The organism is Phenylobacterium sp. FG114 (assembly GCF_057809855.1).
Map to the genome: position 1 here is coordinate 54,375 of NZ_JBMDKU010000007.1, position 219,235 is coordinate 273,609.

Genomic DNA, 219,235 nt, shown 5'->3' on the forward strand with positions numbered 1-219,235 from the left:
ACGCGGTAGGCGGCATCTCTGGCCTGACGAAGGCGCTCGGGACCTTCACCGGCCCTGCGGGCCTCCTCGACCAGACGCCGCAGGGCGGCAGATGCGCCGCCGGGCTGCATGGCCAGCCAGTCCCAATGGCGGGGCAGGAGCGTGACTTCGCGGGCCGTCACACCTAGCCGGGGTCGGCCGCGGACGGGGCGGGACCCCGATGGGGCGGGCACACCCGTGCGGGCGCGGAAATCGGTCACCGCCGCCGCGGGCCCGTGGCGCAGGTCGAGCTCGATAGGACGGCCCGTCGCGTCTTCGAAGATCTGCAGCCCGCCGGCCTCCTGAATGCAGGCCGCGGCGGCAATCGCCTCGATCTCACCGGCGGCCAATAGGCGGTCGCCGGCGAAGGCGGTGAAGGTTGGAGCCTCGCTCATTGTCGCCGTGCGTCGTCCCGCCTGGGCCGTTTGTCAATATAGTCCGGGTAAAACTAGCCGCCCTTGAGGCTCTGGACGATCGGTTGCCCCTGAGCCTCCCTGTTGGCTGAGGTGACGATCGGACCCAGCCAGTACTCAGCCACCCAGCGGCGCAACCAAGGGTCGCCGCCGCCGAAGGTCTGGAGCTGACGCGAGAGATCCGCGCGTTTCCGAACCTCGTCGAGTGCGAGGCCCTGGGCGGCGAGGGGGGCGACCTCCGCGCGGATCTGGCCTAGGGCGGAGGAGATCGCGTCGAGATAGCTCCGGTCGTGCTGGGGAGGGCCGTGGCCGGGAATCAGCGTCTGGAAGGGGAGATTCCTGACCCGAGCGAGGGTCGCGATCCACTCCGCGGGGTAGCCGCCGAAGCCAAACGGGAACGGCGGGACGACGATGTCGCCCGTCACCACGATCTTCTGGCGCGGCAGCCAGACCACCGCGTCGCCATCCGTGTTGGCCCGCCCCATGAACCGGACTTCGACGGGCCTGCGATCGTCCGGCAGGGTCAGCTGGTCCTCGAACCCTTCCGCCGTGGGAACGGTGACAGCGCCGCGCATGTCGAGCGCATACTGGTTGAAGAGCCGCTCCGCAGCGGCCCATCCCGCCTTTTCGGTTGGATCGGCGGCGGCGGCGCTCATGCGGTTTGCGTAGGCCGCGAAATCCCGGACACGCGCTTCGAAGGCGGCATCGGCCGCGGAGTCAGGCGCCGCGGGCGTGTTCATGGTGGCGGGGTCTCGCAGATGCGCTTGGGTCGCACGTGTCGCGATCGTGCGGGCTTCCGGCCAGGTGCGGAGTATCTCGGCCAGACCCTGCACGTGATCGCCGTGCCAATGGGTGATGATGACGGCCTTCACGGGTTTGGCGCTGATCGCCCGGACGAGCTGGACGATCCGGCGACCGGATCCTGGCGAGCCCCCGGCGTCCACAAGCACGAGCCCGTCCGCCTGTTCGATCACGGTGACGTTTCCGACGGGCTGCACCTGGAATCGCGGCTGCATCAGGACCCAGACACCGGCGCCAATCTTCGCCGTGGTCTGGAAGTAGCCATCGTCGACAGTCGGCATCGAGGGTGCGCCAAGGGCGGAGGCCGGGACGGCCAGCAGTAGAATCGCGATGAGGGTCGAGATCGGGCGCAAATGCGGCATCCGGCGACGGTGCGCCGAGCCGCCGCCGCGTCAAATGAATGAGTTTCATCCGAGCGGCGCAGCAGGCCGGGACGGATGAGCCCGCTGCGTCGGTCCAGTTCTGAGTTTCAGGAAGTGGCGGTCCCCTAAGTCCTTGGAACTTAGGGGACCGTGGTGCCGCCGGGCAGGATTGAACTGCCGACCTCAGCCTTACCAAGGATGCGCTCTACCACTGAGCTACGGCGGCGAAGGCGGGCGCTATAGCGGTAGCCGGGCGCGGAGTGAAGCCCCAAATCGAATGGCGGACGCTTGACGGGCGGGGCGCCTCGCCGCACGTCGGGACATGGCCGACGGCAAGGACGACAAGGCGAGCCCGCCGGATATGCGGGAAGCAAAGCTGGCCCAGGCGCTGCGGGCGAACCTGCGCCGCCGCAAGGCGGGCGCCTCGCCGCCTGCGAAAAAACCTCACAAACCCAAGACGGATTGACGACTTGGCGCGTTCGGGGCGCGCAGGCTAGATACGCGCAAGAGCGCCGCAGAGGGACGCGGCCCACATGTGCTTCGAAGGATAACGATTGGACCGCATCGCCATCACCGGCGGCGCGCGGCTGAAGGGGGAAATCCCCATCAGCGGCGCCAAGAACTCGGCCATCAAGCTGATGGCGGCGAGCCTGCTTACCGAGGAGCCGCTACGGCTGACGAACATGCCCCGGCTGGCGGATACCCGCTTCCTCGGCCGGCTGCTGCATCGGCTGGGGACCGAGGTGGTCGAATCGGAAGGCCCCGACGGTGCGGAGACGCTGTTGACCACCCGTGAGATCGTCAGCGGATTCGCCCCCTACGACCTCGTCCGTCAGATGCGCGCTTCGTTCAACGTCCTGGGCCCGCTTCTGGCGCGCACGGGCCAGGCCAAGGTGTCGCTCCCCGGTGGCTGCACAATCGGGGCTCGGCCCGTGGACCTGCACCTAAAGGCGCTGGAAGCGCTGGGCGCGAAGATCGACCTGCACGAGGGCTATGTCTACGCCCAGGCGCCAAGGGGCCTGACCGGCGGTGAGGTGGAGTTCCCGTTCGTCTCGGTCGGGGCCACCGAGCATACGCTCCTGGCCGCCGTCCTGGCGCGAGGGGATACGGTCATGAAGAACTCGGCATGCGAACCCGAGATCACCGACCTGGCCGAATGCCTGAACAAGATGGGCGCGAAGATCAGCGGCGCCGGCACCCCCACGATCGAGATCGAGGGAGTCGGTCGGCTGGGTGGCGCCACGCACGCCGTGCTCCCCGATCGTATCGAGACCGGGACCTACGCGCTGGCCGCGGCGATGGCCGGTGGCGAGGTGCGGCTGACCCGCACGCGCAGCGACTTCATCCAGGCCCTGATCGACAAGATGATCGAGGCCGGCGTCGAAGTGACGCCGCACAACGACGGCCTGACTGTGAAGCGCAATGGCGGCAGGCTCAGGCCCGTCGAAGTCACCACCGATCCCTACCCGGGCTTCGCCACGGACCTTCAGGCTCAGTTCATGGCCTTGATGACCCTGGCGGACGGCGAGAGCGTGATCCGCGAGACGATCTTCGAGAACCGGTTCATGCACGTGCCCGAACTGGGCCGGTTGGGCGCCGACATCTCGGTGCACGGCGGCGAGGCCCGCGTTCGCGGCGTCGAGGCGCTGGAAGGCGCCCAGGTCATGGCCACCGACCTGCGGGCCTCGGTCAGCCTGGTGATCGCCGGGCTCGCGGCGCGCGGCGAAACCATCGTCAACCGCGTCTATCACCTCGACCGCGGCTTCGAACGCCTGGAAGAGAAGCTCAGCGCCTGCGGGGCCCAGATCCGCCGCCTCAAGGGGGACGGCGGCGAGGAGGGGGGGGAGTAGGCCCATGGCCGATCCGCAACCCCTCCAACTGCTCGCTGAGGACCAGGAAGACCTGGCCGTGATCTCGGCCGCCCTCCAAGACGCCATCGCCAAGGTGGGCGACATCTCGTACGAGGCCAGGGCGCGGCGCCTGACCATCGCGCTGAACCGCTTCCGGTGGGAGGCCGGGACGCGGCAACGCGTGCGCTCCGCGCTCCAACTTGGCGGGGTGATGTCCGTGCAGGCGCGTAAGATCCGGCGCGATCGGCGCGATGCGGTGGTCGAACTGCTGGCCATCGGCTTCGAACCGGGTGAGGCGCCGGGCGGCCTGCTGACCCTCAGCTTCGCCGGCGGGGGTGACCTCCGCGCCGAGATCGAGTGCATCGACGCCGTGCTGGCCGACGTGTCCGACCCATGGCCTACGCCGCGGGAGCCGACGCACCAGGCCTGACGGGCAGTGGTCTTGCGCCGTCCGCGCCGCTAAAGAGCGGCCATGCGCCGCTTCCGCTTTTCCGACCCGGGCTTCCAGGCCGCCTTCTCCGCCTTCGTGGCCGAGCGGCGGGAGACGCCCGAAGAGGTCGACGCCATTGTCCGCGACGTCTTGGCCGCGGTGCGCGCCGAGGGTGCTTCGGCCCTGTTGCGCTATGCGCGCCAGTTCGACCGGGTAGAGCTGACCGAGGCGACGCTCCGCGTTACCGCCGACGAGATCGCCGAGGGCGCGGCCGCCTGTTCGGCCGAGGTGCGTGAGGCCATCGCCTTCGCGGCAGCTCGCATCCGCTCCTACCATGAGCGCCAGCGGCCCGTTGACCTGCGGTTCGTCGATGAGGCTGGGGTCGAGCTTGGCTGGCGCTGGACCCCGCTGGAGGCGGTCGGGATCTACGTCCCTGGCGGCCGCGCGGCCTATCCCTCCACGGTGCTGATGAACGCCGTCCCCGCAAAGGCCGCGGGCGTCGAGCGCATCGCCATGGTGACGCCGCCGGGCCGCTTGCAGCCGGCGGTGCTGGCCGCGGCCCAGGCGGCGGGCGTCACCGAGATCTGGCGCGTCGGCGGGGCGCAGGCGGTCGCCGCCCTGGCCTATGGCGCCGGCCCGATCCGGCCGGTGGACAAGATCGTCGGCCCTGGCAACGCCTTCGTCACCGCCGCCAAGCGCCGGGTCTACGGCGTGGTCGGCATCGACGCCCTGGCAGGTCCCTCCGAGATCGTCGTCGTAGCGGATGGCTTGAACGATCCCGACTGGATCGCCGCCGACCTGCTTTCGCAGGCGGAGCACGACCCTGCGGCCCAGTCGATCCTCATCACCGACGACGAGGCCTTCGCAGCGCGTGTCGAGGCGGCCGTGGAGTCGCAGCTTGGCGCGCTCAGCACGGGCGAGGACGCGCGCGTGTCGTGGCGCGACCATGGGGCGGTAGTGATCGCTCCGCTCGAAGAGTCGCCCGGCCTGGTGGACGAGATCGCCCCCGAACACGTGGAATTCGCGCTGGATCGGCCCGAAGCCCTGGCCGACCGCGTGCGGCACGCCGGCGCCATCTTCCTGGGACGCCATGCCCCCGAAGCGGTCGGCGACTATGTGGCCGGCTCGAACCACGTGCTGCCCACCAGCCGAGCGGCGCGATTCTCGTCGGGCCTGTCGCTGTACGACTTCCTCAAGCGCACCTCGATCGTGAAGTGCGACGCCGAGTCCTTCGCACGCCTTGCGCCCGCGACCATCGCCCTCGCCGAGGCCGAGGGGTTGCCGGCTCACGCCCGGTCGGCAGCGATTCGGTTGGGGCAGGGGCGCTAGGTGTTCGCGGCCGACGCGCAAGTGAAGGCCGCGGCGGGGGCCGAGCCGGCGAAGCCCGGCTTCACCGAGCATCTGGTGGCCTCCACGAACCAGGCGCTCGACCACATCCTCAACCTCGACCCGCAGGTGGCCCTGCTCAACGCCGTGCTCTCGGTGGCCGTGGCGGCTGGCGCCTATGGGCTCCTCTGGGTGCTCCGGCGGCTGTCCGATCGCTGGCTCGACCGCGTCCATGTCCGCGGCGACGAACACGAGGTGGCGCGGACGCAGCAGGCGGCGCGGCTCACCTGGGGCCTGTTGCGCCTGACGGCCATCTTCGGGGTGTTGTTCCTGGTGCTGGGCGTCTGGGGCATCGACGCCCGCGACTGGTTCTCGGGCCAGGCCGGCGAACGGCTTGTGCGCCTGGCGCTGGTCGTCATCATCGCCACCGCGCTGGTGGAGCTCTCGGGCTTCGTCATCAAGCGCCTGGTCGGGGGTTTCGCCCGCCGCAGCGTCGACGCGCGCCGGGCCGCCCAGCTTCAGACCCTGGGACCGATCCTCACGGGCTGCGCGCAGACCGTCCTGGTGGTGGTGGGCGGCCTGACTGTCCTCACCGAGCTCGGTCTCAACCTCGGCCCCATCCTTGCCAGCGCCGGGGTGCTCGGCATCGCCGTGGGCTTTGGCGCACAGACCTTGGTGAAAGACTTCCTCACCGGCCTGTTCCTGATCGCCGAGGACGTGGTGTCGGTCGGCGACAATGTCGAGATCGGGAACTTCGCCGGGGTGGTCGAAGCGATGACCCTTCGGACGATCCGCCTGCGCGACGCCAACGCCACGCTGCACATCTTCCCGTACAGCGAGGCCCAGGTGATCCACAATCGCACCAAGGTCTTCTCGGCCTACCTGGCCGATATCCCGATCAGCTACGATACCGACCTTGACCGCGCCCTGGCGGTGATCCAGCAGATCGGTGACGGCCTTCGCGCCGACGCGAAGTTCAAGAAGCTGATCACGAAGCCTTTCGAGGTGATGGGCGTCGACCGGCTGGCGGACAACGCTGTCTATGTAAAGGCGCGGTTCATCACGGAGCCGCGGGCCCAGTGGGATGTCGGGCGCGAATTCAACCTGCGACTCAAGAATGCCTTCGATGCAGAGGGCATCCTGACGCCTGTGAAGACGACGCCGGTACAGGCTCAACCCCTGGCAGGACAGCATCCCGCGCCGACCCCGCCGCCCGCCACTCGGGCTTCCTGAAGCTGAACAATTCCTGTCAGCGGCCCTGAAAGTCCGTTCAGGCCGGGCAGTGCATATCCGCATCATCGATTGAACGCAGAGGACGGAGACAAGCCATGCGGAACGTGAAGACGAAGACCATCGGCGGCGGCGTTGCAGCGGCGATCCTCGCCGGTGCGCTGACGCTTGGCGGAGCTTCGGCGGCGAACGCGGGCGTGACCGGGTGCTCGGCGCCAGGCGGTAAGCAGGAAGCCGGCGCCGTGATCGGTGCGGTGCTTGGCGGTGTCGTCGGCAACAAGGTCGGCGGCCGCCATGCCACGGGCGAGACGGTCGCGGGCGCGGCCCTCGGCGCGGCCGCAGGGTCGGCCATCGGCTGCGAGGCGCAGAAGAGCCGGGCGCAGAACGCCGGGACCTACACCCGCGGGGGCTACCGCCTGTCGAAGAGCGTCCAGGCGGCCAGCTACAACCGTATCGGTGAGACCTTCGTCGCCGAAAGCGGGGTGAACCTTCGGTCGGCTCCCACGACCAATTCGGCCCGCGTCGGCCGGCTGCAGGCCGGCGAGCGCTTCCAGGCGCTGGCCGAGGTGCGTGGCAGCGACTGGATCCTGGTCGGCCAGAACGGCGTGGGCGTCGGCTACGTTCGCGGCGACTTCGTCCGCCCGGCAGGCGGCCGCCGGTACGCCTCGCACTGAGGCCGAGCTTTCTGAAGATGACGCCTGGCGCCCGCCAGCGCCGGGCGTCTTTTCATATACCGGCCCTTGCTTCGCAGCTGCGGGATGACGACGCCCCCCGGAATGCAATAAAGCTCGGCTTCGACGCCATGGCTGACGACCCGAAGAAGATTCACCGGCTGCAGTCCGTCGAGCTCGACGAAGAGTCGCTCGCGGCGGCCTCGCGCGACCAGGAGCAGGAACGGCAGATCGCCATCTTCGATCTGCTGGAGGAGAACTATTTCTTCCCGGAGGGTGCGGAGGCGGGCCCCTACGACCTGCGGATGGGCTTGATCGAGAACCGGCTGATGCTGGATGTCCGCGGCCCCGCCTACGAGCGCCGCCACATCCTGTCGCTGTCGCCGTTCCGCACGCTGATCAAAGACTACTTCATGATCTGCGACAGCTACTACCAGGCGATCCGCAACTCGACGCCGCAGCAGATCGAGGCCTTGGACATGGGGCGGCGTGGACTGCACAACGAGGCCTCCGAGCTGTTGCAGACCCGCCTTGCGGGAAAGATCGAGACCGACCTCGACACCGCGCGGCGCCTCTTCACCCTGATCTGCGCCCTGCACTGGCGGGGCTGACGACCGATGGGCCACGACACGGGGAAGCGCCTGCCGGACGCGGTCCTCTTCTGCTGCAATTTCAACCAGGTGCGTTCGCCGATGGCGGAAGCGCTGCTGAAGCACATCGTCGGCACACGCATCTTCGTGGATAGCTGCGGCCTCAAGCGCGGCGCATTCGACCCGGACGTCGACGACCTGGAGGTCGACCCCCTGGCCGCGGAGGTGATGCGCGAGCTCGGCGTCGACCTCACGCGGCACCGCTGCAAGACCTTCGCCGGGCTCGAGGACGACTCGTTCGATCTGGTCGTCTCGCTGACGCCTGAAGCGCAGCACCGGGCGGTCGAGCTTGCGCGGGGGCGGTCCGCCGAGATCGAGTACTGGCCGACGCTAGATCCAACCCTCACGGAGGGCTCGCGCGAGCATCGCCTCGAGGCCTACCGGCAGGTCCGGGACGGGCTCGCGGAGCGCATCACCCGGCGATTCCTGTCTTGAGGGGCTTATCGACCTTCTCCATGACGCTGAGCTATAATCCGGCGCGCAGATTGCGGCTCGCGGCCAGACGGCGCGAGCCGTCGTCGTATGTGAAGTCGTCCCAGGGTCACGAGGCCGATGGCGAAGGAAGAACTGCTGGAGTTTCCCGGCGTGGTCAGCGAAGTGCTGCCGAATGCCACCTTCCGCGTGAAACTCGAGAACGACCACGAGATTGTCGCCCACACTGCGGGCAAGATGCGCAAGAACCGCATCCGCGTCTCGGCCGGCGACAAGGTCCTGGTCGAAATGACTCCCTACGACCTGAGCAAGGGTCGCATCACTTTCCGCGTCCGCTAGTTTGACTGAGGCAGCGACTTTGACCCACGAGCCGCGCCTCGTCCTTGCGTCCGCAAGCCCCCGCCGGCTCGACCTTCTGCGGCAGATCGGTCTAGTGCCCGACGCCATTGAAGCCGCGGACCTCGATGAAACCCCCCAGGCCGACGAGACGCCACGCCTGCTGGCGCTGCGCCTCGCGCGGGCCAAGGCGCTGCATGTGGCGCAGCGCGCCAACGACGCTCATGTGCTCGCCGCCGACACCGTCGTCGCCGTAGGGCGCCGGATCCTGCCAAAGGCCGACGACGCCGCCGAGGTTCGCGCCTGCCTCAAGTTGCTGTCGGGCCGGGCGCACAAGGTGCTGACGGGGGTCGCGGTGGCGGCGCCGGACGGGCGGGTCGCCGCTCGCCTGGTGGAGAGCCGCGTCCGCTTCAAGCGACTTAGCGACGCCGACGTGGAAGCCTACGTCGCGTCCGGCGAAGGGGTGGGAAAGGCGGGCGGCTATGCGATCCAGGGGCGAGCCGGCGCCCTGGTGATCTCGCTCCACGGCTCCTATTCCGGTGTCGTGGGGCTTCCGCTGTACGAGACCGCGAACCTGCTGGCCGGGCTAGGCGTCCGCCTGCCATGACCGATCGGCGAATCTTCCTGGACCGTGGCGTGGGCGAGACCCGCGGCGTCGTCACCTTGGGCGGACAACCCGAACGCCTGATCCTTCGCCGCGATGATGATGACTTGCGCCTGGCCCTGGGCGCTCGGCTGGTTGCGCGCGTGGCGAATGTCGAGCCCGCGATTGGCACAGCCTTCCTGGACCTGGGCGGGGGATTGGAGGCGATCCTCCCGTTCAAGCCCGATGCGCGGCCCGTGCGCGGGTCGGCCGTGGAGATCGAGATCCGCAGCGAGCCCAGAGCCGGAAAATTGGCGGTCGCGCGCGAGATCGCGGCCGGGCAGGGGGCGCCGCGCATGATTCAGCCGCCGCCGGACGTGGCCGAGATCCTTCGGAACATCGTGCGCGACACAGACATCGTCGAGGGCCGCGAGGCCCGCGCCATGGCGGACGAGGCCGAGACGGAAGCGCTGGCGACTGTCCACCGCTTGCCGGGAGGCGGCGACATCGCCATCGAGCCCACGCGCGCGCTCACTTCGATCGACGTGGATCTGGGTGGCAGGAAGGCCCAGGATTCCAAGCGAGCCGCGCGCCAGGCCAACCTCGCCGCCATCGCCGAGGGCGCGCGCCTGTTGCGCCTCAAGGGCCTGGGCGGGCTGGTGATCCTCGACCTTGTGGGGCGCGGCCATGACGGCCACGCCCTGATGGCCGCGGCGCGGCTCGCCTTCGGCCCGGACAACCCGGGAGTCGCCATCGGCCCCGTCGGGCGCTTCGGCACCATGGAGCTGTCGGTCCCGCGTCGCACGCGGCCGGTCTCCGATCAGCTGCTGCAGGCCAGCGGCGGCCCCACCGACCGCACGCTGGCGCAACATCTGATCCGCCGGCTCGAGACCGAAGCTCAGGCCCAGCCGGGCACGCGGCTCGTGGCTCGGTGCGCGCCGGCCGTGGCGAAGGCGGCCGATCCGCTGGTCCGCGCCCTGGCTGAACGGTTTGGCGCCCGTTTCGAAGTCGTCGGGGATCCCGCCAGACCGCGCGACCGCTTCGAAGTTGGCGCGGCATGAGCGCCAGGTGCCCGATCTGCGGCAAGCCGACGGAAGACCGGTACCGGCCGTTCTGCTCTCGCCGGTGTGCCGACGTGGACCTGCAGAAGTGGCTGACCGGCTCCTACGCCGTGCCGGCCGAGGAGGATGAGGGCGGCCCGCAGACGGATTCCGACGACGACTGAGGGGGCGAAAAAACGCGCCTTCGCCACGCTGGACTTACGCCGACGCCTCTTTTATAGACCCGGCTCCCGCGAGGCGGGGCCCGGGCCTGGGTAGCTCAGTTGGTAGAGCAGCGGATTGAAAATCCGCGTGTCGGTGGTTCGAATCCGCCCCCAGGCACCACTTCCCTCCACAGTTGGAACGGCGTCGGCATCGCTCCACGCCCGCGTTTCAAGCTCCTTTGCGATCGGATCGGCCGACAGACGCAAGGCGCCTCGAATCCGGCCGGTCATGTGCGCCGTTGAGCCTCAGCTTCGCCAATCTGGGTTTGGTGAAATTGCTGCGTTGCAGCAAACATTCGCGACGAACGGTGGTGAAACGGCGGGCTCAAGACGCTTCTTGCGTGTGCAGCGCACAATCCGTGCGCGTGCGTCAGTAATTTGACGATGTAGGGAAAGCTTCTGCCCCTTGACGCTTCGACAAGGGGTTGCCAAAGGGTCCGGGCCGCTCGTCTAAAAAAGCGGTAAGACTTTGGGGTCCCCCCGTGGGAGTTCAAGGCCGTCCGCACCTTCGAAACGCCAATCCCTGCGAAAAGTCGGGAACGCGTTCCGGGTCGGGCGCAGCGACAGCGCCTCTGGTGATCCGGGCTGCGAAAGCGGACTGGGGCGCCGGGCTTGTTTCAACTAGGGTGGAGACGCTCTCGCGCGACGACCCTCCGGCCAATCGTGCTAGACCAACCAGGAACTGGCGACAGATGCTCGACAACAAACTGAAGACCACTTTTTCCGCTCTCCTCGGCGCCGTCGCGCTGATGGCGAGCGCGCCGGCGTTCGCCCAGGACGCCGCCGCCCCGGCCGCGCCCGCCGCTGACGCTGCCGCCACCGCTGCTCCGGCCGCTGACGCTGCCGCCGCGGCTCCCGCTGCGACCCCCGCTGCTCCGGAATCGGCCGACCCGCCGACCATGAAGAACGCGGGCAAGCTGAACGTCGGCACCATGTTCATGGACGCCGACCCGGTCGTGAAGGTGATCATGATCGGCCTGGCTCTCGCTTCGGTGCTGAGCTGGACGATCCTCGTGACCAAGATCCTCGAGTTCAACTCGCTGAATAAGGTCTCGGACGGCTTCGTGGAGTCGTTCCGCGGCGCCAAGTCGATCAACGACATGAGCCGTATCGCCCTCAGCGAAGAGTTCGACGGCAACCCGCTGGCCGACATGGCCGCCGCGGCCGCCCAGGAAATCGAGCTCAGCCGTCAGGCTGGCCTGCAGATCGCCGGCGAACACCGCGACACCACGATCGACCGCGCGGCCCACGCCGTGAGCGCCGTCCAGGCTTCGCTGGCTCGTCGCCTCTCGGGCGGCATGCAGTACCTCGCCTCGGTCGGTTCGAACGGTCCGTTCATCGGCCTGTTCGGCACCGTCTACGGGATCATGAACTCGTTCATCGGTATCGCGAACACCAACACGACCAACCTGGCCGTCGTCGCCCCCGGCATCGCCGAAGCGCTTCTCGCCACCGGTCTCGGCCTGTTCGCCGCTATCCCCTCGGTTATCTTCTACAACTACTTCCAAACCCGCATCTCCGCCTTCGGCGCGCGGTCGGAAGGGTTCGTGGCCGAGCTGATGAACGCGATTTCCCGGCAGCTCGACAAGGGGGCCTAACCTAGATGGCCGCCAAGCTCTCCAGTTCCGGAGGCGGCCGCTACCAGGAGACCCAGAACGCCGAGATCAACGTCACCCCCTTCGTGGATGTGATGCTCGTGCTTCTGATCATCTTCATGGTTGCGGCGCCGATGGCGGCCGTGACGGTCAAGGTGGCTCTGCCGCCCGCCGTCGCCCCGCCCGGCACCAATCCGCCGAAGCCGGTCTACATCTCGATCCAGCCGAACGGCGGCCTGTTCATCCAGGACTTCCGTACGGACCTTCCGAGCCTGGGCGACGACCTTCGCACCCAACTGGGTGCGACGCGGAACCCGACGAAGGAGCGCATCTTTATCCGTGCGGACAAGGACGTGCTCTACGGCGATTTCATGGGCGTGATGAACATGCTGCAGGACAATGGGTTCTACAGCGTGGCTCTCGTCGGTGAAGACAACAACTAGGTGGTGACCCATGACTGATGCTCACCACGAGACGTTGGCCCGGCACAATCCGTTCGATGACCCGAAGCCGAAGCGCCGGCCCGGCACCATCATCGCGATGATCCTGGCCGTCGCCGTGCACGGTGCGCTCGGTGTGTATCTGTGGAAGACGCGCTTCGAACCGAAGTACAAGGAGTACTCGGATGAGGTGACGGACGTGGCTCTCATCAAGCCGGTTCCGCCGCCGCCTCCGCCGCCTCCGCCGCCTCCGCCGCCGAACACCCCGCCGCCGCCGCCGCCGAAGCTGCAGCCCCGGCCGCCCGTCGCGGTGCCCGACGTTCCCTCGATCCCGCCGCTGCCGGTTCCGCCGGTCGAGCGCCGGATCGAAGAGCCTCGGCCGCCCGCCGCGCCGCCGCCCGAGCCGCCGCGTCCTTCGGTCATCACCAACCCGGATTGGCTCCGCCGTCCGACTGGCGATGACATCAACCGCTACTATCCCGACCGTGCGTCGCGGATGGAGGTTGAAGGACGCGCGACCCTGAGCTGCCAGGTGAACGCCCGCGGCACCCTCGAAGGTTGCTCCGTCGTTTCGGAGGAGCCGGGTGACATGGGCTTCGGCGACGCCGCCATGAAGATGTCGAAACTCTTCAAGATGCGGCCGCAGACCAAGGACGGCCAGCCGGTCGACGGGGGCACGGTGCGGATCCCGATCCGCTTCTCCCTGCCGAAGGGCTGATCCAGCCGAGTTGATCCCTCCGGATCGACTGACGAGAACGAGCCCCGGCCGCGCGAGCGACCGGGGCTTTTCTATGCCGAATGGCCTGGAGGGGCGTGGCCGGTGTTGCTCTCAGGGGCGATGCCGCGGCGGGACAGAATCCCGCCACACTGGAAGCGCGTGCAACGGAGCGGTTGTGACGGATCGGCAGGCCTCGGGAACGCGCGGTGAAGCCGCGGACGGCAAGGGCGACGGCCCGTTCGTCGTGGCGGTCGCGATCGCGCTCCTGCTGTACGCCCTGGTCGCGTCCTTCAGCACGTTCGACGAGGCCCGGGAGGTTGGTCGCCGGCTGGCGTTCTGGGAGCCGCTCGTCTGGGAAATGTCCAGCATCGTCGGCGCCCTGGCGATGATGCCCGCGTCGCGCGCGCTGGTGCGGCGGTTCTGGCCGCTGGATCCGCCCTGGCCGCGGGTCGCGGCGATCCACTTGGCTGGGCTCCTGGCTTTTGCGGTGGTCCACATCACCGCGATGGGCGTGCTGCGCTGGGCGATCTACGCGCCGCTGGGCGGCTACTACGCACCGTTCTCGCCGCTTGAGAACTTCCTCTACGAGTTCCGCAAGGATGCGCTCGGCTACACCGGCTTCATGTTCCTCTACGTGGTCTGGCGTCGGGCGGGGGGGCGCCCTGCCGCGGCGCCCCCCCCCCCCCCCCCCGCCGCGGAGACCGCGCTGGAGCCGGGCGCCATCGAGATCCGCGACGGCGCGCGCCGCCATTTCGTGCCCCTCACCGAGGTCGCCTGGATCGAGGCGGCCGGCAACTATGTCGAGCTCCATCGCGGCCAGACGCCGATCCTGCACCGCGCGCCCTTGTCAGAGATGGAGCGCCAGCTGGAGGGCGCCGGGTTCGTCCGCATCCACCGCTCGCGCCTCGTGCGTCGCGCGGCGGTGGCGCAGGTCGAATCGAAGCCCTCGGGCGACTACGTCGTGCGTCTCCTCGATGGCCGCGAACTGTCGGGTTCGCGGCGCTACCGCCGCCCGCTTCTGGAGCCGTGAGCGATCATCGGAAACGCCCGCTTGTCGCACGCGAAGGCGACGGCTTGATCGGACAGGCCTGCGCGACTAGAAAGCGCGCTCGCGATGCGCCGCCCTAGCTCAGTTGGTTAGAGCGCCAGATTGTGGCTCTGGAGGTCTCCCGTTCGATCCGGGAGGGCGGTACCATCGCTTCCCCACGCAGCAGACGCCGTTGGCCGAACGTCGACGCTTCGTGACCGCTGGCGGTCACACCCAGAATCGCGTCTCTCGACAGCTCATTCCTGCGGAGGGGACCTGCCGAGATGAAGACGCTCGCCGTATCGACCGCGCTGGCCGCGCTGCTGATGACCGCCACCGCCCACGCCGCAAGCTTGCCGGCCCTGAAGAAGCAGGCGGTTGCGGAGGTTCAGGCGCGCGCCAAGCTGGCCCAGCAGATGAACGACAAGATCTTCAGCTTCGGCGAGCTGGGCTTCCAGGAAGTCGAGACCTCCAAGTACATCACCGACGTCCTCGAGAAGAACGGCTTCACCGTCACTCGCGGCGTCGCCGGCTTGCCGACGGGCTGGGTCGCCACCTGGACGAACAAGACCGGCGGCCCGGTGATCGCCATGGGGTCCGACATCGACGGCATCCCCAAGGCCTCCCAGACGCCCGGCATCCCCTGGAAGCAGCCGATGGTGGAGGGCGCGCCCGGGCACGGCGAGGGCCATAACTCCGGCAACGCCGTGAACGTCGTCGCCGCGCTGGCGGTGAAGGACATCATGCAGAAGGAAGGCATCGCCGGCACGCTGATGCTCTGGCCGGGCGTCGCCGAGGAACTGGTGGCCGGCAAGGCCTTCATGGTGCGCGCGGGCGTGTTCAAGGACGTCGACGCCGTCCTCTTCACCCACGTCGGCGACAACCTGGCGGTTACCTGGGGCAAGCCGTCGGGCACCGGACTGGTGTCGGTGGAGTACACGTTCCATGGCGCCAGCGCCCACTCAGCCGGCAAGCCGTGGATGGGCCGCTCGGCTCTGGACGCCGTCTCGCTGATGAACATCGGTTGGGAGTTCCGCCGCGAACACATCCGGCCCGAGCAGCGGTCGCACTACGTGATCACCGACGGGGGCGACCAGCCCAACGTCGTGCCGCAGGTGGCCAAGGTCTGGTATTATTTCCGCGAGCAGGACTTCAAGCGCATCTCCGACCTCTATGCGGTCGGCAACAAGATCGCCGACGGCGCCGCCATGATGACCGACACCACGGTCGATCGGCGGATCCTGGGCACGGCCGCGCCGCGCCACTTCAACAAGCCGATCGCCGAAGCCGCCTACGAGAACATCAAGCAGGTCGGCCTGCCCAAATGGACCGCCGACCAGCAGGCCTTCGCCAAGGCCGTGCAGAAGGAGGTCAAGGCCGAGAAGCTGGACGGCCTCTCCACCGAGCTGAAGAAGCTGGAGCCGCCGGTCGAGAAGCCGGAGAGCGGCGGATCGGACGACATCGGCGACATCTCCTGGACCCTGCCCACGATTACCGTGAACTATCCGTCGAACATCCCCGGCCTGGCCGGGCACAGCTGGATGAACGCCATCTCGATGGCCACGCCCATCGCCCACGACGGCGTCGTCGCCGGCGCGAAGGTGATCGCCATGACCACCCTCGACCTCCTGATGCGTCCCGACCTACGCACGGCGGCCAAGGACTACTTCACCAAGGTCCAGAACAAGGACGAGCACTATGTCCCGATGATCTCGGCCAGCGACAAGCCCGCGGTCGAGATCAACGCCGACGTCATGGCGCAATTCCGTCCGGCCATGCGCGCCCAGTACTACGACGAGAGCAAGTACCCGACGTACCTGGACCAACTGGGCGTGAAATGGCCCACGCTGGAGCGGCCGAAATAGCCGTCGGGTCCTCCGGGGCGCCCCTGGGTGACCTCGGAATTCCGTGGACAGGCCGCCCGAAGCGCGACTAGAGGGGCGGCTGTCGCGGCCCGCCTTCGGGCGGGTCGCGGCGCTTAGCGCGCCGAAGCCTTCGGGCTTAAACGGGAACGCAGTAGGGGCTCGCCCCGATCTGCGGCTGTCCCTGCAACTGTGAGCGGTGAGCGCATGCGCCGTGGCGGAAGTCTCCGTCAGCCACTGGGTCCTCGGACCTGGGAAGGCAGGCCGCATGTCGTGACGACCCGCGAGCCAGGAAACCGGTCGGTGCGTGTCGCTCGAGCTTTGGGGCAGTGGACCTCCAGGGCGCGGATCTCCGTCTGAGCGACGAGGAGAAACGGCGGAGGGCCGTTTCGACCGACCGGGCGGGGCCTTAGGCGTCCATGCCCGCCGGACCGTCGACCCACGCGCGAGCCCGCGCTTCCGGGAGGCCCTCTGTATGTCGCGAAGGACGCGGACAGAGGGGGCCTCGATGCCCAGGATCTATCTCGTGAGCGCCGCCGCGGCCGCGCTCCTCACCAGCCAACCCGCCTTCGCCGCCGAAGGATACGTCGACGAGGCGATCGTCACCGGCACACGCGCGGCCGATGGCGTGGACGCCGCCCGGGTCGGATCGTCCGTCACCGTGATCACGGCCGAGCAGATGAAGGACCGCCAGGTGCGCCTGGTCTCCGACGTCCTGCGCGATGTGCCGGGCTTCGCGGTCAGCCGCACGGGCGCGGTGGGCGGCCAGACCCAGGTCCGCGTGCGCGGGACGGAGGCGAACCACGTCCTGACCCTGATCGACGGGATCGAGGCGTCGGACCCGTTCATCGGCGAGTTCGACTTCGGCCAGCTGCTGGCCGAGGATGTGGCGCGGGTCGAGATCCTGCGCGGGGCCCAAAGCGCGCTCTACGGCTCCGACGCCATTGCCGGCGTGATCAACTACATCACGCCGACCGCCAAGGACGCCCCGGGCGGCAGCCTGCGCGTCGAGTTCGGCTCGCAAGGGACGCTGGGCGGGGCAGGGCGGTATGCCATCGCCAACGGCCCGCTGGACGTGGTCGTCAGCGGCGCTGTCCAGAACACCGACGGCTTCGTCACCCAGACCCTGCCGGGCGGCCAGCGCAAGGTGGGCTCGTCGCTGCAGAGCTTCGCGGCCAAGGCCGGATACCAGGTCACCGAGAACTTCAAGCTGCGCGGCGTCCTGCGCTACGCCGACACCCACGCCGAGACCAACAACTCCGGCTTCGGCCGGGGCGTGATCGACAGCCCCGGGACCTACTACGACGCCAAGACCCTGACCTACTTCGTCGGCGGCGACCTGAAGCTGCTGGACGGCGCCTGGACCCACAGCGTTTCGTTCCAGGGCGTCGACGCCGAGCGCAAGAGCTACAGCGCCCGCGCGCGCTCGGGCGGTGACGACGGCCTGCGCAAGAAGGCCTCCTACGTCACGACCTACCGGCTGCAGACGGGCGAACTGACCCACCTGCTGACCGGCGCGGTCGACTGGGAGAAGGAGACCTTCCAGAACACCTCGCCGCCCAGCGCCGGCGCGGACAACACCCGCCGCTCGATCAAGAACACCGGCCTGGTGGCGCAGTACGATCTGCAGGTCGGCGACGACGCGGGCATGGGTGGCGCGGTCCGTCATGACGACAACGACGTCTTCGAGAACGCGACCACCTGGAAGATCCAGGGCTTCTACCGCTTCAACGATATGATCCGCGTGCGCGCCGCAGGGGGCACGGGCATCAAGAACCCGTCTCAGACCGAGCTGTTCGGCTTCAACGCCACCGGCCCGTTTCCCTTCATCGGCAATCCGAACCTGAAGCCGGAGAAGTCCGAGGGCTGGGAGGTCGGGACCGACTTGAGCTTCCTGGACGGCCGGATCAGCCTGGGCGCCACCTACTTCGACGCGCGGCTGCAGGACGAGATCTTCGGCTACTTCGGCGGGCCCGGCCTCCCGGCCGCCTGTCCCGCGCCGCCGGCGGGGACCAGCACGAGTTGCAATCGCGAGGGCAAGTCGAGGCAGTCGGGCGTCGAGGTCTTCGCGACGGTCGAGGTGCTGCCGAGCCTGACGTTGTCCGGCGCCTACACTGACCTGAACGCCAAGGAGGCGGGGCTGGAGGAGATCCGGCGCGCGCCGCACATCGGCAGCGCCAACCTCACCTGGACGCCGCTGGATGGCCGCGCGACGGTGAACATCAACGTCCGCTACAACGGCCGCGAGCTGGACTCCAACTTCTCGGGCATCAATCCGCCGTTCCCGACCTCGCTGCCGGACGTCAAGCCGGCGACGGGGGCCAATGCGGGCCGGGTGGTCCTGCCGTCCTTCACCCTGGTGAACCTGTCGGCCAGCTACGACCTGTCGGACGGTGTCGAGGTGTTCGGACGGGTCGAGAACTTGACCGACGAGGACTACTACGAAGTCTTCGGTTTCGCGACGCCCGGCCGCACGGCCGCCGTCGGGGCGAGGGTGAAGTTCTGAGATGAGCCAGGCCTGACCATGAGAGCCGCCCTGCGCATCGCCGCGTTGGGCCTCTGCGCGGCCATCCTGCCCGGGATGGCCGCGGGCGCGCCTGCGCCAAAGCCGCAGCGTATCTTGTCGATGAACCAGTGCACCGACCTGATGGTGCTGCAGCTGGTCCCCAGGGGGCGGATCGCGGGCGTGACCTATCTGGCGCGCGAGGGTGCGCGGGCGCTGTTTCCCGGCGCAGCCGCGGGCATCCCGATCAACTACGGGACGCCCGAGGACATCATCAAGTTCCGGCCCGACCTGATCCTCACCGGCGACTTCTCGCTCGCGGTGACGCGGCGCTTGGCGCACGAGGTCGGGGCGCCCCTGGTCGAGGTGAAGAGCGCGCGCACCTTCGACGACGTGCGCCGCTCGCTTCGCCAGGTGGGCGCGGCCGTGGGGGAGCCCGCGCGGGCCGAGGCGCTGATCCGCCGGATGGACGTTCAGCTCGCCGAGCTGGCGAGGCGGCGGCCGGCGCGCCCGAACCGTATCGTCGCCTGGGACGGCGGCGCGACCGTGCCCGGAACCGAGACCTTCGCGAACCAGATCATCCAGGCGGCGGGCGCGGTGAACATCGCCGCGCAGCCGGGCCCCATCTACACGGGCTTCGGCGTGGAGGAACTGCTGCAGGCGCGGCCCCAGGCGCTGCTCTACGGCGGGGGCGACCGCCCGCTCGTGCAGAACGAGGAGAGCGAGCACCGGGCCATCCGTCGCGTCTTCGCGGGCCGCCGCATCTCGTACGCGGACGTGGCCTACAGCTGTGGCCTGCCGCAATCCGTCCAGGCGGCTCTCGACCTGCGCCGCGCGCTCGACGTGCTGCCGCCGGAGGCCGCCCGTTGAGACGGCCCGCCCTTCCGATGAACCTCCTCGCGGTGCTGGCCCTGGCCATGGCGGCCGCGGCCTCGCTGTTCCTCGGGCGGGTCAACATCAGCCCGCACGAGATCCTGGACGGCCTCTTCTCGTCCGACGTCAACCTGGCCCGGCTGGTGGTCGTCGAGCTGCGCCTGCCGCGCACCGTGCTGGCGATCCTGGTCGGCGCCGCCCTGGGGCTGTCGGGCGCCGTACTGCAGGGCCTCCTGCGAAATCCGCTGGCCGAACCCGGCCTCCTGGGCGTCTCCAGCGGCGCGGCGCTGGGGGCGGTGGTCTCGATCTACTTCAGCCTTGCCGCCGCCTTCAGCCTCGCGACGCCGCTGCTCGCCCTGACCGGCGCGCTGGGAGCTGGGCTGCTGACCTTCGCGCTGGGGCGTGGCGGGACCCTCAGCCTGATCCTGGCGGGTTCGGCCGTCTCGGGCCTGATGGCCGCCTTCCTGGCCATGGCGCTCAATTTCGCGCCCAACCCCTACGCCGGCTTCGAGATGAGCATCTGGATGCTGGGCTCGCTGTCGCAGAAGAGCTGGGACCACGTCCTGCTGGCCGGCCCCTTCATCGTCGTGGGCCTCGCGGTGCTCGCCAGCCTGGGCCGCGCCATCGACGCCCTGGCGCTTGGCGAGCAGCAGGCCGAGAGCCTGGGCATTGACCTCGACCGCGCGCGCATGCTGGCCCTGCTGGGCGTCGGGCTCGCCGTCGGCGCGGCCACCTCCGTGACCGGCTCAGTCGGCTTCATCGGCCTGATCGCCCCCCATCTGGTCCGGCCGTTCGTGGGCTACCAGCCCAGCCGCACCTTGCTGCCGTCGGCGCTGTTCGGCGCGGCCCTGCTGCTGCTCGCCGACATCGGCACGCGGATCCTGCACACCAGCTCGGAGCTGCGGCTGGGCGTGATCACCAGCCTGATCGGCACGCCGTTCTTCTTCTGGCTCGTCGTCCGCCTGCGCAGGCTGGCGCCATGACCGAGCTCGCCGCCCGGAACGCCACGGTCCAGCGAGGCGGGCGCGCTGTCGTCGGCGATGTGTCCGTGAGCCTCGCCTCGGGCATGTTCGTCGCCCTGGTCGGTGCCAATGGGGCCGGCAAGTCGACCCTACTCAACGTCCTGGCGGGCCTGATCAGGCCGGACGCCGGCGAGGCGCTGCTGGACGGCCGGTCCGTGCTGGCCATCGACCGGCGCGAACTGGCCCGGCGGCGCGCCTACCTGCCCCAGAGCCTGCGCGCCGAGTGGCCGATCTCGGTGGAGCGGCTGGTGGCCTTGGGTCTGACGCCCCAGCTTCCTGCGTTCGGTGGCTTGCCCGGCGGATTCGAGCCGCGGCTCACCGAGGCCATCGAGGCCTGCGACCTGGTCCCGCAGCGTTTCCAGGCCGCGACTACGCTCTCCGGTGGCGAGCTGGCCCGCGCCATGCTGGCCCGCGCCTTGATCGGCGATCCCGAGGTGCTGCTCGCCGACGAGCCGACCTCGGGCCTGGACCCACGCCACCGCCTGGACACGGTCGCGCGCCTACGCCGTCTGGCGGTCGAGGAGGGGCGGCTGGTGGTGGCCACGATCCACGACCTGACCCTGGCGGCCCGCCATGCGACCCACCTGATGGCGCTCCGCGACGGTCGCCTGGTCGCCTTCGGCCCGATGGGAGAGACCCTGACGCCGGAGCTGCTGCGCCGGGTGTTCGACGTGGAGGCGCGGATCACGGGCGCCGGCGCGGACGCCCTGGTCGACTACGTGGGTATCGCCTGATCATGGCCGCGGCGCTGATGCTGCAGGGTTGCGGCTCGGATGTGGGCAAGTCGGTGCTGACGGCGGGCCTCTGCCGCCTGTTCGCCAATCGCGGCTTGAGCGTGCGGCCATTCAAGCCGCAGAACATGTCGAACAATGCCGCCGTCACGGCCGATGGCGGCGAGATCGGCCGCGCCCAGGCGCTGCAGGCCCTGGCCTGCCGCGTCCCGCCCAGCGTGCACATGAACCCGGTCCTGCTGAAACCGCAGTCCGACGTCGGCGCGCAGCTGATCGTGCGCGGCCGCATGGAGGGGACTTGGCAGGCGGCGGGCTACCAGGACCGCAAGGCCAGCCTGCTCCCGACGGTGGTGGCGAGCTTCCGCCACCTGGCGGCCGAGGCTGACCTGGTGCTGGTCGAAGGCGCCGGAAGTCCGGCCGAGACCAACCTGCGCGTGGGCGATATCGCCAACATGGGCTTCGCCCATGCCGCCGATGTGCCGGTCGTCCTGGTGGGCGACATCGACCGCGGCCATGTGATCGCCAGCGTCGTCGGCGCGCATGCGGTGCTTGACCGGGCCGATCGGGGACGCATCCAAGGCTTCCTGATAAACAAGTTTCGCGGCGACCCGCGTCTGTTCGACGCCGGCCGCGCTGAGATCGCCGCGCGCACCGGCTGGGCGGACCTGGGCATGGCGCCCTGGCTCGCCGCCGCCGCGCGCCTGCCGGCCGAGGACGCGGTGGTCCTGGAACGCGTCGCGCCCGGTGTGCGCCGTCCGGTGGTCATCGCCGTGCCGATGCTGTCGCGGATCGCCAATTTCGACGACTTCGATCCCCTGCGCGCCGAGGCCGATGTCGACCTGCGTTTCATCCCGCCGGGCCGCCCGCTGCCCGGCGACGCCGATCTGGTGATCCTGCCGGGGACCAAGGCCCCCCTGGCCGACCTGGCCTTCCTGCGCGCCCAGGGCTGGGACATCGACCTTGCCGCCCATGTCCGCCGCGGCGGACGGGTCCTGGGGGTCTGCGGCGGCTACCAGATGCTTGGCCGGCGCGTCTCGGACCCCGACGGCGTGGAAGGGCCGTCCGGCGGGGCGGACGGTCTTGGGCTGCTCGATGTCGAGACGGTCCTGACCGGCGAAAAGATGCTGCGGCCGGTCTCGGGCGACTTGGCGGGCGGCGGTGCGTTCCAGGGCTACGAGATGCACGTCGGCCGCACGACCGGCGCCGCGACGAACCATCCTTTCGTCACCTTCGCCGCAGGCGGACGCGACGGGGCGGTCTCGCCGGACGGCAAGATCGCCGGTGTCTACGTTCACGGCCTCTTCGCCGCCGGATCCGCCCGCGCCGCGTTCCTCGCAGGGCTGGGCGCGAGCTCGAACGCGACGGCACACGCCGCGGTCGTCGATGCAGCCCTCGACGAGATCGCCGAAATCCTGGCCGGCGCCTTCGACATCGGCGCCCTGGCGCGGATCGCAGGGCTGTCCGCTCCGCCCTGACCCGAATTATTCCCGCCGCGGGGGAGGCGGCTTGCCAAGCTTGCCCGCGCGGTCTGAAGTCCGCGGCCTCCGGGGGGAGCAGGCGCGACCGGCGGTCGGCGCGTCTTTGGGGGTTGGGGGTTTCCGCGCGTGCCGACGGTCGCGACATACGACGCGCTGCTGTCCGGCTATTCGTGGAATGGCCTGGGCGTGGCCGGCCAGCCGGCCTTCGTCACCTATTCGTTCGATACAGCGGCGGCGTCCTATGCCGCGGGCGCGTACAGCGACGCCTTCCTGGCTAGCTTCAAGACGTTCAGCGCGGCCGAGCAAGACATCGCCCGGCAGGCCCTCTCGGCCTGGGCCGACATCAGCGGCCTGACCTTTTTCGAAGTCCCCGCGGGCCTCGGCGACATCCGCTTCGGATCCTATGACTTCAGCCTCGCGCCGGCGGACAGCGAGAGCAGCGCGGGCTTCGCCTATCTGCCCTATGTTCTGAACTTCAGCGACGGCGCCTGGGAAGACCCGCTCAGCGGCGACATTTTCATCGCGGCGGGCTACGCCACGTTCGACGTGCTGGCGCACGAAGTCGGCCACGCCATCGGTCTCAAGCACCCGTTCGAGGATGAGATCCGGCTGGATCCCACCCTCGATGACCTCGCCCACACGGTGATGACCTACAATCCGGTGGGCGGTCCCGTGAGCGTGCTGGGTTCGCTGGACGCCCTGGCCGTGCAGCACATCTACGGCGGCGCCCTGGCGGATGGCGCGCAGGCCGCGTCCTGGTCGTGGGACTCGACCCGGCTGATCCTGACGCAGTCCGGCTCCGCGGACGGGGAGAGCCTCGCGGGCGTCGCGGTGGCCGACCGCATCGCGGCGGGCGCCGGGGCGGACTATGTCATGGCGCGGGGCGGGGACGACCTTGTCGACGGCGGCGACGGCGACGACACCCTCGCGGGCGGTTCCGGCGCCGACACGGTCACCGGCGGCGCGGGCGACGACATCGTCGACGGCGACGAGGGCGCCGACAGCCTGGACGGGGGCGCCGGCGCCGACGACCTCTGGGGCATGGATGGGGCCGATATCCTGGTCGGCGGCGCGGACAACGACACGCTGCACGGCGGGGAGGGCGTCAACCGGCTGCAGGGCGGCAGCGGCGACGACATCATGATCGTCTGGGATGGGGCCAGCTTCGTCGATGGCGGTGAGGGGAACGACGAGCTCTGGATCGCGCCCCCAAGCGCCGACCCGGTGTCCTTGAGCTACGCCAGCCTCATGGCCGGCGGCGGAACCTGGACCAGCATTGAGACCGTGGTGATGTTCGGCGACGTGGGCGCGGACACGCTACAGGGCGGGTCCCTGGCCGACGTGCTGGCGGGCGACGCCGGCGCGGACTCGCTGAGCGGCGCGGACGGCGGGGACGAGCTCTGGGGCGAGGCGGGCGCCGATACGCTCTCCGGCGGGGCAGGGTCCGACACCCTCGATGGGGGAGAGGGTGTCAGCTACCTGCGCGGCGACGACGGCGACGACAGCATCACGGGCGGCGGCGCCTTCGACGACATCAACGGCAACGCGGGCGCCGACACCGCGGTCGGCGGCGCGGGCGACGACTGGGTCGTGGGCGGCAAGGACAACGACCGGCTGTCCGGCGAGGATGGCGACGACATCGTCTACGGCAACCTGGGCTCCGACACCTGTGACGGGGGCGCCGGCGCCGATCTGGTCCGCGGCGGCCAGCAGGATGATGTGCTGACCGGCGGGGCGGGCGACGACTGGCTGTCGGGCGACCGGGATTCGGACACGATCACCGGCGGCGCGGGCGCCGACGTCTTCCACACCTTCGGCGACGCCGGCCTCGACCGGGTCACCGACTTCAGCCAGACCGAGGGCGACCGCGTCCAGTTGGACCCCGGGACGCAATACACGGTCGCGCAGGTGGGCTCGGACACCGTCATCACCATGACCGGGGGCGGCCAGATGATCCTGGTGGGCGTCACGCTGAGCGCGCTCACCCCCGGCTGGCTGTTCGGGGCCTAAGCCGTCGCGGGCCTGGCGGGCGCCGCCTTGCGCATCCTCTGCGGCTTCCACTGGACAAGCGAGCGCCAGGCCCATTCGAATGGCCCGTAGTGGAACCGCCCCAGCCATAGGTGGCTCCAGGCAAGCAGGAACGCCCAGACGCCGGCCACCACCCAGAGCAGCTCCGCCCGGGACAACTCGCCGTAGAGGCCGAAGCCGTAGCCGCAGAAGAGCGTGCTCGTGATGATCGAGGTAGTCAGGTAGTTCGAGAAGGCCATGCGGCCCGCGGAGGCGAAGAGGCCCATCAGTCCCTTCAGCACGCCCGCGCGCACGCACAACAACACCACGGCCGCATGGGCCAGGCCGATAAACGGCCGGGTGATCTGCTGCCAGACCTCGCGCTCGTGCAGGACCAGCGGGTCGAAGTTGGACTGCGCGATTCCCCAGGCCAGCCAGGCCGTGAACGGCGCGCAGATGAGGTAGCCGAAGGCGATGATCGCGGCATAGGCCCGGGTCGACCAGCCCAGGGTGAAGAAGCCTAGCCGGAACAGGGCCATGCCGAGGAACATCTGCCCCAGCGCCTCGGGGAACATGTCGGTGGGCAGCAGCACGACGTAGAACAGCATCACCATGTTGGCGCGCGCCTGCAGCGCCGAGACGAAGTCGCCACCGAAGCCCGCCAGTTCGGCCGCCTTCGCCTCGGGCGGCGCCGAGACCGCCATCGACGCCTGTTGCCACGCCTTGATCGCATCGGCCGACGCGCCGGGGGCCGTCGCCGTCGCATGCAGCGCCTCGATCATTCCCGCCTGCCAGACATTCTTTGCCAGCAGCGCCGCCAGCACGGTCACGCCGATGATCAACTGGGTCCGCGGCGACAGCTTGCGGAACGGGAACACCACCAGCCCCGCCAGCGCATAGACGACCAGCACGTCGCCGAACCAGAACAGGAAGGCGTGCGCCAGGCCGAACAGCAGCATCCAGCCCATCCGTCGATAGTGCGTCGCCGCCGGCGACAGGCCAGAACCCGCCTCCGCCCGCTCGGCGATCAGCACGGTCGACGCGCCGAACAGCATCGTGAACAGCGCGCGCATCTTGCCGTCGGTGAGGACGTTGTTGATCGCCCACGTCCAGAAGTCGGCCCCGGTGGCGCCGCCGGCGTAGGTGGGATTGATGTAGGCGAACGACGGCAGGCCCATTCCCACGATGTTCATCAGCAGGATGCCCAGCACCGCCATGCCACGGACAGCATCGATGGACAGGTGCCGCTCGGCCCCGGCGTTGGTCATGGCTCTCCCCTAACGTTGTTCGCCAAGGTTCGCCGCCGGACGCAGACTGTCAACGCGCCCAAACAGTGCTAGCGATGCCACCAGCGTAACGGGCGGGCGATGGCGCGGGCGGACGGACAGGCAGGCGGCGCTCTTCGGGGGCGGAGGCCCAAGGGGCAGGGGCCCGACCTGCGCCAGTCGATCCTTGACGCGGCGGAGGCGCTCTTCTCGCGCCACGGCTTCTACGGCGTCACGGTCCGGCAGGTGGCGTCCGAGGCGGGCGTCGACACCGCCCTGATCCACTACTACTTCGGCGCCAAGCGCGAGCTGTTCGACAACGTCTTCGCCCGCCGCGCCGAGATCCTCAACGACGCGCGCCTCGCGGCCATGCGGGCTTATGCCCAGTCCCACGCCGGATCGATGACGTCGGAGGGAATCATCGAGGCGTTCATCGGGCCCCTGATCGACCTGTCGCTCACCAACGACGATGGCTGGAAGAACTACTTCCGCCTGGTCGCGCTCGTGAACAATACTCCGGCGTGGGGCGGCGAGACCATGCACCGGTTCTTCGATCCGGTGGTCCACGAGCTGGTCGACACGCTGAAGGCGGCCTTGCCCGAGGCCGAGTTGCGCGACCTTTACTGGGCCTATCAGTTCCTCACCGGGGCGATGATGCTGACCTTGTCCGAGACCGGTCGCATCGACCAGCTGTCGGACGGCCTCTGCCGTTCCACCGACCTCGAAGCCGTCCGGGCGCGCCTCTACGCCTGGTGCGCCGCCGGCCTGGAAGAGGTCGTGCGCCGCCGGCCGTAACATCGACGTATCGACGGGCGTCGAGGTGTGTCGAAAATTCATCACCTGATTAAAAACTATGGCCGCGGCTCCGGCAGGCGCTGGCGCGACGCGGCGGATTAGCTCAACACTCCCGCATAATTCACTCACTAGTGAAATCTTCGACGCCGCTCCGTCCATGGGGGACGTCCGGCGCCGTCGGGAGGAAACACATGAAAAGCCTCATGAAGGCCGCCCTCCTCGTGGGCGCGGCCTGGTCCGTCGTTCCGACCCTCGCCATTGCCCAGACCGCGGCCGCCGACGACGTGGGCGTGGAAGAGGTGGTGGTCACAGCCCGCCGCCGCGAAGAGACGCTGAAGGACGTGCCCGTGGCCGTCACCGCGGTCAGCGGCGAGCGCTTGGCCGCCACCGGCGCTGTCGATCTCACCACGCTGCAGCAGTCGACCCCCAACACCACGGTCCAGGTCGCGCGCGGCTCGAACTCGACCCTGATCTCGTTCATCCGCGGCGTCGGCCAGCAGGACCCGCTGTGGGGCTTCGAGCCCGGCGTCGGCCTCTACATCGACGACGTCTACGTGGCGCGCCCGCAGGCCGCCGTGCTCGACATCTTCGATGTCCAGCGCATCGAAGTGCTGCGCGGGCCGCAGGGCACGCTGTACGGCCGCAACACCATCGGCGGCGCGATCAAGTACGTCACCGCCAAGATCGAGGGCGACCCTGAGCTGAAGTTGAAGGGCCAGATCGGCTCGTACGACCAGCGCGACATCGTGGCCTCGGCCAAGGGCCAGGTGAACGATTGGGTGGGCCTGGGCCTCACCTGGGCGAAGTTCAACCGCGATGGCTTCGGCAAGAACCTGACCACCGGCGCCGAGCACTACGACAAGGACGTCTCGGCCGCCCGCGCCACCGTCGAGCTGACGCCGACCGACAGCCTGTTCTTCCGCCTGTCGGGCGACATCGTCACCGACCGGTCGAACCCGCGCCACGGCCACCGCGAGACGCCCGGGCTGACCGCCACGGGCGCGCCGATCCCGACCGCCACGGTGCTGGACGACGTCTACGACACCCGCGCCGGCTCCGGCGACAAGAACAAGGTCGAGGCTCGCGGCGTGTCGCTGCTGGGCGAATGGAAGGCGTCCGACACCCTGACCTTCAAGTCCATCACCGCCTACCGCGCCGGTGAGACCGAGGGCACGATCGACTTCGACAACGAGCCGGCCCCCCTGTTGGACATCCCCGCCCGCTACAACGACCACCAGTTCACCCAGGAGTTCCAGGCGCTCTATTCGGGTGAGCGGCTGCAGGGCGTGTTCGGGCTCTACTACCTGAACGCCACCGCCGCCGGCGCCTTCGACACCGTGGTCGGCCAGGCGAACCTGACGATCGCCACGGCGGGTCACGTCGACACAAAGAGCTACTCGGCCTTCGCCGACGTCAGCTACGACATCACCGACCAGCTCTCGATCTCGATCGGCGGCCGCTACACCAGGGACAAGAAGACCGGCCAGGTCTATCGCCAGAACTTCACCGGCCTGAAGAGCCCGCTGTTCGGCAACAACGTGGCCATCCCCGGCCTGGTCCGCTCGAACTTCACCAGCTCGGACACCTACGAGAAGTTCACCCCGCGGGTGAGCCTGAAGTACGAGATCACGCCGGACGTCTCGACCTATGTGTCGTACAGCCAGGGCTTCAAGTCGGGCGGCTTCGACATGCGCGCCGACGCGATCACCACGCCGAGCTCGGTCAACGGCTACGACCCGGAAAAGGTCGACAGCTTCGAGGGCGGCCTGAAGGGCTACTTCTTCGACCGCCGCCTGTCGCTGAACACGGCTGTCTTCTACTCGAAGTACAAGGACCAGCAGGTGACCCTGCAAACCCCGGTGGGCGCGGCGATCGCCTCCCAGGTGCTGAACGTCGGCAAGTCGCATATCTACGGCGCCGAGTTCGAAGGTCAGGCCAACTTCACCAGCTCGCTCTTCGCGAACTTCTCGCTGGGCTACACCAAGGCCGAGTTCGACGAGTACCGTGCGCTGGACCTGACCTCGACGCCGCCCGTGGTGCGTGACTTCGCCGACCAGCGGGTCTTCCAGAACACCCCGAAGTGGAACGGCGCGGTCAGCCTGACCTATCGCCACGACCTGGGCGATCACGGCTCGATCGCCTTCATCCCGTCGGCGTCCTACCGCTCGTCGTTCCACATGTTCGAGGTCCCCTCGATCCTGGACCAGGACAGCTACTGGCTGCTGGACGCCAGCGTGGTCTGGACGTCGGCGGACGACCGCTACCAGGTCGGCCTGCACGGCAAGAACCTGGGCAAGGAAGAGTACCGGATCGGCGGCTACAACTTCCCGCAATCGGCTGGCGTGCTCTTCGGCAACTCGGTGACCGGCTACTACGGTCCGCCGCGCACCGTGACCCTGTCGGTGCAAGCCAAGTTCTAAGCCTTAAGCGACGCCCGGCTCCTCCAGAGCCGGGCGTTTCCGATTCCAGGGACGGTCATGTCTTCCAAACCCCAGGCCAAGGGCGACCCGAGGGCCGTCCTGGCGGTGCTGATCCTCGCCTACACCTTCAATTTCCTCGACCGGCAGATCCTGGGGATCCTGGCCGGGCCCATCAAGGCGGACCTGGGCCTGACGGACAGCCAGCTCGGGCTGATGGGCGGGCTGGCCTTCGCGCTGTTCTACACCGGCCTCGGCGTTCCGATCGCCGCGCTCGCCGACCGGTGGAGCCGCACCTGGATCATGACGGGCGCCCTGACGCTATGGAGCGGCTTCACCGCCGCCTGCGGCCTGGCGACGGGCTTCTGGCAGCTCTTCCTCTGCCGGATGGGCGTGGGCGTGGGTGAGGCGGGGGGTGTCGCGCCGGCCTATTCCCTGATCGCCGACTACTTCCCCAAGGACCAGCGGGCGAGGGCGCTCGCGGCCTATTCCTTCGGCATCCCCATCGGTTCCGCCCTGGGCATCCTGTTCGGCGGACTCATCGCCCACGCCATCGACTGGCGGGCCGCCTTCGTCGTCGTCGGCTTGGCCGGCGTGGCGCTGGCGCCGATCTTCCGCCTGGTGGTGAAGGAGCCGCCCCGCGAAGCCGCGCCGGCTGCGGCGCCGTCGGGGGCGGGCGGCGTGCGCGCCCTGCTGGCCAAGCCTAGCTTCTGGCTGATCTCGCTCGGCGCGGCCGCCTCGTCGGTCTGCGGCTATGGCGTGGCCTTCTGGCTCCCCAGCTTTTTCGAGCGCAGCCTGGGCATGGGGCTGGTCGATCGCTCGCTGTTCCTGGGCTCCATGACCCTCGTGGGCGGCGTGCTGGGCGTGTGGGGCGGCGGGGTGCTCGGCGACCGGCTGGGCCGCGCGCGTCCGGCCGCTTATCTGCTGGTGCCGGCTGCGGCGTTCCTGCTGGCCTTGCCGTGTTTCGTGCTGGCCGTTCAGGCCAAGGCGCTGTGGCTGGCTTTCATCCTGTTCCTGATCCCGACGGGCCTGAACCTGGTGTGGCTGGGGCCGGTTATTACGGCGGTGCAGCATCTTGTCGCGCCCCAGCAACGCTCTACAACCTCGGCGTGCTTCTTGTTCGTCAACAACCTGATTGGGTTGGGGCTGGGCACTTGGTACTTCGGGGCGATTTCCGATGCACTTACGCCACGTTACGGGGCGGAAGCCCTTCGCTACGCGATTTTTTCGGGCCTGGGCTTCTACGTCGTGAGCGCCGCACTGTTCGCCCTGGCGGCGCGGGGGCTCAAGCGCGACTGGGTGGACTGAAACGGATTACATCAGCTGATGAAAAAAGGGCTTGCGTGCGGTGCAGCAAAGGCGCAGAACGATCTAGCCCTTTTGGGCGTTTCCTCCCTAATGACTTGGCCGCGCCTCCGGGTGCGGCCTTTTTTTTGATCGGCCTCGACATGCGCCGCGGTGCGCGTGGCCGTGCAGCGCGCGGGCCACCCCCCGGAAGCGCTCGATGGTTTAACCGGCGGACGCGTCATAGGCCGCGCTGTCGCGTCATAGCCCGGTGACATCGGGCTCAGGAACGGCGTCAGCGTTGCGCGCTTCCGCCGCGGCCAATGCGCCGGAGGGTTGATCCCACTAAACTTCCAGTATTCTCTCGATGACGCCGGGCTTTATTTGCGGCTGAGCTGGAACCTGCACTGTTAGGCCGCGTTCCACCCGGTGGGCGGGGGTGTGCCAGGCTCGTAGGGCCGGCGCATTTCCCCGAGTTTTGTACATATCCCGTCGGGGGAAACATGCCTGCTGCCGCTGCGACCACCGCCGCCAAGACCCGCCGCGCCCCTTCAAACGAAACAGATGTCGATACCGCCCAGTTGCTGGCGGCCCTGCGGGCCTTCCGCCGTGGGGACTTCTCGGTCCGGCTGCCCCGCGCGACCGGCATAGCGGGCGAGATCGCCGAGGCCTTCAACGATGTCGTGGAACAGAACGACCGCATGACGCGGGAGTTCGAGCGGCTCGGGGAAACGGTGGGCCGCCAGGGCAAGATCAGCCACCGCGCCAAGCTGCCCACCGCGCAAGGATCCTGGGCGGCCTCGGTCGAGGCGGTGAACACCTTGATCACCGACATGATCCACCCGACCGCTGAGATGGCGCGCGTGATCGGCGCCGTGGCCAAGGGCGACCTGGGCCAGACCATGGACATGGAGAACGAGGAACGCCCGCTGCGCGGCGAGTTCCTGCGGATCGGCAAGGTCGTGAACACCATGGTGGGCCAGCTGGGCTCGTTCGCCGCCGAAGTGACCCGCGTGGCGCGGGAAGTGGGTACGGAAGGCAAGCTGGGCGGCCAGGCGCAGGTGAAGGGCGTGACCGGCGCCTGGAAGGACTTGACCGACAACGTGAACTTCATGGCGGCCAACCTGACCAGTCAGGTGCGGAACATCGCCGAGGTGACCACCGCCGTGGCCAACGGCGACCTTTCCCGGAAGATCACCGTGGACGTGAAGGGCGAGGTGCTCGAGCTGAAGAACACCATCAACACCATGGTGGACCAGCTGAACGCCTTCTCGTCGGAAGTGACTCGTGTGGCCCGCGAAGTGGGCACGGAAGGGAAGCTGGGCGGCCAGGCGCAGGTGAAGGGCGTGACCGGCGCCTGGAAGGACCTCACCGACAACGTGAACCTGATGGCCGGCAACCTGACCGGCCAGGTGCGGAACATCGCCGACGTGACCACCGCCGTGGCCCGGGGGGACCTGTCCAAGAAGATCACCGTGGAGGTCCGGGGCGAGATCCTGGAGCTGAAGAACACCATCAACATCATGGTGGACCAGCTGAACGCCTTCTCGTCGGAGGTGACCCGCGTGGCCCGCGAAGTGGGCACGGAAGGCAAGCTGGGCGGCCAGGCCCGCGTGGAAGGCGTGACCGGGGCCTGGAAGGACCTGACCGACAACGTGAACTTCATGGCCGCCAACCTGACCGGCCAGGTGCGGAACATCGCCGAGGTCACGACCGCCATCGCCAATGGGGACTTGTCCAAGAAGATCACCGTGGACGTGAAGGGCGAGATCTCCGAGCTCAAGATCACCATCAACACCCTCGTCGACCAGCTGAACGCCTTCGCCTCCGAAGTGACCCGTGTGGCCCGCGAAGTGGGCACCGAGGGCAAGCTGGGCGGCCAGGCCCAGGTGAAGGGGGTCGGCGGCGCCTGGAAGGAACTGACCGACAACGTGAACCTCATGGCCGGCAATCTGACCGGCCAGGTCCGCAACATCGCCGAAGTGACCACCGCCATCGCCAACGGCGACCTGTCGAAGAAGATCACCGTCGACGTGCGCGGCGAGATCCTGGAGCTGAAGAACACCATCAACACGCTGGTGGATCAGCTGAACTCGTTCTCGTCGGAAGTGACCCGTGTGGCGCGCGAAGTGGGCACCGAGGGCAAGCTGGGCGGTCAGGCCCAGGTGAAGGGGGTCGCCGGAGCCTGGAAGGACCTCACCGACAACGTGAACCTGATGGCGAACAACCTGACCGGTCAGGTTCGGAACATCGCCGAAGTCACCACCGCCGTGGCCAACGGCGACTTGTCCAAGAAGATCACCGCCGACGTGAAGGGCGAGATCCTGGAGCTGAAGAACACCATCAACACCATGGTGGATCAGCTGAACGCCTTCGCCTCGGAAGTGACCCGCGTGGCCCGCGAGGTGGGCACGGAAGGGAAGCTGGGCGGCCAGGCGCAGGTGAAGGGGGTCGCCGGGACCTGGAAGGAACTCACCGACAACGTGAACTTCATGGCGAACAACCTGACCGGTCAGGTGCGGAACATCGCCGAAGTGACCACCGCCGTGGCCAACGGCGACCTCTCCCGCAAGATCACCGTGGACGTGCGCGGCGAGATCCTGGAGCTGAAGAACACCATCAACACCATGGTGGACCAGCTGAACTCCTTCGCCTCGGAAGTGACCCGTGTGGCCCGCGAAGTGGGCACCGAGGGCAAGCTGGGCGGCCAGGCCCAGGTGAAGGGCGTCGCCGGCACCTGGAAGGAGCTGACCGACAACGTGAACCTGATGGCTGGCAACCTGACCGGCCAGGTGCGGAACATCGCTGACGTGACCACCGCCGTGGCCCGGGGCGACCTCTCCAAGAAGATCACCGTGGACGTGCGCGGCGAGATCCTGGAGCTGAAGAACACCATCAACATCATGGTGGACCAGCTGAACGCCTTCGCCTCGGAAGTGACCCGGGTGGCGCGGGAAGTGGGCACCGAGGGCAAGCTGGGCGGCCAGGCGCAGGTGCCCGGCGTGGCCGGGACCTGGAAGGACCTCACCGACAACGTGAACATGATGGCCGGCAACCTGACCGGCCAGGTGCGAAACATCGCTGACGTCGTGACCGCGGTGGCCACCGGCGACCTCAAGCGCAAGCTGACCCTGGACGCCAAGGGCGAGATCGCGGCCCTGGCCGACACCATCAACGGGATGATCGAGACCCTCGCCACCTTCGCCGACCAGGTGACCAACGTGGCGCGCGAGGTGGGGATCGAGGGCAAGCTGGGCGGCCAGGCCCGCGTGCCCGGCGCCGCCGGCCTGTGGCGCGACCTGACCGACAACGTGAACGAACTGGCCGCCAACCTGACCACCCAGGTGCGCGCCATCGCCGAGGTGTCGACGGCCGTGACCAAGGGCGACCTGACGCGCTCGATCACCGTCGAGGCCTCGGGCGAGGTGGAGGAGCTCAAGAACAACATCAACGAGATGATCCGGAACCTCCGCGATCAGACGTTGAAGAACACCGAGCAGGACTGGCTGAAGACCAACCTGGCCCGGTTCACCCGGATGCTGCAGGGCGAACGCGACCTGTCGACCGTGTCGAACCTCGTGCTCTCGGAACTGGCGCCGCTGATCAACGCCCAGCACGCCGTGTTCTACGTCTCGGACCGCGACGAGGAGGGCGCCTCGGTGCTCAACCTCGCGGCTTCCTACGCCTTCAACAACCGCAAGCACCTGGCGAACAGCTTCAAGCTGCGCGAGGGCCTGATCGGGCAGTGCGCGTACGAGAAGTCGCGCATCCTGCTGTCCAACGTCCCCAAGGACTATGTGCAGATCTCGTCGGGCCTCGGAGAGGCGGCGCCCGCGAACATCATCGTCCTGCCGGCCCTGTTCGAGGGCGAGGTGAAGGCGGTGATCGAACTGGCCACCTTCGGCGAGTTCAACGAGACCCAGCAGCAGTTCCTCGACCAGCTGATGGAATCCATCGGCATCGTGCTGAACACCATCGCCGCCAACATGCGGACCGAGGGCCTGCTGAAGCAGTCGCAGCTTCTGACGTCCGAACTCCAGGCGCAGCAGGAGGAGCTGAAGAAGACCAACGACCGGCTGGAGCAACAGGCCGCGTCGCTGCGTCAGTCCGAGGAACTGCTTCGCACCAAGCAGGAGGAACTGCAGCAGACCAACGCCGAGCTGCAGGAGAAGGCGCACCTGCTGTCGGTCCAGAACCAGCAGGTGGAAGCCAAGAACCGCGAGGTGGAACAGGCCAAGATCGCGCTGGAGGACAAGGCCGAGCAGCTGGCGCTGACCTCCAAGTACAAGTCCGAGTTCCTGGCCAACATGAGCCACGAACTGCGCACCCCGCTGAACTCGCTGCTGATCCTCTCCAAGCTGCTGGCCGACAACACGCAAGGCAACCTCTCGGACAAGCAGGTGGAGTTCGCCCACAACATCCACGCCGCCGGCGCGGACCTGCTGGGCCTCATCAACGACATCCTCGACCTGTCGAAGATCGAGAGCGGCACCACCACGCTGGACATCAGCGAGATGTCGTTCGCCAGTCTCCGCGACCAGACCGACCGCACCTTCAGCCAGGTGGCGGCGGACAAGAAGCTGGACTTCGTCGTCGACCTCGATCCGGCCCTGCCGCGCTCGATGTACACCGACGACAAGCGCCTGCATCAGATCATCAAGAACCTGCTGTCGAACGCCTTCAAGTTCACCGAAAAGGGTCACGTGAAGCTGCGGGTGGCCCGCGCCAGCTCGGGCTGGAACCCGACCAACGACCACCTCAACACCGCGGGCCAGGTGCTGGCGTTCTCGGTGGAGGACTCGGGGATCGGCATTCCGGAGGACAAGCAGCGGATCATCTTCGAGGCCTTCCAGCAGGCCGACGGCACGACCAGCCGCAAGTACGGCGGCACGGGCCTGGGCCTCTCGATCAGCCGCGAGATCACCCGCCTGCTCGGCGGCGAGCTGCGGGTCGTTTCGACCCCCGGGAAGGGATCGACCTTTACCCTGTATCTGCCGCTGAACTTCAGCCCGGCCCAGGCCCCGCCCGCCCGGTCGGGCGCGCTTCCGCAGCTTTCGCGGCCGATGATGATGCCCTCGTCCTTCTCCGACGAAGCCGTCGAGGCCGTGGCCGACGACCGCGACCTGATCACCTCGGAAGACTCGGTGGTGCTCATCGTGGAGGACGATCCGCGCTTCGCGTCCATCCTGCTGAACCTCGTCCACGACGCCGGCTTCAAGGGCGTCGTGACGGGCGAGGGCGGCGCCGCCCCGTCGCTTGCGCGGCGCTTCGGCCCCGACGCCATCATGCTGGACATCGGCCTGCCCGACATGGACGGCCTTGCCCTGCTCGACCTGCTGAAGCGCACGCCGGAGACGCGGCACATTCCGGTCCACCTCATCTCGGCCGACGACCAGAAGGGCCTCGGCCTGTCGATGGGCGCCTTCGGTTTCACCCACAAGCCGGTGGAGCGCGAGGTGGTGGTCTCGACCCTGCAGGGCGTTAAGAGCTTCGCCGACCGGGCCGATCGCCGGATCGTGCTGGTCGGTGGCGAGGGCGAGGCCGCCGACACGCTTCGTCAGAGCTTCCCGAACCTGGAGCTGGCGGGCGATTTCGAGTCGGTCATCGGCCGGCCCGCCGCGGAGCTGCCCGACGCGGTGGTCATCGAAGGCTCGGCCATCGCCGTGCCCCAGCTCATCGACCAGCTCAAGCAGGCTGAGGGGCGGTGCACGCCGGTGGTGGTCTATGCGCCCACCGAACTGGAAGCCGGCGACGAGCGGCGCCTTCGGCTGGCGGTCTTCGGCGGTCTGGTGCGGATGGCCCGCACGGTCGATCAGCTGATCGACCAGGCGGCGCTGCTGCTGCATACGCCCATGGAGATGCTGCCCGCGCCGGCCAAGGCCAAGCTCACCCAGAGCCGGCACGAAGACGCCGTGTTGACCGGCCGCAAGGTGCTGGTCATCGACGACGATATCCGCAACATCTTCTCGCTGGCTTCGGCGCTCGAGGAGTTCGGGATCGAGCTCAGCTATGCCGAGAGCGGCCGCGCGGGTCTCGAGGTCCTGGAAGCCAAGGCCGACATGGATGTGGTGCTGGTGGACATCATGATGCCCGATATGGATGGCTATGAGACGATCCGAGAGATCCGCTCGCGGCCGGATTCCGAAGACATCCCGATCGTGGCCGTGACAGCCAAGGCAATGAAGGGCGACCGTCAGAAATGTATCCAGGCGGGCGCTTCCGACTATGTGTCCAAGCCGGTGGACATCGACCACCTCATCTCGGTCCTGCGCGTCTCGATCCAGCGCGCCGACGCGATGAAGATGGCCAGCGACACGGTGGTGCCCTTGATGCCGCAAGCGAGTTGACGTGAGCGCAACAGCCCCCGCCAGACCCGCGTCGAGGGCCTGGCGGGCGGAGCCCACGGCTCCGCCCGACCTGGAGGCCCCGCTTGCTGCGCGTATCCTGATTGTGGATGACGACGAGCGAAACGCCTTCGCCGCCGTCGAAGCGCTTTCCGACCTCGGCCACGAGTTGATCGTCGCTCGTTCGGGCGAGGAGGCCCTCAAGCGGCTCCTCTCCGAGGAGTTCGCCCTCATCCTGCTCGACCTGCACATGCCCGGGATGGACGGCTACGAGACGGCCGCCCTGATCCGGTCGCGCAAGCGCAACCAGCATACGCCGATCGTCTTCCTCACCGCGATCTTCCGGGACGAGGCGCACATCTTCCAGGCCTACTCGGCCGGCGCCGTCGACGTGGTCTTTAAGCCCATCGACCCCTTTATCCTGAAGGCGAAGGTGCAGGTGTTCGTCGACCTCTTCCTCAAGACCAAGGAGGTCGAGCGCCAGTCCGCCTACCAGCAGTGGCTGCTGGACGAGCATGCGCGGGTGAAGGCGGAAAAGGCCCGGGCCGAAAAGGCGCTGCGCCGGACCGAGGCGCAGCAGGCGGCGATCCTCAAGTCGCTGCCGATCGTATTCCATTCCCGCTCGATCGACCCGCCCTTTGCCGTCCAGTTCGTGTCGGACAGCGTCGAGCAGATCACCGGCTTTGCAGCCGAACGCTTTACGAGCGAGGCGGAGTTCGGGACCAGCCGGATCCATCCGGACGACCTGCCGGCCTATGTGGAGCGCGTGGGCGCGGCAGGGCGCACGGGCCACTACAGCGCGGAGTTCCGCTGGCTTTGCGCCGACGGCCAGTACCGCGTGCTGCAGGACCAGGGCGTCGTCGCGCCCAGCGCGGACGGCGAGGCGCGTGAGATCTTCGGCGTGATCCTCGACGCCACCGACCGCCGTAGCCTGGAAGAACAGCTCGCCCAGGCGCGCAAGATGGAGGCGGTCGGCCAGCTCACCGGCGGCGTCGCCCACGACTTCAACAACCTGCTGACGGTGGTGCTGGGCAACATCGACATGCTGGCCACCCGGAAGGAGGAAGACGAGCGGCGGATGCGGCGCATCGAGGCGGTGCGCCAGGCCGCCGAGCGGGGCCGCGACCTGACCGGCCAGCTCCTCGCCTTCTCGCGGCGGCAGCACCTGACGCCCGTCACACTGGATGTGAACCGGCTGATCCGCGAGTTCGCCCCCCTGATGCGCCAGGCGGTGGGCGAGGCGGTGACCATCGAGCTGGACCTGCTGCCCGAGGCGCTGAATACCCACGTCGATCCGACCCAGCTCGAGACCGCGTTGCTGAACCTGGCGGTCAATGCCCGCGACGCCATGCCCGATGGCGGCGGACTGTTCATTTCCACGCGGCGCGAAGCGGGCCCGTCTCCCTTGGGCTGCGTGGCCATCGAGGTGCGCGACACGGGCGTAGGCATGAGCCCCGAGGTTCGCAACCGGGTCTTCGAGCCCTTCTTCACGACCAAGGATGTCGGCAAGGGTTCGGGCCTCGGGCTGAGTCAGGTCTATGGCTTTGTCAGCCAGTCCGACGGCGAGGTGCGCCTCGACAGCGCCCCCGGCGAGGGCACGGTGTTCCTGTTGCTGCTGCCCGCCAGTGCGGCGGAGGCCGAGGCCCCCAGGCGCGACCGGCCAGCAGCCAAGGTGGTCGGGGGCGCCGAGAAGATCCTGCTGGTCGAGGATGATGCGACGGTGCTGGCGCTCACGCTGGATGTGCTGACGGGTCTGGGTTACCGCGTGACGACCGCGACCAACGCCAGCGAAGCGCTTGAGCGGCTGCACGCCGATCCCGACATCGATCTGCTGTTCACCGACGTGGTGATGCCCGGCGGCGTCAATGGTCTCAGCTTGGCGCGCACGGCTCGGGAACTGCGGCCCACGCTACGGGTGCTGCTGACGTCGGGCTTCATTGGCGAGGATCGGGCCATGAACGGACGTGAATTCCCGCTTCTGGACAAACCGTACGAGGCCGCCCAGTTGGCCACGACCCTCCGGAAGCTGCTCGATCGGCCCGAGCGGCGGCGCAAGCGGGCGACCGCAGCCGCGGAGTAGGGCTAGCTGTCCCTGGCCAGGCGCTTCAGGGCGGCTGCCAGTCGCCGGGCATGAGCGCGATTCATCTCGCCGTCGCGCTCGCCGGCCGAGAGCTGCGCGGCCATCTGCGTCAAGGCGTCGGCATGGCCGCTGGGCGCGAAGACGCCGGCCAGCAAGCGAGCTTCCATCATGAGGTCGCTGCGGATTTCGGGCGGGCAGGCCTCGAGCAGCGCCTCGTCGAAATCGAAGACGTTGCAGGCTTCGCGGCCGGCGTCATTTCGGCGTGGATGTCCCATCGGAGGCGACTAACCCTTGATTCCGTCAGGGGTTCCGGCGCCTGCGACGCATGATCGCTGTTATGCGTAGCGCCCGCTGCGGTTGCTTGCATTCCCCTTTTCGATAGTCGAGGTTCGCGCAAAAGGGGGCCATATGAGCCAAGATTCGGAACACGGGCGGCGTCTTGCCCAGAACCTAGTCGAATTGCTCGCGCCCTACGAAGAAGAGTTGATCCAGCTTGAGCGTGATGTGCCGGCGTTTGGTCCCCTGCGGCGGGCCTTGGGCATTGCGATCGCCGAGGCGTGTTATTGCATCTCGGACACTCCCTTGCCGCAAGAAGACCTCGTTCCTCCTGCCGATGACGCGGCTGGTCGCGCGAGGTAGAGCTCACGCATTCTAGGAGATCCGGAATAAACATGGCCAACAGACCCGAGGCGGTCGCCGACCCTGTAGATGTCGCCGTCGGCGCACGAATCCGGCTGTTGCGCAAGGTACGGGGCCTATCGCAACAGGCGCTGGCGGAAGCCGCCGGCGTGACCTTTCAACAGATCCAGAAATACGAACGCGGCGCCAACCGCGTCAGCGCTTCCATGCTGACACGCATAGCCAAGACGCTGGGCGTGCCGGTGGCCGAGATGTTCGGCGAGGCGTCGGTCCACAGCGGAGCCGTCGACGAAGTCGCCGCCTTGCTGGCCGAACCCGGCGCATTGGAGTTGCTGAAGGCTTATGCCCATTTGCCGCGCGGGGTGTCCCGCTCGGCGCTGGTCGAGTTCGTCCGCAGTCTCCGCAGTCAGCCGGGCTGATCTCGGTGCGCACGGCCGTCATCCTTGCCGCGCTGGCCGCGGTCGCGACAGCGACTCCGGCTCCCGCCGCGCCGAAGGATGCGGCCGAGCGCAAAATGGTCGCGACGATCGACGCCGAGACCGCGCGCAACGTGAAGCTGCTCGAGGATCTGGTGCGGGTGAATTCCGGCACCATGAACCTCGCCGGCGTCGAGCGCGTGGGCCAGATGCTGCGCCCCGAGTTCGAGCAGTTGGGCTTCCAGGTGCGCTGGGTCCCGATGGCCAAGGTCGGGCGCGCGGGCCACCTGATCGCGACCCACAAGGGGAACGGCAAGGGCAAGCGCATCCTGCTGATCGGCCACTTGGACACGGTGTTCGAACCCGACAGCCCCTTCAAAGGCTGGAAGCGCGAGGGCGACATCGTCGAGGGGCCGGGCGTCGGCGACATGAAGGGCGGCGACGTGGTCATCGTGGCCGCGCTGCGCGCCATGCATGCCGCCGGGACGCTGAAGGCCGCCGACATCACCGTCGTCCTCACGGGCGACGAGGAGAAGCCCGGCGCTCCGCTCTCGGAGGCTCGCGCCGACTTGATCGCCGCCGGTAAGGCCAGCGACGTGGCGCTGGATTTCGAAGGCCTGGCCCAGCGCGATGGCCAGGACGTGGGCTCGATCGCCCGCCGCTCCTCCACCTCTTGGACGATCCGGGCGAGCGCGAAGTCCGGCCATTCGTCCGGCGTCTGCAAGCCCGCCGCCGGCTGCGGCGCGATCTATGAACTGGCGCGCATCGTCGACGAATTCCGCCGCGAGCTGCCCGAGCCCAACCTGACCTACAACGTGGGCATGATCCTGGGCGGCTCCCAGGCCGAGCTGAACGCCGGCGACACCGGCGGCCAAGCAAGCGGCAAGCCGAACGTGATCGCCGCCACGGCCGTCGCCCGAGGCGACATTCGAACCCTTTCGGGTGAACAAGAAGAGCGCGTCCGCGCCAAGATGCAGGCCATCGTCGCGCGCCACCTGGACAAGACCGAGGCCCGGATCGAGTTCTCGGACGACGGCTATCCGCCGATGGCCCCCACCGAAGGCAACAAGGCGCTGCTGGCCAAGCTCAACGGGGTGAACGCCAGCCTCGACCTGCCTGAGATGCCCGCCGGCGACCCCGCCAACCGCGGAGCCGGCGACATCTCGTTCGTGGCTTTCATCGACGGCTTGGTCGGCATGGGCATGGCCGGCGAGGGCAGCCATGCGCCGGGCGAGACCGCGGACCTGAAGAGCCTCGACCGCCAGGCGAAGCGCGCCGCGCTTTTGATCACGCGGCTGTCCAAGGAACCGCGGCCGAAGCGCTAGGCCGGAGCCCCCAGGGCCGCCAGCGCGCGCTCCTTGATCGCCTTGTAGTCGACCTTGCCGTTCGGCGCGCGGCCGATGCTCTCGACCACCACCAGCTCCCGCGGCGCCTTGTAGTGGGCCAGTTGGGCGCGGACGTGGTCGGAGAGAGCGGGCAGGGTCGGGGCCGCGCCGGCTTCCGGCTCGACGACCGCGCAGATCCGTTCGCCGAACCGCGCGTCGGGCACGCCCACGACCACCGCGTCGCGCACGTCGGCATGGCGCTTCAAGGCCTCTTCGACCTCCTCCGGGAAGACCTTCTCACCGCCGGTGTTGATGCAGACCGAGCCGCGGCCCAGCAGCTTCAGGGTGCCGTCGGTGTTCACCTCGGCCCAGTCGCCTGGCACGCTCCAGCGCACGCCCTCCATCACCTTGAAGGTCTTCGCGCTCTTCTCCTCGTCCTTGTAGTAGCCCATCGGCAGGAAGCCGGAGACGGCCACCAGCCCGCGCTCGCCCGAGCCAGGCTGCACCCGTCGGCCGTCTTCGGTGAAGACGCCGGTGTTCGGGCCCAGCATGAAGGCCGCGGTCTGCGCCTCCATCCCCGCCGCCGAGGCTGACGCCCCGAGGCCCACCGCCTCGGACGAGCCGAAGCTGTCGGCGATCAGCGCCTGTGGGATATGGCGCAACAGGCCGCGCTTGTTCTCCTGGCTCCACATCGAGCCCGACGAGCTCATGGAGCGCACGCTGGACAGGTCCCAGCGGCCCGGCGTGGCCTCAAGCGCCTCCAGCATCGGCGTCGAGAACGCCAGGCCCACCAGCACGATGTTGGTCGCCTTCAGCCGCTCGGTCTCGTTCCACAGTTCCACCGCGTCGAACCTGCGCGTGGGCAGGCTGCACACCGTGCCGCCGCCGTTCAGGGCGATGAAGGCCGAGAACTGTCCGGTGCCATGCATCAGCGGCGCGGCCACGATCATGGTGGCGCGCTGGTGTTCAGGGCCCTGGATCCGCTCGATCAGTTCAGGAATGGACGTCGCCGGCGGGATGCCCATGGCCGCGTTGCCGCCCGCCCCCAGCACCTGGAACAGGTCGTCCTGGCGCCACATCACGCCCTTCGGCATGCCGGTGGTGCCGCCGGTGTAGAGCAGCAGCAGGTCGTCGCCCGACCGGCCCCACGGGGCCCTCACGGGCCGCTGCGCCGGGACCTTCGCCACCACGGCGTCGTAGTCGGCGGCCCACGCCGGAACCGGGTGGCCTGGTTCCGCCACTGCGACCCAGGCCTTCACCTTCGGCAGGCGGTCCTTGATCTGCTCCAGCAGCGGCGTGAAGCCCGCGTGGAAGACCACGGCCTCGGCGTCGGCGTTGTCGAATAGATAGGTCACCTCCTCGGGGCCGTAGCGGTAGTTGGTGTTGACGGGGGCCAGGCCGGCCTTGAACGCCGCGAAATAGGTTTCGAGGTATTCCGGCCCGTTGAAGAGGTAGCCCGCCACCTTGGCCTGACGGCCGACGCCGCACTCGATGAAATGAGCGGCCAGGGCGTCGGCGCGGGTGTCGAATTCGGCCCAGGTCAGCTGGCGCTTGCCCTGGATCTGCGCCGGATAGTCCGGCTGGGCGGCTGCGATCGCCTCCCACACGTCCGCGATAGTCCACGCCATGGCCGCTAAGCCTCCCAACTCGCTCTTCTCGTTGGGGCGAATTTGGCCGCCTGCCGTGGGGTTATGTCAAACGGGCAGGGCGGTCGTGGACTTGATCTGCTCCATCGCGAACGCCGAACTCACGTCCGAAAGCGGAACCGCGGCGATCAGCTTCTTGTAGAAGGCGTCGTAGGCGGCGATGTCGCGGACGAGAACCTTCAGCAGGTAGTCGGTGTCGCCGGACAGGCGGTAGAACTCGATCACCTCGGGCATCGCCGCCGCGGCGCCGGCGAAGGCGTCCAGCCATTCCTGGTCGTGGCGATTGGTGCGCACCGACACGAAGACCGCCAACCCCAGGTCCAGCTTGCTGCGGTCCAGCAGCGCGACGCGCTTGGTGATGATCCCGGTGTCGGTCAGCCGCTTGATGCGTTTCCAGCATGGCGTCTGAGACAGGCCGACCAACTGGGCCAGGTCGGCGATGGCGATCGTGGCGTCCTTCTGCAGTTCGCGCAGGATGCGGCGGTCGATAGCGTCGAGAACAGTGTCCATGCGTCTGCCTCTCCCCGGAGAACCAGAATCTACCGCGGCGGCGTCTCGGAGGCGAGCGTGAGCCTCAGTGCTCGGTGGGCGGTGGGCCGCCCTGCAACGGCGCCGGCTTGGCGAAGGGGACAATGAGCAGCGCCGCGGCGAACAGGAGGGCCATCAGCATGTACGTGTCGGCGAAGGCCAGCGTGGCGGCCTCGCGGCCGACGATCCTGCCGACGACGGCCTGAGCCGTCTCTAGCGCCCGGGCGCCGTCCGGCGTCCATTGCTGCGCCATCTGGGTCAGCCCTCGCATCGCGTCCAGGGCGCGGTCAGGACTCTCGCCCATCCCCGCGGACAGGCGCGCGGCGTGGTCGCGGGTGAACTCGATCAGCCACGTGTTCACCACCGCGATGCCGATCGCGCCGCCCAGGTTGCGCATCAGGTTGAAGAGGCCCGACGCATAGCGGAGCTGTTCCGGCGGCACGCCGTTCAGGGCCATGCCGACGGCTGGCACGATGCAGAGCAGCATGGCCAGGCCCCGCATCACCTGCGGCCAGAACAGCTCCCAGAACCCCCATTCGGGCGTCACGTGGCTGAACATCCAAAGCGAGCAGGCGAACATCGAGAAGCCCACGGCGATCACGTAGCGGGCGTCCACGAGCGTCGAGAGCCGCGCGGCGATGGGCGCGGTGATGGTCATGGCGATGCCCGTGACGAAGACGGTGGTTCCGATCTGGAGGCTGGAGAACTCCCGCACCCGGCCGAGATAGACGGGCGTGAGATAGGTGGCGGCGTAGAGGCCGAAACCGATGACCAGGTTGAGCACGCAGGCCATGGCGAAGGTGGGGCGCTTGAACGGCGTCAGCTTCACGACAGGCATGGTCGAGAAGAACGTCCGCTCGAAGAACACGACCGCGCCGACGAACGAGAACCAGGCGGCCGTCAGCACTTTTTCGTCGGTGAACCACTCGTGGCGGGGGCCTTCCTCCAGCACGTACTGCAGCCCGCCCAGGAAGACGGCGAGCGAGGCGACGTGCAGCCAGTCGATCCGCCGCAGCATCTGGGGGTTGGCGCCGTCCACCTTGCCCAGGAGGGGGAAGAGGATGGTGACCGCCATCCCGGGGACGATGTTCATGAAGAACAGCCAGCGCCAGTCCCAGTACTCCGTGATCAGGCCGCCGACGCTCGGTCCGAGGGTTGGCGCGAGCGTCGAGACCATCCCGAGGATCGCCGGAACCGCCGCGCGCTTCGGCCCTTCGAACATCGCGAAGCCCGTGGCGAACACCAGGGGCACCATGGCGCCGCCCGTGAAGCCCTGGATGGCGCGGAAGGCGATCATCGAGTTGATGTCCCAGGCCAGGCCGCACATTAGGCTGGAGACCGTGAACAGCCCCGCCGACAGCGTGAACAGCCATCGCGTCGACAACGCCTGGGACAGAAAGGCCGCCAGCGGGATCATTACGATCTCGGCCATCAAATAGGCCGTCTGCACCCAGGCGATCTCGTCGGGGCCGGCGTTGAGGCCCGCTTGGATCGAATTCAGCGACGCGGCGACGATCTGGATGTCGAGCAGGGCCATGAACTGGCCGAACGCCATGATCGCGAAGATCACCAGCTTGCGGCCCTCGCTGAGGCTGGCCGGGCCGGCGGGCGGGGCGCCTGCGGCGGCGATTGCGGCGGTCATGGTCCCTTGCGCTCCGGCGGTTCGCACTTAATATTATGCGCATCATATAAATGCAGGCATCGCCATGCGCTATAGCGACACCCACAAGGAAGAGACCCGGAAGAAGGTGCTGAAGGCGGCGGCCAGGGCCGTGCGGGCTAAGGGGCCCGATGGCGTCGGCGTGGCCGAGATCATGGCCGAGGCCGGCCTGACCCACGGCGGCTTCTACGCCCACTTCCCGAACAAGGAGGCGCTGGTCGCCGCGGCCATCGACGAGGCGTTCGGCCAGAGCCGGCGCCGGTTCGAGAAGCTGATGGACGGCAAGGACGGCGCCGAGGCGCTGTCGGCCTTCGTTGACCTGTACGTCACCCGCGAGCACCGCGACCATCCGGAGCGCGGTTGCCCGATCGCCACGCTGTCCAGCGAGCTGCCCCGCCAGGGGGCGCCGGTACGCGAAGCCTATGAGCGGGGCGTGCACGGCCTGATCGGCCGGCTGGCCCGCTGGCTGCCGGATGGCCGCAAGGACCTCGCGGCTTCGCTGCTGGCCGAAATGGCCGGCGCGGTCTCGCTCTCGCGGGCGATCTCGAACGGCGAGGCCGCCGACCGCTTGCTGGCCGACGCCCGGCGCAGCCTGAAGATCCGCATGGGGATTGTGCAATGAACGCCGTCACGCCGCCCGCCGAGTTGTCTGGCCTGGAGCAGCTCCGCGCCGTATTCGACCCGGACCGTCCCGAGCGTGCGCCGGGCATCGGCAAGACCATGGGCTTCACGGTCATTGAGATCGAGGAGGGTCGCGTCGTGTTCGGCGGCCACCCCGACGAGAGCGTCTATAACCCGATCGGCACGGTGCACGGGGGCTATGCGGCGACCTTGCTGGACTCCGCCGTGGGGTGCGCCGTCCACTCGGTGCTGAAGGCGGGGCAGGGGTACACGACCCTGGAGCTCAAGGTCGCCTACCACCGCGCCATGACCAAGGACACCGGTCCGGTGCGCGCCGAGGGCAAGGTGATCCAGGCCGGCCGTCGCGCCGCCTTCGCCGAGGGGCGGCTCACCGACGAGCAGGGCCGCCTCTACGCCACGGCCACCTCCACCCTGCTGGTGTTCGACAGATGAAGATGGAATCGGTGACCACCGGCACGCCGGTGAAGCCCAGGCGCAAGCTGCCGCGCGGGGTGTTGATGGCCGGCGCGGCCCTGGCCGTCGCCGCCGGCGGTTACGCCTATATCCACGCGAGCGGGGCGTCGGCGACCACGGACAACGCCTATGTGAAGACCGACGTGACCATCGTCGCGCCACGCGTGAAAGGCCACGTGGCCCAGGTGCTGGTCGGCGACAATCAGCCCGTGAAGGCCGGCCAGGTGCTGGTGCGTCTGGATCCCGAGGAATACGCCGCCCGGGTCGCCGCCGCCGAAGGCGACCTCGCCGCCGCCGAAGCCGCGGTGGCCGCAGCCGAAGCGGCGCTGGTCCGGCTGGGCTCCGAGGAGGCCATGTCGGTCGCCGAGGTGCGGGAGGCCGAGACCGGCATTCGCGCCGCCGACGCCGAAGCCGTCCGCGCCAAGGCCGACTGGGACCGCTACGCCGCGCTCCTGAAGACAGGCTACGCGCCGCGCCGCGACGCCGATCGCATCCAGACCCAGGCCGTGGCCGCCGCCGCAGCGGCGGAAAAGACCCGCGCTTCGCTGGCCGTCAGCCGCAGCCAAGCCGGCGTCACCGCAAGTCGCCGCGGCGAGCTGGTCGCGGCCGTCGCCCAGGCCCGCGCCCAGCGCCAGAAGGCCGCCGCGACGCTGGACCTGGCCCGGCAGGACCAGCAGCACGTCGACATCCGCGCACCGATCAGCGGCGTGGTGGGCGACCGGCAGGCCAATATCGGCGACTACGTCCAGCCCGGCTCACGCCTGCTGGTCGTGAACCCGCTGGACCGCCTCTACATCACCGCGAACTTCAAGGAGACGCAGACGGCGCGGATGCTGAACGGCCAGGCCGCCAAGGTGAAGGTCGACGCGCTACCCGGCGTGACCCTGAGGGCCCATGTGGAGAGCTTCGCCCCCGGCACGGGCTCTGAGTTCGCGCTGCTGCCTTTCGAGCCGGGCGTCGGCAATTTCACCAAGATCGTCCAGCGGGTGCCGGTGCGCCTGCGCTTCGACCCTGGCCAGCCGGAACTCGCGCGCCTGCGGCCGGGGCTGTCGGCGAAGGTCACGGTCGAGCTGGACGGCGACTGAGCCCCTTAAAGGGAAACTCAAAACGGCCTCAGACAAACGGCTTATTCCTATTCGATAGGTAGGAATAAATTCGGGCCATGCCGGAAGCCCACATCGAAGTCGAACTGGACGATGGCGCGCTGGACGCCTTCGTCGCCTGTCCCGACAACGAGGGACGGAAGCCGCCGATTCTGTTGCTTTCCCGACGCACCACACCCCTCGCCGAGGTGGAATCCCGGGTGCGCCGCCTATCCGCCCACAACTATTTTGTCCTCGCCCCGGATTTTTCGGGCCTGTCGTCCGAGGATCGGCGGGAGGCGGCGTGGGCCTGCCTGGACCATCTGGCGGACGAGCGCAGGGTAGACGACACGCGGGTGGGGGCGCTGGGCTTCGGCTCGGGCGCCGATCTCGCGCTCGACCTCGCCGCAGGCAGGGCCGAACGCATCGCCGCGGTGGCGGCCTATGGGGGCAGGGGCTTCCGCGCTAGGCCTGCCCTGGAAATATCTCAAAAAATCAATGGCCTTGTTCGCCTGGGCTATGAGGTTCACGCGATCCCGGTGCGCGCGGGCCTCCTGGAGACGGCGCTCAACCTTTCGGGAGTCCTGTTCGACGTGGAGGTCTACGACCGCGACCCCCGATGGCCGGACCTGATCGACTTCTTCGACCGCGCGCTGTCGTCGCCGGCGTCCGAAACGGCGCCTGGAACGAATGTCGGTGCTCGGGCGCTCAACCCCTAGACGACTGATGTGACGCATCTTCTGTGGCGCGCCGTGCGCGCCGCGCTAGGATGTCTCAAGCGACTCGGTCCTGGCGACCCCCGCCGGGACGTCGCTCCAACCAATCTAGCTGGGGGAGCCCATGGCCACTGGTAAGAACACGAACGCCCTGCAAAAGCCGCTGACGCCCTCCGCCGAACTGGCCGCTGTCGTGGGCTCGGCGCAGCTCTCGCGCGGTGAAACCGTGTCGAAGATCTGGGACTACATCAAGAAGAACAACCTGCAGAACCCCGCGAACAAGCGTGAGATCCTGGCCGACGCCAAGCTGAAGCCCGTCTTCGGCGGCAAGGACAAGGTCAGCATGTTCGAGATGAACAAGCACCTGGCCGCGCACCTCAAGTAGGACGCGCGCGGCGCCTGCGTGCGCCGCGGCCTTGCGTGAAGGGGGACCTCGCGGGCTGCTCGCCCTGCGAGGTCTCTTCACTTTTGAGGCGTGTGACGACATAAGGTCCGACCTCCGCGGCCCGGGCCGCGGCCTCCCTTCTCACGGATGTCTTCGTGACCTCGCCCAACAGAGCCATCATCCTCGCCGCGGGGCAGGGCAAGCGCCTCCTGCCGCTGACCGAGGCGCGGCCGAAATGCCTCATCGAGCTGTCCGGCCGTACACTCCTGGCCTGGCAACTGCTTCGCCTGCAGGCCGCTGGCGTGCAGGAGGCCGTAATCGTCACGGGCTTTCGCGCCGACGCGGTCGAAGCCGAGATCGCCGCCCTAAGCCTGAAAATGCCGGTGCGGCTGGTGTTCAACCCCTTCTACACGGTGTCTGACAACACCGCGTCGTGCTGGATCGTCCGCCAGGAGTTCGACCGCGAGGTCCTGATCCTCAACGGCGACACCCTTTTCGGCCCAGGCGTGGCGGAGAAGCTGCTGGCCGCTCCACCGGCGGAGATCACGGTCACCATCGACCGCAAGCCGGCCTACGACGCCGACGACATGAAAGTGCTGACCGACGACGGCCGCCTCAAGGCTATTGGCAAGACCATCGAGGCCTATGACGCGGAGTCCATCGGCTTTCTCCGCTTCTCAAAAGAGGGCGCCGCAAAGTTCGTGGCCGGCGTCGAGCATGTCCTGCAGACACCGGATGGCCTTCGGCGCTGGTACCTCTCGGTGATCGACGAACTGGCTCGCGCTGGCGTCGACGTGAAGGTCGCCTCCATCGAGGGCCTCGAGTGGGGAGAGATGGACTTCCCGCAGGATGTCGAGAATCTCACCCGACTGTCGAGCGGCTGGACGGCTCCCGAGGGCGCCTAGGGTTTGAGCGCATCTGCCCGACAATTGGGCGGTTTTGAGCTCCAAACGCGCCCAGTCGCACTCCGGCTTGCGAAGACAACACCCTGGAAAGGTTCGCAACCTTAGCGTTAACGGGTTCGCGTCTGCGGGAGGGCGCGGCAAGGCGCAGAGGTTCCGTTGTCAGACACCGACGAAGCCCTGGTTCCGGAGCGCATTCTGGAACTGTCCGAGCGGCTGTCGACAGCGGCGGCGACAAGCGTCGGCGATATCGCGCGGATCAACCGTGAGGCCAAGATGCTGGCCATCAACGCGCTGATCACCGCCGCGCGGGCCGGCGAGGCCGGCAAGGGCTTCGCGGTCGTGGCGGAGGAGTTCAAGACGATCTCGTCGCGGATCGACGAGGTGACTGCGAACCTGGAAAGCCAGGTCCAGGGCGATCTGCGCGAGCTCTCGGCCGTCGGGGGGGCGATCCTCGGCCACCTGCGGGGCCAGCGCCTGGCCGACCTGGCGCTCAACGCCATCGAGATCATCGACCGCAACCTCTACGAACGCACCTGCGACGTGCGCTGGTGGGCCACGGATTCCGCGGTGGTCGACTGCGTCAGCACGGGTACGCCGGCCGCGGCCGATCACGCCAGCAGTCGTCTGCGGGTGATCCTGGACGCCTACACGGTCTACCTCGACCTCTGGATTTGTGACGCCGAGGGGAAGGTGGTCGCCGTCGGCCGGCCCGAACGCTATCCGCGCGCGACGGGGAGCTCCGTGGCGGCCACGGCTTGGTTCAAGAGGGCCAAGGCCACGCGCTCGGGCCAGGAATTCGTGGCCTGCGATGTCGAGCGGCTGCCGGTGCTGAACGACGCGCCGGTGGCGACCTACGCGGCCGCCATTCGACAGGGCGGCGCGGTGGACGGCGAGGTCACGGGCGTGCTGGGCATCCACTTCGACTGGCAGCCCCAGGCGAATGCGGTGGTGGACGGTGTGCGCCTTACCGACGAGGAGAGGAGCCGCTCACGGGTTCTGCTCCTCGATCGAGGGGGGCGCATCCTGGCTGCATCGGATCGCCGGGGCGAGCTCACCGAGACGTTCCAGCTTCCGTGCGACGCAGTGGGAATGGGGAGCTATGCCGACAACGGGGTCACCGTCGGCTACGCGCTCACCCCCGGCTACGAGACCTACGAAGGCCTGGGCTGGTACGGCTGCATCGTGCAGGGCGAGCGCCTCGCCGGGACGACTGCCCGACCGCAGACGGGCGAAGCGGCCTAGGAATCGACGATCCGGCGCACCAGGTCGAGGTCGGCGGGCTTGTCGACGTCGACCGAGGCCAGGCCGAAGGGCGTCTCGACCATCGCCGCCGTGACGCCGGCCAAGGCTCCCAGGCGGACGGCCGCGTCCCGCAGCGAAAGGCGCCGGAATACGTAGCGGAGCAGCATCCGCGGCCCCAGAATCTGGGCCATCTTCCACGGTCGCTTGCGCTCGGCCTCCACGCGTCGCCAGAGGTCGATCACGCCCAGCGCCCGGTCGTTGGCAAGGTAGAAGAGGTTGCAGCCCGACCAGTCGCCGTCGGCGAGTCTCAGCCAGGTGCGCTTCGTTCCCGGCGCGGCGGCCTCGACGGTCGCGCGGGCGGCCACCAGCACCGTGACATCGGCGTCCGTCGGCGTATCGGTCAGGAAGCGCCTGATCCATTCGGGCCGAAGCAGGGCGTGGTCCGCGGTCGTGACCACCAGGGGCGTTCCCAGGGCCTGCGCGCCGGCCTTCACGCTAAGGCTGGGGCCGGAGGCCTCGTCCAGCGCCTCGCAGTCCAGTCGCGCGATCTCGGCCCGCACGCGCGTATCGCTGGAGACCACGGCGATCCGTCCCGCGCCGGCCGCCTTCAGGGCGCCCACCACGCGCGCCAGGAGGGTCTGGTCTCCCAATCGGATCAGCGCCTTGTGGCCGGCCCCGCCATAGGCCGCCACCGGGTCTTCGCCGCCGCGCGAGCCCGCAAGGACCAGGGCGGAGAAGCCGGTCACGCCAGCGCCTTCTCGTACAGGCGGTAAGTCTTGTAGACCTTGGCGCCGCCCGCGTCGCAGATGCGTCGCATGGCGGTGTTGTCTTCCAGGATCCACGACAGCTCGTAGCGCTCGTAGCCCTGCCGGCGCGCCGCCTGGGCGACCGCGTCGATGAGATGGAAGGGCAGGAGCTGGCCGCGCAGGGTCGAGGCGAACTTCTTCCTCACGCCCATCAACGGCACGCGGCCGGTCTTGGGGCCTTTGACCTTCAGCCGCCACAGCAGCTTGAGGAAGCCGAACGGGAACAGCTTGCCCTTCAGGTCGGCGATCGCCTCGTTGATGTTGGGCAGCAGGATCATGAAGCCCGCGGGCTCGCCATCGATCTCGGCGAACCAGGCCAGGCGCGCGTCGATCAGCAGGCTGAGCGTGGTCGCCAGCGCCTGGGTTTCGGCGGCGGTCGTCGGTGTGAAACCCCAGTTGTCGGACCAGGCGTCGTTCAGGATGCCGGTGAGGGTCTGCACTTCCTCCTTCAGGCGCTTCATCTCGACGGTGCGTAGCGTCACGCCCTCGGGCAGGCCTTTGCGGACGCGACGCAGGATCGGGCCGGGCAGGTCGTCGGCCACGCTGCAGACGTAGGCGTAGATGTCCTTGGCCTTGGCGTAGCCTTGGCCCTCGATCCGCGCGGGCGTGTAGCGCGGATCGTGGCTCATCATGAACATGGGCGGCGTGTCGTGGCCCTCGACCAGGAGGCCGACCTCCTCGTTGGTCGACAGGTTCACAGGCCCGATGGCGGTCCTGCAGCCCTTGGCCTTCAACCAGGCCTCCGCAGCGGCGAAGAGGGCCTCGAACACCGCCGGGTCATCCTCGGCGGCGATCATGCCGAAATGGCCGACGCCCTCCTTGGTCTGGGGGTTCAGGTGGTCGATCTGTGCGCTGATCCGGCCGACGTCGCGTCCGCCCTTCACCGCCAGCCAGAACTGAACGTCGGCGTGCTCGAAGAAGGGATTGCCCTTGGCCGTCAGGGACTCGCCGCGCTCGATCATCAGCGGCGCGATGTAGTTCGGATCGCGCTCACCCAGGCGCATGGGCACGCGGATGAACCGGTCCAGTTCCGCCTTGGAACCGACCGGGACGATTTCGACGCCCCCCGACACGTTCATCCTTCCAGATAGAGCAGCACGGTCACCGCCAGCGCCGAGAACATCGCCGGCGCGGCCCAGGCGGCGAGGATGGGCGGCACGGCGCCGTTTTCGCCCAACGCGGTGAAGGCGCCGTCGAAGACCAGGAAGAGAAGCCCTGCCGCCAGGCACTGGACCATCAGTGTGGCCCCGCCGCCCCGAAAGTTGGCCAGCGCGGCCGGCGCGGACAGCAGCAGCATGACCAGGCAGGCGATCGGCGCCGCCCATGCCCGCTGCAGCTGGGTGTCGTAGAAGGTGCGCGGTCGGTTCGACAGGCCGCCGGCCAGCGCCCGGCTGGCCTCGGCGGCGGTGACCGTGGTCTCGCCCGCCGCGAGCTGACGCACGTCGCTTGGCCTCAGGTTCTCCGTCCAATCCATCGAGGCGGCCTGCCCCTCGGCGACGCTCGCCGCGCCCAGGGTCTCGAAGCGGGGCTGGATCAGCCGCCAGCGGCCGTTCTCATAGGCGGCGGCCGGCGCGCTCGTGCGCTGGACCAGGCGGCCGGTCTGGTCGCGGCGGTAGATGGTGACCTGCTCCAGGCCACGCCCGTCCGGATCGCGCGGCACCGCGACCACCACCTCGTCACCCACCCGGAAGGTGACCGGATCCACCGCCTTGGCCTTGTCCTTCGGCGTGCTGGCCTGCCACCAGTCGCTCAGCGTGGCGTCGGTGCGCGGCGCGATCTGCAGGCCGATGGCCAACTGGGCCAGGGTCAGGGCCAGCGCGGCGGGGACGGCCATCAGGGTGATGCGATAGGCCGAGATGCCGGTCGAGCGCATGGCGGTCACCGCGCTGTCTCCGGCCAGCTTGCCGAACGCGAACAGGGATCCGGCGAGGACAGCCAACGGCGCGGCCTGCTCGATCAGCCGCGGCAGGCGCAGAAGGGCATAGTAGCCGATGCCGCCAACGCCCAGGTCTCGATCCAGGATGTCGGTGGTCACGTCCAGCAGGTCGAGGATCTGCAGGATCCCGACCAGCACCAGCAGAGCGATGAGGATCCGCGACCCCATCAGCTTCAGGAGATAGGTCCCGAGCGTCATGCCGCGGCGCCGCTCGCAGCCTTCTTCACCCGCAGGCGGGCGATCATCGCCCCCAGGTGCTCCATGGCGAGCCCGATGGGGGTCTCACCGGGCCGCTTTCGGCTGGTGAAGAAGACGAAGAAGGCGATGGCCGCGAAGATGACGAACGGGCCTCCGACCGAGAGCTCCGCCGGCGCCTTGCCCTTGTCGGCCAGGCTTTCCCCCAGTTGGACGAGGTGGTGGAAGGCTAGGAGAAGCAGGCCGCCCACGATGGCGCCGGGCGCGCGGCCGCTGCGCTTGGCCGCCAGGCCCAACGGGACGGCCAGCAACGGCAGGAGCGGCAGCGAGAACGCGCGCGCCAGCCGGCCATAAAGTTCACCCTTCAGGGTTTCCTTCGGGATGGTCGAGCGGCCGCTCTTCGCCTGGTTCCACAGCTCGAAGAGCGTCAGCTCGCGCTCATCGCCACCGCGGGCGCGCAGCAGCTTCGCCGGCCCGGTGATGGGCAACTGCATGGTGAAGGTTTTGAAGCTGAGGATTTCGGGACGGCCCTGGTCGTTGAAGCGCAGCTGCTGACCGTTCTGTAGCTCGAGGCGAACGTTCTGGCCGTCGGCCGCGCGGCGGATCTCGGCCATGCTCGCCGTGGTGATCTCTTCGCGACCCTTGTCGGTGATCCGGCGGATGAAGATCCGCGACAGCTGCTGCCCGGCCGCATCCGCCTCGTCCGTCGTCATGGTGAGGTCGTTGGATGGGGTCAGGATGGTCTCGGCAGGGACCAGGCCGTTCCAGCCGGCGTTCTGGGCCGTGTGCAGCACGGCGCGATAGGCGTAGCGGCTGTAGGGCTGCAGGAAGCCGAAAACCAGCAGGCTGACGGCGGTCAGCGCCGCGGCCAGGCACAGGTAGGGCGCGGCCAGCCGGGTGAGCGAGACCCCTGCCGCCAGCAGCGAGTCGATCTCCGAGGCTTGGTTCATGCGGTTCACCACCACCACCAGGGCCAGAAAGAACGCGGCCGGCAGGGTCAGGCCCAGGTAGTGTGGCACCAGGTTCACGGCGAGCTGGGCGACGAAGCCGAACCGGTCGCTGGAGGCCGACAGCATGTCGAGCAGCCGCAGGATCCGCTCCAGCAGCAGCGCCACGAGCGTCACGCCCATCGCCCCTACCATCGGCCAGAAGGCCAGGCGGAGCAGGTACCGGTCGATGAGGCTCAACGGATCCCTCGAATAGCGGCGGTCACGCCGGCCAGCGGGCGGCGAAGTCGGCGGCGAGCGTCGCCGCCTCCTCCTCGCTCAGAGCGACGTTCGACGCAAGCGCGGGCGGACCCGGCCAGCCCGCATCCCTGAAGGTTTTTCCGTCGTATTCCCGCTCTCCGTCGTAGCGTGGCAGGACGTGGAAGTGGACGTCGGGATCGACCATCATCAGCATCAGGTAGTTGATGCGCTCGTAGGCGACAGTGTGGCGGAGCAGGGCCTCGATGCCGTCGACCGCCGGCTTCATGTCGGCCATGGCCGCCGCCGAGAGGTCGGAGAACGCCGTCGCCTCGTCCTTGCAGACCAGCACCAACGCGCCGAAGGTGGGTTGCTGCGGCCGCAACAGCACCAGCCAGTGCTCGGTCTCCGCGACAAGGGTGTGGGGGTAGCCGAACTTGCGGGCCGTAGCGTTCGTCACGACTTATCCATGCCAGGTGAGCGGCCGAGCCGCGCCGAGATCATAGGGAGCCGCTCCTGACCATGAAAGGCCGAACGGCCGCATTCGCCATCGCCGGAGCCCTGATGGCCGCCGGACCAAGCCTTGCCGACCAGGGCTGCGCCGGCACACGCGCGCCGACCTCCTCGAAACTGATGGTGCAGGTGAACGGCGTGCGCCCCGCGATCGGTGAGGTGGCCATCACCGTCTACCCCGACGACAAGAAGCGGTTCCTGGCCAAGGGAGGCAAGTTGGGCCGCCAACGGGTGAAGGCCGCCGCCAGCGTCAGGGCCTGCTTCTGGGTCCCTCAAGGCGCCTACGCCGTGGCCGTCTACCATGACCGCGACGGCGACCGGGACTTCGACCGAACGCTGGTGGGCTTGCCGGCCGAGGGCTTCGGCTTCTCCAACGATCCCGACACCAAGACCGGTCTGCCGTCGTTCGGTTCGGTGCGGTTTCGCGTCGGACCCGGCGAGCGGGTGACCCCCATCCAGATGAAGTACCTGCGCTAGCACAGGACGAATCGTCCCAGGTGCTCGACGGAGAGGTCGGCGGTGATGCCCCGGGCGGTCACTGTCGTGCGGAAGCCGGCCCCTTCGCGTTCGATCGCGATCTCGTTCCACCGCGCCGGTTGGCCACGCCCGCTAAAGGGGGTGGACGCGGCGGGGACCGCCAGGATCGGGATGGTGTGCGCCGGCCCCGGGGTCCCGGTCATCAGCGCCTCGTGCGCATGGCCGTGCAGGATCAGTTCGGCGCCGACCTCGCTCAGCATCGCCCGCAATGCCGGCGCATCGGTCAATTCCTTGCGGCCGGCGACTACGCCACGCGCCACCGGGTGATGGATCAGGACCACGCGATAGAGGCCGGCCTCACCTGTCTCCTTCAGCAAGTCCCGCGCCCGCGCAATCTGGGCTGCGCCAAGCGTGCCTTGTGCGAGGTGCAGCGCGGTCGGCAGGGCCGACGACAGGTTGACCAAGGCGACCGGCCCCCGAACGCGCAGATGGGGGAAATCGGCCTCAGGATCGTCGCCGAGCCAGGGCCGCCACGGGCCGAAGGCCCTGGGCGCGCCGGCGGCGCTGAGCGCGTCGTGGTTGCCGGGGCTGATGGTGACGCGGGCAGGGTCGCCCAGTCGTTCGAGCCACACAGCCGCCGCGGCGAATTCCTCGGGCGTTGCGAAGTTGATCACGTCGCCGGTGATCGCCACATGGTCCGGCGAATGGGCGGCCACGTCGGCCGCGATGGCGTCAAGGACGGACTGGATATGCCTGTGCTGCTTGCGTCGCCACGCGAACCGGCTCAGCAGGCGCTTCGAGGCCACGTCGCGCCAGCGGAAGGGCAGGGGCGGCGGCGGAAGCTGCAGGTCGGACAGATGGGCGAGGCGGAAGGCGGTCACGAGCTTTCCTAACGGAACGGCGCTCGGTATCAGGTTCCATCGATTTGCGTGAGAGGCGCGCGGGCTTTTGCAGATCACGGGTGAAGCGGCTTCCGCGCCGGTCGGGATGATCCTGGGCGCGGGCGACGTCCGCATATGGGGCATGACCGCGCGAGAGCGCCTGCGCCGCACCTTCGTGCGCGCCAAGCTGGGCGTCGTCGAGACGGCGCCGGCGTCCGGCGGCGTGGTTCTGGCGCTAGGCGGCTGGGTCTATGACGAGTCGCTGCTGGCCACCTTGGCCAGGCGGCCGGGATCGGTCCTGATCACGGACGAAGGCCAGGCGGTCGCGGCCCATGTGCCGGCCGAGCGCGTGGCCGAGGCCTCGGCGGCGCTGGAGAGCGGCGCCGACCCCGGCGGCCTGCAGCGCCTTTCGCTGTCGGAACTCTCGTACAACGAGGCGCTCCGCAAACGTGAGCCGCCGGTGCTGGTCCGGCTGACCACCGACAACGTCCGCGCCGTCGAGGCCCGCACCTTCGCGGGCTCTTACAAGGGCGTGACGGACGTCGTCACAAAGTACTGGTGGCCGGTCCCGGCGCGCATCGTCACGCGTTGGTGCGCCCTCGCAGGTTTGAAGCCCAACCATGTGACTTTCATCGGGTTTTTGCTAGTTTTGGCCGCCTTCTGGCTATTCTGGAAGGGCGAGTTCGGCTGGGGTCTGGTCTGCGCCTGGATCATGACCTTCCTCGACACCGTCGACGGCAAGCTGGCCCGCGTGACCTTGACCTCGTCGGCGATCGGCAATGTCTTCGACCATGGCATCGACCTGATCCACCCACCGTTCTGGTGGTGGGCCTGGTATGTGGGCTGCTTCGGTGCCGTGGCGATCACCCCCGACCTCGCGGGCTACGGACTGGCTGTCATCCTCGTCGGCTACGTGGTGCAGCGGGTCTTCGAGGGGATCTTCATGCGCCGCTATGGCTTCCACGTGCATTCGTGGCGGCGGTTCGACAGCTTCTTTCGCCTGATCACCGCGCGGCGGAATCCAAACCTGCTGATCCTGACGCCTGCTTGGTTCCTGGGTGCGCCCCAGATCGGCTTCCATCTGGTGGCGTTATGGACCGCGCTCAGCCTGCTGGTCCATGCCGTGCAACTCGTCCAGGCGCTCGCGACCCCCCGCGACCGCGTCGTCTCCTGGCTCTCGCGGTGACCCGCGCCGGCCTCATCTGGAACGGCAACAGCCACCGCAACCGGGGGCAGGGGCGCGCGCCGCTGCCCGACGACGTCCTCGACATCGTCCCCGAGGAGCCCAGCCACCTGATGGCAGGCTTGCGCCGCCTGGCCGCCGAGGGGGTCGACCTGGTGGTCATCGACGGCGGCGACGGTACGGTGCGTGAGGTGCTCACGCGCCTGCCGGAAGCCTTCCCGGGCGAACTTCCGCGCCTGGCGGTGCTGCCGAATGGCAAGACCAACGCCCTGGCGCTCGACATCGAGACGCCGCTGGGCGCCACGCTGGAGGACATCCTGGCCGCCTGCGGGGCCAAGCCCACCAAGCGCCGCCAGTGCCTGGAGATCGTGCGCGATGGGGTCACCGAGCGGCGGGGGTTCCTGTTCGGCATGGGCGCCTTCGTGCGCGCCACGAAGCTGGCCCAGAAGAACCACGGCAAGGGCTTCATCGACAACGCCGCGGTCGGCGTCACGATGGCTGGAGCCCTGGCCCGCACGGTCCTTGGCGGCGCCGGCGATCGTTGGCGACGGGGCGAGACGGCGCGGCTCTCGATCGGCCCGATCGCCGACGAGCGGCGCTGGTTTCTGGTGATGGCCTCGACGCTCAAGCGGTTCCCGATGGGCTTCAAGCCGTACGGCGAGCCGCGTGAAGGCCTGAAGGTGCTCTCCGTGGAGGCGCCGCCCCGGCGCCTGCTGCGTGCGCTTCCGGTCATCATGGGCGGCGGTGACGCGCCCTGGCTGGAGACGAGCGGCTACCGGCGCGATGACGCCGAGAGCTTCGAACTGGATTACGACGGCGACTTCGTCCTGGACGGCGAGCCCTACAAGGCCGGCGCCCTGACGATCCGGCAGGGGCCGTCGCTGGAGTTCGTGATCCCGTGAGCGGCGAACTCCTCGGGCGCATCGAGGCCGAGCTGGCGTCGCCGGCCCCCGAGGTGGTGGTAGAGCTGGCGCGCGCCCTGGCCGACCCCGCGCGAGATGCAGTGATCCTCTACTACGGCTCGACCCTGCGTACCGGCGACCTCAGCGGCATTCTCGACTTCTATCGCCTGACGTCTCGTCCGCACCGGTCGGGCTTCCAGGGCGCCGTCGAGCGCATCATCTGGCCCGAAGTGAGCTATCACGAGGTCACGGTGGGGGGGCGCCTCCTGCGGGCCAAGGTGGCGACCATGCCGCTTTCGACCTTCCGCAAGGCGGCCGAGGGCCGAACCCTGGACACCACCATCTGGGCCCGTTTCGTCCAGCCGGCGCAACGCGTGTGGAGCGCCGACCCGGCCGCCGGGCGAGCCGCGGCCCAGGCCGTGGCGGCCGCCGTGGCTACGGCCTCGCGGTATGCCGCCGCGCTCGGCCCCGACGTGGGACCGGCCGAGGCGTTCTGGCTGGCCCTGTTCCGCCGCACCTACGCCGCCGAGTTTCGGGTGGAGAGCACCGACCGCGCCGACACGGTGATGGCTTCGGGCGGCGACCGCTATGCGGCGATGCTGCCGATGGCCTGGCGCGAGGCCGGCGTGGCCTTTTCGGAAGAGGACGGGGCGATGCGCCCCGACAGGCGCGGCCTACCCGGCTGGGCTCTCCCCAGCCTCGCCGGCAAGCCGCTGAACGTGGCGCGCATCCTCAAGGCCGCCTTCACCTTCGACGGCGCCGCGCGCTACGCGGCCTACAAGATCGAGCGGCACACGGGGATCGAGATCGCGGTCACGCCCTTCCGCGAACGCCACCCGTTCCTGGCGGCGCCCGGGGCGTGGCTGGAGCTACGTACGCGTCAGGCCGAGGCGCGGCGGGGACGCTGAAGCAGGCCGTATTCGAGGCCGAGGCGCTCGAAGATGTCCAGCACGGTGTCGATCTGCTCGGGCGTGTGGGCCGCGCTGACGCTGGAGCGCAACAGCGACTTGTTCTCGGGCGTGGCCGGCGGGATCGCCAGGTTCAGGTAGACGCCGTTGGCAAGCAGGGCGTTCCACATCATCACGGCCGTGGCCTGATCGGGCATCACGACGGCGGTGATCGGGCTGGCGTGCGGACCGACCGCATAGCCCATGTCGCGCAGGCCGTCGTAGAGGTGGTCGGCGTTCGCCGAAAGCTGGGCGCGCAGGCTGGAGTCTTCCTCCAGACGCTTCAGAGCCGTCAGCGTCGAGGCGATCACGGCCGGCGGCAGCGAGGCGGTGAACATGTAGGGCCGGCTGACGATGCGCAGCAGGTCGAAATTGTCTTCGTTCGAGACCAGGAAGCCGCCCACGGCGCCCAGGCTCTTGGAGAAGGTGCCCACGATGAAGTCGACGTCGTCCTCGACGCCGGCGGCCTCGGCCAGGCCGCGGCCCTTTTCCCCGAGCACGCCCATGGAATGGGCTTCGTCCACCAGCAGGTAGGCGCCCATTTCCTTCTTGATCGCCACCATCTCCTTCAGCGGCGCGACGTCGCCGATCATGGAGTAGATGCCCTCGACCACGATCAGGCTGCCCTTGGCGTGCTCGCCCATGCGGCGCAGGCGCTTGTGCAGGTCTTCGGGGTCGTTGTGGCGGAAGCGAATGACCTCGGCGCCCGACAGCTTGGCCGCGTCATAGATCGACGCATGGCTATCGGCGTCCAGGATCAGGTGGTCGCCGCGACCCACCAGGCCGGAGATGCCGCCCAGGTTGGCCTGATAGCCGGTGGTGAAGACCATCGCGTGCTTGCGGCCGTAGAACTTGGCCAGCGCGGTCTCCAGGGCCGTGTGGCCGCTGAAGGTGCCGTTGGCGAACCGCGATCCGGTGGTGCCCGTACCCCACTCGCGCACGGCGGCGGCGGAGGCTTCGACGCAGGCCTCGTCGAACGTCAGGCCCAGGTAGTTGTTGGTGCCGAGCAGTATGACCTGCTTGCCGTCCAGCATGCCTTCGGTGGGCGAAAGGACGGCGTCGAATCGAACGCTGGATGGATCGGCCCCCGCAGCGCGGATGCCATCCAACGGGGCGCGATAGCCCAGGTGCTTGTCGAGCAGCGACATCCTTAAGCCTTCACCCGCAGCTTGTTGATCAGATCGGAGAGGTCGCCGACCGTTTGGACCGTCGCCAGGCGGTCTAGAGGAATCGATAGATCAAATCGATCCTCAAGCTCCATGACGATGTTCATAAGTGCAAGCGAATCCACCGCGAGGTCGCGGGCGATATCCGTCTCGGGGGTGACCTGGACACTACGGCCCAAAACCGTCTCGGCCGCTCGCGCAACCTCGCGGACGGTCAGATCCGTCGCCAGTTCCACCATTACAGTGAGCCCCCCATCGGCTCGATTCAGTTGCTTGCGCCAGCCGCGTACGTAAGCATGTTGGATCGGTTTTTCCACCGCCGCGTCGAGGGCGGGTCACAAAACCGCATCTAATGTTTCATCCATCCCGCAGTGCGGTACCAGGCGACGGTGGCCGAAAACCCCGCGTCGAGGTCGTATATCACGGGCGGCGGCGCCTCCAGGCGCTCCTGAGGTGAGACCGCCCAATCCGCGTGCAGCAGTTCCCGCGCCTTGGCTGAGGTCAACATGGGGGTCTGGCCCAGAAGCACGGTGAAATCATTCGTGATCCCGATGGTGTGGATCAAAGCTCTCGGAATGGGCGCGAAGCGCGGCGTCCGGTCGCAGGCACGGGCCGCTGCGGCCATCAGCTCCCGCCAGGAATAGCCGTCCGCGCGGGCGTCCGAGAGCACGACGGCGCGGCCAAGCGGCGGGCCTTCGGCAAGCCCGACCGTCTGACGTGCGGCGTCCTCCACATGGATCATCGCCACCCGGCCGTGGGTGCTCAGGATCGGCAAGACCGGGCTGACGTCGGCGGCCTGGAACACCGGCAGCAGCTCGCGGTCGCCGGGTCCGTAGATCGCGCAGGGGCGGGCGATGGTGAGGCGGCCGCTAAGCACTTCGGCCATGGCCCGTTCGCCGGCGTGCTTGCTGGCGCTGTAATGCGAAAGCGTCGGTTCGCGTGCGGTGAGGCTCGAGACCAGGACGATATGGGGCACGCCGCTGGCGCCCTCGGCGACCCGCCGCGCGCCGGCCACGTTGACGAGGTCGAAGGCCGCGCGGTTCTGCGCCTTCACCAGACCTGCACCATGGATGACAACATCGGCGCCGTCGCAAAGGCGGGCCAGGGCGGCCGCGTCGCCGAGGTCGCCGACCACCACCTCGGGCATAGCGTCCCGCCACAGCGGGTCGACGGGGTCGCGGCGCGCCAGCACGCGAACGCGCCAGCCTTTGGCGGCGAGGGCGCGGACGATCTGGCGACCGAGGAAGCCGGTGGCGCCCGTGACCGCCGCGAGCTTGCCCGATCCGCCTCGGCCGGTCAGGCCGGCTCCTCCTGCTTGAACGCGCCGCTGACGAACAGCGCGCGCGCCTTGGAGCGGGAAAGCTTGCCCGACGAGGTCTGGGGCAGGGCGTTGTGACCCACCAGCTCGACCCGTGCCTCAACGCCATGGCGGGCGCGGAGCAGGGCGGCCACGTCCTCGATGAGTGTGCGGCGCACTTCGGGGTCGCTCGACCGCGTCTGCACCAGCACGACCAACTGCTCGCCGGCGTCCTCGTCGATGGAGAAGGCCGCCACGTCGCCACTGCGCAACCGCTCGATCTCGGATTCGGCGGTCCACTCGAGGTCCTGCGGCCAGACGTTGCGGCCGTTCAGCAGGATCAGGTCCTTGGCGCGTCCGGTCGGCGCGATCTGGCCTTCGGCGAGGTAGCCCAGGTCGCCGGTGTCGAGCCAGCCGTCGCGGCCGAGCACGGCCGCCGTGGCCTGGGGATCGCCGTAGTACTCACGCATGAGGCTGGGTCCGCGGACGAAGATCCGGCCCACGCGGCGTTCCGGCAGCACCCTGCCGCCCTCGTCGCGCACTTCCAGCTCGTGGTCCGCGAAGATGGCGCCGCAGCGCACGAAGGCGCGCGAGCGTGGCCCCCCGCCGGCGTTGACCACGCCGTCCCTCTCCATGCGCTCGACGTCGACCGTGTCGAAGATCAGGCCCTGGTTCAGCGGCGACATCGACAGGCCCAGCGTGGCCTCGGCCATGCCGTAGCTCGCGACGAAGGCGGTGGGCCGGAAGCCGGCGGCCTCGTAGCGTTCGGCGAAGGCGGTCAGCGGCCCAGGCCGCACCATGTCGCCCCCGCAACCCGCGATGCGCCAATTGGAGAGATCCAGCCCTTCACGTGTGCCGTCGCCCCGCTTTGCGCAAAGCTCGTAGCCGAAGCTGGGGCTGTAGCTGATCGTCCCGCCGTTCTTCGAGATGAGATCCAGCCACAGCAGCGGGCGACGCACGAAGGCGCCCGTCGGCATCAGGTCGATCGACATCTGCACCGACAGCGGCATCAGCAGGAAGCCGACCAGCCCCATGTCGTGGTAGAGCGGCAGCCACGACACGGCCCGGTCCTGGGCCGTCACGTGCAGTCCGTCGCGGGTGGAGGCCAGGGCGTTGGCCATCAGGGCCGCGTGGGTGCAGAGCACGCCGGTCGGGTTGCGCGTGCTGCCCGACGAGAACTGGACGTAGCAGGGGTCTTCCGCCTTGGGCGCGGGCAGGTCGACCTCGGCCGCCTCCGGAAGGTCGCTGACCTTCATCGCGATTTTCGTGCCGCTGGTTTCGGCGGCGTCGGCCAGCCAGGGCAGCAGGCTCTCGGGGCCGAAGACGGCGGCGGCGCTGGCCGAGGCCAGCATCCGGCCGATCTGTTCGACATAGGCGTCGCGGCCGCCCAGCGGCGCCGGCAGCGGCAGGGGCGCCGGGGTGATCCGGGCGTACTGGCAGGCGAAGAAGGCCGTCACGAAGTCGGCGTCGGTCTCGGCCACCAGGCCCACCCGGTCGCCCGGATTCAAGCCAAGGGCCAGCAGGCGCGAGGCCATGGCGCGGGCGCGGGCGCGCAGCTCGCCGTAGGGGATGGCTTCGACCAGCTCGCCGCGCAGGCCGTAGAGGGTGATTCCGGTCGGACCCTGGGCGGCGAAGTCGAGCGCCTCAGTCAGGGTCGCGAAGCCGCCGATCTGGAACGGGCGGTCCGGAGCGGTAGGGGTAGCAGTCAAACGTCGCCTTTCAGACTTTCAGGATCGGTCGCGGACGTCGCCGCTTTGTGTCGAATCCCGTTTTCTCGAAGGATGAACCACAGCATGCCCAGGGCAAGGGCGCCTGCCGCCGCAGCCAGGCCGGCGCCCGCGCCTATAAGGCCGAACTGCTTTACAAGGAAGGGGAGCATCGCCAGGAAGGCGGCGCTGACCGCGAGCCTGACCCTTACGGCGGCGCCCGGCTTGCCCAGCGAAACCAGCATCGGCTCCAGCGGCAGGGCGAAGACACCGATGACCGCGGCGCCCACCTGCCAGGTCATCACCGCGGCCGCCGGTTCGAACGCCGCGCCCATGACCAGCTTCAAGAGGGCAGGGCCGGCCAGCCAGCTTGCGGCCAGCATGACGAGCGCGACGCCGCCGGCCAGCAGCCCCACGTTCCGCGCCAAGCGCCACATGGCGTGGTGGCGGTCGTCGGCCCGCAGTCGCGCGAGTTCCGGATAGAGGGCCGGGGTCAGCAGTTTGGCGGGCTTGGCGAGCGCATCGGCCACCTGCCGCCCGATCCGCCAGAACGCGGCCTGGGATGGCCCGACCATCGCGCCCACGATCAGGGTCGCCACATGGGTGAAGGCCACGTCGAGGGTGGTCGCCAGATTGGTGTTCCAGGCGAAGCGCCAGGCGCCGGGCATGCCCTCGGTCAGGGGGCCGCGCCAGGCGAAGTCCTTGAGCAATCCGCGCTTGTTGAGTTCGGCCGCGGCCGAGCCGGCCAGGTAGAGCCAGCTGCCCACCGTCGCCACCGCGGCGGCCAGGAGGAAGCCCTCCATGGTCGACCAGAACAGCAGCGCGAAAACGCCCGCGACCAGCCGGATCAGCGAGATCAGACCCGCCTGCCACGCCAGGACGTCGAACCGGTCGAACAGCCGCAGCAGGCCGAGCGGCGTGGCCGAGACCATGAAGGCGATCGAGAACATGTAGAGCGCCGCCGCCGGCGCCTCCTTGGCGCCCCAGCCCAGGACGCCGGCAAAGGCGATGGCGCCCACGACGCCCACGACGATGCCAAGGATCGTGCTGGCCAGGTCCAGCAGGATCGTGAAGCGCAGCACGCGCTGGAACTGCCGCACTTCGCCGTCGGCCAGCGGGCGGGCGCCGAAGTGCAGGATCGTCTGCCACGACTGGAACTTCACAACCTCGCCGAGGAACTGGCCGAACGCTTGGATCAGCACGAACACGCCCAGCTCGGCCGCGCCCAGCGCCCGGCCGGCGATGGCCATGAAGGCGAGACCCAGGACGGCGTTCACCGTGCGCCCGCCCAGCAGGAGGCCCGCGTTGGCGACCACGCGCTTCAGGATCGGCCGCACGCCGGCGATCTGTTCCGCCTGGGAAGCGCTCATGCGCGGTCAAGAACTCCTTGGGCCGTCGCCCGTGGACGGCGCGCTTCAACTACCCCCTAGCACGGCGCCACGCAAAGCTCGGCGCGGCGCTGCCGCGCATGGGGCCGCCTCCATCCACGAACCGCAGCCGTAAATCCGACAGTCCGCTTGGTGGCGGGCGCCGGTCGCGGCATTCTGTCGGCCGGGTGTTGCGGCAACGGGGTGGTGTCGATGCGCAGGGTGATTGCAGGGCTGGCCGCGGCAGGCATGGCGGCGTTCGCACAGCCCGCCAGCGCGGAAATCCGCGCGCTGATCGTAGCGGTGTCGCAGTACACCGCCCCGATCCCGTCGCTAGAGGGCCCGCCGAACGACGCGGCGGCGCTGAAACAGGTGCTGGTGGCCCAGGGCGCCAAGGACATCGTCAGCCTGAACGACGATCAGGCGACCCGGGCGTCGATTCGCAGCCAGCTCGAGGCTCTGGGCAAGCGGTCCAAACCCGGCGACTGGGTGATCTTCTACTATGCCGGCCATGGCTCGCAGGCCAAGTCGCGTGACCCGGGCGAGGCCGACGGCATGGACGAGTTCCTGCCGCTGGGTGGGTTCAAGGTTTCGAAGCCCGACACCAACCAGTTCATCCTGGATGACGACCTGCACGGCTGGCTGGTGAACTTCTTCCCGACCAGCGTGAACGTGCTGCAGATCGCCGATGCCTGTCACAGCGGCACGATGAACCGCAGCTTGGTGGCCGCGACGCCCTTCAAGCGTCGCTCCGCCCTGGACAATCCGATGGCGATCTCGCTGCCGCCGAGCCCGGTCGATCCGATGGCCAAGGCGCCCGCCGGCGACCGGCCGAACCTGGTCTACGTCGGCGCGGCCCAGGACAACCAGTTCGCGCTGGAGGGGCCCCTGCCGCGCGGCGACTCGCCATCCCGAGGCCTTCTCACCTATGCCTTAGAGGGCGCGCTGCAGGATCGCCGGCCGAACGGCCGCCTGACCGCCGACGCGGACGACGACGGACGTCTGTCCCTGGCCGAGCTGGCCTCCAGCCTTGAGAGCCGTACGCGGGAACTGTCGAGCACCCAACAATGGTCCAGCGCCGCGGTCCCGCCCCGCAACGAGCGAAGCGTGATCTTCCAGCCCCTGAAGCCGCCGCCGGCGGACGAGCGCCCGATCGAGGTGAAGCCGGCCGATGACAAGGCCGCCGACCTGCTGGGCGAAAAGGGACCATGGGCCTCGATCCCTCGCGGCACGCCCGATCTCACCTGGAACGCCAAGGAAGGTTGGGTCACCGACAATCGCGGCGACCGGATCGCGGAGAACCTGACCAGCGCCGAACAGCTCTCAGGTGTGATCAACAAGCGCCAGGCGATCAGCCAGCTCGCCGGTTCGGCCAACGAGCGGCAGATCAAGGTGGCGATCGGGCCCAAGCCCCAGGGCAAGCTCTACAAGAACGGCGAGAGCGTCGACCTGGCCGTCACGCACCGGGGCGGCGAGGGCTGGTTGACGGCCTTCAACCTGGCGGGCGACGGCACCGTGCAGATGCTCTACCCGCTGGAGGGCGACGGCGACGGGCGGATGGTGGCCGGTCAGACGCGTGTCGTCATGGCGCGGACGAAGGTCGTCCCGCCGTTCGGCGTCGACAATGTTGTGGCCATCTCCACGCCCACGGAGCCCAAGGTGCTTCGCGCCGCGCTCAAGCGGATCGACGGCAAGCGCGAGGCGATGGTGGCGGCCGGCCTGATCCGCGACGAGCTGGACGCCGCCAAGGGGCAGGCGGCCATGTCCATCGGTGAACTCTACACGGGGCGTTGAGCCGCTATTCCGGCTTGGACACTAGGAGGTCCAGTGCCGTGCGGGCTTGCGCCGAGCAGCCGCCGGACTGAACTTCCAGGATCTCGTCCAGGGTGTTCAAGGTCGAGGGATCCGGGCAGACGCCCGAGCGGCGCGCGCCGAACGTGCGGCCGGTCGGCGCCGGGTCGACCAGCACCTTGAGCGCGGCGAGCCGTGCGTCGTCGGCCTGACCGGCGGCGCGGGGGGCCACGGCCCCGTTGGCGCCGCCCCGCAGCATGCTCACCGCGCCGCTGGCGCTCATGATCGTCAGGCTCTGGCCCGCGCCGAGCGCCACGCGCTGGCCGGCGTTCAGTTCGGATCCGGGTTTGACCGCGGGGTCGGTGGACTTCACCACCACGAAATCACCAGCTTGGGCCGCGCCGGCGACGCCGGCGGCGAGCATGAAGCCCAGGATCGTCTTGCGCATAAACCGCTCCTAGCACCCACCCAACGGCCGGAGTGATCCCGTCTCGCGCGCCTCCGGTCAAGGGAATGCGCCCCTGGGGGGAGCTTTTCCCTCACAGCAACCGCGCGGCGGCCAACCGGGCGACCGCCTGGGCGCGATTTACGGCGCCAAGCTTCCGGCGCGCGTTGTCGACGTGGAAGCGCACGGTCGTCTCGGAAACGCCCAGGATCACCGAGATCTCCCAATCCGACTTGCCCTCCGCCACCCAGGAGAGAGCGTCTTGCTCGCGGTCGGTCAGGCGCACCTCGTCGTCCTCGCCCGGCGGCGTGGCGAAGGTCATCAGCCGCTCGGTGAGGAGCAGGCCGGCCAGCTGCACCGCCAGAGCGTCCTCGGACCCTAGGTCGGGGTCGCGGAAGCCCAGGTGCAGGGAGGCGATGGCCCGGTGGCGGCCGTACGAGGTGGCGCAGACCGCCTCGGCGATCCCGGCCTCGCTCATGGCCTCCCAATAGGTCCCGTAGCGGATGTCCTCCCGCGGCGCGAAGTCCGAGAACCGGTAGCGTGTCAGGCCGCCCCGGATCGCCTCCAGCAGGGGATTGTTCTCGAAACACACGTAGTCGAAGGCCGGGGCGCCCAGACGCCAGGTGTCGGGTGCGATCCGCGAGACGATCCCACCGGCGGCGTAGTGCGCCTCGGAGGTCAGGGTCGTGGCGGGCCGGCGGTAGAGCCGCGTCTGGAGATACGAGGCGCCCAGGCCTTCCACGGCCGCGAAGAAGCCTTCGCTCGCCGCCTCCGGCGTTGGGGCCGAGAGGGCCGCTTCTGCGATCGCGAGCGCGCGTTGCAGCATCGATTTTTCACCCCGCCCCAGGACAGCGCGACCTTAGCAAAATGGGGGCCGAAGCGTCACGGCCCGCGGTCAACCCCTCGATTCCGAGAGGCGCCCGGCGCCCGGCCTTTGGGCGAGGATCGCCTACCGGTAGTGCGAGACGCGGCGCCCCGGCCGTTGTGATTTGAATGGGGTGCATCCATGAAACGACTTCTCGCCGCCGCGGCGATCTCCGCGACCGTGGCGCTCACCGGCGTGTTCTCGGCCGCGCCGGCCCAGGCGTTGTCCTACTACCAGAACTATCTGGTCCAACCGGCCTACGACATCCGCTCGATCGTGCTGCTGCAATACACGGCGGGTGGCGGCGGCTCGACGAACAGCTTCGACGCCTTCGCGCCGTCGACGTTCATCACCGATCCCTTCCTGAAGACCGAAGCGATCACCGACACCTACTTCCTGGGCGTCAGCAACTACGGGCCGGAAGAGAGCGAGCCCACCGACCACCTGGTGCTGGCCCTCGACGACACCTTCGCCGCCGGCCTCCTGGGTTTCGACTTCACCGAGCTGTTCCCGGCCTTCAACGAGGTGGATCTGATCGCGGCCCTCGACCTGCTCGCGTCCCCCGACACGGAGGACAACCTCGACGACAAGGAACTGGCCTTCGACCTGATCGGAAATTTCTCCGACCAGGTGCGGTCCAACGGCGGGACGTTCGGGTCGGTCGACACCTTCAGCCTGGTGGGCTTCTCGACCGCCACGGCGCTGGGAGCGGGCGAGTCCAGCATCACCCCAGTGCCGGAACCGGCCAGCTGGGCGCTGATGATCGCAGGCTTTGGAGGGGCGGGCGCGATGCTGCGCCGTCGCCGCGCAAAGGACGCCTTCGCGGCCGCCTGACCGGGCAGGTCGCGCAGGAACCGTGGCGGGCGGCCACCGTGTCCGATCGCCCGCCACGGTCGTTTTTCCGGGCGTCCGAGAATGCGCCTTGCCAAAGGCGCGCATTTGCGTATTTTCCGCGCCCTCGCCGCCGGGGCTCCCTGAGGTTTGGCGCGAAGGCGGGTGCATAGCTCAGTTGGTAGAGCAGCTGACTCTTAATCAGCGGGTCGTAGGTTCGAATCCTACTGCACCCACCATTTCCTTTCGGAAAATCATGGTGTGACGCGCCGAGATCGATGATCTCGGCGATCGCCGTCGTGGGCCCTGTGTGCCTCCGGACCTGAGTAACTTGCAAAACGATACTGACCGTGCATGCTCATGGAAACATGCAGGCCTGGGAGAGAGAAGCCGTGCGTCCGAGCCCGCCCGAGCGCGTCGCCGACTATCGCCGCAAGGGGTGGTGGCGGGGCGAGACGGTCGACGCCCTGTTCCGCGCGGCGGTTGCGGCGCGCGCCGGCGAGCCGGCCCTCGCCGACGCGCCGAACCGCGAGGCGCTGGTGGGTTCCGCGCCCCAGCGGCTGACCTGGGCCGAGACCGAGGCGCGGGTGGACGCCCTGGCCCATGTCCTTGCCGGCCTGGGCGTGGGCCGCGGCGACGTGGTCGCGACCCAGCTGCCGAACCTGGTCGAGGGGGTGTTGGCGTTGCTGGCGTGCGCGCGAATGGGGGCGATCCTGAGCCCGATCGCCATGGCCTATCGCGGCCACGAACTGCGCCAGATCCTGCCGGTGATCCTGCCCAAGGCCTATCTCACGGTGGGCGTCTTCCACGGTTGCGACCACGCGGCCCTGCTGGCGGATCTGAAGCGGGACGGCGTCACCTCGGCCGAGGTCGTCACGCTGGGTGAGATCGCGCCCGAAGGCGTCCACACCCTTGCGGACCTGACGGCCCAGGCGCCCGCCGCGCCCTATCCAACGCCCTCGGACCTCGACGCCGCCGAGGCGCTGACCATCTGCTGGACCTCGGGCACCGAAGCCATGCCCAAGGGCGTGCCGCGGCACCACGACCACTGGGTGGTCAACGGCGACGCCCTGGTGGAGGCCGCGGGCCTCGAGCCCGGCGACACGATCCTGAACCCGTTCCCGCTGATCAACATCGCGGCCATCGGCGGCATGCTGATGACTTGGCTGGTCTGCCAGGGCCGACTGGTCCAGCACCATCCGTTCGACCTGCCGATCTTCCTCCGCCAGATGCAGGAGGAGGGAGTCGTTTATACCGTCGCCCCGCCGGCGGTGCTGAACATGCTGCTCCAGAACGAGGCGCTGCTAGCCCAGGCCGACCTGTCCAAGCTGCGCTGCCTGGGGTCGGGCTCGGCGCCGCTGTCGCCCTGGATGGTCACCGGCTGGCAGGAGCGGCACGGCGTGACGGTGATGAATGTCTTCGGCTCGAACGAGGGCGCCTCGCTGTTCTCGACTGGCGAAGCGATCCCGGACCCCGACCATCGCGCCCGGTTCTTCCCGCGCTTCGGCGCAGAGGGGGTTCGCTGGCCGGCGGAGTTCCCGGCGAAGATCCGCACGCGGCTGGTCGATCTGGAGACCGGCAAGGATATCACCGTCCCCAATGTCGAGGGCGAGCTCCGCATCTCGGGCGCCATGACCTTCGACGGCTACTACAAGGCGCCCGAGCTGACGAAGGCGGCCTTCGACGATCAGGGCTTCTTCCGCACGGGCGACCTGTTCGAGATCGCGCCCGAGGGCGGCGGGCGGTTCTACCGCTTCGTGGGGCGCTGCAAGGAGATCATCATCCGGGGCGGCCAGAACATCTCGCCGGCCGAGCTGGACGTCTTGATCGAGGGCCATCCCAAGGTGCGCGAGGGCGCCTGCGCCGCTTATCCCGACGAGCGGCTGGGCGAGCGGGTCTGTGCGTTCGTGGCGCTGAAGCCCGGCGAGAGCCTGACGCTGGACGAGCTGAATGCCCATCTCAAGGACCACGATATCGCCACCTACAAGCTGCCCGAACGCCTGCAGGTGGTCGACGCCTTGCCCCGCAACGCGCTTAACAAGGTGCTGCGCCGTGAACTTGGGCAGCGGCTGCCGGCCTGATCGCCTGGAACGTGCGATCGCTTGCGCCGTCAGGGTGGCTTGCATACTGGTACTTCGACCACGACGTTTCGTGACGAAAGCCTTGGAAGAGCACGCCTAATCGATGTCCTCGCCGAAGTTCATCCGCACCTGTTCGATCTGGCGGGCGCTCGAGGTGGTGGGCGACACCTCGGTGCTGTTGATCCTGGAGGCCAGCTGGATCGGGGCGCGGCGCTTCGACGACTTCCGGATCCGGACCGGCCTCCTGCAAACCCGGCTGAGCGATAAGCTGAAGAAGCTGGTGGCGGCCGGCGTGCTGGAGAAGAAGCTCTACAGCGAGGCCCCGCCGCGGTTCGAGTATCATATGACCGCCAAGGGCAGGGACCTCTACTGGCCGGCCCTGATGATGCTGCGGTGGGAGCGGCGGTGGAGCTCGCCCGAGGGCAAGCTGCGCCTCACCCTTCGTCACAAGACCTGCGGCCATGCGTTCGAGCCGGTTCCCACCTGCCTGAAATGCGGCGACGAAATCAGCGCCCGCGACGTGGACTGGGCCGAGGGGCCGGGGGTGGGCTGGATGGCCGCCCGCTACAGCCGCCGCCGCCAGCAGCGCCACGCCGCCACCAACGCCCAGGGCCTGATGGTGGACGTGGCCCAGATCACCGGCGACCGTTGGGCCAGCCTGGCGCTGCGCTCGATCTTCACCGGCCTGCGCCGCTTCGACGAGATCCAGCGCGACACGGCCATGGCGACCAATATCCTGTCCGAACGGCTGTCGTGGCTGACGGCCCAGGGCGTGATCCGCAGCCATGACCTGGGCGCCCGCCGCTTCGAGTACCGGCTGACCGAGAAGGGGATCGACTACTACCCGGTCCTGCTGATGCTGCTGCGCTGGGGCGACAAGTACTACGTGTCTCCCGAGGGCCCGCCGCTGCTGCTGCGCCACAAGGCGGACGGTCACGACCTGGAGCCCGCCGTCACCTGTTCCTGCTGCGGCCAGCCGGTCGAGCCGCACGCGGTCGGCTTCGAGGTGCAGGAGGCGGAGCCACCTCGCGAACTGGCGCCGGCCTGAAGTCACTTTCATAACGATACTGTATGCGCTAAGCCTGCCGTGTAGGGAGGCGTCCGCATGACCTATCGCGTGATCCAATGGGCCACCGGGGCCATGGGCAAGTCGTGCCTGCGCGCGGTGATCGATCATCCCGCGACCGATCTGGTCGGCCTTTATGTCTATGGGGACGACAAGGCCGGGCGCGACGCCGGCGACATCGCCCGCCGCGCGCCGACCGGCGTGATCGCAACCCGCGACATTGACGAAATCCTGGCGCTGGACGCCGATGTTGTCATCCATTGCGCGCGTCTGGCGCCGCCTTACGGCTCGCACGACGCCGAAATCCTGAGGCTGCTGGCGTCGGGGAAAGACGTCATCAGTATCAATGGCTACAGTCGGGCATCTCATTGGACGGGTGAGCGGCGCGACGCGCTGGAGGCCGCCTGCCGAGCCGGTGGGAGCAGTCTCATGGCCGCGGGCCTCAACCCCGGATTCGCGGGCGAGCAGATCGCTGTCGTCGCGACCGGCGTCTGCCAGGCGCTGGATCACGTCGAGGTGGTCGAAAGTGTCGACTGCCGCGCCGTGCGCAATCCCGACTACGTCTTCCGCATCCTTGGTTTCGGGTCCGACCCGGCGACCGTTGACGCCAACAATCCCTCCTGGGGCCCCGCAAGCTCGCTGAACGGAATGTACGAAGAGGTGCTCGCGGCCATGGCCGAGCACCTGGGGCTCGTGCTGGACCGCGTGGAGACCGATCACCGGGTATTCGGAGCCACCGAGGAACTGGGCGTCGCGGCTGGTGTCATCCGCGAGGGTGGCATCAGCCACGTGAACTGGCGCTGGAACGGAATGGTGGCAGGCCAGCCGAAGCTGACCATGTCGATCCACTGGTGGATGGAGGAGGCGCATCTGGACGAGCCCGATCCTCCGCTCTGGCGCATCAGAGTCACGGGTCACCCCGGCGTCCGCATCAGTGTCGATTTGGAGAAGCGGGCAGGGGACGAGACGCCGACCTCGGCCGAGCAGATCGGAGTCGCCGGCGCGGTGCTGAATGCTATTCCGCGCGTGATCGCCGCTCCGCCGGGACTCGTCACGCGTCCGCTCGCGACGCCGTTCCGGGGCGAGCTCGCGGACGCTTGATGGCGTTTCGCGGCTCAAGTTACTTGCATAACGATACGGGGTGTGGATGATCGCTTTCAGGAGGAGTGCGCGATGACGTCCGGAGAGACCAACCTGACCGGCCGCGTCGTCATCGTCACCGGGGCCGGCAAGGGCCTCGGCCGCGCCTACGCCCTGGACCTCGCGGGGCGCGGCGCAAGCGTGGTGGTCAACAACCGCTGGGCCGACCGCAGCCAGCCGTCCAGCGCTCAGGCGGTGGTCGCCGAGATCGTGGCCCGCGGCGGCCGGGCCGTCGCCAACCTCGACCCCGCTGAGGCTCCCGAGACCGGCGCCCGGCTGGTGGAACAGGCGCTGGACACCTTCGGCCGGCTTGATGGCGTCGTCTCGAACGCCGGCGTGCCCGAGACCCTTCGGCTGCATCGTCAGACCAGAGAGGGCTTCCGGCGGATCTTCGACATCAACTTCTTCGGCGCCTTCGACCTCGTCCATGCCGCTTGGCCGGTGCTGTCCAAGGAGGGAGGCCGCATCGTGGTCAGCGCCTCGTCCGCGGGCTTGCACGGTGGCGACGGCATGGCGGCCTACGCCTCGTCCAAGGCCGCCTTGATCGGCCTTGTCCGGGGATTGGCCACGGAGGGCCGCCCGCGCAACGTGCTGATCAACGCCATCGCGCCCTACGCCGTTACCGCCATGACCGAGCAGCACCTGGCGCCGGGTCTCGCCGAGCGGATGGACCCGGCCGATGTCGCGCCGCTGGTGTCATGGCTGGTGAGCGAAGCCTGCGACGTGACCGGCCAGACGCTGGTCTCCGGCGGCGGTCGCATACGCGCCGCCACCTCGGTCGAGGGCCCGCCGGTCAGGCTGGATGGTCCGATCGGCGCGGCGGTGCACGCCGCCATCCGGGCCGAACCACGCGAGCCCTATCCCGACTCCCACACGGCCTTCGCGGCCTTCATGGATGGCCGCCCCGCGCTGGCCGCCACCCCCGCTTAATCGGACGAGGACACCATGGTCTATATTCTCGGCGGCTGGCAGTCGGACTTCTCCCAGAACTGGGCCCGCAAGCAGATGGACTTCGCCGACGCCTTCGCCGAGGTGGTGGGCGAGGGCTTGGCCGCGGTCGACCTGGAGCCCAAGGACATCGACACCGGCCACGTCGGCAACTTCGTCGGCGACCTGTTCGCGGGGCAGGGGCTGCTGGGCGGTTTCTTCGGCCTGGTGCACCCTGAGTTCGACGGCATGCCGACATCGCGCCATGAGGCGGCCTGCGCCTCGGGCAGCGTGGCGATCCTGGCCGCCACCGCCGAGATCGAGGCCGGACGCTACGACACCGCCTGCGTCGTCGGCCTGGAGATGATGCGCAACGTCTCGGGCCAGAAGGCCGCCGAGAACCTGGGCGCCGCGGCCTGGACCGGCCACGAGCTACAGGACGCCACCTATCTGTGGCCGCGCGCCTTCTCGGACCTGGGCGAGGAGTACGACCGCCGCTGGGGCCTGAAGTACGAGCACCTGATGCGGATCGCGGAGATCAACTTCGCCAACGCCAAGAAGAACCCCAACGCCCAGACGCGGCAATGGGCGTTCAACGAGCGCAGCTTTACGCAGGACGACGAGGCCAACCCGGTCATCGAGGGCATGATCCGCAAGAACGACTGTGGCCAGGTGACGGACGGCTCGGCGGTGATCTTCCTGGCCTCGGAGAAGGCCGCGAAGGAATACGCCGACAAGCGGGGCATTCCGCTGGAGAGCCTGCCGCGCATCAAGGGCTGGGGCCACACCTCGGCGCCGATCAGCTACGACCGGAAGGTCCGCGCCAGCGAGGGACAGCCCTACGTGTTCCCGCGGGTGAAGCAGGCCATCGACGCCGCCCGCGGCCGGGCCGGCGTGACCGACATCGCCCAGTTGGACGCGGTCGAGACCCACGACTGCTTCACGACCACGGAATACATGGCCATCGAGCACCTGGGCCTGACCGCCCCGGGCGAAGCCTGGAAGGCGGTGGAGGACGGCTCCATCGAGATCGGCGGCCGCCTGCCCGTCAACCCGTCCGGTGGCCTGATCGGCCTGGGCCACCCCGTCGGGGCCACCGGCGTGCGGATGACGCTGGACGCCTTCAAGCAGGTGACCGGCCAGGCGGGCGACTATCAGGTGGAAGGCGCGAAGACCGTCCAGACCTTGAACATCGGCGGCTCGACCACCACGACCGTCAGCCTCGTCGTGGGCGTCTGACCATGGCCGACAGCGCCGAGGCCCGGTCGAAGCCGGCGCCGTTCCGCGAGGCCCACCTGATGCCGGTGGACCTGGACGTCGAACGGCGCGCCGACGGGGCGATCACGATCGTCTCGAAGATCCCGCTGAAGCCCTACGACCCCAACATTCCCGCCGCCTTCGCGCGCCGGGCCGCGGTCTCGGCCGACAAGCCGGCCCTGGCCCAGCGAGGCGCCGACGGGGAGTGGGTGTTCCTCACCTACGCCCAGCTCAAGCGCGACATGGACGCGGCCACCCAATGGCTGCTCGACAACGCCTCGGACGGCCCGGTTCTGATCCTGGCCGGCAACACCCCGGCCTTCGCCGTGATGAGCTTCGCGGCCCAGGCGGCGGGGCGGGCGGCGTGCCCGGTCAGCGTGACCTATGCGGCGCTGGGCGGTGACTACGGCCGGCTGGCGCATGTGGTGACCAAGGTGAAGCCGGGCGTGGTCTTCGCCGAGGATACCGCCATGGCCAAGGGCGCACTGGAGGCGCTGGACCTGGGCGCGGCGAAGATCGTTACGGCCGATCCGTCGAAGCTGTCCAAGCCGGCGGTCGCGTACGCCGACGTGCTCGCCACGACGCCGACCGACGCGGTCGCGAAGTCGATCGCGGGGCTGAAGCCACAGGACCGCGCGGCGCTGATGCTGACCTCCGGCTCGACCGGCCTGCCGAAGGTGGTGCCGATCACCTTCGACAACCTGATGGCCAACTCCACCCAGTGCCAGCAGACCATCGGCGAGGCCGCCGGCTGGCACGAGGTGATGCTGGACTGGCTGCCTTGGCACCATGCGGCGGGCGCGTTCGTGCTGCGGACCACGCTCCTGGAAGGCGGCACGCTCTACATCGACGACGGCAAGCCCGCGCCTGGCCTCTTCGAGACCTCGATCCGGAATCTGCGAGAGATTTCCGTCAGCTACTTCAACAACGTGCCGCTGGGCTATGCCATGCTCACCGACGCGCTGGAGCAGGACGCCGAACTGCGGGCTACGTTCTTCCGGAAGATGCGGCTGATGCTGTACGGGGGCGCGGGCCTGCCGCAGACCGTGCTGGATCGGCTGCAGGCGGCCGCGGTCGCCGAGACCGGCCACCGCATCATGATGACCAGCGGCTACGGCATGACCGAGACCGTCTCGGCCTTCATGGTCATCCATTTCGAGACCGACAAGGTGGGCATCGGCCTGCCGGCGCCGGGCACTATGGTGAAGCTGGTCCCGGTCGGCGACCGCTACGAGCTACGGGCCAAGGGGCCGAACGTGACGACCGGCTATCTCGACGAGCCGGAGAAGACGGCGGACGCTTTCGACGAGGACGGCTTCTACCGCACCGGCGATCTCGTGACCTTCCACGACGACGCCGATCCGACGAAGGGCCTGGCCTTCTCAGGCCGCGCCGCCGAGGAGTTCAAGCTGTCGAGCGGGGCCTGGGTCTACGGCGGCTCGCTGAGGGACGGCTTGATCAAGGCGCTGTCGCCGCTGGTGACCGATCTTGTGCTCTGCGACGACGGGCGCCCCTACCTTGGCCTGATGTTGTGGGCGAAGCCGGACGCGGACCCCGCCGAGATCGGCCAGCGCCTGGCGGCCTTCAACGCCGACCAGCACGGCAGCGCGGCGCGCATCAAGCGCGCGCTGCTGCTGAAGGACCCGCCCAGCGCCAACGCCCACGAGATCTCGGACAAGGGCACCATCAACCGCCGTGCGGTGATCGACCGGCGCGCGGCCGAGGTGGAGCGCCTGTTCGCCGAGACGCCAGACGAGGGCGTGATCGTCCTCTGAGGCTCAGCGCTGCGTGTGCGGAACCCAGTCGGCGCCAGCCTCGGCGTAGTCGGCGCTGAACCAGCGCGGGTAGCCGTGCAGGGTCTGGCCGCCGTCGGCCAGAATCTCGGCGCCGGTGACGTAGCCGGCCTCCTCACCGCACAGGAAGACCGCCAGCCTGGCGATGTCCTCCGGCTTGCCCAGCCGACCGACCGGCGTGTTCGAGATCGCGTCGACGCGGACGGCCGGGTCGTCGATCAGCGACTTCGTCATCGCCGTCTCGATGACGCCGGGCAGCACCAGGTTCACCCGGATTCGCCAGACGCCGAGCTCGGACGCCAGCGACTTCGCCAGCATTCGCACGCCCGCCTTGGACGAAGCGTAGGCGCCCAGCAGGTCGCAGATGTGGGTGGCGGCGGTCGAGGCGGTGAACAGGATCGCCCCGCCGCGTCCGGCCTCGCGCATGGCCCGGGCCGCGCCCTGGGCCATCAGGAAGCCGCCGTTCAGGTTGACGTCCACGTGCTTGCGCCACTGGTCGAAAGGTGTGTCGATCAGCGCGCCGTAGCGGCCGTAGCCGGCGTTGAGGAAGGCGGCGTCGAGGCGCCCGAACCGGTCCTTGATCGCGGCGAACAGCGCCTCGACCGCCGCAGGATCCGACTGGTCGCAGGCGTGGGCCAGAACCCGGCCGCCGGCCTCTCGCAGAACCTCGGCGACTGCTTCCAGCGCGTCCGCCCGCCGATCGGCGACCACCACATCGGCGCCGTCGCGGGCGAAGGCCGCCGCCGCCGCCGCTCCGATGTCGCCCGCCGCGCCGGTGACCAGGACCACCTTGCCGCTGTAGCCGCCCATGCCTGTGCTCCCGGGTTTTTCGCTTGCCGCGCGTGGCGGTCGGACATTAACTTGCATAGAAAGACTGTCAAACCGCTCCGGAACGTCGAGGGCGGAAGCGGGGGACGCGGGCATGCCTGACTTCGTGGTGATCCTGGCGGTGAACGCCGTCGTGATCCTGGGCCTCTTCGTGCTGGCCTGGGCCATCTGCGTCGCCCAGAAAGACGTGACGCCCGTCGACAGCCTTTGGGGACTGGGCATGGGCGTGGTGGCAGTTTCCACCTTCCTGCAGACCGGCGGCGGCACGTCGCGACGGATGATCCTGACCGGCATCTGCGTCGCCTGGGCGCTGCGCCTGGGCGGCTACATGCTGTGGCGCTGGCGCGACCACGGGCCCGACGGCCGCTATGTGCGCATGCTGGACAAGGCGAAGGCCGAGCGCGGCTGGGGCTACGGCTACGCCGCGTTCCGGCTGGTATTCATGCTGCAGATGCCCCTGCTGTGGCTGGTCTGCCTGCCGGTGCAACTCGGCCAGGTGGAGGCGCAGCCGGCGGAGCTGGGCGCCTTGGGCATGGCCGGCGTCGTCCTGGCGCTGTTCGGACTGGCGTTCGAGACCCTGGCCGACCTGCAGCTCGTGCGCTTCAAGAAGAAGCCGGCCAACGCCGGCCAGGTGCTGGACAGGGGCCTGTGGCGCTACACCCGCCATCCCAACTATTTCGGCGACGCCTGCGTCTGGTGGGGCCTTTGGCTGGTGGCCGCCGAGACCCACCTGGGCCTTTTCGCCGTCATCGGGCCGATCTACCTCGTCTACACCCTGACCCGCTGGAGCGGGATGCCGACGGTCGAGGGTCGCATGAAGCGGCGCAAGCCCGCCTACGAGGACTACATCCGCCGGACCTCGGCGTTCATCCCCTGGCCGCCGAAGCCGCCTGAAGCCGCCTGATCCCCGGAGCCTCCATGTCCCTGCCTGCCCACATCGCCGAGCGGCTGCGGCTGCCGGCCATCGCCGCCCCCATGTTCCTGGTCAGCGGCGTCGACATGGTGCTGGCCGCCTGCAGGGCCGGCATCATCGGCTCGTTCCCCGCCAACAACGCCCGCACCCTGGACGAGCTCGACCAGTGGATGACGACGATCAACGCCACCCTGCCGGCCGATGCGCCGCCGTGGGCGATAAACATCATGGTCCACCGGTCGTATGCGCGCTGGGAGGAGGAGCTGGAGCTGGTGCTGAAACACCGCCCGCCGATCGTGATCACGGCGTTGGGCCGCCCCGCGGCAGTGGTCGAGGCGATCCATGGCTACGGCGGCCTGGTCTATGCCGACGTCAATTCACTGACCTTCGCGCAGAAAGCGGCGGCCACCGGTGTGGATGGGCTGATCCTGGTGGCGTCTGGCGCCGGCGGCCACACGGGACCGATCTCGGGCTTCGCCTTCGCGCCGGCGGTGCGGGAGTGGTTCGACGGCACGCTGGTGCTCGGCGGCGGGATCGGCTCGGGCCGGGCGGTGCGCGCCGCGCGCGTGCTGGGCGCTGATCTGGCCTACCTCGGCACCCGCCTGATCGCCTGCGAGGAGAGCCTGGCGGTCCCGGGCTACAAGCAGATGCTGGTGGAGGCCTCGGCCGAGGACATCGTCACGTCGGCGGCGCTCACCGGCATGCCGGCCAACTGGCTGAAGGCCAGCCTGCTGGCGGCGGGCTACGACAGCGAAGGGCTCAAGGCCAAGGCCGAGATCAACCTGGGCCGCCCCGAAGACGCCGCCAAGCGTTGGCGCGACGTCTGGTCCGCGGGCCATGGCGCGGGCCAGGTGAAGGCGGTCGAGCCGCTGGCCGCGATCGTCGATGAGCTGGTCGCCGACTATGCCCGCTCGGCGGGGGCCGGCTGAGCCGCGCCTTGACAAGGCAGCGGCCACCTTCGAAGGGTCGGGAGGCGTAGTCCGAGGCGACATGGCCGACCCCACACCTACCGAAGCGCCGCCTCCGACCCAGCTCGTCCAGGCCAATTCCGCCACCCGCGCCCTCAACATCCTGGGCGACCGCTGGACCTTGATGATCCTCTACCTGGCGTTCCAGCGCGTGCGCCGGTTCGACGAGTTCCAGGGCCGCATCGGGTTGGCGCGCAGCCTGCTGATCGACCGCCTGCGCCGCCTGCAGAAGGCCGGCGTGTTCGAGAAGGTCCGCTACCAGGAGCGGCCCGTCCGCGAGGAATACCACCTCACCAAGATGGGGCTGGATCTCTACAGCCTGGCCCTGATGATCATCCGCTGGGAAAAGCGGTGGTTCTACGATCCGGCCAACCCCGGTCACCGGCTGCTGCACAGTTGCGGCAAGGAGTTCACGCCCGAGTTCCGCTGTCGCTGCTGCAACGAGCTGGTCAGCCCGCGCGACGTCTATGTGGAGGAGGGGCCGGGCGCCGGCTTCGAGCCGTCACCGCCGCCACGGGTGCAGCGCCGCTCGATCGTGCCGGCCGATAGCCTGAACCAGGGCAATCCGATGCTGGACCGCGCCTTCCAGGTGCTGGGCGACCGCTGGACCAGCCATGTGATCGCCTCGGCGTTCCTGGGGCGCAGGCGGTTCAACGACTTCCAGAACGCCCTGGGCGTGGCGCCGAACATCCTGGCCGACCGGCTGACGAGGCTGGTGGACCTGGGCGTGCTGCGCAAGGAGCTGTACCAGCAGCGGCCCGACCGCTGGGAGTACCGGCTCACCGACGAGGGCCGTGATCTCTATCCGCTGGTCGCCGAACTGAATCGCTGGGGCGACCGCTGGCTGGATGATGGCAAAGGCCCGCCGCTGATCACCTATCACCGCCCGTGCGGCCACGAACTGGACGCCAAGGTCACCTGCGACCAATGCCACCAGGAGGCGACGGCGTTCAATGTGACGCCGCCCGGAGGCTGAGGTCCGAAGGCCGGGCGACGATTTTTCCGGCCGCGGGCGTCGCTAGGCGAGGCCCAGAACCCGCGCTGCGTTCCCGTACATCCACTTCGCGCGAACGGCGTCGGTCAGCGGCAGGGCGTCGGTCTCGCGGACCAGCTGGGCCAGCGGGATCATGCTGGTTCCCCAGCCGCTGCCGAAGATGATCCGGTCCTGCAGGATCCGGGTTCCGTAATAGACCAGCCCCTCGTAGCCGGCGCCGGGAGCCAGGATCTGCTTCACCCGTCGACAGGCGATGTCGATGAAGAGGTTCGGATGGCGCATCGCGACCGCCACCAGGTCGCCGATCCACGGCCATCCGCCCAGGCCCGCGATCATCCGCAGGGTGGGGAACCGGATGGCCAGCTCGTCCAGGTATTTCGGGTGCGCGTAGTCGTAGGGCCGGTCGGAGAGCAGGTGGACGCCGGCGGTGATCCGCACGGGGATATCCAGCTCCACGCACTTGGCCAGAAACGGGAAATAGACCGGGTCGTTGATGTAGCGCTCTTCGCGATAGCAGGAGATCTCGAAGCCCCGGCAACCCAGTTCGCGGACGCCGTGCTCGAGCTTGGCGACCCCGGCCTCGCCCTCGTCGCCCCAGATGCGGAACCACGGGATCAAGCGGTCCGGATATTCGGCCGCGAACTTGGCGACATCCTCGTTGGCGGCGCGGCGGCCGGCGTTCCCGATGCAGGCGTGCGACACGCCGGCCCCGTCGAGCATCGAGATGATGTCGGCGTGGCTCATGGCGCGCTCCATGTCCTTCTCGCAGAGCTTCAGGGCCAGCCCGGTCAGGCCGACGGTCGCCTTGGCGTCATTGAACTCGTCCAGGCTCATGCCGATCTGGGCCGCCCAGCCCGGCGCCATCAGTTGCGCATAGCCCTCCTTGTCGAAACCCCGCCCGGACTTGATAAGCCGGATCGTGTCCTCGACCGCTTCCTTGGTCGGGGTGTCGCATTCGAAGTCGATGACGCTCATGGGAGTCCTTGGCGGGTTTCGGCCACTCAAGGGCCGAACGCGCGTCGGCGCAATGGGCGGACTATTTCGCCAGCGGGCGGTCCAGCATTTCCTTGACCTCGGCGGTCATCGGCGCGCCCGCCTTCATCTCGGCGCTGATGCGCCCGTCGAAGTACTCGCGCCATTCGCTGACCAACTGGCCACGGAACTGCAGGCTGCCGGCGTAGGGGATGGCCACATGCTGACCGGTCGTGAGATCGAACTCGTCGACGCCCTCCATGAACAGCCGGCTGTCGTTCTCGGCATAGTCGAAGATCCGCCACCTATTGCTGCCGGGCGCGATGACCGACTTCATCTTGGTCAGGGCCTCGCGCATCGCCGCCTTGCCCTTGACCGCGGGCGCGTAGCCGGACGAGTTGCGCCAGACGATATCGTCCGTGACGTGGGCGAGCACGCCCTCGACGTCCTGCTTCTTCCAGGCGGCGATGATCGCCTCGAGCACGGGATAGAGGCGCGGCATGGCGGTCTCCTTGGCGAGAGCGGGGCCGGCAGCGAGGGCGCCGGCGGCGATCACGAGGGTTCGGCGGTGGAGGGTCATTGGGCGGGCCTCTCGAGCAGTTCGAGGACTTGGCGGGTGAACGGCTCGCCAGCTTTCTGCGCCTCGGCGACGCCGAGGTCGACGTAGTCGCGCCAGCCGACGATCAGGCCGTCGCGGAAATCCAGAACGCCCGCGTAGGGGGTGGCGACGCGGCGGCCGTCCGGCGTTTCGTAGTCGTCGACGCCCTCGACGAAGAGCCGGTCGCCGGCCTCCGCGTGGGCGAAGATCCGCCATTCGATCCGGTGCATATCGGCCTGGAAACGGGTGAGCAGCTTGCGAGCGGCGGCCTTGCCACGCACGGGTGGCATCGACGCGACCGCATAGTGCCAGACGATGTCGTCGGCCATGAAGGACAGGACCCGTTCGATGTCCTTCTCCTGCCAGGCCGCGATGACCTGACGCAGGATATCAAAGCGACGGCCCATGGAACGCTCTACGGGAAAGAGGGGCGCCGGGCGGCCTCGGAGGCCGCCCGGCCGGGGAGGCGCTAGAAGGCCGCGGACAGTTCGACGCCGTACGTCCGGGGATTGCCGAACGACGACATCTCTTCCTGGAAGAACGGAATGATGTTGGTGCGATAGACCGTGTCGCCCAGGTTCTTGGCGTAGACCGAGATGCTCCACGGGCGATCGGGCAGGGTCAGGGTGACCCGGCCGTCGAGGATCCCGTAGCTATCTTCCCAGGTGGTGTTCTCGGGCGCCCAGGGCATGCGGCCCTGGTAGCGGTAGTTCAGGCGAGCCGATAGCGCGTCTTCCCACGAGCCGACGCTCGTGGTGACCTCGGCTCCGATCACGCCCTGCCAGCGGGGCGTCCGCTGCATCCGGTTGCCCGAGTTGTCGACGCCCGCGAAGATGAAGGTGTCGTACTCGGCATGGACGTAGCTGCCGCTGGCCCACATGCGCAGCCAGGGCGCCGGAGCCACCTGGACGTCGGTTTCGAGGCCCTTGATGGTCGCGCCGGGCGCGTTGCTGATCACGTTGCAGAGGCACGACGCCAAGGTCTGCTGAACCTGCAGGTCCTTGTACTTCATGTAGAAGACCGCGGTGTTCCAGCGCAGGCGGCGATCGAACATCTCGGTCTTGTAGCCGGCTTCGTAGTTCGTGACCGTCTCGGGATCGTAGGGGGTCTGCGCCGCGAAGGCGTTCGAGGCGCTGTTCTGGAAGCCACCGCCCTTGAAGCCCTTCGAGACCGTGACATAGGCCATGTTCTGGTCGTCGGGCGTCCACCGCAGGGTGGCCTGCGGCGTCAGCTCCTTCCAGGAGTCGCCATAGGGCGTGGCGAAGTTGGTGGTCAGCGGCGTCAGCGGCGCGGTGTCGTTGGGGTTCAGCCGGTCGCCGGTGGCGACGATGATGCCCCGCTGGAAGCCGTACTTCTTGTCCTTCGTGTAGCGGGCGCCGACCTCGAGCTTCAGGGTGTCGGTGACCTTGAAGCCCACCTGGGCAAACGCGGCCATGTCGCGGTTGTGGCCGTGATCGTCCCAGTGGCTCTCGCCGGAGAGCGTTGGGAGAACCGTCGATTCGCCCCAGTAGCGGTTGTACTGGTGGACGTTGGTCTTCTGATAGTAGGCCCCGACGATCCAGTCGAAGCGGCTTTCGGTGTTGGTCGAGGCCAGCCGCACCTCCTGCGAGATGTGGTTCATCCCCTCGATGAAGTTCACCGGTTCGGCGAAGAGCAGCGGGCCGGCGACGTTGAAGCCGTTGGCCGGACCGAGGCCGGTCTGGTCGTAGAGCGTGAACGAGTGGTTGTGGCGATAGCCGGTGACGCTCGAGAACCGGATGCCCTCGGCGACGTCCTTATCGATCTTGGCGATGATGCTGTAGGTCTCGTGGCGCGCGCCCTGCGGCGTCGGGGCGCGGTCGCCCTTGAACAGCGGCCAGATCGGCAGGCTTTCGTCGCGGCTCAGGCCACCCGGACGCAGAGCGGCGATGAGCGCCCGGGTCGTGGACCAGGGCGTGAAGCTGGCGGGCAGGGTGCTGCTCTTCAGGCCGACGCGATGGATGCCGTCGTTGCTGTCCTTGGCGTAGTCGACGATCAGCTGCGCGCTCAGGTCCGAGCCCTCGGGCTGATAGAGCAACTGCGCCCGCGCCTGGGTGGAGTCGAGGTTCTCCAGGTCGACGTTGTGCAGGATGTCCTTGTAGTAGCCGTCGTGATTGATCGTCTGGAACGAGATCCGGCCGGCCAGGCCGTCGGCGATCTTCCCGGTCACATAGCCTTGGGTCTGACGCAGATCGTAGTTGCCCAGGGTCACCGTGAACTTGCCCGACGCATCGAAACTGGGGGCGTTGCTGATGATGTTCACCGCGCCGCCGGCCACGTTCTTGCCCAGCAGCACGCCCTGCGGCCCGCGCACCACCTCGACCCGAGCGATGTCGTAGAAGGCCGAGTTCAGGTTGCCCGAGCGGCTGACGTAGACGTCGTCAACGAAGGTCGACACGGACTGGTCGGCGGTGGGCGAGCTAAGGCGGGTGTTCACGACGCCGCGGATGTTGATCTCGAACGACTGCGGCGAGTTGGCCGTGAACGAGATGCCGGTCATGGTGTTGGCCAGGTCCTGCAGCGTCAGGACGCGGTCCTTGGCCAGCGTCGCGCCCGTGATGGCGGTGATGGCCAGCGGCGCGGTCTGGACGTTCTCCTCGCGCTTCTGAGCGGTGACGATCAGTTCCTCGAGCTGCGTGTCCGGCGCGGCGCTGGCGGCCATCGCGGGCGCGGCGATAGCCATGCCGGAAAGCAAGGCGATCGCGGAAGCGGTATGGTGAAGTCTCACGTTTCTCTCCCCCGGGCTCCGCCGCCGTGACGGCGAAGTCCCCTTGTTGTGGCCCGCGCGATGCGCGGCTTGTCGAAGCGGGGAGGGCGACCGGGATGACCTGTCCGACCGCGGACAAGGGTCGCGCGGTCAGCTTGCATAACGCCATGAAGTCAGCGCGGGGCAACATCCGCGCGGAACCGTCAGGACATCAGTTTTCCCGGACCACGACCTCCCGATACTTGTTGTTTTTGTAGTTCGTACACTCCAGACGATAAGCGGTCGTTTTGCGTCTCGTCAAGCAAGTCACACCCTCGCCGACGTGTGACGGATGGCGCGTCGGCCTCCCGCTTCCGGCGGCGGATGAAATCTGCAGAAAAGGACTTGCCAGCAGTTCGTACTGTTATGCAAGTTAAATACATCACCTGAGGGAAGGCGGAGGGCCCGGGCCATGACAGCGGCGTTGAGCGACGAGCAGAAGATCGCGGTCGGGCGGGAGATGGCCGAGGCTTGGCGGGCCATGGACTGGCGCAAGGTCGCCGACATGTTCACGCCCGACGGCGTTCTGCATTCGATGATGGTGGACCCTGTCGTCGGTCGCGAGGCGATCTACAAGCGCGTGTCCGGCCTAGCCGACGGGCTCGAACAGATCACCCTGAAGCTGCACCATATCGGCGTGATCGATGGCGCGCTGTTCATGGAGCGGACCGACGAGTTCACCATCCGTGGCAAGGCCGGCTCGGCGCCGGTCGTGGGCGTTCTCGAGTTCGAGGGGCCGCTGATCAAGATCTGGCGCGAGTACTACGACCGGGCCCACCTGCTGAAGAACATGGGCTTGCTCGAGGACTTCGACGCGAAGACCCGCTGAGATGGACGCCGAGGTCCGCGCCCTGCTGGACAAGCAGGCGATCACCGAAGTGCTCATGCGCTATAGCCGTGCGGTCGATCGCGGCGACGAGACCCTGCTGCGCGACTGCTACCACGACGACGCGGTCGAGGATCACGGCGGCTCGTTCTCGGACCTGCCTCGGACTACATCGAGGCGATCAAGCCGGCGCTGCACAGCGGCCGGCTGATGACCCATACGGTGACCAACGTCCTGATCGAGCTGACCGCCGCCGATGCGGCGCTGAGCGAGTGCTACTACCTGTCGTTCGCCCGGTATCCGGCCGCCGAGCCGCCGTTTGAGACCCTGACCCTGGCGCGCGCCATCGACCGGTTCGAGCGGCGGGACGGCGCGTGGCGCATCTCGAACCGCAAGCTCCGCTGGGAGTGGAACCGCGAGCAGCCCATCGCCGAGACCTGGGCGCGCGGCGGGATCGGCGACCCCGCCATCCTCCTGCACGGCGGCAAGAAGCCGAACGATCCGCTGTACGAAGGCTAGCGGCCGAACGCGCGCAACTCGGCCGAGCGGGCGGAGTCGAGGTACTCGTCTAGGCGGGTGATGACCCCGTTCTCCATTTTGACCACCACGCACGCGTCCATCGCCCACTTCTTGCCGTCGGGCAGGGTCGCCTCGAGCACGTGCTGCTGCAGGAAGCCGTCGGGCAAGGCTTCGCGCCGGATCACGCGGTAGTTGCGGTCGGGGAGGGCGCGGATGAACCAGTCCAGCACCTTCATGTTCTGGTCGACCGTTTGCTCGATGCCGTCGCTGTTGTGCCAGAGCTTGGCGTCCGGGGCGTAACAGGCGCGCACCGTGGCGGTGTCGCCCGATTGGATCGCGCCCACGAAGCGCTCGGCGAAGTCGAGGTAATCCTGCGCAGTCATGGCGGTCCCCTAGCGGCCGGTGGTGACGCGTTCGCCCGATAGCGAGCGGCGCATCTGCAGTTCGAAGCCGGCGGGGTCGCGGGCCAGGTTGGCGCGAACGTCGACGGCCATGAAATCGGTGTCGACCTCTGTCGCACCCTTGCGGATCGCCTTCAGGCCGGCCTCGGCGATGGTCGCAGGGGTTTCCTTGAACCCCTCCACATGGCTGGCCATGCGGGTGTCCACGGAGCCGACGATCAGGGCGGTGACCGAGGTGTTCTGCGGCGCGAGCTCGGCGCGCAGGCAGGTGGACATGGCGCGGCCCGCGAACTTCGAAGGGCTGTAGCCCCCCATGCCGGGCACGGCGACGATCCCGCCGGCCGACAGGACGTTGGCGATCGCGCTTTCCTTATGGCGGGCCAAGATGGGGGCGAAGGCGCGGCACATGGCCAGCGGACCGAAATAGTTGGTCTCCATCTCCGCGCGGGCGGCCGAGAGGTCCGGCGCCCTGAGCAGCGTCTGCATGGAGAACTGACCCGCGTTGTTCACCAGGATGCTGACGTCCTGGCATTTGGCGGCCGCGGCCTCGATCTGCTCGGGCTTGCTCACGTCGAGCTGAACGGCGACGACGCGCCGATCTTCGTCGACGAGGTGCTGGGCGTTGGCCGGGTCGCGGGCGCCGACATAGACCTTGGCCGCGCCCGCGGCGAGGAAGGCGCGGACGAAGGCCTCGCCAATGCCGCGGTTGCCGCCCGTGACCAGGGCGACGCTGTCCTTGATTTCCATCCCTTGCTCTCTTGGTCTAGGCGGCGACGAGGCGGTCGCGAATGAAGGCGCGGTCGGCCCAGACCGAATGCGTGCCGCTCGAGATCTTGTGCGGCAGGGCGATCCGGCAGACCGGGCCGTCCTCGAAGCGCTTGCAGTCGATCAGCACGCACTCCGAAGCCTGCCGGTTCTCGTCGATGATGAAGCTGACCAGGTACCCGTCGTCTTCGTCCTTGGCGTTCACCCGCGGCACGAACGGGGCTTCGCTGGCGTAGCGGCCATCGGGCAGGGTCACTTCCCACGACTGCCCGGTCTCCAGGTCGTGCTTCACGAAGCCGGTGAACAGGAACCAGCCGGGCTTGGAAGTGGTGGAATAGGCGTAGCGGTAGGGCTTGCCGGCATAGCGCTGGTTGAACATCCCGAACTCGAGGATGCGATCGTCCAGGTGCCTCTCGGTGGTCTCACCGGTCTTCAGATTGAAGCGCCAGCGGTGGAGCTTGGGGACGAAGCTGTGCTCGTCCAGGAAGGCCATCATGTGGCCAAGACCTTCCGGCGCGTCGGCCAGCGGCCGCGGGGTCGGGTTCTCCTGGAAGTAGCCGTCCATCACCACTTCGTCGCCCTCCTCGTAGGCGTTGAGGAAGTGCAGGACGTAGGTGGGGGCAGCCTCGAACCACTTGATCTCGGACGGCTGGCCATGGCGGGGGATGAGCCCGAATCGCGAGGGGATGCCCGGGTGCAGCCGCACGGCGTGGATGCCACGCTTCAGCAGCTCTTCGTCCCAGAACACCGGCAGGTCGTTGAGGATCGACCAGTTGGCGCTGAACGTCATGTCGTGCGGCAGGCGCGCGCCGGGCAAGGGCACGGGCACGTAGTGGGCCAGCTTCCCGTCCTTATCCACGACGCCGTAGTGCATGTAAGGCGCGTACTTCGAGTAGTTGAAGAACAGGAGCTCGCCGGTGGCCTCGTCGACCTTGGTGTGGGCCGAGACGCCGTCCAGTGGGCCCCAGCTGGCCACGCCACCCTGCTCGAGCGTTTCAGGATCCAGCCAATAGGCCTCGCCGCACTGATAGAAGGTGGAGACGATGCGGCCGCCGTGGACCACCACGTCGGTGGAGGCGGTGTCCTTCAAGCCGCCGTGCGCGCCGAAGCCGGGGCGCAGCGAGGTGCCCGGGCCGTCCATCAGCCCGCCCCACAGCGCCTGCCCGGCCTCCTGTTCGGCCTCGAAGCCCCGGGTGCGGACGAACCGGTTGCGATAGTCGGCCTTGCCGTCCTTGAAGCTGATCAGGTGAAGCATCCCGTCGCCATCGAAAGGATGGTGCCGGCCCAGCGGCTGCTGCACGGGATTCTCGGTGTTGCGGACGTAGACGCCGTCGATGTCGGCCGGGATGGCGCCCTCGATCACCTCCAGGTCTGTGGCGTTGACCTCCTCGTGCAGGGGGGTCCAGGGGCCGCTCAGATAGGGGTGGTTGCTCGGCAGCAGCGAGGTCTGCACCGGCGGCAAGCGCTCCATCTTCATCCGAGCTCTCCGAAGTCGTGGGCGGCCGGGTCGGCGCGCCCTTGAACTCAGGTTAGCATCATGGTCTTGTTGTGCAAGTGACTAGTCTGGGAGGAGAGCCATGAAGATCGTTCTTGCGGCCGCCGCGGCCTTTGCGATGGCGCTAGCGCCGATGGCCGCGCAAGCCGCCGACACCGACGCCAGCCGTATCGCGGTGGTGAAGGAGATGATCGCCGCGTGGAAGGCCGCCGACTGGCGCAAGGTGGGCGACCTGTTTGCCGAGGACGGCGTCCTCCACTCGATGATGATCGAGCCGGTGAAGGGCCGCGAGGCGATCTACCAGCGCATCGCGGCGCTGGGCAAAGGCGCGCCGGGCGGGGTGGTGCTGGACGTTTCGCACATGGGCGTGATCGACGGGCTGGTGTTCATCGAGCGCGTCGACCGCTTCACCTACAACGGCAAGCCCGGCGCCGTGCCGGTCGTCGGCGTGTTGGACGTCAAGGACGGCAAGGTGAAGGCCTGGCGCGAGTACTACGACCGGGCCCAGCTCCTGAAGGAGATGGGCGCCGCGGAGCACTAAGCACGCTCGAGCACCAAGGCGGCGCCGACCCCGACGCCGCCGGTCGCCACAGCCAGGCCGGTCTGGGCGCCGAGCTGGGCCATGTCGTCCAGCAGGGTGGTGGTGAGGATCGCGCCGGTGGCGCCCATGGGATGACCCATGGCCAGGTGGCCGCCGTTGGGGTTCACGCGATCCATGTCGGGGTCATAGCGGCGCTCGAAGAGCACCGGCACAGCGGCGAAAGCCTCCATGAACTCCACCGCGCCAACCTCGCCCAGTTCGAGGCCGGCGCGCTCGAGGGCGAGGTCCATCGCCGAGAACCCGGCGGTGAGCTGCATGACATGGTCGCCGGCCGTCTCGCCCACCGCCCGGATGCGGGCGAGCGGCGTGAGGCCCAGCGCGCGCCCAGCTTGCAGTGTGCCCAGCAGGACCAGCGCCGCGCCGTCCGAGATGGGAGGGCAGTGCGCCACGGTGTGCGGATGCTCGATGGCGCCGAGGGCCGGCCGGTGCGACAGCAGGATGTCGTCGTAGCCCTCTGCGCCCGTGGCGGCGAAGACCGGACCGAACTTGGCCAGGCTCGCGCCCTCGCCGAAGTCGCGGATGTTCTCGTCGCGCGCCAGGGCGACTTGGCCACCGGCGCCGGTCACCGGAATCACGCGGCCGTCGTAACGCCCCTCGGACCAAGCGGCCGCGGCGCGGCGATGCGAGCGCAGGACGGCAGCGTCCATCTCGGCGCGGGTGATCCCCTCGGCGGTGGCGAGCAGATCGGCCGCCAGGCCCACCGGCGCCCAGCCCATGGCGGCGGCCATGCCCATGTCGCTGTAGAAGTCGGCCTGGTCAGCCAGGAACGGCGTCTGCGACATGCTCTCGACGCCCCCGGCCAGCGCCATCTCGACCTGGCCGCTCTCCACGCGGCGCGCCGCGTCGGCGATGGCGCTGAGGCCCGAGACGCAGAAGTTGTTGATCGTCAGGCAGGCCATCTCGTCCGGCAGCCCCGCCTGGATGCGCGACGACAGCGCGATGTGGCCGCCCTGGACGCCCGCCTGGGTCACGCAGCCCAGGGTGAAGTGTCGCGGCGCGGCGACCGCGTCCGGTCCGTTGCGCTGTGTCAGCGCCTCAATGAGCTGGCCGACGAGGCGGGCGGGTTTCACGCCCGCGAGCGAGCCATCCGGGCGACCTTTCCCGCGCGGCGTCCGCACGGCGTCGAAGATGTAGACCGACATGCCGCTCCTCCCACCCTGAGTCAGTCTTGTAAACGAAGTTATCCCGTCGCGGGAAGCACGATCCGCTGTCCGGACAGGTTTGGATCGGGTCCGGACGCGACTTCGATTGAGGTTGGGAACTGGCGGGCGTGAGCTGATTGCGCGGCGTCTGCCGCTGTCAGTCCAGGATCGTCATGAGCATCTCCCAAGACGCCGCCGTTACCCCTCCCGTCCCGAAATCCTTCGCCGCCGAGGTGCTGGAGTTGGTCAAGACGATCGGCGCGGCGCTGCTGATCGCGCTGGTGCTGCGTGTCGCCCTGTTCGAGCCGTTCACGATTCCGTCGGACTCGATGGAGCCCGGCCTGCGGACCGGGGACTACGTGGTGGTCTCGAAGTTCGACTATGGCTGGAGCCGCCACTCGATCCCGCTCAGCCCGCCCCTTTGGCACGGTCGGATCCTGGCCGCGGAGGGGCCGAAGCGCGGGGACGTGCTGGTCTTCAAGCTGCCGCGCGACATGAGCCAGAACTACATCAAGCGCGTGATCGGGCTGCCCGGCGACCGGGTACGGTTCGCGGGCGGCGTGATCTCCGTCAACGGAGAGCCGATCGTCCAGGCGCCGGCCGGCTTCGTTCGCGATCCGGGCTCGCCGGAGGTGACGGTCCAGGAAAAGGTCGAGCGCCGGCCGGACGGGCGCGCCTACGTCACCTTCGACCGCGGACCAGGGCACGAGGGCGACGACACCGAGACCTACGTGGTTCCCGAGGGCAGCTACTTCATGATCGGCGACAACCGGGACAACTCGCTGGACAGCCGGTGGCCCCGGGCGGCGGGCGGGGTCGACTTCGTGCCGGCCGAGAATATCGTGGGCCAGGCGCGGTTCGTGATGCTGTCCTGGCGCGGGGCGTCGCTGTGGAAGCCGTGGACCTGGGGGAACATCGACTTCAGCCGGATCTTCAAGGCGGTCCGCTAGCGGCGGTATTCGTCCAGGGTCAGCACGCCGTCGTGGTTGGCGTCGAGGTGAGCGAAGGCCACGCGGCGCAGCAGGTCCTGGGCCGGATCCGCCGGGTTGGGGCGGGCCAGGGAGGGGACCGCGATTGCGCCGACCGCCGCGGCGAGCAGCGCGCCGGCGGCCAGGCGCCAGTGGGTCCTGGCCCGAGGCGCAGGGGCCTCCACCTGCTGGTCGATGAAGGCGCGGACCGCCTCGCTGGCCGAACGGCCTTCGCGGCGGCACCGCTCCATGAACGCCGTCTTGGCGGCGTAGGGGAGGCGGATCTCGAGCGACTCGCTCTTCTTGGGCGGCCTGGGTTCGCGCATGGCCGGAATCCAAACCCAAACGCCGCCCGCGCGACAGCGAAATCGTGTCCGGACGCGTTTTCGACGCAGGTTGAAGCCGTCTCGCCACCCGTCTACCAGCGGCGGCGGACAGGGGAATCTCAGATGGCCGACGGCGCGGTGGACTTCGAATATCTGGAGACGTTTGCGGCCGGCGACATGGCGGTGGTGACCGACGTGCTGGCGCTGTTCCAAGGGCAGGCCGAGGGCTGGATGGCCCGCCTGGACGCGCCCGGCGAGGGTTGGCGCGACCTTGCGCACACTATCAAGGGTTCCGCCCGTGGCATCGGCGCGACCGCGCTGGGCGAGGTGGCCGACCGGGCCGAACGGGGCGACGCGTCGATGGCGCCTGAGCTGCGCACCGCGCTGGCCGACGCCCTGGCCGAGATCGAAGGCTACCTCACGCGCATCGGTGGCGGCTGACTGTCGGATCGCACCGGCCTCGTTCGTCGTAATGGGGAAACCCAGGGAGTGAGCGTATGAAGTCCGACACCATCCTCGTCGAGAATATCGCCAGCCCGGACAGCCCGCCGCGGCCCGTGAACAAGGAGAAGTTCGAGGCGACCCGCGACGCCGTCCTTGCGGTGCTGCCGACGTCCGAGCCCGGGTTCTCGTATGCAGAACTGAAGGCCGCTGCGCTGCCGCGACTGCCCGAGGCCCTCTTCCCAGGTGGGGACAAGGTGGGCTGGTGGCTGAAGTGCGTGCAACTGGACCAGGAAGCCAAGGGCGTCATCCTGCGCCATGGTAAGCCGCTGCGCTGGTATCGCGCCGCCTAGGGGATCAGGGCCCGGTCGGAATAGGTCTCGATCAGCAGGGCGAACGGGCGTCCATCCGGCGTCTGAAGATAGGCCCGGTGCTGGAGAACGTTCGGCGGGATCGTCACCGCGACGTCGAAGCCGGCGGGATCGGCCGCTTCCCAGCCCGGTGGCAAGGGCTGGAACAACAGGCGTGACGACAGAGTGCGGCGCTGGAAATTCAAGGGGCGGACCACGACGCCGAAAGGCCGCTGCGTCGATTCCAGGTCGACATTCATCTGCGCGGTCAGGCGGCCGGGCAGGTACCAGTTGTCGGCGCGCGACAGCACGACCTCGCCGCACTTGAGCTCCACCCGGCGGCGCTTGAGCGGCTCGTTCGCGGCGGCGCCCAGCTGGCGGCGGGCGGCGTTGGCGGCGGCCAGGTCGTCCGGAATCTCGACCTGCTGGGCGAGGATCCGCGGCGCGGCGGGATCGCGGCGGTCGCACAGCGCCTGGAGCACAGCCGTCGCGCTGTCGTGGCTCAGCAGGTCGGCGTTCAGGGTCTGGAGCTGCGCCTGCAGCCGCAGCCGCTGGACATAGTTCGCCCCCTGCGCCGCCGCGTCGCCCGACGCCAGCGAAACCGCGCTCACGACCGCCGCCAAGAGACCTCCTGCCAACCTCAAATCCTAGATCCCGGCGCCGTTGTCGATGGCCCGCAGGGCTTCCTCGTGCGCCTCCGCTTCGGCCTCGATCCAGCCGATGAAGGCCTTCACCTGCGGCAGCCGTCCCTTGGCCTTGGGATGGACGAGGTAGTAGGCGAAGTCGACGGCCTGCGCCATCTGCAGCGGCGCCACCAGGCGCCCCGCATCGAGGTCGGCCTGGGCGAGCGTGCGCTTGGCCAGGGCCACGCCGCGGCCGTTGGCCGCCGCCTCGATCACCAGGCTGGACTGGTTGAAGCGCGGGCCGCGATGACCGTCGATGCCGCGCAGGCCGCGCGCCGCCAGCCACATCGGCCAGTCGGGACAACTGTCGTCGATATCGGGCGAGCCGTCATGCAGCAGGGTGTGGTTCGCCAGGTCTTCCGGCGTGTCCAGCGGATGCTCCGCCAGGAGCTCGGGGCTCAGCACCGGAATCACCGCCTCGCTGACAAGCCGCTTTACCTCGAGTCCCGGGTAGCGGCCCGCCCCATACCGGAGCGCCAGATCGACCTCGCCGGCGCTGAGGTCCACCAGCTCCATGCCGGCGTTGAGCCACACGTCGACCTGGGGGTGGGCCCGCTCGAAGGCGCCGAGGCGGGGCGCCAGCCACTTGGCGGCGAACGAGGGCGGTGCGGTGATGGTCAGGCGACGCCCGTCGACGGCGGCGGTCAGCAGGCTCGCGGCCTCCGCCAGCCGATCGAAAGCCTCGCGCAGGGCGGGCAGGGCGGTCTGGGCCGCGTCGGTCAGCAGAAGACCCTTAGGCGTGCGCTTGAAGAGCGCCGCCCCGACATAGTCCTCGAGGTTCTGGATCTGCTGGCTCACCGCCCCGGGGGTCACCGACAGCTCGTCCGCGGCCCGGCTGAAGTTCAGGTGGCGCGCGGCGGCCTCGAACGCCCTGAGGGCGTTGAGCGGCGGTAGACGTCGGCGCTGGTGGTTTCGATCCATCCTAGAATTCCTGACACCCCAGGCAGAAGTCCTTGGGTTGCGAATTGGCCCCTTGCCGCCCTTATTGCAAGCGTCCGGCGGTGTATCGGCCCTTTTCGCCGACGGACATCAAGCGGGGCGGGCGCCAGTCCGCCCCGTCATGATTTCGGGGTCGGTGTGTCGATAGAGAAGCTAAACATGGGTGTCCGAAACGGCAAAGGCGGGAGTGGCGAGCGCCTTGTGGTGCTGAGCGGCCACGGCCGGGCGCGCGACCCAGGCCGCGTGTGGTTGGTGGGCGCCGGACCGGGCGACCCCGATCTGCTGACGATCAAGGCGCTGAAGGCGTTGCAGGGCGCTCAGGTGGTGGTGCACGACGGGCTGGTGTCGGACGAGATCCTGGATCTCGCGCCCGCCGCCGCTCGCCGGATCAGCGTCGCCAAGCGCAAGTCGCGCCACTCGTACAGCCAGGACGAAATCAACCGCATGCTGGTGGCGTTCGCCCTGGAAGGCCTGGAGGTCGTGCGGCTGAAGGGCGGCGACCCCTTCATCTTCGGCCGCGGCGGCGAGGAACTGGAAGCCTGCCGCGAGGCCGGCGTCGAATGCCGGATCGTGCCGGGCGTTACGGCCGCCTTGGCGGCGGGCGCCAGCGCCGGCGCGCCCCTGACCCATCGCGGCTCGGCCCAGGCCGTGACCTTCGTCACCGGCCACGCCGCGAAGGGCGGCGAGCCCGACCTGGATTGGGAGAGCCTGGCCAAGGCCAACCAGACGGTCGTGATCTACATGGGCCTGTCGATGTCCGCTCCGATCGCGGCGCGCCTGATGGCCGCCGGACGAGCGGGCTCGACCCCGGCGCTGATCGTCGAGAACGCCAGCCGGGCCGAAGAGCGCCGCCTAGTCACGACGCTGGCCGGCCTCGCCGAGGCCGCCGCGAACCTCAACGGCCCGGCGCTGCTGGTCGTGGGCGAGGCGATGGCGCTCGCCCAGGCGGGCGAAGGCCGGCCTCGCATCGAAACTTTCATTCAGGAGGCGCGGGCATGAAGGCGCTGACCGGCAATCTGTTGGCCGATGGCGAAGCCGTGTTCTGGAGCGAGGGCCGGTGGGTGCCGCGCTTCCGCGACGCCGAGCTGTTCAGCGACGACCAGGCGGCCGAAACGGCCGAGGGCCAGGCCAAGTCGCAACAGACCGTCGTTGTCGATCCCTACCTGATCGACGTGATCGAATCGGAGGGGCTCTGGGCGCCGCTCAGCTTCCGCGAGCGGATCCGCGCGCTTGGCCCTTCGAACCATCCTCAACACGGGAAACAGGCGCTGGGCGGCGACGATATCGCGGCCCTCCAACACGCCCACGGCGCGGCGCGGTCGACCGGCCGCGTCAACCTGATCAAGCGGAAGTAGTCCGATGTACCAGTACGACACCATCGACAAGGAGTTCACCCAGGACCGGGTGGCTGAGTTCCGCGAGCAGGTGGAGCGCCGCCTAGCCGGTGAGATCACCGAAGATCAGTTCAAGCCGATCCGGCTGTTGAACGGCCTCTACCTGCAACTGCACGCCTACATGCTGCGCGTCGCCATCCCCTACGGGACGCTGACGTCGAAGAAGCTGCGCAAGCTGGCCTGGATCGCCTCGACCTACGACCAGGGCTACGGCCACTTCACGACCCGCACCAATCTACAGCTCCACTGGATCAAGCTGAAGGACGCGCCCGCGATCCTGGAGCATCTGGGCGAGGTCGGCATGCACTCCATGCAGACGTCGGGCAACACGATCCGCAACGTGACGGCCGACCCCTATGCCGGCGCCACGGCCGACGAGCTGGACGATCCGCGCGTCTGGGCCGAGGCGATCCGTCAGTGGTCGACGGTGCATCCCGAGTTCAGCTTCCTGCCGCGCAAGTTCAAGATCGCCGTGACCGCGGCCGCCAAGGACCGCGCCGCCACCAAGGTCTACGACATCGGCCTGGCCATGCGCCGGGGCCGCGGCGGCGAGCTGGGCTTCGAAGTGCTGGTGGGCGGCGGCCTCGGCCGGACGCCCTACCTCGGTCCGACGATCCGCGAGTTCCTGCCGACGCGGCACCTGCTGTCGTACCTGGAGGCGATCCTGCGGGTCTACAATCGCCACGGCCGGCGCGACAACATCTGGAAGGCGCGCATCAAGGTGCTGGTGGCCAGCCTTGGCGCCGAGGAATTCGCCCGTCAGGTCGAGGCCGAGTGGGCGAAATCCGATCCCGAGCGCATCGATCTCCCAGACACGGAGCTGGCCCGCATCCGCGCCGATTTCACGCCGAAGTTCGAGACGCTGAAGCCGCGCTCGGAGGCCATCGAGCAGTTGAAGGCGGGGGACTCGGGGTTCGCGCGGTTCCTGCGCAACAATGTCCACCCGCACAAGATCCCGGGCTATGCCCTGGTCGACGTTTCGCTGAAGGCTCCGGGCCAGACGCCGGGCGACATGACGTCGGACCAGATGAATGTCGTGGCCGACCTGGCGGAGCGATATTCGCTGGACGAGGTGCGGGTGAACTACACCCAGAACCTGATCCTGCCCCACGTGAAGCTGGATGATCTCCCCACGGTCTATGCGGCGCTCGACGGGGCAGGCCTCGCCACGCCGAACATCGACCTGATCAGCGACATCATCGCCTGCCCGGGCCTTGACTACTGCGCCCTGGCGAATGCGCGCGCCATCCCGGTGGCGCAGCACATCGCAAAGCGGTTCGCCGATCCGGCCCGCGCCGAGCTGATCGGTGAGCTTAAGATCAAGATCAGCGGCTGCATCAACGCCTGCGGTCACCACCACGTGGGCCACATCGGGATCCTGGGCGTCGATAAGAAGGGCGAGGAGTTCTACCAGGTCACCCTGGGCGGATCCGGCGAGGAGGACGCCAGCCTGGGCTCGATGCTGGGCCCGGCGCTCTCGGCCGACCGCGTGACCGACGCCGTCGAGCAGATGGTCGATGTCTATCTGCGCGAACGCCGCGAGGGCGAGCGCTTCCTCGACACCTTCCGCCGCACGGGCGTCGCGCCCTTCAAGGAGGCCGTCTATGCCGACGCGAATTAAGGTCCAGGACGGCCACATGTACCCGGTCGAGGACCCGTTCACCAACGTGGCCGACGATCAGGACCTGCCGCAGGGCGATGTGATCCTGTCGCTCGCCCGCTTCCAGGCCGAGGGCGAGCGTCTGCTCTCCGAAGGCCGCGCGGTGGGCGTGCGCCTGAAGAGCGACGAGGAAGTCGAGGCCCTGGTCTACGACCTGCCGCGGATCGCCCTGGTGGCGCTGGAGTTCCCGAAGTTCCGCGACGGTCGGGCCTATTCCAACGCGCGGCTTCTGCGCGAGCGCTATGCGTTCGTGGGCGAGGTCCGGGCGGTCGGTGACGTGCTGCGCGAGCAGGCGCACTTCATGTTGCGGTGCGGCTTCGATGCGTTCGAACCCGCGGACGGCACGGGCGCCCAGGAATGGGAGGCGGCCACCCGTCGGTTCCGCCACGTCTATCAGCGCGCCGCCGACGGTCGCGAGCCCGCCTTCGCGGAACGGGAGGCGTGAGCCATGGCTTTCGACTCGCTTGACCGTGCTCCGGTGGCCCTGCGCCTCGACGCCGAACTGCGTCACGCGCACCCCCGGACGATCCTAGAGGCGGCCGTTGAGAGCTTCGGCGACAAGCTGGCGCTGGTCTCCTCGTTCGGAGCGGAGTCCGCGGTGCTGCTCGACATCGCCGCCAAGGTGAAGCCGGACATCGCCGTCCTGTTCCTCGACACCGGCATGCTGTTCGGTCAGACGCTCGACTACCGCCAGCAGCTCGCGGCGCGCCTGGGCCTCACGAATGTGCGCGACCTGCGCCCGAGCTACCAGGACCTCGCTACCGCCGATCCACAGGCCAAGCTGTGGCAGAGCGATACGGACGCCTGCTGCCACGTGCGCAAGGTGCTGCCGCTGGACAAGGCGCTGGGCGAGTTCGACGCCTGGATCACCGGCCGCAAGCGCTTCCACGGCGGCGACCGCCTCCACCTGCCGGTGGTCGAGCCGTCGGAAGGGAAGATCAAGTTCAATCCGCTGGCCAATTGGGGCAAGGCCGATCTCGACGCCTATGCCGCCGAACATGGCCTGCCGGCCCATCCGCTGGTCGCCCAGGGTTTTCCCTCCATCGGCTGCTGGCCCTGCACGCAACCGGCGGAGGAGGGCGAGGACGTCCGCGCCGGGCGCTGGAAGGGTCTGGACAAGACCGAGTGCGGAATCCATCTGGCGCGTGCGCCCGGGACGCCTGACAACGTCGGCGGCGATATCTAAGGCTTTTCAGGAATGAACGACGTGACCTTGGCCCAGCCGGCTGCCAGCGCCGGACTGAAGGCGTCCGGCGCCTTCTTCGTCGAGACCGTGACGTGGGTGCACCACTGGACCTCGACCCTGTTCTCATTCCGCACGACGCGCGACCCGGCGCTGCGGTTCTCCAGCGGGCAGTTCGTGATGGTCGGTCTGCAGAAGGAGGACGGCAAGCCGCTGGTCCGCGCCTATTCGATCGCCTCGCCGTCGTGGCACGAGGAGCTGGAGTTCTACTCCATCAAGGTGCCGGATGGTCCGCTGACCTCGCGGCTGCAGAATATCAAGGTCGGCGACCAGGTCCTGATCGGCCGCAAGCCCACGGGCACGCTGGTGCTGGACGGACTGAAGCCTGGAAAGCGGCTCTACATGCTGGGCACCGGCACGGGCCTGGCGCCCTGGCTGTCGCTCGCCCGGGACCCGGACGTTTATGAGCGCTTCGAGACGGTGGTCGTGACCCATACCGTGCGCGAGGTGGCGGACCTGAACTACGCGGAGCTGTTCGACGAACTGCCCAAGGACGAAATCCTGGGCGAGCTGATCGGCGACAAGCTGAAGTACTATCCGACGGTGACGCGGGAGGCGTTCCGTACCAAGGGTCGGATCACCGACCTGATCGCCTCGGGCCAGCTTTTCACCGACCTGGGCCTACCCCCGTTCAACCCGGCGGAGGATCGCGTGATGCTGTGCGGTGGCCCGTCTGTACTGGCCGATCTTAAGAAACAGCTGGTGGACCTAGGGTACGAGGAAGGTTCCATAGCACAGCCTGGAGATTTCGTTCTCGAGAAGGCGTTCGTCGAGACGTAGAAGTCCGCTGCGGTGCAGTAAGATTTCGGAAACCCCATGGTGGAGTCATCGGGGATACACATAAGCGAATCTACGTAGGTGTTCGTCCGAAATTTTAACCATAATTCGGGCGTGCTTAGATGAGGACACGGCTTGGAGGAGCCCCCCGTGTCCGCCACCTACTTCGAAACGCCCGAAGCACAACCGACGCTCGTAGCCCAGATTGCGACCTGGTTCCGTGACGCGCGTCGGCGCGCGACGGCCGAGGCTCCTAGGGGCGCGGCGCGCCAGCGACATTCGGCCCCGAGCGTCGCCACCGGCGCCTGCAGCTGCTGCGCCGGCCAGGCCCTGTCCCGCTACGTCTCGCCCCAGGTGCTCGACCGGCTGATGGCCGACCCGAGCGGCCTGACCCTGGGCGGTGAAACTCGCGACGTCACGGTGCTGTTCGCCGACCTTCGCGGCTTCACCGCGCTCGCCGAGGCCCTCAAGGACAACCCGCGCCGCCTCAGCGACTTGATGAACGCCGTCCTCGACCCCTTGGCCGAGATCGTGCTGGCCCACGGCGGCGCCATCGACAAGTACATGGGCGACTGCGTGATGGCCTTCTGGGGCGCTCCGCTGGACGATGCGGACCATGCCACCCACGCCTTCGAGGCCGCCCAGGCGATGCTGGGCGCCGTGGACGACATCGATCGCCGTGTGCGCGCCGCGTTCGGCGCCGAGGTCGACCTGCCGCCCATCCGGATTGGGATCGGGATCAACTCGGGTGAATGCGTCGTAGGCAATGTGGGCGCCCGCCGGCGCTTCGACTATTCCGTCCTCGGTGACCCGGTGAACGTCGCCTCGCGCATCGAAGAGCTGTGCAAGGTCTACGACATCCCTCTGCTGATCGGTGAGGAGACCGCCCGCCGCCTGCCGGCCGACGCCGGCCTCGCCGAAATCGGCCGCCTCACCCTGCGCGGCCGCAGTGAGAAGCAATGGGTCTACAGCCTCGGCGCGCTGGGCCTGCCTTCGGAGCCTGCGCAATGAGTGCGTCGTCGCAATTCATCGTGCCGCAGGCCGCGATCCCCGCCCATGCGTCGGAAGCGACCCACAAGGCCGCCCCTGCGCTGCCGCCGGGCATCGGCCTCGGCCTCGGTCTCGTGGTCTCGCTGGGTCTGTGGACCGCCATCGCCTATGTCGTTGTGCGGCTTATCGGCTGATCGTGGCCTCTGCCGCTTCCAGGATGAAGGCCGCCCGATCCGCCACGCTCGCCTTCGGCACGACCACGGGGGCGTAACCGAGGGTCGGTAGCCTGCCTTGGATGAGCCCGAACGTCGCCTCGGCTTCTTCCCAAGCCTGCCTTCGTTCCGCATCGGTCTCGTAGATCTCCGGCCAGGGCGGAAGGACGAAGACGGTTCTGTTGTAGCGCCGCGTCCGGATGGCTTCGACGAGGGCCGGGGAGGGCGTCGAGCCGTTCGCGCCGTAGCTGTCAATGATCCCGCGGTCGAAGAAGACCCGCCGCGTCTCCCCGGCCATGGCGTCGAAGATCGCGATGTCCCGCGCCGAGCACAGGGCCACATATAGGTCGTTGTCCGGCCAGGGCGCGCCCCGGCCGCCGGTCTCGAGCTGCTCCCGGATCACGGCGCGCGCCGTCTCCTCGACGACCAGCTCCCCCATCGCCTGCAGATGGCGAATGAGCGTGGTCTTGCCCACGCCGGGGCCGCCGGTGAGGACGAAGAAGTTGGGTTTTTGGATGGGAGCCCCCAGGGACGAGGGCTAGCCCGTCACTTGGGCGGGCAGCCCGTGAAATTTCCGACCTTGATCGCGGTCAGGGTGCCGAGGTTCAGCTTCTGCAGCGTCTTCATCGAGGCCGCATTGTGCCCCGTGTAGAGGTCGATGCGCTGGCCCTTGATCGCGCCGCCGATGTCGGAGGCGTACCAGTAGCCGTCGTGCGCCTGGCCGTTGGGCATCTTGAGTCCCACGGTCTCCTTGATGAAGACCACCGTGCGGCGCGGAATGATGTTCTTGTCCACCGCCAGGGTGCGCATCGGCACCACGCGGCAGCCAAGGCTGTCCAGGCTGCCGACGCCCTTAGCGCCGGCGTGATAAAGCGTGGCCTTCACGTTGAAGACCGCAGAGCCGGGAAGCGCCCCCGAAATGATCGAGGAAACAAGATCGCCGACGGGATCGTTCGTCGCGGCTTGCGCGTTGGAAGCGATACCGAGGGCGGAAAGCACTGCCAGGGCGGCGAGGCGGCGTCGCATGGACGGCGTCCTCCTTCGTCGTTGAACTGGTGGCCGGAGTCCTACCGGCTGAGCTCCTGCGGGGCAACCCCGGAAGGGCGATTGGCCGCGGCCTGTGAGTTTCCCTAACAGTTGAAGTCAGCCGGTATCGCTTGATCGCCAAGGGATTTCGCCGCAAAGCCGCGCTCCAGCAACCGGAGAGCGGCGCATGAAAATCTATGGGGACAGCATCTCCGGCAACTGCCTGAAGGTGAAGTGGACGGCCGATTTTCTGGGCCTGAAGTACGACTGGATCGAGACCAACATCCTCCAGGGCGAGTCGCGCACGCCGGCGTATCTGGCGATGAATCCGGCGGGGCAGGTCCCCGCGGTGGTGCTGGACGACGGCCGGCCGTTGGCCCAGTCGAACGCGATCCTGCTGCATTTCGCCGAGGGCTCGGAGCTGATCCCGGCTGACCGCTACGAGCGGGCGCGCATGCTGGAGTGGATGTTCTGGGAACAGTACAGCCACGAGCCCTACGTGGCCGTCGCGCGGTTCCAGGTTCTCTATCTGGGCAAGGCGGTCGCGGACCTCGAGCCTCGCCTGGTCGAACGCGGGAATGGCGCGCTGCAACGGCTGGAACTGGGCTTGTCCCAGTCGCCGTTCCTGGTGGGCGACAAGCTCAGCCTCGCCGACGTGGCGGTTGTGGCCTACACGCGGGTCGCCCACGAAGGCGGCTTCAGCCTCGATCCTTATCCGGCCGTGAAGGCCTGGGTGGCCCGGGTCGAGCAGACCCTGCGCATCGGCTGAGATCCTCCCCGAGCGCGCTTGCCATTGTCACGGGCGGGCGGGAAAAGCGGGGCATGAAACGCCTTTCCGCCCTGGCGCTCGCCGCCGTGCTCGCCGCCGCCCCCAGCTCGCTCTTCGCCTGGGGCAACACCGGTCACCGCATGCTGGGCGAGATCGCCATGCGCGCGCTGCCGACGGATGTGCCGGCCTTCCTCCGCACGAAACGGGCCGTCATCGACGTGGGCGAATTCTCCCGGGAGCCGGATCGGTCGAAGGGTGCGGGCAAGTTGCACGATCAGGACCGCGACCCCGGCCACTTCATCGACCTGGACGAGGACGGCAAGCTGCTGGGCGGCCCGCCCATGCTGCCGCTGGCGGCGACCCGCGCCGAGTTCGAGACCCAGCTCCGCGCCGCGAACCTGGACCAGTGGAAGGTCGGCTACCTGCCGTACTCGATCATCGACCGCTATCAGCAGCTGACCACCGACTTCGCCTATTGGCGCGTCCTGCACGCGGCTGAAGCCAATCCGAAGTGGAAGGCGCACCGCGCCTGGTTCACCGCCGACCGCGTCCGCCGCGAGGCTTTGATCCTGAAAGGCATCGGCGAGCTCAGTCACTTCGTGGGCGACGGCAGCCAGCCGCTGCACGTGACCAGTCACTACAATGGTTGGGGCGACGGGCCGAACCCGAACAACTATTCCAAGGCCCGCCTGCACGGACCGTTCGAGAGCGACCTGGTCCAGGCCACCGTCAAGCCGGCGGCGGTCGCGGCCAAGGTCACGCCGCTGCGCCTCTGCAACTGCCCCATCGAGCAGCGCGTGTCCGACTACCTCAGCGCCACAGGGAAGCAGGTGATTCCGTTCTACGAAATGGAGAAGGCCGGCGGCATGGCCCCCGGCGACCCGCGCGGCACCGCGATGGCTACCGAGCGGCTCGCCGTGGGGGCCTCGGAGCTGCGGGACGTCATCGTCGAGGCCTGGCAGGCGAGCCTGAACTCGAAGATCGGCTGGAAGCCGGTGGCGGTGAAGGACGTCCTGGACGGCAAGGTCGATCCGTATCCGTCGCTGTATGGCATTGATTGATGACGACACCCCAGTTCGGGCGCGCGGAACCAGGGGCGTCCTATCCGGACCGCCCCGCCGCCTTCGCGGTTGTCGAAAGGGACGGCCTGCTGGCCTTGGTGCGGGTTGAGCGCCAGGCGCGGGGACTGGTCCTCGACCTGCCGGGCGGCGGCATCGACGGCGACGAAAGCGCGGCCGAGGCCGCGGTGCGTGAATGCGGTGAGGAGGCCGGGCTGGTCGTGGCGCTGGACGCCGAGCCCTTCGTCCATGCCGACCACTATTTCCTGCACAACGATGGCGTGGTGCGAAATACACGCAGCGCCTTTTTCGCGGGGCGGGTCGCAGCCGAGGATCCGGCGCTCAAGATCGAGGACGATCACGAGTTGGTCTGGGTCGCTCCTGACGAGGCTCTGCTGCGGCTGGACCGGGAATCGCATGTCTGGGCGGTGGTGACGTGGCTGAGATTGCGCGCGCGGGCCTGAGGCGCTAGCAGCGCGCCATGACAGCGAAGATTATCGAGGGCCTCCCCGTCGCCGAGCGCCTGAGGGCCGAGGTGGCCGCAGAGGTGACGCGCCTGAAGGCCGAGCATGGTCTCCAACCGGGCCTCGCGGTCGTGCTGGTGGGTGACGACGCCGCCAGCCAGGCCTACGTGAAGTCGAAGGGCGAGCAGTCGCTTGCGGCGGGCATGCACTCAGTCACGCACCGGCTCGCGGCCGAGACATCGCAGGACGAGTTGCTGAAGCTCGTCCGCGAACTGAACGCCGATCCCAAGATCCACGGCATCCTGGTGCAGCTACCCCTGCCGAAGCACCTGGACGAGAGCCCGATCATCGACGCGATCGATCCGGACAAGGACGTCGACGGGCTCCACGTGGTCAACGCCGGTCGTCTCGCTGTCGGGCTGCCGGCCCTGACGGCCTGCACGCCCGTCGGGTGCATGGTCCTGCTCCGAGACACCCTCGGCGACCTCACGGGCAAGCACGCGGTGGTGGTCGGGCGCTCGCGCCTGGTGGGCAAGCCGATCGGGCAGCTGCTGCTGGCGGCGAATTGCACGGTCACCATGGCCCATTCCAAGACCGTGGACCTGCCGGGCATCTGCCGCAGCGCCGACATCCTGGTGGCTGCGGTCGGCCAGCCCCGTATGATCCGAGGCGACTGGATCAAGCCCGGCGCATGCGTCATCGACGTGGGCATCAACCGCGTGCCGTTCGACAATCCCGAACAGGCCGCCCTGGGCAAGACCAAGCTGGTGGGCGACGTGAACTACAAGGAAGCGCTGGAAGTCGCGGGCGCCATCACCCCGGTGCCGAAAGGGGTGGGCCCGATGACCGTCGCGTGCCTCCTCCAGAACACCGTCACCGCAGCGAAGCGGCAGGCGGGTCTGGAGCCCTAGGACGGGGGCTTGGCGTTCGCGTTGGTCCAGGCCACGACCTCGCCCAGGACTTCCCGCACCGCCTGGTCGTAGGCCGGCACGATCGCGGTGACGCGGTTGTCGCTGGCGGTCACCCGCTTCTCAAAGAGCTTCTCGCCAACGAGGCCACGGTCGGTCCCGCCGGTTAGAGCGGCCCGCGCGCGTACGACGATGGTCGGCGCCGCCTTGGGGCCGTGGTCATAGTGGGCCTCGAAGTTCCGCACATCGAGACGAAGGATATAGGCCGCCACGCCGGGCTCGCCGCGGGCGATCAGGCGCACATGCCCCGGATCGGCGTCGAAGGCCGCGACAACGGCCTCGTCCCACAACACCGCGGCGGGCGCGATCCATCGGGTCTCGGCCACGTAGGCGGCCTTGCCGTCGGTCAGGGTCAGCAGCCGGTCGCCGGCGGACTCTCGTTGGAAGGTGGCGTTGGTTCGGAAGACGCCCACGGTTCCGGCCGCGGCTTCCACGTCCTTCGCCGCAACGGCCTGTCCGAAGCGGTAGAGATGCGCCGGCTTGCTCTTGGGCAACAGCGACACGCAGGCGGTCAACGCCAGCGCCGACGCGGCCACGGCGGTCAGGCGGAGCAGGGCGGCAGGTCGCATCATTGGGGCACCTTCACTTCCTCGGCCTTGCCCTTGCCGAGCGCGCCGGTCGGGTTGGATTGGACCTCGTTGATGAGCCGTTCCAGCGACTCGGCCGTCTGCTGCAGCTGGATCACCGCGGTGGTGACCTGCGGCAGGCCGTTGGTCGCGAAGTCAGCCGTGGGGCCCTGCAGGCGGTCGATCATCACGCGGGCGTCCTTAGCGGTCGCTTTCGCTTCCTCGGCGGCGTCGGCCAGATTGGCGATCGCGCGCTTGCCTTCGCCGTCGACGACGCTGCGGGTGGAGGCCGAGAGCTTGGCGATCTCGTCCGCGGCGGTATCGATCCGCTGCAGCGCGCTCTGCGCGTCGGCAAGGATTGCCTTGCGCTCGCGCAGTTCGGCCGTGAACGCCTGGGCGTCGGAGAGAGAGGCCGAGAACGTCTTGATGTTCTGGTCCGACAGGACGCGGTTCACGCGGTCCAGCGCCTCGATCGTCCGGGTCAGCACGGTGCCGCCGCCTTCCAGCAGGTCGGAGATCGCGCTGCGCTGGCTGCGGATCACCGGAATGCAGTCGCGCCCCAGGCCCAGCCGCTCGCACCGCGGCTTGTCAGCCTCCTTCAGGAGTGGCCGCGTGCCGGTGCCGGCGGTGATCTGGACATAGTTCAGGCCCGTGATGCCCTGGGGCTCCAGGGTCGCATAGCTGTCGACCCGGATCGGCACGTCCTCGGTCACCCGCACCCGGGCGATGACGTTTCGCGGATTGAACTTGTCGAGGGCGATCTTGGTGACCTCGCCCACCTTGATGCCGTTGAAGTGGACCTCGCCGCCTTCGTTCAGGCCACGGACCGGTCCCTGGAAAACGATGTCGTACAGGTCGTACTCGGCGTTGATCCGCACGCGGGCCAGCCAGACGACGAAGACGATCAACGCGACCGTCAGGATCAGGGTGGAAAGCCCCACCAGGGCGTAGTTGGCGTTTCTTTCCATCAGGCTTTCGTCCCTGCTCGGGCGTCGCGCGCCGCGCGGCCCCGGGGTCCAAGGAAGTATTCGCGGATCCACGGATGATCCGAACGCTCGAGCTCGCGAACCGGCGCCGTGGCGACAACGTGTTTGTCGGCCAGCACGGCGACGCGGTCGGTGATCTCGTAGAGGGAGTCGAGGTCGTGGGTGATCATGAACACCGTAAGGTCCAGGCTGTCGGCCAGGTCGCGGATGAGTTCGTCGAACGCGGCCGCGCCGATGGGGTCGAGGCCGGAGGTCGGTTCGTCCAGGAACAGCAGTTCGGGGTCGAGCGCCAGGGCGCGCGCCAGGCCGGCCCGCTTCTTCATGCCCCCCGAAAGCTCCGCCGGCTTCAGCGACCCCGCCTCGGGGCGCAGGCCCACCATGGCGATCTTCAGGTCGGCCAGCTCATGGGCCTCGCGGCGGGACAGCCTGGTGTGTTCGAACATGGGCGCGGCCACGTTCTCGCGCACGGTCAGATTGGAGAAGAGAGCGCCGCCCTGGAACAACACGCCCCACGACCGCTCCAGCGCGCTCCAGCGGCGGCGGGAGGCGCGCTTCAGTTCCTGGCCGAAGACCGTGACGGTGCCCGCGTCGGGATTGCGCAGCCCGATGATGGTGTTGAGCAGCACCGACTTGCCGGTGCCCGACCCGCCGACCACGCCCAGCACCTCCCCGCGCTTCACGGTCACGTCCAGGTCGTCGTGGACGACGTGATCGCCGAACTGCGAGCGCAGGCCCCGCACCTCGATCGCCGGACCGGATTGGTCCAGCAGTTCCTCGTCGCTGAGGGTGTTCTCGTTGCGGGCGTCGGTCATATGTCGAGCTGCATGTAGATGAGCGCGAAGGCCGCATCGATCATGATGACGGCGAAGATGGCGTGGACGACGGCGGCGGTGACCCGCTGGCCGAGCGACTGCACATCGCCGCCGACGAGCAGGCCCTGGCGGCAGCCGATCCCGGCCACGACCCCGGCCATCACCGGCGCCTTGGACAGGGCCACCCAGAAGTGCGTCGCGCCCACGTTGTCGACGATGCGCTGGAGGAAGAAGGTCGGGCCCAGGCCCAAGGTGGTCCAAACCACGATCAGCCCGCCCAGCAGCCCCGCCAGGGTGGCGACGAAGGTCAGGAGGGGGATGGTCACCAGGAGGGCGATGAAACGGGGCAGCACCAGGGCCTCGAACGGGTCGACCCCCATCACCTGCATCGCGTCGACCTCCTGCTGCATCTTCATCGAGCCGAGCTCGGCGGCGAAGGCGGACGCCGACCGCCCGGAGAGCAGCACGGCCGTGATGACGATGTTGAATTCACGGATCATCGACACGCCGATCAGCTCGACGACGAACACCTCGGCCCCGAACTGGCGCAGCATGTTCACACCGAGCAGCGCGACCACCGCGCCGATGAACAGGGTGGTGATCGCCACGATCGGGATAGCGTCCAGGCCGGCCCGCTCCATCTGGGTGAAGATCGGCGCCCAGCGGACCTTACGCGGGTTGCTCACCAGATTGGCGAGGGCGCGGAACGCCACCACCAGCAGGTGGCCAAGGAACCCCATGGTGCTGAGGAACTCGATGCCCAAGTCCACCACGCCGCGGCCGATGCGGATGGTGAGGTTGTGGAAGCCCTTGGGCTCGCGTCGCACCACCGGTTCGACGCGGACGGCGTTGTCCACGAGCTCCAGCAGGCGGCGGGTCTCCGGTCGCGCCACGATCTGATCGAGGCTGAAGCCCCGACCCACCGCGCGGACGATGGCGTAGGCGCCCGCGGTGTCCATCCGGCGCACCTTGTTCAGGTCCAGCGTGACGTCCTGGCGGCCGCGCAATTCGTGCGTCAGCGCATCGCCGACCCCGCCCAGCAGGTTCGTCGTCCAGTCTCCGCTGAGGATCGCCGTGGGGCGATCCGTCGCGGCCTGCATCTGGAACTGCGCGGGCTTCTCCATACAGGCGTTGTCCGGGGCGTCGGCGCGGCTGTCCAGCCTTCCCGTTCCCGTTCGTCCTCCTCGCAAGACGGCGCCTTCGCCTGATCAGCCCGGGGCCCGAACGCTCATATGGCGAAGGTTGTTCCGCCCACAAGCGAAAGCCGTTCATCCACCGCTACGGCCACGCTCAGCCAAGATTTGGTCCAAGTCGGGCGGGTAAGCATCACGAATTACGCCTAAAATTGACTCGCTTGCGTAGGAGTGGAGAGAGTGACCCGACAGATCGACCTCGCAGGGGCCTCCGGCGCGCGCTACCGATACAGCCCGCTGGACGAGGAGCGCTTCCTGCCGCCGGCCGGCGCGAACTATGTGATCGCCGAACTCAGGGAAGAGGGCCCTAACGTGGTCTACGCCGGCGAGACCGACAATCTCGCCAGCCAGACCTGGCGCTCCGACCTGGAGAAGGCGCGGCGCAAATATGCCGAGGCGACGGTGCTGACGCGCCTCAACGTGACGCGGGCGATTCGGGAGGCCGAGCGCGCCGACCTGATCGAACACTATCATCCGCCGTTGAACGGCTAGGCCCTCGGAGCGCATCCTGGCGGCGTGAACGCAACGCGCCTGATCGTCGTCTTCGGCGCCGTGGTGCGACCCGACGGAAGCCCGTCGGCGTCGTTGCTGCGGCGGGCGCGGCATGGCGCTGCGGCGGCGATGGCGCATCCGGACGCGCCGGTGCTCTGTTCCGGCGGCGTCTGCCGGCCCGGTACGCCGTCCGAGGCCTCGATCATCGCGCGCGTGCTGGTGGAGGAGGGCGTGCCGTCCGCCCGGCTGCTCCTCGACGAGGCGAGCCTGTCGACGCTCGACAATGTCGAGGCGACGGTGGCGCAGGTCCGGGCTGGGGGGCACCTGTCGGTGATCGCCTGCAGCGACGCCTATCACCTGCCGCGGATCCGGATCCTGCTGGCGCTGCACGGCGTCCGTAGTCTCGCCTGGCCCTGCGCGGAGCCCGCGCCGTTCGGCCACCGCCTCTCGATGGCGCTGCGCGAGTGCCTGGCGGTTCCACACAACATCGCCCGGGCGATGGCGCGCCGGGCGCGACGCAGGTCATAGTGCTGTCCAAGTCGCACGGAAATTGGGGGCATGGCTTCGGATCCTGACGACAACCCCTTCGCCCGCAGCAGCGCCTGGCCGAAAATGCCCCAGGCGCCGTTCCGCGTGGGACCGCTGCCCAAGGCTGCGCCGACCCCGGCGCAGGCCCCGACCGAGCCTGCCGCGCCCCGGACGATCACGCCCGCGTTCACGCGGCCGGTGCATTCGCCCGCCGCCGCGGTCTTGACGGGGGGAGGGCCCGTGCCGCGCGCGGCGCCGCCAGCTCCGCCCCCCCAGCCGACGCAGGCCCCTCCGCCCGCCGTTACGCTGGCGCCCGTCGTCGAGGTCGCCGCGCCCATAATCCAGGCCGCGCCGGAGCCGCGGGCCGAGCCGCTACCCCCACCGCAGCCGTTCATCGAGGTCGCGCCGGTGATCGTTCAGCCGCTGGGCAGCGGCGCGCGCAAGGCGCCCCGCAAGTCGCCGGTCCCCGCCATCGCCGCCACCGTGGCGGGCCTGGCGGCGATCCTCGGCGTCGCCTACGCCCTTAGCCGCGGCCAGGAGGCGGCGCTCAAGGCCGCCCCGCCGCCCACGCCCGCCGCGGCAGCCGTGACCCCAACGCCGACGCCGAGCTCTGCGATCGCCGAACCCGCGTCGGTCCGACCCGCGGCGGTCCTGCCCCGGGAGGCGTCCGCCCCTGCGCCGGCGCCATCCGCCGCGGCCCCCAGGTCGGTCGCCCGGGCGGTCCCGCCGCGCAAGGCCGCGTCGCCGCCGGCCGCTGTGGACGTGGAGGTCGCCGCGCCGGTGATCTCGCTGCCGCCGCCGCCGACCGTCGCGCCGCCTGCGCCGGCCCCACTGCCGGCCTACACGCCGCCGGCGGCCCCCGATCCCAGCGCCCCGGTCAGCAATCAGCGGCGGGACTAGCCGGAACGGAAAGGGGCGGCCCGGACTGCTCCGGACCGCCCCTCCACCGAACGCTCAGGTACGCAGAGCGGTCAGTACTTCATTCGCAGGGTCACACCGTAGGTCCGCGGCGCACCCAGGAAGGCGTCGTAGACGCTGACGGCGTCGTTGTTCTCGTCGACCTGGTAGGGGCCGTTGAAGCCGACCTGGATGTAGTCCTTGTCGAACAGGTTGTTGGACCACAGCTCGACCGTCCAACGTTCGTCCTGCGAGCCCAGGCCGACGCGGCCGTTCACCAGCACCATCTCGTCCTGCAGCTTCGAGGGGTGCAGGTCCGAGCCGGTGTTGTAGCTGGAGGTGAACTTGCCCGAGAGGTTGGCGCGGAAGACCAGGCCGTTGCTCAGCTCGCGCTCATAGGTGCCCGCCAGCGAGGCCGACCACAACGGCGCGAACGACAGCCGCGCGCCGGGCAGGCGGCGAAGGCTGTTGAAACGGGTCGGGTTGATCAGGTCCGCGGCGTCGAACTTGCCGATCTCGGTTTCGGCGTAGGTCACGCCGCCCTGGAATGTCAGCCCGTCGACAGGCGGCAGGTAGATGAAGTCCAGGTCGACGCCCTTCGACACCACCTTCGGCAGGGTCTCGACCACGAAGGCCGTACCGACGAAGGTGTTGAGCTGGAAGTCGGTGAACTTCTGGTAGAACGCCGCCACGTTCAGCAGCAGGGTGCGATCGAACCAGCTGGTCTTGGCGCCCAGCTCGTAGCTGTCCACGAACTCGCCCTTGAAGCCCGTGTCGGCGTCGGCCGTGAAGTTCGGGCCCGCCGCCGTCACCAGGATCGCCTGCTCGCGGTCCAGGTTGAAGCCGCCGGCCTTGTAGCCCCGCGAGTACGACGCATAGGTCATCACGTCGGGGTTCCAGCGGTAAGCCAGCTTGGCCGTGCCGGAGAACTCGTCTTCGGTGTTCTTCTGGGTGTAGCGGCCCAGCGCGTCGAAGTCGTTGTTCTGCGAGTTGAGGCAGAGGCCGCCGACGACGGTGGTCGCCGTGGCTTGGCCCAGCAGCCGCGCGAGGTTGCCGAACGCCGCCTCGCCCTGGTCGCACGACGAACCCGTGGTGTTGTACTGGGTGCGCAGGCTCTTCTCGTCGCGCGTGAAGCGCAGGCCGACGGTGAGTTCGAGCTGCTCGGTGACCTGGAACGAGTTGTTCGTGAAGAGCGCGAAGGTGTCGCCCTTCTGCTTGTAGCGGTCGTCGGAGCCGGCGCCCGACTGGAAGATCGTACCGGGGGTCAGGCCGATCAGGCCTGGCACGCCGCTCAGCACGCGGCCGGCGAAGTAGCTGTAGTAGTCGCCGCCGTAGCGGAGGACCGAGCGGCTCTTCAGGTCTTCATGCGCGTAGAAGCCGCCGACCAGCCAGTTGAGCTTGCCGTCCACGGCCTCGCCGGCCAGGCGCACTTCCTGGCTGAACTGGCCGAACTCGACGAAGTTCGAACCGTCGGCTGGGCGATAGACCAGGTCGGCTGCGGTGAAGTCGCTGTCCTGGCCGGTTTCCGAGCGCCAGTTGCGCACCGCGGTAATCGAGGTGAGCTTCATCCCGTTGCCGAGATTCCAGTTCAGCTCGCCCGAGAGACCCATGTCCTCGACGTCCTGGCTGGTGGCGCGGTTGGCGTAGCCCTGGCGGTCGAACGGAGTGGACGTGGCGTCCAGCGAGCCGGGGCGGACGGCGTTGATCAGATTGGCGCGGCTGTTGGCGGCCGAGCCCACGAACAGCTGAGTGCCGACGCAGCAGTTCTCGTCGCGCTTGGTGTAGTCGGCGATGAACCGAATATCGATGTCGTCGGTGGCCTCGACCTGGAGCTGGCCGCGGACCGTGTAGAAGTTTTGGTCGTTGTCGCGCGCCTTGGTGCGCGGACCGGGACCGGTGATGATGTGCTGGTAGCCGTCGCGCTGCCGCGTACCGGCGAACAGCCGGCCCGAGACGCGGTCGTTCAGCGGTCCGCTGACCGAGGCCGTCACGCCCAACTGGTCGTAGTTGCCGTAGGTGGCCTCGCCTTCGGCTTGGAAGTCCTTGGTCGGACCGGCCGTGATCACGTTGATGACGCCCGCCGAGGTGTTCTTGCCGAACAGGGTGCCTTGCGGGCCCTTCAGCACCTCGATGCGGCTCACTTGGCCCAGGTCGCCGAACGACACGCCGTTGCGCGGGCGGTACACGCCATCGATCACCACGCCGACCGAGCTCTCCAGGCCGGGGTTGTCGCCCACGGTGCCGACCCCGCGCACGCGGGCGGTGACGATGGTCTCGTTCGAGGTCGAGGTGACGGTCAGGCCGGGCGTCAGCACGGTCAGGTCGCGGATGTCCTTCACGCCCGCGTCCTTCAGCAACTCGCCGCTGACCGTGGTCACCACGATCGGCACGTCCTGCAGGCTCTGCTCGCGCTTCTGGGCGGTGACGACGATCTCTTCGATCTCGCGGTCGCCGGCCTCCTGCGCCTGGACGGAGGACGCAAACGCGCCCGCCAGCACGACGGCGAGCGCCGACGTACGGAACAGCATTCCAGAATTCATTCGGTTCGTTCTCCCCGAAGCGGTCCGGCTTATGGGGAGGCGCCGGATCTACGCTCGGAGGCGCGCGCCTAGCCGCAGCAGTCCCTTGTGCGCAAAGGGATTGCGGCGTTGGGAGCGACTGACGCAGGGGCCCTGTGGCGCGTTTGTCACGAAATCGTCGCGCGAGGGCCTCGAATGTTACGAGCGGGCATAGCGAGGCTCGCCGAACCGGAATCTTGACCTTGGGTCAACGCTCGGGCGGCGGCGTGAATCTGAAGGGCTGGGTGACGGCTTGGAAGACCGCCAGCGCCTCGCAGCGCGCCGCGTGGGCGGCCAGGGTGGGCCAGTCCTGGAGGTCCACGACGTCGGCGTGCGCCTCGCCCACGAACCGCAGGACGCACGCCGCGGCGATGTCCGCGTGACCGATGTTGTCCCCGAACCACCAGTCGTTCGAGCGGGCCGAGCGGTCGCCCTCCAGGGCGTTCAGCACGCCGCCGATCTGGGTCCGGCAGCGCTCGATCCACATCGGCGTGACGCGGTCGTGGATAGCGCGCTCATAGACCAGGCTCACCGCCTTGTCCGCGAGGCCGGTCGCCAGCGCGCAGATCCTCAGGGCCTTGCGCCGGTCGAGGCCGGTGCGGGCGATCAGCGCCTTGTCCGGGCCGGCCAGGTCGTCCAGCCAATCCAGGATCGCCGCGCTCTCCAGCAACGCCTCGCCGTCGTCGGTCACCAGGGTGGGCACGCGGATCAGCGGATTGATGGGCGCGATCTTGTCGGCGTCGCCGAACACCGACCACGGCCGATGCTCGTACTCGAAGCCGTACAGCCGCATGGCGATCGCCACCCGCCGCACGAACGGGCTGTCGTACTGTCCGATCAGGATCATGCCTGTCCCCCTTCGCCATGCCGCATGTAGGGCGGCGGCCGGCGTTTCAAAAGAACGCGACGCCGGGCCGAAGTACGAGATGGAAGGCCGCGAGCACCAGGCCGAGCGCGGCGAACAGCGCCAGGACCGACCACCGCGAGGCGGGCGGTCCGGCTGGTCCCCGGGGCGCGTGCCACGACCAGGCCTGCAGCCAAGTGCTCGCCGCCAGGGTGGCGACGACCGGCGGGAACAGGATCTCCACGAGCGGGCCGGGAACACGGAACGGGATGATCAGCGCGACCGCCAGCCAGGCCGGCAACACTGCGTAGCGGAAGACGGTGCGCGCCCGGCCACGCGGCGACTGGGTGTCGGCGCCCGGCGACAGGGTCAGGAAGAGGGGCGATACGATCCCCGCCGCAAGCGCCATGGCGGCCATGGCGGCGACAGAGGCGGCGACCTTTGCGGCCTCGCCGAAGCCCAGATAGGTCATCGCCCGACCAACGTCGTTCTGCGGGATCACCGTGCCGATGAGCACCTGGGGCAGGGCCTCGAGAAGGCCGAGCAGGGCCATCCAGGTCACGAACAGGCGCAGGCCCAACGACCTCGGCGAGCGTCGCGTCGCCCAGACCAGGAACATCAGCCCCACCAGCACCGTCGCCAGCGCGCCGGTTCCCTGGAAGAGCTCGGCCAGCGGATTTTGGCCGCTCCAATCGTGGTTGTTGTGGAACAGGGTTGGCTTGAGCCCCGGGGTCATCGCCTTTGGGACCACCAGGAACAGTTCCTGCACGAAGAAGATCAGGTTGAACGCCAGCGCATAGGCCAGGGTCGAGGCGAGGCTGAAGCCGAGGTCCCAGGGCGAGCGCGGACCCGAAAGCCGCCAGGTTCGAACCAGCATCACCAGGGACCAGAGGGCGGGAAGGCCCAGGAAGGCCGCAGCCAATGCGAGCACGATCTCGGCGGAATTCATGCGGTGAAACGATCCTCTTGGCGGGTGAAGGCGGCGATAGAGACCCCGATTCCCCCTGCAGGGAAGGGGATTGAACCTGCAAGCCCAGCCATGAGAGCTTTGCCGCAGGTCTAGCGAAGGGGGCGGTTGTGGCGCGATCGGTGGTCATCACGGGCGTTTCGACCGGCATCGGGCTTGGCGCCACGCGCGTCCTGATCGGCAAGGGCTTCCATGTCTTCGGCAGCGTGCGGAAGGCGGCGGACGGCGAGCGGCTGAAGGCCGAGTTCGGTGGGGCGTTCACGCCCTTGATCTTCGACGTCACCGACGCCGAGGGAGCCGGGGCGGCCGCGTCCCAGGTGGAGGCGGCGTTGGGCGGGGCGACGCTGGGCGGGCTGGTCAACAACGCCGGCATCGCCGTGGCGGGACCGCTGCTCTATCTGCCTGTCGACGAATTCCGCCAGCAGCTCGAGGTGAACCTGACCGGCGTCGTCATCGCCACCCAGGCCTTCGCGCCGCTGCTGGGTGCGGGCCGGTCGGGGGGGCGCGACCCTGGCCGTATCGTCAATATCTCGTCCGTCGGCGGCAAGACGGCCAATCCGTTCATGGCGCCCTACAACGTCTCGAAGTTCGGCCTGGAGGGCCTGTCGGAATCCCTGCGGCGCGAACTGCTGCCGTTCGGCGTGGACGTGATCGTCGTCGCGCCCGGGGCGGTGGCGACGCCGATCTGGGACAAGGCCGACCAGGTGGACGTCAGTCGCTATGCCAACACACCCTACGCGGCCGCCCTGGACCGCATCCGCGCCTACATGCTGCAGCTCGGCCGGGCCGGCCTGCCGCCCGAACGGATCGGCGAAGTGATCTGGCGGGCCCTGACCCTCCCCAAGCCCAAGGTCCGCTACACCGTCGCCCCCGACATGATCCGCATTTTCATGGGCGAGCACCTGCCGAAGCGGATGCTGGATCGTATCGTCGGCAAACAACTGGGCCTGTTGCCCGACGGCTGATCTCGATCAAGGCCGCGCAGCGTTTCCCGGTCTACCGCGTTAACCCCTCGGGACCGGCACGGAAGTTGCGGGGAATGCGGCCATGAACACGATCCGTTTCGCCTTGGGCGCGGCCATCGCCCTCTTCGTCGTCGGAGGGGCCTCGGCCCAAACCTCGCCCTGCCGTGGCGAAGCCCCGCCTGCGGGCGCCGAGATTCATGGGCCTGTCCTGCACGTCCTCGATGGCCAGACGCTGTGCGTGGCCAAGGGAACGGACCCGTCGCAGTGGATGGCCGTGCGGCTCGACGACGCGCCCCAGGCCGCCTCGTGGGGCGCGCTGATGAGCGTCGCCTTCGGCAAGAACGTCACCTGCGTGGCGGAAGGCGCCGGCGGCGGCGCGATCTGCCAGATCGACGGTCGCTCGATCGGCGCGCAGCTCGAGAGCGCCGCAAAAGCGGGCGTCGCTTGGCGGCACGGAGCCGCCCGGCCCGTCGACCGCAACGCCACGATGCGCGTCGCCGCCTTCTGAGCGCCTCTGCCGATAGGGCGGGTGTAGGGAAGAATGGTGGATGCGACAGGGATTGAACCTGTGACCCCCTCGGTGTGAACGAGGTGCTCTCCCGCTGAGCTACGCATCCGCCGGTCACGCCTCACGGCGCGGGAAGGCGGGGGCTATAACCGACCCGCTTCGCCCCCGCAAGCGCCCAACAGCCGCATGCAGGCGTCGGGCAGTTCGTCGAAGCTGTGGATGAGGATGTCCGGGTTGAGATCGGCCGCGGGGATCTCGGTATAGCCGAAACTGACGAGGATAAGGCCGGCCTTCGCCGCCCGCGCCGCGCCCGCGTCGGTCGCCGCGTCGCCGACGAGGATCGTCCGGGCCATGTCGCCGCCGACCGCATCCACGGCCGCCTGCAGGTGGCGCGGGTCGGGCTTGATGGCCGGGGCCGAGTCGGCGCCGATCACCGCATCGAACCGGTCGGCGATCCCCAGGCCCGCGAGCAGCGATTCCGAGAGCCCGGTCAGCTTGTTGGTGCAGACCGAGAGCTTGGCGCCGTGGGCCCTCAGCGTATCCAGTGCTGCCTCGCACCCGGGAAAGGGTCGGCTCTCGTCGGCGATGTGGTCCTGATAGTGGGCGATGAAGCGTTCGAACAACGGCTGGACCCTGGCGGGATGCAGATGCTGGCCCGCCGCCTCGAAGCCACGCTCGATCAGCCAGCGCGCGCCCCGGCCGATGAACGGCCGCGCCTCCTCAAGGGGTTGGGGCGGGAGGCCCTCTTCCCTCAGCAGCACATTCAGCGTGCCGATCAGGTCGGGCGCGGTGTCGACCAGGGTGCCGTCGAGGTCGAAGGCGACGACGGCGCCGTTCAGAATGCTACCCGCCATTGATCACCGCGGTCGCCGCGTCCAGGCCGGCGGCGTAGTCGCTCAGCGCCTCTGCCGTGAGGGTCACATAGGTCGCCGCGTCGTCGAATCGCCGCTCCTCGATCGCCTCGCGAATGCCCGGCAGGGTCTTGGCGCCATAGCCGGTGAACCGGCCCGGCGCGTAGATCATGTTCTTGTAGTAGGGCCGGAAGGGCAGCCCCTTGTCGCGCAGCAGGCGCTGCTCCTGGGTGACCAGCAGGGCCGCGAGCTTCTTCTTTCCGGCGGGCGAGAGGCCGCCGCCCTTGGCGGCGAGGGCGGTGTCGAACGCCGCCGCGCTGGCCTTCAGCTTGGCCACTGCGCCGTCCATGGGCGCGAAGTCCAGCTTGGGCGTGGCGGCGAGCGGCTGGGGATCGCCCCGGGAGACGGTCGGGTCGTCGGCCAGCTTGTAGGCCCCGGCCGCCAGCAGGCGCGCGCGGGCCGCCGCCTGGTCGCGGCTGGTGTCGGCCAGCTTCTTCACCTCGTCCAGGTAGCCCGACACGGTGTCGGCGAAGTCGCCGTAGCGCTGGACGGTCGTGTCGGTGTCGGCCATCCGCATCACCAGACGGCCCGTGTACTTCGCCAGCGCGCCCGCATAGGCGTGCCCGGGATCCACGAAGCGGCTGTGGTGCTCGTAGGTGTCGTAGGCCGAGTGGTAGACGCCGCCCGAGTCGCCCTCGCCACCGAAGCCGACGTTCAGCGAAGCGATGCCCAGGTTCTGCAGGAAGGTGGAGTAGTCCGAGCCGGAGCCCAACGCGTCGATCGGCAGGTCCCTGGCCGGATCCGCGGCGATCTTGCCCAGGGCCACGGCGCGGGGGTTGGCGCCAGGCGCCTCGGCCTGCACGCCCAGGCCGGCGCGCAGGCGCTGGCCCACCGCGACGCCGGTCTGCGGGTCCTTCACGTCGGCCGCCACCTGGTTGACGAAGTGCTGCAGCGAGTGGCTGCCGCCCACGTCGAGGAAGCCCCGACTGTTGCTGTCGGAGTTGATGTAGACCACCGCCTTCTTCTTCAGTTCGGCGGCGTGGGTCTCGGCCCATTCGGTGGAGCCCAGCAGCATCGGCTCCTCGGCGTCCCAGCTCGCGTAGACAATGGTCCGCTTCGGCTTCCAGCCGGCCTTGACCAGGGCGCCCAGGGCCTTGGCCTCGCCCATCATGGCGACGTGGCCCGACAGCGGATCGCTGGCGCCGAACACCCAGCCGTCGCGGTGGTTGCCGCGCACGATCCACTCGTCCGGCGTCTCCTTGCCCTTGAGCGTCGCGATGACGTTGTAGGCCGGCTTCAGGCTCCAGTCGGACAGCACCTTCAGGTGAACCTTGGCCGTCTCACCGCCGCCGACGTGGTAGGTGATCGGCAGCCCGCCCCGGAACGAGGGGGGCGCCACCGGGCCGTCCAGCGCCTTCAGCAGCACCTGGGCGTCGCCGTACGACATCGGCAAGGTGGGGATCTTCAGGATGGTTTCGGCCTGTTCGCGCGGCACGCGTTTCGCGTCCTTGCTGGAGCCATAGCCCGGGGTGGTCGGATCGCCCGGGAAGGCGGTCATGTCGGCCACCGAGCCGCGCTGGAAGCCCTGCGGCGGCCGCGCCGGGCCCTTGGGATAGACGTCCTCGGCCGAATAGCCATCGTCGCGGGGATCGGAATAGATGATCGCGCCGACCGCGCCATGTTCCTGCGCCAGCTTGGGCTTCAGCCCGCGCCAGCCGGCGCCGTAGCGGGCGATGACGATCTTGCCCTTCACCGACACGCCCAGGCGTTCCAGCGCGTCGTAGTCGGCCGGCATGCCGTAGTTCACGTAGACCAGAGGCGCGGTGACGTCGCCGTCGCCCTGGAAGGCGACATAGGCCGGCAGTTCGTCCTTGGTGCGGCTGGAGCTCTCGTCGCCGGGCACGGGCGCCTCCGTCAGGGTCGCCTTGAACGGCGCGCCGGCGCCGCTGGTCAGCTCGATCGCGACCTCCTTGGGCGTCGGGTACAGCACCCAGACCGTCTCGATCTTCGCGTCCCAGCCCCATTCCTTGAACTGGGCCAGGGTCATATCGGCGTTCAGCTTGTTGTGCGCCGAGCCCACGTGGTTTGGCTCCGCCGCCATCGTCTTCAGCCAGCCGCCCATTTCGGCGTCGCTGATCATCCCGTCGAACTTCGCCTCGAGCGCGGCGTCGGCGGCTTGGGCGGCGGCGGGCGCGAGCGCCGTCAACGCCGTGGCGGCCAGAAGGGTGGCGAGACGCGAACCGATTTTCATGGAGACTCCCCCGAAGGACGGCCGCGAAGCTAGCCCGCTGTCGCGCCGGCTCACAAGGCTTGCTAAGCGGAAGGCTCCAGAAGACTCAGCGACTTGCCTTGGGAGCGCCGAATGACCGCCAGAGCCGCCGTGATCATGGCCGCCGGCCACGGCACGCGGATGAAGTCACGGACGCCCAAGGTGCTGCACAAGGTCGGCGGCCGCACCCTGCTGGACCGGATCATCGACACGGTGCAGGCGGCGGGCTGCGAGCGCATCCACGTGGTGGTCGGCACGATCCCGGAGGTGCGCGATCTGGTGGTCAAGCGGCTGGGCGAGCAGGCGCTGGTCGTCCAAGATCCGCCCAAGGGCACAGGTCACGCCGTTATGTGCGCAGAACAGGCCCTCGCCGATTTCGACGGCGATGTCCTGGTGGTCAACGCCGACCCGCCATTGCTCACCGCCCAAGACCTGGAGCCGCTGTTCACCCTGCGGCGCGGCGGCGCGGCGCTGGCCCTGTTGGCGTTCGAACCTGTGGACCCGCTACTGTACGGCCGGGTAATCCGCGGCGCCGATGGTCACGTGATCCGCATCGTGGAGCCCAGCGAGGCCAGCGAGGGCGAGAAGCAGGTGCGCCTCTGCAACGCCGGCATGTATCTGGCGGGCCGCGCGGACCTCTTCCGCTGGCTCTCCCGCCTTACGGACGACAACCCCAAGCACGAGTACTTCCTCACCGGCATCGTCGCCGAGGCGGTGGGCGAGGAGAGGCTGGTCCGCGCCCACACGGCGCCAGAGACGGCCGTCATGGGCGCTGACACGCCGATGCAGCTGTCCCAGGCCGAGGCCGAATTCCAGCGGCGACGCCGTGCGCATTTCCTGGGCGAGGGCGTCGCCATGACGGCTCCCGAGACGGTCTTCTTCGCCTGGGACACCGAAATCGCGCCGGGCGTGACCGTCGAACCCTATGTGGTGTTCGCGCCGGGCGTGACGGTCGAGACGGCGGCGGTGATCCGGGCGTTCAGCCATCTCGAGGGCTGCGTGGTGCGCGAGGGCGCGCTGATCGGCCCCTACGCCCGCCTGCGGCCGGGCGCCGACATCGGCGAGGACGCCCACATCGGCAACTTCGTCGAGGTGAAGAAGGTGACGGTGGGCAGGGGCGCCAAGGCCAACCACCTGAGCTATCTGGGCGACGGCACGGTAGGCGCGGGCGCGAACATCGGCGCCGGCACGATCTTCTGCAACTACGACGGCTTCTTCAAATACGACACCCATGTGGGCGAGGGGGCGTTCATCGGCTCGAACTCGGCCCTGGTCGCGCCCGTGAAGATCGGAGCCGGCGCCTACACCGGGTCTGGCTCGGTGATTGTCGAGGACGTCGCCCCCGACGCCCTGGCTGTCGGCCGCTGCAGACAGGTCGCCAAGGAAGGCTGGGCCGCGCGTTTCCGTAAGGCGATGATCGCCAAGAAGGCCGCCAAGAAATGAGCGACGCGGACGCCCAGAAGCGCGCCGCGGGCGAGGCCGCCGCCGCCCTGGTGCAGAGCGGCATGGTCGTGGGGCTGGGCACGGGCTCGACTGCCGCCTGGTTCGTGAAGGCGCTGGCCGACCGCAAGCTGGACGTCGTGGGCGTGGCGACGTCGCAGGCCACGGCCGACCTGGCCGCCAGTCTGGGCCTGCGTCTTGGCGAACTGGGCGAGACCAAGGGCATCGACCTCACCGTCGACGGCGCGGACGAGATCGGCCCCGGCCTGTCACTGATCAAGGGCGGCGGAGCGGCCCTGTTGCGCGAGAAGCTGGTCTGGGAAGCCTCGAAGTCATGTGTCGTCATCGCGGACGCCGCCAAGAGTGTGAAAACGCTCGGAAAGTTTCCGTTGCCGATCGAGGTGATCGCCTTCGGTCACAAGACGACGGCCGATCGCATTTGCGACGCGCTGGCGGAATGCGATCTGAACATCGTTCCCATGCTCCGCCGAAAGGATGGCGAGCCGGTGAGAACGGATGGCGGCAACCTTATCTATGACGCTCACTGCGGGCGGATCGCAGAGCCGGCGGCCCTGGCGGCGGCTCTGAAGAGCGTCACCGGCGTTGTGGACCATGGCCTGTTCCTCGATCTGGCCGACCGCGCCCTGATCGGCACGCCCCAAGGCGTGGCCGAACTCGAACCCTAAGGAGTCCTCCGTGGCGGACTACGACTACGACCTCTTCGTCATCGGCGCCGGCTCGGGCGGCGTACGCGCTGCCCGCGTAGCGGCCATGTCGGGCGCCAAGGTGCTGGTGGCCGAAGAGCACCGCGTGGGCGGCACCTGCGTGATCCGGGGCTGCGTGCCGAAGAAGTTCATGGTCTATGCGTCGGAATTCTCGAAGCAATTCGAGACCGCCCGCGGCTACGGCTGGACCGTCGGCGAGACCAGCTTCGACTGGCCGAAGTTCCTGATGGCCAAGGACGACGAGATCGCGCGCCTGTCCGGCATCTATGTCCGCAACCTGCAGAACGCCGGCGCGGAGCTGGTCCACGGTAAGGCGTGGCTGGTCGACCGCCACACCGTCGAGGTCGAGGGTCGGGGCCGCGTCACGGCGAGGAAGATCCTGATCGCCACGGGCGGGCGGCCCTGGATGCCGCACGACCTGCCTGGGATCGAGCACGCGATCACCTCGAACGAGGCCTTCCACCTGACGGAACTGCCCAAGCGCGTGGTCGTCGTGGGGGGCGGCTATATCGCCGTGGAATTCGCCGGGATCTTCAACGGCCTGGGCGTCGAGACAACCATCGTCCACCGAGGCCCCAACCTGCTGCGCGGGTTCGATGACGACGTGCGCGAGTTCGTCGCCAGCCAGATGGAGGAACGCGGGATCAAGATCCGCCTCGGCGCCCAGATCGGCAGCATCGAGAAGACGGCCGATGGCCTCGTGGGCGCCTGCGTCGACGGCCACAAGCTCAACGCCGACGTCATCATGTTCGCCGTGGGCCGCGAACCCTACACCGAGGGCCTGGGCCTCGACGCGGCCGGCGTCGAGCTGGACGCGGCCGGCGCGGTGAAGGTCGACGACTACTCCCGGACCAGCGTCGATAACATCTGGGCCGTGGGCGACGTCACCAACCGTATCAACCTGACCCCGGTGGCGATCCGGGAGGGCCAGGCGTTCGCCCTCACCGAGTTCCACGACCAGCCGACCCGCTTCGATCACGAGATGGTCGCCTCGGCGGTGTTCTCGCAGCCTCCGGTGGGTTCGGTGGGCTTGTCCGAGGCCGACGCGCGGCATCAGTACGGCAACCGGATCGACATCTACCTTGGCAACATGCGGCCGATGAAGGAGACCTTCTACGGCGGGCACACCCGCGCGCTGATGAAGCTCGTGGTGGAGCAGGGGACGGAAAAGATCCTGGGCTGCCACGTGGTGTCGCCCGACGCGCCCGAGATCATCCAGATGGCGGCCGTCGCCCTGAAGATGGGGGTGACCAAGCCCCAGTGGGACTCGACCTGCGCGGTCCACCCGACTCTGGCCGAGGAACTGGTGACCATGCGCGAGAAGCACATGCCGCCCGCGCTCGGCCAGGTGGCCTAGTCGCCTGCGCCGGAGGCCCGCATGACCGCCGCGACGCACTCCCCCCCCGTCTCTGGCTCCGCTTGGAGCCGCGTCGAGGGCTGGGCGCTGGTGGGCGTCGCCGCCTTGACTCCGCTGCTGGCCTGGCTGGGCCCGCTTGGCTTCGCGCCGCTGCTGGGCCTGCTGGGCCTGCTCTGCTTGCCGGCCATGCGGATCGGCGTGCGCGAGGCGCCGCTGGCGGTGGTCCTGCTGGGGGCCGTGGCCTGGGCGGCGTTCTCGGGTTTCTGGAGCCCGCATAAGCCGGACGAGCTGGAGGACAGCGTCGCGCTGAAGCTGCTCCTGCAGTTGCCGCTCTACTGGGCCGCCTGGGCCGGCGCACGGCGCGCCGATCCCGGCCTGCGGCGCGTCGCCTTGCAGGTGTTGGCCTGGGGGCTCGCGGTCTACGGCGCCGTCCTCCTGGTCGAGGCCTTCACCGGCGCGGCCATCTACCGAACCTTGCGCGACCTGCTGGGCGACCCGATCCGCCCGGACCTGGGCCGCAAGAACGTCGCCCAGGGCAGTTTCGTCCTGGCCCTGCTCTGGCCCGTGGCGGCGGCCGGAGGCATACGCGCGGGCGCTCCGGCGTGGCTTGCCGCGCCCATGGCGGCGGGAACGGTGCTGTTGGCCCACAACTTCCTGTCGGATGCTCCGGTGCTGTCGGTCGGCCTGGCGATCCTGGTGGGGGGCGTGGTCTGGATCTGGCCCCGCTCGGCGCCGAAGGCGCTGGCGCTGGGCTCCGCCGGGCTGGTCCTCGCGATGCCGCTGCTGATCCTGGCGACGCACCTCCTGGGACTTGGCCAGCGGCTGCCGGATTCGTGGGAGCAGCGCGTCGGCTACTGGACCTATGCCATGCAGCGGATCGCCGACCACCCGTTCCGCGGTTGGGGTCTCGACGCCAGCCGCGCCTTCAGTCCGTACATCCAGCTCCACCCGCACAACGGCGCGCTCCAGCTCTGGTTGGAGCTCGGCGTTCTGGGCGCCGTCGCGGGCGCCCTGACCTGGGCCTTCGTCTTCCGCCGGCTGGCCCGCGATCAACGCAGTCTGGTGGCCGCCGCGACCGCGGGCTCGGCTACGGTCTACCTGTTGTTCGGCCTCGTGAATTTCGGGGTCTGGCAGGAATGGTGGCTGGCGCTGGGCGCGCTCGCGGCCGTGGTCGCGGCGCTGGGGTACCGGGAGGAGGGTGCGTCCGCCTAGGGCATCGACGCCCGCGGCCGTTCCGAGTAAAACGCCCGGCCCGTCGAACAACCGGCGGTTCTGAGTGCAGCAAATGACCGAACACTGGACGCCCGCATCCTGGAGAGCGAAGCCCGCCAAGCATATCCCGTCCGACTATCCGGACATGGCCGAGCTTTCGCGGGTCGAGACCACGCTCCGCAAGATGCCGCCGCTGGTGTTCGCCGGTGAAGCCCGCCGCCTCAAGAGCCTGCTCGGCGACGTGGCGGCCGGGAAGGCGTTCCTGCTGCAGGGTGGCGACTGCGCCGAGAGTTTCAAGGAATTCGCCGCCGACAACATCCGCGACACCTTCCGCCTGATCCTGCAGATGGCGGTCGTGCTGACCTTCGCCGGCGGCAAGCCGGTGGTGAAGGTGGGGCGGATGGCGGGCCAATTCGGCAAGCCGCGCTCGTCGCCGGTCGAGAAGATCGGCGACGTCGAGCTGCCCTCGTATCGCGGCGACAACATCAACGGCATGGACTTCACGCCCGAGAGCCGGACGCCCGATCCGCAGCGCCTGCTGCAGGCCTACGGACAGTCGTCGTCGACCCTGAACCTGCTGCGCGCCTTCGCGGGCGGCGGCTACGCCGACCTCTACAACATCCACCGCTGGACCCTGGGCTTCGTCAACGACAGCCCGCAGGGCGCGCGCTATCGCGAGCTCTCGGAGAAGATCAGCGAATCCCTGACCTTCATGGCGGCCATCGGGGTTACGCCCGAGACGCATCCCGAGATGCACCGCGTGGAATTCTTCACCAGCCACGAGGGCCTGTTGCTGGGCTTCGAGGAGGCGATGACCCGCGTCGACAGCACCTCGGGCGATTGGTACGACACCTCGGCCCACCTGCTGTGGATCGGCGAGCGCACCCGTCAGCTCGACGGGGCGCACGTGGAATACTTCCGCGGCATCAAGAACCCGATCGGCGTCAAGGTCGGCCCGACCCTGGAGCCGGACGAGCTTTTGCGGCTCATCGACGTCCTGAATCCGAAGGACGAGGCCGGCCGCCTCACGCTGTATGGCCGCTTCGGCTACGACAAGATCGAGCAGCGCCTGCCGACCCTGCTGCGCGCCACCAAGGGCCGTAACGTGGTCTGGGCCACCGACCCGATGCACGGCAACACCCTGACCGCGAACAACGGCTACAAGACCCGCCCGTTCGATCGGATCACCTCCGAGGTGAAGTCGTTCGTGGATGTCTGCACCGCCGAGGGAACCCATCCGGGTGGCGTGCACCTCGAGATGACCGGCCAGAACGTGACCGAATGCCTGGGCGGCGCGCGGGCGCTGACCGAGGGCGACCTGGCCGACCGCTACCACACCCACTGCGATCCGCGCCTCAACGGCGAGCAGGCGCTGGAACTGGCGTTCCTGGTGGCCGAGCGCCTGAAGGACGACCGGGTGGACCTGTCCGAGCGCGTCGCGGTCAACATCTGATGCGTCGGGGCGCGCCTTCGGGCGCGTCCCTGTGCCTTCGCCGCCACGACCGGCGACCGATGGTCGATGGCGGTCAAGCTGGGCTTGCCGTGTTTTGACGCGGGCGCCAGTCTCCGCGCCTCTTTGACAATCGGAACTGCCGCCATGGACCGCGCCGCGGCCCAGGAACCCTCGCTTGTCCGCGCCGACCTCACCCAGCTCCTGACCCTGTCGGGGCCGGTGGTGCTGTCGCGCCTGGGCATCATGGCCATGGGCCTCGTCGACGCGCTGGTGGTGGGCAACTTCTCAGCGAAGCAGCTCGGCTACCACGCCCTGGCCTGGGCCCCGACCAGCGTGATTCTGACCATGGCCGTGGGGCTGATGGCCGGCGTGCAGGTGATGACCGCGCGGCGGATCGGGGAGGGGCGGCGCGACCTCACCGGCGCGGTCCTGAGGCGTGGCCTCGTCTACAGCTTCTGGATCGGCATCATCTCGACGGCGGTGCTGATGGCCGGAGGCCCGTTGTTCTTGCGCTCCATCGGCCTGGAGCAGGACCTGGCGGACGGAGCGAGCCGGGCGCTCCTGGTCTTCGCGCTTTCGCTGCCGGGCTACACCCTCAGCGTCGCCGCCACCTTCTGGCTCGAGGGTCTTTCGAAGCCGGGTCCGGCCGCCTGGGCGATGTGGAGCGCCAACATCGTCAATCTCCTGCTCAACCTCCTGCTGGTGCCCGGCACGTTCGGGCTGCCGGCGCTGGGCGCGGTCGGCGGGGCTTGGGCCACCGCGGGGGCGCGGACCTTCCTGGCGGTCGCCGTGCTGGCCTACATCGTCCGCATGCCCGAGGCCCGCGCCCTGGGCGTATTCAGCAAGCCCGCCATCGATCGCCCCTCGGCGATCCAGCAGCGCCGCATCGGCTATGGGGCCGGCATCTCCAACTTCTTCGAAGTCGCCGCCTTCGCCAGCATGAACATCATCGCCGGCTGGATCGGCGGCTTGGCGGTGGCGGCCTGGGCTATCGTGCTCAATGTGGCCGCGATCGTGTTCATGGTCCCGCTGGGCCTGGCGACCGGCGCGGCCGTGCTGGTGGGCAAGGCTTACGGCGCGCGGGACCTAGCCGGCGTGAACCGCGCGGGCGCAATCTGCTTCGTGGTGACCTTCGTTTTCGGCGTGCTGGTGTCCCTGGCCATCTGGCCCACGGCGCACCTGATCTCGCGCGGCTATACGCACGACGCGGCGACCATCGCCATGGCGGCGCCGGCGTTGATCCTGTCGTGCCTGTTCTTCATTCCTGACGCGCTGCAGGTCGTCACGGCCCAATCACTGCGCGCCCGCGGCGACGTGTGGCTGCCCACCACCACGCACCTGGCCAGCTACATCGGGGTGATGATGCCCCTGGCCTGGTACCTGGCCATCCCGATGAAGATGGGCCTGATCGGAATCACCTGGGCGGTGGTTGCCGCCAGCTTCCTGGCCTGCGGCTTCCTGCTGACCCGGTTCTGGATCCTGAGCAAGCGGGCGCTCTAGGCCCTAGACGGGGATGCCGGCCCCCAGGATCCAACCCTCCTCGCGCTCGGCGTCCAGCACGGCGTCGGCGGGGGAGGTCTTCGGCGGGCCGAAGAGGGGGCCAAGCTTGTTCGCCTCGTCCAGCCGGGCGAAGTGCTCGGCGGTGGTGCGCACCTGGGTCAGATCCTTCACCTCGCCCGGCGCGCCCTGCGGCTTCAGCATCGAGGGATAGACCTCGGCCATCACCACCTCGACGCCGTCGAGGTCGGCTTCGGTCAGCGCCTTAAAGCCGGTCTCGAACGGCCAGGCCCGCACCTTGTCCTCGCCGCGGTTCAGCTTCAGGCGGCGCACGAACGGGATGCCGAGAATCGCCTGGCCGCCCACCGATCCGTTGTAATAGAGCTTCCAGATCGAGGCCGCGCCCTTGGCCGCGAGGTCCGCATGGCGGAACTCCGGCAGGTCGTCGGGTCCGTGCTCGCGTGTGCGCTTGGGCTGCAGGGTGGTGAGCGCATCCTTCGGCGGGCAGCCCCAGAAGGGGAACGGTCCGCCGGTCATCCGCCGGTTGATCTCGGAGCCCACGCCGAAGCGATTGTTCGTGTTGTCCGGCTTGTCCTTGACCATCTTGTTGAGCTGGTCCCACGTCGCGCGCCAGGGCTGCTCGCCGGGCAGGTTCAGCGAGGCCGCGAAGCCGCGCGGGAAGCCCAGCGGGAAGTCGAAGCCCAGCAAGCACCGTTCGCCCCGCTTGCGCAGGTCGTCCAGGATCGCCGTCAGGCGCGTCTCGGCCTCGGCGCGCGTCGCCGGGTTGAAGCTCTCGAACGCCATGCGAAAGCGGATGTCGCGCTTCAGCACGCCGATCCAGATGGAGTCGGCCCCCGTGGTCGGCTTTGCCGCCGCGCTCCAGTCGACGATCACATAGGCGCTAAACAGGCGCGGCACGGCCGAACTCCGAACTCAACGGGGGGAAGGACGAGGGCTTTTACGCTCTCGTCCGTGACGGTCCAACGGGCTTAAGCGAGTTTGACCAGCATCTTGCCCAGGTTCTCGCCCGAGAACAGGCCGAGGAAGGCGTCCGGGGCCTTCTCGATCCCCTCGAAGACCGTCTCGCGCCAGGTCACCTTGCCCGCCTTCACCCAGCCTGAGAGGTCCTCGATGTACTTCGGCATCAGGTCGAAGTGGTGCGAGACGATGAAGCCCTCCATGCGGATGTTCTTGCCGATCAGCAGGGCCAGGTTCCGCGGGCCGGGCGGGGGCTCCACGGCGTTGTACATCGAGATCATGCCGCAGATCGCGAAGCGGGCGAACAGCTTGGCCGAGTTCAACGCCGCCTCCAGGTGCGGCCCGCCCACGTTGTCGAAATAGACGTCGATGCCCTCCGGCGCGGCGGCCATCAGGGCGGCGTTCACGTCCGGCGTGGCCTTGTAGTCGATCACGTGGTCGACGCCGATCTCCTTCAGGAACTTGACCTTCTCGGCGCCGCCCGCCGAGCCGATGACCGTGTGGCCCTTGGCCTTGGCGATCTGCGCCACCATCGACCCCACCGCCCCGGCCGCGCCGGAGACGAACACGACGTCCCCCTCCTTCAGCGACGCCACGCGCAGCAGGCCGGCATAGGCGGTGAGGCCCGGCATCCCGGCCGCGCCCAGGAACGCCTGGGGCGGCAGGCCGCGCGGGTCCAGCTTCTGGACCTTGTCGGCGCCGATGGTGAAACCCTCGCGCCAGCCGAAGCCGGACTGCACCAGGTCGCCCACCTTGAGGCTGGGGCTGTTCGAGGCGGTGACCTCGCCGATCGCGCCGCCGTCCATCGCCTTGCCCAGCGCGAAGGGCGGACTGTAGCTCTTCACGTCGTTCATTCGGCCGCGCATGTAGGGGTCGACGGTCATCCAGAGGTTCTTCACCTGGACGTCGCCTTCGCCGGGCGCGGGCAGATCCACGGTGGCCAGCTCGAAGTTGTCGGCGGTCGGCAGCCCCTGTGGGCGGCTCTTCAGGCGGATCTCGCGAACCGTGGTCATGGCGTTCCCTCTCGTGTTCTGGATTTCAAACAGATGTACGACCCTGCTCGGGTGGCGTCGAGGCCGCCGCGCGTGCTAACGGCCCGGCCATGAGCGAGACCTTGCGTGGCGGCGTGATCGGGGCGGGCGTCTTCGGGGGCTACCACGCCCGCCAGTACGCGCGCCTGCCGGGCGTCACCTTCGCCGGCGTGTACGACATCCACCCCGACCGGGCGGCCAAGGTGGCCATGCCGCTGGGCGGGCGCGCCTTCGCCGACCTGGACGCCTTCCTGGCCGAGGTCGACGTCGTGACCGTGGCGTCGCCCGCCACGCACCATGCCGACCAGGCGCTGGCCGTCATCGCCGCCGGCAAGCCGGTCTATGTGGAGAAGCCGATCGGGGTGAGCGTCGCCGAGGCCGACAAGCTGCGTGTGGCGGCCGCCGCCAAGGGCCTGACGGTCGCCTGCGGTCACCAGGAGCGGGTGGTGTTCCGCGCCATGGGCCTGCTGGACGTGCCTGAACAGCCGGTGCTGCTGGAAGCGCTGCGCCACGGCCCGCCGTCGGACCGCAGCCGCGACGTGACCGCGGTCCTCGACCTGATGATCCACGACATCGACCTGTGCCTTTCGATCGCCGCGGCCGATCCGGTCACCGCCGAGGCCGACGGGGCGAGGGGGCCCGACGGCGTCTGGGACGTGGTGCGCGCCGAGGTCGGCTTCGACAGCGGCTTCCAGGCGATCCTGGACGTCTCCCGCCAGGCCGAGGCGCGCAAGCGCACGATGCGGATCGTCTATCCGTCGGGGGAGGTCGAAATCGACTTCATGGCCCGGACCTTCCGCAACACCACGCCGTTCGCCCTGAACCCCGATTTCGCCGACACCCCCGCCGCCAGCGACCCGCTGGGCGCCAGCGTCGAGGGTTTCCTGATGGCCGTGCGCGGCGAGGCGCCCCGGCCGATCGTCACCGTCGACGAAGCCATCGCGGCCCTCGACCTGGCTGTCGCGGTGGAACAGGCATTGGAAGACGCCGCGTAAGGGCTGTAGCGTCCCGGGCCAACACTCGGGGAGCCCGACCATGTCCAGCGCCTACGACTACCGCTTCGACAAGATCGCCGGCGGCGACCTGCCGCTCAGCACCTTCAAGGACAAGGTCGTCCTGGTCGTGAACACCGCTTCGAAGTGCGGGCTCACGCCCCAGTACGACGGCCTCGAGAAGCTCTACTCCAACTACAAGGACAAGGGGCTGGTGGTCCTCGGCGTGCCCTGCAACCAGTTCATGGGGCAGGAGCCGGGGACGGAGGAGGAGATCCAGACCTTCTGCAGCACCACCTTCGGTATCGACTTCCCGATGACGGCCAAGGTGGACGTGAAGGGCGACGATGCGCATCCGTTCTACAAGTGGGCCGAGCAGGAGCTGGGCGAGCCGGCGGTGCCGGTCTGGAACTTCCACAAGATCCTGATCGGAAAGCACGGCGAGGCGATCCGCGCCTTCGGTCCCCGCACCGAGCCGCTGGACGGCGAGGTCACCGGCGCGATCGAGGCCGCGCTCTGAACCCCGAGCTGATCACCGCGTCCCTCGAGGCTGTCGGCGATCCGGCCGACGACATCTATGCGCGCCTGTTCGCCGAATTTCCGGAGACGCAGGAACGCTTCAGCCGCGACGTGACCGGCGCCATCAGGGCCGAGATGCTGACGATGGTCTTCGACTGCCTGATGAACCCCGCGGGGCCCTATCAGGCGAACCTGGTCAGGACCGAGCGGCTGAATCACGACGGCTTCGGCACGCCGAACGAGGTGTTCAACCGGTTCTTCTGGATTGTGCTGGAGACGTGCCGCGAGCGGGCGGGGAAGGCGTGGTCCCCGGAGACCGAGGCCGCCTGGAGAGCGCAGATCGAAGGCGTGTTGGCGGCTTCAAAATAAGGGGGGCGCCGCCTCGCGGCGACGCCCCCAGGCTTGGGTTCCTTAGAAGCGGTACTGAAGCTCGATGCCGTAGATGCGCGGCGGGGTCAGCTCCAGGGTCTGGGCCCCGGTCGCGAACTGATCCGACGGCACGACCGGGTTGTTGTTGCGGTTCGAGCCGGCGATGGCGGCGTCGTAGCCCTCGGTGTCGAACACGTTCTTCACATAGGCGATGACGGTGTACTTGCCGCCGGTCGGCGCCCAATAGGCCCGCAGGTCCACCTGGTCCCAGGACGGAGCCTTGTTGTACTCGCGGGTGAAGACGTTGGCGTAGGCCTCCGAACGATAGAGGTAGGTGGCGCCCAGGGTGAGCGCGCCGGGCTCGAAGTCGAAGGTGTACGACCCGTTCAGCGCCAGCTTGTGCTTCGGCGCCTGCGGCAGGCGGTTGCCCACGATGCTGATCGCGGTGGTGTTGATGTTGTCGTTGACGTCCACCAGCGGGACGCTCTTGCGGATCTTGGTCGGATTGTAGCCGTAGTCCAGCGTCAGTCGCACGGGCTGGATCGGTTGCCAGATCGTGCTCAGTTCCAGGCCGCTGGAACGCGACTTGGCGATGTTGATGAACTGGCTGACGTTCGTCGGCCCGACCTTGACGGTCACCGGCGCCTGCAGGTTCCGGTAGTCGAGGTAGAACAGGGCGGCGTTGATCTGGACCTTCGAGAAGTTCTTCTTCAGGCCGACCTCGTACGAGTTCACCGTTTCCTCGTCCGCCTTGGGCACCGCGAGGAAGCCGCCGGCCGAGAAGCCGAACGCCTTGTAGCCGCGGCTGTAGCGGGCATAGGCCATGGTGTCGTCGTCCGGCTCCCACTGAAGGCCGAACGTGCCCGTCCAGGCGTCCGAGGTGTCGCTGAGCTTGCGGCTGGCGACGCCGTTGGGGCCGATCACGTACTGGCGGCAGACGCCGGCGGTGCAAACGGAGGGCGAGGACACGCCTTCGATGGGACCGGCCGTGCTCTTGGGCGCCAGGGTGTCGGTGAGGTCGAAGGCGCCGTTGCCGAGGCCGTTCAGCCCTGCCAGGGCGGGAATGCCCAGCACGGGGGCCAGACGACCCACCGCATTGAGGTTGCCCAGCAGGCTGCCCCAGTTGGCGGCGGTGCCCGGACCAAAGCCGCTGAGGCCGAGGGCGGCGTAGAGGCCAGGATAGCAGGCATCGGAGTTACAGACGATGCGCCGGTACTCGGTGCCGAACTTCTTGTCCTTGGTGTAGCGCAGGCCGGCAGTGACCTTCACGGTCTCGGTCGCTTGCCAGTCGATCTGGCCGAACACCGCCTTGCTCCGGGTGGTCAGGCCATAGTTGCCGGTCGACCATGTGCCCGAGGGGTTCGGCGCCGCGCCGAGGACCGGCGTCTGCAGCGTGGAGGGCCCCCGCAGGAAGAAGTCGGCCGTGCTGCCGGTGCCGGTGTACTTCTCGTTGTAGTAGAACAGACCGGCGATCCACTGCAGCGGCCCATCGTGCGTCGACGAGATGTTCAGCTCGTGGCTCATCCACTTCGGATACTCGAAGTAGTGGTAGACGTTGTCGGCGTTGACCGTCAGCGGCTGGCAGTTGACCGGCGAAGCCCCGGCGGCGAACGCCCCAGCGATGGTGCCGCAGATCGAGCCCGGAGCCAGCGGGATCTGGAACGACTGGACGTTGGTCGCGTCGGTGTCGCCGTAGAGGTCGTACTTGTATTCCTGGAAGCCGCCGACGTACCGGACGTCGATGGTCGGCAGGTGGTAGACGAAGTTGGTCGTCAGCGAGTTGACGTCGCGCAGACGCACCCGCTGCGGGTTGTTGGTGTTGAAGTCGCGCGCGTCCCGCAGGGCGGGGTTCGTGCGGATGTCGGTATTGCCGAACTGCCGCAGGCTGCCGGGCACGATGCCGTTCAGCCCGGTCTCCGGCGAATAGCCGTGGGCCGAGTTGTAGACGATCGAGAAGTTGGGGTCGGTCCGTCCCGTCTCGTACGGGCCGTTCAGATAGCCCGCCCGCGCGCCGGGGCCGCCCCGGTTGTGCCAGACGAGGGTCTTGTACGAGACCCACCAGTCCGCGTTCTCGCCCAGGTCCGCCTCAAGCTGGGCTTGAACCTGGTATTCGTCGCGCTTGCTGCCTTCGGAGGGGCCGCCCGCGACGTTGGTGTAATACCCTTTCCGCTGGTCCAGCTTGTAGCCCGAGATGCGGAACCGCAGATTGTCGGCGATCGGGCCTGAGATGGCTGCCTGGAGGTTGGTGAAGTCGTAGTTCTCGGCGATGGCGCGGACTTCGGCGTAGAAGTCCTCGGTCGGCCGCACCGAGATGACGTTGACGGTGCCGCCGATGGCGTTGCGGCCGTACAGCGTGCCCTGCGGCCCGCGCAGGATCTCGACGCGCTCCACGTCCAGCGGCGGGCCGCCGGCGAGCACGGTCGAGGTGGTGAACAGGCCGTCGATGTAGATCGACACCGCCCCGTCCACCGAGTGGACGTTGGTCAGGCGGCCGATGCCGCGCATGCTCGCCCGGTCGTTGGCCGACTGGTAGGTGAAACCGGGTGTGAAGTTGGTCAGGTCCTGGACCGTGCTGATGCCGACCAGGTCGCGTTGCTTGTTGGTGAACGCCGAAATGGCGACCGGCACGTCCTGCAGGCTTTGCTCCCGCTTTTCGGCCGTGACGACCAGTTCTTCGATGGTGCTGACGGTCTGGGCTCTCGCCGATGCGCCGATGGTGGCGGCCAGCAGAGCGCTGGTCGCCAGCAGAGTGGGTCTAAACTTCATAACTGCCTCCCCGCAGCTTGATGAGCGCTTATTGACTGCGCTTGTCTGAAAGCTGAAGCAGCCACGAGGGGTCGTCAATGCAAATGACGGACGATAACTGAATAAGAATCACCTACCGCCCATGGAGCGAAGTCGTATGTCGAAGGCGGCTTGTAAGAGTGGAATTTATAGGCAATCATCCATCGGTTTCTGACTTTGTTCATCCCAATGACAACCTGAAGGCGCGCGAACGGCGCGCCTTCTTTGTTTTTGGCTGCCGGAAATGGGCCGATAATCGGTCGCAATTTCGCAATCGCGAAATGATAGGAAACCTTAGGAAATAAGGGATCGCTGTTATGCAGCGGCGGCGCTTCGTCGGCGGTGCAGCATTCAGGGGCGCAGCAAGCCGCCGCGCACGTCAAAGTGGAGTTTTGAGGCTTGGCGGCTTCGGCTCTTCCGTCCTGCGCCAGCGGACCTTAGAGAGGGCGCGCGCGTAAGTCGGAGGCCCTCGCATGCATCGCAAGCCGGACGGATCCTGGGACAAGACCCACCTGCCTAGCCGCCACACCACCGAGGGGCCGGCGCGCGCGCCGCACCGGTCGTATTACTACGCGATGGGCCTTGGCAGCCGCGAGATCGCCCAGCCGTTCGTCGGGGTGGCGTCCTGCTGGAATCAGGCCGCGCCCTGCAACACGGCGCTGATGCGCCAGGCGAACGCCGCTGCCGAGGGGGTGAAGCGGGCCGGCGGCACGCCGCGCGAGTTCTGCACCATCACGGTGACCGACGGCATCGCCATGGGCCACGAGGGCATGCGCAGCTCGCTGGTCAGCCGCGAGGTGATCGCCGACTCGGTTGAGCTGACCATGCGAGGGCATGCCTACGACGCCCTGGTCGGCGTCGCCGGCTGCGACAAGAGCCTGCCCGGCATGATGATGGCGATGCTGCGCCTCAACGTGCCCTCGGCCTTCATCTATGGCGGCTCGATCCTGCCCGGCGTCTGGCGCGGCAAGGAAGTGACCGTCCAGGACATGTTCGAGGCGGTGGGCGCGCACTCGGCCGGGACCATGAGCCTGGACGACCTCTGCGACCTGGAACAGCACGCCTGTCCGGGCGACGGCGCCTGCGGCGGCCAGTACACCGCCAACACCATGGCCTGCGTGTCCGAGGCCATCGGCCTGGCCCTCCCGCTGTCGTCGGCCTTGCCGGCCGTCTACCTCGACCGCGACCAGTACGCGGTCGCCACGGGCGAGGCTGTGATGGCGCTGCTGGAGCGCAACATCCGTCCGCGCGACATCTGCACGCGCGAGGCCTTCGAGAACGCGGCCGTCGTGATCGCCGCCACGGGAGGCTCCACCAACGGCGGCCTGCACCTGCCGGCCATGGCGAACGAGTGCGGCATCAGCTTCACCCTCCGCGACGTCGCCGAGATCATGAAGAAGACGCCGTACCTCACCGACCTGATGCCGGGCGGGAAATATCCGGCCAAGAAGATGGGCGAGGCGGGCGGCGTGCCGATGCTCCTGCGCACGCTGCTCGATGCAGGCCTGATCCATGGCGACTGCATGACGGTTACGGGCAAGACCATCCGCGAGAACCTTGAAGGCGTGGTCTGGAACCCCGACCAGGACGTGATCCGGCCGGTCTCAAATCCGTTCTCGCCCACCGGCGGCGTTGTGGGGCTGTGGGGCTCGCTCGCCCCGGACGGCGCCATCGTGAAGGTGGCGGGCCTGAAGCATACCAAGCATCGCGGGCCGGCCCGCGTGTTCGACGGCGAGGAGGCCTGCTTCGCCGCCGTCGAGGCGCGCGACTACAAGGAAGGCGACGTCCTGGTGATCCGCTACGAGGGCCCGAAGGGTGGTCCCGGCATGCGCGAAATGCTGTCCACCACCGCCGCGATCAAAGGCCAGGGCGTGGAGAACATCGCGCTCATCACCGATGGACGGTTCTCGGGCGCGACGCGGGGCCTCTGCATCGGCCACGTGGGGCCCGAGGCTCAGGCCGGTGGGCCGATCGCGTTGGTCAAGGATGGCGACATCATCTCCATCGACGCCGACGCCGGAACCATCGAGCTTGAGGTCGACCCCATCGAGTTGGAGCACCGCGCGCGCGACTGGGAGCCTCGCAGGACCAACTACCAGACCGGCGCGATCTGGAAGTTCGCGCAAGGGGTTGGTCCAGCCCATCTGGGCGCGGTGACCCATCCCGGCGCCGAGGCCGAGACCCACGTCTACGCGGACATCTGACCGTGAAGACGCTGGGTCTGATCGGCGGGATCAGCGCCGAGAGCACGACCGTCTATTACCGCGAGCTCACCCGTCTGGTGCGCGAGCGGCTGGGCGGCCTGCACTCGTGCGAACTCGTCATGTGGTCGGTGGACTTCGCGCCGGTGGCGGCGCTGCAGTCCGAGGACGACTGGGAGGCCACCGGCGCCATCCTGGCAAACGCCGCGCGAAAGCTGGAGACGGCCGGCGCGCAGGCCATCGTGATCTGCGCCAACACGATGCACCTGAATGCGCCCCATATCCGGGCGGCGGTGTCCGCCCCGGTGATCCACATCGCCGACGCCACGGCGGTGGCGTTGAAGGCCAGGCGCGTGACAAGGCCGCTGCTGCTCGCCACCCGCTTCACGATGGAGAAGACGTTCTATCGCGATCGCCTGGCCGAGCTGGGCCTGCCGGCGCTGACGCCGGAGAAGGCGGACCGCGACCGTCTGCACGCCATCATCTACGATGAGCTCTGCCAGGGCGTGATCCGGCCCGAGTCCAAGACGGTGGTTCTCGAGATGATCGAGCGGGGCCGCGCGGCCGGGGCCGACGGGATCATCTTCGGCTGTACCGAGATCGGGCTGTTGCTGGATCCTGCCGACATGCCGCTGCCCACCGTCGACACCGCCGTGGCCCATTGCGAGGCCGCGGTCGACTTCGCCCTGGGCTGAGCGCCGTCAGCGGACGGGATCCTCCTCGTCATCGTCGAAGACCTCGTCGCCGAAGAGGGGGCCGGCCGGCTGGCGCGCCGCCGGGCGGGCCTGGGGCGGAAAGTCGTGCGGCTGCGGCTGCGGCTCGGGGGCGGGCGGCGACGCGGCGACGGGCGCGGGGGCCGGCTTCGTGACCGGACGGCGCAGGATCGATTCCATCCGCGCCATCCAGCGATTGGCCTCGCGCAGGGCCTCGTCGGCGTATAGCCGGCCGCGCCGGCCGTCGTCTTCCTGAACCCAGATGTCCATCTCGAAGTCCGGGTGGCCGGGGTCGTCGAACACGAAGCGCAGCCGCACGCCCTCCTGCGGGTCGGCCAGTTGATCCAGCGCCCGGCGCGGTTCGCCGCGGAAGGCGCGCGCCGCCACCTGGCGATCGACGACCAGCTCGACGCCGACCAGTTCGTCCAGCCTGTAGGTGAGCTGCCAGCCGCCCCGGTCCCAGGTGACCACGACCAGTTGCCGGGCGAGGTCGAAGCCGATGCCCACACCACGGCCCCGCGCGACCAGCATCGGCTGCGGCGGCGTCCCGAGCGCCTGGGTGAGGGTGCGCTGGATCCGGCGCGACTCGTCAAGGAACCACACGCAGGCGCCGCCCAGGAGCGTCATGGCGCCGCCCAGGAGTGCGAGCAGCGTCAGGAGCCGCGCGACCTCGTCCATGTAACGAGGCTACGCCGTTTCGGTGAGTCGGCTAAGCGGCGCTACAGGTCCAGTTCGACCACCAGCGGCACGTGGTCGGACGGCTTTTCCCAGGCGCGCACGTCGCGATGGATGGAAACGCCCGCCAGCCTGTCGGCGGCCTGCGGGGAGAGCAGGGCGTGGTCGATGCGGATCCCGTTGTTCCGCTGCCAGGCGCCGGCCTGGTAGTCCCAGAAGGTGTAGGCGCCCGGCGCGCCATCGGCCTGCAGGTAGGCTTCCGTCAAGCCAAGGTTCTTCAGCGCCCGAAACGCCGCCCGGCTCTCGGGCTGGAAAAGGGCGTCTTCCACCCAGTTCTTGGGAAATTCGGCGTCGCGGGGCTCGGGGATGACGTTGTAGTCGCCGGTCAGGACGAAGGGCTCCTCCAGCGCCAGCAACTCGCGCGCGTGGGCATTCAGGCGGGCCATCCAGCCGAGCTTGTAGGCGAACTTCTCGGTGCCGATCGGATTGCCGTTGGGCAGGTAGATGGACGCCACCCTCACGGGTTCCGGACCCGAGACCACGGCCTCGATATACCGCGCCTGCTCGTCGCCGTCGTCGCCGGGCAGGCCCTTTCGGACATCCTCAAGGGGCGTCTTCGAGAGCAAGGCCACACCGTTGTAGGTCTTCTGGCCGTGGACGGCGACGTTATAGCCAAGACGTTCAAAGGCTTCGGCGGGGAACTTCTCGTCGACGCACTTGATTTCCTGAAGGCAGGCGACGTCCGGCTTGGCCTCCTCGAACCAGCGGACCACCGTCTCCAGCCGGGCGTTGACCGAGTTCACGTTCCAGGTGGCGATGCGCATCGAGGGCTCCGGCGAAGGTGGGGCGAACCTAGGGGCGCGGCGCGTCCGGCTCAACCGCGAACGGCGGCCACTCCTGTGGCGTGGCGGCGGCTTGACCGCCGGGCCCGGCCGTGAACCCTGGCGGCATGACGCTACTCCGCTCCCTCGCGATCCTGGCCGCGCTCACAGCCGGCGCCGCGCAGGCGCAGGTGGGATCCCCCAGGCCCGCGCCGTCGCGACCGGCCGCGCCGACCGTGATGCCGCCTTGCCGTCCCCCGGCGCTGGTGAGCATGACCTTCCGGAACCTGACGCCAGGCCTGCAAGCCGTGGATCCGAGGGCTCAGCCCAAGACGATGTGGCGAAAGGGGGGGCAGTTCCTCCGCACCCTCGAACAGCCGGTGGTGTCGGCCGCGTTGCAGGACGCGAAGGGGACGCCGATGGCGCGCCAGGCGCTGGTGATCGTCGCGGAGCCCGACATCTGGCTCATCGACACGGCCAGCCGGGAAGGCCGGCATTCGCTGGACAAGGATCCCGCGCTGGAAGTGCGCGCGCCCATCGTGCCCCTGGGCGGCGCGCCGCCCGAATTCCTCGCGCTGGAGTATGGTTGCGAGCTCGAGTTCGTCGCGCTCCGCGCGCCCACCCCCAAGTCCAAGGTTCGGTGGGGCGACATCGACGCTGCGATCCACACCTATGCGATCGCGGGCGCCAGCCTGTCGATCCTGATGGACGACCAGGCGGGGCGGCCTCTGATGATCACCTATGTGCAGGATGGTCAGCCGAAGCTCATCGTCCACTATGACAGCTACGAGCGGGGACTGCCCGAGCCGCCGGGGCTGTTTCGCCCGCCCCCGGGCGTGAAGATCCAGGAAGCGCCCGCCGAAGCGGCGCCGGCCGGCCGCTCGCTAGATCGAAAAGCTGACGCCGCACCCGCAGCTGGACTTGGCGTTCGGGTTGCGCACCCGGAACTCGGCGCCGGCCAACTCGTCCACGAAGTCGATCTCGGAGCCCTTCAGCAGCGCCAGTGAGACCACGTCCACGAGCGCCGCAGCGCCGTCGCGTTCCACCCGCAGATCGTCGTCGCCGGCCGCCTCGACCAGGTCGAACTGATACTGGAAGCCAGAGCAGCCGCCGCCTTCGACCGCGACGCGAAGCATCACCGGACGACCTTCCTTGGCCCCGATGGCGCGGATCCGGTCCGCCGCGGCGGAAGAGAGGGTGACGTCGGTTGTGGTCATGCTCTGTTAGACGATTGCGCCCTTGCGACTATATGAGGGCCCCAGCGGCCTCGACCAAGAGGCCTAGATAGAATGGTTTGATGGCGTCCTCTATCCCGCCCCGCGCATCCTTCGCCGAAAATCCCGCCACGTCGCGGGGCCGCAAGGTCCCGGAGGCGGCCAGTCGCACGCGCACAGACTTCGCCCGCGACCGCGACCGGATCATCCACTCCACCGCGTTCCGGCGGTTGAAGGAGAAGACCCAGGTCTTCGTGGCGCACGAGGGGGACCACTTCCGCACGCGCCTGACCCACAGCCTGGAAGTGGCCCAGATCGCGCGCTCCCTGGCCACGGCGATGGGGTTGGACCCCGACCTCGCCGAGACGATCGCGCTCGCCCACGACCTGGGCCACCCCCCGTTCGGCCACGCCGGGGAGGACGAGCTGCAGGTCCAGATGCAGGGCTTCGGCGGCTTCGACCACAACGTTCAGACGTTCCGCGTCGTGACCAAGCTGGAGCGCCGCTATCCGCGGTTCGACGGCCTGAACCTGGCGTGGGAGACGCTGGAAGGCGTCATCAAGCACAACGGCCCCGTGGTGGACCAACTGGCCAAGCCGTCCTGGAGCGCCATCTCCGAGTTCGACGCCCAGTACGGCCTACGGCTCGACACCTGGGCGTCGGCCGAGGCCCAGGTCGCGGCGCTGGCCGACGACATCGCCTACAACAACCACGACGTCGACGACGGCGTGCTGGCCGGGCTGTTCAACCTGGACGAACTGGCCGAGGTGCCGCTGATCGGGCCGCACGTGATCAGTGCCCGCGCCGACTATCCTGACGTCGAGGACGGCATCCTGCGCCTGGAGGCCGTGCGGCGCATGATCGGCGCGATGGTCGACGACGTCCTGACCGAGACGGCCCGCCGCGCGGCCGCCGGCAAGGTCTCCTCGCCCGAGGACGTGCGCCTGCTGGGCCATGCACTGGTCTCGTTCTCGCGCGATATGGTCGAGGACCTGGGCGCGCTGCGCCGCTTCCTGATGGACCGGATGTACCGCCACTGGAAGGTCAACCGCACCCGCAGCCAGGCGCGCCGCATCCTGGCCGAGATGTTCCAGCTGTTCATGGCCGAGCCCGACGTCTTGCCGGCTGAGTGGTTCGACCGGACGCAGGGGCGCGACGAAGCGGGACGGGCGAGGGTGGTCTGCGACTACATCGCGGGCATGACCGACCGCTTCGCCATCGAGGAACACCGCAAGCTGTTCCACCTCGATATCTGGAACTGAGCCGTGACCGTGCTCTCGGTCCGTGGGCCGATCTTCCATTCGCCGGGCGATGAAGGCGCCTTCTTCTGGTGGCTCAAGAAGATCTCGGCCGTCCAGCGCGCCGCGAACCGCGGCCGCAACGTCGAGATCCAGCTGCGGCCGGGCAAGACCTCCAGCGACGAGCTCCGCGAGCTGCGCTCGCTGTTCCATCGCTATGGGATGGACACGACCGACCTGGAAGCCCTGGGCCGATAGCCCACAGAAAATGGCGGGCCGCCACACTCCGGTCCTTGCGAGCTCCGATAGACTGCCCCCGAACGCGCGCGATTCGCGCCGCTGGAGCCTCTCGGAGCCCTCGCGATGTCCGACCACGAGCGCGGCGCCTATACGCCGCCCACCGCCGACGCCCCGCTGAGCTTTGATCCGCGCCAGCCCGTGCGCGGCGCCCGGCCGATCCCCTTCACCCTGATCCTCAGCGTCCTGGTGCTCGCCGCCCTCGTGGCTGCGATCTTCGTCTTTTACCAGTCGGGCGTCCGCCAGGCCGGCCAGGCGCCGCAGACCGTGGGCGCCCCCGTGGCCGGCATCAAGTCCGCCGCCCCGCCCGAGGCGCAGCCGCAGGACCCGGCCGCCGGCCTGCAGATCTATCGCTCGGACGAGAGCGCGCCGATGGAGACGTCGCCGACCTTCACCCCGCCGCCCGAGGAGCCGGCCCCGCGGCCGATGCCGACGCCGAAGGTGGTGGTCACCCAGGCGCCGCCCGTCCAGGCCGCGCCGCCGGCCGCCACCAGCCAGGCGCTCAAGCCCGCCATCCCTGCCGCTCCGACGCCCGCGCCGGCCCCGGTCCAGAAGGTCGCCGCTGCGCCGCCGGCCCCCAAGCCCGCGCCGCCGCCCGCCAAGAAGGAAGAGCCCGCGCCCGTGGCCAAGCCCGCGTCCGGCGGCGCGGTGGTGCAGATCGGCGCCGTGTCGTCGACCGCGCTGGCCGACAAGGCCTTCAAGGACGCCATCGCCGCGGCGCCCGGCCTGGGCGCCGGCAAGGGTAAGAGCGTCGAGAAGATCGAGAAGAACGGCGGCACACTCTACCGCACGGCGGTCACGGGCTTCTCCTCCAGGGCCGACGCCCAGGCGTTCTGCGCCAAGCTCCAGGCCTCCGGGAAGAGCTGCTTCGTCCGGTGACCACCGGCGCCTGCATCCTGGGCTGCGCCGGTACGGTCCTGACCAAGGCGGAGCGGGCCTTGTTCGCCGAGGCCCGACCTTGGGGCTTCATCCTCTTCGGGCGCAACATCGAGACGCCGGAACAGGTGAGGGCGCTGACAGGGTCGCTGCGCGAGGCGGTCGGGCGCAGGGAGGCGCCGATCCTGATCGACCAGGAAGGCGGACGGGTCCAGCGGCTGAAGCCGCCCCACTGGCCCGCCTATCCGCCAGGCCGCGCCTACGGCGACCTTCCGGCCGACGGCGTGCTCGGCCGCCGCGAGATCGCCCGGCTCGGCGCCCGCCTGATCGCCCATGACCTCAACGCCGTCGGCATCGACGTCGACTGCCTGCCGGTGCTGGACGTGCCCACGCCCGACGGCGATGCGGTGATCGGCGATCGCGCCTATGCCGACACGCCCGACGAGGTCGCCGCCCTGGGTCGCGCCGCCGCCGAGGGGCTGATCGCCGGCGGCGTCCTGCCGGTCATGAAGCACGTGCCGGGCCACGGCAGGGCGCGCGACGACAGCCACCAGGCGCTGCCGACGGTGGAGGCGGGGGCCGACGAACTCGCCGCGCGCGATTTCGCCCCTTTCCGGGCGCTGTCGGACATGCCGATGGCGATGACGGCCCACGTCGTCTACGCCGCCTTCGACCCTCTTCGCCCGGCCACCACCTCACGCACCGTGATCCGCAACGTGGTGCGCGGCGCGATCGGCTTCGGCGGCCTGCTGATCAGCGACGACCTGTCGATGCGGGCGCTGTCCGGGGACTTCCGAGCACGGGCGGAGGCTGCGCGCCGGGCAGGCTGCGACGTGGTCCTGCACTGCAACGGCGACATGGCGGAGATGCGGGCGGTCGCGGCCGGCGCGGGGGCGTTGACCGGTCAGGCGAAGCGGCGGGCCGGGGCGGCGCTGGCGCGGCGGCCCCGCTCGCCCGAGCCCTTCGACGTCGTCGCGGGTCGCGCTCGCTTCGAAGCGGCCTTCAAGGGTAGGCTGGCGGCATGAGCGGCGGTTTCCAGCCCAGTCTCGACTTCGCGGCCGTCGACAACGCGGTCGAAGACGGCGAGGCCCTGATCGTCGATATCGACGGCTTCGAGGGCCCGCTGCACGTCCTGCTCGCCCTGGCCCGCACCCAGAAGGTCGACCTTCTGCAGCTATCGATCCTGAAGCTGGCGGAGCAGTATCTTTCCTTCGTGCAGGAGGCGCGCCGTCGCCGCTTCAGCCTGGCGGCCGACTACCTCGTGATGGCGGCATGGCTGGCCTACCTGAAATCGCGCCTCCTGCTGCCGAAGCCGGAGCAGCCGAAGGCCGAGGAGGCGCCGGCCGAGGAGATGGCCCAGCGGCTGGCGTTCCGCCTGGCCAAGCTGGAAGCCATGCGCAACGCCGCCGACACGCTGATGAACGGACCTCAGCTCGGCCGCGACGTCTTCGGGCGCGGCGACCCGGAAGCCATCCGCATCGTCCCCTCGGGCCGGATCGAGGGCGACCTCTACGAACTCATGAGCGCCTATATCGCCCAGCGCCAAAAGGAGGCGCAGCGCAGCTACAAGCCGCAGGTCCCGACCGCCTATCCGCTCGAGGACGCCCGCGACCGCCTGCGCCGCCTGCTGCCCGACCTGGAGCGCTGGACGCCGCTCACCGGGGTGGCGCCCATGGGGACGCCCACGGCGGGGCCGAGTCGGGCGTCCTATGTGGCCTCCACGCTTTCGGCCAGCCTTGAGCTGGTGAAGGAAGGCGCGCTCGAGGCCCGGCAGCTCGAAGCCTTCGCCGACATCTACCTGCGGGCCCGCAAGGGCGGAGCGCCCGCATGAGCGACACCGCGCGCGAGATCGAAGCCCTGCTGTTCGCCGCCGCTGGTCCCTTGACGGTGGACGACCTGGCCAAGCGTCTGCCGGAAGGGGCGAACATCGAGGCGGGCCTGGCCCAGCTCTATCAGCTCTACGAGGGGCGGGGCGTGGTCCTGGCCAACGTCGCCGGGGCCTGGCGCTTCCAGACGGCCGAGGACCTGGCCTGGCTGATGACCGAGGAGCGCGACGAGCCGCGCCGCCTGTCGAAGGCCGCCCAGGAGACCCTGGCGATCATCGCCTACCACCAGCCCGTCACCCGCGCCGAGATCGAGGCTGTCCGCGGCGTCCAGGCGAGCCGGGGGACCCTCGACGTCCTGCTGGAGCTGGGCCTCGTGAAGATGCGCGGCCGCCGCCGCACGCCGGGGCGGCCGGTGACCTTCGGCACGACCGATTCGTTCCTGGAGCACTATGGCCTGGCCTCGCTGGCCGACCTGCCGGGCATGGCGGAGATGAAGGCCGCGGGCCTCCTGTCGCTGGACCTGCCGCCCGACTTCGCGATGCCCGATCCCAATGCGCTGGCCGCCGACGAGGAACCGCTGGAGGCCGACGCGCCCGAATTCCACGTCGATTTCCTCGGCGAGGACGAGCCCACGCACTGAAGCGTCATGTCGCGTTGGCTTGCGCGGCCCGGACGGACTATATAGCGGCCTGAAGAGAACGGGCGTGCGGCCAAGGGGCCGCGAGATTCGCCCAAGGAGAGTTTCGCGCATGGGCGCACTCAGCATCTGGCATATCCTTCTGATCGTGGTCGTCGCCGCGCTCCTGTTCGGCGGTCGCGGCAAGATCTCCGGGCTCATGGGTGACACGGCCAAGGGCATCCGCGCCTTCCGCGACGGCCTGAAGGGCGAGGACGACCCGCAGGAGGCCAAGAAGACGCTTCCCGCGGACGAGAAGGACAGCGCGCGGGGCTGAACGCCCGCCGCTCCACGGCAATTCGCGCCGGCCGCCTTGATCGTGGCCGGCGCTTCTGTTTAGGCCACGGCCATGCTTCCCGAAGTCGGCGCGTCTGAGCTCATCGTCATCGCCATCGTGGCGTTGATCGTCGTGGGCCCGAAGGACCTGCCCATCCTGTTGCGTCGCTTCGGCCAGTTCATGGCCAAGCTGCGGGGCATGGCGAACGAGTTCCGGGCCAGCTTCGACGAGATGGCGCGCCAGTCCGAGCTGGACGAGCTGCGCAAGGAGGTCGAGGCCATGCGCCGCGGCCAGTTCGGCGACACGACCGACCTGAACCAGGAGATGCGCAGCACGATCGGTGAGATCGAGAGCAGCATGTCCGACGTCGGCGTCCAGCTGCACCCGCCGATGAGCTACCAGTACGACACCACCGCCGAACCCCCGCCGCCGCTGGAGATCTCCGAGGCGCCCGCGCCGGCGAAGAAGCCGCGTGCGAAGAAGGCTAACGGCTCGGCCCCGGCGAAGCCCGCCGCCGCGAAGGCCGCGCCGGCCAAGCGCGCCACGAAGCCGAAGGGGGCCACGGAGATCGTCCAGACGCCGAAGTCGCGCAAGCGCTCCAGCAAGATCGTTGAGGGCGACGCGTGAGCTACGAGTACGACGAAGCCGAAATCGAGGCGTCGCGAGCGCCGCTGCTCGACCATCTCGTCGAGCTGCGCAAACGCCTGATCATCTGCGTCGCGGCCATCATCCTGGGCTTCGCCGTCTGTTTCGCGTTCTCGCCCCAGATCTACTATTTCCTCCTTCATCCCTTCAAAATGGCGGCGGCCATGTACGCCGCGTCGAAGCAGGGACACTCGGCGGGCCCGTTCGACCTGCTATTCGTCCTGCTGGGGCTGAAGGAGGCGCCGACGGCCACCGGTGACCTGCGCCTGATGTTCACGGCGCCCCTGGAATTCTTCTTCACCAAGCTGAAGCTGGCGGGCTTCGGAGCCGTCGTGCTGACCTTCCCGGTGCTGGCGTGGCAGGTCTACGCCTTCGTGGCCCCGGGGCTCTACAAGCGCGAGCGCCGCGCCTTCCTGCCCTTCCTGGTCGCCGCGCCGATCCTGTTCCTGCTGGGCGCCGCGCTCGTCTACTACATGATCCTGCCGTTCGTGCTGTGGTTCTCGCTCAGCCAGCAGATCATGGGCGCCGGTGTTGCCGTCGAGCTGCTGCCCAAGGTGTCGGACTACCTGACCCTCGTGACGACCCTGCTGCTCGCCTTCGGCCTCTGCTTCCAGCTCCCGGTCGTTCTGAGCCTGCTGGGCCTGGCCGGCATCGTGAACTCGTCCATGCTCTGGAAGGGGTGGCGCTACGCCGTCTTCGCCGTGGTGGTGGTGGCCGCGATCGTCACGCCGCCCGACCCGATCAGCCAGCTCATGCTCGCGACGCCGATTGTGCTGCTCTACTTCGTCTCGATCGGCTGCGTGAAGGTGATCGAGCTCCGGCGGAAGAAGGATGAGGACGCTCCGGGAACCGACGTCGCCACCGTCTAGGGTTGGCGCGCCTCCCGACGCGCTCTAGAGAAACCGCTTCCCTCATCCCCAGCGGCGCCCATGCACGATATCCGAGCCATTCGCGAAACCCCCGAGCTGTACGAGCAGGCGTGGGCGGCGAAGGGCTCGTCCGGCAAGGTGGCGGAGATCCTGGAGCTGGACGCGAAGCTGCGCGCCGCACAGACGGCGGGGCAGGCGGCCCAGGCGGAGCGGAACGACGCCTCCAAGAAGATCGGTCAAGCCAAGGCCCAGAAGAACGAGGACGAAGCCCAGCGCCTCATGGCCCAGGTCGAGGCGCTGAAGGCCGGCCAGGCGGAACATGCCGAGGCCGAGCGCCAAGCCGGCGAGGCGCTGAAGGCGATCCTGGCCTCGTTGCCCAACATCCCGTTCCCGGACGTCCCGGTGGGCGCCGACGAGCACGACAACGTCGAAGTGCGGCGCTGGGGCGAGCCCTTCGCGATCTCCAATCCCAAGGATCACGTCGACATCGGCGAGGGCCTGGGCCTGCTCGACTTCGAGGCCGCGGTCCGCATGTCGGGCGCGCGCTTCACCGTGCTGAAGGGCCAGCTGGCCCGGCTCGAGCGCGCGATCGGCCAGTTCATGCTGGATCTGCAGACTGAGGAGCACGGCTACCTGGAGGTCGCGCCTCCGCTGCTCGTCAATGATGCGGCGGCCTACGGCACCGACAAGCTGCCCAAGTTCGCGGAAGACCTGTTCCAGACCACCGACGGGCGCTGGCTGATCCCGACGGCCGAGGTCCCGCTGACCAGCCTCGTCATGGACCAGATCGTGGCCGAGGAGGAGCTGCCGCTGCGCTTCACGGCGCTGACCCCCTGTTTCCGCTCAGAGGCCGGCGCTTCGGGCCGCGACACCCGCGGCATGATCCGCCAGCACCAGTTCAACAAGGTTGAATTGGTCTCGATCGTCGCCCCGGAGAAGTCCGAGGAAGAGCATGAGCGGATGGTCGGCTGCGCGGAGGCGGTGCTGAAGCGCCTGGAGCTGCCGTTCCGCACCATGCTGCTCTGTACCGGCGACATGGGCTTCGGCGCGCGCAAGACCTATGACCTCGAGGTCTGGCTGCCCAGCCAGGGCAAGTACCGCGAAATCAGCTCGTGCTCGAACTGCGGCGACTTCCAGGCCCGGCGCATGGACGCCCGCGCTAAAAAGGCCGGAGAGAAGGGCACCCGCTTCGTCCACACGCTGAACGGCTCGGGCCTCGCCGTGGGCCGCACCCTGGTGGCGATCATGGAGAACTACCAGGACGAGGACGGCCGCATCGCCATCCCACAGGCGCTGCATCCCTACCTGCCGGGCCTGACGCACATCGGCGGCGCCGCGTGAGGATCCTGATCACCAACGACGACGGCATCCACGCCGACGGCCTGGAGGCGCTGGAGCGCATCGCCGCGGCGCTCTCGGACGATGTCTGGGTGGTGGCTCCGGAATATGAGCAGTCGGGCGCCAGCCGGGCGCTGACCCTGGCGGATCCGATCCGCGTGCGGCAGCTGTCCGAGCGTCGCTTCGCCACCACCGGCACCCCGACGGACTGCGTGATGCTCGGGGTGAACGACCTGGTGCCGGGTGCGAAGCCCGATCTCGTCCTGTCGGGCGTGAACCGCGGGGCGAACCTCGCCGAGGACGTGACCATGTCCGGCACCGTGGCCGGCGCCATCGAGGGCATGGCCCTGGGGATCCCGTCCATCGCCCTGTCGCAGATGGGCTTCTATGAGGAGGGGACCAGTTTCGCGGCGGCCGAGACCTATGGCCCCGGCATCGTGAAGCGCCTGGTCGAGCTGGGCTGGCCCAAGGACGTGGTGCTGAACATCAACTTCCCCAACGGGCCGGTCGAAGGCATCACCGAGGTGGAGGTCACCCGCCAGGGGTTCCGCGACTTCCACATCCGCCACAACGAGAAGCGCACCGATCTGCGCGGGCGCGAATACTACTGGGTCGGCTTCCGGCAGCTGCGATCCAGCCCGCCGGATGGCACGGACCTGCGCGCCCTCTACGACGGCAAGATCTCGGTGACCCCCCTACACATCGATCTCACCCATATGCAGACCGTCCACGACCTGAAAGGCGTGCTCGGCGGCGCGCCCCCAAAGGCCTGACATGGCGGACACGGACGACACGCCCGAGACCCGGATGGCGCGCCTGCTGCTGGCGCTGCGCTCGCAGGGCGTGACCGACGCCAAGGTGCTGTCGGCCATCGAGACGACCCCCAGGCCGCTGTTCACCCAGGAGCTCTTCAAGGAGCGCGCCTTCGAGGACTCGGCCTTGCCGATCGCGTGCGGGCAGACCATCAGCCAACCGTTCGTGGTCGGGCTCATGACCCAGGCCCTGAAGATCGACCGGCGCGACCGCGTGCTGGAGATCGGCACCGGCAGCGGCTACCAGACGACGATCCTCTCGAAGCTGGCCCGGCTGGTCTATACGGTCGAGCGCTACCGCACCCTGATGCGAGAGGCCGAGGCGCGCTTCAAGGAGCTGGGCCTCACCAACGTCATCACCCGCTTCGGCGACGGCGGCGAGGGGTGGCCCGAGCAGGCGCCTTTTGACCGCATTATGGTCACAGCCGCGGCGCCGGGAGAGCCGAAGGCTCTGCTTTCGCAACTGAAGCCGACCGGCGTCCTGGTGGCTCCGATCGGCAAGGGTCCGGTCCAAGTGCTGCGCCGCTATACCGGCGACGGGCAGGGGGGATTCCAGGTGGAAGACCTGATCGACGTCCGCTTCGTCCCGCTGCTGGACGGCGTGGCCAAGGAGCTTTGACCTTTTCGTGTTGCAGGGCTTTTGCGGGTTGGCGCGGGCGTCGGCTCGCCGCCATCATCCCACTTCACGCCCCGAATGATTCTGGCTTGAGCTACCCCGGAGCGGCGATGACGCACCTCTTCCAACGAACCGCCCTGATCCTGCTCGCCGGGACGGCGCTGACGGCCTGCGGCACGCCACGCTACGCGGTGAATGCTCCGGTCCTGCCGTTGCCCCCCGCCGCGGCTCCGACGATCGCGCCGGCGGCCCAGGCCGCGCCTCAGCAGCTCGCCGGACTGGCTCAGGACGCGCCCGCCGTGGCGCCGCGCCCGACGCCGCAGGTCGACAAGACCGAACTTCCGCCTCTGCCGCTCGCGCCGCGCCCAAGCCTGGCGCAGGCGACGCCTGAACCGCCCCTCAGCGCCATCGCCCCGCCGGCCGAAGACGCCTTCGCCCGCGCCCGGTCGCGCGGGCCCGCGGCCACCTACACCGTCAAGAAGGGCGACACGCTCGCCGAGATTGCCGACCGTCTCGGGACCGGGATCGACGACATCGCCAAGGCCAACGGCCTGAAGAAGCCCTACCGGCTGCAGCCCGGCCAGGTGCTGAAGAACCCCAAGGCCAAGGCCGCGGCGTCGACCTCCAAGTCCTCTAGGGAAAAGGCAGTCGCCTCCGAGGCCAAGACCTATACGGTTCGCTCCGGCGACACCCTGTTCGGGATCGCCCAGCGCAACGGCATGACCGTGGACGCCCTGCGCGAGCTGAACGGCCTCGGCCGCAACTCGTCCCTGATGCCCGGCAAGAAGCTGAAGCTGGCCGGCGGCGCGGCCGAGGAAGTCGCCGAGGCGGCCGAGGACGACGTCGCCCCCGCCGAGCGTCCGCGGGCGTCCACGCGCCGGCCCCAGGCCGAGCCGCCACAGACCCGCGCATCCGAGTCCGAGGGCCGCACGGTCACTAGCCGCGAGGTCACGGGCCGGGTGGTCGACGTCTCGACCGGCGGCAAAAGCTACAAGGTCAAGAAGGGCGACACGCTGGAGCGCGTGGCGAACCGGCTCGACAGCGACGTGGCCGAGCTGGCGAAGCTGAACAAGCTGAAGAAGCCCTATCGCCTTCAGCCCGGCCAGACGATCCGCGGCCCGGGCGGGACGGCGAAGGCCTATGTGGTCGGCCGCGGCGACACGCTTTCGGAGATCGCCCGCCGCTTCAGCGTGACCGAGGCCGAGCTGCGCAGCGCCAATGGCCTGCGCCGCGGCGCAGCCGTCGCGCCAGGCCGCAAGCTGCGCCTGCCGGCCGGCTACCGCGACCGCGGACCGCTCACTACCACCACCCAGGTTCCCGAGCGCAGCGAGGCTCCGCCGACGCCGACCCCGTCCGCGCCGCAACCCTACCGGCCCACCCAACGGCCGTCGTCGTCGTTCGACACGCCGCCGCCGGTGGGCCAGGTTCTGCCGCCGCCGCGTTCCGCGCCGCGACCGCCGACGGTGGTCATGCCCGACCAGCCGCAGCCCTACCGCGCGCCTCCTGGCGGCGTGCCCGGCGCGCCCACGGCCAGCCCGCAGGTGTCGGACGCCCAGATCAGCCAGATGGGCCGCGGTGTCTTCGCGTGGCCGCTGCAGGGTCAGGTGATCTCCGGCTTCGGCAGCCGGGGAACCGGCGTCCGCAACGACGGCCTGAATATCCGCGCCAATACGGGGGATCCGATCCGCGCTGCCGCGGCGGGCGACGTCGTCTACGCCGGCGATCAGGTGCCGGGCTTCGGCAACCTCGTGCTCATCAAGCACGCCGACGGCTGGGTGACGGCCTATGGCCACCTGAGCCGGGTTGACGTGCGCATGCAGCAGAAGGTCGAGCAGGGCCAGCAGATCGGCCAGGCCGGCTCGTCAGGCGGCGTCTCTGAGCCGCAGCTGCACTTCGAGATCCGTTACGCGCCCACGCCTCAGGAGCGCGCCCGGCCGATCGACCCGGCGCTGGTCCTCCCGAAGTAGGGCGAGATCGCCGGCCTAGGCGGCGTTGAAGAAGCCGTGCTCGCCGACGATGCGCACCTGGCACGGCTGCCCCGCGTCCTGCGCGGCGCGCGCGCGCTTGTTGGCGGCCGCCTTCACGACCTCCTTGTCGGGGCTCGCATCGGAGAGTTGCCCTTCGTGTTCCACCGCCCAGCCGTCCTCGTGGCGAAGGACGGTGAAGACGGCTCTCTCGGGGGCGTTGCGCATGTGTAGGCTTTCCAATCCGGTCTGTGGCGTCGCCACGTCTGGGCGCCGCGCTATGAAGACAAGCGGATAGAGTACAGTTTTTTTAAGGACTTGTCGCGGGTAGGGTCAAATTATCTGCGGCCAAGCTTGCGCGAACGCTAGAATAACTTATGTTCAAGCGATCGAATATCGCACTGGATCGCGAGCATTCCGCTTCGGCCTCTTGAAGGTCTGACCCGCGGATCTACCCCGACCTCTCCGAGAATTTGATGCAAGCGTCGATGGTCGGCGCAAGATATTTGCACCCGGAAAGGGAACAAAATGGCAGTAGGCACCGTGAAGTGGTTCAACGCGACCAAGGGCTTCGGCTTCATCCAGCCTGACGATGGCGGCGCGGACGTGTTCGTGCACATCTCGGCCGTCGAACGGGCCGGCCTGGGCGGCCTCAACGAAGGCCAGAAGGTCAGCTTCGAGCTGGAGCGCGACAAGCGCAGCGGCAAGAACTCGGCCGGCCAGCTCCAGGCCGTCTAAGGCTCGCAGCTACCGAAAAGCGAAAGGCCGGTGCGATGCGCCGGCCTTTTTCTTTGCCTAAAGCGGGAGCGGCCTGCCGAGCTCGCCGGCCAGGTCGCGGATGAACTGCCAGGCCACGCGGCCCGAGCGCGAGCCGCGGAGCTGCGCCCACTGCAGCGCGCGGCGTTCGAGGTCCGGCGCCTGGAGGTCGAACTTGGCCGCGTAGGCCGAGACCGCCGCCAGATAGGTTGGCTGGTCCATGGGCGGGAATCCGATCCACAGTCCGAAGCGGTCCGACACGCTGACCTCCTCCTCAGCATCCTCTGCGGCCGAGAGCAGGCCCCGGTCCTCCTGGTGTCCGCGCGGCATCAGATGGCGACGGTTGGACGTGGCCACGAACAGCACATTGGCCGGCGGGCCCGAAACGCCGCCTTCCAGCGCCGACTTCAGCGCCTTGGCCGCCGCGGCGCCTTCCTCGAACGAGAGATCGTCGCACAGCACGACGAACCGCTCGGGGCGCGTCCGCAGCACGTCGAACAGGGCGGGCAGGGCGGTGACCTGGTCGCGATCCACCTCCACCAGCCTCAGCTCGGGTGACCGTTCGGCCGCGGCCATGAAGGCGGCCTTGGCCAGCGAGCTCTTGCCCGTGCCACGAACGCCCCACAGCAGAGCGTGGTTGTAGGGGAGACCACTCGAGAACCGCTCCAGGTTCTCGAGGAACCGCGCCTTCTGGCGATCGACCCCCACGAGGTTGTCCAGGGTCAGCGGATAGTCGGGCGCCGGGTGGAACGCCCCGGTGTCGGGATCATGCCGAAACAGCCGCGCGCTCTCGAAGCTGGGGGCGGCCGCCACCGGGGGCGCGAGCCGTTCCAGGGCCTCGGCGATGCGGACGAGCAGGGGCGTCAGATCGGGTTCCATCGGCCGCAGGCCATACACGTAGGCGTTCCATTGCAAAAGCAGGCCTCTCCGCATAGCTTCCGCCGACTTTGGCGGGCCCCCATGTGAGAGGGCGCTCGCACGCCCACTTCTGGAGAGGCCATGTTCGCCACCCCTGCCTATGCCCAAGCCGTCGGCGGCGCCGCCGCGGGCGGTCCCGAGGCCATGCTGCTGCAGTTCCTGCCGCTGGTCGCCCTGGTCGTGCTCTTCTACTTCCTGATGATCCGGCCGCAGCAGCGGCGGATGAAGCAGCACCAGGCCATGCTGGGCGCCCTGAAGCGCGGTGACACCGTGGTGCTGAGCTCGGGCATGATCGGCAAGATCGTCCGCGTCGAGGACAAGGAAGTGGGCGTCGAGATCGCCACCGGCGTCACCGTCAAGGTGGTGAAGGGCATGATTTCCGACGTGCGGGCCCGCGGCGAACCCGCCGCGGCCAATGACACCAAGGCGTAAAGCACCCCCTCGATGATCACGGTCTCCCGTTGGAGGGTCATCCTCGTCGTCCTGGCGACGCTGTATGGGATCCTCTTCACGCTCCCGAACGTGCTGCCCCAGTCCGTCCGGGACAGCCTGCCGTCATTCGTCCCCAAGCAGACCCTGAACCTGGGCCTGGACCTGCAAGGCGGATCCTACCTGCTCTACGAGGTCGACACCGCGGCCCTGCGCAACGAGCTGCTGACGAACCTCGTCGAGGACAGCCGCACCACGCTGCGCGAAGCGCAGATCGACTTCACGGGCCTCGGCGTCGTGAACGGCGAGGTGAGCGTGCGGATCAACGACGCGACCAAGGTCGAGCAGGCGACGAAGGCGCTGCGCGAATCCCTGGGCGCCGTGATGGCTACGGGCGGGCGCGACGTGACCGTCAGTACGGCCCCTGACCAGCGCATCCGGGTGGCGTTCGTGCCCCAGGCCCTGGACTCCCAGGCGGCCAAGGCGGTCGACCAGTCGATCGAGGTCATCCGCCGCCGGATCGACGAACTGGGCACCAAGGAGCCGGACATCCGGCGTCAGGGCGCCAACCGGATCTCGATCGCTGCTCCGGGCGAAAGCGACCCGAAGCGGCTGCAGGCGATCGTCGGCCAGACCGCCAAGCTGACGTTCCAGATGGTGGACGAGACCGCCGACCTGGCCCAGGCCCAGCAGGGCCGCGTGCCTCCGGGATCGGTCCTCGTGCCAGGCGACGACTTCCAGCCCTTCTACGTCATCAAGCGCCGCGCGCTTGTGACCGGCGAGATGCTCACCGACGCCCAGGGCGGGTTCAACCCGCAGACGGGCCGCCCGGTGGTGAACTTCCGGTTCAACGGCCAGGGGGCGCGGCGCTTCGCCGACGCCACGACCCAGAACGTCGGCAAGCGCTTCGCCATCGTGCTGGACAACAAGGTGATCTCCGCGCCCAGCATCAACGAGCCCATCACCGGCGGCTCGGGCCAGATCAGCGGCAACTTCACCACCGAGAGCGCCAACAACCTGGCCATCCTGCTCCGCGCAGGGGCGCTGCCGGCGCCGCTCACGATCCAGGAGCAGCAGACGGTATCGGCCGAACTCGGCGCCGACGCGATCCGGGCCGGCGCGATCTCGCTGGTGATCGGCGGCATCGCGATCGTGATCTTCATCGTCCTGGCCTACGGCCTGTTCGGCGTCTTCGCGGCCCTGGCCCTGATCGTGAACGTGCTGCTGATCCTCGGCATCATGTCGATGACCCAGGCGACGCTGACCTTCCCGGGTATCGCCGGCCTGATCCTGACCCTGGCGGTCGCCGTCGACGCCAACGTGCTGATCTACGAGCGCGTCCGCGACGAGGCCCACGCTGGTCGAACACCCATCATGGCCCTGGAGCACGGCTACAGCCGCGCCCTGGTGTCGATCCTCGACGCCAACATCACCAGCGCCATCTCCGCCATCATCATGTTCCAGTTCGGCTCGGGGCCGATCCGCGGTTTCGCCTGGACCCTCCTGATCGGCGTCGTCACCTCGGTGTTCACCGCCGTGGTCATCACCCAAGTGCTCATCGGCTTCTGGTTCCGCGCGACCAAGCCGAAGAGCCTGCCGATCGAGTAGTCCCATGAAGTGGCCCCTCATCCGCCTCCTGCCGCGCGAATTCCATATCGACTTCGTGCGGCTGGCCCCCTTCGCCGCCGTCATCTCGGCGATCCTCATCGCGGGCTCGATCGGCTCGTTCGTCGTCCGGGGTCTGAACTTCGGCATCGACTTCGTGGGCGGCACCGCCATCGAGGTGCGCACCAAGGGGCCGGTGCCCCTGGGCGAGCTGCGCGCAGCGGTTCCCGCCGCCGGCGGCCACGACGCGCAGGTCCAGGGCTTCGGTCGCCCCGACACCGCCATCGTCCGCTTCCGCACCGAGGGGGCGAACACCTTCGTCGCCGCCGAGCAGGTGAAGCAGAAGCTCGCCGCCAGGTTCCCGGGCATGGAGTTCAAGCCGCCGGTGGTGGTCGGGCCCAAGGTCTCCAGCGAGCTCATGAGCGGGGGCTTCATGGCGCTGGGCATCGCGATGGCGCTGATGCTGGGCTACATCTGGTTCCGCTTCCAGCTGCAGTTCGGCCTGGGCGCCGTGGTCGCCGTCATCCACGACGTGATCCTCACCCTGGGCCTGCTGTCGCTGACCCAGATCGAGTTCTCCATGACCTCGATCGCGGCCTTGCTGACCGTCATCGGCTACTCGATGAATGAGAAGGTCATCACCTTCGACCGGCTTCGCGAGAACCTGCGCAAGTACAAGACCACGCCGCTGCGCGAGGTGATCAACCGGTCGGAGAACGAGCGACTCTCGCGCACGCTGATCACCGGCTCGACCGCCATCCTGGCGCTGTCGGGCGCGCTGTTCCTGGGCGGTCCGGTGCTCTTCCCGCTGGTCTCGACCATGGTGTTCGGCGTCGTCATCGGCACCTATTCGTCGGTCTACGTCGCCCTGCCGATCATCCTTCTGTGGGGCGTGAAGCGGAACGACGAGCCGGCCGAACCGCTGAAGCCCGCCAGCGTCCGGCCGTAGGGCGCGGCCGGTGGCCAGGAATGCGCCGAGCATCGACGCCTATGGCGACGGCGGCTTCCGCCTCGCGGGTCAGAGGCACGACGGCTCGGTGCTGATTCTCGCCGACGAGGCGCGAAGCTGGCAGGTCACCAGCCTGGGGGAGCTCACCCTCGGTTCGCTGAAGCCCGTGCTCGACGCGGGCTCCGCCGAGGTCGAGTTCGTCCTGCTGGGGGTGGGCGCGCGAAACGCCATGCCGCCGCGCGAGATCCGCGACGGCCTGCGCGCCGCGGGCATCGGCCTGGAATTCATGGATACTCCGGCGGCCGCCAAGCTCTACAACCTGCTGACGGCCGAAGGTCGTCGCCTGGCCGCCGCGCTGATCGCGGTCTGAGGCCCAAGTCCCCGTCGCTTCCAGCCTGAAACGAAACGCCCTATACCTCGGCCAGGGCAGGGACTCAGAGGGTTAGTTACATGGCTGGACTACTCGCCAATTTTCGCAACACGATCATCGTCAGCGTCATCCTGGCGTTGATCATGGTGGGCGCTTACGCCGCCGGTCCGCAGGGCACGGGCCCGGCCTACTGGCAGGCGGTCTTCCGCTGGCTGCACGTCTTCTTCGGCATCCTGTGGATCGGGCTGCTCTACTACTTCAACTTCGTCCAGATCCGGAAAATGCCCGACATCCCCGCCGAGCTGAAGCCGGCCGTGTCGAAGTACATCGCCCCCGAGGCGCTGTTCTGGTTCCGCTGGTCGGCCTTGGCCACTGTCATCATGGGCTTGGCGATCGCGGGCGTGCGCGGCTACTCGGCCGAGACGCTCTCGCTGGGCCTGGCCGGCGGCTATGACCCGGCGCTCGACCGCCAGTACACGCTGCTGGGCCTGGGCATGTGGCTGGGCATCATCATGATGCTCAACGTCTGGGGCATCATCTGGCCGAACCAGAAGCGCGCGCTGGGCATCGTCGAGGCCGATGCCGACACCAAGGCCAAGGCCGCGAAGATGGCCATGCTGGGCTCGCGGACCAATCTTCTCCTGTCGATCCCGATGCTGGCTGCGATGACCATGTCGCAGACCATCTTCGGCTAGCTGGCGGAAAAATCCCGGGAAGGCCCGCCCCCGCGGCGGGCCTTTTTCGTTGGAGCCACATGAGCGACGACCTCGACGACCTGATCCGCCGCAACGACCCCGACCGCTGGCTCTCCAGCAGGTTCATCGGGGACGCCGGACTGCGCGCCGACGTCGTCGCGATCTACGCCTACGATCACGAACTGGCCCGTGCGCCGAAGGTGGCGTCGAACTCGCTGCTGGGCGAGATCCGCCTGACCTGGTGGCGTGAGGTCCTGGACGAGGTCTATGAGGGCCGCCACGTCCGTCACCATCCGACCGCGCAGGCGCTGGCGGACGTGATCAACCGTCATGGCCTGCCGCGCGAGCCGCTGGAGGCCATGATCGACGCCCGCTACCGCGAACTGGACGCGTCGCAGATGACGGACCTCGAGGCGGTCGAGTGGGCGAGGGGAACTGCCGGTCGCGCGGCCGAGGTCGCGGCGCGGTTGCTCGAGCCGCAAGGGGAGGCCGGGCTTGCGGTGGCGGGCGGCGCCGTCTGGGCGCTCGGGCGGCGAGGCCTGGACGCCCTGGTGAGGGCCGAGGCCGCTCCAGCCCGGGCCGGCGCCCGCGCCCTCAGCGCCGCGGCGTTTCCGGCGGTGGCCCACGCGGCCTTGGCGCTGCAACCGGCGAAGTCCGAGTTCTGGAAGCGGCTACGGCTGACGGCGGCCGTCGCCACCGGCCGGATCTGACGTCTCGAAACCTATTCCGCCGGTTCGAGCGCGGGCGCGCCCTCGGCCCAGGCCTTGAGGTCCGACAGCGCCCGCTCGCCCATGGCTCGCTTCTTCAGCCGGGTCTTCTCCTTGGAGCCCAGCCGATTGCCCTCGGCGTCGCGCTTCGGCGCTTCCATGGGCGGCAGCAGTCCGTAGTTGATGTTCATCGGCTGGAAGCTGCCCTTGCCGTGCTCCAGGTGCCCGCCCGTGATGTGGCCCACCAGTCCTCCCAGAGCGGTCGTGGCCGGCGGCGCCTCGATAGGCCGGCCCAGGCGTTCGGCGGCGGCGAAGCGGCCGGCGAGCAGGCCGACGGCGGCGCTCTCCACATAGCCTTCGACGCCGGTCACCTGGCCCGCGAACCGCAGGCGCGGCTGGGCCTTGAGCCGCAGGTTGGTGTCGAGCAGCCGCGGCGAGTTGATGAACGTGTTCCGGTGCAGGCCGCCCAGGCGCGCGAACACAGCCTTCTCCAGTCCCGGGATCATCCGGAAGATCTCGGTCTGGGCGCCGTGCTTCAGCTTGGTCTGGAAGCCCACCATGTTCCACAGCGTGCCCAGCGCATTGTCCTGGCGCAGCTGGACGACGGCGTAGGCCTTCTCCTCCGGCTTGTGGGCGTTGGTCAGGCCGACCGGCTTCATCGGCCCGTGGCGCAGGGTCTCCCGGCCCCGCTCGGCCATCACCTCGATCGGCAGGCACCCGTCGAAGTAGGGGACGTGCTCCCAGTCCTTGAACTCCGACTTCGGCCCAGCCAGCAAGGCGTCGATGAACGCCTCGTACTGGTCCTTGTCCATCGGGCAGTTGATGTAGGCCGCCGCGTCGCCGCCGGGGCCTTCCTTGTCGTAGCGCGACTGGCGCCAGGCCACGCTCATGTCCACCGACTCGAAGTTCACGATCGGCGCGATGGCGTCGAAGAACGAGAGCTGGCCCTCGCCGGTCAGGTCCAGGATCGCCTGCGAGAGGGCGGGCGAGGTGAGGGGGCCGGTGGCCAGGATGACGCTGTCCCATTCGGCGGGCGGCAGGCCGGCCACCTCCTCGCGCGAGACCGTCACCAGGGGATGGGCTTCCAGGCGCGCGGTTACGGCCTCGGAAAAGCCCTCGCGGTCCACGGCGAGCGCGCCGCCGGCCGGCACCTGGTGCGCGTCCCCCGCCGACATGATGATCGAACCCAGCGCCCGCATCTCGGCATGCAGCAGCCCCACGGCGTTGCCGGTCCAGTCGTCGGCGCGGAAGGAGTTGGAGCAGACAAGCTCGGCCAGCTTGTCGGTCTGGTGCGCGTCGGTGCCGCGCACGGGACGCATCTCGTGCAGCACCACGGGCACGCCGGCCTCGGCGATCTGCCAGGCGGCTTCCGAGCCGGCCAGGCCGCCGCCGACCACGTGGATGGGTTTGATTGTCATGCGTGGCGTACTAGCAACGAACGCCAAGGATCGCGAGCGGGGCCTTGCACGCTTAAGAGGGCGCACGGCAAGGTTCGGCCTGAAGGGGCTGGCCGAGTCGCACTCGGACCAAGCAGGACGGATGCACAGGTTTTCTCCCAGCGACGCGGCCATGGAAGGCTTCCGCCTGACCAAGGAACACCCGGGCGTGATGCTCGCGTGGAGCGCCGTCTACTTCGGCGGCATCCTGCTGATCGCCATGGTGATGATGGCCACGCTCGGGCCTCAGTTCATCACGCTCGCGCGCAAGGGCCAGCTCAGCAGCTCCGACCTTGAGACCGTGGGCGACCTGTTGGCTGCGTCGTGGCCCGCCTTCATCCTGGTGCTGCTGATGACGGCGCTGCTGATGTCGATCATCACCGGCGGGGTCATGCGCCTGGTCCTGCGGCCCGAGGAGCACGGGTTCGCGCACCTGAAGCTGAGCCGCACCGAGCTCAAGCTCACCGCCGCCAACCTGCTGTGCATCGGCCTCTATGCCCTTTCCGTGGTGGTCGGCGTCATCTTCACCGCCGGCGCGGCCCAGGCCGGTTCGATCGGCGCGGCCCTCGCCATCGGGCTCGTGGTCGTCTTCGGCGTCTGGATCGGCGTGCGGCTCTCGCTGCTGCTGCCCACGGTGTTTGAGACCGGCCAGGTGTCGCTCCGACTGGCCTGGTCGCGGACCAAGGGCCACTTCTGGCAGCTGTTCGGCATGATCGTCCTGGCGGTGATCTTCTACGTGATCGTCTGGATCCTGTTCAGCATCATCACTTTCGCCGTCGTCGAGCTCTCGGGCGGCGAGGCGGCGATGCAGGACATCGGCCGCCTGACCCCACTCACCGCCATCGCCGCCATGATCACCCTGGTGATGCAGCTCCTGCTGCAGGTCCTGCAGATCGTGATGATCTACGCGCCCTTTGCGGTCGCCTACCGCGAGCTGGTCCTGGTCGACGAGCGCGCGGCAGACGATTTCGCCTAGGCCCTTCTCAGGCCTGGGCGCTGGGCCGGGCGCTCACGCGCTCGTGCCAGGCCTTGAGGTTGGCGAACTCCGGCTCCATCGGCAGGCCGATCCACTCGGCGAAGTCCACCGTCGACTGCAGGCAGATGTCGGCCATGGAATAGGTGTCGCCGGCCACGTACGCCTTGCCGTCCAGTTCGCGGTCCAGCCATTTCTGGGCGCCCTTGTAGGTCCCGGCGTTCGACTCGCCGAAGTCCTTGTACTGGGTCAACAGCGCCGCCGTGCGCGGGTGGGCGTGGCGCCAATACATGCCGACCGGCGTCATCACCGTGAACTCGATGCGGCGGATCCACATGTCGATCAGCGCCTGCTCGACCGGCGTGGTCCCAAACAGCGGCGGGGTCGGGTTGGTGGCTTCGAAGTAGCGGCAGATCGAGACCGTCTCCGAGATGCAGGTCCCGTCATCCAGCTCCAACGTCGGCACTTGGCCCATCGAGTTGCGCGCCTTGTGCTCCTCGCTCTTGTGCTCCCGCTTCATCAGGTTCACCGGCGTTTCGGGTAGGTCGATCCCCTTTTCGGCGAGGAAGATGCGCACGCGCCGCGGATTCGGCGCCGGATTTGGCGCGCCGTAGAGGATCATGTGTTCCGTCCCTTCGTGGTTGGAGGCTAGGCTATTTCGAACAAGTGTTTGCGACTAGTGCCGGAGTAGCCATGCCTCATCGCCGCGACGTTCTCTTGGGCGCTGGTGCGCTGGCGGCGATGGGCGGGAGGGCCGATGCCGCGCCCGACGCCGATGCGGCGCTCGTCGCCCTCCTGTCGCGCCACATGGACGAGCACCTCGCCATGTCGCCCGAGGCGGCGGCCTCTTTGCTGACCGACGCCAGGGGCCGGGCGGCGCGCGGGAAGCTCGACGACCGGTCGCCGGCCGGAAAGGCCGCTGCGGTGGCCGCTGCGCGACGCTGGCGTGCGGAACTGGCGAAGATCGACCGCAAGGCGCTCAGCCCGCCGCGCCTCGTCGACTACGACAGCGCCGCTTTCGCCTATGAGATGCTGGACGAGGTGGGCTCGCGCTACGGCTTCCAGGATCACGCGCTGCGCCCGGGGCCTTACCTCGTGTCCCAGATGACCGGCGCCTACTACTGGCAGCCGCAGGACTTCGCCCGGGAGCCGATCAAGAGCCGCGCGGATGCGGAGCTTTACCTGTCCCGCTTGGCCGATTTCGCCCGCGTGCTGGACGGCGAGACCCAAGGGATTCGAACCGACGCCGCGGCCGGTGTGATTCCGCCGGACTTCGTCATCGATCGGACCGTGTCCCAGCTCGTGGATCTGCGCGGCGGCGCGTCGGCTGCCCTGACCGACGGACCGGCCGCCCGCGCCGCCGAGGCGGGTCTTCCGGGCGTGGCCCTGGCCGCGCGCGGGATCCTGGACGAGCTCGTCATGCCCGCCCTCAACCGGCAAATCGCGGCCCTGCGGTCGTTGCGGTTGCGGGCGGGATCCGACGCCGGCGTCTGGCGCCAGCCCGAGGGCGACGCCTGGTATGCGCTCGGCCTGCGCTCCAACACCACCATCCGCATGCCGCCGGAGGAGATGCACCAGCTGGGACTGAGCGTCTTCCGCGATCTCCAGGCCGAGCTGGATGGTCTGCTGCGGGCCCAGGGCCTGACCCAAGGCGCGGTGGCCGAGCGGATCCGCGGCCTGGATCACGACCCGCGGTTCCTGAAGCCCGACACCGACGCCGGGCGTGCCGAGATCCTCGCGGACTCGCGCGCTCACCTAGCGCGCCTGCACGGCCTGCTGCCGCGCGCCTTCCGAACGCTCCCCGACCGCGACATCACCGTCGACCGGATCCCGGTCTCCATCGAAGCCGGCGCGCCCGGCGCCTACTATGAAGGGCCGCCGGCCGATGGCTCACGGCCGGGGATCATCTCGATCAACCTGAAGTCGACCGGGGAGTGGCCCACGTGGCGGCTCAAGACCCTGCTGCACCATGAGGGCGACCCCGGCCACCACCTCCAGAACGCCGTCTTCCGCACCGCGTCCGGCGCAAACCTGCCACTCTACAAGAGCTTCGCGCAGTACTCGGCCTATGTGGAGGGCTGGGCGCTCTACGCCGAGCAGGTGGCGGTGGAGATCGGCGCCTATGAGAACGACCCGTTCGGCCGCATCGGCGCGGTGCAGTCGGCGCTGTTCCGGGCCGCGCGGATCGTCGTCGACACCGGCCTGCACCACAAGCGCTGGTCCCGAGCCGAGGCGACCCGCTGGATGGTCGACGAAGCGGGCGAACAGCCCATGTCCGCCCAGCGCGAGGTCGACCGCTACTGCGTCTACCCCGGCCAGGCCTGCGCCTTCATGATCGGCCGCCTGGAGCTGTTGAGGACCCGGGAGACGGCCCGCAGGCGCCAGGGCGCCGCCTTCGATGTCCGCGACTGGCACGAAAAGGTGCTGGCCGCCGGCCCGATGCCCATGGAGGTGCTGGCGCGGGTCGGGGCCTAGGCCCCGACCAGCTTCTTCTTGCGCTCGGTCTTGCGCTGGCGGTGGCGTTCCAGGAGCTCGCCCAGGTAGCGCCCCGTCCAGCTGCGGGGCTCGGCCGCGACCTTTTCGGGGCTGCCCTGCGCCACGATCTCACCGCCGCCGTCGCCGCCCTCGGGGCCGAAGTCGACCAGCCAGTCGGCGGTCTTCACGACGTCCAGGTTGTGCTCGATGACCACCACCGTGTTCCCCTGGTCGGCCAGCTCGTGCAGCACCTCGAGCAGCTTCTTCACGTCCTCGAAGTGCAGGCCGGTGGTGGGTTCGTCCAGGATGTACAGCGTCTTGCCGGTCGCCCGCCGCGACAGCTCCTTCGACAGCTTCACCCGCTGCGCCTCGCCGCCCGAGAGGGTGGTCGCCTGCTGGCCGACCTTCACGTAGCCCAGGCCGACGCGCTTCAGCGTCTCCATCTTGTCGCGGATCGGCGGCACCGCCTTGAAGAACTCGGCGGCCTCCTCGACGGTCATGTCCAAGGTGTCGGCGATGCTCTTGCCCTTGAACAGGATCTCCAGCGTCTCGCGGTTGTAGCGGCGGCCGTGGCAGACGTCGCAGGTGACGTACACGTCCGGCAGGAAGTGCATCTCGATCTTGATCAGCCCGTCGCCCTGGCAGGCCTCGCAGCGGCCGCCCTTGACGTTGAAGCTGAACCGGCCGGGGCCGTACCCGCGCGCCTTGGCTTCCGGCAGGCCGGCGAACCAATCGCGGATGGGCTGGAAGGCCCCGGTGTAGGTGGCCGGGTTGGACCGCGGCGTGCGGCCGATCGGCGACTGGTCGATGTCGATGACCTTGTCGAAGTTCTCCAGCCCCTCAATCCGCTCGTGCGGGGCCGGCGCGTCCGAGGCGTTGTGCAGCCGACGCGCGGCCGCCTTGTAGAGCGTCTCGATGGTGAAGGTCGACTTGCCCCCGCCGCTGACGCCCGTGATGCAGGTGAACGTGCCCACCGGGATCTCGGCGGTCACGTTCTTCAGGTTGTTGCCCGTGGCCCCGACCACGCGCAGCTTCTTCTTGCCGATCGGCCGGCGGTCGTCTGGGACCGCGATCTCGCGCGAGCCGACCAGATACTGGCCCGTCAGGCTCTTGGGGTTGGCCATGATGTCGGCCGGCTTGCCCTCGGCGATGATCTGGCCGCCGTGCACCCCGGCCGCCGGACCCATGTCGATCACATGGTCGGCGGTGAGGATGGCCTCCTCGTCATGCTCGACCACCAGCACCGAATTGCCCAGGTCGCGCAGCCCCTTCAGCGAGGTCAGCAGGCGGGTGTTGTCCCGCTGGTGCAGGCCGATGCTGGGCTCGTCCAGCACGTAGAGCACGCCCGTCAGGCCCGAGCCGATCTGGCTGGCGAGCCGGATCCGCTGGCTCTCGCCGCCGCTCAGCGTGCCCGACGAGCGGGACATGTTGAGGTAGTCCAGGCCCACGTTGACCAGGAACCGCAGGCGGTCGTTGATCTCCTTCAGGATCCGCCGGGCGATCTCCATCTGCTTGTCGGTGAGTTGGGCCTCCAGCCCCTCGAACCACTCCTGGGCGTGGCGGATCGACAGGCGCGACGCCTCGCCGATGTGCCGCCCGGCGATCTTCACCGCCAGGGCCTCGGGCTTCAGGCGATACCCTTCGCAGGCCAGGCAGGGCGTCTCGGACTGGTAGCGGCCCAGCTCCTCGCGCACCCACGAGCTGTCGGTCTCGCGCCAGCGGCGTTCCAGGTTCGGGAGCACGCCCTCGAAGGTCTTGTTGACCTCGTATTTGCGGGCGTTGTCGTCGTAGACGAACCGGATCTTCTCGGCGCCCGAGCCGTACAGGATCACGTTCTTGGCCGGGTCGCTAAGCTTCCAGAACGGCTCGTCCATCGAGAAGCCGTAGTGGCGGCTCAACGCCTGCAGCGTCTGGGTGTAGAGCGGCGAGGGCCCCTTGGCCCAGGGCGAGATCGCCCCCTTGTGCAGGCTCTTGTCCTTGTCGGGCACGACCATGTCGGCGTCGAACGCCAGCTTGGCGCCCAGGCCGTCGCACACCGGGCAGGCGCCGTACGGGTTGTTGAACGAGAACAGCCGCGGCTCGACCTCGGTGATCGTGAAGCCGGAGACCGGGCAGGCGAACTTCTCGGAGAACAGCATGCGCCTGGGCTCGTTCTCGGTCGGGTCCTTGTCGGCCCACTCGGCCACGGCGATCCCGTCCGCGAGCTTGAGCGCGGTCTCGAGGCTGTCGGCGTAGCGAGCCTCCTGGCCCGCCTTGGTGACGATCCTGTCCACCACGATGTCGATGTCGTGTTTGAACTTCTTGTCGAGGGCAGGCGCGTCCTCGATCAGCATCAGCTCGCCGTTGATCTTCACGCGCTGAAAGCCCGCCTTCTGCCACTCGGCGAATTCCTTGCGGTACTCGCCCTTGCGGCCGCGCACGACGGGGGCCAGCAGGTTCAGGCGCGTGCCGTCCGGCAGCGCATTCAGCTTGTCGACCATCATGGAGATGGTCTGGCTCTCGATCGGCAGGCCGGTGGCCGGCGAATAGGGCACGCCCACCCGCGCCCACAGCAGGCGCATGTAGTCGTGGATCTCGGTGACCGTGCCGACGGTCGACCGCGGATTGCGGCTGGTGGTCTTCTGCTCGATCGAGATGGCCGGCGACAGGCCCTCGATCAGGTCCACGTCCGGCTTGCTCATCAGCTCCAGGAACTGTCGCGCATAGGCCGACAGGCTCTCGACGTAGCGGCGCTGGCCCTCGGCATAGATCGTGTCGAAGGCGAGCGAGCTCTTGCCGGAGCCGGACAGCCCGGTGATGACGACGAGTTCGCCGCGCGGAATGTCGACGCTCACGTCCTTGAGATTGTGCTCGCGCGCACCGCGCACGCGGATGAGGTTGTGCTGGTCGGCCATACTGTCCCGGAAACACGGAGAGCCCGCGAAAGGGTCCTTTCGCGAGGCCGCCTAATGTAGGTGACGGGACTCAGGGATAACACGGGAACGGACCGCGAACAAAGCGCCTGCGACCATGCGCGCGCGTAGGCTGCTGACACCATGGTGGCAGCAGAGTCTCCGCTCTGTCGGATCGCCAAAAGGCTGTGGCTTGTCGGGGCGCGACCTAAGGTATAAGCTTAACTATGATGCGGATGCTCGCGATCCTGGCGCTCGCGCTCTCCTTGGGAGGGTGCGCGGCCGTGGAGGCGGGCGACGACCGCCCCGGCTATCTGCTGGGAGTGATGCAGACCAAGCCGGTCGAAAAGGTCGGCGACATCCGAGCCGTCGATCGGCGCGTGTTGGGCCTCGGCTGGGGCGCTGGCGGATTCGTCGGCTGGCGCCGCTCGGAGGAGGTCTCTGCCGACCCGGCCCAGTGCCAGTTGATTGTGATCATTCGGTCCACGGTGGAGGCCGCCCAGGCCGCCAGGATTCTCGCTGAACTCGGGGAGCGACCAGCTTGCATCGCCAATTTTTCGGGCGCCTCGCCGCCCTTGCCGTCGCAGCCGCCGCCTTCAGCGGCTGCGCACAGATGACGCGTCATTCCAACACGCTCATCTTCGCGACCAATACGAGCTTCGGCATCACGGCCGGCACGACCGCCTCCAATGTGCCTTCGGTCAGCGTGGGGTACGAGCGTCAGGAGGCGGTGGTCATGCCCCTGGTGGCCAATGTGAAGGCCGACGACAACGGCAATCTGCAGCCTTGCGCCGTGAGCCCCGCGGTGCAGGCCTCCATGACCGCCACGGACCTGCCACCCTGCATCCTGGTCGGCCGGCGCGGGGATAGCCTCGACACCTACTCGGTCCTGGGCAGCTTCGGGGCCAAGTTCAACGGCAGCGGCAACAACGCCACGGCGAGCGGCGGCGTGGCGCAGTATTTCGCGACCGGGTTGGCTGCCCAGATGCTGGCGCTGAAGGGCGGCGCGGCGTTGGTCGCCACCAGCGAGGCCGCCGACAGCGCGGCGGCCACGCCGGCGACCGGGGAACTGGCCGCCTTGCTGGACGACCCCAAGCGCGTCGCCGCGGCGGTGGCGGCGGCCGAACAGTCGACCGCCCTCCGGGGCAAGGTCGTCACCTATCTGGGCGGGCTGCCGGATGCGGAATTCCAGCCGAAGCTCGCCGCGCTCGACGCGGCGGCCGGCGCGCGCGGCAGTATCGTGGCGCGCTGCAACGGCCAGTCCCGCGCCCAGTGTCTGGAGCGCCTCAACGCGGGCCAGGCCATCGACTTCATCGATCCCGGTACGCTGGCCAACGCGCTGGCGGCCATCAGCAAATAGGGTGGGGAATGACCCAGACCTTAGTGAGCTTTCACCCGACGGCCGCCGCGGCCGCCGACCAGGGGCGGCGCCTGCTGCAGCAGGGCTACCGGATCGCGATCGCAGGTCCGGCCGACGACTCGGACCTGCAGGGGACCGGCGCCGAAGCAAGGGACGGCCCTGTCGACGATCGCCCGTTCGTGCTGGTGGCCACCGACGCCGAGCTTGAGACGCGCGAGCCCGCTTAACGGGGTTCCGGCCGTCGCTGCCGCCAAGCGGCTAGGCCCTTCGGCGGGCGGCCCAGGCGTAGAGCCCGCCCGTGACCGCCACATAGCCGACGATCGCCAGCACCGGCGCGGGCGGGAAGCCCTCGGGCACGATGGCCAGCGGCGAGCCGGAGTTTGTCGCCACGATCAGGCCCGACAGCGCGACGTTGAACAGGCTCTCGCCGACAATCAGGCCCGACACCACCAGCACGCCCAGGCGCTTGGCGGCCTCGCCGTCGGGGCGCCGCGCCGCCCGCCTGTCGTAGAGCCAGCCCGCGACGGCGCCGGCCACCACCGGCAGGATCAGCGTGGCCGGCAGGTAGATCGCCATGCCCACGCCCAGCGGCGGCAGGCTGTACTTCTTAGTCCGCCGCAGCAGCTCGTCGACGACGATGAGTCCGACGCCGACCAGCGCGCCGACTCCGATCAGCCCCCAGTCCAGGTCCCCCGAGATCACCCCTTTGGCGATGGTCGAGATCAGGGTCGCCTGCGGCGCGGGCAGGGGATCGTCGGCGATGGCGTTCAGATTGGCGGCGCCCGCGAAGCCGTTCGAACGGTCGAGCAGGTCCAGGATGATTGGGATCATCGCCGATCCCGCGATCACGCCCACCACCAGCGCGGCCTGCTGGCGCCAGGGCGTGGCGTCGACGAGCTGGCCGGTCTTGAGGTCCTGCAGGTTGTCGTTGGCGGCCACGGCCACGGCCAGCAAGGCCCCGGTCACCAGCAGGGCGAAGGCGATGGCCGGCTTGGCGTCGCCCAGCACCATGCCGCCGCAGATAGCCGCCACGATCAGCGACGCCCCGAGGACGGCCAGGATCGCCAGGCCGGACACCGGGCTGTTCGACGAACCGATCAGGCCGGCCATGTAGCCGCAGACCCCGGCGATCGCGAAGCCGATGACCGCGATGTAGGCCAGCGCCGCCAGGGTGAGCGGGATGGCGAGCGGCGCCAGTTCTCCGGTCGCGACGAAGCTGTGGATCAGCAGGCCCATGGGGATCAGGCAGACGGCCGACACGCCCGCCACCACCCCGATCGGGATGTCCTGCTCGGTGCGGTCGAGGCCCGAACCGGCGCCCGCGGCGCGTTGCGCCTGGGCGGCGAGGGCGCTCGAGATGCCGTTCCAGACGGGGGCCGCCAGCTTGGCCAGTGTCCAGATCGCCGAAATGCCGATGGCGCCGGCGCCGATGAACCGGACCTTCGAGGTCCAGATCGCCCCCGCGGCGTCGGCCGCCGAGGCCGCCGCGTCGGGATACATCACGGTCAGGACCGGCACCGCGATCCCCCACGCGATGACCACGCCGGCCAGCATCGCCATCCCCACGGCCACACCCATCAGGTGGCCGGCGCCGAACAGGGCCAGCGACATCGAGGCGCCGAAACCCGTGGCGCCCGCGCCGACCCGGAAATAGGTCGCGACCTCTCCGGCGAAGGCGCGGGTCCCGACCGCCGCCGCGTAAAGCGCCGACCCGGCGGCGCCCAGCACGATGGCCATCAGGCCGCGGCGGCCGTCGGCCTCGGTCTCGGGGTTCTCGCCGCGCACGCCCGAACCCACCTTCAGCACCTCGGCGGCGGCGACGCCTTCGGGGTAGGGCAGGGGCGAGTTGGTCACCAGCGCCCGGCGCAGCGGCACGGTGTACATGACGCCCAGTACGCCCCCGATCGCGCAGAGGCCGAACGTCGACCAGAAGGGAAAACCGTTCCACGCGCCCACGATCACCAGGCCCGGCAGGACGAAGATCACCGAGGCCATGGCCCCCGCGGCCGAGGCCACGGTCTGGACGATGTTGTTCTCCCAGATCGTCGCGTCCTTGAACGCGCGGAGCAGGGCCATGGAGATGATGGCCGCCGGGATCGACGTCGCGATGGTCAACCCCACCTTGAGGCCCAGGTAGACGTTGGCTGCCGTGAACACGAGGCAGATCAGCACGCCCAGGATGACGCCCCGGACCGTCAGCTCTACCCGCTTGGCCGAAGCCGCCGCCTGTTCCGTCACGCAAATGCCCCTGGAGTCGCTGCTGGAGTTAGAGCCCGACCCGGGCCGACGCTCAAGCAACCTCTAGCGCGTGCGGCGCAGCTCCAGGATATCCAGTTTGGACTCGTAGGCCGGCCACGGGAAAGCCACCCGCCAACGCTCGTTTCCCACCCGGCGCACCTCACCGACGAGGTCGCGGTCGGCGTCGGCGCCGTAGCGCGGCGTCCGGGTCTCATCGCCCAGCTCCAGGACGCCCACGAACCGCGCCGCGCGTCGTTCGTCGGGGCAGATCAGGCCCACGGGCCGCTGCGAGCCTGTCGTCTTGCGCAGGATCAGGTCGCCGCCAGGCGTAAGCGTCACCTGGCACTTGAACCAGCCGTACGCGATGTAGGGCAGCATTCCCTCCGTCGCCGCGCCCAGCTTGATTGTCCGGCACTGGTAACGTCCGGGGGTGGGCTGCGGGCGGTTGAGGTCGACGCGGGGGTCGGCCACTGGCCCGAGCCGTCGCAATTCGTCGCCGGCTCCACCGCGAATGGCGTCCGCGCGCCCCGCCTTCCAGGCCTGGTCCAGGCGGGACAACCGCTCGGTATCGGCGCGGGTCGGCTGGCACGTCGTCGCCAGCGCCTGGGCTTGGGACGAAGCGGCGGCGAGGCTCAGCGCGAGCGTCAGGGATTTCAGCATCCTGCGGGCGTCGTCCGGCGCAGGGTTCAGAACCTGCGCTTGAAGGCTAGCTTCGTCGGACCCACCCGGAAACCCTGGTCGTCGGTCCATTCATCCTTGGCCGGCACGTCTACGTCGGGAACCTGGCCGAGCTCGTGCCGCGCGGACAGCTTAAGGACGGGGGCCGCGGCGGGGCTGTACGCCGTTTGGGGCGCGCTCCAAATGCGGCGCGCGGAGGCTTCGCGGCCGAGGGTCATGGGCAGGCGCTTCTGCGCGGTCATCTGCGGGGCGCCCGCGACGACGGTCGCGGGCCATCCCTGGGCGGCGGCGGGAAGCGGGGCCGAGACCACCACGGCGGCGGCGATCAGGAGCTTCGGCAGGCGGTCCAATTCAAGCTCTCCAGCGTGTAACCGACCGGCAGAACCCCCTCAGATCACTTTGGTTTCACGTTGTTACATCACCGATCCGTTAGGCCCGCTCTATGCGCGCGGCATAGCAGCCGGCGCCGGCGTAGTGGGCGTGCAGGTAGGCCACCCGCGGATCGGCTAGCAGCCGATCGATCGCGGCCGGCAGGTCGGCGGTCGGCGTGATGTCGGCGTCGACCATCATGCCGTCGCCGTCGAACGCGCGCAGCGACAGGAACTTGCGCGCGCGGAACGCCGGTGGGATCTCGCCCTCCGCGAATCTGCGGTCCTCCGCGCCTTCCCGCACGAAGATCGCATGGCGCGAACGGAACGGGGTGTCGGCCGGCTGATGCTCGTAGTTCATGAGCAGGACGGTCTCACCGGGCTCGGCGTCCGCCAACGTCACACGGCATGGCGAGCCGGGACCATCGACGATGCGCCGGACGATGCCCCGCTGGGCCAACTCGGCGTCGGACAAGGCGAAGAGGGGCTCGAATTGCGCCACCGGCAGGGCGCTGACGATGAACGACATGGGGTGTCCTTTCTGTTGATCCGAGGATCGGCCTGGGCGGACCCCGAGCCAATGTGTCGAAGCCAACACATGGCCGAAAGCCGCTAGCCGGTAGGGCCTATTGGGCGTCGTGGAAGATGATCCCCAGCGTGTGCCGCCGGCCGGCGCGGAGCCGGCTCACGCCATGGCGCAGGTTCACGCGATAGATCCCTCGTCCGCCCTGGACCGGACGGTGGTGGACAGGGAAGACGACGGCGTCGCCCTGGCGCAGGGGCACGACCTCGGCCCGAGACTGCATCCGCGGCCGCTGCTCGGTCAGCACGAACTCGCCGCCCTCGAAGTCGCGTCCCGGTTCGGACAGCAGCACGGCGACCTGAAGCGGGAAGACGTGCTCGCCGTAAAGATCCTGGTGCAGGCAGTTGTAGTCGCCGGGGCCGTAGCGCAGCAGGAGCGGCGTGGGCCTCACCTGGCCGGCCTGATGGCAACGAGCGACATATTCGGCATGGGTCGGAGGATAGCGGACGCGCTCGCCCAGCGCCGTGTTCCAGCGGTTGGAGATCTCGGCGAGCGGCGGATAGAGCGCGGCCCTCAGATCGGCGATCGGTTCGGGCAGCGGATAGGCGAAGTAGCGGTATTCGCCCTGGCCGAAGCCGTGGCGCGCCATGACCACCGTCGAGCGGAAGCCGGCTCCGTCGTAGCGGGCGGCCATGGCCTCGCACTCGCTGGGTGGCAGAAGGCCGGAAAGCACGGCGCAGCCATGAGCGTTGAGCTCGCGCTCGGCGATGTCCCACGGGATGTCTTGCAGCATCATGCGCCGGAGATGGCCGCCTCGCGGCCCGGCGCCAACCCGGCGCGGCCATGGCATGTCCGGATTGCGCCAAACCTGCTCCGCGCCTAGATAGCCGACCTCAACTCGAAGGAGCAGGCCGATGCGGCTCGCGCTGGACAACCCGATCACCCGTTGTGTCCACGCCACCGAGTCCGCCCATGCCCGCCTTCGTAACGCTCGACAGCCTCGGCTATTCCACGCCTGACGGCCGGAGCCTTCTCGACAACCTGACCCTGGCCTTCGGGGCCGAACGCACCGGCCTGGTGGGGCGCAACGGCGCGGGCAAGTCCACGCTGCTGCGGCTGATCCTCGGGGAGCTTGCACCCACTTCCGGCGCGGTCAGCGTGCGCGGTCGGTTGGGCGTCCTGCGCCAGGCCCTGATCCCGCCGCCGGGCGCCACCGCCGCCGAGCTGATGGGCGTGGCGGAGGGCGTGGCGCGGTTGCGTCGCATAGAGGCTGGGGAGGGCAGCGAGGACGACCTGGCCGACGCCGACTGGATGCTGGAGAGTCGGCTGGAGGCGACGCTGGCCGAGGTGGACCTCGCGGGCCTGGACCTCGACCGGCCGGCGGCGACCCTCAGCGGCGGCCAGGTCACGCGCGCCAGCTTGGCGGGCCTGCTCGCCGCCGAACCCGAGGTGCTGATCCTCGACGAGCCCACGAACAATCTCGACGCCGATGCGCGCGAGCGCGTGGCGCAGGTGCTGGATCGCTGGAAGGGCGGGGCCATCGTCGTCAGCCACGACCGTGGGCTGCTGCGCCGGATGGACCGGATCGTGGAACTCACGGGCCTCGGCGCCCAGGTCTACGGCGGCGGCTATGACCTCTATGCGGCGCGCAAGGCTGAAGCGGAGGCCGCGGCGGCCCGCGACCTGGCCGACGCCCAGAAGGACGCCGCGAGGATCGCCCGCGAAGTGCAGGTCGCCGCCGAACGGAAGGCCCGCCGTGATGCGGCCGGGAAGCGCGCGCGGGCTAGGGGCGACCAGCCCAAGATCATGCTGGACTTCAAGGCCGGGCGCGCCGAGGCCAGCGGTGGCCGGGAGCGCGCGGTCGGGGAACGCTTGAAGGCCGAGGCTGCCGAGGCCCTGGTCATTGCCGACGCGGCCGTCGAGCGTGTCCGACGCCTCGCCTTCGAGCTGCCGCCCTCGGGCCTGGCCGCAGGCAAGACGGTGTTGGCGTTCGAGGACGTGACGTTCGCCTATAGGGACGGGCCGCAGCTGATCGCCGGGCAGTCGTTCCGGATCACCGGCCCCGAGCGCGTGGCCGTCTCAGGTCCGAACGGCTCGGGAAAGACCACTCTGCTCCGCTTGGCCGCCGGCGAGCTGTCGCCGACCGTGGGACGCATCGACCGGGGCGTCGAAGCCGCCTTCCTCGACCAGCAGACGGCGCTGCTCGGCGACTACGGCAGCCTCATCGCCGCGTTCCGCCGACTCAATCCGGCCTCCAGCGAGAACGCCGCCCGCGCGGGGCTGGCTCGGTTCCTGTTCCGCAACACGGCCGCCGAGAAGCCCGTACGCGCGCTGAGTGGGGGCGAGCGCCTTCGCGCCGCGCTGGCGTGCGTGCTGCTGGGTGACCGCCCCCCGCAGCTCCTGATCCTGGACGAGCCGACCAACCACCTGGACCTGGACTCCATAGGCGCCGTCGAGGCCGCGCTTGCGGGCTACGACGGCGCCCTTCTGGTGGTCAGCCACGACCGCGACTTCGTGGACGCGATCGGGATCGAGCGGGAGATCGTGCTGCGCTAGCCGAACCCCGGCGTCATCACGATCGCGCCGTCCGACGCGGCGAGGCGGTGCTTGGCGATCTCCTGGTATTCCGGCGAGCCGGCCCAGGTCAGCGCGCTGTCGCGAACGGGGAAGGCCAGGATGACCAGCCGGCGGTTGTCGGCGGGGCCCTCCAGCACCTCCGGCGCGTCGGTCACGGCCAGCACCTGGCCGCCATACTTGGCGAAAATCGGCATGAAGCCGGCCTCGTACTGGCCATAGCGCTCGCGGTCGTGGATCGCGATACGAGCGACGATGTAGTGGGTCATGCCGCCACCTGCTTTCTCACCACACGGAACACCGCGTTCGCCCGGGCGCAGGGCTGGCCGTCTGCGGTGACGAAGGCCTGGGTGAAGCACAGTGTGCCGCCCGGCTTCACGAACACCGTGTCCCACTCGATCCATTGGCCCTGCAGCGCCGAGCCCAGGAAATCGACGGTGAGGTTCACCGTCACCAGGCTGGAGAGGTCGCCCAGCTTGCGCGCGCAGGTCAGGCCCATGGCGTTGTCCGCCAGCGCCGAGATCAGGCCGCCGTGGACGAAACCGCGGCTGTTGCAGTGGGCCGCGCCGGCGCGCAGGCCCAGCACGACCGTGTCGCCCGAGATGCGCCGGTACAGCGGCTCCCAAGGGTCGGTGACCGGGCTCCTGCGGTCATGCCGCTCGAACCCTTCCGGGACGTCGAGGATCTGGTCCATGGCGTCACGCGGCCGCCAGACGGGCCAGGCTTTCCAGCGTGCCCTGCACGGCCCGCGCGGCCTCGGCGCCCTTCAGCCGGAAGTGGTCGTGGAAGAAGGCGTTGTGGACCTCGGTCTCCTGGTAGTTGTGCGGCGTGAGCACCACCGAGAAGACGGGCGTCTCGGTGTCGAGCTGCACGCGCATCAGAGCTTGGACGACCGTGGTGGCCACGAAGTCGTGGCGGTAGATGCCCCCATCCACCACGAACGCCGCGCCGACGATCGCAGCGTAGCGGCCGGTGCGGGCCAGGGTTTGAGCATGCAGCGGGATCTCGAATGCCCCGGGCGTCTCGAAGCGTTCGACGGTCTCGGGCGGGAAGCCCAGGCGTTCGAACTCTTCGACGAAGCCGACGTGCGACTGGCGCACGATGTCGGCGTGCCAGAGCGCATGGACGAAGGCGATCCGGCCGGCGCGGAAGGCGCCGTTGGCGGTGGGGAACTCCAGCGTGGGCTTGGAGGCGATAGCTTGGGTCATGGTTCGTCTCCCTGACGGGTTCGAAGGACCACGACTCAGGGGGCAGGCCGCGCGCACGGGTGACGGAATCCGCCCCTCGCGAACACGACCGTTCTCATAACCGGACTATGACCGTCGGCTCCGGGATCGCACCGGCTCTGCTCGTCCCCTCCGTAGCCGAGGCTTAGGAGGGCGCCCGCGGGCTCGTCCCCGTCTCTTGCGAGGGGAGGGGCATTACCGCCGGTGGGGAGTTGCACCCCGCCCTGAGAACGTAGACCGCCGGAACATCCGACGGCAGGTTCAAGATAATCCTGTTCCCCTGCGTCAAACAAGCGTTTGAAGGGGTCGGAAATTTAGGGGTTGACATTGCCATCCGCTTAGTACAATTTCTCCTGGTCCAGAGGTGTGCGCAAATATAATAGTTGCGTGCGCCTTTTTGCGTCTGTATACGCCGCTCGTCGGGAGGAATCCCGGCGGGCTTTTTTGTGCCGCCTGGTCCGCGGCGCACGTCTGACAACTCGATCCAGGCCCTAGAGGGCCAACCCGCGCGAGGGCCCGCCTTCGCGCGCGATCGCCTGTCGCCCGCCGCCGCCCGCATTCCAGCCCGCAAGGGCGCAACCGAAGGAGCCTGGATGAACCCCATTCGCGCCAACACCACCCGTCAGCCCAAATCCTCTCGAGCCGCCAAGGAGATCCGCCCCATGTCCCACAGCTTCGTCCGCATCCTCGACGTCGGCGCCTCCATCCTCATCGTGGTGCTCGCCACGATCACCGCCGGGGCCACCGCCGCCCTCGGCGCCTAGGCCCGACGCTCTCCGTCCGCCCACCGTTCCGAACACATCCGGAGATCTGAATGAGCGCGCACCACGTTTCCGCGTCCGATTTCGAGTCCGAAGACCTGGGCCCCGCCGTCATCGACTGGACGGCCAGCCATCGCATCCGCTCCGAGGCCATCGGCCAGGACTTCCTCATCGAGGTCGCCTGGCCCATCGGCCCCGTGGCGCCGGGGGAGAAGGTCCCGGTCGTCTATGTCCTGGACGGCAACGCCGCCTTCGCCATGACCGTCCAGATCGCGCGGTCCCTGCAGTACGGCCCGTTCCCGCTGCCGAAGACTTTCGTCGTCGGCATCGGCTACCACGGCGCGCACGGGGGCAGGGGGCTGCGTCCGGGCCAGCTGCGGATGCGCGACCTGACGCCCTGCAACGACGAACCGACCGAGGCGCGCCTGCGGGCCGCCCCGGCCGCGTGGCGTTTGCCGCCCGGCCTTCGTTTCGGCGGGGCGGGCGCCTTCCTCGACTTCATCGAGACGGCGGTGAAGCCCTTCGTGGCCGGCCGCTATCCGGTGGACCGCAACGACGAGACCCTGCTCGGCATGTCGGCCGGCGGGCTATGCGCCCTCTACGCCCTGTTCACGGCGCCGGAGACCTATGAGCGCTACGTCGCGCTCAGCCCGGCGCTCTATTGGGGCGGACGGCGGCTGTTCGACCTCGAAGCCCAGCTGGCCGCCCGCACGCCGGACCTGCCGGCGAACCTGTTCCTGGGCGTGGGCGGGCTGGAGGAAACCCACGACGCCGACCAGCGGCTGGTGTCGAACCTCTATGAGATGGAGGCGCGGATCCGCAGCCGGGCCTATCCCAGTCTCGAACTGGACTTCCATGTCTTCCCGGAGGAGACGCACATGTCCGTGTTTCCAGCCGGCGTGAGCCGCGGGCTCTCCTGTGTGTTCGGCGGTCCGGGCGACGTCTCGGACTGGGGCAGGGCGCTTCGAGCCTAGGGCGCAGGCCGGGGGCCGCGTTCGCCCGGCTCCCGGTTCGTCCCCCGAGCCCTTGCGGCGGGGGCGCCGCGCGCACAGCTAAGGTCGAGTTTGGAGGAGGCTTCCCATGTTCGACCACCTGTCCCTCGGCGTCCGCGACCTGGATGCGGCTCGCGAGTTCTACGATGCCTTCTTCGCCCCCCTCGGCGCCGCCGTTTCGTCGGCGACCGCGAAGGAACTGGCCTACGGGCCGGGCGGGCAGGCGGGTCTCTTCTATCTCTATCCGGTGAGCGGCGATCAGGTCGCCGGCCTGGGCGCGCACCTGGCCTTCACGGCCGACAGCCGCGCCGCCGTCGACGAAGCCTATCGCCAAGCCATGGAGCACGGCGCGACGACGATCCGGGCCGCCGGTCCGCATCCCGACATCGCACCTGCCTACTACGGCTGCGTGATCCTGGATCCAGACGGCAACAAGCTGGAGATCGTCGCCGGCACGATGCATTAGCGGTCCTTAGGCGGCGACCTTCTCGCGGCCCAGGACGTCGTCGCGGACCGACTCGGCGATCTGGGCGACCTCGGCGATCGCGGCCGAGACCACGCCCAGTTCGCGCAGGGTGAGCGCCAGGTTCTCGACCACGGCGTCGAAGTGCTCGTCATTCAGGCCTTGCGCCACCAGGTGCGCATGGCCCCGGCGCATGTCTTCGCCCGTGTAGGTGTTGGGTCCGCCGAAGGCCATGACCAGGAAGGCGCGCTGCTTGCCGATCTGCTTCTGCATGTCCACGCCCTCGAAGAAGCGGGCGATCCGCGTATCGGCCAGCACGTGCTTGTAGAAGATGTCCACCGCGGCCTTCACCGCCGGGGCGCCGCCGATGCGTTCGTAGAGCGAGCTCATATAGTCCCTCGTTAAGTGGTAAATCAGATGCCTGTTTGATAAGTGGCGGCGGATATACCACTTTAAGCGCGGCCACAAGGGCCGCTGCATCGAGAACCCATGCGTCTGAGCCTGCACACGGACTACGCCCTTCGCGCGCTGATCTACCTGGCCAGCATGCGCGACGAAGCGACCACGGCGGCGGCGATCGCCGGCTCGTACCGCATCTCCAAGAACCACCTGGTCAAGGTGCTGCAGCGCCTGCGCGACCTGGGCTATGTGGAAACGGCGCGCGGCCGGGGCGGCGGCGTGCGGCTGGCCGTGGATCCCGCGACCGTGCGGTTGGGCGATGTCGTGCGCAAGACCGAGGAGCTCGACGAACTCGTCGAATGCTTCAACGCCGAGACCAATACCTGTCCGATCGCCTCTGCGTGCCTGTTGCCGCGGCGGCTGAGCGAGGCCACCCAGGCCTTCCTGGCGGTGCTCGACCGCTACACCGTCGCCGACGTATCGGCCAACCGACAGGCGATCACCGCGATCCTGGGCAACTAGGCCCTTTTGTTCAGCGTGATCGCGGTGGCGTTCGCGCCGCCGTATTGCGTGCCGCTGGCCCCATAGACGGTCGCCTGGGTGCGCTGGCTCGCGACTTCCTCGGCGATGCACTTCACCAGGCCCTCGGTGACCGTGCGGGCGGCTTCGATGGCGCGGCCCTGGCGGGCGAGGACCGCGTCGAAGGCCTCGGTGGCGCGCACCAGGCGGGTGCGGGCCTCCAGCGGCGCGCCCTCGACCAGCCGCGGGTCGGCGCGCACGCGGGTGCTCTCGTGGCGATAGAGGTTCGCCAGCCGGGTCGTCTCCTCCAGCATGGAGGCGGCGTCCTGCGGCCGGCGCTGTTCGAACGCCTGGGCCTGCTGGGCGATCAGTTCGGTCAGGCGCTCGGTCAGGATGACGAGCTGTTCGACGCGGTCTGTGGCGTCGCTGGCGGCGATGGCCATTACTGGAGCCCCTGCAACTTCAGGATTTCACGCTGGACGGTGTCGGCGATGCCGATCCCGCCCGACTTGGCGACCTGCTTGCCCATGGCCTCGGTCATGAGCGAGCGGAACATCTCCTCGCCCTGGCCGCCGCCGAACGGGCCGTCGGTCTCGAGGCCCGCGAACATCTGCTGGAACATCGACGACAGGAACTGGGCCTCGAACTTTTCGGCTACGTCCTTGGCCTTGCCGCGCGCCAGGTCCGCGCCGGTGGTCTGGGCGGTCGGCGTCAGCAGGTTGGGCGAGATCGTCGCGGGCGAGATCGGGCTGGCCATCACATCACCTCGATTTCGGCCTGCAGCGCGCCGGCGGCCTTGATGGTCTGCAGGATGGAGATCATGTCCCGCGGCGTGACGCCCAGCGCGTTCAGCCCGGCCACCAGGTTCGAGAGCGAGGTTCCGGACTTCACCGTCAGGAACTGCTTGCCCTTCTCTTCCTCGACCGAGATGTCCGACTGCGGCACCACCGTGGTCTCGCCGCCGCGGGCGAACGCGCCCGGCTGGCTCACCGCCGGCTGCTCGCGCACCGTGATCGTCAGGTTGCCCTGCTGGATCGCCACCGTCGACACGCGGACCGCATCGCCCATCACGATCACCCCGGCCACCTCGTCGATCACCACCTTGGCCCCGTTGTCGGGCTCGACGGTCAGGTTCTCGACCTGAGCCATGAAGCTGACCATGTCCTGGCCGGCCGGCGGGCGGATGGTGACGATGGTGGGGTTCTCGGCCACGGCCGAGCCGGCGTAGGCCAGGTTGACGGCGTCGGCGATGCGCCGGGCGGTGGTGAAGTCGGGGTTGCGCAGCGTCATCCGCATCTGGCCCATGCTGGCCAGCCGGAAGCCGATCTCGCGCTCGACGCTGGCGCCGCCGGCGATTCGGCCCGCGGTGGGCACGCCCTTCAGGACCGTCGAACCGGACGCGCCGCCCGCGCTGACCGATCCGGTCTGCACCGTGCCTTGCGCCACGGCATAGGCCTGGCCGTCCGCGCCCATCAGCGGTGTGACCAGCAGCGTGCCGCCCAGCAGGCTCTTCGCGTCGCCCAGCGCCGAGACGGCGGCGTCGATCTGCGCGCCGGGCGCGGCGAACGGCGGCAGCTTGGCGGTGACCATCACCGCCGCCACGTTCTTGGTGTTGAGGTTGGCGTCGCGGACGTTGACGCCCAGCCGCTCCAGCATCGCTTCCAGGCTTTGCTTGGTGAAGGGGGCGTTGCGCAGCGCGTCGCCCGTGCCGTTCAGCCCCACCACGATGCCGTAGCCGACCAGCTGGTTCTCGCGCACGCCCTCGAACTCGACGATGTCCTTGATGCGCGACTTGGCGGCCGCCGGCTGGGCCGCGAGGGCCGCGGCGGCGAGGATCAGGGCGGAGAGCAGACGGACCGGACGCATGTCGACCTTCGGGCGGAATTGTTCGCAAGGGTCAAAGCGAGATCCGTGCCAGTTGAAAACTGCAATGAAAACAGAGGTCCGGGCGGGCAGGTGGGCAGTTTCGACTAGGCAGAAAAAGCCACCTGTTAACCATGCTTCAAGCTTGCCGGGCGAAGGTGCCCAGCGAGTTTAGAGGGCCGGGCGTCCATCCCATGAAAGTCAGCGGAACAGGCGGCGTGTCGCAGGCGTCGGGGGCCAAGCCCGCGGCGCGCGCGGGCGGTGGCGGCGGTTTCTCGCTGTCGGGCGTCTCGGCGCCCGCGGCGCCGACCCAGGTGTCGGGCGCCGCGGGCGTTTCCAGCGTCATGGGCGTGGAAGCGTTGCTGGCCCTGCAGGATGTGGAATCGCCCACCGAGCGCAAGCGTCGCTCGGTCAAACGCGCCAGCCGCCTGCTCGACCAGCTCGACGGCCTGAAGGTCGCGCTGCTGGGCGGCGAGCTCTCCCAAAGCCAGTTGGACGGCCTCTCCCGGGCCATTCGCGAGCAGCGCGCCGCCACCGACGATCCGCAACTGGAAGCGGTTCTTGACGAGATAGAAACCCGTGCGGCGGTAGAGCTTGCCAAGCTCGAGGCTGCAGGACGCCGTGGATAACCCCCTGCGTCGTTTCGGCGGCGTTGAAACCATCGGTCTTTTTGATATACAGCCGGCGCGTGTCTCAGGGGTTCCAGGGGGCGTGAGGTTTTCATGAAGACAGCCACAGTTCTGGCTGAGGTGCCCGACTATCGTCCTTCCGAGGACGAGGAGTTCATGAACGAGCGTCAGCTTGAGTATTTCAAGCAGAAGCTCCTGGCGTGGAAAGAAGACATCCTCCGCGAATCTCGCGAGACGCTGTCGCATCTCCAAAAGGAAACTGAGAACCATCCTGATCTTGCAGATCGGGCGTCCTCGGAGACCGACCGCGCTCTTGAACTTCGTACGCGGGATCGTCAGCGTAAGCTCATCTCCAAGATCGACGAGGCGCTGCGCCGTATCGAGGACAACTCGTATGGCTACTGCGAGGAGACCGGCGAGCCCATCGGGCTGGCCCGGCTCGACGCCCGCCCGATCGCGACGCTGAGTCTCGAGGCGCAGGAGCGGCACGAACGCCGCGAGCGCGTCCACCGCGACGACTGACCCGGCCCGCGAGGGCAGGGGGGCGAGGCCTTGCGGTCTTTCAGCCCGCGCTCAGGGGTGGGGCTGCGGGCGTGCGAACGTCGGCAGCGTCAGTGTCTCCCAGGCCGCGACGACGATGAGCGAGGCGGTCGCCAGGGCCGACAGCGCCAGCGGCGTCATGTGCGTGGCTCCGGCGGTCATCAGCCCCAGCAAGGCCAGTCCGGCGAAGCGTGGCGCCGAGACCGCCCCGAACACCGCGAATTTGAACCAGGCCCCGCCAAGCAGGAACAGCGCCGGGCCGCCCAGCATCAACCAGATCGTTGCCGGCTCGATGTGGCCCAGAGGGTGCGCCAGGGCCAGTTCGTCGCCCGCGGCCGTGACGATGATCCCCGCGACCACCGGAATGTGCGCGTAGGTATAGGCGATCCGGGCAATCCGCCCGGGGTCGTCGGAATCCGCGATGGCATGGGCGCCGGCGTCCGCATGCGCGTTGAAATAGATCCACCACATGGCGATGGAGCCGCCCAGGCTGGCCACCGCCGCGGCTACTGCGGCCGCGTCCCAGGTGTGGGTGGCGAAGGTCGCGCCCGTCACCAACACCGACTCGCCGAGGCAGATGATGATGAAGAGGCCGCAGCGCTCGGCCATGTGCGCGCCCTCCACCGTCCAGTCCGCGGTCACGCTGCGCCCGAGGCCCGGGGTCCAGTAGCCGGCCGGAGCCGCCACGAACTCGATGGCGAGCGCGGCCGCCCACAGGGGCAGGTGAAGCTCGGGCGGCCCCAAGGCGCCGGCGATCCAGAACCCGCCCGAGAGCGCGAACCAGGCGGCGATCCGCACGAAATTCTGGCTCAGCCCCGGGTCGCTCCGGCTGGCCCAGACCATGAAGAGGCTGCGGCCCACCTGCAGGACCACATAGGCCAGGGCGAAGGGGACGGCCCGCTCTCCGAACGCCTCTGGCAGGGACGTCGACATCACCAGCCCCAGGCCCATCAGCACGAAAAGCATGGCCCGGACGACGACGTGGTCCGGGTCGAGCCAGTTGGTGATCCAGGTGGTGTAGATCCACGCCCACCACACCGCGAGCATCAGCAGCATCGCGTGCAAGGCGCCTGGTCCATCCAGGTGCGCCAGCAGGCTGTGGCTGAGCTGGGTGATGGCGAACACGAATACCAGGTCGAAGAACAGCTCGACGTTCGTCACGCGAGCGTGGCGGCCATGGACACGTTCTCTCAGCATCGGTCTTTTCATGGCGCCTCCGTTTGCGATGCTAGGCGTTGAGCCCTCGAGGCCACAACGGGAGACAGCGCCATGGTGAAAGTCGTCGGCATCGACCACCTCGCGATCCGGGTCGGCGATTTCGCGGCCTCGAAGGCGTTCTATGGGAAGCTCTTCCCCTTCCTGGGCTTCGAGATCCTGGACGAGTTCGACACCTCGATCGGCTGGACCAACGGCAAGACCCGCTTCTGGATCAGCCAGTCCGAGGCGGGTCGCCACCATCACCACCGGACCGGCGACGTCGGCTTCCACCACTACGCCTTCGAACTCCAGAGCCGGGCGGAGGTGGACGAACTGCAGGCCTTCGTGCGCGACCACCTGCACGCGACCATCGTGGATCCCGCGGCCGAGTACTACGACGACTACTACGCCGTCTTCTTCCTGGATCCGGATGGCCTCAAGCTGGAGGGCATGAAGTATGGCGAACTCACCGCGAAGGGCGCCAAACCCGACAATGACGCTTAGGTTTTGCTCAGACCTTCCTGCCAAGCTATATATGCTCAAAGTGAGCATTAGTCCGGACGGGAGCACCTGGTGACAAAGGCCTTCCAATCGATCCACACCCACGGCTTCGTCCGGGCCGCGGTGTGCACCCCGTCTGTGCTGCCGGGGGACCCGGGCTTCAACGCCGCCGAGACGCTACGCATGGCGCGGCAGGGCGACGTCGAGAGCTGCGACCTGATGCTGTTCCCCGAGCTGGGGCTGTCGGCCTACGCCATCGACGACCTGTTCCTGCAGGACGCTCTGCTGAAGCGCGTGGAGGCCGAGATCGCCGCCCTGGCCGACGCCAGCAAGAGCCTGAAGCCCGTGCTGGTGGTGGGCGCGCCCGTCGCCGTGAATGGGCGGCTCTACAACTGCGCCGTCGCCATCTCGCGCGGCCGCATCCTGGGTGTCACGCCGAAAAGCTTCCTGCCCAACTATCGGGAATATTACGAGAAACGCTGGTTCGCGCCGGGCGTCGGCGTCACCGGATTGGAGACGCGGCTGGCCGGTCAGACCGTGCCGTTCGGCACGGACCTCGTCTTCGAGGCCGAGGACCTGCCCGACTTCATCTTTCACCTGGAGGTCTGCGAGGACTTCTGGGCCCCGCTGCCGCCGTCCACCGCCGGGGCCATGGCCGGCGCCCTGATCCTCTGCAACCTGTCGGCGTCGAACATCGTGGTGGGCAAGGCCGACGACCGCGAGGTTCTGTGCGCCAGCCAGTCGATGCGCTGCCAGGCCGCGTACCTCTATTCGGCCGCCGGGCCGGGGGAGAGCACCACCGACCTCGCCTGGGACGGCCAGGCCTCGATCCACGAACTCGGCCGCCGGCTCGCCCAGACCGACCGCTTCCCTTCGGCCTCGCAGATGGCCGTGGCCGACATCGACGTCGAGCGCCTGCGCCTGGAGCGGATGCGCACGCCCACCTTCAACGACGGCGCGGTTGCCGCCGGCCACCCGGAAAAGCAGTTCCGTCGCGTGCGCTTCGCTCACCAGCCGCACTTCGACGACGTGGGCCTGATCCGGCCGCTGGACCGCTTTCCCTTCGTGCCCGACGACCCCGCGCGCCTCGACAAGGACTGCTACGAAGCTTTCAACATCCAGGTGCAGGGCCTGGCCAAGCGGATCCAGGCCACGAAGTCCAAGCACATCGTCATCGGCGTCTCGGGCGGCCTCGATTCGACCCATGCCCTGATCGTCGCCGCCAAGGCCTTCGACGCCGTGGGCCTTCCCCGTGAGAACATCCTGGGCTTCACCATGCCCGGCTTCGCCACCAGCGAGGGCACCAAGGCCAACGCCTGGGCGCTTATGAAGGGCCTGGGCGTCACCGGCGCCGAGATCGACATCAAGCCGACCGCGCGGCTGATGCTGGAGGAGATGGGCCATCCGTTCGCGAACGGCGAGCCGGTCTACGACATCACCTTCGAGAACGTGCAGGCCGGCCTGCGCACCGACTACCTGTTCCGACTGGCGAACCAGCGGGCCGGCTTCGTCCTGGGCACCGGGGATCTGTCCGAACTGGCCCTGGGCTGGTGCACCTACGGCGTTGGCGACCAGATGAGCCACTACAACGTCAACGGCTCGCTCGCGAAGACCCTGATCCAGCACATGATCCGCTGGGTGGTGAAGACCAAGCAGTTCGAGGAGGGGGCTTCGGCGACTCTGCTGTCGATCCTGGGCACCGAGATCTCGCCCGAGCTGGTCCCGGCCGGCGCCGACGGCGCGATCCAGAGCACCCAGGCCAAGGTCGGCCCCTACGAGCTGCAGGACTTCAGCCTGTTCCACATCACCCGCTTCGGGCTGCGGCCGTCCAAGGTGGCGTTCCTGGCCTGGCACGCCTGGCGCGACGTGGCCCGCGGCGACTGGCCCGAGAATTTCCCCGAGGAAGCCCGCAACGCCTACGACCTGGCGACGATCAAGAAGTGGCTGAGGGTGTTCCTGTTCCGCTTCTTCGAGATCAGCCAGTTCAAGCGCTCGGCCATGCCGAACGGTCCGAAGGTGATCTCGGGCGGCGCCTTATCGCCGCGGGGCGACTGGCGGGCGCCCAGCGACGGGACGGCGCGGGTGTGGCTGGACGAGCTGGAAGCGGGGGTGCCTTAGGCTACTCGACGAAGCTTGGTGAGAGGCGTTCGGCTGGCGTCGGCTTGCGAAGCTTTAGCGCGACATCCCAGGGCTGGAACCCCGACCGGATCCGGCCGCGTCCGCAGTCGTCGACGAAGATGACGAAGTAGGGCGGGTCCAGGGCGTCCGTCATCACGTAGCTGACCAGCAGCTTCACGGTGCGCCCCCGGATCGTCACGTCGGGGTGTGCCAGGTCCCAATGGTCGTCGCTGTCGCCGAACCAGCCGCGCCCCTGGGGGACGAGCACGTGTTCGTAGAATTCCGGCGTCACTTGGAAGCGGCATCGCGCCGCGGCGTCCATCGCCGGCAACAGGCTGAACGCTAGACCGAGACTGGCGATCAGACGCATCGGCACGTTCCTCCGACGGAAAGCTCCGCCGGTACGCGCCTGAGCGCAAGAGTCTTCAGCGCGTCGGCTTCAGTCCCGTCGGCAGGCGCTCGTGGCTCTTCCGTTCGGCCCATTTCCGCGCCAGCCAGCGCCAGCCGGGGATAACCCAGTCGGCCCAGTAGCCGAAGGGAACGTCCTTATGGATGCGGTGTAGCTCTTCCATGTCCATCTCCCGTCCAGGGGTGATCTGTCTCTAGGAAGATGGCGTCCGGAACGCGGCTCCACAAACCGGTTCTCCTGTTGTATTCATAAGTCAGCCTTATGTCTGATCCGCTCGCCGCCATCCCGCTCAGCGCCATCCGCGTCTTCGAGGCCGCCGCCCGGCTCGGCAGCTTCACGCGCGCCGCCGAGGAGCTGGGAATGACCCAGGCTGCGGTCTCCTGGCAGGTGAAGGCGCTGGAGAAGCGGCTGGATCAGGCCCTGTTCCGGCGCCTGCCACGCGAGGTGGCGCTGACGCCGGCCGGCGAACGCCTGGCGCGGGCGGCGAGCGAGGCGATGGGCGCGTTGCGCACCGCCATAGGCGACATCACCGACAGCGGCTCGGGGGTGCTCTCGATCACCGTCCTGCAGACCTTCGCCACCCAGTGGCTCGCGCCGCGCCTCGGCGCGTTCCAGGTGGACCATCCCGAGATCGCCGTGCGGCTGGATTCCTCCCAGCGGCTGGTCGACCTGACCCGTGACGAGTTCGACGTCGGCATCCGCGGTGGCCGCGATGGGCAGTGGCCCGGCCTGGAGTCGATCTACCTGTTCCCCTCCGCCCAGACGGTGCTGGCGACGCCCGAGGCGCTGGCGGCCATGGGGCCCGATCCCCGTCCTGAAGACCTGCTCAAGGTCGAGCGGGTGGGATCCGAGCGGGAATGGGCCACCTGGTTCGCCAACGCCGGTGTCACCTCGGAGCCGGTCGACGCGCCGGCCGCGCCGCGCATCACCGCCGACACCCAGGTCCTCGAGGTGGCGACCGCCGTGGCCCGCGGCGCGGTGGGGATCGGCTCGCCGGTCATGTTCGCCCGCGACATAGAGGCGGGCCGGCTCAGCCAGCCGTTCGAGATCTACATCAGCGACGTCGGCGGCTATTGGCTGGCCTATCCGCAGGACCGCCGCCGCACGCGAAAGATCGCGGCCTTCCGCGATTGGCTGCTGGACCACGTGCGGGTGGATCCCGCGGCGCAGCGCCAACTCGCTCGCCGGGCGGGCGCGGCCCCGGCCGACCGCTCCGACGACTGGACCTAGCCGCGACGCCCGACGGCCGCCTCGGACGGGTAGCGCTCTCGGCCCTGGCCCAGCAGCGCCGGCACCACTTCGTCCACGGTCTCGACCGAGACCCAGGCGTTCATGAATTCGGGCGGGGTCAGCTTCTCGTCGACGGTGTGCTGGAACAGCTTGAACAACGGTTCCCAGAAGCCGCGTGGGTTGTAGAAGACGACCGGCTTGGCGTGCAGGTCGAGGCGGCGCCAGGACAACAGCTCCACAACCTCTTCCAGCGTGCCGATGCCGCCCGGCAGGATCACGAAGCTGTCCGACCGCTGGAACATGAGCATTTTCCGCTCATGCATGTTGTCGACGATGATGTGCTCGACGGTCTCGAGCGCGCGCTCCTTGCCGACCAGGAAGGTCGGGATGATGCCCAGCACCTCGCCCCCGGCGTAGTGCGCGCCGAGCGCCACGGCGCCCATCAGGCCCACGCCGCCGCCGCCGTAGACCAGCTTGATCCCCGCATCCGCCAGAGCCTTGCCCAGCGCGGAGGCCGCGGTCAGGAATTCGGCGTCCGCCTCGTCGGAGGATCCGCAGAAGACACAGGCCGATTCCAGGCGTTGGCGCTCACGCCGCATAACGCTTACTCCAGGGAAAACTCATGGGGCCGCTTGCCTACACGGCGCGCAAGCCCAACTAGCTAGCGTCAGGGTTAAGGAGTTTCGGGCAGGTCGTGAAGAGGGCGTGGGTTTTCTCGAAGTCGCCGCGGGTGGCGCAGACGTTGGCGGGGGCCTGACGCATGGTCCACGCGCACATGGCCCACTCCCGGTTCAGCGGCCCAGGCGCCGTCGAGCCCAAGGAAGCGAAATTCGACTTCTGGTCGTCGATGGCCGATCTCGGCGCCCTGGTCATGCGCTCGGGCGCGCCGCAGCTTCGCCTGAGGATCGCCTCGGCCCTTGTGCTGGTGTTCGTCGGCAAGCTGTGCGGCGTGCTGGCGCCCGTCATGCTGGGCGATGCGATCAACACCCTGACGCCCGCCCAGCGGGGCGGTGTGTCGCTGGGGGCGAGCTTCATCGGCCTGGCCATCGCCTTCGCGGCCCTTCGGCTGGTCGCCGCCTGCGCGCCGTTCGCCCGCGACGCGGTCTTCACGCGGGTCTCGCAATCGACCATGGCCAGGGCGGCGGTCGAGAGCTTCGGCCACGCGCTGTCCCTGTCGCTGGATTTCCACCAGACGAAGCAGAGCGGAACCTTGTCGCGGGTCATCGACCGCGGCGCGCGCTCGACCGACTTCCTGATCCGCAGCCTGATCTTCAGCCTGGGCCCCACCTTCGTCGAACTGATCCTGGCCATGGGCGTGATGGTAGTGCGGCTTGACTGGCGCTTCGCGCTCACCGCCTTCGCCACGCTGGTGATCTACGCCGTCGTCACCTTCAAGATCACCGACTGGCGGCTGTCGCATCGGCGCGAGCTGAATGACGCCGAGAACCGCGCCGCCGGCCTCTCGGCCGATGCGCTGATGAACTACGAGACCCTGAAGTCCTTCGGCGCCGAGGACCGGCTGGTCGACAGCTACGGCGCCGCCATGGCCCGCTACGTCGACGCCAGCTCGCGCGCAAACGGCTCGCTGAACATGCTGAACGGCGCCCAGTCGCTGATCCTGAACGTCGGCTTGGCCGCCCTGACCGTCATGGCCGGCTACGAGGTGACCGGCGGCCGGCTGCAGGTGGGTGACATCACCATGGCTATCCTGCTGCTCTCCGGCCTCTACGCGCCGCTGGGCATGCTGGGCTTCCAGTACCGCGAGATCCGCCAGGGCCTCATCGACATGGAGCAGATGGTCTCGCTGAAGGAGATCCGGCCCGACATCGTCGACGCGGACACCGCCCAGCCGCTGCCGCCGGCCAGCGGGCAGGGCGCGGCCATCGCCTTCGAGCAGGTCAGCTTCCGCCACGACGCCCGCTCGTCGGGCCTGCTCGACGTCAGCTTCGACGCGAAGCCCGGCCAGACGGTGGCCCTGGTCGGACCCTCGGGTTCGGGCAAGACCACGGCCGTCCGCCTCGCCATGCGCCTCCTGGATCCGCAGGAAGGCCGGGTCACGATCGATGGGGTCGACATGCGCCAGGTGCGCCAGGCTGAACTGCGCCGCGCCGTGGCCCTGGTCCCGCAGGACGTGGCCCTGTTCAACGACACCCTCTACGCCAACATCGGCTTCGCCCGCCCCGACGCCACTCCCGAGGAGGTGAGGGCGGCGGCCGATGCGGCCGAACTCGGCCCCTTCATCGACGGCCTGCCGAACGGCATGCAAACCCGCGTGGGTGAACGTGGGCTCAAGCTCTCGGGCGGCGAACGCCAGCGGGTCGGCATCGCCCGCGCCCTGTTGGCCAACCCGCGACTGCTGATCCTGGACGAGGCCACCAGCGCCCTCGACGGCCCCACCGAGGCGGCGATCCAGGAGACCCTGCGCAAGGTGAAGGCCGGCCGCACCACCCTCGTCATCGCCCACCGGCTCTCGACCATCGTCGACGCCGACCAGATCCTGGTCCTGCGCCGCGGGCGGATCGTGGAGCGCGGGACCCACGCCGAGCTGCTGGAGAACCAGGGCGAATATGCCGCCCTCTGGCGGCGGCAGACCCGCGAGGCCTAGCGGCTCAGGCCTCGAGTGGCGGGATCTCGCCCCGGCTGACGGCCAGGCCGAGGGCGAGGCTGCGGCCGATCATCCGCGACTTCTCCACGAAGAGCTGGGCCGCCGCCGGGGGGCAGACCTCGTAGGCGGTGGCCGCGAACAGGTCGAGCCAGATGGGAAAATGTTCGTCGGCGATCGCGGGGTTGCGCGCATGCGCCGCCATCGGGGAGCCCTTGAACCGGCCGGTCATCAGCAGGACCGAGGACCAGAAGTCGCACAGCTTGGCCAGGTGCGCGTCCCAGTCGTCGATGGCGGCGTTGAAGATCGGCCCCAGAACGGGGTGCAGGCGCACCCTTCCGTAGAAGGTGTGCACTTGGCGTTCGATCAGGGCTTCATCGATCCCGACGGCGACGCCGGGACCGATGCGGGGCCTGGGCTCCATCAGGCGGCCTCTTTCCAGTGCGGCTGCAGGGGCTCGTGCGGCCACACGGCCGGGATCCTCATCGCGGGCATGATGCCCGCCAGTTCGTTGGCGAAGCCGTGGTTCACGTCGCGGTGGTGAGCCTCGTCGGCCCGCACCACTTCCACGACGTCGCGCAGCGTCGCGTCGGCCGGCAGGTTCCAGTAGGCCTTGGCGATCTCAGGCGCGGCCACGTTCGGCGAGCGGCCCTCGTCGATCTCGGCGAGATAGTGGGTGTAGCTGATCACCGCCTCTTCCTCGAAGTAGCCGACCACGCGGTGCGCGGTCTTGGGCGACACCAGGTAGAGGCCGAAGAAGAACATGTAGAAGATCCACTGGGCCGCCACGACCACGAAGCGTTCGAACGACGTCGGCTTGGCCACCTCGATGAACGTCATCAGGTGCATCCGCTCGTTCTCGGCCTCGTCCATCAGCGTCTTGATCCAGCCGCGGTCGTCGCACATCCGGCGCAGGCACTTCAGGTGGTTGAGGGTCGCGCCGACCATCCCGGGGACCGCGGCCACGGTCTCCAGCACCACTGCACGGTGGCCATAGCGCTTGGCGAAGAAGGTGTCGGCGCAGAAGCGCAGGGCCTTGACGAACCCGAAGGCGACGCGGTCCGAGGCGCCGAGCGGCTGGTGGTGGACGCCATAGTCGGCGAGGGGAGCGATCACTTTGAAACTCCTGGGGACTTGAGCCGCTGGGGGGCGGCAGGAACTGTCCCGGGAGATACGCCGCGCCCGTCGCCGCCACCATTCGTGGGCGCCCCCTACGTAGCGCTACGGAGGGCCGTCCTCAGATCGCCTTGCCCATGTGGACCAGCGGCACCGCGGCCCCGCCCCGGGAGTCCTCGATCGCCTCGATGTCGGCGTAGCCGCACTGCGCGTACAGCGCCCGGCCGGAAAGGGTGGCCATGAGTTCTACCCGCTTGAACCCCTCGGCCCGCGCGGCCGCCTCGCAGAGCTGCAGGATCAGCCGGCCGACGCCGCGGCGGGCGAAGTTCGGGTGTGTGTACATCGCCCGCACCCGTGCGGCCTCCGTCGCGGGGTCGAGCACGGCGGCGTCCCGACCGGGGGTATGGTCGCCGCCATAGAGCGTGGCCCGCCGGCTCCAGCCGCCGCATCCGGCGATGGCGCCGTCGGCCTCGACCACGAAATAGGTGCCGTCGATCAGCAGCTGGCGGTCCAGCCCCATGATCATGCGGCTGGACTCGATCTGCGCCGGATCCAGGAACCCCTTCTGCAGCTCGGCGATGGCAGCCTCCATCACCGCGGCGAGCGCGGAGGCGTCGTCGACCGTCGCGATGCGGTGAGTCAGCCCACCCGCCACGGCCTATTCCGCGGCGCGAGGCACGTCATCGTTGCCGACCGGGGGCAGGGCGACCGAGCGCTTCGGCTTGGGCTTGCCGATGGTGTGGTCGCGGATCCAGCCGAAGCGGCGCGAGTAGACCTTGGGCGCCGCCAGCATGACGGGCGTGAGCACCAGCGTCAGCAGGGTCGCAAACGACAGCCCCCACACCACCGACGCCGAGAGCTGCACCCACCAGGTCGAGCCCGGCGCCTTGTACTCGATGTGGCCGGTGTGGAAGTTAGGGTGGATCTGGAACATCAGCGGCAGGAGGCCCACCACCGTCACCAGCGTGGTCAGCACCACCGGCCGGAACCGCTGCGCCGCCGCCCGGATCGCCGCCTCGTCGGCGGAATAGCCCTCGTGGCGCAGGTGGTAGAAGGTGTCGACCAGCACGATGTTGTGGCCCACGACCACCCCGAACAGGGCCACGACGCCCGTCCCCAGCATGATGACCGAGATGTAGGGGAACGTGTTGCCCAGGTTGACCTGCACGCCCAGCAGCACGCCCACGGTCGACAGGATCACCGCCGAGAGCGTCACCAGCACCCCGTAGAAGCTGTTGAACTGCCAGAGCAGGATCACGAACATCATGAAGAGCGAGGCGGCCATGGCGGCCATGAAGAACTGCGCCGCCTCGGCCCCTTCTTCGTCAGCCCCCGTGAATTTCCAGCGGACGGCGCTGTCGATCGGGGCCTTCTCCAGCCATGGCCGGAGTTCCTGGATCTTCAGGTTCGAGGCGACGCCCTCGATGGTGTTGGCCTGGATGATCACCAGGCGCTGCGAATCGCGGCGCTGGATCTGGGTCACCTGCTGCGCCGGGACGCGCTTGATGAAGTAGCTGGCCGGCACCGGTCCCGTGGGTGTGGTGATCTTGAGCTGTTCCAGGGCGGCGACATTCCGCGCGTCGGCCGGGAAGCGGACGCGGATGTCCAGCTCGTCCTCGGCGTCGTCGGGCCGGTAGCGGCCCATCAGCACGCCGCCGGTGAGGAACTGGATGGTCTGGCCCACCGACAGGACGTCGACCCCGTAGCGGCCGGCGGCCTCGCGGTCGACGGCCAGGTTCCACTCGATGCCGGGTGAGGTGCGGTTGTCCTCCAGCTCGATCAGTTGGCGGTCCGAGGCGAACTTCGCCTTCACCAGGTCCGCCGCGCGGTTCAGCGCGACGGGATCGTTGCTCTGGAGCTGGACCTGGATGTCCTTGCCCACCGGCGGGCCGTTCTGCGGTCCGCGAACCTCGAGTTGCAGGCCGGCCACTTCGCCCAGACGCTGCTTGACGGTGTTCTCGATATCTCGGCCCTGCAGCCCCAGCTTCACCCGCTCCTCGTAGTCGACGAAGTCGATGCGGATGCGGCCGACGGTGTCGTTCGGGGCGGAGTTCGGGCCGCCGTTCGAGGTGAAGCCGCCCGCCCGGACGTAGAACGACTCCACGCCCTTGATGCCGACGAGCCGGCCTTCGACTTGATGGACGAGGTCGTCCTGCGCCTCGGGCGAAAGGTTGCCCCGCGCCTTCACGAACACGTCGACGAACTCGGGGTCGTCCGAGAAGAAGAACTCGGTCTTGTGCTTCGTCGTGCCGAACCAGAAGACGATCGCGAAGATGATGACGATCGCGCCCGCGAAGGTGCGCGTGGGATGCGCGCCCAGGACGGTGAGCGAGCGGGCGTACCAGCCCATGAAGCCCTTCATCTCGCGCGGATCGCCGTGTTCGGACTTGGCGATCTCGGCCAGGTGGTCCTGGTCGATGGCCGTCTTGCGGGCGAAGATCGAACCCAGCGCCGGCGTGAAGATCAGGGCCACGAAGATCGAGGCGCCCAGCACGAAGAACAGGGTCAGCGGCAGGAAGCTCATGAACTTCCCGGCGATCGAGTTCCAGAACATGAACGGTACGAAGGCGCACAGCGTGGTCAGGGTGCCGTTGGCCACCGGCCAGAACATCCGCTTGCCGGCGGCGGCGAAGGCCTCGGCCTTGGGCAGGCCCTCGGCCATGCGTCGGTCGGCGTATTCCACCACCACGATGCCGCCGTCGACCAGGATCCCCACCGCCAGCACCAGGCCGAACATCACCATCATGTTCAGGGTCACGCCCATGCCGGTCATCATCAGGAACGACAGCAGGAAGCAGATCGGGATCGAGGCGCCCACCATCAGGCCCTGGCGGATGCCCAGGCTGGCCACGATGATCATCATCACCAGCAGGCTGGCCATGATCAGGCCGCTCTCCAGCACCACCAGGGTGCGGCCGATGAAATCGCTCTCGTCGTAGGTGAAGTTCAGCTTGACCGTCGAAGGCCAGTTCTTCGCCTGGGCCTCGGTGACCTTGCGGATGGTCTTCACGGTCTCGAGGATGTTGGCGCCGCCGCGCTTGGAGACCTCGAGGATGAAGGCCGGCTGGCCGTTGAAGCGGCTGATGGAGCTCGATTCCTTGAAGGTGCGGTGCACCTCGCCGATGTCGCCCATCGTCACCAGGCGGTCGCCGTTCTTCTTGATCGGCAGGGCCAGGATGTCGGCCGGCTCCTCGACCACGCCCGGCACCTTCACGGCGAACTGGCCGGAACCCGAGCGCAGCGAACCCGCCGGGACCAGCTGGTTGTTGCGGCCGATCACCTGGGCGATCTCACCCGTGGTGACGTTGTAGGCCTCCATCCGCAGGGGATCGATGGTGACCTCCAGGACCTCCTCGCGCGCGCCGCTCATGTAGACCTCGAGGACCCCCTCGGTGCCTTCCAGGCGCTCCTTCAGCGCATTGGCGACGCGGAACAGCTCGCGTTCGGGCGCGGAACCCGAGATGACGATGCCGATCACCGGCTCGCCCGAGAAGTTCTGCTCCTGGATGATCGGCTCTTCGGCGTCGGGCGGGAACTTCCCGCGCGCCAGGTCGACCTTGGCGCGGACGTCCTCCAGCGCCTTGTCCTTGTCGAAATCGGCCTCGAATTCGAGGGTCACCACGGCGACGCCCTGTCGGGCGACGCCGTTCATGGACTCGATGCCCTCCATGGTCTGGAGCTCGAGTTCCAGCGGCTTGACCAGCAGGCGCTCGGCGTCTTCCGGCGACACGCCGGGGTAGGGGACCACCACCGAGATGTACGGCAGGTCGATGTCGGGCTCCGACTCCCGCGGCATGTTCAGATAGGCGAACAGGCCGAAGATCGCGGCGATCAGCGTCACGCCGAGCACGACCTTGCGCCGTTTGATGGCTCCGTCGATCAGCGGACCGATCATCTCGTTTCCCCCTGAGCGCCTTCAGGCGAAGTGGATTCCGGTTCGCCGCCCGGAAGGCGCTCAACTTCAAGAAAGACCGCCGACGCTCTCACGAGCATCGGTGGGCCGCCGCGGGTCCTAGCGAACCTGGGCGACCCGAACTTTTTGGCCGTCGGCCACGAACGACTGGCCGACAGTGATCACATTGACCGACCCCTTGAGGCCGCTGACCCACATGCCGTCGCGGGTCTCCTCCAGCACGGTGACGGGAGAGAACGCGACCCGCCCGTCGGGCAGGACATAGCGGACTCCCTGGCGACCCCCGGTGTCCAGCACCAGAGCCGAGATCGGCACCAGGTGCGCGGCGCCCGCGCCGGCCGCGATCCGCAATTCAGCCGAAAGGCCCGAGCGGACGCTGTTGCCGGGGTTCGGAACGGTGACCTCCAGGTGATAGGTGCGCGTCTGCGGATCGGCGTCGCGGGCCACGTAGCGCACGCGGCCGCTCAGCACCTGGCCGTTGACCAGCTTGGCGCGGGCCGGCGAGCCGGCGCTCAGTCGCGCGGCCTCGGTCTCGGGCGCGTCGCCCACCACCAGCAGCGGATTTAATTCGATCATCGTGCCGCAGGGCTGGCCCGGCGACAGGTACGTTCCGATCTCGGCGTCGCGCCGGTCGAACACGCCCGAGAACGGCGCGCGGATGTCGACCTGACGGAGCGCGATCTCGGCGGCGCGGACCTGCGCCTGCGCCGCGTCGAGATTGGCCTGGGCCTCCAGCACCTGGGTTTCGGAGCGGAAGCCCTTGGCGGCCAGTTCCTGGGCGGCCTTGCGCTGCAGCTGGCGGGACTTCAGCATGGCGCGGGCCTGATCCAGGCTCGCCTGACGAGCGTCGACCGCGAGACGGCACAGCACCTGGCCCTGCTTGACGAAGCTGCCCTCCGGGGTGGGCGTCGCGGCGACAACGCCGGCGGTCTCCGAGCGGACCACAACAGTGCGCGCGGCTTCGGTCCGGCCGCGCATCACCACCTCGACCTCGCGCACCGTTTCGGGGGTCAGCTTGGCTTGGACGCTCGGAATCGGGTTCGCCGGCGGCGCCTTGGCCTCGGCCTTCTCCGCCCCGCCGCCGAACAGCGAGCGGACCACGAAGAAGAGCACCACCACGCCCGCGAGGACGATGATGAAGACATACTGTGACTTCAAACGCATAGAGCTGTATCCCCGGTCTCAGCTGCGTGCGCGATACGCCCAGTCACACACGGTTGCCGACTTTGCGCGGCTTGCCCTGCTTTTGATGCCGCCGTTATGTCAGCGCAAATGAAATTGCGGTCACGAACGTTGGCGGGTCTAATCTGACGCGGTGAGCCTAGATTGCATTTCAACGCGGATTCTCGCAACGCGCGAGTCCGATGCGTTGACTTTACGAGGTAAAGGCATGGTTCGCCAGCCGCCGAGAGAACCGAGGACGAATCTTCCGTGAAATACCTGCACACCATGGTCCGCGTGACCGATCTCGACGCTTCGCTCGCGTTCTATTGTGACAAGCTCGGCCTTAAGGAAGTCTCCCGGGTGGAGAACGAGGGCGGTCGGTTCACCCTGGTCTTTCTCTGTGCTCCGGGCGACGAGGCGGCGGCGCGCGAGAAGAAGGCGCCGACCGTCGAACTCACCTACAACTGGGACCCCGAAGTCTACGAGGGCGGCCGCAACTTCGGCCACCTGGCCTATGCGGTGGACGACATCTACGCCGCGTGCCAGCGCCTGAAGGACGCCGGCGTCGTGATCAACCGGCCGCCTCGCGATGGACGCATGGCCTTCGTCCGCTCGCCCGACAACATCTCGATCGAGCTGCTGCAGGCCGGCCCGGCCCTGCCGCCGGCCGAGCCCTGGGCGTCGATGCCGAACGTCGGCGTCTGGTAGTCAGCTCAGCCAGCGCGCCACGTTGGTGAAATAGCGCAGGACTTCGGGCAGGGCGGTCGGATCGCGAATCATCGCGTCTCCCGGCGGCTCGTCGACGAAGCTGGGGCAACCGTCGCGCGGGTCCAGGTTGTAGTCGCAGTAGTGATGGAAAGTGCTCTCGGCCAGCGCTCTGCCGCCGTCCGGCCCCGCCTCGAAGACCACCGCGATGTTGAACGGCCGGTCGGTCGCCTTGCTCACGCTGCGCGACACCACCCGCGCCGTGGGGTCGTCCGGCGGCGCGCCCACGGCGCCTTCGTGCGGATGGGCGGGCAGCCGGTCGACGCCGTCCAGGATCGGATGCCGCGGCCCGACGATCTCGAGCGTCTGGAAGTCGCCGTTTGCGCCCGAGTGATAGTTCGGCCAGTCGATGTTGGTCGTGTAGGGATCGTCGCGCCGGTTGCGGCTGTCGTCGGGATCCGGCTGCTTCGAGTGGAAGTAATGGGCCTTGCCCACGCCGCCCAGGGTGCAGACCGACATCCCCAGGTCCATGTGGTCGCGCGTCACCATCAGGCCGTGTCCAGCCTTGCGGAAACGGCCGATCGCCGCGCATTCCTCGCTGTTCAGGCCGTCGCCTACGTCCACCGCAAACAGCCACAGCTGGTCGAAGTCGGAGCTGTCGAGACCGCCCAGGACCGGATCGGTCTGTCCCGGAGGCGCGGCGCGGTCGCGCGCCGTCACCTCCACGCCATCGAGGGAAGCCAGGTGGTCGCGCAGGCGCGAGAACCGGCCGATATGCCAGTCGTCGGGAACAGCCTGGATGGTGGTCTGGAGCAGGATGCGTGTCGGCATGGGCCCACGCTATCATTCCCATGGCCGCCCGTCAGGGCGCGGGGCGCTCCTGGGCCATAGCCACGCGCCAGCGCCAGACGGCCACGCCGATCACCACGGCGACCACCGCCACGGCGGCGGCCACCGGCGCGGCGTGGGCGAAGAGGCTTTCGAGGACGCTCATGACCAGTGGCCCGAAGGCGTAGCCAAGCGCCACGAAGGCGCCGGCCCAGATGCCGGCGGCGATGGCGTTCAGGATGGCGAACTTCTGCGTAGAGACGGTCGACACGCCGACCGCCACCGGTCCCGCCGCGCGGAGGCCGAACAGGAACCGGAAGCTCAGGATGAAGCCGGCGGGATAGCGCTCGATCAGCCCGAGGGCCTTGTCGAACGCGGGCTTGGCGGAAACCTTCTGCACCCAGCGCGTATGGCGGAAGCTGCGTCCCAGCACGAATAGCAGGTAGTCCACGATCCCCGAGCCCAAGGCGGCGGCGAGGATCACGATGGCGGGCGAAAGGATCTGCTGGCGCGCCATCACGCCCCCCGCGATCACGGCGGTCTGCCCCTCGAACGCGGCGCCCAGCGCAATCGCGATCGGACCCAGCGCGGCCAGGTGGTGCGTGAAGTCGGTCATCGAGCCCGTCGGGGAGCGGAGGCAGAGGTCATATGGGCCGGAGCCGGTGCGAACGCCAGATGCGACGCGTGCGACAAACGCGGCTTCCGCGGCGCCGTTGCACACGGGTATCGGTTGGATTGTCCGGAAGGTCTTCGAAGTGGCTCCCCGAGCAGGACTCGAACCTGCGACAAGTCGGTTAACAGCCGACTGCTCTACCAGCTGAGCTATCGGGGATCACGTCGAGAGGGCGGGCGTATACTGCGCGCCGCCGGGTTGCGCAAGCGGCCAGGACGCCATGCCGCAAGGTTCTTCCGTTCGCGCGCACGCTGCCCGGGCGGCGGCGAAAAAAGAGCCCGGCGCGAACGCCGGGCTGAATTCAGTTTCGGTGATGGTGGGGTGTCTTCAAAGAAGACGCTCACAGGCTCGGCTGGTGTGGTTAAAGGGTGATTAATCGGCGCTGGCGCCGCCAACTTTCCCTTAAGGCCAAGGTGAAGCTTCGGCCGCGACGGCCAAGCGGCCCCTTGTCGCGCGGGGCTGGACGCGAGCCCCGGATCGGTCGATCACCTGACACTAAGTGTTTGAGAAGAGGGACGGATGCGCATCCATTTCACCGGCATCGCGGGCGCGGGCATGGCCGCGGCGGCGCTGATGATGCGCGAGGCGGGGCACGCCATCACCGGGTCTGACCAGGACGTCTTCCCGCCCATGTCGACCTATGTGGAGGGCCTGGGCTTTCCGGTGAGCTGGCGATTCGATTCGGCGAATCTCGTGGAGGGCCTCGATCTGCTGGTGCTGGGCGCCAGCGCCAAGCTGGGCGGCGAATCGAACGTCGAGGTGCAGGAAGCCCGCCGGCGCGGCGTCCGTGTCACCACCTTCCCCGAACTCGTGGGCGAGTCCACGGGCCTGCGCCGCAACACCGTGGTGGCCGGCTCGTTCGGCAAGTCCACCTGCACCGCACTGATGGCCCACGTGCTGCGCGAAAGCGGGCGCGACGCCGGCTGGATGATCGGCGCCATCTCGCCCTCGTTGCCCGACACCGGCCACTGGGGGACCGCGCCCGAGGTGATCCTCGAGGGCGACGAGTACATCGTCGGGCCCACGGACCGGCGCTCGAAGTTCGTGCTCTATCATCCGCGCGACGTGCTGCTGACCTCGCTGATCCACGACCACGTCAACGTCTTCCCGACCTTCGACGACTACGCCAAGCCGTTCGGCGAACTGCTGCGGCTGCCCCCGGCCGAGGGGCTGCTGGTCGCGCGCGAGCACCCCGCCATCCGCGCCATCGCCGGCGAGGCGGCCTCGCGCATCGTCTGGTACGACACCCGCCCCGGCGACGGCTGGCATCCCGAGAACATCGTCGTCGGCGAGGTGACCCGTTTCACGCTGGTCGGTCCCGAGGGCCGCCGTGTCGCGCTCGCGACGACCCTGCTGGGCGAACACAACGTCGAGAACATCGTCGGTGTCGGCGCCTACCTTCTGGAGCGCGGTCTGGTCACCGAGGCCCAACTCGCCCGTGCGGTCGAGAGCTTCGCGGGAATCCGACGCCGGCTGGACCGCCTGACCAAGACCTCCGCGATCCCGGTCATCGAAGGCTTCGGCAGCTCGTACGAGAAGGCCCGTTCGGCCATCGAGGCCATGCTGCTGCACTATCCGCACAGGCCGCTGACGGTGGTGTTCGAGCCGCACACCTTTTCCTGGCGCAACCGCGACGCGCTGCCCTGGTACGACACGGTGTTCGAGGGCGTGGCCAAGGTGCTGGTGATCCCGCCGCCCCACCACGGCGAGGCCAGCCACCAGCAGTCGGGGTTCGACGAGATCCTGGCCCGCGTCGGCGCCGCCGGCGTGCCCGTCGAAGGCGTCGACACCGCTGAGGCCGCCACCGCAGCCCTCAGCCGCTTGTCGGGCGACGAGGTGGTCCTGCTGCTGTCGTCCGGCCCGCTTCTGGGCCTGCCCGACAGCCTGCCGCCGGTGTTCGATGGCCTCTACGCGGCCAAGGAAGCGGCGGCCTAGGGTTTCGGCTTCAGGGCGTAGATGTTCGCCTGCACCCGGTAGGTCCCCAGGTCCACGTCCACCAGGACGCGCTCGTACTCGTCGCCCTCGAAGGCGTCGAGGCGCTCCCAATGATCGGGGAGGTCTTCGGACGTGAACAGCTGCACCATCACCTCGGGCCCCATCGGATCCGGCCGCAGGCTGGGAAAGCCCTGGGCGGCCCCCCAACCCGACTCCGTCAGCCAGCCGCGCACTAGGCCTGGCTGCCAGCCGCCCGATAGGCCGTCGAGTTGGCGGTGGTTGGCCTTGCCCGGCGCCAGCGAGCCATAGACCGCCAGGCGATGGTCGCTGTTCACCTCAGTGTCGGGCCGGGATGGGTTGCACGTATTCGCTCTTGGCCGCCTTCTCGGCCGCGTTGAGTTCCTTGAACTCCTCGCGCTTGGGGCCGAGATAGCCGAACAGGTAGGCAGCCACCTTGCGCATCTGGATCTCCTCCGAGCCCTCGGTGATCCGATAGCGGCGGTGGTGGCGGAAGATGTGCTCGAACGGCTTATGGCGCGAATAGCCGATGCCGCCGTGCACCTGCATCGCCCGGTCGGCCGCCTCGCAGACCAGGCGGTTGCCCCAATAGTTGCACATGGAGACCTTGTCCGAGATCGTCCGCTCGATCTCCTTGTGCTCCATGTTGTCCATCTGCCAGGCCGTCTTGCGGATCAGCAGGCGCAGCATCTCGCACTGGGTCTGCAGCTCGACCAGCGGGAACTGGATCGCCTGGTTCTCCGACAGCGGCTTGCCGAACGGCTTGCGGTTGCGGGCGTACTTCACGCTCTCGTTGATGCAGTACTGCGCCGCGCCCAGCGACGAGGCCGCCTGGCGGATGCGGTTCTGGTGGACGAAGCTCTGGCCGATGCCCAGCCCGCGGTCGATCTGGCCCCAGTAGGCGTCCTCGGGGATCCAGACGTCGGTGAAGCTGACTCGCGGGTGGTCGGTCGGCATGTTGAAGGTCCAGAGATACTCCTCGACCTTCACCCCGGGCGTGTCGGCCGGCACGATGAAGCAGGTGATGCCCGTGGCGTCGCCGTCCTTGCCGGAAGTACGAGCAAAAACCATGACATGCGTGGCGACGTGCATGCCCGTCGTCCACATTTTTTCCCCGTTGATCAGCCACCCCGGCTTGCCGTCCTTCTGGTGCGGGACGGCCCGTGTCTCCATCCAGGTGGCGTCGGATCCGTGGTTCGGCTCGGTCAGGCCGAAGCCGGTGCGCATCTTGCCGCCCAGCAGCTTGTCCGCGTCGCGCTCGTACTGGGCGTTGGTCGCGAACTCCTTGAACATCAGGATGAAGGGGTTGTTGCCGACGATCGAGTGCTCGGTCTGCAGATCGTTGAACAGGCCCAGGCCCTTCGCGGCGAGGTGCTCGCGGATCACCGCCATGGCGAGCTGGCTGCCGCCCTTGCCGCCCATCTCCTTGGGCCAGGCGAAGCGCAGGTGCCCGGCCTCGTCGGCGAGGCGGCGCGCTTCGGCCAGCAACTGCTCCCATTCGTGGCGCGGCAGACCCTGGTTGTCCCAGTCGGTGCGGGCGTGCTCGCGGCGATGGTCGAAGAACCGCTCGTTGTCGTCCTTCGCCTGCAGCGGCGCGATGACCTCGTCGATGAAGCGGTCCAGTTCGCCGAGATAGTCCACGAGGTCCTGGGGCAGGTTGAAGTCCACGGCCGTTCTCCCAACGATTTCTTTGGGCGGATTGACGTCGGGGGAGCCGTTTACAACCGCCCCGACAGCCCGCCAGATCGGGTGCAGATTAGATCAGTCGGAGGGTTCCGCCGGGTCATGGAAGTTGACGTTCGTGCGGGCCTCGAGAAGCTCGCCGCGAGACTGGGAGGGCCGGGCGCGGCGCTGACCGAGGCGCAGCGCCTGTCGGGTGGGGCCAGCATGGAAACCTGGGCCTTCGGGTTCACGGGGCAGGGCGGCGCCGAGCGCCTGATCCTGCGCCGCCGCAGCGCGCCGTTCGACGAGGAGACCGCCCGCTCGGTGAGCCTGGCCACCGAGGCGAAGCTGATCCAGGCCACCGGCGCGAACGGCGCCCGCGTGCCCAAGGTGCGCCACGTCTGCGACGACGCCGACGGCCTGGGCGAGGCCTACGTGATGGTCCGCGTCGACGGCGAAACCCTGGGCAAGAAGATCGTTTCCGATCCGCGCTTCGACGCCGTGCGCCCCAGCTTGGCGCGCCAGTGCGGGGAGTCCCTAGTGGCCATCCACAAGACCGCGCCGCCGGCGGGCCTGAACCTCAAGACCGTGGATGGCGTGGCCGAACTTGACCGCTACGAGGAAGTCTACCGCTCCACCGGCGCCCAGCGGCCGATCCTGGAGCTGGCGTTCCAGTATTTGCGCAAGCACGTGCCGGCCCCCGTCGAGCCCACCCTGCTGCACGGCGATTTCCGGAACGGGAACATCATGTTCGACCCGGAGACGGGCGTCGCCGCGGTCCTGGACTGGGAGCTGGCCCACGTCGGCGACCCGGCCGAGGACATGGGGTGGATCTGCACCAACTCGTGGCGCTTCGGCCGCCCCGACCGGCCTGTCGGCGGCTTTGGCGGCTACGCAGATCTGCTGGCGGGGTACGCCGATGCCGGGGGGCGCCCCATTGAGCTCTCCCGCGTCCGATTCTGGCAGATGCTTGGGTCCCTTCGCTGGGGCGTCATGTGCCTGACGATGTACCTGAGCTGGCGGGACGGAATCACCAAGTCGGTGGAGCGCCCGATGATCGGACGTCGCGTGTCGGAAACCGAGGCCGACCTGGTCGTGCTGCTGGAGGAAGGCCTTTGATCACCCACCCCCGCACCGAGGAACTGGTCGAGTCCGTCCGCCTGTGGATCGACGAGATCCGCCCGACGCTCGACCCGCGCAACGCCTTTCTGGCCCGCGTCGCCGCCAACGCCCTGGCCACGGTCGCCCGCGAGATCACCGAAGGGCCGTCCGCCGAAGCGTCCGCCGTCGCCGCCATGGCCGGGGTCCTGGGTCACACAGGCGACTACGAGACGCTGAACGCCGAACTCTGCGACGGCATCCGCGCCGGGACCTACACGGTTGAGACCCCGGGCCTGCTGGCCGCGCTGTCGGTCATGGCGAAGAACCAGCTCGCCATCGACCAGCCCAGCTACAAGCCGGAAGGCTCGCTTTAGGCCGCGATCCGCGCGTCGACGCCTTCGAGCACGCGGACGATCTCGCTCTCGCGTTCGTTCCAGAGGATCGCGACATTGGCCGCGCGGCGGGCGTCGCCGCCCAGGGCCGCGATCACTTGCGGCTCGCGCAAGGCTCGGTCCGACAGGCGCAGCAGGGTGCGGTGTCCGCCCTGGTCCACTTCCACGTCGCGGAAGCGGAGGATCGCGTCGACGACCGCCGCGGGCGGAGGCGGCGGACGCTGGGGCGCCTGCACGGGGCGCGGCGTGAACCGGGCTGGGGCGAAGCGGGAAGGGCGGCGGGGTTGGAAGCGAGAGGCCATCGGTTAGCTCCTTGCGGAAGTTCGATGGTTCTGGTTTTGTCTGATGGTTACGACAAAAACGGACGTCCATTCCCATGCGCCATGAAAAAGGGACGAAACTGCTGGAGTTGGCGCGCCTGCTGGCCAGCAGCGCGGAGGGGCTGACGCTCGACGAAATGGCCGAGCGGCTGGGCGTGGCTCGCCGCACCGTGGAGCGGATGCGCGACGCGGTCTGGGAGATGTTCCCGCAGATGGAGGCGATCGACGACGTCTATCCGACCAAGCGCTTCCGCATCCCCGCCGGTCTCGACGGGCTGTTCCAGGCGCCCACGGCCGAGGAACTGGCCGCGCTGGCGGCGGCCGCGGAATTGCTGGATCGCCAGGGTGCGGCCGCGCGCGCCGCCGCGCTCCGATCGCTGGAGCAGAAGGTGCTGTCGGCAACCCGCGCCTCGGCGCGCCGGCGTCTTGCGCCCGACCTCGAAGCCCTGCTGCAGGCCGAGACCATCGCCGTGACCGCGGGGCCGCGGCCGTTCGAGGAGGCCGACGTTCTCGCGGCGGTGCGCGAAGGGCTGAAGTCGCTCTGCACCCTACGCTTCCGTTACGAGGGCGGCTCGAGCCCCGGCCGGACGCGCGAGGTCGTGCCGTATGGCATCCTGTTCGGCCGCTCGAACTATCTGGTCGCCGAGGAGGTGGGTGCTGGGACAGGGCCGCGGAACTGGCGCCTCGACCGCATCTTCGATGTGGAGGCCACCGGCCGGCCCGGCGCGCCGCCCGAGGACTTCTCGCTCCAGGCGTATGCGGACGAGAGCTTTGGGATCTACCAGGACGACACCCACGACGTGGTCCTGCGCATCCTGCCGGCCGGCCGCGAGGACGCCCTTCGCTGGCGCTTCCACGCGCGTCAGAAGGTCGAGGCCCAAGCCGACGGCTCGACGGTCGTCCGCTTCCGCGCCAGCGGCATGCGCGAGCTAGCCTGGCATCTGTTCACCTGGGGCGACAAGGTCGAGATCGTGGCCCCCGAGGAACTCAAGGAGATGATGGCCGGCGAGCTGGAAGCCGCGGCCCGGGTGCACGTCCGGAATTGACGCTCATGGCTGTCAGATTTCTCTCCAGCAGATCGGAGAGACCCATGCCCACCCTCGACTACGCCGCCTTCTACGAAAACGAATTCCGCGCCGGCCGGCGCGTGCGCCGCGCGGTGGCCCGCGTCGTTTGGGCCGGTCTTTTCGTGGTTCGCCCCCGGCTCGCGATGGACATCCTGCAAAGCCGCTGACCGGCGCAAGAATCCCCCTTGAGCTTCGGCGCCCCGCATCGTCTATCGATCCCTCGATTGAAGTTCGGGGTGAACGATGAAGGCACGGCTGATCGCCACCGTCCTGGCAGGAGTGTTTCTCATGGGGGCGGCTGCGCCTGACAACGATCCCTACGCGTGGATGGAAGAAATCGAGGGCGCCAAGCCGCTGGAGTGGGCCAAGGCGGAAAACGCCCGCTCGCTGCCCCAGCTGCAGAACGACCCGCGGTATGCCGGCCTCTACGCCGACGCCCTGAAGATCGCCACCGCCAAGGACCGGATTCCCGGGGTCGGCTTCGCGGGGGAGGCCGGGGCGCTGCGGGACTATTGGCAGGACGCCGAACATGTCCGCGGGGTCTGGCGCGCCACGACCCTGGCCAGCTATCGCGCGGGAAGTCCCGAGTGGAAGACCGTTCTCGACCTCGACGTCCTGTCCAAGGCTGAGAACGCCAACTGGGTCTGGAAGGGGGCCGACTGCCTGCGTCCGGACGAGCGCTATTGCCTCATCAGCCTCTCGAACGGGGGCAAGGATGCGGTCGTCGTCCGCGAGTTCGACACCCAGACGGGCAAGTTCGTCGACGGCGGGTTCCAGTTGCCGGAGGGCAAGCATCGTTTTGACTGGATCGACAAGGACACCCTGTTCCTAGTCACGGACTGGACCAAGGCCGATGTCACCACGTCGGGCTATCCCTTCATCGCCAAGATCCTGAAGCGCGGCCAACCGCTTTCGGCGGCCAGGCAGGTGTTCGCCGGACAGAAGACCGACGGCGGCTACGGGGTGCAATCGATCGTGCTGCGCGACGCGGCCGGCGCCGTGCAGGCGGTGGTGATCCAGCGGCCATTGGACACCTTCAACTCCGAATACTACCTGCTCGACGGCGACAGGCCCGTTAAGCTGGACCTGCCCAGGAAGTCGTCGGCCCAAGGCCTGGTCTCGGGCCGGGTGGTCGTCAGCCTGGAAGAGGACTGGCCCGCCAAGGGCTTCAAGGAGGGGGATCTCGTCGACTTCGACCTAGCGGCCTTCAAGGCGCGGCCAGATGCCCTCACGCCGTCGCTGGTGCTGCGCCCGACCCTCAGCCAGAGCGTCGAGCAGGTAGCGACCACCAAGAACCGCCTCGTCGTCACGCTGCTCGACAACGTGAAGGGTCAAGTGCTCAGCTTCGAGCGCAAGGGCGGGGCCTGGGCCTCCACGAAGCTCGACCTGCCCAAGGATTCCACCCTCGGCATCTCATCGGCCTCCGACGCGGACGACGGCCTGATCGTCAACGTCCAGAGCTACCTGACGCCCAACAGCCAGTGGCTGGCCGACGCCGCGACCGGGAAATCTACGCAGCTCCGCGCCATGCCGGCCCGTTTCGACGCTTCGAAGTTCCAGATGGAGCAGTTCTGGGCGACCTCAAAGGACGGTACGAAGGTCCCGTACTTCGTCGTGCACGCGAACGGGATGAAGCTGGACGGCTCGAACCCGACGCTGCTCAACGCTTACGGCGGCTTCCTTGTGAGCCAGTCGCCGGCCTACTCCGGCGCGATCGGCAAGCTCTGGCTGGAAAAGGGCGGCGTGTTCGTGGTCGCCAACATCCGCGGCGGGGGCGAGTTCGGTCCGCGCTGGCACAACGCCGGCCTGAAGCTGAAGCGCATGGCGGTGTACGAGGACTTCTTCGCGGTCAGCCAGGACCTCATCGACCGCAAGATCACCAACCCGAAGAAGCTGGGCATCATGGGCGGCTCGAACGGCGGCCTCCTGATGGGCGTGGCCCTGACCAAGCACCCCGAGCTCTACAATGCCATCGTCATCCAGGTGCCCCTGTTCGACATGATCGGCTACGACCACATCGGCGCCGGCGCCTCCTGGATCGGCGAGTACGGCGATCCCCAGGTGCCGGAGGAGCGGGCGATGCTGATGACCTACTCGCCGTACCAGAACCTGAAGCCGGGCCAGCCCTATCCCCGGGTGTTCATCGAGACGTCCACCAAGGACGACCGCGTGCATCCCGCCCACGCACGTAAGGCCGCCGCCCGGCTGAAGGAGTTCGGGTACGACTACCTCTATTACGAGAACATCGACGGGGGGCACGCGGCGGCCGCGAACCTCAACGAGCGGGCCATGCGTCAGGCGCTGGAGTTCACCTACCTCCAGCAGCGGCTCATGGACTAGAGGCCTCGACTGCGGGGAAGGCTGAGATGGCGCCGGCCCAGATCAGCGCCGGCGTGCTCGCCTGGAGGCGGCGGCCGGGAGGACCGGAATTCCTCCTGGTCCATCCGGGCGGCCCTTACTGGGCGAAGAAGGACGTCCAGGGTTGGTCGATCCCCAAGGGGCTGGTCGAGCCCGGCGAGGACGGCTGGGGCGCCGCGCGCCGCGAATTCCGCGAGGAGCTGGGCCTGGAGATCGCGGGCGATCCCCAGGCGCTGACCCCGTGCCCGGCGAGCGGCAAGGTGATCCACGCCTGGCTGGTCGAGGCCGACCTCGACGTCTCGGAGATCGTCAGCAACGCCTTCGAGATCGAATGGCCGCCTCGATCCGGACGCCGCCAGTCTTTCCCGGAGGTCGACCAGGCCGGTTGGTTCGACGCCTCCACGGCCGCGGTCAAGATCCACAAGGGTCAGCGCCCGATCCTCCGGGAAGCGATCGGACGCCTTGCCGGCTAGGCCGGGGTCAGGCCACGCTTGCGGCGCAACGCGGAGCCGGCCGCCCCAAAGCCCAGGATCAAGAGCGCCCAGGTGGTGGGTTCCGGCGCCGCGACGGCGTTCGCGACGATGTTGTCGGCCTGGCCCCAGCCCGGCGACCCCGGAGTGTAGTTGGCGACGAAGGTGTACTCGAAGGCGCGCAGGCTCGATTGATTGATCGCAAAGGTCTCCAGGCCCTTCGTCTTGTCGAGCTGCCGCATCTCGGAAGTCGTCGTGCCGAATGCGTCGGTGTACGCAAGTCGGACCCATGGCGATTGACCGGTATTGAACAAATCTGCCAAGTCTATTGAAGTGAGATCGAAGAGCCCGTTATTGACCCGAGACATGCGGGTGGTGGTGTTGAGCAGGTTGCTCATCAAAGTCGCGTGGCCGGGATCGGCGTTCCGGCCGTCATTCTTTCCGTACACGATCCACGCCTGGGCGCTCTCGATGCTGAGGTCGAAGGCGTAGCCCTGGCTTTCGAAATGCTCCGAGAGCTTGAGGTCGCCAGTGTCGTGCGTGAACTCGTTGAAGTCGATCACGGTCGTCGCGTTCGCGGTGGGGGCGGCCGCCAGGGCCGCGATGGCGCACAGCGCCGTCAGCATGGTCTTCATCGAAACACCCATCTACTTTTTCACTTGAGAGAGGTGGTCTGGGGCGTGAACGCCGCAGCTTCAAACCCGCGCCGACGAACGGCGGGATTCGCCGTCGAACGACGCTATTTGCGATCCAGCAGGGCTCGGACGTCCTTCACATAGGTCTTGCCGACCCGCAGCTCCTCGCCGGAGGTGAGCATGATGCGGAAATCGCCGTAGCCGCGGTTACGGATCGACTTGATGCGATCCTTACGGACCACTGCCGAGCGCCGGATACGGATGAACTGGTCCGGATCCAGGTCTTCTTGGATCGTGCTGAGGGGACCGCGCATCAGATAGGGGCCGTCGCGGGTGTGCAGCCGCACGTAGTCCCGGTCCGCTTCCATCCAGTCGATGTGCTGCACGGAGGCGCGAACGTGCTCGCCCTTTCGTTCCACCCAGAACCCGGTCGCGTAGGCCGGCGCATCGTCCATCTCGCCCCGCAGCTGGCTGACCAGGGCGCGCAGTTCCGTGGTCCGCCCAGCCTGGTCGGCGAGCGCCAGGGTGTCACGAGCCCGGACCAGGGCGGCCCGCAGGCGGTCGAACTCCAGGGGTTTCAGCACATAGTCCACCGCGCCGACCTCGAAGGCGCGTACGGCGAAGGTCTCGTGGGCGGTGACGAAGATGATCAGCGGCGAGGTCGCCTCGTCCAGCGCCTCGATCAGCTCGAATCCGCTGAGGTTGGCCATCTGGATATCCAGCAGCACGACGTCCGGCTGTTGGGACCGGATCAGCTCCAAGCCTTCACGGCCGCTGCGGGCTTTTCCGACGAGCACGACGTCGATCATCTCGGCCAGGGCGAGCTCGACCCGGCGCAGCGCGAGGGGTTCGTCGTCGACGGCGAGCACACGGAGCGCGGGCATGGGGCGCTTTTCCGCGCGGCTTACGGAAATGTCCATGTCGCCCGTCGATGGATCGCCCCCGTTCGTCGTAACCTGCCCCGGCGAGCGCGGCGCCGCGCCTAAGCAGCGGCGGAGGGCAGGGGATCGGTCAGGCATGGCGACATCGACGGACGACGGCTCGACCCTGCGCCGCGAGTGGGCTCAGACGGCCGCCATCGCCCTCGTCTTCTGGACGGGCATGGAGCTGTGGACCCTGATCCTGCAGGCGATGCGCGGTTCGCCGCTACCGGTTCGGTACATAGCGGGGCACGTGATCGGCGTCGTGATCGCCTGCGGCCTGAGCCTCGCGGGCTTCGCCGTGCTGCGGGCGGTGCGCGACAAGTCTCGGGCCGTGCGCGGCGGTGTCGCGGTCGCGGCCCTGCTGTCCTCGGCCGGGCTGTTCGCGCTGTCGATGCCGGCCATCAACCTCGTCACCCCCATGCTACGGAGCGATGACGAATACGGCCTGCAGTATCTCGCCTGGGAATGCCTCTACTGGCTCGTGCCGTTTGGCCTCTGGATCCTGCTGGTGCTTGTCCTCGAGAGCGGGCGCAAGGCGCGGGTGCGGGAGGCCAACCTCTCCGCCGCCCTGATTGCGGCCAAGGAGGCCGAGCTGCGGGCGCTGCACTATCAGGTCAATCCGCACTTCCTCTACAACGCCCTCAACGCCATCGCGACCCTGATCCTGGACGGCCGCAACGCCCAGGCCGAACGCATGGTCCTGCGTCTTTCGAGCTTCTTTCGCGCCAGCCTTGCGCGCGATCCCCTGAGCGAGGTGAAGCTCGCGGACGAGGTGGCGCAGCAGCGTCTGTACTTGGAGCTGGAGGAGCTTCGGTATCCCGACTGCCTCGAGATCGTGGTGGACCTGCCCGCGGAACTCGCCGACGCCGAGGCGCCCAGCCTGATCCTCCAGCCTCTGGTGGAGAACGCCGTCAAACACGGGGTGCATGCGCCCGGCCAGCAGACACGCATTGAGATCGCCGCTCGTCGCGAGGGCGACAACCTGGTGGTGCAGGTCTCCGACAACGGTCCGGGCGGCGGCGGGCCGGCCGGAACCGGCGTGGGCATCGCCAACGTCCGCAGGCGGCTGGAGGCGCGGTTTGGAGACCGGGCCGGCGTCCAGGCCGGCCCGCATCCCGAGCGGGGTTATGTGGCGACGATCACCCTGCCGCTTCGCTTCGCAGGCTAGCGGCCGTCGCCCGGGGAGCGCGCCTCGGCGGCCGCCCGCACAAGCTGCACGAACTCGGCCCGCTCGCCGAACGGATCGTCGCCGCGGCCGCCCTGCGCCAGGCTGACGATATCGCGCCAGCCGAAGTCGTCGGAGAGGCGAGGGTCCTGCTTCAGCTTCTGGCCGAACCCGGCCACCGCCACGGCCCAGCGGGTGGGCTCGGGCGCTGCCTGAAGGCTGGGCTTCAGGTCGGCGCGGCTGATCGGCCGCTCGATCAGCCGGGAGTTGGGCTGTCCGGGCAGCTTGTAGCGGATCTTCAGATAGGCCAGCTCGCCGGCCGGCGAGGGTGGCGGCGCGCGTCCACCGTAGCGGAGCGGATCGGCCGAGGGCCTCGCGCCGGCGGGGGTGATCTCGTAGAGCGCGGTCACCGAGGCGCCGGCCCCCACCTCGCCGGCGTCCACCCGATCGTTGTTGAAATCCTCGCTGTTCAGCATCCGCGTCTCGTAGCCGATCAGGCGGTATTCGCTCACCTGGGACGGGTTGAACTCGACCTGGATCTTCACGTCGTCGGCGATCGGGAACAGCGACTTGGTGAAGTCGGTTCTGAACAGCTTGCGGGCCTCCTGCAGGCTGTCGACGTAGGCGGCTGTCCCGTTCCCATTCTGCGCTAGCGCCTGCATCATGGCGTCGTTGTAGTTGCCGCGGCCGTAGCCGTAGACTGACAGATAGACGCCGTCCCTGCGCTTCTCCGCCACGAAGTCCTTCAGCTTCGAGGGATCGGCCACGCCCACGTTGAAATCGCCATCGGTGACCAGGATCACCCGGTTCACCGCGCGTGGATCAAAATTCTGCTTCGCCAGGGCGTAGGCCAGCGACAGGCCCTGGCCGCCGGCGGTCGAGCCGCCCGAGTGCAGGGCGTTCAGCGCGCAGCGCATCTTGAGCTTCTGCCGCCCGTCGGTCGGCGCGAGCACCGCCCCCGCCGAGCCGGCATAGGCGACCATCGCCACCCGGTCCTGCGGTCGCAGCTGGTCGATCAGCAGGCCCAGCGACTTCTGGGCCAGGGGCAGCCGGTCCTCGGACGACATCGAGCCCGAGGTGTCGATCAGGAACACCAGGTTCAGCGGCGGCTGCTCGCCCTTGGGCAGCTCGAAACCCTGGATGCCGATGTGCAGGATCTGGCGCTGGTCCGACCAGGGGGAGGGCGTCAGCGCGACGTAGGAACTGAACGGCGTCGCCCGATCCTGCGGTGGTGCGTAGCCATAGTCGAAATAGTTCACCAGTTCCTCGACCCGCACGGCGTCGGTCGGTGGCCGCACGCCGTCGTTCAGGAAGCGGCGGACGTTGGAATAGGCGGCGGTGTCGACGTCGACGGAGAAGGTCGAGACGGGGTCGTTGGCGGTCTGGCGGATCGGGTTCGCCACGGCGTTCGGATAGCGCTCGGTGTCCATCGGCTGCGCGGGCGCGCGCTGATAGGCCGGCGCCGGCGCCACCCCCTGCGGGGCGATGCGGCTGCCCGTGACGACCACTTCCTCGACCCGCGACCTCGACGGATCGGCGCGCCGGCGCTCGACGGGCGGCACGGGTAGGGGAGGCATGCTCGGCGCGGCCGATGGCGGCGGGGGTGGAGGGGGCGGAGCGTAGGCCAGCCGGGGTGCGCCGACCATGCCGCCGTAGTCTCGGGGTGTCGCCGGCGCCTTGAACCCTAGTTCCGCGCAGGCGTCCGCGGATGGCGCGCCGTCGACGAGGCGGCGCGGCTGGGCGCCTACTGGTGCGCCCGCCTGCGCGGCCAGCACGGTCAGAAACAATGCACGCAGGCGATGGGCCATCCGGAACCTCCCAGTTTCGCGTCTGTCTGCACCTACGCGCCCCGTTGGAAATCGGGGTTAGGAAGAAGGTCGCTCCGAAATCGTGGCTGATAAATGACGGATGTAAATTATCGAACGAAGCTCGCGCCGTTGATGTCCAGCACCGCGCCGGTCATCGAGGCCGGAGCCTCCAGCGCGAGATAGGCCGCCGCGCTCGCCACCTCGGCCGGGTCGGCCACGCGCCCCAGGGGGATGTCGGCCAGGAGCTTGTCGCCGCCCCGACTGGCCAGATAATCCTCCGCCATTCCGGTCATCGTGAATCCCGGGCACACGGCGAAGGCCAGGATTTCCTCCCGCGCGTAGCCGCGCGCGATGGACTTGGTCATCCCCACCATCCCGGCCTTGGACGCGGCGTAGTGCCAGTGAGCGGGGCTGTCGCCGCGATAGGCCGCGCGGCTGGCGATGTTGACGATCCGCCCGCCGGTTCCCCGTTCCCGCCAGTGCAGGATCGCCCGGCGGCAAAGGTCGGCCGAGGCCTGCAAGTTGATCTGCATCGTCCGGCTCCAGCCGGCGTGCCACTCGTCCAGGCCGGCGTCGACGGCCACCGGCTCGAACACTCCCGCGTTGTTGATCAGCACGTCGACCCGACCCAGCTGGGCGATCGCAGCGTCCCACAGCCGCTCGGCGCCCAGGGGATCGGACAGGTCGGCGTCGCCGCTGCCGTGGCCCATTACATGCGCGCGGCCCTGTAGCGCCTCGACGATGGCGGCCCCGATGCCGCGGGTTGATCCGGTAACCAGAACGTATGGGAGGTGGTCGGTCATGCTTCCGGTTAAGGTGCCTTCATCGGCCGTTCAAGCGCCCGATGGCCACGAGCTGGGGAGCCCGCCATGACCTTCTATCTCGCCGCCATTCTGCTGGGGGTCGTCGCGGGGCTGCGGGCGGTGACGCCTGTGGCGGCGGTGAGTTGGGCCGCAGCGATGGGGATCCTGAAGCTCACCGGCACGCCGCTGGCGTTTCTGGGGGCCGCGGTCACGCCCTGGATCGTCACCGCCATCGCGGTCGGCGAGCTCGTCAACGACAAGCTGCCCAGGACTCCCAGCCGCAAGGTTCCCGCCCAATTCGGCGGCCGGATCGTCTCCGGCGGCGTGGCCGGCGCGGCCGTCGGCCTTTCCGCCGGCGCCCTCCTCCCCGGGGTGGTGCTGGGCGCGGTCGGTGCGGTGATCGGCACGCTGGGCGGCGCGTGGGCGCGAGGCAAGCTGGCCGGGGCCTTCGGGCGCGACCTGCCCGTCGCCCTGCTGGAAGACCTCGTCGCTGTGGGCGGCGCGGCCCTCGTCGTGGCGTACCTGCTGTGACCGGTTCTTCTGGGAAGCGGGCCTTCGACGCCATCGTCATCGGCGCGGGCCAGGCGGGCCCGGCGCTTGCGGGACGCCTGAGCGCGGCGGGCCGGACGGTCGCGATCATCGAGCGGAAGTACCTGGGCGGCACCTGCGTCAACACGGGGTGCATGCCCACCAAGGCCCTGGTCGCCAGCGCTAAGACGGCCCAAGTCGCCCGCCGCGCTGCGGATTACGGCGTGGTCCTGCAGGGGCCGGTCGCGGTCGACATGGCCAAGGTCGCCGCTCGCGCGCGCACCGTGACCATGAACGCCCGTAACGGCCTGCAAGGCTGGATCGGCGGGATGAAGGGCGTCGAACTGATCCGCGGCCAGGCCCGCTTCGTGGGGCCGCACGAGGTCGAGGTGGACGGCGAGCGCCTCACGGCGCCGCAGATCTTCGTCAACGTCGGTGGTCGCGCCACGGTCCCGGACTTTCCCGGCGTCCACGACGTCGCCTGGCTGAACAACACCTCGATCGTCGCGCTCGACGTCCTGCCCCGCCATCTGGTCGTGGTCGGCGGAAGCTACATCGGTCTGGAATTCGCCCAGATGTACCGGCGCTTCGGCGCGCAGGTGACGGTGGTGGAGAAGGGCCCGCGCCTGATCGGCCGCGAGGACGAGGAGGTGTCCCAGGCGGTCCGCGAGATCCTGGAAGGCGAGGGGATCGCCGTCCGAACCAGCGCCGAATGCATCAGCTTCAAGCCCCACGCCGAGGGCGCGGAAGTCGGCGTCGACTGCAAGTCCGGCGAGCCGACGGTGGTGGGCAGCCACGTCCTGCTGGCCGTAGGCCGCCGTCCCAACACCGACGACCTGGGCCTGGAGGCGGCGGGAATCGCGGCCGACGCCCGCGGCTTCATCACCGTCGACGACCAGCTGCGCACCAGCGTCGAGGGTGTCTGGGCCCTGGGCGACTGCAATGGCCGCGGCGCCTTCACCCACACCTCGTGGAACGATTACGAGATCGTCGCGGCGAACCTGCTCGACAATGACCCCCGCCGGGTGAGCGATCGGATCGAGACCTACGCCCTGTTCGTCGACCCGCCGCTCGGCCGATGCGGCATGACCGAGACCGCCGCCCGCGCCGCGGGCCACAAGGTTCGCGTCGGCAAGCGCCCCATGAGCCGCGTGGGCCGCGCCGTCGAGAAGGGCGAGACCCAGGGCTTCATGAAGGTGGTCGTCGACGCCGAGACCGACGCTATCCTGGGCGCCGCGATCCTGGGCGTGGAGGGCGACGAGGCGATCCACGCGATCCTCGACACCATGGCCGCGAAACAGCCCTACACGCAGCTCATGCGCACGGTGCACATCCACCCGACCGTCTCGGAGCTGATCCCGACCGTCCTAGGCGAACTGGCTTGAGGAAAGTTGGAGGCCCGACCGAGGCCGGGAGCATCGTCTCTGTCCATCTCCTACTGTTTGAATATAATGGGAAATTCACCGCTGCGCCCGCGCGCCGTTCTCTCTCCGTTTCTCTCCGCAGCCTACAATCTCAATCCAAAATGGGGGTGGAATGTGGGGCGCTTTGGGCCTCGATCGGCTCTCATGGCTCCAGTGGTCTCGGCCTGCGACCCTCTGGAGTGAGGTGCTTTCGCTGGCCGTCGAAATGATATAAGTATCGCCCCTACTGATCTCACTATCCCGGGGGACTAATGGCGCCGAAGGTTCCGAAGACGCACAGCCCGTTGACCCCGGACGATGTGCCGGGCCTGCTTTTCGACATTGGCCAGCTATTCACGCCCTCGACGCCTATCCGCTTGGCGGACCTCTTTGCGGGGCGGCAGGGGCAGATCAGGCAATTGATTGACGCGGTGGCAGAGCCCGGCCGCCACGCGATCCTTTACGGTGAGCGCGGTGTCGGGAAGACGTCTCTCTCCCAGATTATGGAGCACCTTGTTCCTTCGGGACGACAGCGAGTTGTGCATTCCCGCAAGGGCTGTACGCCGGAGGATGGATTCGAGACCATTTGGAGAAAATTCTTCAAAGATATGCGGTTCTCGTTCAGCAGCGACGGAGTGGTAACCGACTCGACGGTGGCCGAACTTTACCCCGATAAAATAACTCCAGACGACGTTGTTCGGGAGATGAAGCAATTCTCGGCGAATGACATCCCTATATTTGTCATCGACGAATTCAACGAAGTTAGGGATCAAGGTCGAACGGCGAGTCTGTTGGCGAACACGATAAAGGCCCTATCAGATGAAGGGGTGGGCGCGACGATCCTCGTGGTCGGAGTGGGTGACAGCGTGACCGAGTTGTTCTCAGAGCACGGTTCAATCTCCCGCTGTACCGAAGAGGTGCTCATGCCGCGCATGTCCGCCCCTGAGTTGGGCGAGGTGATCGACAAACGGATGGCTCAGTTGGGCCTCACCATCGAACCTGACGCACGATCCAAAATCGTAATCCTGTCACGGGGGCTTCCGACCTACGTCCACCGCCTCGGCAAGCACGCCGCGAGCCGCGCTGTAACTAACTTCCGACGACACATCGTCGAGGCGGACGTTGACGCGGCGATCGACGAGATTCTGACGGGTTCCCTGCAGTCTTTGCGGGACGCTTATGTGATGGCGACAAACAGCAATCAGCCCGGAAACCTGTTCAAGGAAATCTTGCTGGCCTGCGCGCTCGCTCGCGCTGACGACGCGGGGTACTTCACGCCTGCCGCGGTAAGAGAGCCCTTGGAGAAAATATTGGGGCGTCCGATGACGATCGCCCAATATCAAAACCACCTCGGCGATTGGCACACCGAAAAGCGCGGCAGCATCCTTCAGCGGACTGGGGATTCACGCGCCTATCGTTTCAGGTTCGCTGAGCCAACAATGCAGCCGTACGTCTTGATGAAAGGCATTGCGGGCGGCATGGCGAATGAAGAAGCGAAAGCCATTCTCCGCTTTCCTGCTCAACAGCAGCTCTTTCCAAACGAACCTTAGGCGGCCCGTTTACGGTGCGTGACCGCTCCAGAATCGCTTGTACGTTGAGGGGCTGGTCCTCGCTCCGGCGCTTGGAAGGCGGACGCGGTGGCAAAAATTCCAGCCTAGAGAAGAATCAGAACGCCCTGTGGAAAGCGGATGTGGGGTGAAATATGGGGTGAAATTCAAATACTTAAATAAAATCAAACTCCCTGGAGGCCCGACCGAGAATCGAACTCGGGTGCACGGATTTGCAGTCCGCTGCGTCACCACTCCGCCATCGGGCCCCACGAGCCCGGAGGGCTCAAATCGGGAAGTTGGGCGTGACGGACGCCGGAACCGGCGACCACTTCCGACTGTCACGCCCGGTGTGGACGCGGGGGACTAACAGAACCGCCCATCAGCCGCAATTGCCTTCCGGCCCGGCGGGCCTATAACCCGGCCGACGCAACTTCCGCGCCTTGAGGATTCCGATGGTCGACTTCACCTCCGCCCGCCTGAATATGGTGGAGAGCCAGGTGCGAACCCAGGATGTCACCGACGTGCGCATCCACGACGCTATGCGCGCCCTGCCGCGCGAGCGGTTCGTGCCCGAGGCCAAGGGACATTTGGCCTACACCGACATCGAGGTGGAGTACGCGCCCGGCCGCTGGCTGCTGAAGCCGCGCGACGTGGCCAAGGTGCTGCAGGCGCTGCGGCCCATGCCGGGCGAGCGCGCCCTGGCGATCAGCGCGCCCTACGCGGCGGCGGTGATCGAGGAACTGGGCGGCGCGGTGACGCGGATCGAGGCGGGCGAGCCGTTGCCCGCCGGCGAGTTCGACATCGTCGTGTGCGAGGGGGCCGTTGGTCGCGCGCCCGACGCCTGGATCGACGCCCTCGCGACGAACGGTCGGTTGGGCGTGGTCGAGCGGGACGGGCCGGTGGGCAAGGCCGGCCTCTATGTCCGCACCGCGGAGGGCGTCGGCCGCCGCGACCTGTTCGACGCCTTTCCGCCGGTGCTGGCCGGCTTCGAGCAACGTCACGGTTTCGCCCTTTAGGCAGCCCAGGGTGAAACACCCTCGAAACGGTGGCGTGAAAAAAGCTAAGGTGACGCAGCTTGGCCCAGGCGGCAGACGAACGCATATAAAGGGCGCGTCTCTCGCGAGATCGGGGATAACGAATGTCTATGAAACTCCGCGGCCGGCCGTTGGCCGCGACTGTGTGTGCAGCCGTGACCGGCGGCATGGCGGTCCCCGCTTCCGCCGAGACCTTGGCTGACGCCGTCGCGCTCGCCTATCAGAACAACCCGACCCTCCAGGCGCAGCGCGCCGCGCAGCGCGCCCTGGACGAGAACTACGTGCAGGCCCGCAGCGGCTGGCGGCCGCAACTTGGACTCAGCGGGGGCTGGAGCTACGGCGAGACCGCTACGCCGCGCCAGGCGCAACTCGCGGCGGGCGCCATCGATCGGAACGGTGATGGCATCCCCGACACGACGACGCGAGCGCACGCCAGCAGCGTGCGCGGCGCGCTCACGTTTACCCAGCCCATCTGGACCGGTGGCCGCGTCGCTGCGGCGGTGAACGCAGCCAACGCAGATGTGCTCGCTGGCCGCGAGAACCTGCGTCGCGTCGAGTCGCAGGTTCTGGCCTCGGTGATCCAGGCCTATTCCGATACGCGGCGCGATCAGGAAACGCTGCGCATCCGCCAGGAGAACGTCAACGTCCTGACCCGGCAACTGCAGGAATCGAACGCCCGCTTCGACGTGGGCGAAGTGACCCGGACCGACGTAGCCCAGTCGCAAGCCCGCCTGTCGCAGGCCCAGGCCTTGTTGCAGTCGGCGGTAGCCCAGCTCGCGATCACGCGGGCGACCTACGCGACGCTCGTCGGCCAGAACCCGGGCGAGCTGGCGCCGGAACCGTCGCTGGCCTTCCTGCTGCCGACCGACCCCGACGAAGCCTACAAGGTCGCCGAGGAGTTCAATCCGCAGCTTCGCGCTCAGCAGTTCACCGAGCAGGCGAGCCGGGCGCGGGTTGCCGGAGCTAGAGCCGAGCGTATGCCCAACGTGGCCGCCCAGGCCTCGCTGGAATTTCGCAATCAGAATCCAGAAGACGTCTGGAGCCGGGACTTCTTCTCCCGCGGGTCCACCGTGGGCGTGAATGTCAGCGTCCCGCTGTTCTCCGGCGGCCTGACCAGCTCGCGCATCCGCCAGTCGGTGGAGCGCAACAACGCCGACCGGATCACGGTCGAGGGCGTGCGCCGCAACGTCATGCAGGGCGTCACCACGTTCTGGAGCCAGCTGATCGCCGCGCGCGCCAACATCGCGTCCAGCGAGGAGCAGGTGCGCGCCGCGCGGATCGCCGCCGAAGGCACCCGCCAGGAGCAGCAGGTGGGCCTGCGCACCACGATCGACGTGCTGAACGCCGAACAGGAACTGCGCCAGGCGGAGCTGAATCAGGTGAGTTCGCGCCGCGACGAATATGTGGCCGCCGCCAACGTCCTGGCCACCATGGGCCGGCTGGAGGGCCGGAACCTGATCCCGACGGTCGCGCAGTACGACTCGGCGAAGAATTTCCGCAAGCTGCGGATGACCTGGGGCTGGGTGCCCTGGGAAGAAGCGGTCGGGGTCGTGGATCAGGTCGCGACGCCATGGCCGGCGAACAAGCCGGGCGAGAAGCCCGTCGAAAAGCCGATCGGCCCGGGCCTCGATCCGGCGCCTGCGCCGGCGGCAGCGCCAGCGTCGCGTTGACGCGTCGCTAGTCGGGAAATTGCAGGAACGGCCGCACACGCATAGGGTCTAGTCTGCAGACTCAACGCGGCGGCCGATTCATGTCCGAACAGACGTCCCAAGAACCGACGATGGAGGAGATTCTCGCCTCCATCCGCCGCATCATCTCGGAGGACGAGCAGCCTGCCGAGGGTGCGGCGCCGGTCGCCGAGCCGGAGCCGGTCGCCAAGGCGGCCGAGGCGCCGCTGCCGATTCCGCCGCCGGAACCCGAGCCCGAACGGGCCGCGGCGCCGGTGGAGGATTTCGGCGACGATGACGACAGCGACCTCGAGCTGACGCAGAAGGTCGAGACGCACGGCGACCTGGATTTCGTGGCCAACGATGCGCTGACCGAGCCCGCGCCGGAACCTGAACCGCCGCCCCCGCCCATGGCCGATCCGACGCCTCCGTCGGAGGGGCTGGTGAGCGAGCACGTGGCCGCCGCCGCGGCCTCGGCGTTCGGCCAGCTGTCGTCCGGCATCCTGATGCCCGCCGAAGGCCGCACCCTCGAGGACGTGGTCCGCGAGATGCTGCGCCCGTTGCTGCAACAGTGGCTCGACGCGAACCTGCCCGGCATCGTCCAGACGGCCGTCGAGGCCGAGGTCGAGCGTATCGCCCGCGGCCGGGTACGCTAGGCGCCATCCCTCCCTTGATGGGGAGGGACAGCTCGCCGGAGGCGAGCAGGGTGAGGAGGTGCTGATCCTCACCGACGCTCGAGTCCTGGCGCCACGCTTCCCCACCCTGGCCGCTCGCGCGGCCTGTCCCTCCCCATCAAGGGAGGGAAAGCTTCCGCTCATGACGGGGGCTGTGTATGCACGCCCCCTCACGCCCACGATTGCCCGACATGCTCGACAAGACCTTCGATCCCAAGACCGCCGAACCGCGCCTCTACGAGGCCTGGGAGAAATCCGGCCGCTTCGCGCCCACTGACGACCCGAACGCCGAGCCGTTCTCGATCGTCATCCCGCCGCCGAACGTCACCGGCTCACTGCATATCGGGCACGCGCTGAACAACACCCTGCAGGACGTGCTGATCCGTTTCGAGCGGATGCGCGGGAAGGCGGCCCTGTGGCTGCCCGGCACCGATCATGCCGGCATCGCCACCCAGATGGTCGTCGAGCGCCAGCTGGCCGAGGCCGGCAACCAGTCGCGCCGCGACATGGGCCGCGACGAGTTCGTGGCCAAGGTCTGGGAGTGGAAAGCCAAGTCGGGCGGCACCATCGTCAACCAGTTGCGCCGCCTTGGCGCGAGCTGCGACTGGAGCCGCGAGCGCTTCACCCTGGACGAGGGCCTGAGCGCCGCCGTCCGCAAGGTGTTCGTACAGCTCCATAAGGAAAAGCTGATCTACCGCGACAAGCGGCTGGTGAACTGGGACCCGCACTTTCAGACCGCCATCTCGGACCTGGAGGTCGAGCAGCGCGAAGTCGACGGCCACTACTGGCACTTCGCCTATCCGCTGGAGGACGGCTCGGGCG

Annotated in this window: 224 protein-coding genes, 7 tRNA genes and 2 riboswitches (2 of these 233 only partly in view); of the genes, 143 read left to right on the plus strand and 88 right to left on the minus strand. The window is 68.7% G+C overall.

What is annotated here, in order from left to right; all coding sequences use genetic code 11:
• The 3 genes from ACODSY_RS13405 to ACODSY_RS13415 form a co-directional block, all read right to left on the minus strand.
• A protein-coding gene (locus ACODSY_RS13405; RefSeq protein WP_488952257.1) for a DUF2239 family protein crosses the window boundary here: on the minus strand, positions 1 to 413 show its 5' portion. The gene continues 148 nt to the left of window position 1, outside the view; only the first 413 of its 561 coding nucleotides appear in the window; it begins with the start codon at positions 411 to 413; its stop codon lies beyond the left edge, outside the window.
• 53 nt (positions 414 to 466) lie between these two features.
• A complete protein-coding gene (locus ACODSY_RS13410) occupies positions 467 to 1,513 on the minus strand; it encodes an MBL fold metallo-hydrolase (RefSeq protein ID WP_488952258.1) in 1,047 nt (348 codons plus the stop codon).
• Positions 1,514 to 1,745: 232 nt separating this feature from the next.
• Positions 1,746 to 1,820, minus strand: a tRNA-Thr gene (locus ACODSY_RS13415).
• Positions 1,821 to 1,916: 96 nt separating this feature from the next.
• On the opposite strand from ACODSY_RS13415, the gene ACODSY_RS13420 reads away from it, so the two are divergent.
• The 25 genes from ACODSY_RS13420 to ACODSY_RS13540 all read left to right on the plus strand — a co-directional run bounded on the left by ACODSY_RS13420 (position 1,917) and on the right by ACODSY_RS13540 (position 24,625).
• Positions 1,917 to 2,060, plus strand: a complete 144-nt coding sequence (locus ACODSY_RS13420; protein WP_488952259.1) for a hypothetical protein — start codon at positions 1,917 to 1,919, stop codon at positions 2,058 to 2,060.
• 88 nt (positions 2,061 to 2,148) lie between these two features.
• Entirely contained in the window at positions 2,149 to 3,444 is a 1,296-nt protein-coding gene (gene murA, locus ACODSY_RS13425) for a UDP-N-acetylglucosamine 1-carboxyvinyltransferase (protein ID WP_488952260.1), read from the plus strand.
• A 4-nt stretch (positions 3,445 to 3,448) separates the two neighbouring features.
• Positions 3,449 to 3,874 (plus strand): DUF2948 family protein, encoded by a 426-nt coding sequence (locus tag ACODSY_RS13430; RefSeq protein WP_488952261.1) that lies wholly within the window; start codon positions 3,449 to 3,451, stop codon positions 3,872 to 3,874.
• A 42-nt stretch (positions 3,875 to 3,916) separates the two neighbouring features.
• Positions 3,917 to 5,203, plus strand: a complete 1,287-nt coding sequence (gene hisD, locus ACODSY_RS13435) for a histidinol dehydrogenase (RefSeq protein ID WP_488952262.1) — start codon at positions 3,917 to 3,919, stop codon at positions 5,201 to 5,203.
• Positions 5,204 to 6,433 (plus strand): mechanosensitive ion channel family protein, encoded by a 1,230-nt coding sequence (locus ACODSY_RS13440; protein WP_488952263.1) that lies wholly within the window; start codon positions 5,204 to 5,206, stop codon positions 6,431 to 6,433. It abuts the gene before it with no gap.
• A 95-nt stretch (positions 6,434 to 6,528) separates the two neighbouring features.
• On the plus strand, positions 6,529 to 7,104 hold the full coding sequence (locus tag ACODSY_RS13445) for an SH3 domain-containing protein (RefSeq protein WP_488952264.1): 576 nt from the start codon (positions 6,529 to 6,531) through the stop codon (positions 7,102 to 7,104).
• Positions 7,105 to 7,232: 128 nt separating this feature from the next.
• On the plus strand, positions 7,233 to 7,712 hold the full coding sequence (locus ACODSY_RS13450) for a UPF0262 family protein (RefSeq protein WP_488952265.1): 480 nt from the start codon (positions 7,233 to 7,235) through the stop codon (positions 7,710 to 7,712).
• A gap of 6 nt (positions 7,713 to 7,718) precedes the next feature.
• A complete protein-coding gene (locus ACODSY_RS13455) occupies positions 7,719 to 8,186 on the plus strand; it encodes an arsenate-mycothiol transferase ArsC (protein WP_488952266.1) in 468 nt (155 codons plus the stop codon).
• Between the two features lie 117 nt (positions 8,187 to 8,303).
• Positions 8,304 to 8,522, plus strand: coding sequence for a translation initiation factor IF-1 (gene infA, locus ACODSY_RS13460; RefSeq protein WP_488952267.1), 219 nt, complete (start codon positions 8,304 to 8,306; stop codon positions 8,520 to 8,522).
• A gap of 19 nt (positions 8,523 to 8,541) precedes the next feature.
• Positions 8,542 to 9,126 (plus strand): Maf family protein, encoded by a 585-nt coding sequence (locus ACODSY_RS13465; RefSeq protein WP_488952268.1) that lies wholly within the window; start codon positions 8,542 to 8,544, stop codon positions 9,124 to 9,126.
• The gene (locus ACODSY_RS13470; RefSeq protein WP_488952269.1) at positions 9,123 to 10,163 is read left to right on the plus strand and encodes a ribonuclease E/G; all 1,041 of its coding nucleotides are present in this window, start codon (positions 9,123 to 9,125) and stop codon (positions 10,161 to 10,163) included. The genes ACODSY_RS13465 and ACODSY_RS13470 overlap by 4 nt, the downstream gene beginning before the upstream one ends.
• Positions 10,160 to 10,327 (plus strand): DNA gyrase inhibitor YacG, encoded by a 168-nt coding sequence (locus ACODSY_RS13475; protein ID WP_488952270.1) that lies wholly within the window; start codon positions 10,160 to 10,162, stop codon positions 10,325 to 10,327. The genes ACODSY_RS13470 and ACODSY_RS13475 overlap by 4 nt, the downstream gene beginning before the upstream one ends.
• Before the next feature lie 84 nt (positions 10,328 to 10,411).
• Positions 10,412 to 10,487, plus strand: a tRNA-Phe gene (locus ACODSY_RS13480).
• A 571-nt stretch (positions 10,488 to 11,058) separates the two neighbouring features.
• Complete coding sequence (exbB, locus tag ACODSY_RS13485) at positions 11,059 to 11,964, plus strand: tonB-system energizer ExbB (RefSeq protein WP_488952271.1); 906 nt, start codon at positions 11,059 to 11,061, stop codon at positions 11,962 to 11,964.
• A 5-nt stretch (positions 11,965 to 11,969) separates the two neighbouring features.
• Positions 11,970 to 12,404, plus strand: coding sequence for an ExbD/TolR family protein (locus ACODSY_RS13490; protein ID WP_488952272.1), 435 nt, complete (start codon positions 11,970 to 11,972; stop codon positions 12,402 to 12,404).
• A gap of 10 nt (positions 12,405 to 12,414) precedes the next feature.
• Positions 12,415 to 13,119: an energy transducer TonB gene (locus ACODSY_RS13495; RefSeq protein WP_488952273.1), complete on the plus strand. Its 705-nt coding sequence runs from the start codon at positions 12,415 to 12,417 to the stop codon at positions 13,117 to 13,119.
• A gap of 175 nt (positions 13,120 to 13,294) precedes the next feature.
• Positions 13,295 to 14,149 carry a LytTR family DNA-binding domain-containing protein gene (locus tag ACODSY_RS13500; protein ID WP_488952274.1) on the plus strand — a complete coding sequence of 285 codons (855 nt, stop codon included), beginning with the start codon at positions 13,295 to 13,297 and terminating at the stop codon, positions 14,147 to 14,149.
• 88 nt (positions 14,150 to 14,237) lie between these two features.
• Positions 14,238 to 14,314 (plus strand) — tRNA-His (locus ACODSY_RS13505).
• Positions 14,315 to 14,430: 116 nt separating this feature from the next.
• Positions 14,431 to 16,011 (plus strand): amidohydrolase, encoded by a 1,581-nt coding sequence (locus ACODSY_RS13510; RefSeq protein ID WP_488952275.1) that lies wholly within the window; start codon positions 14,431 to 14,433, stop codon positions 16,009 to 16,011.
• Positions 16,012 to 16,119: 108 nt separating this feature from the next.
• Positions 16,120 to 16,324, plus strand: a riboswitch (cobalamin riboswitch).
• Positions 16,325 to 16,516: 192 nt separating this feature from the next.
• Positions 16,517 to 18,514, plus strand: coding sequence for a TonB-dependent receptor plug domain-containing protein (locus ACODSY_RS13515; protein WP_488952276.1), 1,998 nt, complete (start codon positions 16,517 to 16,519; stop codon positions 18,512 to 18,514).
• Between the two features lie 18 nt (positions 18,515 to 18,532).
• A complete protein-coding gene (locus ACODSY_RS13520; protein WP_488952277.1) occupies positions 18,533 to 19,381 on the plus strand; it encodes an ABC transporter substrate-binding protein in 849 nt (282 codons plus the stop codon).
• 17 nt (positions 19,382 to 19,398) lie between these two features.
• Positions 19,399 to 20,367, plus strand: a complete 969-nt coding sequence (locus ACODSY_RS13525; protein ID WP_488952278.1) for a FecCD family ABC transporter permease — start codon at positions 19,399 to 19,401, stop codon at positions 20,365 to 20,367.
• Positions 20,364 to 21,140 (plus strand): ABC transporter ATP-binding protein, encoded by a 777-nt coding sequence (locus ACODSY_RS13530; RefSeq protein ID WP_488952279.1) that lies wholly within the window; start codon positions 20,364 to 20,366, stop codon positions 21,138 to 21,140. Before ACODSY_RS13525 ends, ACODSY_RS13530 begins: the two co-directional genes overlap by 4 nt.
• Before the next feature lie 2 nt (positions 21,141 to 21,142).
• Positions 21,143 to 22,612, plus strand: coding sequence for a cobyric acid synthase (locus ACODSY_RS13535; RefSeq protein ID WP_488952280.1), 1,470 nt, complete (start codon positions 21,143 to 21,145; stop codon positions 22,610 to 22,612).
• A 129-nt stretch (positions 22,613 to 22,741) separates the two neighbouring features.
• Positions 22,742 to 24,625, plus strand: a complete 1,884-nt coding sequence (locus tag ACODSY_RS13540; protein WP_488952281.1) for a matrixin family metalloprotease — start codon at positions 22,742 to 22,744, stop codon at positions 24,623 to 24,625.
• On the opposite strand, the gene ACODSY_RS13545 is transcribed toward ACODSY_RS13540, so the two are convergent.
• Positions 24,622 to 25,890 (minus strand): DUF418 domain-containing protein, encoded by a 1,269-nt coding sequence (locus tag ACODSY_RS13545; protein ID WP_488952282.1) that lies wholly within the window; start codon positions 25,888 to 25,890, stop codon positions 24,622 to 24,624. The genes ACODSY_RS13540 and ACODSY_RS13545 overlap by 4 nt on opposite strands.
• 99 nt (positions 25,891 to 25,989) lie before the next feature.
• Here ACODSY_RS13545 and ACODSY_RS13550 point away from each other — a divergent pair, with 99 nt between their 5' ends.
• The 5 genes from ACODSY_RS13550 (at position 25,990) to ACODSY_RS13570 (ending at position 38,807) form a co-directional block, all read left to right on the plus strand.
• Positions 25,990 to 26,682 carry a TetR family transcriptional regulator gene (locus ACODSY_RS13550; protein ID WP_488952283.1) on the plus strand — a complete coding sequence of 231 codons (693 nt, stop codon included), beginning with the start codon at positions 25,990 to 25,992 and terminating at the stop codon, positions 26,680 to 26,682.
• A 191-nt stretch (positions 26,683 to 26,873) separates the two neighbouring features.
• Positions 26,874 to 29,102, plus strand: coding sequence for a TonB-dependent receptor (locus ACODSY_RS13555; RefSeq protein ID WP_488952284.1), 2,229 nt, complete (start codon positions 26,874 to 26,876; stop codon positions 29,100 to 29,102).
• A 57-nt stretch (positions 29,103 to 29,159) separates the two neighbouring features.
• Positions 29,160 to 30,407, plus strand: coding sequence for a spinster family MFS transporter (locus ACODSY_RS13560; protein WP_488952285.1), 1,248 nt, complete (start codon positions 29,160 to 29,162; stop codon positions 30,405 to 30,407).
• 479 nt (positions 30,408 to 30,886) lie between these two features.
• On the plus strand, positions 30,887 to 36,730 hold the full coding sequence (locus ACODSY_RS13565; RefSeq protein ID WP_488952286.1) for a HAMP domain-containing protein: 5,844 nt from the start codon (positions 30,887 to 30,889) through the stop codon (positions 36,728 to 36,730).
• A 1-nt stretch (position 36,731) separates the two neighbouring features.
• Complete coding sequence (locus ACODSY_RS13570; RefSeq protein WP_488952287.1) at positions 36,732 to 38,807, plus strand: response regulator; 2,076 nt, start codon at positions 36,732 to 36,734, stop codon at positions 38,805 to 38,807.
• A 2-nt stretch (positions 38,808 to 38,809) separates the two neighbouring features.
• Here ACODSY_RS13570 and ACODSY_RS13575 read toward each other — a convergent pair whose 3' ends face one another.
• A complete protein-coding gene (locus ACODSY_RS13575; RefSeq protein ID WP_488952288.1) occupies positions 38,810 to 39,082 on the minus strand; it encodes a hypothetical protein in 273 nt (90 codons plus the stop codon).
• Positions 39,083 to 39,215: 133 nt separating this feature from the next.
• Here ACODSY_RS13575 and ACODSY_RS13580 point away from each other — a divergent pair, with 133 nt between their 5' ends.
• The 3 genes from ACODSY_RS13580 to ACODSY_RS13590 are packed head-to-tail and all read left to right on the plus strand — an operon-like array spanning position 39,216 to position 41,187.
• On the plus strand, positions 39,216 to 39,446 hold the full coding sequence (locus ACODSY_RS13580; RefSeq protein WP_488952289.1) for a hypothetical protein: 231 nt from the start codon (positions 39,216 to 39,218) through the stop codon (positions 39,444 to 39,446).
• 32 nt (positions 39,447 to 39,478) lie between these two features.
• A complete protein-coding gene (locus ACODSY_RS13585) occupies positions 39,479 to 39,865 on the plus strand; it encodes a helix-turn-helix domain-containing protein (protein ID WP_488952290.1) in 387 nt (128 codons plus the stop codon).
• A gap of 5 nt (positions 39,866 to 39,870) precedes the next feature.
• Positions 39,871 to 41,187, plus strand: coding sequence for a M20/M25/M40 family metallo-hydrolase (locus ACODSY_RS13590; protein ID WP_488952291.1), 1,317 nt, complete (start codon positions 39,871 to 39,873; stop codon positions 41,185 to 41,187).
• Here the strand turns inward: ACODSY_RS13590 and ACODSY_RS13595 are convergent.
• From ACODSY_RS13595 to ACODSY_RS13605, 3 genes are all read right to left on the minus strand, one after another.
• Positions 41,184 to 42,815, minus strand: coding sequence for an AMP-binding protein (locus tag ACODSY_RS13595; RefSeq protein ID WP_488952292.1), 1,632 nt, complete (start codon positions 42,813 to 42,815; stop codon positions 41,184 to 41,186). The genes ACODSY_RS13590 and ACODSY_RS13595 overlap by 4 nt on opposite strands.
• A 66-nt stretch (positions 42,816 to 42,881) precedes the next feature.
• Entirely contained in the window at positions 42,882 to 43,343 is a 462-nt protein-coding gene (locus ACODSY_RS13600) for an Lrp/AsnC family transcriptional regulator (RefSeq protein ID WP_488952293.1), read from the minus strand.
• A 64-nt stretch (positions 43,344 to 43,407) separates the two neighbouring features.
• Complete coding sequence (locus ACODSY_RS13605; RefSeq protein ID WP_488952294.1) at positions 43,408 to 45,003, minus strand: DHA2 family efflux MFS transporter permease subunit; 1,596 nt, start codon at positions 45,001 to 45,003, stop codon at positions 43,408 to 43,410.
• A gap of 64 nt (positions 45,004 to 45,067) precedes the next feature.
• On the opposite strand from ACODSY_RS13605, the gene ACODSY_RS13610 reads away from it, so the two are divergent.
• From ACODSY_RS13610 to ACODSY_RS13640, 7 genes are all read left to right on the plus strand, one after another.
• Entirely contained in the window at positions 45,068 to 45,643 is a 576-nt protein-coding gene (locus ACODSY_RS13610) for a TetR/AcrR family transcriptional regulator (RefSeq protein ID WP_488952295.1), read from the plus strand.
• Positions 45,640 to 46,095, plus strand: a complete 456-nt coding sequence (locus ACODSY_RS13615; RefSeq protein ID WP_488952296.1) for a PaaI family thioesterase — start codon at positions 45,640 to 45,642, stop codon at positions 46,093 to 46,095. The genes ACODSY_RS13610 and ACODSY_RS13615 overlap by 4 nt, the downstream gene beginning before the upstream one ends.
• A complete protein-coding gene (locus ACODSY_RS13620) occupies positions 46,092 to 47,201 on the plus strand; it encodes an HlyD family secretion protein (protein WP_488952297.1) in 1,110 nt (369 codons plus the stop codon). Before ACODSY_RS13615 ends, ACODSY_RS13620 begins: the two co-directional genes overlap by 4 nt.
• Before the next feature lie 77 nt (positions 47,202 to 47,278).
• Positions 47,279 to 47,917 carry a dienelactone hydrolase family protein gene (locus ACODSY_RS13625; RefSeq protein WP_488952298.1) on the plus strand — a complete coding sequence of 213 codons (639 nt, stop codon included), beginning with the start codon at positions 47,279 to 47,281 and terminating at the stop codon, positions 47,915 to 47,917.
• A gap of 121 nt (positions 47,918 to 48,038) precedes the next feature.
• Positions 48,039 to 48,299, plus strand: a complete 261-nt coding sequence (locus ACODSY_RS13630; RefSeq protein ID WP_488952299.1) for an SWIB/MDM2 domain-containing protein — start codon at positions 48,039 to 48,041, stop codon at positions 48,297 to 48,299.
• A 155-nt stretch (positions 48,300 to 48,454) separates the two neighbouring features.
• Positions 48,455 to 49,204 (plus strand): phosphocholine cytidylyltransferase family protein, encoded by a 750-nt coding sequence (locus tag ACODSY_RS13635; protein ID WP_488952300.1) that lies wholly within the window; start codon positions 48,455 to 48,457, stop codon positions 49,202 to 49,204.
• Between the two features lie 156 nt (positions 49,205 to 49,360).
• Positions 49,361 to 50,446: a cache domain-containing protein gene (locus ACODSY_RS13640; RefSeq protein WP_488952301.1), complete on the plus strand. Its 1,086-nt coding sequence runs from the start codon at positions 49,361 to 49,363 to the stop codon at positions 50,444 to 50,446.
• On the opposite strand, the gene ACODSY_RS13645 is transcribed toward ACODSY_RS13640, so the two are convergent.
• The 5 genes from ACODSY_RS13645 to ACODSY_RS13665 are packed head-to-tail and all read right to left on the minus strand — an operon-like array spanning position 50,443 to position 55,027.
• The gene (locus ACODSY_RS13645; protein WP_488952302.1) at positions 50,443 to 51,192 is read right to left on the minus strand and encodes a nucleotidyltransferase family protein; all 750 of its coding nucleotides are present in this window, start codon (positions 51,190 to 51,192) and stop codon (positions 50,443 to 50,445) included. The genes ACODSY_RS13640 and ACODSY_RS13645 overlap by 4 nt on opposite strands.
• Positions 51,189 to 52,331, minus strand: a complete 1,143-nt coding sequence (locus ACODSY_RS13650; RefSeq protein ID WP_488952303.1) for a dATP pyrophosphohydrolase — start codon at positions 52,329 to 52,331, stop codon at positions 51,189 to 51,191. The genes ACODSY_RS13645 and ACODSY_RS13650 overlap by 4 nt, the downstream gene beginning before the upstream one ends.
• A complete protein-coding gene (locus ACODSY_RS13655) occupies positions 52,328 to 53,386 on the minus strand; it encodes an LptF/LptG family permease (RefSeq protein ID WP_488952304.1) in 1,059 nt (352 codons plus the stop codon). Before ACODSY_RS13655 ends, ACODSY_RS13650 begins: the two co-directional genes overlap by 4 nt.
• Positions 53,383 to 54,570 (minus strand): LptF/LptG family permease, encoded by a 1,188-nt coding sequence (locus ACODSY_RS13660; protein ID WP_488952305.1) that lies wholly within the window; start codon positions 54,568 to 54,570, stop codon positions 53,383 to 53,385. Before ACODSY_RS13660 ends, ACODSY_RS13655 begins: the two co-directional genes overlap by 4 nt.
• A 22-nt stretch (positions 54,571 to 54,592) precedes the next feature.
• Positions 54,593 to 55,027: an HIT family protein gene (locus ACODSY_RS13665; RefSeq protein ID WP_488952306.1), complete on the minus strand. Its 435-nt coding sequence runs from the start codon at positions 55,025 to 55,027 to the stop codon at positions 54,593 to 54,595.
• A 62-nt stretch (positions 55,028 to 55,089) separates the two neighbouring features.
• Between ACODSY_RS13665 and ACODSY_RS13670 the strand changes: the two genes are divergently transcribed.
• Entirely contained in the window at positions 55,090 to 55,557 is a 468-nt protein-coding gene (locus tag ACODSY_RS13670; protein ID WP_488952307.1) for a DUF2141 domain-containing protein, read from the plus strand.
• On the opposite strand, the gene ACODSY_RS13675 is transcribed toward ACODSY_RS13670, so the two are convergent.
• Positions 55,554 to 56,438, minus strand: coding sequence for a metallophosphoesterase family protein (locus ACODSY_RS13675; protein WP_488952308.1), 885 nt, complete (start codon positions 56,436 to 56,438; stop codon positions 55,554 to 55,556). The genes ACODSY_RS13670 and ACODSY_RS13675 overlap by 4 nt on opposite strands.
• A 67-nt stretch (positions 56,439 to 56,505) precedes the next feature.
• Between ACODSY_RS13675 and ACODSY_RS13680 the strand changes: the two genes are divergently transcribed.
• Genes ACODSY_RS13680 through ACODSY_RS13690 form a run of 3 tightly spaced genes read left to right on the plus strand, consistent with a single transcriptional unit; the run spans position 56,506 to position 59,431 of the window.
• A complete protein-coding gene (locus ACODSY_RS13680) occupies positions 56,506 to 57,624 on the plus strand; it encodes a CDP-alcohol phosphatidyltransferase family protein (RefSeq protein WP_488952309.1) in 1,119 nt (372 codons plus the stop codon).
• Entirely contained in the window at positions 57,621 to 58,523 is a 903-nt protein-coding gene (locus ACODSY_RS13685; protein WP_488952310.1) for a diacylglycerol/lipid kinase family protein, read from the plus strand. The genes ACODSY_RS13680 and ACODSY_RS13685 overlap by 4 nt, the downstream gene beginning before the upstream one ends.
• Entirely contained in the window at positions 58,520 to 59,431 is a 912-nt protein-coding gene (locus tag ACODSY_RS13690) for a hypothetical protein (RefSeq protein WP_488952311.1), read from the plus strand. The genes ACODSY_RS13685 and ACODSY_RS13690 overlap by 4 nt, the downstream gene beginning before the upstream one ends.
• Here ACODSY_RS13690 and spt read toward each other — a convergent pair.
• The 5 genes from spt to ACODSY_RS13715 all read right to left on the minus strand — a co-directional run bounded on the left by spt (position 59,404) and on the right by ACODSY_RS13715 (position 65,009).
• On the minus strand, positions 59,404 to 60,618 hold the full coding sequence (gene spt, locus ACODSY_RS13695; protein WP_488952312.1) for a serine palmitoyltransferase: 1,215 nt from the start codon (positions 60,616 to 60,618) through the stop codon (positions 59,404 to 59,406). The genes ACODSY_RS13690 and spt overlap by 28 nt on opposite strands.
• Before the next feature lie 2 nt (positions 60,619 to 60,620).
• Positions 60,621 to 60,872 carry an acyl carrier protein gene (locus ACODSY_RS13700; protein ID WP_296598561.1) on the minus strand — a complete coding sequence of 84 codons (252 nt, stop codon included), beginning with the start codon at positions 60,870 to 60,872 and terminating at the stop codon, positions 60,621 to 60,623.
• Positions 60,873 to 60,985: 113 nt separating this feature from the next.
• Positions 60,986 to 61,936 carry an NAD-dependent epimerase/dehydratase family protein gene (locus ACODSY_RS13705; protein WP_488952494.1) on the minus strand — a complete coding sequence of 317 codons (951 nt, stop codon included), beginning with the start codon at positions 61,934 to 61,936 and terminating at the stop codon, positions 60,986 to 60,988.
• The gene (locus ACODSY_RS13710; protein WP_488952313.1) at positions 61,933 to 63,642 is read right to left on the minus strand and encodes a fatty acyl-AMP ligase; all 1,710 of its coding nucleotides are present in this window, start codon (positions 63,640 to 63,642) and stop codon (positions 61,933 to 61,935) included. The genes ACODSY_RS13705 and ACODSY_RS13710 overlap by 4 nt, the downstream gene beginning before the upstream one ends.
• Positions 63,639 to 65,009 (minus strand): lipopolysaccharide biosynthesis protein, encoded by a 1,371-nt coding sequence (locus ACODSY_RS13715; protein WP_488952314.1) that lies wholly within the window; start codon positions 65,007 to 65,009, stop codon positions 63,639 to 63,641. The genes ACODSY_RS13710 and ACODSY_RS13715 overlap by 4 nt, the downstream gene beginning before the upstream one ends.
• 210 nt (positions 65,010 to 65,219) lie before the next feature.
• Here ACODSY_RS13715 and ACODSY_RS13720 point away from each other — a divergent pair, with 210 nt between their 5' ends.
• Positions 65,220 to 66,800, plus strand: coding sequence for a caspase family protein (locus ACODSY_RS13720; protein ID WP_488952315.1), 1,581 nt, complete (start codon positions 65,220 to 65,222; stop codon positions 66,798 to 66,800).
• A gap of 4 nt (positions 66,801 to 66,804) precedes the next feature.
• Here ACODSY_RS13720 and ACODSY_RS13725 read toward each other — a convergent pair whose 3' ends face one another.
• Both ACODSY_RS13725 and ACODSY_RS13730 read right to left on the minus strand, forming a co-directional pair.
• The gene (locus ACODSY_RS13725) at positions 66,805 to 67,245 is read right to left on the minus strand and encodes a hypothetical protein (RefSeq protein ID WP_488952316.1); all 441 of its coding nucleotides are present in this window, start codon (positions 67,243 to 67,245) and stop codon (positions 66,805 to 66,807) included.
• A 91-nt stretch (positions 67,246 to 67,336) separates the two neighbouring features.
• Positions 67,337 to 68,068: a helix-turn-helix transcriptional regulator gene (locus tag ACODSY_RS13730; RefSeq protein WP_488952317.1), complete on the minus strand. Its 732-nt coding sequence runs from the start codon at positions 68,066 to 68,068 to the stop codon at positions 67,337 to 67,339.
• Positions 68,069 to 68,248: 180 nt separating this feature from the next.
• Here ACODSY_RS13730 and ACODSY_RS13735 point away from each other — a divergent pair, with 180 nt between their 5' ends.
• From ACODSY_RS13735 to ACODSY_RS13770, 8 genes are all read left to right on the plus strand, one after another.
• Positions 68,249 to 68,941, plus strand: coding sequence for a PEPxxWA-CTERM sorting domain-containing protein (locus tag ACODSY_RS13735; RefSeq protein ID WP_488952318.1), 693 nt, complete (start codon positions 68,249 to 68,251; stop codon positions 68,939 to 68,941).
• Between the two features lie 160 nt (positions 68,942 to 69,101).
• Positions 69,102 to 69,177 (plus strand) — tRNA-Lys (locus ACODSY_RS13740).
• Between the two features lie 153 nt (positions 69,178 to 69,330).
• Positions 69,331 to 71,019, plus strand: a complete 1,689-nt coding sequence (locus ACODSY_RS13745; protein WP_488952319.1) for a class I adenylate-forming enzyme family protein — start codon at positions 69,331 to 69,333, stop codon at positions 71,017 to 71,019.
• Positions 71,020 to 71,122: 103 nt separating this feature from the next.
• On the plus strand, positions 71,123 to 72,067 hold the full coding sequence (locus ACODSY_RS13750) for a winged helix-turn-helix transcriptional regulator (RefSeq protein ID WP_488952320.1): 945 nt from the start codon (positions 71,123 to 71,125) through the stop codon (positions 72,065 to 72,067).
• A gap of 57 nt (positions 72,068 to 72,124) precedes the next feature.
• A complete protein-coding gene (locus ACODSY_RS13755) occupies positions 72,125 to 73,186 on the plus strand; it encodes an NAD(P)H-dependent amine dehydrogenase family protein (RefSeq protein ID WP_488952321.1) in 1,062 nt (353 codons plus the stop codon).
• Between the two features lie 72 nt (positions 73,187 to 73,258).
• Positions 73,259 to 74,155 carry an SDR family NAD(P)-dependent oxidoreductase gene (locus tag ACODSY_RS13760; RefSeq protein ID WP_488952322.1) on the plus strand — a complete coding sequence of 299 codons (897 nt, stop codon included), beginning with the start codon at positions 73,259 to 73,261 and terminating at the stop codon, positions 74,153 to 74,155.
• Between the two features lie 15 nt (positions 74,156 to 74,170).
• Positions 74,171 to 75,391 (plus strand): acetyl-CoA acetyltransferase, encoded by a 1,221-nt coding sequence (locus ACODSY_RS13765; RefSeq protein WP_488952323.1) that lies wholly within the window; start codon positions 74,171 to 74,173, stop codon positions 75,389 to 75,391.
• 2 nt (positions 75,392 to 75,393) lie between these two features.
• Positions 75,394 to 77,184, plus strand: coding sequence for an AMP-binding protein (locus ACODSY_RS13770; RefSeq protein WP_488952324.1), 1,791 nt, complete (start codon positions 75,394 to 75,396; stop codon positions 77,182 to 77,184).
• Positions 77,185 to 77,187: 3 nt separating this feature from the next.
• On the opposite strand, the gene ACODSY_RS13775 is transcribed toward ACODSY_RS13770, so the two are convergent.
• On the minus strand, positions 77,188 to 78,012 hold the full coding sequence (locus tag ACODSY_RS13775; protein WP_488952325.1) for an SDR family NAD(P)-dependent oxidoreductase: 825 nt from the start codon (positions 78,010 to 78,012) through the stop codon (positions 77,188 to 77,190).
• Between the two features lie 112 nt (positions 78,013 to 78,124).
• Between ACODSY_RS13775 and ACODSY_RS13780 the strand changes: the two genes are divergently transcribed.
• From ACODSY_RS13780 to ACODSY_RS13790, 3 genes are all read left to right on the plus strand, one after another.
• Complete coding sequence (locus tag ACODSY_RS13780; RefSeq protein WP_488952326.1) at positions 78,125 to 78,934, plus strand: DUF1295 domain-containing protein; 810 nt, start codon at positions 78,125 to 78,127, stop codon at positions 78,932 to 78,934.
• Between the two features lie 14 nt (positions 78,935 to 78,948).
• Complete coding sequence (locus tag ACODSY_RS13785; protein ID WP_488952327.1) at positions 78,949 to 79,872, plus strand: NAD(P)H-dependent flavin oxidoreductase; 924 nt, start codon at positions 78,949 to 78,951, stop codon at positions 79,870 to 79,872.
• Between the two features lie 61 nt (positions 79,873 to 79,933).
• Positions 79,934 to 80,887 (plus strand): winged helix-turn-helix transcriptional regulator, encoded by a 954-nt coding sequence (locus tag ACODSY_RS13790; RefSeq protein ID WP_488952328.1) that lies wholly within the window; start codon positions 79,934 to 79,936, stop codon positions 80,885 to 80,887.
• 42 nt (positions 80,888 to 80,929) lie between these two features.
• Here ACODSY_RS13790 and ACODSY_RS13795 read toward each other — a convergent pair whose 3' ends face one another.
• The 4 genes from ACODSY_RS13795 to ACODSY_RS13810 all read right to left on the minus strand — a co-directional run bounded on the left by ACODSY_RS13795 (position 80,930) and on the right by ACODSY_RS13810 (position 85,221).
• Positions 80,930 to 81,880 (minus strand): amidohydrolase family protein, encoded by a 951-nt coding sequence (locus ACODSY_RS13795; RefSeq protein WP_488952329.1) that lies wholly within the window; start codon positions 81,878 to 81,880, stop codon positions 80,930 to 80,932.
• Between the two features lie 61 nt (positions 81,881 to 81,941).
• Positions 81,942 to 82,457 carry a nuclear transport factor 2 family protein gene (locus tag ACODSY_RS13800; RefSeq protein ID WP_488952330.1) on the minus strand — a complete coding sequence of 172 codons (516 nt, stop codon included), beginning with the start codon at positions 82,455 to 82,457 and terminating at the stop codon, positions 81,942 to 81,944.
• Positions 82,454 to 82,882 carry a nuclear transport factor 2 family protein gene (locus ACODSY_RS13805; protein WP_488952331.1) on the minus strand — a complete coding sequence of 143 codons (429 nt, stop codon included), beginning with the start codon at positions 82,880 to 82,882 and terminating at the stop codon, positions 82,454 to 82,456. Before ACODSY_RS13805 ends, ACODSY_RS13800 begins: the two co-directional genes overlap by 4 nt.
• Positions 82,883 to 82,944: 62 nt before the next feature.
• Positions 82,945 to 85,221, minus strand: a complete 2,277-nt coding sequence (locus ACODSY_RS13810; RefSeq protein WP_488952332.1) for a TonB-dependent receptor — start codon at positions 85,219 to 85,221, stop codon at positions 82,945 to 82,947.
• 430 nt (positions 85,222 to 85,651) lie between these two features.
• Here ACODSY_RS13810 and ACODSY_RS13815 point away from each other — a divergent pair, with 430 nt between their 5' ends.
• From ACODSY_RS13815 to ACODSY_RS13825, 3 genes are read left to right on the plus strand one after another with little or no spacing between them, the layout of a single operon-like run.
• Complete coding sequence (locus ACODSY_RS13815) at positions 85,652 to 86,068, plus strand: nuclear transport factor 2 family protein (protein ID WP_488952333.1); 417 nt, start codon at positions 85,652 to 85,654, stop codon at positions 86,066 to 86,068.
• A 1-nt stretch (position 86,069) separates the two neighbouring features.
• Positions 86,070 to 86,276: a nuclear transport factor 2 family protein gene (locus tag ACODSY_RS13820; RefSeq protein WP_488952334.1), complete on the plus strand. Its 207-nt coding sequence runs from the start codon at positions 86,070 to 86,072 to the stop codon at positions 86,274 to 86,276.
• Positions 86,276 to 86,584, plus strand: coding sequence for a nuclear transport factor 2 family protein (locus tag ACODSY_RS13825; protein WP_488952335.1), 309 nt, complete (start codon positions 86,276 to 86,278; stop codon positions 86,582 to 86,584). The genes ACODSY_RS13820 and ACODSY_RS13825 overlap by 1 nt, the downstream gene beginning before the upstream one ends.
• On the opposite strand, the gene ACODSY_RS13830 is transcribed toward ACODSY_RS13825, so the two are convergent.
• Genes ACODSY_RS13830 through ACODSY_RS13840 form a run of 3 tightly spaced genes read right to left on the minus strand, consistent with a single transcriptional unit; the run spans position 86,581 to position 89,227 of the window.
• A complete protein-coding gene (locus ACODSY_RS13830) occupies positions 86,581 to 86,967 on the minus strand; it encodes a nuclear transport factor 2 family protein (protein ID WP_488952336.1) in 387 nt (128 codons plus the stop codon). The two genes, ACODSY_RS13825 and ACODSY_RS13830, sit on opposite strands and share 4 nt — an antisense overlap.
• 9 nt (positions 86,968 to 86,976) lie before the next feature.
• Positions 86,977 to 87,732, minus strand: coding sequence for an SDR family oxidoreductase (locus ACODSY_RS13835; RefSeq protein ID WP_488952337.1), 756 nt, complete (start codon positions 87,730 to 87,732; stop codon positions 86,977 to 86,979).
• A 16-nt stretch (positions 87,733 to 87,748) separates the two neighbouring features.
• Positions 87,749 to 89,227, minus strand: a complete 1,479-nt coding sequence (locus tag ACODSY_RS13840) for a carotenoid oxygenase family protein (RefSeq protein ID WP_488952338.1) — start codon at positions 89,225 to 89,227, stop codon at positions 87,749 to 87,751.
• Between the two features lie 100 nt (positions 89,228 to 89,327).
• Between ACODSY_RS13840 and ACODSY_RS13845 the strand changes: the two genes are divergently transcribed.
• Positions 89,328 to 89,786: an SgcJ/EcaC family oxidoreductase gene (locus tag ACODSY_RS13845; RefSeq protein WP_488952339.1), complete on the plus strand. Its 459-nt coding sequence runs from the start codon at positions 89,328 to 89,330 to the stop codon at positions 89,784 to 89,786.
• Here ACODSY_RS13845 and ACODSY_RS13850 read toward each other — a convergent pair.
• The gene (locus tag ACODSY_RS13850; RefSeq protein ID WP_488952340.1) at positions 89,783 to 90,988 is read right to left on the minus strand and encodes an acetyl-CoA C-acyltransferase; all 1,206 of its coding nucleotides are present in this window, start codon (positions 90,986 to 90,988) and stop codon (positions 89,783 to 89,785) included. The genes ACODSY_RS13845 and ACODSY_RS13850 overlap by 4 nt on opposite strands.
• 173 nt (positions 90,989 to 91,161) lie before the next feature.
• Between ACODSY_RS13850 and lepB the strand changes: the two genes are divergently transcribed.
• Entirely contained in the window at positions 91,162 to 91,938 is a 777-nt protein-coding gene (lepB, locus tag ACODSY_RS13855) for a signal peptidase I (RefSeq protein ID WP_488952341.1), read from the plus strand.
• Here the strand turns inward: lepB and ACODSY_RS13860 are convergent.
• Positions 91,935 to 92,282, minus strand: a complete 348-nt coding sequence (locus tag ACODSY_RS13860; protein WP_488952342.1) for a hypothetical protein — start codon at positions 92,280 to 92,282, stop codon at positions 91,935 to 91,937. The genes lepB and ACODSY_RS13860 overlap by 4 nt on opposite strands.
• Positions 92,283 to 92,405: 123 nt before the next feature.
• On the opposite strand from ACODSY_RS13860, the gene ACODSY_RS13865 reads away from it, so the two are divergent.
• Positions 92,406 to 92,723 (plus strand): Hpt domain-containing protein, encoded by a 318-nt coding sequence (locus ACODSY_RS13865; protein ID WP_488952343.1) that lies wholly within the window; start codon positions 92,406 to 92,408, stop codon positions 92,721 to 92,723.
• Between the two features lie 56 nt (positions 92,724 to 92,779).
• Positions 92,780 to 93,076 carry a DUF6958 family protein gene (locus tag ACODSY_RS13870; RefSeq protein WP_488952344.1) on the plus strand — a complete coding sequence of 99 codons (297 nt, stop codon included), beginning with the start codon at positions 92,780 to 92,782 and terminating at the stop codon, positions 93,074 to 93,076.
• Here ACODSY_RS13870 and ACODSY_RS13875 read toward each other — a convergent pair.
• The gene (locus ACODSY_RS13875; protein WP_488952345.1) at positions 93,073 to 93,696 is read right to left on the minus strand and encodes a hypothetical protein; all 624 of its coding nucleotides are present in this window, start codon (positions 93,694 to 93,696) and stop codon (positions 93,073 to 93,075) included. The two genes, ACODSY_RS13870 and ACODSY_RS13875, sit on opposite strands and share 4 nt — an antisense overlap.
• Before the next feature lie 24 nt (positions 93,697 to 93,720).
• Complete coding sequence (gene gcvA, locus ACODSY_RS13880) at positions 93,721 to 94,677, minus strand: transcriptional regulator GcvA (RefSeq protein WP_488952346.1); 957 nt, start codon at positions 94,675 to 94,677, stop codon at positions 93,721 to 93,723.
• A 177-nt stretch (positions 94,678 to 94,854) separates the two neighbouring features.
• Here gcvA and cobA point away from each other — a divergent pair, with 177 nt between their 5' ends.
• The 8 genes from cobA (at position 94,855) to ACODSY_RS13920 (ending at position 100,953) form a co-directional block, all read left to right on the plus strand.
• On the plus strand, positions 94,855 to 95,694 hold the full coding sequence (gene cobA / locus ACODSY_RS13885) for a uroporphyrinogen-III C-methyltransferase (RefSeq protein WP_488952347.1): 840 nt from the start codon (positions 94,855 to 94,857) through the stop codon (positions 95,692 to 95,694).
• Positions 95,691 to 96,050, plus strand: a complete 360-nt coding sequence (locus tag ACODSY_RS13890; RefSeq protein ID WP_488952348.1) for a DUF2849 domain-containing protein — start codon at positions 95,691 to 95,693, stop codon at positions 96,048 to 96,050. The genes cobA and ACODSY_RS13890 overlap by 4 nt, the downstream gene beginning before the upstream one ends.
• A gap of 4 nt (positions 96,051 to 96,054) precedes the next feature.
• Positions 96,055 to 97,710: a nitrite/sulfite reductase gene (locus ACODSY_RS13895; protein WP_488952349.1), complete on the plus strand. Its 1,656-nt coding sequence runs from the start codon at positions 96,055 to 96,057 to the stop codon at positions 97,708 to 97,710.
• A complete protein-coding gene (locus ACODSY_RS13900) occupies positions 97,694 to 98,194 on the plus strand; it encodes a DUF934 domain-containing protein (protein ID WP_488952350.1) in 501 nt (166 codons plus the stop codon). Before ACODSY_RS13895 ends, ACODSY_RS13900 begins: the two co-directional genes overlap by 17 nt.
• 3 nt (positions 98,195 to 98,197) lie before the next feature.
• Positions 98,198 to 98,935, plus strand: a complete 738-nt coding sequence (locus ACODSY_RS13905; RefSeq protein WP_488952351.1) for a phosphoadenylyl-sulfate reductase — start codon at positions 98,198 to 98,200, stop codon at positions 98,933 to 98,935.
• Positions 98,936 to 98,947: 12 nt separating this feature from the next.
• On the plus strand, positions 98,948 to 99,772 hold the full coding sequence (locus tag ACODSY_RS13910; protein ID WP_488952352.1) for a ferredoxin--NADP reductase: 825 nt from the start codon (positions 98,948 to 98,950) through the stop codon (positions 99,770 to 99,772).
• Positions 99,773 to 99,919: 147 nt separating this feature from the next.
• Positions 99,920 to 100,780 (plus strand): adenylate/guanylate cyclase domain-containing protein, encoded by an 861-nt coding sequence (locus ACODSY_RS13915; RefSeq protein ID WP_488952353.1) that lies wholly within the window; start codon positions 99,920 to 99,922, stop codon positions 100,778 to 100,780.
• A complete protein-coding gene (locus ACODSY_RS13920) occupies positions 100,777 to 100,953 on the plus strand; it encodes a hypothetical protein (RefSeq protein WP_488952354.1) in 177 nt (58 codons plus the stop codon). The genes ACODSY_RS13915 and ACODSY_RS13920 overlap by 4 nt, the downstream gene beginning before the upstream one ends.
• Here the strand turns inward: ACODSY_RS13920 and ACODSY_RS13925 are convergent.
• Both ACODSY_RS13925 and ACODSY_RS13930 read right to left on the minus strand, forming a co-directional pair.
• Positions 100,943 to 101,500, minus strand: a complete 558-nt coding sequence (locus ACODSY_RS13925; protein ID WP_488952495.1) for an AAA family ATPase — start codon at positions 101,498 to 101,500, stop codon at positions 100,943 to 100,945. The two genes, ACODSY_RS13920 and ACODSY_RS13925, sit on opposite strands and share 11 nt — an antisense overlap.
• A gap of 17 nt (positions 101,501 to 101,517) precedes the next feature.
• Positions 101,518 to 101,997: a 3D domain-containing protein gene (locus ACODSY_RS13930; RefSeq protein WP_488952355.1), complete on the minus strand. Its 480-nt coding sequence runs from the start codon at positions 101,995 to 101,997 to the stop codon at positions 101,518 to 101,520.
• Positions 101,998 to 102,184: 187 nt separating this feature from the next.
• On the opposite strand from ACODSY_RS13930, the gene ACODSY_RS13935 reads away from it, so the two are divergent.
• The 4 genes from ACODSY_RS13935 to folD are packed head-to-tail and all read left to right on the plus strand — an operon-like array spanning position 102,185 to position 105,199.
• The gene (locus tag ACODSY_RS13935) at positions 102,185 to 102,766 is read left to right on the plus strand and encodes a glutathione S-transferase family protein (protein ID WP_488952356.1); all 582 of its coding nucleotides are present in this window, start codon (positions 102,185 to 102,187) and stop codon (positions 102,764 to 102,766) included.
• 53 nt (positions 102,767 to 102,819) lie between these two features.
• Positions 102,820 to 103,827, plus strand: coding sequence for a phospholipase C/P1 nuclease family protein (locus ACODSY_RS13940; RefSeq protein WP_488952357.1), 1,008 nt, complete (start codon positions 102,820 to 102,822; stop codon positions 103,825 to 103,827).
• Positions 103,827 to 104,288 carry an NUDIX domain-containing protein gene (locus ACODSY_RS13945; protein ID WP_488952358.1) on the plus strand — a complete coding sequence of 154 codons (462 nt, stop codon included), beginning with the start codon at positions 103,827 to 103,829 and terminating at the stop codon, positions 104,286 to 104,288. Before ACODSY_RS13940 ends, ACODSY_RS13945 begins: the two co-directional genes overlap by 1 nt.
• 17 nt (positions 104,289 to 104,305) lie before the next feature.
• A complete protein-coding gene (folD, locus tag ACODSY_RS13950; protein WP_488952359.1) occupies positions 104,306 to 105,199 on the plus strand; it encodes a bifunctional methylenetetrahydrofolate dehydrogenase/methenyltetrahydrofolate cyclohydrolase FolD in 894 nt (297 codons plus the stop codon).
• Here the strand turns inward: folD and ACODSY_RS13955 are convergent.
• Genes ACODSY_RS13955 through ACODSY_RS13970 form a run of 4 tightly spaced genes read right to left on the minus strand, consistent with a single transcriptional unit; the run spans position 105,196 to position 108,744 of the window.
• Positions 105,196 to 105,828: an ABC-type transport auxiliary lipoprotein family protein gene (locus tag ACODSY_RS13955; protein ID WP_488952360.1), complete on the minus strand. Its 633-nt coding sequence runs from the start codon at positions 105,826 to 105,828 to the stop codon at positions 105,196 to 105,198. The genes folD and ACODSY_RS13955 overlap by 4 nt on opposite strands.
• Entirely contained in the window at positions 105,825 to 106,790 is a 966-nt protein-coding gene (locus ACODSY_RS13960) for an MlaD family protein (RefSeq protein ID WP_488952361.1), read from the minus strand. Before ACODSY_RS13960 ends, ACODSY_RS13955 begins: the two co-directional genes overlap by 4 nt.
• Positions 106,790 to 107,620, minus strand: a complete 831-nt coding sequence (locus tag ACODSY_RS13965) for an ABC transporter ATP-binding protein (RefSeq protein WP_488952362.1) — start codon at positions 107,618 to 107,620, stop codon at positions 106,790 to 106,792. Before ACODSY_RS13965 ends, ACODSY_RS13960 begins: the two co-directional genes overlap by 1 nt.
• The gene (locus tag ACODSY_RS13970; protein WP_488952363.1) at positions 107,617 to 108,744 is read right to left on the minus strand and encodes an MlaE family ABC transporter permease; all 1,128 of its coding nucleotides are present in this window, start codon (positions 108,742 to 108,744) and stop codon (positions 107,617 to 107,619) included. The genes ACODSY_RS13965 and ACODSY_RS13970 overlap by 4 nt, the downstream gene beginning before the upstream one ends.
• A 249-nt stretch (positions 108,745 to 108,993) precedes the next feature.
• Between ACODSY_RS13970 and ACODSY_RS13975 the strand changes: the two genes are divergently transcribed.
• From ACODSY_RS13975 to ACODSY_RS13985, 3 genes are read left to right on the plus strand one after another with little or no spacing between them, the layout of a single operon-like run.
• The gene (locus ACODSY_RS13975; protein WP_488952364.1) at positions 108,994 to 109,305 is read left to right on the plus strand and encodes a hypothetical protein; all 312 of its coding nucleotides are present in this window, start codon (positions 108,994 to 108,996) and stop codon (positions 109,303 to 109,305) included.
• Positions 109,306 to 109,329: 24 nt separating this feature from the next.
• Positions 109,330 to 109,833 carry a YdcF family protein gene (locus ACODSY_RS13980; RefSeq protein WP_488952365.1) on the plus strand — a complete coding sequence of 168 codons (504 nt, stop codon included), beginning with the start codon at positions 109,330 to 109,332 and terminating at the stop codon, positions 109,831 to 109,833.
• Positions 109,834 to 109,863: 30 nt separating this feature from the next.
• Positions 109,864 to 110,733, plus strand: a complete 870-nt coding sequence (locus ACODSY_RS13985; RefSeq protein ID WP_488952366.1) for a hypothetical protein — start codon at positions 109,864 to 109,866, stop codon at positions 110,731 to 110,733.
• A 71-nt stretch (positions 110,734 to 110,804) separates the two neighbouring features.
• Here the strand turns inward: ACODSY_RS13985 and ACODSY_RS13990 are convergent, their stop codons facing one another.
• The 3 genes from ACODSY_RS13990 to ACODSY_RS14000 form a co-directional block, all read right to left on the minus strand.
• On the minus strand, positions 110,805 to 113,258 hold the full coding sequence (locus ACODSY_RS13990) for a TonB-dependent receptor (RefSeq protein ID WP_488952367.1): 2,454 nt from the start codon (positions 113,256 to 113,258) through the stop codon (positions 110,805 to 110,807).
• 238 nt (positions 113,259 to 113,496) lie between these two features.
• Entirely contained in the window at positions 113,497 to 114,135 is a 639-nt protein-coding gene (locus ACODSY_RS13995; protein WP_488952368.1) for a glutathione S-transferase family protein, read from the minus strand.
• 46 nt (positions 114,136 to 114,181) lie between these two features.
• Positions 114,182 to 115,081, minus strand: coding sequence for a hypothetical protein (locus ACODSY_RS14000; protein WP_488952369.1), 900 nt, complete (start codon positions 115,079 to 115,081; stop codon positions 114,182 to 114,184).
• 128 nt (positions 115,082 to 115,209) lie between these two features.
• On the opposite strand from ACODSY_RS14000, the gene ACODSY_RS14005 reads away from it, so the two are divergent.
• Entirely contained in the window at positions 115,210 to 116,064 is an 855-nt protein-coding gene (locus tag ACODSY_RS14005) for an SDR family NAD(P)-dependent oxidoreductase (protein WP_488952370.1), read from the plus strand.
• A gap of 82 nt (positions 116,065 to 116,146) precedes the next feature.
• A complete protein-coding gene (locus ACODSY_RS14010; RefSeq protein WP_488952371.1) occupies positions 116,147 to 116,572 on the plus strand; it encodes a hypothetical protein in 426 nt (141 codons plus the stop codon).
• Positions 116,573 to 116,606: 34 nt separating this feature from the next.
• Here ACODSY_RS14010 and ACODSY_RS14015 read toward each other — a convergent pair.
• The 3 genes from ACODSY_RS14015 to ACODSY_RS14025 all read right to left on the minus strand — a co-directional run bounded on the left by ACODSY_RS14015 (position 116,607) and on the right by ACODSY_RS14025 (position 119,674).
• Positions 116,607 to 116,681: transfer RNA gene (locus tag ACODSY_RS14015), tRNA-Val, on the minus strand.
• A gap of 34 nt (positions 116,682 to 116,715) precedes the next feature.
• Entirely contained in the window at positions 116,716 to 117,426 is a 711-nt protein-coding gene (gph, locus tag ACODSY_RS14020; protein ID WP_488952372.1) for a phosphoglycolate phosphatase, read from the minus strand.
• Positions 117,416 to 119,674 (minus strand): transferrin receptor-like dimerization domain-containing protein, encoded by a 2,259-nt coding sequence (locus ACODSY_RS14025; protein WP_488952373.1) that lies wholly within the window; start codon positions 119,672 to 119,674, stop codon positions 117,416 to 117,418. The genes gph and ACODSY_RS14025 overlap by 11 nt, the downstream gene beginning before the upstream one ends.
• 111 nt (positions 119,675 to 119,785) lie before the next feature.
• Here ACODSY_RS14025 and glmU point away from each other — a divergent pair, with 111 nt between their 5' ends.
• The 6 genes from glmU (at position 119,786) to ACODSY_RS14055 (ending at position 127,379) form a co-directional block, all read left to right on the plus strand.
• The gene (glmU, locus tag ACODSY_RS14030; protein WP_488952374.1) at positions 119,786 to 121,135 is read left to right on the plus strand and encodes a bifunctional UDP-N-acetylglucosamine diphosphorylase/glucosamine-1-phosphate N-acetyltransferase GlmU; all 1,350 of its coding nucleotides are present in this window, start codon (positions 119,786 to 119,788) and stop codon (positions 121,133 to 121,135) included.
• Positions 121,132 to 121,818, plus strand: coding sequence for a ribose-5-phosphate isomerase RpiA (gene rpiA, locus ACODSY_RS14035; RefSeq protein WP_488952375.1), 687 nt, complete (start codon positions 121,132 to 121,134; stop codon positions 121,816 to 121,818). The genes glmU and rpiA overlap by 4 nt, the downstream gene beginning before the upstream one ends.
• 10 nt (positions 121,819 to 121,828) lie before the next feature.
• Positions 121,829 to 123,214 carry a glutathione-disulfide reductase gene (gene gor, locus ACODSY_RS14040; RefSeq protein WP_488952376.1) on the plus strand — a complete coding sequence of 462 codons (1,386 nt, stop codon included), beginning with the start codon at positions 121,829 to 121,831 and terminating at the stop codon, positions 123,212 to 123,214.
• A 21-nt stretch (positions 123,215 to 123,235) separates the two neighbouring features.
• A complete protein-coding gene (locus ACODSY_RS14045) occupies positions 123,236 to 124,426 on the plus strand; it encodes an O-antigen ligase family protein (protein WP_488952377.1) in 1,191 nt (396 codons plus the stop codon).
• A gap of 73 nt (positions 124,427 to 124,499) precedes the next feature.
• On the plus strand, positions 124,500 to 125,879 hold the full coding sequence (locus tag ACODSY_RS14050) for a class II 3-deoxy-7-phosphoheptulonate synthase (RefSeq protein ID WP_488952378.1): 1,380 nt from the start codon (positions 124,500 to 124,502) through the stop codon (positions 125,877 to 125,879).
• Positions 125,880 to 126,023: 144 nt separating this feature from the next.
• Positions 126,024 to 127,379, plus strand: a complete 1,356-nt coding sequence (locus tag ACODSY_RS14055; protein ID WP_488952379.1) for an MATE family efflux transporter — start codon at positions 126,024 to 126,026, stop codon at positions 127,377 to 127,379.
• 3 nt (positions 127,380 to 127,382) lie between these two features.
• On the opposite strand, the gene ACODSY_RS14060 is transcribed toward ACODSY_RS14055, so the two are convergent.
• Positions 127,383 to 128,294 (minus strand): cobalamin biosynthesis protein CbiG, encoded by a 912-nt coding sequence (locus ACODSY_RS14060; RefSeq protein WP_488952380.1) that lies wholly within the window; start codon positions 128,292 to 128,294, stop codon positions 127,383 to 127,385.
• A gap of 71 nt (positions 128,295 to 128,365) precedes the next feature.
• On the minus strand, positions 128,366 to 129,367 hold the full coding sequence (locus tag ACODSY_RS14065) for an NADP-dependent oxidoreductase (RefSeq protein ID WP_488952381.1): 1,002 nt from the start codon (positions 129,365 to 129,367) through the stop codon (positions 128,366 to 128,368).
• 89 nt (positions 129,368 to 129,456) lie between these two features.
• Here ACODSY_RS14065 and ACODSY_RS14070 point away from each other — a divergent pair, with 89 nt between their 5' ends.
• The 3 genes from ACODSY_RS14070 (at position 129,457) to ACODSY_RS14080 (ending at position 131,265) form a co-directional block, all read left to right on the plus strand.
• Positions 129,457 to 130,380 (plus strand): Gfo/Idh/MocA family protein, encoded by a 924-nt coding sequence (locus tag ACODSY_RS14070; protein ID WP_488952382.1) that lies wholly within the window; start codon positions 129,457 to 129,459, stop codon positions 130,378 to 130,380.
• A gap of 40 nt (positions 130,381 to 130,420) precedes the next feature.
• Positions 130,421 to 130,897 carry a glutathione peroxidase gene (locus tag ACODSY_RS14075; RefSeq protein WP_488952383.1) on the plus strand — a complete coding sequence of 159 codons (477 nt, stop codon included), beginning with the start codon at positions 130,421 to 130,423 and terminating at the stop codon, positions 130,895 to 130,897.
• Between the two features lie 110 nt (positions 130,898 to 131,007).
• Positions 131,008 to 131,265, plus strand: coding sequence for a globin (locus ACODSY_RS14080; protein ID WP_488952384.1), 258 nt, complete (start codon positions 131,008 to 131,010; stop codon positions 131,263 to 131,265).
• Positions 131,266 to 131,307: 42 nt separating this feature from the next.
• On the opposite strand, the gene ACODSY_RS14085 is transcribed toward ACODSY_RS14080, so the two are convergent.
• Positions 131,308 to 134,031 carry a TonB-dependent receptor gene (locus ACODSY_RS14085; RefSeq protein ID WP_488952385.1) on the minus strand — a complete coding sequence of 908 codons (2,724 nt, stop codon included), beginning with the start codon at positions 134,029 to 134,031 and terminating at the stop codon, positions 131,308 to 131,310.
• A 491-nt stretch (positions 134,032 to 134,522) separates the two neighbouring features.
• Between ACODSY_RS14085 and ilvD the strand changes: the two genes are divergently transcribed.
• Together ilvD and ACODSY_RS14095 are read left to right on the plus strand one after the other, a co-directional pair.
• Positions 134,523 to 136,253, plus strand: a complete 1,731-nt coding sequence (ilvD, locus tag ACODSY_RS14090; protein ID WP_488952386.1) for a dihydroxy-acid dehydratase — start codon at positions 134,523 to 134,525, stop codon at positions 136,251 to 136,253.
• A 2-nt stretch (positions 136,254 to 136,255) separates the two neighbouring features.
• Positions 136,256 to 136,945: an aspartate/glutamate racemase family protein gene (locus ACODSY_RS14095; RefSeq protein ID WP_488952387.1), complete on the plus strand. Its 690-nt coding sequence runs from the start codon at positions 136,256 to 136,258 to the stop codon at positions 136,943 to 136,945.
• 6 nt (positions 136,946 to 136,951) lie between these two features.
• On the opposite strand, the gene ACODSY_RS14100 is transcribed toward ACODSY_RS14095, so the two are convergent.
• From ACODSY_RS14100 to erpA, 3 genes are all read right to left on the minus strand, one after another.
• Positions 136,952 to 137,641 (minus strand): hypothetical protein, encoded by a 690-nt coding sequence (locus tag ACODSY_RS14100; protein ID WP_488952388.1) that lies wholly within the window; start codon positions 137,639 to 137,641, stop codon positions 136,952 to 136,954.
• A gap of 41 nt (positions 137,642 to 137,682) precedes the next feature.
• On the minus strand, positions 137,683 to 138,462 hold the full coding sequence (gene xth, locus ACODSY_RS14105) for an exodeoxyribonuclease III (protein WP_488952389.1): 780 nt from the start codon (positions 138,460 to 138,462) through the stop codon (positions 137,683 to 137,685).
• A gap of 881 nt (positions 138,463 to 139,343) precedes the next feature.
• Positions 139,344 to 139,676 carry an iron-sulfur cluster insertion protein ErpA gene (gene erpA / locus ACODSY_RS14110; RefSeq protein ID WP_488952390.1) on the minus strand — a complete coding sequence of 111 codons (333 nt, stop codon included), beginning with the start codon at positions 139,674 to 139,676 and terminating at the stop codon, positions 139,344 to 139,346.
• Positions 139,677 to 139,756: 80 nt separating this feature from the next.
• On the opposite strand from erpA, the gene ACODSY_RS14115 reads away from it, so the two are divergent.
• The 13 genes from ACODSY_RS14115 to ACODSY_RS14175 all read left to right on the plus strand — a co-directional run bounded on the left by ACODSY_RS14115 (position 139,757) and on the right by ACODSY_RS14175 (position 151,110).
• Positions 139,757 to 140,935: a deoxyguanosinetriphosphate triphosphohydrolase gene (locus tag ACODSY_RS14115; protein ID WP_488952391.1), complete on the plus strand. Its 1,179-nt coding sequence runs from the start codon at positions 139,757 to 139,759 to the stop codon at positions 140,933 to 140,935.
• A 3-nt stretch (positions 140,936 to 140,938) separates the two neighbouring features.
• Positions 140,939 to 141,169 (plus strand): hypothetical protein, encoded by a 231-nt coding sequence (locus ACODSY_RS14120; RefSeq protein WP_488952392.1) that lies wholly within the window; start codon positions 140,939 to 140,941, stop codon positions 141,167 to 141,169.
• Positions 141,170 to 141,274: 105 nt separating this feature from the next.
• The gene (gene ftsN / locus ACODSY_RS14125; protein ID WP_488952393.1) at positions 141,275 to 142,087 is read left to right on the plus strand and encodes a cell division protein FtsN; all 813 of its coding nucleotides are present in this window, start codon (positions 141,275 to 141,277) and stop codon (positions 142,085 to 142,087) included.
• On the plus strand, positions 142,084 to 143,109 hold the full coding sequence (nagZ, locus tag ACODSY_RS14130) for a beta-N-acetylhexosaminidase (RefSeq protein ID WP_488952394.1): 1,026 nt from the start codon (positions 142,084 to 142,086) through the stop codon (positions 143,107 to 143,109). The genes ftsN and nagZ overlap by 4 nt, the downstream gene beginning before the upstream one ends.
• Positions 143,106 to 143,915: a segregation and condensation protein A gene (locus ACODSY_RS14135; protein ID WP_488952395.1), complete on the plus strand. Its 810-nt coding sequence runs from the start codon at positions 143,106 to 143,108 to the stop codon at positions 143,913 to 143,915. Before nagZ ends, ACODSY_RS14135 begins: the two co-directional genes overlap by 4 nt.
• Positions 143,912 to 144,550, plus strand: a complete 639-nt coding sequence (scpB, locus tag ACODSY_RS14140; RefSeq protein ID WP_488952396.1) for an SMC-Scp complex subunit ScpB — start codon at positions 143,912 to 143,914, stop codon at positions 144,548 to 144,550. Before ACODSY_RS14135 ends, scpB begins: the two co-directional genes overlap by 4 nt.
• A gap of 109 nt (positions 144,551 to 144,659) precedes the next feature.
• Entirely contained in the window at positions 144,660 to 144,863 is a 204-nt protein-coding gene (tatA, locus tag ACODSY_RS14145) for a twin-arginine translocase TatA/TatE family subunit (protein WP_488952397.1), read from the plus strand.
• 72 nt (positions 144,864 to 144,935) lie between these two features.
• Positions 144,936 to 145,490 carry a Sec-independent protein translocase protein TatB gene (gene tatB / locus ACODSY_RS14150; protein WP_488952398.1) on the plus strand — a complete coding sequence of 185 codons (555 nt, stop codon included), beginning with the start codon at positions 144,936 to 144,938 and terminating at the stop codon, positions 145,488 to 145,490.
• Positions 145,487 to 146,377 (plus strand): twin-arginine translocase subunit TatC, encoded by an 891-nt coding sequence (gene tatC, locus ACODSY_RS14155; protein ID WP_488952399.1) that lies wholly within the window; start codon positions 145,487 to 145,489, stop codon positions 146,375 to 146,377. The genes tatB and tatC overlap by 4 nt, the downstream gene beginning before the upstream one ends.
• A gap of 60 nt (positions 146,378 to 146,437) precedes the next feature.
• On the plus strand, positions 146,438 to 147,718 hold the full coding sequence (serS, locus tag ACODSY_RS14160) for a serine--tRNA ligase (protein ID WP_488952400.1): 1,281 nt from the start codon (positions 146,438 to 146,440) through the stop codon (positions 147,716 to 147,718).
• Positions 147,715 to 148,488, plus strand: coding sequence for a 5'/3'-nucleotidase SurE (gene surE / locus ACODSY_RS14165; RefSeq protein ID WP_488952401.1), 774 nt, complete (start codon positions 147,715 to 147,717; stop codon positions 148,486 to 148,488). The genes serS and surE overlap by 4 nt, the downstream gene beginning before the upstream one ends.
• Before the next feature lies 1 nt (position 148,489).
• A complete protein-coding gene (locus tag ACODSY_RS14170) occupies positions 148,490 to 149,146 on the plus strand; it encodes a protein-L-isoaspartate(D-aspartate) O-methyltransferase (protein ID WP_488952402.1) in 657 nt (218 codons plus the stop codon).
• A 107-nt stretch (positions 149,147 to 149,253) separates the two neighbouring features.
• Positions 149,254 to 151,110: a LysM peptidoglycan-binding domain-containing protein gene (locus tag ACODSY_RS14175; RefSeq protein ID WP_488952403.1), complete on the plus strand. Its 1,857-nt coding sequence runs from the start codon at positions 149,254 to 149,256 to the stop codon at positions 151,108 to 151,110.
• A 15-nt stretch (positions 151,111 to 151,125) separates the two neighbouring features.
• Here ACODSY_RS14175 and ACODSY_RS14180 read toward each other — a convergent pair whose 3' ends face one another.
• Complete coding sequence (locus tag ACODSY_RS14180) at positions 151,126 to 151,335, minus strand: hypothetical protein (protein ID WP_488952404.1); 210 nt, start codon at positions 151,333 to 151,335, stop codon at positions 151,126 to 151,128.
• Positions 151,336 to 151,635: 300 nt separating this feature from the next.
• On the opposite strand from ACODSY_RS14180, the gene ACODSY_RS14185 reads away from it, so the two are divergent.
• Positions 151,636 to 151,845 (plus strand): cold-shock protein, encoded by a 210-nt coding sequence (locus ACODSY_RS14185; protein ID WP_488952405.1) that lies wholly within the window; start codon positions 151,636 to 151,638, stop codon positions 151,843 to 151,845.
• Positions 151,846 to 151,902: 57 nt separating this feature from the next.
• Here ACODSY_RS14185 and ACODSY_RS14190 read toward each other — a convergent pair whose 3' ends face one another.
• Positions 151,903 to 152,742, minus strand: coding sequence for an ATP-binding protein (locus ACODSY_RS14190; RefSeq protein WP_488952406.1), 840 nt, complete (start codon positions 152,740 to 152,742; stop codon positions 151,903 to 151,905).
• Between the two features lie 183 nt (positions 152,743 to 152,925).
• On the opposite strand from ACODSY_RS14190, the gene yajC reads away from it, so the two are divergent.
• The 6 genes from yajC to ACODSY_RS14220 all read left to right on the plus strand — a co-directional run bounded on the left by yajC (position 152,926) and on the right by ACODSY_RS14220 (position 157,539).
• The gene (gene yajC / locus ACODSY_RS14195; RefSeq protein ID WP_488952496.1) at positions 152,926 to 153,213 is read left to right on the plus strand and encodes a preprotein translocase subunit YajC; all 288 of its coding nucleotides are present in this window, start codon (positions 152,926 to 152,928) and stop codon (positions 153,211 to 153,213) included.
• 12 nt (positions 153,214 to 153,225) lie between these two features.
• Positions 153,226 to 154,818, plus strand: a complete 1,593-nt coding sequence (gene secD / locus ACODSY_RS14200; protein ID WP_488952407.1) for a protein translocase subunit SecD — start codon at positions 153,226 to 153,228, stop codon at positions 154,816 to 154,818.
• A 4-nt stretch (positions 154,819 to 154,822) separates the two neighbouring features.
• Complete coding sequence (gene secF, locus ACODSY_RS14205; RefSeq protein ID WP_488952408.1) at positions 154,823 to 155,764, plus strand: protein translocase subunit SecF; 942 nt, start codon at positions 154,823 to 154,825, stop codon at positions 155,762 to 155,764.
• Between the two features lie 10 nt (positions 155,765 to 155,774).
• Positions 155,775 to 156,134, plus strand: coding sequence for an Mth938-like domain-containing protein (locus ACODSY_RS14210; RefSeq protein ID WP_488952409.1), 360 nt, complete (start codon positions 155,775 to 155,777; stop codon positions 156,132 to 156,134).
• A gap of 80 nt (positions 156,135 to 156,214) precedes the next feature.
• Complete coding sequence (locus tag ACODSY_RS14215) at positions 156,215 to 156,829, plus strand: hypothetical protein (protein WP_488952410.1); 615 nt, start codon at positions 156,215 to 156,217, stop codon at positions 156,827 to 156,829.
• Between the two features lie 59 nt (positions 156,830 to 156,888).
• Positions 156,889 to 157,539 carry a squalene/phytoene synthase family protein gene (locus ACODSY_RS14220; protein ID WP_488952411.1) on the plus strand — a complete coding sequence of 217 codons (651 nt, stop codon included), beginning with the start codon at positions 156,889 to 156,891 and terminating at the stop codon, positions 157,537 to 157,539.
• Positions 157,540 to 157,550: 11 nt separating this feature from the next.
• Here ACODSY_RS14220 and trmFO read toward each other — a convergent pair whose 3' ends face one another.
• Positions 157,551 to 158,954 carry a methylenetetrahydrofolate--tRNA-(uracil(54)-C(5))-methyltransferase (FADH(2)-oxidizing) TrmFO gene (gene trmFO / locus ACODSY_RS14225; RefSeq protein ID WP_488952412.1) on the minus strand — a complete coding sequence of 468 codons (1,404 nt, stop codon included), beginning with the start codon at positions 158,952 to 158,954 and terminating at the stop codon, positions 157,551 to 157,553.
• A 121-nt stretch (positions 158,955 to 159,075) separates the two neighbouring features.
• Here trmFO and ACODSY_RS14230 point away from each other — a divergent pair, with 121 nt between their 5' ends.
• Positions 159,076 to 159,948 (plus strand): hypothetical protein, encoded by an 873-nt coding sequence (locus ACODSY_RS14230; protein ID WP_488952413.1) that lies wholly within the window; start codon positions 159,076 to 159,078, stop codon positions 159,946 to 159,948.
• 7 nt (positions 159,949 to 159,955) lie between these two features.
• Here ACODSY_RS14230 and ACODSY_RS14235 read toward each other — a convergent pair whose 3' ends face one another.
• On the minus strand, positions 159,956 to 160,567 hold the full coding sequence (locus ACODSY_RS14235) for a glutathione S-transferase family protein (protein ID WP_488952414.1): 612 nt from the start codon (positions 160,565 to 160,567) through the stop codon (positions 159,956 to 159,958).
• 71 nt (positions 160,568 to 160,638) lie between these two features.
• On the opposite strand from ACODSY_RS14235, the gene ACODSY_RS14240 reads away from it, so the two are divergent.
• Positions 160,639 to 162,420: a DUF885 domain-containing protein gene (locus tag ACODSY_RS14240; protein WP_488952415.1), complete on the plus strand. Its 1,782-nt coding sequence runs from the start codon at positions 160,639 to 160,641 to the stop codon at positions 162,418 to 162,420.
• On the opposite strand, the gene uvrA is transcribed toward ACODSY_RS14240, so the two are convergent.
• Entirely contained in the window at positions 162,417 to 165,314 is a 2,898-nt protein-coding gene (uvrA, locus tag ACODSY_RS14245) for an excinuclease ABC subunit UvrA (protein ID WP_488952416.1), read from the minus strand. The two genes, ACODSY_RS14240 and uvrA, sit on opposite strands and share 4 nt — an antisense overlap.
• Positions 165,315 to 165,547: 233 nt before the next feature.
• On the opposite strand from uvrA, the gene ACODSY_RS14250 reads away from it, so the two are divergent.
• The 3 genes from ACODSY_RS14250 to ACODSY_RS14260 are packed head-to-tail and all read left to right on the plus strand — an operon-like array spanning position 165,548 to position 166,898.
• Positions 165,548 to 165,928, plus strand: a complete 381-nt coding sequence (locus ACODSY_RS14250; RefSeq protein WP_488952417.1) for a hypothetical protein — start codon at positions 165,548 to 165,550, stop codon at positions 165,926 to 165,928.
• Positions 165,925 to 166,671, plus strand: a complete 747-nt coding sequence (locus ACODSY_RS14255; protein ID WP_488952418.1) for a hypothetical protein — start codon at positions 165,925 to 165,927, stop codon at positions 166,669 to 166,671. The genes ACODSY_RS14250 and ACODSY_RS14255 overlap by 4 nt, the downstream gene beginning before the upstream one ends.
• A gap of 8 nt (positions 166,672 to 166,679) precedes the next feature.
• On the plus strand, positions 166,680 to 166,898 hold the full coding sequence (locus tag ACODSY_RS14260) for a hypothetical protein (protein ID WP_488952419.1): 219 nt from the start codon (positions 166,680 to 166,682) through the stop codon (positions 166,896 to 166,898).
• Between the two features lie 31 nt (positions 166,899 to 166,929).
• Here ACODSY_RS14260 and ACODSY_RS14265 read toward each other — a convergent pair whose 3' ends face one another.
• The 5 genes from ACODSY_RS14265 to ACODSY_RS14285 all read right to left on the minus strand — a co-directional run bounded on the left by ACODSY_RS14265 (position 166,930) and on the right by ACODSY_RS14285 (position 171,274).
• A complete protein-coding gene (locus ACODSY_RS14265; protein ID WP_488952420.1) occupies positions 166,930 to 168,909 on the minus strand; it encodes an OPT family oligopeptide transporter in 1,980 nt (659 codons plus the stop codon).
• A gap of 63 nt (positions 168,910 to 168,972) precedes the next feature.
• A complete protein-coding gene (locus tag ACODSY_RS14270; RefSeq protein ID WP_488952421.1) occupies positions 168,973 to 169,569 on the minus strand; it encodes a DUF4893 domain-containing protein in 597 nt (198 codons plus the stop codon).
• 26 nt (positions 169,570 to 169,595) lie between these two features.
• On the minus strand, positions 169,596 to 169,937 hold the full coding sequence (locus tag ACODSY_RS14275; protein ID WP_488952422.1) for a hypothetical protein: 342 nt from the start codon (positions 169,935 to 169,937) through the stop codon (positions 169,596 to 169,598).
• A 79-nt stretch (positions 169,938 to 170,016) separates the two neighbouring features.
• Positions 170,017 to 170,484: a DUF1203 domain-containing protein gene (locus ACODSY_RS14280; protein ID WP_488952423.1), complete on the minus strand. Its 468-nt coding sequence runs from the start codon at positions 170,482 to 170,484 to the stop codon at positions 170,017 to 170,019.
• Positions 170,485 to 170,581: 97 nt separating this feature from the next.
• Positions 170,582 to 171,274 (minus strand): 2OG-Fe(II) oxygenase, encoded by a 693-nt coding sequence (locus tag ACODSY_RS14285; protein ID WP_488952424.1) that lies wholly within the window; start codon positions 171,272 to 171,274, stop codon positions 170,582 to 170,584.
• Positions 171,275 to 171,450: 176 nt separating this feature from the next.
• On the opposite strand from ACODSY_RS14285, the gene ACODSY_RS14290 reads away from it, so the two are divergent.
• The gene (locus ACODSY_RS14290) at positions 171,451 to 173,034 is read left to right on the plus strand and encodes an ABC-F family ATP-binding cassette domain-containing protein (RefSeq protein WP_488952425.1); all 1,584 of its coding nucleotides are present in this window, start codon (positions 171,451 to 171,453) and stop codon (positions 173,032 to 173,034) included.
• On the opposite strand, the gene ACODSY_RS14295 is transcribed toward ACODSY_RS14290, so the two are convergent.
• The 3 genes from ACODSY_RS14295 to ACODSY_RS14305 are packed head-to-tail and all read right to left on the minus strand — an operon-like array spanning position 173,031 to position 174,260.
• Positions 173,031 to 173,321: a DUF1330 domain-containing protein gene (locus ACODSY_RS14295; RefSeq protein ID WP_488952426.1), complete on the minus strand. Its 291-nt coding sequence runs from the start codon at positions 173,319 to 173,321 to the stop codon at positions 173,031 to 173,033. The genes ACODSY_RS14290 and ACODSY_RS14295 overlap by 4 nt on opposite strands.
• The gene (locus ACODSY_RS14300; RefSeq protein ID WP_488952427.1) at positions 173,318 to 173,746 is read right to left on the minus strand and encodes a PaaI family thioesterase; all 429 of its coding nucleotides are present in this window, start codon (positions 173,744 to 173,746) and stop codon (positions 173,318 to 173,320) included. The genes ACODSY_RS14295 and ACODSY_RS14300 overlap by 4 nt, the downstream gene beginning before the upstream one ends.
• Before the next feature lie 4 nt (positions 173,747 to 173,750).
• On the minus strand, positions 173,751 to 174,260 hold the full coding sequence (locus tag ACODSY_RS14305) for a 6,7-dimethyl-8-ribityllumazine synthase (protein ID WP_488952428.1): 510 nt from the start codon (positions 174,258 to 174,260) through the stop codon (positions 173,751 to 173,753).
• 86 nt (positions 174,261 to 174,346) lie between these two features.
• Positions 174,347 to 174,514, minus strand: a riboswitch (FMN riboswitch).
• A 357-nt stretch (positions 174,515 to 174,871) separates the two neighbouring features.
• Between ACODSY_RS14305 and ACODSY_RS14310 the strand changes: the two genes are divergently transcribed.
• From ACODSY_RS14310 to ACODSY_RS14320, 3 genes are all read left to right on the plus strand, one after another.
• Positions 174,872 to 175,042 (plus strand): hypothetical protein, encoded by a 171-nt coding sequence (locus tag ACODSY_RS14310; protein WP_488952429.1) that lies wholly within the window; start codon positions 174,872 to 174,874, stop codon positions 175,040 to 175,042.
• A gap of 50 nt (positions 175,043 to 175,092) precedes the next feature.
• The gene (locus tag ACODSY_RS14315) at positions 175,093 to 176,013 is read left to right on the plus strand and encodes an alpha/beta hydrolase (protein ID WP_488952430.1); all 921 of its coding nucleotides are present in this window, start codon (positions 175,093 to 175,095) and stop codon (positions 176,011 to 176,013) included.
• Between the two features lie 106 nt (positions 176,014 to 176,119).
• Positions 176,120 to 176,497, plus strand: coding sequence for a VOC family protein (locus tag ACODSY_RS14320; RefSeq protein WP_488952431.1), 378 nt, complete (start codon positions 176,120 to 176,122; stop codon positions 176,495 to 176,497).
• A gap of 6 nt (positions 176,498 to 176,503) precedes the next feature.
• On the opposite strand, the gene ACODSY_RS14325 is transcribed toward ACODSY_RS14320, so the two are convergent.
• Positions 176,504 to 176,884: a group I truncated hemoglobin gene (locus ACODSY_RS14325; RefSeq protein ID WP_488952432.1), complete on the minus strand. Its 381-nt coding sequence runs from the start codon at positions 176,882 to 176,884 to the stop codon at positions 176,504 to 176,506.
• Between the two features lie 99 nt (positions 176,885 to 176,983).
• On the opposite strand from ACODSY_RS14325, the gene ACODSY_RS14330 reads away from it, so the two are divergent.
• Positions 176,984 to 177,415, plus strand: a complete 432-nt coding sequence (locus ACODSY_RS14330; RefSeq protein WP_488952433.1) for an RrF2 family transcriptional regulator — start codon at positions 176,984 to 176,986, stop codon at positions 177,413 to 177,415.
• Here the strand turns inward: ACODSY_RS14330 and ACODSY_RS14335 are convergent.
• The 3 genes from ACODSY_RS14335 to ACODSY_RS14345 are packed head-to-tail and all read right to left on the minus strand — an operon-like array spanning position 177,412 to position 179,278.
• Complete coding sequence (locus ACODSY_RS14335) at positions 177,412 to 177,855, minus strand: flagellar basal body protein (RefSeq protein WP_488952435.1); 444 nt, start codon at positions 177,853 to 177,855, stop codon at positions 177,412 to 177,414. The two genes, ACODSY_RS14330 and ACODSY_RS14335, sit on opposite strands and share 4 nt — an antisense overlap.
• Complete coding sequence (locus ACODSY_RS14340; protein WP_488952436.1) at positions 177,855 to 178,169, minus strand: rod-binding protein; 315 nt, start codon at positions 178,167 to 178,169, stop codon at positions 177,855 to 177,857. Before ACODSY_RS14340 ends, ACODSY_RS14335 begins: the two co-directional genes overlap by 1 nt.
• Positions 178,169 to 179,278: a flagellar basal body P-ring protein FlgI gene (locus tag ACODSY_RS14345; RefSeq protein ID WP_488952437.1), complete on the minus strand. Its 1,110-nt coding sequence runs from the start codon at positions 179,276 to 179,278 to the stop codon at positions 178,169 to 178,171. Before ACODSY_RS14345 ends, ACODSY_RS14340 begins: the two co-directional genes overlap by 1 nt.
• 191 nt (positions 179,279 to 179,469) lie before the next feature.
• Here ACODSY_RS14345 and fliX point away from each other — a divergent pair, with 191 nt between their 5' ends.
• A complete protein-coding gene (fliX, locus tag ACODSY_RS14350) occupies positions 179,470 to 179,904 on the plus strand; it encodes a flagellar assembly regulator FliX (protein WP_488952438.1) in 435 nt (144 codons plus the stop codon).
• A 93-nt stretch (positions 179,905 to 179,997) separates the two neighbouring features.
• Positions 179,998 to 180,426: an RNA polymerase-binding protein DksA gene (dksA, locus tag ACODSY_RS14355; RefSeq protein ID WP_488952439.1), complete on the plus strand. Its 429-nt coding sequence runs from the start codon at positions 179,998 to 180,000 to the stop codon at positions 180,424 to 180,426.
• Between the two features lie 51 nt (positions 180,427 to 180,477).
• Here the strand turns inward: dksA and ACODSY_RS14360 are convergent, their stop codons facing one another.
• A complete protein-coding gene (locus tag ACODSY_RS14360) occupies positions 180,478 to 181,653 on the minus strand; it encodes a low temperature requirement protein A (protein ID WP_488952440.1) in 1,176 nt (391 codons plus the stop codon).
• A gap of 60 nt (positions 181,654 to 181,713) precedes the next feature.
• On the opposite strand from ACODSY_RS14360, the gene ACODSY_RS14365 reads away from it, so the two are divergent.
• Positions 181,714 to 182,145 (plus strand): VOC family protein, encoded by a 432-nt coding sequence (locus ACODSY_RS14365; protein ID WP_488952441.1) that lies wholly within the window; start codon positions 181,714 to 181,716, stop codon positions 182,143 to 182,145.
• Positions 182,146 to 182,211: 66 nt separating this feature from the next.
• A complete protein-coding gene (locus ACODSY_RS14370) occupies positions 182,212 to 184,260 on the plus strand; it encodes an NAD(+) synthase (protein ID WP_488952497.1) in 2,049 nt (682 codons plus the stop codon).
• 1 nt (position 184,261) lies between these two features.
• Here the strand turns inward: ACODSY_RS14370 and ACODSY_RS14375 are convergent, their stop codons facing one another.
• Both ACODSY_RS14375 and ACODSY_RS14380 read right to left on the minus strand, forming a co-directional pair.
• Entirely contained in the window at positions 184,262 to 184,630 is a 369-nt protein-coding gene (locus tag ACODSY_RS14375) for a hypothetical protein (protein ID WP_488952442.1), read from the minus strand.
• A 55-nt stretch (positions 184,631 to 184,685) separates the two neighbouring features.
• Entirely contained in the window at positions 184,686 to 184,832 is a 147-nt protein-coding gene (locus tag ACODSY_RS14380) for a hypothetical protein (RefSeq protein ID WP_488952443.1), read from the minus strand.
• Between the two features lie 98 nt (positions 184,833 to 184,930).
• On the opposite strand from ACODSY_RS14380, the gene ACODSY_RS14385 reads away from it, so the two are divergent.
• On the plus strand, positions 184,931 to 185,899 hold the full coding sequence (locus tag ACODSY_RS14385; protein WP_488952444.1) for a LysR substrate-binding domain-containing protein: 969 nt from the start codon (positions 184,931 to 184,933) through the stop codon (positions 185,897 to 185,899).
• Here the strand turns inward: ACODSY_RS14385 and ACODSY_RS14390 are convergent.
• Positions 185,896 to 186,498 carry an LOG family protein gene (locus ACODSY_RS14390; protein WP_488952445.1) on the minus strand — a complete coding sequence of 201 codons (603 nt, stop codon included), beginning with the start codon at positions 186,496 to 186,498 and terminating at the stop codon, positions 185,896 to 185,898. The genes ACODSY_RS14385 and ACODSY_RS14390 overlap by 4 nt on opposite strands.
• Before the next feature lie 161 nt (positions 186,499 to 186,659).
• Here ACODSY_RS14390 and ACODSY_RS14395 point away from each other — a divergent pair, with 161 nt between their 5' ends.
• Positions 186,660 to 188,504 carry an ABCB family ABC transporter ATP-binding protein/permease gene (locus tag ACODSY_RS14395; protein WP_488952446.1) on the plus strand — a complete coding sequence of 615 codons (1,845 nt, stop codon included), beginning with the start codon at positions 186,660 to 186,662 and terminating at the stop codon, positions 188,502 to 188,504.
• Positions 188,505 to 188,508: 4 nt separating this feature from the next.
• On the opposite strand, the gene ACODSY_RS14400 is transcribed toward ACODSY_RS14395, so the two are convergent.
• The 5 genes from ACODSY_RS14400 to ACODSY_RS14420 all read right to left on the minus strand — a co-directional run bounded on the left by ACODSY_RS14400 (position 188,509) and on the right by ACODSY_RS14420 (position 194,694).
• Positions 188,509 to 188,925: a group III truncated hemoglobin gene (locus ACODSY_RS14400; protein WP_488952447.1), complete on the minus strand. Its 417-nt coding sequence runs from the start codon at positions 188,923 to 188,925 to the stop codon at positions 188,509 to 188,511.
• Entirely contained in the window at positions 188,925 to 189,617 is a 693-nt protein-coding gene (locus ACODSY_RS14405; RefSeq protein ID WP_488952448.1) for an alternative oxidase, read from the minus strand. The genes ACODSY_RS14400 and ACODSY_RS14405 overlap by 1 nt, the downstream gene beginning before the upstream one ends.
• Before the next feature lie 121 nt (positions 189,618 to 189,738).
• The gene (locus ACODSY_RS14410; protein ID WP_488952449.1) at positions 189,739 to 190,272 is read right to left on the minus strand and encodes a GNAT family N-acetyltransferase; all 534 of its coding nucleotides are present in this window, start codon (positions 190,270 to 190,272) and stop codon (positions 189,739 to 189,741) included.
• Positions 190,273 to 190,275: 3 nt separating this feature from the next.
• Complete coding sequence (locus ACODSY_RS14415; RefSeq protein WP_488952450.1) at positions 190,276 to 193,512, minus strand: efflux RND transporter permease subunit; 3,237 nt, start codon at positions 193,510 to 193,512, stop codon at positions 190,276 to 190,278.
• Between the two features lie 117 nt (positions 193,513 to 193,629).
• Positions 193,630 to 194,694, minus strand: coding sequence for an efflux RND transporter periplasmic adaptor subunit (locus ACODSY_RS14420; protein WP_488952451.1), 1,065 nt, complete (start codon positions 194,692 to 194,694; stop codon positions 193,630 to 193,632).
• A gap of 267 nt (positions 194,695 to 194,961) precedes the next feature.
• Here ACODSY_RS14420 and ACODSY_RS14425 point away from each other — a divergent pair, with 267 nt between their 5' ends.
• On the plus strand, positions 194,962 to 195,402 hold the full coding sequence (locus ACODSY_RS14425; protein ID WP_488952452.1) for a VOC family protein: 441 nt from the start codon (positions 194,962 to 194,964) through the stop codon (positions 195,400 to 195,402).
• Here the strand turns inward: ACODSY_RS14425 and ACODSY_RS14430 are convergent, their stop codons facing one another.
• The 3 genes from ACODSY_RS14430 to ACODSY_RS14440 all read right to left on the minus strand — a co-directional run bounded on the left by ACODSY_RS14430 (position 195,403) and on the right by ACODSY_RS14440 (position 197,059).
• Complete coding sequence (locus tag ACODSY_RS14430) at positions 195,403 to 196,230, minus strand: hypothetical protein (protein ID WP_488952453.1); 828 nt, start codon at positions 196,228 to 196,230, stop codon at positions 195,403 to 195,405. It lies immediately after the preceding gene.
• Between the two features lie 31 nt (positions 196,231 to 196,261).
• On the minus strand, positions 196,262 to 196,843 hold the full coding sequence (locus tag ACODSY_RS14435; protein ID WP_488952454.1) for a DedA family protein: 582 nt from the start codon (positions 196,841 to 196,843) through the stop codon (positions 196,262 to 196,264).
• A gap of 140 nt (positions 196,844 to 196,983) precedes the next feature.
• Positions 196,984 to 197,059: transfer RNA gene (locus tag ACODSY_RS14440), tRNA-Asn, on the minus strand.
• 360 nt (positions 197,060 to 197,419) lie between these two features.
• On the opposite strand from ACODSY_RS14440, the gene ACODSY_RS14445 reads away from it, so the two are divergent.
• The gene (locus tag ACODSY_RS14445) at positions 197,420 to 198,835 is read left to right on the plus strand and encodes a Mur ligase family protein (protein ID WP_488952455.1); all 1,416 of its coding nucleotides are present in this window, start codon (positions 197,420 to 197,422) and stop codon (positions 198,833 to 198,835) included.
• On the opposite strand, the gene ACODSY_RS14450 is transcribed toward ACODSY_RS14445, so the two are convergent.
• Positions 198,832 to 199,170 (minus strand): gamma-glutamylcyclotransferase family protein, encoded by a 339-nt coding sequence (locus ACODSY_RS14450; protein WP_488952456.1) that lies wholly within the window; start codon positions 199,168 to 199,170, stop codon positions 198,832 to 198,834. The two genes, ACODSY_RS14445 and ACODSY_RS14450, sit on opposite strands and share 4 nt — an antisense overlap.
• Position 199,171: 1 nt before the next feature.
• Positions 199,172 to 200,521 carry an acyl-CoA dehydrogenase family protein gene (locus tag ACODSY_RS14455; RefSeq protein WP_488952457.1) on the minus strand — a complete coding sequence of 450 codons (1,350 nt, stop codon included), beginning with the start codon at positions 200,519 to 200,521 and terminating at the stop codon, positions 199,172 to 199,174.
• A 117-nt stretch (positions 200,522 to 200,638) separates the two neighbouring features.
• Here ACODSY_RS14455 and ACODSY_RS14460 point away from each other — a divergent pair, with 117 nt between their 5' ends.
• Both ACODSY_RS14460 and ACODSY_RS14465 read left to right on the plus strand, forming a co-directional pair.
• Positions 200,639 to 201,634: a phosphotransferase family protein gene (locus ACODSY_RS14460; RefSeq protein ID WP_488952458.1), complete on the plus strand. Its 996-nt coding sequence runs from the start codon at positions 200,639 to 200,641 to the stop codon at positions 201,632 to 201,634.
• Positions 201,631 to 201,990 (plus strand): DUF6285 domain-containing protein, encoded by a 360-nt coding sequence (locus ACODSY_RS14465; RefSeq protein WP_488952459.1) that lies wholly within the window; start codon positions 201,631 to 201,633, stop codon positions 201,988 to 201,990. Before ACODSY_RS14460 ends, ACODSY_RS14465 begins: the two co-directional genes overlap by 4 nt.
• Here ACODSY_RS14465 and ACODSY_RS14470 read toward each other — a convergent pair.
• Positions 201,987 to 202,310: a hypothetical protein gene (locus tag ACODSY_RS14470; protein ID WP_488952460.1), complete on the minus strand. Its 324-nt coding sequence runs from the start codon at positions 202,308 to 202,310 to the stop codon at positions 201,987 to 201,989. The two genes, ACODSY_RS14465 and ACODSY_RS14470, sit on opposite strands and share 4 nt — an antisense overlap.
• Positions 202,311 to 202,384: 74 nt before the next feature.
• Here ACODSY_RS14470 and ACODSY_RS14475 point away from each other — a divergent pair, with 74 nt between their 5' ends.
• The 4 genes from ACODSY_RS14475 to ACODSY_RS14490 all read left to right on the plus strand — a co-directional run bounded on the left by ACODSY_RS14475 (position 202,385) and on the right by ACODSY_RS14490 (position 206,226).
• Entirely contained in the window at positions 202,385 to 203,374 is a 990-nt protein-coding gene (locus ACODSY_RS14475) for a helix-turn-helix transcriptional regulator (RefSeq protein ID WP_488952461.1), read from the plus strand.
• Positions 203,375 to 203,418: 44 nt separating this feature from the next.
• Complete coding sequence (locus ACODSY_RS14480; RefSeq protein WP_488952462.1) at positions 203,419 to 203,562, plus strand: hypothetical protein; 144 nt, start codon at positions 203,419 to 203,421, stop codon at positions 203,560 to 203,562.
• A gap of 76 nt (positions 203,563 to 203,638) precedes the next feature.
• Positions 203,639 to 205,735 carry a prolyl oligopeptidase family serine peptidase gene (locus tag ACODSY_RS14485; protein ID WP_488952463.1) on the plus strand — a complete coding sequence of 699 codons (2,097 nt, stop codon included), beginning with the start codon at positions 203,639 to 203,641 and terminating at the stop codon, positions 205,733 to 205,735.
• Between the two features lie 26 nt (positions 205,736 to 205,761).
• Positions 205,762 to 206,226 (plus strand): NUDIX hydrolase, encoded by a 465-nt coding sequence (locus ACODSY_RS14490; RefSeq protein ID WP_488952464.1) that lies wholly within the window; start codon positions 205,762 to 205,764, stop codon positions 206,224 to 206,226.
• Here the strand turns inward: ACODSY_RS14490 and ACODSY_RS14495 are convergent.
• Both ACODSY_RS14495 and ACODSY_RS14500 read right to left on the minus strand, forming a co-directional pair.
• Positions 206,223 to 206,858, minus strand: coding sequence for a PEPxxWA-CTERM sorting domain-containing protein (locus tag ACODSY_RS14495; protein WP_488952465.1), 636 nt, complete (start codon positions 206,856 to 206,858; stop codon positions 206,223 to 206,225). The two genes, ACODSY_RS14490 and ACODSY_RS14495, sit on opposite strands and share 4 nt — an antisense overlap.
• Before the next feature lie 104 nt (positions 206,859 to 206,962).
• Positions 206,963 to 207,742 (minus strand): LytR/AlgR family response regulator transcription factor, encoded by a 780-nt coding sequence (locus ACODSY_RS14500; protein ID WP_488952466.1) that lies wholly within the window; start codon positions 207,740 to 207,742, stop codon positions 206,963 to 206,965.
• A gap of 133 nt (positions 207,743 to 207,875) precedes the next feature.
• On the opposite strand from ACODSY_RS14500, the gene ACODSY_RS14505 reads away from it, so the two are divergent.
• Positions 207,876 to 208,949, plus strand: a complete 1,074-nt coding sequence (locus ACODSY_RS14505) for a sensor histidine kinase (protein ID WP_488952467.1) — start codon at positions 207,876 to 207,878, stop codon at positions 208,947 to 208,949.
• Here ACODSY_RS14505 and ACODSY_RS14510 read toward each other — a convergent pair.
• Together ACODSY_RS14510 and ACODSY_RS14515 are read right to left on the minus strand one after the other, a co-directional pair.
• Entirely contained in the window at positions 208,946 to 210,754 is a 1,809-nt protein-coding gene (locus ACODSY_RS14510; protein WP_488952468.1) for a vWA domain-containing protein, read from the minus strand. The two genes, ACODSY_RS14505 and ACODSY_RS14510, sit on opposite strands and share 4 nt — an antisense overlap.
• 107 nt (positions 210,755 to 210,861) lie before the next feature.
• The gene (locus ACODSY_RS14515; protein ID WP_488952469.1) at positions 210,862 to 211,557 is read right to left on the minus strand and encodes an SDR family NAD(P)-dependent oxidoreductase; all 696 of its coding nucleotides are present in this window, start codon (positions 211,555 to 211,557) and stop codon (positions 210,862 to 210,864) included.
• Between the two features lie 66 nt (positions 211,558 to 211,623).
• Here ACODSY_RS14515 and ACODSY_RS14520 point away from each other — a divergent pair, with 66 nt between their 5' ends.
• From ACODSY_RS14520 to ACODSY_RS14530, 3 genes are all read left to right on the plus strand, one after another.
• Positions 211,624 to 212,088: a DUF4126 domain-containing protein gene (locus ACODSY_RS14520; RefSeq protein WP_488952470.1), complete on the plus strand. Its 465-nt coding sequence runs from the start codon at positions 211,624 to 211,626 to the stop codon at positions 212,086 to 212,088.
• Positions 212,085 to 213,470, plus strand: coding sequence for an FAD-containing oxidoreductase (locus ACODSY_RS14525; protein ID WP_488952471.1), 1,386 nt, complete (start codon positions 212,085 to 212,087; stop codon positions 213,468 to 213,470). Before ACODSY_RS14520 ends, ACODSY_RS14525 begins: the two co-directional genes overlap by 4 nt.
• A gap of 290 nt (positions 213,471 to 213,760) precedes the next feature.
• Positions 213,761 to 215,038: an nSTAND1 domain-containing NTPase gene (locus ACODSY_RS14530; RefSeq protein WP_488952472.1), complete on the plus strand. Its 1,278-nt coding sequence runs from the start codon at positions 213,761 to 213,763 to the stop codon at positions 215,036 to 215,038.
• A gap of 192 nt (positions 215,039 to 215,230) precedes the next feature.
• Here ACODSY_RS14530 and ACODSY_RS14535 read toward each other — a convergent pair.
• Positions 215,231 to 215,304, minus strand: a tRNA-Cys gene (locus ACODSY_RS14535).
• Between the two features lie 186 nt (positions 215,305 to 215,490).
• On the opposite strand from ACODSY_RS14535, the gene ACODSY_RS14540 reads away from it, so the two are divergent.
• The 4 genes from ACODSY_RS14540 to ACODSY_RS14555 form a co-directional block, all read left to right on the plus strand.
• Entirely contained in the window at positions 215,491 to 216,054 is a 564-nt protein-coding gene (locus tag ACODSY_RS14540) for a protein-L-isoaspartate O-methyltransferase family protein (protein WP_488952473.1), read from the plus strand.
• A gap of 122 nt (positions 216,055 to 216,176) precedes the next feature.
• Complete coding sequence (locus ACODSY_RS14545) at positions 216,177 to 217,742, plus strand: TolC family outer membrane protein (protein ID WP_488952474.1); 1,566 nt, start codon at positions 216,177 to 216,179, stop codon at positions 217,740 to 217,742.
• A gap of 80 nt (positions 217,743 to 217,822) precedes the next feature.
• The gene (locus tag ACODSY_RS14550) at positions 217,823 to 218,395 is read left to right on the plus strand and encodes a DUF2497 domain-containing protein (RefSeq protein ID WP_488952475.1); all 573 of its coding nucleotides are present in this window, start codon (positions 217,823 to 217,825) and stop codon (positions 218,393 to 218,395) included.
• A gap of 209 nt (positions 218,396 to 218,604) precedes the next feature.
• Positions 218,605 to 219,235 carry the 5' end (the start) of a valine--tRNA ligase gene (locus ACODSY_RS14555; RefSeq protein WP_488952476.1) on the plus strand. 2,036 nt of this gene lie beyond the right edge of the window, so the window shows 631 of its 2,667 coding nt (coding positions 1–631); the start codon lies at positions 218,605 to 218,607; its stop codon lies beyond the right edge, outside the window.

Bases quoted from the DNA above. Each gene is read 5' to 3' on its own strand.
- secF (WP_488952408.1), top strand. From the start codon at position 154,823: ATGAAGTGGCCCCTCATCCGCCTCCTGCCGCGCGAATTCCATATCGAC.
- ACODSY_RS13865 (WP_488952343.1), top strand. From the start codon at position 92,406: ATGGCCGACGGCGCGGTGGACTTCGAATATCTGGAGACGTTTGCGGCC.
- ACODSY_RS13955 (WP_488952360.1), bottom strand. From the start codon at position 105,828: ATGATGCGACCTGCCGCCCTGCTCCGCCTGACCGCCGTGGCCGCGTCG.
- ACODSY_RS13530 (WP_488952279.1), top strand. From the start codon at position 20,364: ATGACCGAGCTCGCCGCCCGGAACGCCACGGTCCAGCGAGGCGGGCGC.
- ACODSY_RS13515 (WP_488952276.1), top strand. From the start codon at position 16,517: ATGCCCAGGATCTATCTCGTGAGCGCCGCCGCGGCCGCGCTCCTCACC.
- ACODSY_RS14495 (WP_488952465.1), bottom strand. From the start codon at position 206,858: ATGAAGACCATGCTGACGGCGCTGTGCGCCATCGCGGCCCTGGCGGCC.
- ACODSY_RS14380 (WP_488952443.1), bottom strand. From the start codon at position 184,832: ATGGAAGAGCTACACCGCATCCATAAGGACGTTCCCTTCGGCTACTGG.
- ACODSY_RS14295 (WP_488952426.1), bottom strand. From the start codon at position 173,321: ATGACCCACTACATCGTCGCTCGTATCGCGATCCACGACCGCGAGCGC.
- ACODSY_RS13630 (WP_488952299.1), top strand. From the start codon at position 48,039: ATGGCCACTGGTAAGAACACGAACGCCCTGCAAAAGCCGCTGACGCCC.
- ACODSY_RS13420 (WP_488952259.1), top strand. From the start codon at position 1,917: ATGGCCGACGGCAAGGACGACAAGGCGAGCCCGCCGGATATGCGGGAA.
- uvrA (WP_488952416.1), bottom strand. From the start codon at position 165,314: ATGGCCGACCAGCACAACCTCATCCGCGTGCGCGGTGCGCGCGAGCAC.
- ACODSY_RS13995 (WP_488952368.1), bottom strand. From the start codon at position 114,135: ATGATCCTGATCGGACAGTACGACAGCCCGTTCGTGCGGCGGGTGGCG.
- ACODSY_RS14480 (WP_488952462.1), top strand. From the start codon at position 203,419: ATGCCCACCCTCGACTACGCCGCCTTCTACGAAAACGAATTCCGCGCC.
- ACODSY_RS13790 (WP_488952328.1), top strand. From the start codon at position 79,934: ATGGCCGACCCCACACCTACCGAAGCGCCGCCTCCGACCCAGCTCGTC.
- cobA (WP_488952347.1), top strand. From the start codon at position 94,855: ATGGGTGTCCGAAACGGCAAAGGCGGGAGTGGCGAGCGCCTTGTGGTG.
- ACODSY_RS13495 (WP_488952273.1), top strand. From the start codon at position 12,415: ATGACTGATGCTCACCACGAGACGTTGGCCCGGCACAATCCGTTCGAT.
- ACODSY_RS13650 (WP_488952303.1), bottom strand. From the start codon at position 52,331: ATGAACGTGTCGGGGGGCGTCGAAATCGTCCCGGTCGGTTCCAAGGCG.
- ACODSY_RS13780 (WP_488952326.1), top strand. From the start codon at position 78,125: ATGCCTGACTTCGTGGTGATCCTGGCGGTGAACGCCGTCGTGATCCTG.
- ACODSY_RS13820 (WP_488952334.1), top strand. From the start codon at position 86,070: ATGGACGCCGAGGTCCGCGCCCTGCTGGACAAGCAGGCGATCACCGAA.
- ACODSY_RS14100 (WP_488952388.1), bottom strand. From the start codon at position 137,641: ATGGACGAGGTCGCGCGGCTCCTGACGCTGCTCGCACTCCTGGGCGGC.
- ACODSY_RS14390 (WP_488952445.1), bottom strand. From the start codon at position 186,498: ATGCGGCGTGAGCGCCAACGCCTGGAATCGGCCTGTGTCTTCTGCGGA.
- ACODSY_RS14420 (WP_488952451.1), bottom strand. From the start codon at position 194,694: ATGCGTTTGAAGTCACAGTATGTCTTCATCATCGTCCTCGCGGGCGTG.
- ACODSY_RS13450 (WP_488952265.1), top strand. From the start codon at position 7,233: ATGGCTGACGACCCGAAGAAGATTCACCGGCTGCAGTCCGTCGAGCTC.
- glmU (WP_488952374.1), top strand. From the start codon at position 119,786: ATGACCGCCAGAGCCGCCGTGATCATGGCCGCCGGCCACGGCACGCGG.
- ACODSY_RS13895 (WP_488952349.1), top strand. From the start codon at position 96,055: ATGTACCAGTACGACACCATCGACAAGGAGTTCACCCAGGACCGGGTG.
- ACODSY_RS14340 (WP_488952436.1), bottom strand. From the start codon at position 178,169: ATGGCCAGCCCGATCTCGCCCGCGACGATCTCGCCCAACCTGCTGACG.
- ACODSY_RS14285 (WP_488952424.1), bottom strand. From the start codon at position 171,274: ATGATGCTGCAAGACATCCCGTGGGACATCGCCGAGCGCGAGCTCAAC.
- ACODSY_RS13870 (WP_488952344.1), top strand. From the start codon at position 92,780: ATGAAGTCCGACACCATCCTCGTCGAGAATATCGCCAGCCCGGACAGC.
- ACODSY_RS14550 (WP_488952475.1), top strand. From the start codon at position 217,823: ATGTCCGAACAGACGTCCCAAGAACCGACGATGGAGGAGATTCTCGCC.
- ACODSY_RS14385 (WP_488952444.1), top strand. From the start codon at position 184,931: ATGTCTGATCCGCTCGCCGCCATCCCGCTCAGCGCCATCCGCGTCTTC.
- dksA (WP_488952439.1), top strand. From the start codon at position 179,998: ATGAAGACAGCCACAGTTCTGGCTGAGGTGCCCGACTATCGTCCTTCC.
- ACODSY_RS13835 (WP_488952337.1), bottom strand. From the start codon at position 87,732: ATGGAAATCAAGGACAGCGTCGCCCTGGTCACGGGCGGCAACCGCGGC.
- ACODSY_RS14230 (WP_488952413.1), top strand. From the start codon at position 159,076: ATGCACAGGTTTTCTCCCAGCGACGCGGCCATGGAAGGCTTCCGCCTG.
- yajC (WP_488952496.1), top strand. From the start codon at position 152,926: ATGCTGCTGCAGTTCCTGCCGCTGGTCGCCCTGGTCGTGCTCTTCTAC.
- ACODSY_RS14530 (WP_488952472.1), top strand. From the start codon at position 213,761: ATGGCGCCGAAGGTTCCGAAGACGCACAGCCCGTTGACCCCGGACGAT.
- spt (WP_488952312.1), bottom strand. From the start codon at position 60,618: ATGTCGCTGCTCGACAAGCACCTGGGCTATCGCGCCCCGTTGGATGGC.
- ACODSY_RS13510 (WP_488952275.1), top strand. From the start codon at position 14,431: ATGAAGACGCTCGCCGTATCGACCGCGCTGGCCGCGCTGCTGATGACC.
- ACODSY_RS13730 (WP_488952317.1), bottom strand. From the start codon at position 68,068: ATGCTGCAACGCGCGCTCGCGATCGCAGAAGCGGCCCTCTCGGCCCCA.
- ACODSY_RS13945 (WP_488952358.1), top strand. From the start codon at position 103,827: ATGACGACACCCCAGTTCGGGCGCGCGGAACCAGGGGCGTCCTATCCG.
- ACODSY_RS13720 (WP_488952315.1), top strand. From the start codon at position 65,220: ATGCGCAGGGTGATTGCAGGGCTGGCCGCGGCAGGCATGGCGGCGTTC.
- ACODSY_RS13845 (WP_488952339.1), top strand. From the start codon at position 89,328: ATGAAGATCGTTCTTGCGGCCGCCGCGGCCTTTGCGATGGCGCTAGCG.
- trmFO (WP_488952412.1), bottom strand. From the start codon at position 158,954: ATGACAATCAAACCCATCCACGTGGTCGGCGGCGGCCTGGCCGGCTCG.
- ACODSY_RS13535 (WP_488952280.1), top strand. From the start codon at position 21,143: ATGGCCGCGGCGCTGATGCTGCAGGGTTGCGGCTCGGATGTGGGCAAG.
- ACODSY_RS14445 (WP_488952455.1), top strand. From the start codon at position 197,420: ATGCGCATCCATTTCACCGGCATCGCGGGCGCGGGCATGGCCGCGGCG.
- ACODSY_RS13900 (WP_488952350.1), top strand. From the start codon at position 97,694: ATGCCGACGCGAATTAAGGTCCAGGACGGCCACATGTACCCGGTCGAG.
- ACODSY_RS13765 (WP_488952323.1), top strand. From the start codon at position 74,171: ATGGTCTATATTCTCGGCGGCTGGCAGTCGGACTTCTCCCAGAACTGG.
- ACODSY_RS14170 (WP_488952402.1), top strand. From the start codon at position 148,490: ATGGCGGACACGGACGACACGCCCGAGACCCGGATGGCGCGCCTGCTG.
- ACODSY_RS13545 (WP_488952282.1), bottom strand. From the start codon at position 25,890: ATGACCAACGCCGGGGCCGAGCGGCACCTGTCCATCGATGCTGTCCGT.
- ACODSY_RS14485 (WP_488952463.1), top strand. From the start codon at position 203,639: ATGAAGGCACGGCTGATCGCCACCGTCCTGGCAGGAGTGTTTCTCATG.
- ACODSY_RS13445 (WP_488952264.1), top strand. From the start codon at position 6,529: ATGCGGAACGTGAAGACGAAGACCATCGGCGGCGGCGTTGCAGCGGCG.
- ACODSY_RS13805 (WP_488952331.1), bottom strand. From the start codon at position 82,882: ATGGGCCGTCGCTTTGATATCCTGCGTCAGGTCATCGCGGCCTGGCAG.
- ACODSY_RS13550 (WP_488952283.1), top strand. From the start codon at position 25,990: ATGGCGCGGGCGGACGGACAGGCAGGCGGCGCTCTTCGGGGGCGGAGG.
- ACODSY_RS13610 (WP_488952295.1), top strand. From the start codon at position 45,068: ATGCGCTATAGCGACACCCACAAGGAAGAGACCCGGAAGAAGGTGCTG.
- ACODSY_RS13775 (WP_488952325.1), bottom strand. From the start codon at position 78,012: ATGGGCGGCTACAGCGGCAAGGTGGTCCTGGTCACCGGCGCGGCGGGC.
- ACODSY_RS13595 (WP_488952292.1), bottom strand. From the start codon at position 42,815: ATGGCGTGGACTATCGCGGACGTGTGGGAGGCGATCGCAGCCGCCCAG.
- ACODSY_RS13905 (WP_488952351.1), top strand. From the start codon at position 98,198: ATGGCTTTCGACTCGCTTGACCGTGCTCCGGTGGCCCTGCGCCTCGAC.
- ACODSY_RS13920 (WP_488952354.1), top strand. From the start codon at position 100,777: ATGAGTGCGTCGTCGCAATTCATCGTGCCGCAGGCCGCGATCCCCGCC.
- ACODSY_RS14520 (WP_488952470.1), top strand. From the start codon at position 211,624: ATGACCTTCTATCTCGCCGCCATTCTGCTGGGGGTCGTCGCGGGGCTG.
- serS (WP_488952400.1), top strand. From the start codon at position 146,438: ATGCACGATATCCGAGCCATTCGCGAAACCCCCGAGCTGTACGAGCAG.
- gph (WP_488952372.1), bottom strand. From the start codon at position 117,426: ATGGCGGGTAGCATTCTGAACGGCGCCGTCGTCGCCTTCGACCTCGAC.
- ACODSY_RS13760 (WP_488952322.1), top strand. From the start codon at position 73,259: ATGACGTCCGGAGAGACCAACCTGACCGGCCGCGTCGTCATCGTCACC.
- ACODSY_RS13715 (WP_488952314.1), bottom strand. From the start codon at position 65,009: ATGAGCGCTTCCCAGGCGGAACAGATCGCCGGCGTGCGGCCGATCCTG.
- ACODSY_RS13960 (WP_488952361.1), bottom strand. From the start codon at position 106,790: ATGGAAAGAAACGCCAACTACGCCCTGGTGGGGCTTTCCACCCTGATC.
- ACODSY_RS14250 (WP_488952417.1), top strand. From the start codon at position 165,548: ATGCTCGCGATCCTGGCGCTCGCGCTCTCCTTGGGAGGGTGCGCGGCC.
- ACODSY_RS14270 (WP_488952421.1), bottom strand. From the start codon at position 169,569: ATGCTGAAATCCCTGACGCTCGCGCTGAGCCTCGCCGCCGCTTCGTCC.
- infA (WP_488952267.1), top strand. From the start codon at position 8,304: ATGGCGAAGGAAGAACTGCTGGAGTTTCCCGGCGTGGTCAGCGAAGTG.
- ACODSY_RS14070 (WP_488952382.1), top strand. From the start codon at position 129,457: ATGAGCGAGACCTTGCGTGGCGGCGTGATCGGGGCGGGCGTCTTCGGG.
- ACODSY_RS14475 (WP_488952461.1), top strand. From the start codon at position 202,385: ATGCGCCATGAAAAAGGGACGAAACTGCTGGAGTTGGCGCGCCTGCTG.
- ACODSY_RS13655 (WP_488952304.1), bottom strand. From the start codon at position 53,386: ATGACGCTCGGGACCTATCTCCTGAAGCTGATGGGGTCGCGGATCCTC.
- ACODSY_RS14010 (WP_488952371.1), top strand. From the start codon at position 116,147: ATGAACACGATCCGTTTCGCCTTGGGCGCGGCCATCGCCCTCTTCGTC.
- ACODSY_RS14280 (WP_488952423.1), bottom strand. From the start codon at position 170,484: ATGTCGTTCATCGTCAGCGCCCTGCCGGTGGCGCAATTCGAGCCCCTC.
- scpB (WP_488952396.1), top strand. From the start codon at position 143,912: ATGAGCGACACCGCGCGCGAGATCGAAGCCCTGCTGTTCGCCGCCGCT.
- ACODSY_RS14260 (WP_488952419.1), top strand. From the start codon at position 166,680: ATGACCCAGACCTTAGTGAGCTTTCACCCGACGGCCGCCGCGGCCGCC.
- ACODSY_RS13935 (WP_488952356.1), top strand. From the start codon at position 102,185: ATGAAAATCTATGGGGACAGCATCTCCGGCAACTGCCTGAAGGTGAAG.
- ACODSY_RS14375 (WP_488952442.1), bottom strand. From the start codon at position 184,630: ATGCGTCTGATCGCCAGTCTCGGTCTAGCGTTCAGCCTGTTGCCGGCG.
- ACODSY_RS13985 (WP_488952366.1), top strand. From the start codon at position 109,864: ATGGCTTCGGATCCTGACGACAACCCCTTCGCCCGCAGCAGCGCCTGG.
- ACODSY_RS13555 (WP_488952284.1), top strand. From the start codon at position 26,874: ATGAAAAGCCTCATGAAGGCCGCCCTCCTCGTGGGCGCGGCCTGGTCC.
- ACODSY_RS14460 (WP_488952458.1), top strand. From the start codon at position 200,639: ATGGAAGTTGACGTTCGTGCGGGCCTCGAGAAGCTCGCCGCGAGACTG.
- secD (WP_488952407.1), top strand. From the start codon at position 153,226: ATGATCACGGTCTCCCGTTGGAGGGTCATCCTCGTCGTCCTGGCGACG.
- ACODSY_RS14235 (WP_488952414.1), bottom strand. From the start codon at position 160,567: ATGATCCTCTACGGCGCGCCAAATCCGGCGCCGAATCCGCGGCGCGTG.
- rpiA (WP_488952375.1), top strand. From the start codon at position 121,132: ATGAGCGACGCGGACGCCCAGAAGCGCGCCGCGGGCGAGGCCGCCGCC.
- ACODSY_RS14510 (WP_488952468.1), bottom strand. From the start codon at position 210,754: ATGGCCCATCGCCTGCGTGCATTGTTTCTGACCGTGCTGGCCGCGCAG.
- ACODSY_RS14180 (WP_488952404.1), bottom strand. From the start codon at position 151,335: ATGCGCAACGCCCCCGAGAGAGCCGTCTTCACCGTCCTTCGCCACGAG.
- ACODSY_RS13575 (WP_488952288.1), bottom strand. From the start codon at position 39,082: ATGGGACATCCACGCCGAAATGACGCCGGCCGCGAAGCCTGCAACGTC.
- ACODSY_RS13965 (WP_488952362.1), bottom strand. From the start codon at position 107,620: ATGACCGACGCCCGCAACGAGAACACCCTCAGCGACGAGGAACTGCTG.
- ACODSY_RS13830 (WP_488952336.1), bottom strand. From the start codon at position 86,967: ATGACTGCGCAGGATTACCTCGACTTCGCCGAGCGCTTCGTGGGCGCG.
- ACODSY_RS14115 (WP_488952391.1), top strand. From the start codon at position 139,757: ATGGCGTCCTCTATCCCGCCCCGCGCATCCTTCGCCGAAAATCCCGCC.
- ACODSY_RS14135 (WP_488952395.1), top strand. From the start codon at position 143,106: ATGAGCGGCGGTTTCCAGCCCAGTCTCGACTTCGCGGCCGTCGACAAC.
- ACODSY_RS14045 (WP_488952377.1), top strand. From the start codon at position 123,236: ATGACCGCCGCGACGCACTCCCCCCCCGTCTCTGGCTCCGCTTGGAGC.
- ACODSY_RS14430 (WP_488952453.1), bottom strand. From the start codon at position 196,230: ATGCCGACACGCATCCTGCTCCAGACCACCATCCAGGCTGTTCCCGAC.
- ACODSY_RS13755 (WP_488952321.1), top strand. From the start codon at position 72,125: ATGACCTATCGCGTGATCCAATGGGCCACCGGGGCCATGGGCAAGTCG.
- folD (WP_488952359.1), top strand. From the start codon at position 104,306: ATGACAGCGAAGATTATCGAGGGCCTCCCCGTCGCCGAGCGCCTGAGG.
- ACODSY_RS13860 (WP_488952342.1), bottom strand. From the start codon at position 92,282: ATGCGCGAACCCAGGCCGCCCAAGAAGAGCGAGTCGCTCGAGATCCGC.
- ACODSY_RS13670 (WP_488952307.1), top strand. From the start codon at position 55,090: ATGAAAGGCCGAACGGCCGCATTCGCCATCGCCGGAGCCCTGATGGCC.
- ACODSY_RS14255 (WP_488952418.1), top strand. From the start codon at position 165,925: ATGACGCGTCATTCCAACACGCTCATCTTCGCGACCAATACGAGCTTC.
- ACODSY_RS13490 (WP_488952272.1), top strand. From the start codon at position 11,970: ATGGCCGCCAAGCTCTCCAGTTCCGGAGGCGGCCGCTACCAGGAGACC.
- ACODSY_RS14435 (WP_488952454.1), bottom strand. From the start codon at position 196,843: ATGACCGACTTCACGCACCACCTGGCCGCGCTGGGTCCGATCGCGATT.
- ACODSY_RS14515 (WP_488952469.1), bottom strand. From the start codon at position 211,557: ATGACCGACCACCTCCCATACGTTCTGGTTACCGGATCAACCCGCGGC.
- ACODSY_RS14505 (WP_488952467.1), top strand. From the start codon at position 207,876: ATGGCGACATCGACGGACGACGGCTCGACCCTGCGCCGCGAGTGGGCT.
- exbB (WP_488952271.1), top strand. From the start codon at position 11,059: ATGCTCGACAACAAACTGAAGACCACTTTTTCCGCTCTCCTCGGCGCC.
- ACODSY_RS13600 (WP_488952293.1), bottom strand. From the start codon at position 43,343: ATGGACACTGTTCTCGACGCTATCGACCGCCGCATCCTGCGCGAACTG.
- ACODSY_RS14395 (WP_488952446.1), top strand. From the start codon at position 186,660: ATGGTCCACGCGCACATGGCCCACTCCCGGTTCAGCGGCCCAGGCGCC.
- ACODSY_RS13930 (WP_488952355.1), bottom strand. From the start codon at position 101,997: ATGCGACGCCGCCTCGCCGCCCTGGCAGTGCTTTCCGCCCTCGGTATC.
- ftsN (WP_488952393.1), top strand. From the start codon at position 141,275: ATGTCCGACCACGAGCGCGGCGCCTATACGCCGCCCACCGCCGACGCC.
- ACODSY_RS13565 (WP_488952286.1), top strand. From the start codon at position 30,887: ATGCCTGCTGCCGCTGCGACCACCGCCGCCAAGACCCGCCGCGCCCCT.
- ACODSY_RS13850 (WP_488952340.1), bottom strand. From the start codon at position 90,988: ATGTCGGTCTACATCTTCGACGCCGTGCGGACGCCGCGCGGGAAAGGT.
- ACODSY_RS14545 (WP_488952474.1), top strand. From the start codon at position 216,177: ATGTCTATGAAACTCCGCGGCCGGCCGTTGGCCGCGACTGTGTGTGCA.
- ACODSY_RS14000 (WP_488952369.1), bottom strand. From the start codon at position 115,081: ATGAATTCCGCCGAGATCGTGCTCGCATTGGCTGCGGCCTTCCTGGGC.
- erpA (WP_488952390.1), bottom strand. From the start codon at position 139,676: ATGACCACAACCGACGTCACCCTCTCTTCCGCCGCGGCGGACCGGATC.
- ACODSY_RS14320 (WP_488952431.1), top strand. From the start codon at position 176,120: ATGTTCGACCACCTGTCCCTCGGCGTCCGCGACCTGGATGCGGCTCGC.
- ACODSY_RS13475 (WP_488952270.1), top strand. From the start codon at position 10,160: ATGAGCGCCAGGTGCCCGATCTGCGGCAAGCCGACGGAAGACCGGTAC.
- ACODSY_RS13560 (WP_488952285.1), top strand. From the start codon at position 29,160: ATGTCTTCCAAACCCCAGGCCAAGGGCGACCCGAGGGCCGTCCTGGCG.
- ACODSY_RS14325 (WP_488952432.1), bottom strand. From the start codon at position 176,884: ATGAGCTCGCTCTACGAACGCATCGGCGGCGCCCCGGCGGTGAAGGCC.
- ACODSY_RS14335 (WP_488952435.1), bottom strand. From the start codon at position 177,855: ATGGCCATCGCCGCCAGCGACGCCACAGACCGCGTCGAACAGCTCGTC.
- tatA (WP_488952397.1), top strand. From the start codon at position 144,660: ATGGGCGCACTCAGCATCTGGCATATCCTTCTGATCGTGGTCGTCGCC.
- ACODSY_RS14300 (WP_488952427.1), bottom strand. From the start codon at position 173,746: ATGGACCAGATCCTCGACGTCCCGGAAGGGTTCGAGCGGCATGACCGC.
- ACODSY_RS14220 (WP_488952411.1), top strand. From the start codon at position 156,889: ATGAGCGACGACCTCGACGACCTGATCCGCCGCAACGACCCCGACCGC.
- ACODSY_RS13625 (WP_488952298.1), top strand. From the start codon at position 47,279: ATGCCGGAAGCCCACATCGAAGTCGAACTGGACGATGGCGCGCTGGAC.
- ACODSY_RS13615 (WP_488952296.1), top strand. From the start codon at position 45,640: ATGAACGCCGTCACGCCGCCCGCCGAGTTGTCTGGCCTGGAGCAGCTC.
- ACODSY_RS13430 (WP_488952261.1), top strand. From the start codon at position 3,449: ATGGCCGATCCGCAACCCCTCCAACTGCTCGCTGAGGACCAGGAAGAC.
- ACODSY_RS13410 (WP_488952258.1), bottom strand. From the start codon at position 1,513: ATGCCGACTGTCGACGATGGCTACTTCCAGACCACGGCGAAGATTGGC.
- tatB (WP_488952398.1), top strand. From the start codon at position 144,936: ATGCTTCCCGAAGTCGGCGCGTCTGAGCTCATCGTCATCGCCATCGTG.
- ACODSY_RS13840 (WP_488952338.1), bottom strand. From the start codon at position 89,227: ATGAAGATGGAGCGCTTGCCGCCGGTGCAGACCTCGCTGCTGCCGAGC.
- ACODSY_RS13940 (WP_488952357.1), top strand. From the start codon at position 102,820: ATGAAACGCCTTTCCGCCCTGGCGCTCGCCGCCGTGCTCGCCGCCGCC.
- ACODSY_RS14365 (WP_488952441.1), top strand. From the start codon at position 181,714: ATGGTGAAAGTCGTCGGCATCGACCACCTCGCGATCCGGGTCGGCGAT.
- ACODSY_RS13520 (WP_488952277.1), top strand. From the start codon at position 18,533: ATGAGAGCCGCCCTGCGCATCGCCGCGTTGGGCCTCTGCGCGGCCATC.
- ACODSY_RS13620 (WP_488952297.1), top strand. From the start codon at position 46,092: ATGAAGATGGAATCGGTGACCACCGGCACGCCGGTGAAGCCCAGGCGC.
- ACODSY_RS14050 (WP_488952378.1), top strand. From the start codon at position 124,500: ATGACCGAACACTGGACGCCCGCATCCTGGAGAGCGAAGCCCGCCAAG.
- ACODSY_RS13455 (WP_488952266.1), top strand. From the start codon at position 7,719: ATGGGCCACGACACGGGGAAGCGCCTGCCGGACGCGGTCCTCTTCTGC.
- lepB (WP_488952341.1), top strand. From the start codon at position 91,162: ATGAGCATCTCCCAAGACGCCGCCGTTACCCCTCCCGTCCCGAAATCC.
- ACODSY_RS14500 (WP_488952466.1), bottom strand. From the start codon at position 207,742: ATGCCCGCGCTCCGTGTGCTCGCCGTCGACGACGAACCCCTCGCGCTG.
- ACODSY_RS13605 (WP_488952294.1), bottom strand. From the start codon at position 45,003: ATGACCGCCGCAATCGCCGCCGCAGGCGCCCCGCCCGCCGGCCCGGCC.
- ACODSY_RS13580 (WP_488952289.1), top strand. From the start codon at position 39,216: ATGAGCCAAGATTCGGAACACGGGCGGCGTCTTGCCCAGAACCTAGTC.
- ACODSY_RS14315 (WP_488952430.1), top strand. From the start codon at position 175,093: ATGAGCGCGCACCACGTTTCCGCGTCCGATTTCGAGTCCGAAGACCTG.
- ACODSY_RS14490 (WP_488952464.1), top strand. From the start codon at position 205,762: ATGGCGCCGGCCCAGATCAGCGCCGGCGTGCTCGCCTGGAGGCGGCGG.
- xth (WP_488952389.1), bottom strand. From the start codon at position 138,462: ATGCGCATCGCCACCTGGAACGTGAACTCGGTCAACGCCCGGCTGGAG.
- ACODSY_RS13770 (WP_488952324.1), top strand. From the start codon at position 75,394: ATGGCCGACAGCGCCGAGGCCCGGTCGAAGCCGGCGCCGTTCCGCGAG.
- ACODSY_RS13910 (WP_488952352.1), top strand. From the start codon at position 98,948: ATGAACGACGTGACCTTGGCCCAGCCGGCTGCCAGCGCCGGACTGAAG.
- ACODSY_RS13795 (WP_488952329.1), bottom strand. From the start codon at position 81,880: ATGAGCGTCATCGACTTCGAATGCGACACCCCGACCAAGGAAGCGGTC.
- ACODSY_RS14360 (WP_488952440.1), bottom strand. From the start codon at position 181,653: ATGAAAAGACCGATGCTGAGAGAACGTGTCCATGGCCGCCACGCTCGC.
- ACODSY_RS13585 (WP_488952290.1), top strand. From the start codon at position 39,479: ATGGCCAACAGACCCGAGGCGGTCGCCGACCCTGTAGATGTCGCCGTC.
- ACODSY_RS13825 (WP_488952335.1), top strand. From the start codon at position 86,276: ATGACCCATACGGTGACCAACGTCCTGATCGAGCTGACCGCCGCCGAT.
- ACODSY_RS13470 (WP_488952269.1), top strand. From the start codon at position 9,123: ATGACCGATCGGCGAATCTTCCTGGACCGTGGCGTGGGCGAGACCCGC.
- ACODSY_RS14075 (WP_488952383.1), top strand. From the start codon at position 130,421: ATGTCCAGCGCCTACGACTACCGCTTCGACAAGATCGCCGGCGGCGAC.
- ACODSY_RS13890 (WP_488952348.1), top strand. From the start codon at position 95,691: ATGAAGGCGCTGACCGGCAATCTGTTGGCCGATGGCGAAGCCGTGTTC.
- ilvD (WP_488952386.1), top strand. From the start codon at position 134,523: ATGCATCGCAAGCCGGACGGATCCTGGGACAAGACCCACCTGCCTAGC.
- ACODSY_RS14175 (WP_488952403.1), top strand. From the start codon at position 149,254: ATGACGCACCTCTTCCAACGAACCGCCCTGATCCTGCTCGCCGGGACG.
- ACODSY_RS14055 (WP_488952379.1), top strand. From the start codon at position 126,024: ATGGACCGCGCCGCGGCCCAGGAACCCTCGCTTGTCCGCGCCGACCTC.
- ACODSY_RS13525 (WP_488952278.1), top strand. From the start codon at position 19,399: ATGAACCTCCTCGCGGTGCTGGCCCTGGCCATGGCGGCCGCGGCCTCG.
- ACODSY_RS13815 (WP_488952333.1), top strand. From the start codon at position 85,652: ATGACAGCGGCGTTGAGCGACGAGCAGAAGATCGCGGTCGGGCGGGAG.
- ACODSY_RS14345 (WP_488952437.1), bottom strand. From the start codon at position 179,278: ATGCGTCCGGTCCGTCTGCTCTCCGCCCTGATCCTCGCCGCCGCGGCC.
- gcvA (WP_488952346.1), bottom strand. From the start codon at position 94,677: ATGGATCGAAACCACCAGCGCCGACGTCTACCGCCGCTCAACGCCCTC.
- ACODSY_RS14540 (WP_488952473.1), top strand. From the start codon at position 215,491: ATGGTCGACTTCACCTCCGCCCGCCTGAATATGGTGGAGAGCCAGGTG.
- ACODSY_RS13970 (WP_488952363.1), bottom strand. From the start codon at position 108,744: ATGGAGAAGCCCGCGCAGTTCCAGATGCAGGCCGCGACGGATCGCCCC.
- ACODSY_RS13735 (WP_488952318.1), top strand. From the start codon at position 68,249: ATGAAACGACTTCTCGCCGCCGCGGCGATCTCCGCGACCGTGGCGCTC.
- ACODSY_RS14085 (WP_488952385.1), bottom strand. From the start codon at position 134,031: ATGAAGTTTAGACCCACTCTGCTGGCGACCAGCGCTCTGCTGGCCGCC.
- ACODSY_RS14290 (WP_488952425.1), top strand. From the start codon at position 171,451: ATGCCCGCCTTCGTAACGCTCGACAGCCTCGGCTATTCCACGCCTGAC.
- ACODSY_RS14305 (WP_488952428.1), bottom strand. From the start codon at position 174,260: ATGACCCAAGCTATCGCCTCCAAGCCCACGCTGGAGTTCCCCACCGCC.
- ACODSY_RS14310 (WP_488952429.1), top strand. From the start codon at position 174,872: ATGAACCCCATTCGCGCCAACACCACCCGTCAGCCCAAATCCTCTCGA.
- ACODSY_RS13750 (WP_488952320.1), top strand. From the start codon at position 71,123: ATGTCCTCGCCGAAGTTCATCCGCACCTGTTCGATCTGGCGGGCGCTC.
- ACODSY_RS14190 (WP_488952406.1), bottom strand. From the start codon at position 152,742: ATGGAACCCGATCTGACGCCCCTGCTCGTCCGCATCGCCGAGGCCCTG.
- ACODSY_RS14065 (WP_488952381.1), bottom strand. From the start codon at position 129,367: ATGACCACGGTTCGCGAGATCCGCCTGAAGAGCCGCCCACAGGGGCTG.
- ACODSY_RS13725 (WP_488952316.1), bottom strand. From the start codon at position 67,245: ATGCGCAAGACGATCCTGGGCTTCATGCTCGCCGCCGGCGTCGCCGGC.
- ACODSY_RS14330 (WP_488952433.1), top strand. From the start codon at position 176,984: ATGCGTCTGAGCCTGCACACGGACTACGCCCTTCGCGCGCTGATCTAC.
- fliX (WP_488952438.1), top strand. From the start codon at position 179,470: ATGAAAGTCAGCGGAACAGGCGGCGTGTCGCAGGCGTCGGGGGCCAAG.
- ACODSY_RS14025 (WP_488952373.1), bottom strand. From the start codon at position 119,674: ATGAAAATCGGTTCGCGTCTCGCCACCCTTCTGGCCGCCACGGCGTTG.
- ACODSY_RS13800 (WP_488952330.1), bottom strand. From the start codon at position 82,457: ATGACCCTCCACCGCCGAACCCTCGTGATCGCCGCCGGCGCCCTCGCT.
- ACODSY_RS13785 (WP_488952327.1), top strand. From the start codon at position 78,949: ATGTCCCTGCCTGCCCACATCGCCGAGCGGCTGCGGCTGCCGGCCATC.
- ACODSY_RS14240 (WP_488952415.1), top strand. From the start codon at position 160,639: ATGCCTCATCGCCGCGACGTTCTCTTGGGCGCTGGTGCGCTGGCGGCG.
- ACODSY_RS14470 (WP_488952460.1), bottom strand. From the start codon at position 202,310: ATGGCCTCTCGCTTCCAACCCCGCCGCCCTTCCCGCTTCGCCCCAGCC.
- ACODSY_RS13990 (WP_488952367.1), bottom strand. From the start codon at position 113,258: ATGCTGTTCCGTACGTCGGCGCTCGCCGTCGTGCTGGCGGGCGCGTTT.
- ACODSY_RS14185 (WP_488952405.1), top strand. From the start codon at position 151,636: ATGGCAGTAGGCACCGTGAAGTGGTTCAACGCGACCAAGGGCTTCGGC.
- ACODSY_RS14215 (WP_488952410.1), top strand. From the start codon at position 156,215: ATGGCTGGACTACTCGCCAATTTTCGCAACACGATCATCGTCAGCGTC.
- ACODSY_RS14400 (WP_488952447.1), bottom strand. From the start codon at position 188,925: ATGGAGCCCAGGCCCCGCATCGGTCCCGGCGTCGCCGTCGGGATCGAT.
- ACODSY_RS14415 (WP_488952450.1), bottom strand. From the start codon at position 193,512: ATGATCGGTCCGCTGATCGACGGAGCCATCAAACGGCGCAAGGTCGTG.
- hisD (WP_488952262.1), top strand. From the start codon at position 3,917: ATGCGCCGCTTCCGCTTTTCCGACCCGGGCTTCCAGGCCGCCTTCTCC.